The organism is Paraburkholderia phytofirmans PsJN (assembly GCF_000020125.1).
Classification (GTDB): Bacteria; Pseudomonadota; Gammaproteobacteria; order Burkholderiales; family Burkholderiaceae; genus Paraburkholderia; species Paraburkholderia phytofirmans.
The window spans coordinates 3,264,318-3,495,003 of sequence record NC_010676.1 but is presented as its reverse complement, the minus strand read 5'-3'; the positions used below and the strand labels follow the sequence as shown (position 1 = coordinate 3,495,003).

206 protein-coding genes and 4 pseudogenes (1 of these 210 running past the window's edge) are annotated in these 230,686 nt (G+C 62.3%); 111 read left to right on the top strand and 99 right to left on the bottom strand.

Annotated features, from left to right (window positions below):
* Positions 1-259: 259 nt before the first annotated feature.
* The 3 genes from BPHYT_RS35165 to BPHYT_RS35155 form a co-directional block, all read right to left on the bottom strand.
* Complete coding sequence (locus BPHYT_RS35165; RefSeq protein ID WP_012428887.1) at positions 260-982, bottom strand: PepSY-associated TM helix domain-containing protein; 723 nt, start codon at positions 980-982, stop codon at positions 260-262.
* The gene (locus BPHYT_RS35160; RefSeq protein ID WP_012428886.1) at positions 979-1,662 is read right to left on the bottom strand and encodes a Fe2+-dependent dioxygenase; all 684 of its coding nucleotides are present in this window, start codon (positions 1,660-1,662) and stop codon (positions 979-981) included. Before BPHYT_RS35160 ends, BPHYT_RS35165 begins: the two co-directional genes overlap by 4 nt.
* A gap of 69 nt (positions 1,663-1,731) precedes the next feature.
* Positions 1,732-3,930, bottom strand: coding sequence for a TonB-dependent receptor (locus BPHYT_RS35155; RefSeq protein ID WP_012428885.1), 2,199 nt, complete (start codon positions 3,928-3,930; stop codon positions 1,732-1,734).
* Positions 3,931-4,383: 453 nt separating this feature from the next.
* On the opposite strand from BPHYT_RS35155, the gene BPHYT_RS35150 reads away from it, so the two are divergent.
* Positions 4,384-5,379, top strand: a complete 996-nt coding sequence (locus BPHYT_RS35150) for an aldo/keto reductase (RefSeq protein WP_012428884.1) — start codon at positions 4,384-4,386, stop codon at positions 5,377-5,379.
* 33 nt (positions 5,380-5,412) lie between these two features.
* Here the strand turns inward: BPHYT_RS35150 and BPHYT_RS35145 are convergent, their stop codons facing one another.
* From BPHYT_RS35145 to BPHYT_RS35125, 5 genes are all read right to left on the bottom strand, one after another.
* Positions 5,413-5,982, bottom strand: a complete 570-nt coding sequence (locus BPHYT_RS35145) for a YbhB/YbcL family Raf kinase inhibitor-like protein (protein ID WP_012428883.1) — start codon at positions 5,980-5,982, stop codon at positions 5,413-5,415.
* 39 nt (positions 5,983-6,021) lie between these two features.
* Positions 6,022-6,801 carry an ROK family protein gene (locus BPHYT_RS35140; RefSeq protein ID WP_012428882.1) on the bottom strand — a complete coding sequence of 260 codons (780 nt, stop codon included), beginning with the start codon at positions 6,799-6,801 and terminating at the stop codon, positions 6,022-6,024.
* A gap of 215 nt (positions 6,802-7,016) precedes the next feature.
* On the bottom strand, positions 7,017-8,624 hold the full coding sequence (zwf, locus tag BPHYT_RS35135; protein WP_012428881.1) for a glucose-6-phosphate dehydrogenase: 1,608 nt from the start codon (positions 8,622-8,624) through the stop codon (positions 7,017-7,019).
* Positions 8,625-8,796: 172 nt separating this feature from the next.
* Positions 8,797-11,604 (bottom strand): MGH1-like glycoside hydrolase domain-containing protein, encoded by a 2,808-nt coding sequence (locus tag BPHYT_RS35130; protein WP_012428880.1) that lies wholly within the window; start codon positions 11,602-11,604, stop codon positions 8,797-8,799.
* 51 nt (positions 11,605-11,655) lie between these two features.
* On the bottom strand, positions 11,656-13,644 hold the full coding sequence (locus BPHYT_RS35125; RefSeq protein ID WP_012428879.1) for an amylo-alpha-1,6-glucosidase: 1,989 nt from the start codon (positions 13,642-13,644) through the stop codon (positions 11,656-11,658).
* A gap of 583 nt (positions 13,645-14,227) precedes the next feature.
* Between BPHYT_RS35125 and BPHYT_RS35115 the strand changes: the two genes are divergently transcribed.
* Positions 14,228-16,381: a phosphocholine-specific phospholipase C gene (locus BPHYT_RS35115; RefSeq protein ID WP_012428878.1), complete on the top strand. Its 2,154-nt coding sequence runs from the start codon at positions 14,228-14,230 to the stop codon at positions 16,379-16,381.
* Between the two features lie 146 nt (positions 16,382-16,527).
* Entirely contained in the window at positions 16,528-16,797 is a 270-nt protein-coding gene (locus BPHYT_RS35110) for a cupin domain-containing protein (protein ID WP_012428877.1), read from the top strand.
* 22 nt (positions 16,798-16,819) lie between these two features.
* Here the strand turns inward: BPHYT_RS35110 and BPHYT_RS35105 are convergent, their stop codons facing one another.
* Entirely contained in the window at positions 16,820-17,935 is a 1,116-nt protein-coding gene (locus BPHYT_RS35105) for a succinylglutamate desuccinylase/aspartoacylase family protein (protein ID WP_012428876.1), read from the bottom strand.
* Between the two features lie 31 nt (positions 17,936-17,966).
* Positions 17,967-18,758, bottom strand: coding sequence for a transporter substrate-binding domain-containing protein (locus BPHYT_RS35100; protein WP_012428875.1), 792 nt, complete (start codon positions 18,756-18,758; stop codon positions 17,967-17,969).
* Between the two features lie 122 nt (positions 18,759-18,880).
* Here BPHYT_RS35100 and BPHYT_RS35095 point away from each other — a divergent pair, with 122 nt between their 5' ends.
* Complete coding sequence (locus tag BPHYT_RS35095; RefSeq protein ID WP_012428874.1) at positions 18,881-19,801, top strand: LysR substrate-binding domain-containing protein; 921 nt, start codon at positions 18,881-18,883, stop codon at positions 19,799-19,801.
* Between the two features lie 24 nt (positions 19,802-19,825).
* On the opposite strand, the gene lysA is transcribed toward BPHYT_RS35095, so the two are convergent.
* Complete coding sequence (gene lysA / locus BPHYT_RS35090) at positions 19,826-21,067, bottom strand: diaminopimelate decarboxylase (RefSeq protein WP_012428873.1); 1,242 nt, start codon at positions 21,065-21,067, stop codon at positions 19,826-19,828.
* Between the two features lie 117 nt (positions 21,068-21,184).
* Here lysA and BPHYT_RS35085 point away from each other — a divergent pair, with 117 nt between their 5' ends.
* Entirely contained in the window at positions 21,185-22,114 is a 930-nt protein-coding gene (locus BPHYT_RS35085; protein ID WP_012428872.1) for a LysR family transcriptional regulator, read from the top strand.
* 176 nt (positions 22,115-22,290) lie between these two features.
* Positions 22,291-23,145: an oxidoreductase gene (locus BPHYT_RS35080; RefSeq protein WP_012428871.1), complete on the top strand. Its 855-nt coding sequence runs from the start codon at positions 22,291-22,293 to the stop codon at positions 23,143-23,145.
* 31 nt (positions 23,146-23,176) lie between these two features.
* Here the strand turns inward: BPHYT_RS35080 and BPHYT_RS39380 are convergent, their stop codons facing one another.
* The 7 genes from BPHYT_RS39380 to BPHYT_RS35040 all read right to left on the bottom strand — a co-directional run bounded on the left by BPHYT_RS39380 (position 23,177) and on the right by BPHYT_RS35040 (position 30,584).
* Positions 23,177-23,590 carry a rubredoxin gene (locus BPHYT_RS39380; protein WP_012428870.1) on the bottom strand — a complete coding sequence of 138 codons (414 nt, stop codon included), beginning with the start codon at positions 23,588-23,590 and terminating at the stop codon, positions 23,177-23,179.
* Between the two features lie 387 nt (positions 23,591-23,977).
* The gene (locus BPHYT_RS35065) at positions 23,978-25,198 is read right to left on the bottom strand and encodes an aromatic ring-hydroxylating oxygenase subunit alpha (protein ID WP_012428869.1); all 1,221 of its coding nucleotides are present in this window, start codon (positions 25,196-25,198) and stop codon (positions 23,978-23,980) included.
* 165 nt (positions 25,199-25,363) lie between these two features.
* The gene (locus BPHYT_RS35060; protein ID WP_012428868.1) at positions 25,364-26,815 is read right to left on the bottom strand and encodes a glycosyltransferase family 2 protein; all 1,452 of its coding nucleotides are present in this window, start codon (positions 26,813-26,815) and stop codon (positions 25,364-25,366) included.
* Positions 26,816-26,864: 49 nt separating this feature from the next.
* Positions 26,865-27,464, bottom strand: a complete 600-nt coding sequence (locus BPHYT_RS35055) for a cytochrome b (protein WP_012428867.1) — start codon at positions 27,462-27,464, stop codon at positions 26,865-26,867.
* Positions 27,465-27,955: 491 nt separating this feature from the next.
* A complete protein-coding gene (locus BPHYT_RS35050; RefSeq protein ID WP_012428866.1) occupies positions 27,956-29,056 on the bottom strand; it encodes an SAM-dependent methyltransferase in 1,101 nt (366 codons plus the stop codon).
* A gap of 63 nt (positions 29,057-29,119) precedes the next feature.
* Positions 29,120-29,896, bottom strand: coding sequence for a DUF1295 domain-containing protein (locus BPHYT_RS35045; protein WP_012428865.1), 777 nt, complete (start codon positions 29,894-29,896; stop codon positions 29,120-29,122).
* A gap of 70 nt (positions 29,897-29,966) precedes the next feature.
* The gene (locus tag BPHYT_RS35040) at positions 29,967-30,584 is read right to left on the bottom strand and encodes a lipocalin family protein (RefSeq protein ID WP_012428864.1); all 618 of its coding nucleotides are present in this window, start codon (positions 30,582-30,584) and stop codon (positions 29,967-29,969) included.
* A gap of 330 nt (positions 30,585-30,914) precedes the next feature.
* Here BPHYT_RS35040 and BPHYT_RS35035 point away from each other — a divergent pair, with 330 nt between their 5' ends.
* The 7 genes from BPHYT_RS35035 to BPHYT_RS35005 all read left to right on the top strand — a co-directional run bounded on the left by BPHYT_RS35035 (position 30,915) and on the right by BPHYT_RS35005 (position 38,329).
* The gene (locus tag BPHYT_RS35035) at positions 30,915-31,976 is read left to right on the top strand and encodes a DMT family transporter (protein WP_012428863.1); all 1,062 of its coding nucleotides are present in this window, start codon (positions 30,915-30,917) and stop codon (positions 31,974-31,976) included.
* 176 nt (positions 31,977-32,152) lie between these two features.
* Entirely contained in the window at positions 32,153-32,356 is a 204-nt protein-coding gene (locus tag BPHYT_RS35030; RefSeq protein WP_012428862.1) for a DUF3562 domain-containing protein, read from the top strand.
* A 137-nt stretch (positions 32,357-32,493) separates the two neighbouring features.
* Positions 32,494-33,597: an NAD(P)/FAD-dependent oxidoreductase gene (locus BPHYT_RS35025; protein ID WP_012428861.1), complete on the top strand. Its 1,104-nt coding sequence runs from the start codon at positions 32,494-32,496 to the stop codon at positions 33,595-33,597.
* Between the two features lie 26 nt (positions 33,598-33,623).
* On the top strand, positions 33,624-34,043 hold the full coding sequence (locus BPHYT_RS35020; RefSeq protein ID WP_012428860.1) for a nuclear transport factor 2-like protein: 420 nt from the start codon (positions 33,624-33,626) through the stop codon (positions 34,041-34,043).
* A 177-nt stretch (positions 34,044-34,220) separates the two neighbouring features.
* Positions 34,221-34,682, top strand: a complete 462-nt coding sequence (locus BPHYT_RS35015) for a GNAT family N-acetyltransferase (RefSeq protein ID WP_012428859.1) — start codon at positions 34,221-34,223, stop codon at positions 34,680-34,682.
* A gap of 221 nt (positions 34,683-34,903) precedes the next feature.
* The gene (locus BPHYT_RS35010; RefSeq protein ID WP_012428858.1) at positions 34,904-36,613 is read left to right on the top strand and encodes a molecular chaperone HscC; all 1,710 of its coding nucleotides are present in this window, start codon (positions 34,904-34,906) and stop codon (positions 36,611-36,613) included.
* A gap of 6 nt (positions 36,614-36,619) precedes the next feature.
* Positions 36,620-38,329 carry a J domain-containing protein gene (locus BPHYT_RS35005; RefSeq protein ID WP_012428857.1) on the top strand — a complete coding sequence of 570 codons (1,710 nt, stop codon included), beginning with the start codon at positions 36,620-36,622 and terminating at the stop codon, positions 38,327-38,329.
* Between the two features lie 183 nt (positions 38,330-38,512).
* Here BPHYT_RS35005 and BPHYT_RS36825 read toward each other — a convergent pair whose 3' ends face one another.
* The 16 genes from BPHYT_RS36825 to BPHYT_RS34930 form a co-directional block, all read right to left on the bottom strand.
* Positions 38,513-38,848, bottom strand: a complete 336-nt coding sequence (locus BPHYT_RS36825) for a hypothetical protein (RefSeq protein ID WP_012428856.1) — start codon at positions 38,846-38,848, stop codon at positions 38,513-38,515.
* A gap of 16 nt (positions 38,849-38,864) precedes the next feature.
* Complete coding sequence (locus BPHYT_RS35000; protein WP_012428855.1) at positions 38,865-42,347, bottom strand: RHS repeat-associated core domain-containing protein; 3,483 nt, start codon at positions 42,345-42,347, stop codon at positions 38,865-38,867.
* Positions 42,348-42,927: 580 nt separating this feature from the next.
* On the bottom strand, positions 42,928-44,331 hold the full coding sequence (locus BPHYT_RS34995) for an MFS transporter (RefSeq protein WP_012428854.1): 1,404 nt from the start codon (positions 44,329-44,331) through the stop codon (positions 42,928-42,930).
* A 25-nt stretch (positions 44,332-44,356) separates the two neighbouring features.
* A complete protein-coding gene (locus BPHYT_RS34990) occupies positions 44,357-45,622 on the bottom strand; it encodes an NAD(P)/FAD-dependent oxidoreductase (RefSeq protein ID WP_012428853.1) in 1,266 nt (421 codons plus the stop codon).
* The gene (locus BPHYT_RS34985) at positions 45,615-46,580 is read right to left on the bottom strand and encodes a VOC family protein (protein ID WP_012428852.1); all 966 of its coding nucleotides are present in this window, start codon (positions 46,578-46,580) and stop codon (positions 45,615-45,617) included. Before BPHYT_RS34985 ends, BPHYT_RS34990 begins: the two co-directional genes overlap by 8 nt.
* Before the next feature lie 26 nt (positions 46,581-46,606).
* On the bottom strand, positions 46,607-48,097 hold the full coding sequence (locus tag BPHYT_RS34980; RefSeq protein ID WP_012428851.1) for an aldehyde dehydrogenase: 1,491 nt from the start codon (positions 48,095-48,097) through the stop codon (positions 46,607-46,609).
* A gap of 40 nt (positions 48,098-48,137) precedes the next feature.
* Positions 48,138-48,968: an aspartate dehydrogenase gene (locus tag BPHYT_RS34975; RefSeq protein ID WP_012428850.1), complete on the bottom strand. Its 831-nt coding sequence runs from the start codon at positions 48,966-48,968 to the stop codon at positions 48,138-48,140.
* On the bottom strand, positions 48,961-50,619 hold the full coding sequence (locus BPHYT_RS34970) for a thiamine pyrophosphate-binding protein (RefSeq protein ID WP_012428849.1): 1,659 nt from the start codon (positions 50,617-50,619) through the stop codon (positions 48,961-48,963). The genes BPHYT_RS34975 and BPHYT_RS34970 overlap by 8 nt, the downstream gene beginning before the upstream one ends.
* Positions 50,612-51,409 carry an SDR family oxidoreductase gene (locus BPHYT_RS34965; RefSeq protein ID WP_012428848.1) on the bottom strand — a complete coding sequence of 266 codons (798 nt, stop codon included), beginning with the start codon at positions 51,407-51,409 and terminating at the stop codon, positions 50,612-50,614. The genes BPHYT_RS34970 and BPHYT_RS34965 overlap by 8 nt, the downstream gene beginning before the upstream one ends.
* Positions 51,409-52,293 carry an IclR family transcriptional regulator gene (locus BPHYT_RS34960; protein ID WP_012428847.1) on the bottom strand — a complete coding sequence of 295 codons (885 nt, stop codon included), beginning with the start codon at positions 52,291-52,293 and terminating at the stop codon, positions 51,409-51,411. Before BPHYT_RS34960 ends, BPHYT_RS34965 begins: the two co-directional genes overlap by 1 nt.
* Complete coding sequence (locus BPHYT_RS34955) at positions 52,294-53,184, bottom strand: alpha/beta fold hydrolase (protein ID WP_012428846.1); 891 nt, start codon at positions 53,182-53,184, stop codon at positions 52,294-52,296. It abuts the gene before it with no gap.
* Between the two features lie 45 nt (positions 53,185-53,229).
* Positions 53,230-53,757, bottom strand: a complete 528-nt coding sequence (locus tag BPHYT_RS34950) for a cupin domain-containing protein (protein WP_012428845.1) — start codon at positions 53,755-53,757, stop codon at positions 53,230-53,232.
* Positions 53,758-53,783: 26 nt separating this feature from the next.
* On the bottom strand, positions 53,784-54,551 hold the full coding sequence (locus BPHYT_RS34945; protein ID WP_012428844.1) for an SDR family oxidoreductase: 768 nt from the start codon (positions 54,549-54,551) through the stop codon (positions 53,784-53,786).
* Positions 54,544-55,638, bottom strand: a complete 1,095-nt coding sequence (locus tag BPHYT_RS34940; RefSeq protein WP_012428843.1) for an aromatic ring-hydroxylating dioxygenase subunit alpha — start codon at positions 55,636-55,638, stop codon at positions 54,544-54,546. Before BPHYT_RS34940 ends, BPHYT_RS34945 begins: the two co-directional genes overlap by 8 nt.
* Positions 55,639-55,686: 48 nt before the next feature.
* On the bottom strand, positions 55,687-55,998 hold the full coding sequence (locus BPHYT_RS34935; protein WP_012428842.1) for a recombinase-like helix-turn-helix domain-containing protein: 312 nt from the start codon (positions 55,996-55,998) through the stop codon (positions 55,687-55,689).
* A 1-nt stretch (position 55,999) separates the two neighbouring features.
* Positions 56,000-56,314 carry a non-heme iron oxygenase ferredoxin subunit gene (locus BPHYT_RS34930; RefSeq protein WP_012428841.1) on the bottom strand — a complete coding sequence of 105 codons (315 nt, stop codon included), beginning with the start codon at positions 56,312-56,314 and terminating at the stop codon, positions 56,000-56,002.
* Positions 56,315-56,755: 441 nt separating this feature from the next.
* Here BPHYT_RS34930 and BPHYT_RS34925 point away from each other — a divergent pair, with 441 nt between their 5' ends.
* Positions 56,756-57,829, top strand: a complete 1,074-nt coding sequence (locus BPHYT_RS34925; protein ID WP_012428840.1) for a porin — start codon at positions 56,756-56,758, stop codon at positions 57,827-57,829.
* A 90-nt stretch (positions 57,830-57,919) separates the two neighbouring features.
* Here the strand turns inward: BPHYT_RS34925 and BPHYT_RS34920 are convergent, their stop codons facing one another.
* Positions 57,920-58,894 (bottom strand): IclR family transcriptional regulator, encoded by a 975-nt coding sequence (locus BPHYT_RS34920; protein WP_012428839.1) that lies wholly within the window; start codon positions 58,892-58,894, stop codon positions 57,920-57,922.
* Between the two features lie 278 nt (positions 58,895-59,172).
* Between BPHYT_RS34920 and BPHYT_RS34915 the strand changes: the two genes are divergently transcribed.
* Positions 59,173-59,460 carry a hypothetical protein gene (locus tag BPHYT_RS34915; RefSeq protein ID WP_012428838.1) on the top strand — a complete coding sequence of 96 codons (288 nt, stop codon included), beginning with the start codon at positions 59,173-59,175 and terminating at the stop codon, positions 59,458-59,460.
* A 98-nt stretch (positions 59,461-59,558) separates the two neighbouring features.
* A complete protein-coding gene (locus BPHYT_RS34910) occupies positions 59,559-61,262 on the top strand; it encodes an acid phosphatase (RefSeq protein WP_012428837.1) in 1,704 nt (567 codons plus the stop codon).
* A 72-nt stretch (positions 61,263-61,334) separates the two neighbouring features.
* On the opposite strand, the gene BPHYT_RS34905 is transcribed toward BPHYT_RS34910, so the two are convergent.
* Positions 61,335-62,021, bottom strand: a complete 687-nt coding sequence (locus BPHYT_RS34905) for a DUF4410 domain-containing protein (protein WP_012428836.1) — start codon at positions 62,019-62,021, stop codon at positions 61,335-61,337.
* Between the two features lie 160 nt (positions 62,022-62,181).
* Here BPHYT_RS34905 and BPHYT_RS34900 point away from each other — a divergent pair, with 160 nt between their 5' ends.
* From BPHYT_RS34900 to BPHYT_RS34890, 3 genes are all read left to right on the top strand, one after another.
* Positions 62,182-62,541, top strand: coding sequence for a DUF3564 domain-containing protein (locus BPHYT_RS34900; RefSeq protein ID WP_012428835.1), 360 nt, complete (start codon positions 62,182-62,184; stop codon positions 62,539-62,541).
* Positions 62,542-62,935: 394 nt separating this feature from the next.
* Entirely contained in the window at positions 62,936-63,685 is a 750-nt protein-coding gene (locus BPHYT_RS34895; protein ID WP_041759408.1) for a DNA/RNA non-specific endonuclease, read from the top strand.
* Positions 63,678-63,938 (top strand): hypothetical protein, encoded by a 261-nt coding sequence (locus tag BPHYT_RS34890; protein ID WP_012428833.1) that lies wholly within the window; start codon positions 63,678-63,680, stop codon positions 63,936-63,938. The genes BPHYT_RS34895 and BPHYT_RS34890 overlap by 8 nt, the downstream gene beginning before the upstream one ends.
* 56 nt (positions 63,939-63,994) lie before the next feature.
* On the opposite strand, the gene BPHYT_RS34885 is transcribed toward BPHYT_RS34890, so the two are convergent.
* Positions 63,995-65,173, bottom strand: coding sequence for a methyltransferase type 11 (locus BPHYT_RS34885; protein ID WP_238535720.1), 1,179 nt, complete (start codon positions 65,171-65,173; stop codon positions 63,995-63,997).
* 189 nt (positions 65,174-65,362) lie between these two features.
* On the opposite strand from BPHYT_RS34885, the gene BPHYT_RS39375 reads away from it, so the two are divergent.
* The 3 genes from BPHYT_RS39375 to BPHYT_RS34875 all read left to right on the top strand — a co-directional run bounded on the left by BPHYT_RS39375 (position 65,363) and on the right by BPHYT_RS34875 (position 67,026).
* Positions 65,363-65,725 carry a hypothetical protein gene (locus BPHYT_RS39375; protein WP_238535719.1) on the top strand — a complete coding sequence of 121 codons (363 nt, stop codon included), beginning with the start codon at positions 65,363-65,365 and terminating at the stop codon, positions 65,723-65,725.
* 342 nt (positions 65,726-66,067) lie between these two features.
* Entirely contained in the window at positions 66,068-66,439 is a 372-nt protein-coding gene (locus tag BPHYT_RS34880; protein ID WP_012428831.1) for a hypothetical protein, read from the top strand.
* Positions 66,440-66,690: 251 nt separating this feature from the next.
* The gene (locus tag BPHYT_RS34875) at positions 66,691-67,026 is read left to right on the top strand and encodes a hypothetical protein (protein ID WP_012428830.1); all 336 of its coding nucleotides are present in this window, start codon (positions 66,691-66,693) and stop codon (positions 67,024-67,026) included.
* A 69-nt stretch (positions 67,027-67,095) separates the two neighbouring features.
* On the opposite strand, the gene BPHYT_RS34870 is transcribed toward BPHYT_RS34875, so the two are convergent.
* On the bottom strand, positions 67,096-67,809 hold the full coding sequence (locus BPHYT_RS34870) for a Crp/Fnr family transcriptional regulator (protein WP_012428829.1): 714 nt from the start codon (positions 67,807-67,809) through the stop codon (positions 67,096-67,098).
* Between the two features lie 91 nt (positions 67,810-67,900).
* On the opposite strand from BPHYT_RS34870, the gene BPHYT_RS34865 reads away from it, so the two are divergent.
* A complete protein-coding gene (locus BPHYT_RS34865; RefSeq protein WP_012428828.1) occupies positions 67,901-68,440 on the top strand; it encodes an Mpo1 family 2-hydroxy fatty acid dioxygenase in 540 nt (179 codons plus the stop codon).
* 39 nt (positions 68,441-68,479) lie between these two features.
* Here BPHYT_RS34865 and rarD read toward each other — a convergent pair whose 3' ends face one another.
* On the bottom strand, positions 68,480-69,376 hold the full coding sequence (gene rarD / locus BPHYT_RS34860) for an EamA family transporter RarD (protein WP_012428827.1): 897 nt from the start codon (positions 69,374-69,376) through the stop codon (positions 68,480-68,482).
* A 562-nt stretch (positions 69,377-69,938) separates the two neighbouring features.
* Here rarD and egtD point away from each other — a divergent pair.
* Positions 69,939-70,919 carry an L-histidine N(alpha)-methyltransferase gene (egtD, locus tag BPHYT_RS34855; protein WP_012428826.1) on the top strand — a complete coding sequence of 327 codons (981 nt, stop codon included), beginning with the start codon at positions 69,939-69,941 and terminating at the stop codon, positions 70,917-70,919.
* 118 nt (positions 70,920-71,037) lie between these two features.
* On the opposite strand, the gene BPHYT_RS34850 is transcribed toward egtD, so the two are convergent.
* Positions 71,038-71,331, bottom strand: a complete 294-nt coding sequence (locus BPHYT_RS34850; RefSeq protein WP_012428825.1) for an acylphosphatase — start codon at positions 71,329-71,331, stop codon at positions 71,038-71,040.
* Between the two features lie 214 nt (positions 71,332-71,545).
* Between BPHYT_RS34850 and hpnA the strand changes: the two genes are divergently transcribed.
* Both hpnA and BPHYT_RS34840 read left to right on the top strand, forming a co-directional pair.
* Entirely contained in the window at positions 71,546-72,556 is a 1,011-nt protein-coding gene (gene hpnA / locus BPHYT_RS34845) for a hopanoid-associated sugar epimerase (RefSeq protein ID WP_012428824.1), read from the top strand.
* 137 nt (positions 72,557-72,693) lie between these two features.
* A complete protein-coding gene (locus tag BPHYT_RS34840) occupies positions 72,694-73,257 on the top strand; it encodes a hypothetical protein (RefSeq protein WP_012428823.1) in 564 nt (187 codons plus the stop codon).
* A 59-nt stretch (positions 73,258-73,316) separates the two neighbouring features.
* On the opposite strand, the gene BPHYT_RS34835 is transcribed toward BPHYT_RS34840, so the two are convergent.
* Together BPHYT_RS34835 and hpnC are read right to left on the bottom strand one after the other, a co-directional pair.
* Positions 73,317-74,489 carry a glycosyltransferase gene (locus BPHYT_RS34835; RefSeq protein WP_012428822.1) on the bottom strand — a complete coding sequence of 391 codons (1,173 nt, stop codon included), beginning with the start codon at positions 74,487-74,489 and terminating at the stop codon, positions 73,317-73,319.
* Positions 74,489-75,355 carry a squalene synthase HpnC gene (gene hpnC / locus BPHYT_RS34830; protein ID WP_012428821.1) on the bottom strand — a complete coding sequence of 289 codons (867 nt, stop codon included), beginning with the start codon at positions 75,353-75,355 and terminating at the stop codon, positions 74,489-74,491. The genes BPHYT_RS34835 and hpnC overlap by 1 nt, the downstream gene beginning before the upstream one ends.
* 343 nt (positions 75,356-75,698) lie before the next feature.
* On the opposite strand from hpnC, the gene ispH reads away from it, so the two are divergent.
* Both ispH and hpnH read left to right on the top strand, forming a co-directional pair.
* Complete coding sequence (ispH, locus tag BPHYT_RS34825) at positions 75,699-76,643, top strand: 4-hydroxy-3-methylbut-2-enyl diphosphate reductase (protein WP_012428820.1); 945 nt, start codon at positions 75,699-75,701, stop codon at positions 76,641-76,643.
* Between the two features lie 10 nt (positions 76,644-76,653).
* Positions 76,654-77,808, top strand: coding sequence for an adenosyl-hopene transferase HpnH (hpnH, locus tag BPHYT_RS34820; RefSeq protein WP_012428819.1), 1,155 nt, complete (start codon positions 76,654-76,656; stop codon positions 77,806-77,808).
* A gap of 124 nt (positions 77,809-77,932) precedes the next feature.
* Here the strand turns inward: hpnH and BPHYT_RS34815 are convergent, their stop codons facing one another.
* Positions 77,933-78,538 (bottom strand): MlaC/ttg2D family ABC transporter substrate-binding protein, encoded by a 606-nt coding sequence (locus BPHYT_RS34815; RefSeq protein ID WP_012428818.1) that lies wholly within the window; start codon positions 78,536-78,538, stop codon positions 77,933-77,935.
* 213 nt (positions 78,539-78,751) lie between these two features.
* On the opposite strand from BPHYT_RS34815, the gene hpnN reads away from it, so the two are divergent.
* Positions 78,752-81,367, top strand: a complete 2,616-nt coding sequence (gene hpnN / locus BPHYT_RS34810; protein ID WP_012428817.1) for a hopanoid transporter HpnN — start codon at positions 78,752-78,754, stop codon at positions 81,365-81,367.
* Positions 81,368-81,369: 2 nt separating this feature from the next.
* The gene (locus tag BPHYT_RS34805; protein WP_012428816.1) at positions 81,370-82,392 is read left to right on the top strand and encodes an MlaA family lipoprotein; all 1,023 of its coding nucleotides are present in this window, start codon (positions 81,370-81,372) and stop codon (positions 82,390-82,392) included.
* A gap of 138 nt (positions 82,393-82,530) precedes the next feature.
* On the opposite strand, the gene BPHYT_RS34800 is transcribed toward BPHYT_RS34805, so the two are convergent.
* From BPHYT_RS34800 to BPHYT_RS34765, 8 genes are all read right to left on the bottom strand, one after another.
* Positions 82,531-83,010, bottom strand: a complete 480-nt coding sequence (locus BPHYT_RS34800; RefSeq protein WP_012428815.1) for an acyl-CoA thioesterase — start codon at positions 83,008-83,010, stop codon at positions 82,531-82,533.
* Between the two features lie 145 nt (positions 83,011-83,155).
* On the bottom strand, positions 83,156-83,887 hold the full coding sequence (locus tag BPHYT_RS34795; protein ID WP_012428814.1) for a phosphorylase: 732 nt from the start codon (positions 83,885-83,887) through the stop codon (positions 83,156-83,158).
* A gap of 3 nt (positions 83,888-83,890) precedes the next feature.
* Positions 83,891-85,921, bottom strand: a complete 2,031-nt coding sequence (shc, locus tag BPHYT_RS34790; protein WP_012428813.1) for a squalene--hopene cyclase — start codon at positions 85,919-85,921, stop codon at positions 83,891-83,893.
* The gene (hpnE, locus tag BPHYT_RS34785) at positions 85,918-87,186 is read right to left on the bottom strand and encodes a hydroxysqualene dehydroxylase HpnE (protein WP_012428812.1); all 1,269 of its coding nucleotides are present in this window, start codon (positions 87,184-87,186) and stop codon (positions 85,918-85,920) included. The genes shc and hpnE overlap by 4 nt, the downstream gene beginning before the upstream one ends.
* Positions 87,187-87,190: 4 nt before the next feature.
* Positions 87,191-88,039 carry a presqualene diphosphate synthase HpnD gene (hpnD, locus tag BPHYT_RS34780; protein ID WP_012428811.1) on the bottom strand — a complete coding sequence of 283 codons (849 nt, stop codon included), beginning with the start codon at positions 88,037-88,039 and terminating at the stop codon, positions 87,191-87,193.
* Positions 88,040-88,316: 277 nt separating this feature from the next.
* Positions 88,317-89,255, bottom strand: a complete 939-nt coding sequence (locus tag BPHYT_RS34775; RefSeq protein WP_012428810.1) for a sensor domain-containing diguanylate cyclase — start codon at positions 89,253-89,255, stop codon at positions 88,317-88,319.
* The gene (locus BPHYT_RS34770; protein WP_012428809.1) at positions 89,252-89,875 is read right to left on the bottom strand and encodes a chemotaxis protein CheC; all 624 of its coding nucleotides are present in this window, start codon (positions 89,873-89,875) and stop codon (positions 89,252-89,254) included. Before BPHYT_RS34770 ends, BPHYT_RS34775 begins: the two co-directional genes overlap by 4 nt.
* Complete coding sequence (locus BPHYT_RS34765; RefSeq protein WP_012428808.1) at positions 89,868-90,236, bottom strand: response regulator; 369 nt, start codon at positions 90,234-90,236, stop codon at positions 89,868-89,870. Before BPHYT_RS34765 ends, BPHYT_RS34770 begins: the two co-directional genes overlap by 8 nt.
* 715 nt (positions 90,237-90,951) lie before the next feature.
* Between BPHYT_RS34765 and BPHYT_RS34760 the strand changes: the two genes are divergently transcribed.
* Together BPHYT_RS34760 and BPHYT_RS34755 are read left to right on the top strand one after the other, a co-directional pair.
* A complete protein-coding gene (locus tag BPHYT_RS34760) occupies positions 90,952-93,243 on the top strand; it encodes a hybrid sensor histidine kinase/response regulator (protein ID WP_012428807.1) in 2,292 nt (763 codons plus the stop codon).
* 226 nt (positions 93,244-93,469) lie between these two features.
* Entirely contained in the window at positions 93,470-94,507 is a 1,038-nt protein-coding gene (locus BPHYT_RS34755; RefSeq protein ID WP_012428806.1) for a hypothetical protein, read from the top strand.
* 107 nt (positions 94,508-94,614) lie between these two features.
* Here BPHYT_RS34755 and BPHYT_RS34750 read toward each other — a convergent pair whose 3' ends face one another.
* Positions 94,615-95,169: an NADPH-dependent FMN reductase gene (locus BPHYT_RS34750; protein ID WP_012428805.1), complete on the bottom strand. Its 555-nt coding sequence runs from the start codon at positions 95,167-95,169 to the stop codon at positions 94,615-94,617.
* A gap of 363 nt (positions 95,170-95,532) precedes the next feature.
* Between BPHYT_RS34750 and BPHYT_RS34745 the strand changes: the two genes are divergently transcribed.
* Entirely contained in the window at positions 95,533-95,739 is a 207-nt protein-coding gene (locus BPHYT_RS34745) for a hypothetical protein (protein ID WP_012428804.1), read from the top strand.
* Positions 95,740-95,913: 174 nt separating this feature from the next.
* On the opposite strand, the gene BPHYT_RS39600 is transcribed toward BPHYT_RS34745, so the two are convergent.
* The 3 genes from BPHYT_RS39600 to BPHYT_RS39525 all read right to left on the bottom strand — a co-directional run bounded on the left by BPHYT_RS39600 (position 95,914) and on the right by BPHYT_RS39525 (position 97,180).
* Positions 95,914-96,183 (bottom strand): DUF6723 family protein, encoded by a 270-nt coding sequence (locus BPHYT_RS39600; protein WP_322786758.1) that lies wholly within the window; start codon positions 96,181-96,183, stop codon positions 95,914-95,916.
* Positions 96,184-96,194: 11 nt separating this feature from the next.
* Positions 96,195-96,479, bottom strand: a complete 285-nt coding sequence (locus tag BPHYT_RS34735) for a hypothetical protein (RefSeq protein WP_012428802.1) — start codon at positions 96,477-96,479, stop codon at positions 96,195-96,197.
* A gap of 569 nt (positions 96,480-97,048) precedes the next feature.
* A complete protein-coding gene (locus tag BPHYT_RS39525) occupies positions 97,049-97,180 on the bottom strand; it encodes a hypothetical protein (protein ID WP_013341997.1) in 132 nt (43 codons plus the stop codon).
* A 445-nt stretch (positions 97,181-97,625) separates the two neighbouring features.
* Here BPHYT_RS39525 and BPHYT_RS34725 point away from each other — a divergent pair, with 445 nt between their 5' ends.
* Entirely contained in the window at positions 97,626-98,234 is a 609-nt protein-coding gene (locus BPHYT_RS34725; RefSeq protein ID WP_012428801.1) for an RNA polymerase factor sigma-70, read from the top strand.
* Positions 98,221-98,424, top strand: a complete 204-nt coding sequence (locus tag BPHYT_RS34720; RefSeq protein WP_012428800.1) for a zf-HC2 domain-containing protein — start codon at positions 98,221-98,223, stop codon at positions 98,422-98,424. Before BPHYT_RS34725 ends, BPHYT_RS34720 begins: the two co-directional genes overlap by 14 nt.
* 73 nt (positions 98,425-98,497) lie before the next feature.
* Here BPHYT_RS34720 and BPHYT_RS34715 read toward each other — a convergent pair whose 3' ends face one another.
* Entirely contained in the window at positions 98,498-98,788 is a 291-nt protein-coding gene (locus BPHYT_RS34715; protein ID WP_012428799.1) for a DUF1272 domain-containing protein, read from the bottom strand.
* A 134-nt stretch (positions 98,789-98,922) separates the two neighbouring features.
* On the bottom strand, positions 98,923-100,299 hold the full coding sequence (locus BPHYT_RS34710; RefSeq protein ID WP_012428798.1) for a GntT/GntP/DsdX family permease: 1,377 nt from the start codon (positions 100,297-100,299) through the stop codon (positions 98,923-98,925).
* Positions 100,300-100,527: 228 nt separating this feature from the next.
* Here BPHYT_RS34710 and BPHYT_RS34705 point away from each other — a divergent pair, with 228 nt between their 5' ends.
* Positions 100,528-101,514, top strand: coding sequence for a sulfonate ABC transporter substrate-binding protein (locus BPHYT_RS34705; RefSeq protein ID WP_012428797.1), 987 nt, complete (start codon positions 100,528-100,530; stop codon positions 101,512-101,514).
* Between the two features lie 21 nt (positions 101,515-101,535).
* Here the strand turns inward: BPHYT_RS34705 and arsC are convergent, their stop codons facing one another.
* Positions 101,536-101,895 carry an arsenate reductase (glutaredoxin) gene (arsC, locus tag BPHYT_RS34700; protein WP_012428796.1) on the bottom strand — a complete coding sequence of 120 codons (360 nt, stop codon included), beginning with the start codon at positions 101,893-101,895 and terminating at the stop codon, positions 101,536-101,538.
* Positions 101,896-103,005: 1,110 nt separating this feature from the next.
* Between arsC and parA the strand changes: the two genes are divergently transcribed.
* The 3 genes and pseudogenes from parA to BPHYT_RS34690 all read left to right on the top strand — a co-directional run.
* Positions 103,006-103,668 (top strand): ParA family partition ATPase, encoded by a 663-nt coding sequence (parA, locus tag BPHYT_RS34695; RefSeq protein WP_012428795.1) that lies wholly within the window; start codon positions 103,006-103,008, stop codon positions 103,666-103,668.
* A gap of 25 nt (positions 103,669-103,693) precedes the next feature.
* Positions 103,694-103,805: pseudogene (locus tag BPHYT_RS39785) on the top strand (ParB/RepB/Spo0J family partition protein); the annotation flags it as partial.
* Between the two features lie 77 nt (positions 103,806-103,882).
* Positions 103,883-104,752, top strand: a pseudogene (locus BPHYT_RS34690) (ParB/RepB/Spo0J family partition protein); the annotation flags it as partial.
* Between the two features lie 57 nt (positions 104,753-104,809).
* Here BPHYT_RS34690 and BPHYT_RS34685 read toward each other — a convergent pair.
* The gene (locus BPHYT_RS34685; protein WP_012428793.1) at positions 104,810-106,159 is read right to left on the bottom strand and encodes a replication initiation protein; all 1,350 of its coding nucleotides are present in this window, start codon (positions 106,157-106,159) and stop codon (positions 104,810-104,812) included.
* 2,086 nt (positions 106,160-108,245) lie between these two features.
* On the opposite strand from BPHYT_RS34685, the gene BPHYT_RS34675 reads away from it, so the two are divergent.
* On the top strand, positions 108,246-109,451 hold the full coding sequence (locus tag BPHYT_RS34675) for a DNA-binding protein (protein WP_012428792.1): 1,206 nt from the start codon (positions 108,246-108,248) through the stop codon (positions 109,449-109,451).
* A gap of 71 nt (positions 109,452-109,522) precedes the next feature.
* Here the strand turns inward: BPHYT_RS34675 and BPHYT_RS34670 are convergent, their stop codons facing one another.
* The 3 genes from BPHYT_RS34670 to BPHYT_RS34660 all read right to left on the bottom strand — a co-directional run bounded on the left by BPHYT_RS34670 (position 109,523) and on the right by BPHYT_RS34660 (position 111,807).
* Complete coding sequence (locus BPHYT_RS34670) at positions 109,523-110,605, bottom strand: tyrosine-type recombinase/integrase (RefSeq protein WP_012428791.1); 1,083 nt, start codon at positions 110,603-110,605, stop codon at positions 109,523-109,525.
* 62 nt (positions 110,606-110,667) lie between these two features.
* On the bottom strand, positions 110,668-111,063 hold the full coding sequence (locus BPHYT_RS34665; protein WP_012428790.1) for a DUF2471 family protein: 396 nt from the start codon (positions 111,061-111,063) through the stop codon (positions 110,668-110,670).
* Positions 111,064-111,168: 105 nt separating this feature from the next.
* On the bottom strand, positions 111,169-111,807 hold the full coding sequence (locus tag BPHYT_RS34660; protein WP_012428789.1) for a helix-turn-helix domain-containing protein: 639 nt from the start codon (positions 111,805-111,807) through the stop codon (positions 111,169-111,171).
* Between the two features lie 149 nt (positions 111,808-111,956).
* On the opposite strand from BPHYT_RS34660, the gene BPHYT_RS34655 reads away from it, so the two are divergent.
* Entirely contained in the window at positions 111,957-113,156 is a 1,200-nt protein-coding gene (locus BPHYT_RS34655; protein WP_012428788.1) for a glycine C-acetyltransferase, read from the top strand.
* A gap of 13 nt (positions 113,157-113,169) precedes the next feature.
* Positions 113,170-114,201, top strand: a complete 1,032-nt coding sequence (tdh, locus tag BPHYT_RS34650) for an L-threonine 3-dehydrogenase (RefSeq protein ID WP_012428787.1) — start codon at positions 113,170-113,172, stop codon at positions 114,199-114,201.
* A 97-nt stretch (positions 114,202-114,298) separates the two neighbouring features.
* Here the strand turns inward: tdh and BPHYT_RS34645 are convergent, their stop codons facing one another.
* Positions 114,299-114,949, bottom strand: coding sequence for a YceI family protein (locus tag BPHYT_RS34645; RefSeq protein WP_012428786.1), 651 nt, complete (start codon positions 114,947-114,949; stop codon positions 114,299-114,301).
* Between the two features lie 108 nt (positions 114,950-115,057).
* On the opposite strand from BPHYT_RS34645, the gene BPHYT_RS34640 reads away from it, so the two are divergent.
* The 3 genes from BPHYT_RS34640 to BPHYT_RS34630 all read left to right on the top strand — a co-directional run bounded on the left by BPHYT_RS34640 (position 115,058) and on the right by BPHYT_RS34630 (position 116,947).
* The gene (locus BPHYT_RS34640; protein ID WP_012428785.1) at positions 115,058-115,723 is read left to right on the top strand and encodes a TetR/AcrR family transcriptional regulator; all 666 of its coding nucleotides are present in this window, start codon (positions 115,058-115,060) and stop codon (positions 115,721-115,723) included.
* A 13-nt stretch (positions 115,724-115,736) separates the two neighbouring features.
* The gene (locus BPHYT_RS34635) at positions 115,737-116,216 is read left to right on the top strand and encodes a nuclear transport factor 2 family protein (protein ID WP_012428784.1); all 480 of its coding nucleotides are present in this window, start codon (positions 115,737-115,739) and stop codon (positions 116,214-116,216) included.
* 212 nt (positions 116,217-116,428) lie between these two features.
* Positions 116,429-116,947 carry a hypothetical protein gene (locus tag BPHYT_RS34630; RefSeq protein WP_012428783.1) on the top strand — a complete coding sequence of 173 codons (519 nt, stop codon included), beginning with the start codon at positions 116,429-116,431 and terminating at the stop codon, positions 116,945-116,947.
* 63 nt (positions 116,948-117,010) lie between these two features.
* Here BPHYT_RS34630 and BPHYT_RS34625 read toward each other — a convergent pair whose 3' ends face one another.
* Together BPHYT_RS34625 and BPHYT_RS34620 are read right to left on the bottom strand one after the other, a co-directional pair.
* Positions 117,011-117,367 (bottom strand): superinfection immunity protein, encoded by a 357-nt coding sequence (locus BPHYT_RS34625; protein ID WP_012428782.1) that lies wholly within the window; start codon positions 117,365-117,367, stop codon positions 117,011-117,013.
* A gap of 43 nt (positions 117,368-117,410) precedes the next feature.
* Entirely contained in the window at positions 117,411-117,686 is a 276-nt protein-coding gene (locus BPHYT_RS34620; RefSeq protein ID WP_012428781.1) for a hypothetical protein, read from the bottom strand.
* A gap of 342 nt (positions 117,687-118,028) precedes the next feature.
* Between BPHYT_RS34620 and BPHYT_RS34615 the strand changes: the two genes are divergently transcribed.
* Together BPHYT_RS34615 and BPHYT_RS37745 are read left to right on the top strand one after the other, a co-directional pair.
* A complete protein-coding gene (locus BPHYT_RS34615) occupies positions 118,029-118,280 on the top strand; it encodes a hypothetical protein (protein ID WP_012428780.1) in 252 nt (83 codons plus the stop codon).
* A gap of 685 nt (positions 118,281-118,965) precedes the next feature.
* The gene (locus BPHYT_RS37745) at positions 118,966-119,151 is read left to right on the top strand and encodes a hypothetical protein (protein WP_012428779.1); all 186 of its coding nucleotides are present in this window, start codon (positions 118,966-118,968) and stop codon (positions 119,149-119,151) included.
* A 73-nt stretch (positions 119,152-119,224) separates the two neighbouring features.
* Here BPHYT_RS37745 and BPHYT_RS34610 read toward each other — a convergent pair whose 3' ends face one another.
* Together BPHYT_RS34610 and BPHYT_RS34605 are read right to left on the bottom strand one after the other, a co-directional pair.
* Positions 119,225-120,472: an ATP-binding protein gene (locus BPHYT_RS34610; RefSeq protein ID WP_012428778.1), complete on the bottom strand. Its 1,248-nt coding sequence runs from the start codon at positions 120,470-120,472 to the stop codon at positions 119,225-119,227.
* Positions 120,456-121,196 (bottom strand): response regulator, encoded by a 741-nt coding sequence (locus tag BPHYT_RS34605; RefSeq protein WP_012428777.1) that lies wholly within the window; start codon positions 121,194-121,196, stop codon positions 120,456-120,458. Before BPHYT_RS34605 ends, BPHYT_RS34610 begins: the two co-directional genes overlap by 17 nt.
* 360 nt (positions 121,197-121,556) lie before the next feature.
* On the opposite strand from BPHYT_RS34605, the gene BPHYT_RS34600 reads away from it, so the two are divergent.
* From BPHYT_RS34600 to BPHYT_RS34580, 5 genes are all read left to right on the top strand, one after another.
* The gene (locus BPHYT_RS34600) at positions 121,557-122,804 is read left to right on the top strand and encodes an efflux RND transporter periplasmic adaptor subunit (protein ID WP_012428776.1); all 1,248 of its coding nucleotides are present in this window, start codon (positions 121,557-121,559) and stop codon (positions 122,802-122,804) included.
* Positions 122,805-122,816: 12 nt separating this feature from the next.
* The gene (locus BPHYT_RS34595; protein ID WP_012428775.1) at positions 122,817-126,011 is read left to right on the top strand and encodes an efflux RND transporter permease subunit; all 3,195 of its coding nucleotides are present in this window, start codon (positions 122,817-122,819) and stop codon (positions 126,009-126,011) included.
* Entirely contained in the window at positions 126,008-127,447 is a 1,440-nt protein-coding gene (locus tag BPHYT_RS34590; RefSeq protein ID WP_012428774.1) for an efflux transporter outer membrane subunit, read from the top strand. Before BPHYT_RS34595 ends, BPHYT_RS34590 begins: the two co-directional genes overlap by 4 nt.
* A 224-nt stretch (positions 127,448-127,671) precedes the next feature.
* A complete protein-coding gene (locus BPHYT_RS34585; protein ID WP_012428773.1) occupies positions 127,672-128,079 on the top strand; it encodes a DUF1398 domain-containing protein in 408 nt (135 codons plus the stop codon).
* The gene (locus BPHYT_RS34580) at positions 128,076-128,777 is read left to right on the top strand and encodes a DNA alkylation repair protein (RefSeq protein ID WP_012428772.1); all 702 of its coding nucleotides are present in this window, start codon (positions 128,076-128,078) and stop codon (positions 128,775-128,777) included. Before BPHYT_RS34585 ends, BPHYT_RS34580 begins: the two co-directional genes overlap by 4 nt.
* A 38-nt stretch (positions 128,778-128,815) precedes the next feature.
* Here BPHYT_RS34580 and BPHYT_RS34575 read toward each other — a convergent pair whose 3' ends face one another.
* The gene (locus tag BPHYT_RS34575; protein WP_012428771.1) at positions 128,816-130,588 is read right to left on the bottom strand and encodes a phospholipase D-like domain-containing protein; all 1,773 of its coding nucleotides are present in this window, start codon (positions 130,586-130,588) and stop codon (positions 128,816-128,818) included.
* Between the two features lie 279 nt (positions 130,589-130,867).
* Here BPHYT_RS34575 and BPHYT_RS34570 point away from each other — a divergent pair, with 279 nt between their 5' ends.
* From BPHYT_RS34570 to BPHYT_RS34545, 6 genes are all read left to right on the top strand, one after another.
* Positions 130,868-133,258: a HAMP domain-containing protein gene (locus BPHYT_RS34570; RefSeq protein WP_012428770.1), complete on the top strand. Its 2,391-nt coding sequence runs from the start codon at positions 130,868-130,870 to the stop codon at positions 133,256-133,258.
* 45 nt (positions 133,259-133,303) lie between these two features.
* A complete protein-coding gene (locus tag BPHYT_RS34565; RefSeq protein ID WP_012428769.1) occupies positions 133,304-134,038 on the top strand; it encodes a methyl-accepting chemotaxis protein in 735 nt (244 codons plus the stop codon).
* Positions 134,035-134,577, top strand: coding sequence for a hypothetical protein (locus BPHYT_RS34560; RefSeq protein ID WP_012428768.1), 543 nt, complete (start codon positions 134,035-134,037; stop codon positions 134,575-134,577). Before BPHYT_RS34565 ends, BPHYT_RS34560 begins: the two co-directional genes overlap by 4 nt.
* Before the next feature lie 37 nt (positions 134,578-134,614).
* Complete coding sequence (locus BPHYT_RS34555) at positions 134,615-135,586, top strand: chemotaxis protein CheX (protein WP_012428767.1); 972 nt, start codon at positions 134,615-134,617, stop codon at positions 135,584-135,586.
* Between the two features lie 20 nt (positions 135,587-135,606).
* Positions 135,607-135,972, top strand: a complete 366-nt coding sequence (locus tag BPHYT_RS34550) for a response regulator (protein WP_007178665.1) — start codon at positions 135,607-135,609, stop codon at positions 135,970-135,972.
* Positions 135,973-136,707: 735 nt separating this feature from the next.
* On the top strand, positions 136,708-137,454 hold the full coding sequence (locus BPHYT_RS34545; protein ID WP_012428766.1) for a response regulator: 747 nt from the start codon (positions 136,708-136,710) through the stop codon (positions 137,452-137,454).
* A 78-nt stretch (positions 137,455-137,532) separates the two neighbouring features.
* Here the strand turns inward: BPHYT_RS34545 and BPHYT_RS34540 are convergent, their stop codons facing one another.
* Positions 137,533-138,291, bottom strand: a complete 759-nt coding sequence (locus BPHYT_RS34540) for an SDR family oxidoreductase (RefSeq protein WP_012428765.1) — start codon at positions 138,289-138,291, stop codon at positions 137,533-137,535.
* A 98-nt stretch (positions 138,292-138,389) separates the two neighbouring features.
* Complete coding sequence (locus tag BPHYT_RS34535) at positions 138,390-139,349, bottom strand: GlxA family transcriptional regulator (RefSeq protein WP_012428764.1); 960 nt, start codon at positions 139,347-139,349, stop codon at positions 138,390-138,392.
* A gap of 105 nt (positions 139,350-139,454) precedes the next feature.
* Between BPHYT_RS34535 and BPHYT_RS34530 the strand changes: the two genes are divergently transcribed.
* The 4 genes from BPHYT_RS34530 to BPHYT_RS34515 all read left to right on the top strand — a co-directional run bounded on the left by BPHYT_RS34530 (position 139,455) and on the right by BPHYT_RS34515 (position 144,036).
* Positions 139,455-140,390: a LysR family transcriptional regulator gene (locus BPHYT_RS34530; RefSeq protein ID WP_012428763.1), complete on the top strand. Its 936-nt coding sequence runs from the start codon at positions 139,455-139,457 to the stop codon at positions 140,388-140,390.
* Between the two features lie 111 nt (positions 140,391-140,501).
* Positions 140,502-141,695, top strand: a complete 1,194-nt coding sequence (locus BPHYT_RS34525) for a CaiB/BaiF CoA transferase family protein (RefSeq protein WP_012428762.1) — start codon at positions 140,502-140,504, stop codon at positions 141,693-141,695.
* Positions 141,692-142,648, top strand: a complete 957-nt coding sequence (locus tag BPHYT_RS34520; RefSeq protein ID WP_012428761.1) for a hydroxymethylglutaryl-CoA lyase — start codon at positions 141,692-141,694, stop codon at positions 142,646-142,648. The genes BPHYT_RS34525 and BPHYT_RS34520 overlap by 4 nt, the downstream gene beginning before the upstream one ends.
* A gap of 56 nt (positions 142,649-142,704) precedes the next feature.
* Positions 142,705-144,036, top strand: coding sequence for an MFS transporter (locus BPHYT_RS34515; protein ID WP_012428760.1), 1,332 nt, complete (start codon positions 142,705-142,707; stop codon positions 144,034-144,036).
* A gap of 12 nt (positions 144,037-144,048) precedes the next feature.
* Here the strand turns inward: BPHYT_RS34515 and BPHYT_RS34510 are convergent, their stop codons facing one another.
* Positions 144,049-145,635, bottom strand: coding sequence for a Na+/H+ antiporter (locus BPHYT_RS34510; protein ID WP_012428759.1), 1,587 nt, complete (start codon positions 145,633-145,635; stop codon positions 144,049-144,051).
* A gap of 86 nt (positions 145,636-145,721) precedes the next feature.
* Between BPHYT_RS34510 and BPHYT_RS37740 the strand changes: the two genes are divergently transcribed.
* The gene (locus BPHYT_RS37740) at positions 145,722-145,949 is read left to right on the top strand and encodes an MFS transporter (RefSeq protein WP_148225182.1); all 228 of its coding nucleotides are present in this window, start codon (positions 145,722-145,724) and stop codon (positions 145,947-145,949) included.
* Here BPHYT_RS37740 and BPHYT_RS34505 read toward each other — a convergent pair.
* The 6 genes from BPHYT_RS34505 to BPHYT_RS34480 form a co-directional block, all read right to left on the bottom strand.
* Positions 145,943-146,545: a hypothetical protein gene (locus BPHYT_RS34505; RefSeq protein ID WP_012428758.1), complete on the bottom strand. Its 603-nt coding sequence runs from the start codon at positions 146,543-146,545 to the stop codon at positions 145,943-145,945. The two genes, BPHYT_RS37740 and BPHYT_RS34505, sit on opposite strands and share 7 nt — an antisense overlap.
* 42 nt (positions 146,546-146,587) lie before the next feature.
* Positions 146,588-147,046 carry a hypothetical protein gene (locus BPHYT_RS34500; RefSeq protein ID WP_012428757.1) on the bottom strand — a complete coding sequence of 153 codons (459 nt, stop codon included), beginning with the start codon at positions 147,044-147,046 and terminating at the stop codon, positions 146,588-146,590.
* Between the two features lie 156 nt (positions 147,047-147,202).
* The gene (locus tag BPHYT_RS34495) at positions 147,203-148,138 is read right to left on the bottom strand and encodes a SphA family protein (RefSeq protein WP_041759399.1); all 936 of its coding nucleotides are present in this window, start codon (positions 148,136-148,138) and stop codon (positions 147,203-147,205) included.
* A 222-nt stretch (positions 148,139-148,360) separates the two neighbouring features.
* Complete coding sequence (locus BPHYT_RS34490; RefSeq protein WP_012428755.1) at positions 148,361-148,633, bottom strand: hypothetical protein; 273 nt, start codon at positions 148,631-148,633, stop codon at positions 148,361-148,363.
* Positions 148,634-148,732: 99 nt separating this feature from the next.
* Positions 148,733-150,091, bottom strand: coding sequence for a putative bifunctional diguanylate cyclase/phosphodiesterase (locus BPHYT_RS34485; protein ID WP_148225216.1), 1,359 nt, complete (start codon positions 150,089-150,091; stop codon positions 148,733-148,735).
* A gap of 510 nt (positions 150,092-150,601) precedes the next feature.
* On the bottom strand, positions 150,602-151,513 hold the full coding sequence (locus BPHYT_RS34480) for a LysR substrate-binding domain-containing protein (RefSeq protein ID WP_012428753.1): 912 nt from the start codon (positions 151,511-151,513) through the stop codon (positions 150,602-150,604).
* A gap of 177 nt (positions 151,514-151,690) precedes the next feature.
* Here BPHYT_RS34480 and BPHYT_RS34475 point away from each other — a divergent pair, with 177 nt between their 5' ends.
* The 6 genes from BPHYT_RS34475 to BPHYT_RS34450 all read left to right on the top strand — a co-directional run bounded on the left by BPHYT_RS34475 (position 151,691) and on the right by BPHYT_RS34450 (position 157,293).
* Positions 151,691-152,974 (top strand): hypothetical protein, encoded by a 1,284-nt coding sequence (locus BPHYT_RS34475; protein WP_012428752.1) that lies wholly within the window; start codon positions 151,691-151,693, stop codon positions 152,972-152,974.
* A 96-nt stretch (positions 152,975-153,070) separates the two neighbouring features.
* Entirely contained in the window at positions 153,071-154,009 is a 939-nt protein-coding gene (locus BPHYT_RS34470; RefSeq protein WP_012428751.1) for a glutamate/aspartate ABC transporter substrate-binding protein, read from the top strand.
* Positions 154,010-154,060: 51 nt separating this feature from the next.
* Complete coding sequence (locus BPHYT_RS34465; protein ID WP_012428750.1) at positions 154,061-154,798, top strand: amino acid ABC transporter permease; 738 nt, start codon at positions 154,061-154,063, stop codon at positions 154,796-154,798.
* Position 154,799: 1 nt separating this feature from the next.
* Positions 154,800-155,477: an ABC transporter permease subunit gene (locus BPHYT_RS34460; protein ID WP_012428749.1), complete on the top strand. Its 678-nt coding sequence runs from the start codon at positions 154,800-154,802 to the stop codon at positions 155,475-155,477.
* Positions 155,474-156,199, top strand: a complete 726-nt coding sequence (locus BPHYT_RS34455) for an amino acid ABC transporter ATP-binding protein (protein WP_012428748.1) — start codon at positions 155,474-155,476, stop codon at positions 156,197-156,199. Before BPHYT_RS34460 ends, BPHYT_RS34455 begins: the two co-directional genes overlap by 4 nt.
* Before the next feature lie 143 nt (positions 156,200-156,342).
* Positions 156,343-157,293, top strand: a complete 951-nt coding sequence (locus BPHYT_RS34450; protein ID WP_012428747.1) for a LysR family transcriptional regulator — start codon at positions 156,343-156,345, stop codon at positions 157,291-157,293.
* Positions 157,294-157,546: 253 nt separating this feature from the next.
* On the opposite strand, the gene BPHYT_RS34445 is transcribed toward BPHYT_RS34450, so the two are convergent.
* Positions 157,547-158,272, bottom strand: a complete 726-nt coding sequence (locus BPHYT_RS34445; RefSeq protein ID WP_012428746.1) for a GntR family transcriptional regulator — start codon at positions 158,270-158,272, stop codon at positions 157,547-157,549.
* Positions 158,273-158,434: 162 nt separating this feature from the next.
* Between BPHYT_RS34445 and BPHYT_RS34440 the strand changes: the two genes are divergently transcribed.
* The 4 genes from BPHYT_RS34440 to BPHYT_RS34425 all read left to right on the top strand — a co-directional run bounded on the left by BPHYT_RS34440 (position 158,435) and on the right by BPHYT_RS34425 (position 164,967).
* Entirely contained in the window at positions 158,435-159,655 is a 1,221-nt protein-coding gene (locus BPHYT_RS34440; RefSeq protein ID WP_012428745.1) for a pyridoxal-phosphate-dependent aminotransferase family protein, read from the top strand.
* A gap of 180 nt (positions 159,656-159,835) precedes the next feature.
* Entirely contained in the window at positions 159,836-161,119 is a 1,284-nt protein-coding gene (locus BPHYT_RS34435; protein ID WP_012428744.1) for an MFS transporter, read from the top strand.
* Between the two features lie 43 nt (positions 161,120-161,162).
* Positions 161,163-161,912 carry a 2-keto-4-pentenoate hydratase gene (locus tag BPHYT_RS34430; protein ID WP_012428743.1) on the top strand — a complete coding sequence of 250 codons (750 nt, stop codon included), beginning with the start codon at positions 161,163-161,165 and terminating at the stop codon, positions 161,910-161,912.
* 31 nt (positions 161,913-161,943) lie between these two features.
* On the top strand, positions 161,944-164,967 hold the full coding sequence (locus BPHYT_RS34425; RefSeq protein WP_012428742.1) for an FAD-binding and (Fe-S)-binding domain-containing protein: 3,024 nt from the start codon (positions 161,944-161,946) through the stop codon (positions 164,965-164,967).
* A 41-nt stretch (positions 164,968-165,008) separates the two neighbouring features.
* Here the strand turns inward: BPHYT_RS34425 and BPHYT_RS34420 are convergent, their stop codons facing one another.
* Positions 165,009-165,926 carry a helix-turn-helix domain-containing protein gene (locus tag BPHYT_RS34420; protein ID WP_041759910.1) on the bottom strand — a complete coding sequence of 306 codons (918 nt, stop codon included), beginning with the start codon at positions 165,924-165,926 and terminating at the stop codon, positions 165,009-165,011.
* A 158-nt stretch (positions 165,927-166,084) separates the two neighbouring features.
* Between BPHYT_RS34420 and BPHYT_RS34415 the strand changes: the two genes are divergently transcribed.
* Entirely contained in the window at positions 166,085-166,984 is a 900-nt protein-coding gene (locus tag BPHYT_RS34415) for a DMT family transporter (RefSeq protein WP_012428740.1), read from the top strand.
* Positions 166,985-167,096: 112 nt separating this feature from the next.
* Here the strand turns inward: BPHYT_RS34415 and BPHYT_RS37735 are convergent.
* Positions 167,097-167,263: pseudogene (locus BPHYT_RS37735) on the bottom strand (LysR family transcriptional regulator); the annotation flags it as partial.
* A 382-nt stretch (positions 167,264-167,645) separates the two neighbouring features.
* Here BPHYT_RS37735 and BPHYT_RS34405 point away from each other — a divergent pair.
* The 3 genes from BPHYT_RS34405 (at position 167,646) to BPHYT_RS34395 (ending at position 170,954) form a co-directional block, all read left to right on the top strand.
* Positions 167,646-169,829, top strand: coding sequence for an NHL repeat-containing protein (locus tag BPHYT_RS34405; protein WP_012428739.1), 2,184 nt, complete (start codon positions 167,646-167,648; stop codon positions 169,827-169,829).
* A 110-nt stretch (positions 169,830-169,939) separates the two neighbouring features.
* Positions 169,940-170,197 carry a hypothetical protein gene (locus BPHYT_RS34400; RefSeq protein WP_012428738.1) on the top strand — a complete coding sequence of 86 codons (258 nt, stop codon included), beginning with the start codon at positions 169,940-169,942 and terminating at the stop codon, positions 170,195-170,197.
* 157 nt (positions 170,198-170,354) lie between these two features.
* Complete coding sequence (locus tag BPHYT_RS34395) at positions 170,355-170,954, top strand: LysE family translocator (protein WP_012428737.1); 600 nt, start codon at positions 170,355-170,357, stop codon at positions 170,952-170,954.
* Positions 170,955-170,985: 31 nt separating this feature from the next.
* Here BPHYT_RS34395 and BPHYT_RS34390 read toward each other — a convergent pair.
* The 7 genes and pseudogenes from BPHYT_RS34390 to BPHYT_RS34360 all read right to left on the bottom strand — a co-directional run bounded on the left by BPHYT_RS34390 (position 170,986) and on the right by BPHYT_RS34360 (position 179,154).
* A pseudogene (locus BPHYT_RS34390) lies at positions 170,986-172,222 on the bottom strand (winged helix-turn-helix domain-containing protein).
* Positions 172,223-172,319: 97 nt separating this feature from the next.
* Positions 172,320-172,595 carry a hypothetical protein gene (locus BPHYT_RS34385; protein WP_012428736.1) on the bottom strand — a complete coding sequence of 92 codons (276 nt, stop codon included), beginning with the start codon at positions 172,593-172,595 and terminating at the stop codon, positions 172,320-172,322.
* A gap of 138 nt (positions 172,596-172,733) precedes the next feature.
* Positions 172,734-174,479 (bottom strand): FAD-dependent oxidoreductase, encoded by a 1,746-nt coding sequence (locus BPHYT_RS34380; protein WP_012428735.1) that lies wholly within the window; start codon positions 174,477-174,479, stop codon positions 172,734-172,736.
* A 90-nt stretch (positions 174,480-174,569) separates the two neighbouring features.
* Entirely contained in the window at positions 174,570-175,562 is a 993-nt protein-coding gene (locus BPHYT_RS34375) for a DedA family protein/thiosulfate sulfurtransferase GlpE (RefSeq protein ID WP_012428734.1), read from the bottom strand.
* A gap of 338 nt (positions 175,563-175,900) precedes the next feature.
* Complete coding sequence (locus BPHYT_RS34370) at positions 175,901-176,152, bottom strand: hypothetical protein (protein ID WP_007178686.1); 252 nt, start codon at positions 176,150-176,152, stop codon at positions 175,901-175,903.
* 275 nt (positions 176,153-176,427) lie between these two features.
* Positions 176,428-177,036, bottom strand: a complete 609-nt coding sequence (locus BPHYT_RS34365) for a DinB family protein (RefSeq protein ID WP_012428733.1) — start codon at positions 177,034-177,036, stop codon at positions 176,428-176,430.
* Positions 177,037-177,453: 417 nt separating this feature from the next.
* Positions 177,454-179,154 carry a methyl-accepting chemotaxis protein gene (locus BPHYT_RS34360; protein WP_012428732.1) on the bottom strand — a complete coding sequence of 567 codons (1,701 nt, stop codon included), beginning with the start codon at positions 179,152-179,154 and terminating at the stop codon, positions 177,454-177,456.
* Between the two features lie 307 nt (positions 179,155-179,461).
* Here BPHYT_RS34360 and BPHYT_RS34355 point away from each other — a divergent pair, with 307 nt between their 5' ends.
* The gene (locus BPHYT_RS34355; RefSeq protein WP_012428731.1) at positions 179,462-182,971 is read left to right on the top strand and encodes an ATP-binding protein; all 3,510 of its coding nucleotides are present in this window, start codon (positions 179,462-179,464) and stop codon (positions 182,969-182,971) included.
* Positions 182,972-182,993: 22 nt separating this feature from the next.
* Here the strand turns inward: BPHYT_RS34355 and BPHYT_RS34350 are convergent, their stop codons facing one another.
* The gene (locus tag BPHYT_RS34350) at positions 182,994-183,395 is read right to left on the bottom strand and encodes a RidA family protein (protein ID WP_041759394.1); all 402 of its coding nucleotides are present in this window, start codon (positions 183,393-183,395) and stop codon (positions 182,994-182,996) included.
* A gap of 101 nt (positions 183,396-183,496) precedes the next feature.
* On the bottom strand, positions 183,497-184,897 hold the full coding sequence (locus tag BPHYT_RS34345; RefSeq protein ID WP_012428729.1) for a GntP family permease: 1,401 nt from the start codon (positions 184,895-184,897) through the stop codon (positions 183,497-183,499).
* Between the two features lie 312 nt (positions 184,898-185,209).
* Here BPHYT_RS34345 and BPHYT_RS34340 point away from each other — a divergent pair, with 312 nt between their 5' ends.
* The 14 genes from BPHYT_RS34340 (at position 185,210) to BPHYT_RS34275 (ending at position 202,368) form a co-directional block, all read left to right on the top strand.
* Positions 185,210-186,688, top strand: a complete 1,479-nt coding sequence (locus BPHYT_RS34340; RefSeq protein ID WP_012428728.1) for a sigma-54 interaction domain-containing protein — start codon at positions 185,210-185,212, stop codon at positions 186,686-186,688.
* An 87-nt stretch (positions 186,689-186,775) separates the two neighbouring features.
* Complete coding sequence (locus BPHYT_RS34335; protein WP_012428727.1) at positions 186,776-187,036, top strand: hypothetical protein; 261 nt, start codon at positions 186,776-186,778, stop codon at positions 187,034-187,036.
* A 520-nt stretch (positions 187,037-187,556) separates the two neighbouring features.
* Complete coding sequence (locus BPHYT_RS34330) at positions 187,557-187,760, top strand: hypothetical protein (RefSeq protein WP_012428726.1); 204 nt, start codon at positions 187,557-187,559, stop codon at positions 187,758-187,760.
* A 239-nt stretch (positions 187,761-187,999) separates the two neighbouring features.
* The gene (locus tag BPHYT_RS34325) at positions 188,000-189,199 is read left to right on the top strand and encodes a serine hydrolase domain-containing protein (RefSeq protein WP_012428725.1); all 1,200 of its coding nucleotides are present in this window, start codon (positions 188,000-188,002) and stop codon (positions 189,197-189,199) included.
* 134 nt (positions 189,200-189,333) lie between these two features.
* On the top strand, positions 189,334-189,624 hold the full coding sequence (locus BPHYT_RS34320) for an H-NS histone family protein (protein WP_012428724.1): 291 nt from the start codon (positions 189,334-189,336) through the stop codon (positions 189,622-189,624).
* Between the two features lie 614 nt (positions 189,625-190,238).
* On the top strand, positions 190,239-190,763 hold the full coding sequence (fae, locus tag BPHYT_RS34315) for a formaldehyde-activating enzyme (protein WP_041759908.1): 525 nt from the start codon (positions 190,239-190,241) through the stop codon (positions 190,761-190,763).
* 90 nt (positions 190,764-190,853) lie between these two features.
* A complete protein-coding gene (locus BPHYT_RS34310) occupies positions 190,854-191,891 on the top strand; it encodes an aldo/keto reductase (RefSeq protein WP_012428722.1) in 1,038 nt (345 codons plus the stop codon).
* A complete protein-coding gene (locus BPHYT_RS34305) occupies positions 191,888-193,327 on the top strand; it encodes an NAD-dependent succinate-semialdehyde dehydrogenase (RefSeq protein WP_012428721.1) in 1,440 nt (479 codons plus the stop codon). The genes BPHYT_RS34310 and BPHYT_RS34305 overlap by 4 nt, the downstream gene beginning before the upstream one ends.
* 121 nt (positions 193,328-193,448) lie before the next feature.
* Positions 193,449-194,831 carry an MFS transporter gene (locus BPHYT_RS34300; protein ID WP_012428720.1) on the top strand — a complete coding sequence of 461 codons (1,383 nt, stop codon included), beginning with the start codon at positions 193,449-193,451 and terminating at the stop codon, positions 194,829-194,831.
* 342 nt (positions 194,832-195,173) lie between these two features.
* Positions 195,174-195,731 carry a fimbrial protein gene (locus tag BPHYT_RS34295; RefSeq protein WP_012428719.1) on the top strand — a complete coding sequence of 186 codons (558 nt, stop codon included), beginning with the start codon at positions 195,174-195,176 and terminating at the stop codon, positions 195,729-195,731.
* Positions 195,732-195,808: 77 nt separating this feature from the next.
* A complete protein-coding gene (locus BPHYT_RS34290; RefSeq protein ID WP_041759391.1) occupies positions 195,809-196,552 on the top strand; it encodes a fimbria/pilus periplasmic chaperone in 744 nt (247 codons plus the stop codon).
* A 115-nt stretch (positions 196,553-196,667) separates the two neighbouring features.
* Complete coding sequence (locus BPHYT_RS34285) at positions 196,668-199,328, top strand: fimbria/pilus outer membrane usher protein (RefSeq protein WP_012428717.1); 2,661 nt, start codon at positions 196,668-196,670, stop codon at positions 199,326-199,328.
* Between the two features lie 38 nt (positions 199,329-199,366).
* A complete protein-coding gene (locus BPHYT_RS36820; protein ID WP_083772124.1) occupies positions 199,367-200,431 on the top strand; it encodes a fimbrial protein in 1,065 nt (354 codons plus the stop codon).
* 335 nt (positions 200,432-200,766) lie between these two features.
* On the top strand, positions 200,767-202,368 hold the full coding sequence (locus BPHYT_RS34275) for a peptide chain release factor 3 (protein ID WP_012428715.1): 1,602 nt from the start codon (positions 200,767-200,769) through the stop codon (positions 202,366-202,368).
* Between the two features lie 106 nt (positions 202,369-202,474).
* Here the strand turns inward: BPHYT_RS34275 and BPHYT_RS34270 are convergent, their stop codons facing one another.
* Entirely contained in the window at positions 202,475-203,350 is an 876-nt protein-coding gene (locus BPHYT_RS34270; RefSeq protein WP_012428714.1) for a LysR family transcriptional regulator, read from the bottom strand.
* A 391-nt stretch (positions 203,351-203,741) separates the two neighbouring features.
* Between BPHYT_RS34270 and BPHYT_RS34265 the strand changes: the two genes are divergently transcribed.
* Entirely contained in the window at positions 203,742-206,246 is a 2,505-nt protein-coding gene (locus BPHYT_RS34265; protein ID WP_012428713.1) for a bifunctional acetate--CoA ligase family protein/GNAT family N-acetyltransferase, read from the top strand.
* A 123-nt stretch (positions 206,247-206,369) separates the two neighbouring features.
* Here the strand turns inward: BPHYT_RS34265 and BPHYT_RS34260 are convergent, their stop codons facing one another.
* Both BPHYT_RS34260 and BPHYT_RS34255 read right to left on the bottom strand, forming a co-directional pair.
* Positions 206,370-206,915: a hypothetical protein gene (locus BPHYT_RS34260; protein WP_012428712.1), complete on the bottom strand. Its 546-nt coding sequence runs from the start codon at positions 206,913-206,915 to the stop codon at positions 206,370-206,372.
* A 131-nt stretch (positions 206,916-207,046) separates the two neighbouring features.
* A complete protein-coding gene (locus BPHYT_RS34255; protein WP_012428711.1) occupies positions 207,047-207,835 on the bottom strand; it encodes an IclR family transcriptional regulator in 789 nt (262 codons plus the stop codon).
* A gap of 273 nt (positions 207,836-208,108) precedes the next feature.
* On the opposite strand from BPHYT_RS34255, the gene BPHYT_RS34250 reads away from it, so the two are divergent.
* From BPHYT_RS34250 to BPHYT_RS34210, 9 genes are all read left to right on the top strand, one after another.
* On the top strand, positions 208,109-209,158 hold the full coding sequence (locus BPHYT_RS34250; protein WP_012428710.1) for a sugar ABC transporter substrate-binding protein: 1,050 nt from the start codon (positions 208,109-208,111) through the stop codon (positions 209,156-209,158).
* An 8-nt stretch (positions 209,159-209,166) separates the two neighbouring features.
* On the top strand, positions 209,167-210,687 hold the full coding sequence (locus BPHYT_RS34245) for a sugar ABC transporter ATP-binding protein (protein WP_085966767.1): 1,521 nt from the start codon (positions 209,167-209,169) through the stop codon (positions 210,685-210,687).
* Positions 210,677-211,732: an ABC transporter permease gene (locus tag BPHYT_RS34240; protein WP_012428708.1), complete on the top strand. Its 1,056-nt coding sequence runs from the start codon at positions 210,677-210,679 to the stop codon at positions 211,730-211,732. The genes BPHYT_RS34245 and BPHYT_RS34240 overlap by 11 nt, the downstream gene beginning before the upstream one ends.
* A 25-nt stretch (positions 211,733-211,757) precedes the next feature.
* Positions 211,758-212,090, top strand: coding sequence for a UxaA family hydrolase (locus BPHYT_RS34235; RefSeq protein WP_012428707.1), 333 nt, complete (start codon positions 211,758-211,760; stop codon positions 212,088-212,090).
* A 42-nt stretch (positions 212,091-212,132) separates the two neighbouring features.
* Positions 212,133-213,452 (top strand): UxaA family hydrolase, encoded by a 1,320-nt coding sequence (locus BPHYT_RS34230; protein ID WP_012428706.1) that lies wholly within the window; start codon positions 212,133-212,135, stop codon positions 213,450-213,452.
* Between the two features lie 105 nt (positions 213,453-213,557).
* The gene (locus tag BPHYT_RS34225) at positions 213,558-214,598 is read left to right on the top strand and encodes an aldo/keto reductase (RefSeq protein ID WP_012428705.1); all 1,041 of its coding nucleotides are present in this window, start codon (positions 213,558-213,560) and stop codon (positions 214,596-214,598) included.
* Between the two features lie 7 nt (positions 214,599-214,605).
* On the top strand, positions 214,606-215,436 hold the full coding sequence (locus BPHYT_RS34220) for an amidohydrolase family protein (protein ID WP_012428704.1): 831 nt from the start codon (positions 214,606-214,608) through the stop codon (positions 215,434-215,436).
* A 44-nt stretch (positions 215,437-215,480) separates the two neighbouring features.
* Positions 215,481-216,224, top strand: coding sequence for an SDR family oxidoreductase (locus BPHYT_RS34215; RefSeq protein ID WP_012428703.1), 744 nt, complete (start codon positions 215,481-215,483; stop codon positions 216,222-216,224).
* 66 nt (positions 216,225-216,290) lie between these two features.
* Positions 216,291-217,139: an ureidoglycolate lyase gene (locus BPHYT_RS34210; RefSeq protein WP_012428702.1), complete on the top strand. Its 849-nt coding sequence runs from the start codon at positions 216,291-216,293 to the stop codon at positions 217,137-217,139.
* Positions 217,140-217,244: 105 nt separating this feature from the next.
* On the opposite strand, the gene BPHYT_RS34205 is transcribed toward BPHYT_RS34210, so the two are convergent.
* The 3 genes from BPHYT_RS34205 to BPHYT_RS34195 form a co-directional block, all read right to left on the bottom strand.
* Positions 217,245-218,600, bottom strand: coding sequence for a pyridoxal phosphate-dependent decarboxylase family protein (locus BPHYT_RS34205; RefSeq protein ID WP_012428701.1), 1,356 nt, complete (start codon positions 218,598-218,600; stop codon positions 217,245-217,247).
* Between the two features lie 58 nt (positions 218,601-218,658).
* Positions 218,659-218,961: an ArsR/SmtB family transcription factor gene (locus BPHYT_RS34200; RefSeq protein ID WP_012428700.1), complete on the bottom strand. Its 303-nt coding sequence runs from the start codon at positions 218,959-218,961 to the stop codon at positions 218,659-218,661.
* A 120-nt stretch (positions 218,962-219,081) separates the two neighbouring features.
* Positions 219,082-219,516, bottom strand: coding sequence for a PaaI family thioesterase (locus tag BPHYT_RS34195; RefSeq protein WP_012428699.1), 435 nt, complete (start codon positions 219,514-219,516; stop codon positions 219,082-219,084).
* A 269-nt stretch (positions 219,517-219,785) separates the two neighbouring features.
* Between BPHYT_RS34195 and BPHYT_RS34190 the strand changes: the two genes are divergently transcribed.
* Positions 219,786-221,408 carry a methyl-accepting chemotaxis protein gene (locus tag BPHYT_RS34190; protein WP_012428698.1) on the top strand — a complete coding sequence of 541 codons (1,623 nt, stop codon included), beginning with the start codon at positions 219,786-219,788 and terminating at the stop codon, positions 221,406-221,408.
* A gap of 112 nt (positions 221,409-221,520) precedes the next feature.
* Here BPHYT_RS34190 and BPHYT_RS34185 read toward each other — a convergent pair whose 3' ends face one another.
* Complete coding sequence (locus BPHYT_RS34185; protein ID WP_007178724.1) at positions 221,521-221,724, bottom strand: cold-shock protein; 204 nt, start codon at positions 221,722-221,724, stop codon at positions 221,521-221,523.
* Positions 221,725-221,942: 218 nt separating this feature from the next.
* Between BPHYT_RS34185 and BPHYT_RS37730 the strand changes: the two genes are divergently transcribed.
* The gene (locus tag BPHYT_RS37730) at positions 221,943-222,218 is read left to right on the top strand and encodes a hypothetical protein (protein ID WP_012428697.1); all 276 of its coding nucleotides are present in this window, start codon (positions 221,943-221,945) and stop codon (positions 222,216-222,218) included.
* 102 nt (positions 222,219-222,320) lie between these two features.
* Here the strand turns inward: BPHYT_RS37730 and BPHYT_RS34180 are convergent, their stop codons facing one another.
* Positions 222,321-222,644: an HNH endonuclease gene (locus BPHYT_RS34180; RefSeq protein ID WP_012428696.1), complete on the bottom strand. Its 324-nt coding sequence runs from the start codon at positions 222,642-222,644 to the stop codon at positions 222,321-222,323.
* Between the two features lie 63 nt (positions 222,645-222,707).
* Complete coding sequence (locus tag BPHYT_RS34175) at positions 222,708-223,817, bottom strand: AGE family epimerase/isomerase (protein ID WP_012428695.1); 1,110 nt, start codon at positions 223,815-223,817, stop codon at positions 222,708-222,710.
* Between the two features lie 281 nt (positions 223,818-224,098).
* On the opposite strand from BPHYT_RS34175, the gene BPHYT_RS34170 reads away from it, so the two are divergent.
* The 7 genes from BPHYT_RS34170 to BPHYT_RS34145 all read left to right on the top strand — a co-directional run bounded on the left by BPHYT_RS34170 (position 224,099) and on the right by BPHYT_RS34145 (position 230,067).
* Positions 224,099-224,785 (top strand): MgtC/SapB family protein, encoded by a 687-nt coding sequence (locus BPHYT_RS34170; RefSeq protein ID WP_012428694.1) that lies wholly within the window; start codon positions 224,099-224,101, stop codon positions 224,783-224,785.
* Between the two features lie 131 nt (positions 224,786-224,916).
* Entirely contained in the window at positions 224,917-226,320 is a 1,404-nt protein-coding gene (locus BPHYT_RS34165; protein ID WP_012428693.1) for a hypothetical protein, read from the top strand.
* A gap of 423 nt (positions 226,321-226,743) precedes the next feature.
* Positions 226,744-226,902, top strand: a complete 159-nt coding sequence (locus tag BPHYT_RS38880) for a hypothetical protein (RefSeq protein WP_012428692.1) — start codon at positions 226,744-226,746, stop codon at positions 226,900-226,902.
* A gap of 444 nt (positions 226,903-227,346) precedes the next feature.
* The gene (locus BPHYT_RS34160; protein WP_012428691.1) at positions 227,347-227,646 is read left to right on the top strand and encodes a hypothetical protein; all 300 of its coding nucleotides are present in this window, start codon (positions 227,347-227,349) and stop codon (positions 227,644-227,646) included.
* A gap of 115 nt (positions 227,647-227,761) precedes the next feature.
* Entirely contained in the window at positions 227,762-228,715 is a 954-nt protein-coding gene (locus BPHYT_RS34155; protein ID WP_193372828.1) for a 3-hydroxyacyl-CoA dehydrogenase family protein, read from the top strand.
* A 130-nt stretch (positions 228,716-228,845) separates the two neighbouring features.
* On the top strand, positions 228,846-229,457 hold the full coding sequence (locus BPHYT_RS34150) for a flavin reductase family protein (protein ID WP_012428689.1): 612 nt from the start codon (positions 228,846-228,848) through the stop codon (positions 229,455-229,457).
* A gap of 175 nt (positions 229,458-229,632) precedes the next feature.
* Positions 229,633-230,067, top strand: a complete 435-nt coding sequence (locus tag BPHYT_RS34145) for a cupin domain-containing protein (protein ID WP_012428688.1) — start codon at positions 229,633-229,635, stop codon at positions 230,065-230,067.
* 91 nt (positions 230,068-230,158) lie between these two features.
* Here BPHYT_RS34145 and BPHYT_RS34140 read toward each other — a convergent pair whose 3' ends face one another.
* Positions 230,159-230,686, bottom strand: partial view of a polyhydroxyalkanoate depolymerase gene (locus tag BPHYT_RS34140; protein ID WP_041759389.1) — the end only. It continues 936 nt past the right edge of the window; the window shows 528 of its 1,464 coding nt (coding positions 937-1,464); its start codon lies off the right edge, out of view; it ends in the stop codon at positions 230,159-230,161.

Here is a 230,686-nt window from a genome sequence, read left to right as displayed (position 1 = left end):
TGTAGCGCGATTCTCGCACGTAGCGGTGTGCCGGAGGAAGTTGAGACGACGCGCCGAAACCCCAAGCAGCGGGCTTTTCGCGGCATGGGAGTGAGCGTTATGCGGAGGATTGTGCGGAGTGGATGAAACGCCGCGAAATGAAACCGACCTGCAGGTAAAACGTACCTCGACGCAATGCGTGCGCAGAGGCAATTTTCCCGATCGCCACGCCTTCGGCGCGCGACCGGGTTTCTTCGATCATTGCGGGCTTGCAATGTCTTTACAGCAGGCCCACACACACCGCAGCGACGATCGAGCCCAGCACCAACACCGCGCCGATGGTCTTGCGCTTGTTCAACTCCGTCCAGAGCAGAACGCCGGTGAGCGACAGCAAGATGATGCTGCCCGCGAGCGTATCGATCAGCAGCACCCAGCCGACGCTCAGGCCCACGCCCTTGTGCAGGTTAGTCAGCATCGCGAGAAACGTGTTCTCGCTGCGCTTGACCGTCACATAGCCGTTGCCCACCCAGTACTCGGCGGACGTGTTCTCATGCGGCGACGCGAAATTGAGCTGCCAGTGCTCCGGCTGGACGACGCTGCGCTCGCCCCATGCCACCGGATGAGCCGGCTCTTTCTGCACGCGCCCGGGCGTGCCCGCCAGTTTCAGTTCGTGCTTGAGCCATTTGCCCAACTCACGCGGCGTTTCCGGCGCGGGTTGCGGCAACGGCACCTGCAGCATTGCCACTTGCGGCTCGCCGGTCGACACTTTGAGCGGTCCGCCGCGATGGTTCAGCAGGAACCCCGTGGTGCCGAACAGCAAACCCAGCGCCGCGCCCCACAAGCCGACCCAGCCATGCACCTTGCGCAGCCATTTGACGAAAGTGGCGCGGCGCGAACGCTGCTGCCGCGCTTTCAATTCGTCGTTGTCGAGCCGCTGCGGCTCGCGCGTCGTTCGGTCGATGCCCGCGGGCGCTTGAACATCGATAGCCTCGGGTACGCTCACGTTTCACTCCAGGTTCGCAACAGATTGTGATAGATGCCGACGAGGCTGCGGCGCGCAGTATCGTCGGCGTGACTGGCATTCAGCCGTTGAATCGCGGTGTCCATGTCGAACAGCATCGCGCGCTGTGTGTCGCTGCGCACGAGGCTTTGCACCCAGAAGAAACTCGCGATCCGCGCGCCGCGCGTGACCGGCGTGACCTGATGCAAACTCGTCGCCGGATAGACGATCATGTCGCCGGCCGGCAATTTGACCTGCTGCACGCCGTACGTGTCTTCGATCACGAGTTCGCCGCCGTCGTAGTCGGCGGGATCGGAAATGAACAGCGTCACCGAGACGTCGGTGCGCAGCTTCACGCCATTGGGCAGCACGCGCACGGCTCCGTCGACGTGACTGCCGAACTGCATGCCGCCTTCGTACCGGTTGAACAGCGGCGGATACACCTGGTTCGGCAACACCGCGCTGATGAACAGCGGGTTGCGTTCGATCGAGGCGAGAATCACATCGCCCAGTTCACGCGCAACCGGCGTGTGCTCGGCGATCTGCTGATTGCGTTTGACGGGCGCGCCCTGATAGCCGGCGGTCGCGCGGCCGTCGACCCAGGCGTCGCCGGCCTGGTCGAGCCGCTCGCGCACGAGCCGCAACTGCTCGGCGTTCAGTACGTTCGGTATGTGCAACAACATGGTGTTTCCTCTTTGCGTCGGCTTGCCGTTCTTGGAAACGGCAAGCCTAACGCATCCCTTCAACGCGTATCAGAAGCGGTAGTCGAACGTCGCCAGCAAAGTGCGGCCGATACCCGGCACGGACCGGCCGCCGTCGGACGGGATCAGCGCGTCGTAGTAATACTTGTTGGTCATGTTCAACAGGTTCAGGCGCACGTCGTATTTCTTCGCGTGATAGGCAGCGGTCGCATCCCAGCGCGTGTAGCCCGGCACCTGCACGTAGTTCGTATTCGATGCATAGCGCGGCGACATATACGTCGGACCGCCGCCGATTTCCCAGTGCGGCGTGATCGCGTAAGTGGTCCAGAACGTCAGCGTATTGCGCGGCGTGTTGGCCGGCACGTGCCCTTGCGTACCGTCGCGCGCCTTCAGGATGATGGCGTCCATGTACGTGTAGCCGCCGAACACTTGCCACTTGTCGGTAATGTGGCCCGTCACGCCGGCCTGGAATCCGTCGACGCGAACGTCGCCGTCGAGTTCGTATTCGGTCGGCGAAACTTGCGTGCGCGCGTTGGTCTTTTCTTCGCGGAAGAACGACGACGTCACCGAGAGATTGCCGCCGAGCAGATCCCATTTGCCGCCGACTTCGTACGACTTGGTCGACTCAGGTGCGAGGTTCTGCGTAAGGTTGGTCACCGTCAGCGCTTCGAGCGACGGGTTGAACGACGTGCCGTATGACACGTAGTACGACTGCCAGTCGGTCGGCTGATAAATCACGCCGGCGCGCACGCTGGTGAAGAAGTTGGTTTGCGTCGCGTAGCTCGGCGCGCTGATCGTGTTGTGAATCTGTGCCTGGAAGCGATCCCAACGCAATCCGCCAATCACCTTCCACTGCTGGCCGATCGACACGGTGTCGTTCACGTACGCGCCGATTTCGTTCGAGCCGGAATCGGCGTAGTTGCCGACCGTGGTGGTCACACCGGCAGGGTTGGACAGATACGCCGGGTTCACCATCGACACGACCGGCAAGTTACCGCGGGTTTGCGCCTGGTTCGAATAGCTGTCGTGGCCGAGGTCGACGCCGGCGATCAAATCGTGCTTGATCGGGCCAGTGACGAACTTGTATTGCAGCATCGTGTCGTTGTAGAGCGAGTGGTTCTCGATCACACGGTCGTGGCTTTGCAACTTGATGAACAGTTGCGACGGCGACAGCTTCGTAAAATTGCCGTTGCTCAACGCGGGGCTGGTGGCGAGCGGTCCCGTCAGCACCGCTTGCGGCGCGGTTTCGCGCGCGTCGGTCATCGAGTGCGAGAACTGCGTCTGGTTCGTCAGGATCAGGTTGTCCGAGAACTTGTGCTTGATCCCAGCCGTGACGGTCTGGATGTCCTGGATCGTGCGGTCGGTGGTCAAGCCGTAGAACGTGTTCTTCGGCACCGGCGACGGGCGGCCGTTCAACGCCTGCACGCCGTAGTCCGGCATGTCGTAGTTGTGCTGGATCAGCGCGGAGATCGTCACTTCGGTCGGCGTGCCGATGCCGAAGCGCACTTCCGGCGCGATGCCGTAGTCCTTGTTCTTCATCTCGTCGCGCGTCGAACCGAGACTTTGGCCGAACGCGTTCAGGCGAATCGCCGAGGTATCCGTCAGCTTGTGGTTCACGTCGACCGTGCTGCGATATTTGGCGTCCGTGCCGATCATGCCCGTGACTTCCGCCGAATCGTGCAGGTTCGCTTTCTTGCTGACCTGGTTGATCACGCCGCCCGTCGAGCCGCGGCCGAACAGCATCGACGACGGGCCGTACAGCACTTCGAGTTCTTCGAGGTCGAAGGTGTCGCGATAGTACTGGTTGCGATCGCGGAAGCCGTCCAGGTAGATGTCGTTCTGTGCGGTGAAGCCGCGCAGGTTGATGTTGTTGCCGATCTGGCCGCCTTCGGCCGCGCCGATCGTCACGCCCGGCGCATTGCGCAACGCGTCCTGGAACGAAGTGGCGCCTTGCGATTGCAGCACGGCCTTATTGATGACGGTGACGGTCTGCGGAATGTCGCGCAGCGCCGTGGGCGTCTTTGCACCGACCGTCGCACGCTCTGCCTGGAAGTCCTGTTGTTCTGCTTGCGCCGCCACGCCGATGGTGGGCAAGCTGCCGGCGTCGGCTGCGGTGGTTATCGTCGCATTTGCATTCGCGGCCGGCGGCTGCGAAGTGGTTTGCGGAGCAGTCTGCGCGACCGCCGGAGTCGCAAAGGGAACGGCAAAAGCTAACGCTAACGCAGTCGCAAGCGGCGTGTGGTTGAACATGGGAATTCCCGTCGGAGATGCGTTTGCCGGATTCGCATGTCTGAGATCGAACGACGGCAAAGTCGCAATTGGCTGGCTGCCGGTCTCGTGCGCAAAGGCACCGACGACGGGATGGCTGGCTGGTGGTTAAATGAGAATCGCTATCATTCCACACGCATAAAACCGCATCAATCGCGATATTGCTTACCCCTAGTAACAGAATTGTTTTTGTTTCTTACGTATGTAGGCACTTTGTAATTTTCAAGGGCGCTCTGACGACACTTTCTTACGCATTTGTAATATTAAGGGCGTTGAAAGGAAAGGCTTTCAACACCGAAAGTCAAAAAGACGCCGCCAGAAAGCTTTCAATTAAATAACAATTGGCCGCATCTGCGGCCAGCACTCAATCCCGACTCGGTTTATCCTTTTTGCAACACTGCTTATCGAACTGTTCCGTTCATCCCCGGAGTTGACATGCAATACCGCAAATTCGGCCGTACCGGCCTGACCGTGTCGCGCCTATGTCTCGGCACGATGACTTTCGGCCTGCAGACCGAAGAAGATGCCTCGCATCGCATTCTCGACACGGCGGCAGATGCCGGCGTGAACTTCATCGACACGGCCAACGTGTATCCGCTCGGCGGCACGGAAAACCTCGCCGGCCGCACGGAAGAGATCGTCGGGCAATGGCTGAAGGGCAAACGCGAGCGCTTCATTCTGGCGACCAAAGCGGTGGGCAAGATGGGGCCGTCCGCGTGGGATCAAGGCGCGTCGCGCAAACATCTGCTGGATGCGATCGACGCCTCGCTGCAACGCCTCGGCACGGATTACGTGGATCTCTACCAGCTCCACTCCGACGACGCGAATACGCCGCTAGACGAAACGCTCGAGGCGCTCGACGTGATCGTCCGCTCAGGCAAGGCGCGCTATATCGGCGTGTCGAACTTTCTCGCGTATCGGCTGGCGCGCGCGTTGGGCCGTGCCGATGTGCTGCGCGTGGCGCGCTTCGTCTCCGTGCAGCCTCGCTATAACTTGCTGTTCCGCCAGATCGAGCGTGAATTGTTGCCGCTCGCCGCCGAAGAGCAATTGGCCGTGATGCCGTACAACCCGCTCGCGGGCGGCCTGCTCACGGGCAAGCATCAACTAGACTCGGCGCCCACGTCCGGCCGGTTCACCGAAACCGTCGGCAAGGCCGGCGCGATGTATCAGCAACGGTACTGGCACAAACGCGAGTTCGAGACCATCGAGCAATTGAAAACGATCGTTGCGCCGACCGGCGAATCGTTGACGCGGGTTTCGCTCGCCTGGGTGCTGGCCAATCCGCTCGTCACGTCTGCGATTATCGGCGCGAGCCGCGTCGAGCAATTGAGCGACACGCTCGCGGCGTCCGAACTCGTGCTCGACGAACAAATCAAGACGCAGCTCGACGAAGCGAGTGTGGAATATCGCTGGGGCGACGCGGCGCGATGAGCTTGTTCAACCGGGCGGTGAAGGCCGCAGCGTTCATCGCCCGTAACGCAGCACCGTGCTCGTTGCCGCAATCACGTGATCCTTGATTGCGGCGAACAACGCGTCCCGCGTCAAACCTGGCGGCAATGCATCCGGCGGCAGATCGAGCGCATAGACTTGCGCAACGTAGTGATGCGGATTGTCGCCCACCGGCGGGCAGGGTCCGTAATAGCCCGTGCCGCCCGTCCGATTTGTGCCGGCGACGCTGCCGGGCGGCTGGCTGGCGCCGGCGTCGAGCGACGTCGTCGATGGCGCGACGCCATATAGCACCCAGTGCACGATTCCCAGACCCTTCGCGCCGTCGGGGTCGAAAAGGGTCACCGCATAACTCTTCGTGCCGGCGGGCGCGTTGCGCCATTGCAGGGCCGGCGATACATTGCCGCCGCCGCAATTGTTCGCGCTCGCCGCGTGGCTCGAATCCAGCGTGCCGCCGTCGGCCAGTCCCGGCGACGACACCACGAAAACTTCTGCCGCCACGACATGCACCGCGGCAAGCGCCAGCGCGGCGGACACACCGACCGGTAACAGGCGTCGTGCGACGCCGAAGCGATAGCTGCCAATCATCGTTTCTGACTCCGGCCAGGGTTCAGCGGTAGTCCAACATCACTTGAAGCGGCCCGTCCGCTCATTCGCTTCCGGCAGTTGCCGCGTTTCGCGCACGGATCTCGGATGCCATAGGCGCGCGCCGCCTTCGATGCCTGCATCGTTCGAAACGGTGGCGACGTTCGCCGGCAGATCGAACTTGAGGCGCGCCGCGTTGCCGCCGCCGATCCACAGCTTGTCGTAGTTCACGAGCGTACTCAGAATCCCGATCACCTTCTCAACGCGCCGATTCCAGCGTTTATTCCCGGCTTTTTCACGCGCCGCGTCGCCGATGTATTCGTCGTACGCCACGCCTTTCTTGCTGACGGGGTGATGCGCCAGTTCCAGATGAGGCATCAACTCGCCGTCGCGGAACATCGCCGTGCCCGCGCCCGTGCCGAGCGTCAGCACGAATTCAAGGCCTTGTCCTTCGATCGCGGCGAAGCCCTGCATCTCGGCGTCGTTGATCATGCGCACCGGCAGGCCGCCCAAGCGCTGCGCCAGCGAATCGGCGAGCGGAATGTCATGCCAGCCTTCCACGCCGAAATGCGGCGCGGTCAGAATGCGGTTGTTGCGCACCACGCCCGGAAAGCCGATCGACATCAGCGTAGGCGGGTCCTGTTCGACAAGCGGTGCAACCAGCTTCGCCAGCGCGTCCACGAGTTGATCCGGCGTGCACGGATGCGGCGTCGCCACCCGCAAACGCTCGGTTTTCATGTTGCCGTCCGCGTCGATGATCGCGGCTTTCAAACCCGTGCCGCCGACGTCGATCGCCAGAATCCGCTCGGTGCTGCTTGTCACTCTCGGCGTAGTTGACGGCTCAGTTGACGGCTCAGTTGACGGCTCAGTTGACGGCTCAGTTGACAGCTTAGTTGACGGCTTATTTGACCGTTTAAGCGCCGCATTCGCTGGCGCTTTGCTTGCCGTCTTACCCGGCGTCTTCGTCGCCGCCTTACGTGTCGTCTTGCGTGTCACCACGGTGTCCCCCGATTGTGTTGGTGCGACTCGTCGTTGAATTACTTCTTCTGCACAGCATCCCGTTTCAATGGCCGCCATGCGTGACCGTCGCGCGCCAATAGCGCGTCGGCTTCCGCGGGGCCTTCGCTGCCGGCCGCATAGCCATGCACCGGCACCGCGCCGCCGGTTTTCGGATGCAGCACGTCATCCACCGCACACCAGCTCGTTTCAATGCTGTCGGCGCGCTGAAACAGCGTCTCGTCGCCGAGCATGCAATCGTAGAGCAAGGTTTCATAACCGACGTTGGCGCGTTCCGCGAAGAAGTCGCCATAGTCGAACGACGACTGCACCGCGCCGATCTGCATGACCGGCCCCGGCGTTTTCACATTGAAGTCGAAGCTCGTACCGTGCGCCGGATCGATACGCAAGGTCAGCACGTTCGGCGTGAGCGCGTCGACGGGTGTGTCGCGGAACAGGCGGAACGGCACCGGCTTCAGTTGCACCGAGATTTCCGTGCGACGCGCGGCCAGGCGTTTGCCGGTGCGCAGATAGAACGGCACGCCGGCCCAGCGCCAGTTCTCGACGAACACGCGCGCCGCGGCGTAGGTTTCCGTCGTGCTGTTCGGTGCGACGTCCGGCTCTTCGAGGTAGCCGATGCCGGCCGGCCCCTTTTGGTATTGACCGAACACGACGTCGTCCGGCGTCAACGGCTTGATCGCGTCAAAGATTTCGGCCTTCTTGTCGCGCACGGCTTCGGCGTCGAACGAATTGGGCGGTTCCATGGCGACCATGCCGAGCAACTGGAACAGGTGGTTCGGGACCATGTCGCGGAACGCGCCGGTCTGTTCGTAGAACTTGCCGCGCCCTTCCACGCCGATGGTTTCCGCCGCCGTGATCTGCACGCAGTCGATATATTCGCGCCGCCACACGGGTTCGAACAGCGCGTTGGCGAAGCGCACCGCGAGAATGCTCTGTACGGTGTCCTTGCCGAGAAAGTGATCGATGCGATACACCTGCTCTTCTTTTGCATACGACAGGATGTGCGCGTTCAGGTCTTTGGCCGAAGCGAGATCGGTGCCGAACGGTTTCTCGATCACGATCCGGCGGAAGCCGCCGCCGTCGCCCTCTTTCAGCAGACCCGCCTTGCCGAGATGCTCGACGATCGGTTTGAAGAAGCGCGAACTGACCGCGAGATAGAAGATCACGTTGCCGCCCGGCGTCTGTTCGAGCTTTTGCTTGAGCTTCGTGAAAGTATCGTCGGTTTCGAATTCACCGGCCATGTATTCGAGGCGTTGCGCGACCCAGTCCCACGCCTTGTCGTCGAGCTTGCCGGCGTGAAAGGTGCTGGCCTTGTCGGCAGCGAACTGTTCGAGCGACTTGTGCAGATCTTCGCGCCACGCGCTCGTCTCGCGTTCGCCATGATTCACGCCGATGATTTTCATTCCATCGTCGAGCAGGCCATCCACCGCGAGGTTGTACAGCGCCGGCATCAGCAACCGCTTGGTCAGGTCTCCGCCGGCGCCGAAGATCACCAGCGTGCACGGCGGCGCGGGCCGCTTGCCGGGCGGCGAGGCCGGCGCTTCCTGCGGGCTCGCGCTGACTTTGCAGCTCGGCGGTTGACTGGCGGCGGGACGATCGGCTGCTGGGGTATTCGGTGTAGTCGACATGGGATTCACTTTTGGAAACCAATGGAACGGACGTGGTGATACATGAAAGACCACGCTTGAACCCACACAGTTCAAAAACGGCCACGCAACCTGCTCACCTTGCGACGTTGTATGGCTTGTGTAACCTCACCTAAGCTCGCCGCACCTCACTCGCACGTGCCGCCGCCGCGCGCTACTTCGCCGACGCATGCGCCGGTTCGGCAGCCGGCGCCGCCTCGACCGGGCATGCGGGCGCCGCGGCTTGCGCCGAAGGCGACGTCGGAATCGGCGCCTGATCCGTTTCGCCCGCCAGCGGCACGTTGCCCGACGCGCTCATCGCGCGCGGCTGCAACAGCAACGCAACCAGCCCGGTCCAGCCGGTCTGATGCGAAGCGCCCACGCCGCGCCCGTTATCGCCGTGGAAATACTCGTGGAACAGGATCAGGTCGCGTGAACGCGGATCGGCCTGCAATTGCGGGTAAGCGCCCATTACCGGACGCTCGCCGTCCTTGTTCTTCAGAAACAGCGTGGTGCAGCGGCGCGCCAGTTCGTCTGCAATCTGGCTCAGAGAGAACTTCTCGCCCGAACCAGTCGGATACTCGACTTTGAAATCGTCGCCGTAATAGCGGTGAAATTCGTATAGCGATTCGATCAGCAGATAGTTCACCGGCATCCATATCGGACCGCGCCAGTTCGAATTGCCGCCGAACACACGCGTATCGGATTCGGCCGGCAAGTATTTGACGGTAAAACTGTCGCCGTTGTGGTTGAACACGAACGGATGATCGCGATGGTATTGCGACAGCGCCCGCACGCCATGATCGGACAGGAATTCACTTTCGTCGAGCGCGCGGCGCAACAACGCTTTCATGCGATGCCCGCGCAATAGCGAGAGCAGTAGCGCATTGCCTTTGCCCGGCTCGTTCCAGCGCGAGACCAGCTTCGCCAGATCGGGGCGATGCTCGAGGAACCAGACCAGCCGTTCGCGCAGACCCGGCAAGCCGCCGTGCAGACGCTCTTCGAGCACGTGCACCGCGAATAGGGGAATCAGCCCCACGATCGAACGCAGCCGCATAGGAATGCTGCTCCCGTCCGGCAGATGCAGCTTGTCGTAGAAGAACTCGTCCTCGTTGTCCCAGAGACCGGTTTCGCAGCCGTCGTCGCAACTCACCGCCTCGGCGATATACAGAAAGTGCTCGAAGAACTTAACGCCAATGTCGACGAACACATGATTGGCGTACGCGAGTTCGAGCGCGATACGCATCAGGTCGAGCGCGTACGCGGCCATCCAGGCCGTGCCGTCGGACTGATCGATGTGCCCGCCGGTAGGCAACGGCGATGAGCGGTCGAAAATCCCGACGTTATCCAGCCCGAGAAAGCCGCCCTGAAAAATATTGTGGCCGTCGGCGTCCTTGCGATTCACCCACCACGAGAAATTCAGCAGTAGCTTATGGAAGACAAGTTCCAGAAAATCGCGATCCGCCTTGCCGGTGAGCGCGCGGTCAATTTCATACACGCGCCACGCGGCCCACGCATGCACAGGCGGATTGGCGTCGCCAAGCGCCCATTCATAGGCGGGAATCTGACCGTTCGGATGCTGATAGCGGTCTTTCACCAGCAACAGCAGTTGCCGCTTCGCGAAGGCCGGGTCGATCAACGCGAACGCGGCCGCATGAAACGCCAGGTCCCATGATGCATACCACGGGTATTCCCACTTGTCGGGCATCGACACGATGTCCGCGTTGCACAGATGCCGCCAGTCCCGATTGCGGCCTTGTTTGCGACTGGCGGGCGGCGTCGGCTGAAGCGGATCGCCTTCGAGCCAGCGCTGCACGTCGTACTGGTAGTACTGCTTCGACCACAGCATGCCGGCGAGCGCCTGACGCTGCACGAGCCGCGCGTCGGGGTCGGCGATCTCGTGTTGCAGCGCGCCATAGAATTCGTCGGCCTCGGCGATGCGGCGCGCGAAGATCGCATCGGCATCGAGTTGCACGTCGTCAGGACTCGACTGCGGACGCCAGCGCATGTACACCACGGCGCGTCCATACGCTTCGAGCTCGATCGCGGCATGCGCGCCGGCCTTAGTGCCGGTGTCGCGGCGGATCGCCTGTTCATCGCCATGCACCAGATAGTCGTTGAAGCCGTCTTTGAACGGCCCAGCACCGTCCATGTTGAAGAGGCGCTTGACGTTGGTGTCGTTCTCGCAGAAGAGCCACGTCACCTGCGGCACGTCTTTCGACCAGGCCGTCACGACAATCGGCTCATGCCCATGCTGGTGCCCGACCACCTGCGCCCCGCCGTTATGGTCCGTGCCGGCGACGAGCGAGGGCTTGTCGTTGCTCTCCTTCCAAGACCACGAATTGCGCGCCCAGATTTGGGGCAGCACATCGAGCGAGGCCGCCTGATCCGCGCGATTCTCGATGGTCACGCGCATGAGGATGTCGTCCGGCGCGTGTTTGGCGTACTCCACCTGCACATCGAAGTAGCGCGAATCGTCGAACACGCCCGTGTCGAGAATTTCGTACTCCGGCATGTCGCCGCCACGGCGCGCGTTTTCCTGAACGAGGTCGTCGTACGGATAGGCGGCGTGCGGATACTTGTAGAGCATGCGCATATACGAATGCGTCGGCGTGCCGTCGACGTAGAAGTACAGCTCCTTCACGTCCTCGCCATGATTGCCCTGCGCATTCGTGACACCGAACAGGCGCTCTTTCAGGATCGCGTCTTTCCGATTCCACAGCGCGAGCGAGACGCACCAGCTGAGTTTGTCGTCGCCAAAACCGGCAATGCCGTCCTCGCCCCAGCGATACGCACGGCTGCGCGCATGGTCGTGCGGAAAATAGTCCCAGGCAGTGCCGTCCGGACTGTAATCCTCGCGCACCGTGCCCCATTGCCGCTCGCTGAGATACGGCCCCCAGCGCTGCCAATGCGCGCAGTCGGCCGAATGCAGCCGTGAACCTTCAATGGTGGCGAGCAGATTGGCAGCGCGCAGCGGTGGCATGACTACATCCTTGCATCGGGCTTGGCGGTGGGACACACATCGTAGCGCGGTTTAGGCGCCGGCGGTCGCCAACCCGGCAAGCAGGTGTTCAATGCGCAGCAACTCTCCGAGCGACCACGCCTGAAACGGGGTGCCGGCGGGCGCGTGCGGCGCATCGCCGTCGGCGATTTCGGAGAGATGGTCGAGACCGGCGTGGTCGAGATGCGCGTAGAGCGGATCGAGAAAGCGCGTTTTCGCCTGCATGCGGGCATCCGCCGCGCCGCCGTTGACTCGCAGCCACGCTTCGACGAACGGACCGAGCAGCCACGGCCACACGGTTCCTTGATGATAGGCGCCATCGCGCTCTAGTGGAGACCCGCCGTAATGTCCACGATAGGCAGGATCGGACGGAGCGAGCGTCCTCAGTCCTAGCGGCGTAAGCAATTGCGCTTCGACCTGATCGAGCACCGCGCGCGCCACCGCGCCGTCGAGCAAGGGAAACGGCAGGCCGCCCAGAGCAAAGATCTGATTGGGCCGGATCGCCCGATCTATCGCGCCTTTTACGTGGTCGACGTCCACGTTGTCGAACAGCGCTTGCGTGGACGGATCGACAAAGCGTTCATGAAACGCTTGCAACGCCCGCTCGGCGACCGGCTGCCATTGCGGATTCCAGGTTGCTGCAATGCGCAACGCGTTGATCCAAAGTGCTTGCACCTCGACCGGTTTGCCGATGCGCGGCGTGACCACCCAGTCGCCGACTTTCGCATCCATCCACGTGAGTTGCACGCCGCGTGTGCCGGCGCTCAGCAGGCCATCGTCGGCCGACGCCTGGATGTTGAAGCGCGTGCCCTTCGTATAACCCGTGAGGATGGCTTCGCATGCCTGTTGCAGGCGCTGCTGCGTTGCAGCGCTCGCGTGACGCGTGGCCAGATAATCGTGCACGGCGACGATGAACCACAACGATGCGTCGACGGAGTTGTATTCCGGTGTATCGCCATAGTCGGGAAAGCGATTCGGCAACATGCCTTCCGACAACGTGCCCGACCATTCGAGCAGGATCGCTTCGGCGTCGTCGAGGCGGCCCGAGGCGATCAGCAAGCCGCGCATCGCGATGAAGGTGTCGCGGCCCCAGTCGGTGAACCACGGAAAGCCCGCGAGGATCGTGCGGCCTTCGTTGCGCGACACGACATATGCGTCGGCGGAGCGCTGCAACCGCGAGCCGAGCGCGTCGCGGCGCTGTTGTTCGATGCGTGCGAGTTCTGTTGCGCGGATGGCCGCCGCTTTTGCGGTTGCCGGTTGCGTCACGCTAGTAGCGCCTGATGCGCTGAGAATCATCACCGCTTCACCATCGGCGAGATTTAAGCTGAACACGCCGGGCGTCGCGAGATCCTCGCTGAAGTCGAGGCCGCGCTCCCGCTCGCGGAGGTAGCAGAAGTTGCGATACCAGTCGGGCGCATGCGTGTAGACGCCGTTGGTCGCGGCATGGATCACCGGCAAGTCGCCGTATGGTTGCCAATCTACGCTGGCCTGGTCGCTGCTTGTCTGCGCGTTGAAGTTGAACGCGGCGTTCTCATGGTGCAGCGCGTGGTAGTCGCGGCCCGACAGCAGCGGCCTGACTTTCAACGTGAGCGCGTTCGTTTCGGAATCGACTCCCGCACCCTCCTCCAGCCGCCAACGCAAAACCGTTTCGCGAGTCGCTTTGCTGACGAACACCTCAGCAGTCAATACAGCACTCGCACCGATCTGAACGCGCCATGTTGGCCACGGCTTCGTATCGAACGAGACAAGACTCGTGGTCAGGTCCGGATAGACAACGTCCGGCACGTATCGCTGCATGCTCAACGGATAACGCGCGCCGTTGTTCGCTTCGAGCCACGCCTCCACACCGTTCACGAGCACCACGCGACCGCCTGGCGCGCGTGTCGCGGTAAGCAGCAGCGCGTGATAGCGGCGCGTGCGCAGCGTGCCCACGGTTCCTGACGCGAATCCGCCGAAGCCGTCCGCTTCCAGCCATTCGTCTTCGAGACGCGTCATGTCGAAAGGTCGTTCGATGTGTGTCATGAACTCACCGGTTAGGCAAAGCCATTCATCTTTAGTGCGCCTGAATGTCAGCCATGAGGCGCCGCGGTGACCATTCTCCTACTTATCACTTTCCACTTCCTTTCGAAAAACCGACTTATCGACGCAACTTTTACCACTCGCAAACGTTTCACAATTATTTCTTGAAAGGGTTGGAGACTGCACCCGCTTTCACGAAACGGGATGCAGACATGAGAAGAAACCAACGCCTCGCGTGTGCCGCTTTGGTTGCACTTACAACTTTAGCGTTGAGCGGTTGTGGTGCGGATGATTCCGCACCGTCGGCAGCCTCTTCAACGCCGGCCGTTGCGAACAACGACGCCGCGCCGAATGCGGCTGCCTCTCTCGCGACGCCAACGCTCAACGCATCTTCGCCGCTCGCAGCCGACCCCGCAGCGGCCTCCGATCCAATCACGCAGAACATGCAAGCCAGTCTCGCCGCGGACAACCAGCAAGTCGCGCCTGTCATGCATTACGCACCCGGCGACAGCGCCAACAGCAACTAACCCGATTCCACCGGCGCGCGTGGCGCGCTATTCTTCCTCCCCGCAGAAGGTGATATTCGATGACATCAAATAGCCGTCGCCGTTTCCTGCAGACCGTGGCTTCATCCGCCGGCGCTGCTGCCGCGCTGACCGCGCTGCCCGAGTCGATTCGCAATGCGCTCGCCGTTCCCGCGTTTTCGCGCACCGGCACGATTCGCGATGTCGAGCACATCGTCGTGTTCATGCAGGAGAACCGCTCGTTCGACCACTACTTCGGCCACATGCGCGGCGTGCGTGGCTACAACGACCGCTTCCCGATTCCGCTGCCGAACGGCAAGCCGGTGTGGTACCAACCGTCGAAGGAAGATCCGACCCAGCCGGTCCTGCCGTTCCATCTGAACACGGCGACCACCAGTGCGCAATGCGTCGGCGATCTGGATCACTCCTGGTACAAGACCCACGCCGCAATCGACGGCGGCCGCTACGACCAGTGGCCCGCCAACAAGACCGACATGACGATGGGCTATCACCTGCGCAGCGACATTCCGTTCCACTACGCGCTGGCCGATGCATTCACCGTCTGCGACGCCTACTTCTGCTCGCTGCCGGGACCGACGCACCCGAACCGCTCGTATCTGATGACCGGCATGGTCGATCCGAGCGGCACGCTGGGCGGACCGCTCCTCGACAACAACGATTTCGTCGACGGCGACGGTCCGCCGAATTATCAGTTGCTCTCGTGGACCACGTACCCGGAGCGTCTGCAAAACGCGGGCATTTCGTGGCAGGTGTACCAGCAGGGCCTGACCGGCGCCGATCCGTTGAACGGCAACTACGGCACCAACATCCTGCAGAACTTCACGAACTTCATCAACGCGCAGCCGGGTTCGCCGTTGTACGAGCGTGCGCAAACCGTGCGCACCATCGACGACCTGAAGGCCGATGTGCTCGCCAACAAGCTGCCGCAAGTGTCGTGGCTGTGTCCGCCGGCCGCGTACTCGGAACACCCGAGCTATACGCCCGCATACGGCGCGGAGTACACCTCACAGATTCTGGATGCGTTGACGTCGAATCCCGAAGTGTGGAGCAAGACCGTGCTGTTCATCATGTACGACGAGAACGACGGCTTCTTCGATCACCTCGTGCCGCCGCAACCGGCGACGACCGGCGCGCAAGGCAAGTCGACGGTCAGCACCGAAGGCGAAATTCACAACGTGGTGAATCCGGCGCGCGGCGGCAGCTACACCGCCGACGGCCTGCCGTATGGCCTCGGCCCGCGCGTGCCGATGACGATCGTGTCGCCGTGGAGCAAGGGCGGCTTTGTCTGCTCGCAGGTGTTCGATCACACGTCGGTGATTCGCTTCATTGAAGCACGCTTTGGCGTGTACGAGCCGAACATCACGGCATGGCGCCGCGCGGTGTGCGGCGACCTGACCACGGCTTTCGACTTCCGCACGCCGGATTCGAAAGTGCCGCCGCTGCCGGACACGAGCAACTACAAGAGCATCGCCGATAACCAATGCGCCACGCAGCCAAAGCCGACTGTTCCCGCGACGCCGGGCGCCATCGATCCGCAGGAAAGCGGCATTCGTTTCGCGCGCGCGCTGCCGTATGAGTTGCATGTGAACGGCCAGGCCAACGAGAAGAAAAATACGTTCGAGATCGCGATCGGCAACACCGGCGACCAGGGCGCACATTTCTACATGTACGCGACGAATCGCACGGATGGTCCGTGGCGTTACACCGTTGAAGCCGGCAAGTCGATCAACGAGACTTTCGATCTCACGATGACCAACGGCGTGTACAGCTTCGAAGTGTTCGGGCCGAACGGTTTCGTGCGCAAGTTCGCCGGCAACACGCAGCAGGCGACAGCGCAGAACGCGCAGATCGCAGCAGGCCACGGCAAGAACAAAGCGTCCGAGCCGGAAGTGAAGGTGCAATACGACGCCGCGAACGGCAACGTGTTCCTGAAGTTCAGCAACAAGGGCAGCGGCATTGCGCGCTTGACCGTGACGGACAACGCGTACGGTGCGCGTCCGCGTCCGGTGCTGGTGCCGGCGGGCGCGCATATCGAAGAAGCGTGGGTGCTGGCGTCGAGCCATCACTGGTACGACTTGACGGTGACGAGTAATGACGACGCAAGCTTCTCGCGCCGTGTTGCGGGTCACGTCGAGAACGGGCGGCCGAGCATTAGCGATCCAGCGGCGGTGGCGCCGGTGTTGGTGGTGAATTAAGGGCGCCTCGAGGTGAATGGGCTTCGGTCAACGCAGGCATGCTTGATCGAAGCCCAGCGCCGCTGTGTGGTCATGCGTGACGTCCTGCACGAAAGGGCGGATAGCGTTACAGTCAGTGCTCCCCACTTCCTGCCGATCGGCACATCATGGACCGTAACGCATTCACCGAAAGCCTGACGAAAGAAGGCTTCCCCGACGCCGTGGTTGTCACGCGCGAGGCGAACGTCGAGATGGACGTTCATGAGCATCCATTCGAAGCCCGCGCCCTGATCCTGGAAGGCGAACTGAGCATCCGCGTGGACGACGAAGAGCGGGCGTATCGCGTCGGCGACGTCTTCCATTTGCCGGCGAACAAACCGCACTCGGAGCGCTATGGTCCGAACGGCGTAACGTATCTGGTGGGAAGAAAGCAGTAAGGCGCGGCCTTCATAAGAAACGTCAAGCCCCCAGCAAAACCCCGGTTCTGAAAGGCCGCGTGCCCGTCACACGACCGAGCGGCGCGCCAGCCGTTACGAAACGAATCGCGCGTCGCATGTAAAACACGCCTTCGGTTTTGCTGGCGATCGTGGTCGTCTCGTCGGTGAGCGGATCGACGATATCGAACAGCGCTTGTCCGGCGCGAATCGTGTCGCCGATCTTCGCGCGGTGAATCAGAATCCCGCTGACAGGTGCGTAAAACTGCTCACTGCCGGCGAGCGGCGTCGCTGGCGATAGTAGCTCCGGCAGCGGCTTGGCATCGAGCTTGATCGCCTTGCGCCACACAAGATAATCGACGAGCGCGTCCGCATCTTCCTGCGCGACTTCATAGGATACGTCGCGCTGTCCGCGGCATTCCACGGTCACGGCAATCGCACCGTTCGGCACCGGCTTGTCGGCCGGCAACTCCTGCTGCAATGTCCACCACAACAGGCTGTGCGTTTCATCGAACGATTCGCCACCTGAATTGGTGGCCAGCAACGACGCCTGCGCGCCGAGATAGCGCGACAACGGTTCGAACTCCGGCCACGCGGCCTCGCTGGTGTAGAGATGCATGGCCGCTTCGAGCGAACAATGCAGATCGATAATCACGTCCGCATCGAACGAGAGCTTCAGCAACGCCAGTTGCAGCGATTCGAACTCGGTCAACGGTTTCTGATCGGCCAATTCTTCGGCAATCAATTGCCGCACCAGTCGCACGTTTTCGGTTGCATCCGAGCCCAGCGTTTCTTTCGCACGCGCGACCAGCTTCGAGAACTGCAGAAAGTGACGATTGAAATTCTTCCCACTACCCAGATCGAAACGGCCGAGAAACTGGCCGAGCACGTATTGCCCGAGCCCGACCGGATTCGCCACCGGCACCAGCACGATTTGCGCGTTCAGCGCGCCCTGCTTTTCCAGTTCGAGCAATCGACGTTTGAGCAGAACGGTCGTCAACATCGCAGGGGTTTCATCGGCATGCAGCGACGACTGGATATAAATCTTCTGCCCACTATTCACCGGGCCGAAATGAAACGACACCAGTTCGCGGTGCGTGCCGATAGCCGGCGAGAGAAGCGGAATCGATTGCCTGTTCATGAGCGGGAGTCTGTAAAGAGAAGTCGGAAAATCAATTGCCGTACGGATCGAAGTCGAAGTACTTCTTCGCGATCTGAGCGTACGTGCCGTCCTTGAGCATTGAGGCGATTGCCGCGTTGATGGAGGCCTGCACCGCCGTTTCATCCTTGCGCAAGCCGATGCCCACGCCGCGATCGCCCATTGAAAGCGGTTCGCCGACAAACGCAAAACCCTTCCCCGCCGGCGTGCGCAGGAAACCGATGTCCGCTTCCACGGAGCCGAGCAATGCGCCGTCCAGGCGCCCGTTCTGCAAGTCGGCGAACACTTCGTCCTGACTCTTGTACGCCACCACATGCGCGCCGAGCGGCGCCCAGTTCTTCAGCGCATAGCCCTCGAACTGCGTGCCCGACTGCACACCGATCTGCTTGCCGGCCAGTGCGTTCGTGCCGCCCGCGAGCGCCGAACCTTGCCGCGCGATCAGCCGCGATTTGAACTGGAAGAGCTTCGACGAAAACAGAATCTGCTGCTCGCGCTTCTCCGTGATCGCCATCGACGAAAGGATCGCGTCGATCTTGCGCGCCTGCAGCGCCGGAATCATCCCGGAGAATTCGAGTTCAACCCACTGGCAGCGCGCGTGGATGCGCTTGCAGATTTCGTTGCCGAGATCGACGTCGAAACCTTTGAAACTGCCGTCGGGCGCCTTGGCGTCCATCGGTGGATAGCTCGGGTCGATACCGAGGCGCAGCGTGGTGGGCTCGACGGCGAACGCGCTGGTGCTGAACGCCAGCGCGGCGCTCAACGCGGTGCTCAATGCAGCACCCAGGATTGTCAGCGGAATTTTCATGGGAGACGGAGTGTGGGTGGGCGAATGACGACGGAGCTATCCTAAGCCGCGTCCGCGCCTCAAAGAAGTCCCGTTCGGACTATCATGATCACTTTTACCGATCACTGCACTGGCGATCCCTCATGGCATTGACGATTTCCCAGCTTCGCGCGTTCACGGCCGTGGCCGAGCATGGCAGCATCCGCGCGGCTTCGCGGGCGCTCGGCATCGCGCAGAGCGGCATCACGCAGCAGTTGCAGAATCTCGAATCGATGCTCGGCGCGACCCTGTTCATTCGCACGAACCGCGGCATTGCGCTGACGGCCCTTGGCCAGCGGTTGTTGCAGCGCGCGGGCGCGATCATCGGCGAATGCGAACGCGCGGAGCAGGAAGTGCAGCAACTGCGCGGCGACTACGTCGGCGAGGTGACGTTCGGCATGACGACCGAACCGTTGATCGATGCCTTTGCACCGGTGCTGATGGAATTTCGCACGCGCTTCGAGCGGGTCGCGGTGCATCTGCGCACCGGCACGTCGCGCATGATGATTTCGTGGATTCGCGAAGGCACGTTGGATTTCGCGGTGGCGCTGGTGTCGAAGCACACGGACACTGCCGATCTCTCGGTCACGCCGCTGTATCCGTCCGATCCGGTGATCGTCTGCCGTCAGGGGCATCCGAAGGCCGGTGCGACCTCACTGGCCGAACTCGTCGATTGCACGTGGGTCGCCACACGCTCGCCGAATCTTACGGACGATCCGCAAATCAGCCGCCTGAACCATCTGTTCGAAAGCCATGGCTTGCCGTCGCCGAAAATCGTCGCGACGGTTGAAGGCCTGTACGAAACGCTGCATCTGGTGAGCGCGACGGATTGCCTGTCGCTCGAAGCGTCGATCGTGGTGAAGCGCGGACCGTTTGCGAGCACGCTCACCGCTATTCCGGTGCGCGAGCGCGCGGTCGAACAGAACGTTTGCCTGCTGCAGCGCGCGGCCATTCCGCTTACGCCCGCCGCGCAGGAACTCGCGACCATGATCGCTTCGTACACGCGCACGGTGCGGGCGCGTTGAAGCGGTGTTGCCGCGGCGCTGAAATCAGGCCGCCGTTTCTTCGAGCGCGAGCAACTCGTCGATAGTCTGGCGCCGGCGGATCAACCGCGGCTTGCCATGATCGAGCAACACCTCGGGCGCAAGCGGGCGGCTGTTGTAGTTCGAGGACATCGACGCGCCATACGCGCCTGCATCGTGAAACACGATGAAGTCGCCCACTTCAGGCGTGTGTATTGAGCGGTTCGTGATGACGCCGCTTTCGGCTTGCGTGAAGACATCGCCGGCTTCGCAGAGCGGCCCGGCCACCGCGAATGAATCGATTGGCGCTTCGCTTAACGCGCCGTCGCGCCTCAACACCGTCATCTCATGATGACTGCCGTAAAAAGACGGCCGCACGAGGTCGTTGAATCCGGCATCGAGCAAAGCAAACTGCTGCGCGGGACGTCGATTCAACGCGTGAACTTCGGCGACGAGCACGCCTGATTGCGCGACCAGAAAGCGCCCCGGCTCGATTTCCAGCCTCACGCGATGCCCGACATGCGTTTCGATCTGCCGGCGCGCCGCATCCCAGAGGCGGAAGTAATGCGCGACATCGATATCGGGCTCGCCTTCGCGATACGGCACCGACAAGCCACCGCCGGCGGAAATCGCTTCGATATCGTGGCCCAGGCCCTTCACGGCTTCGACCATCGCCTCGCAGACACGCGACAGATGTCCATAGTCGACGCCCGAACCGATATGCATGTGCAACCCGACCAGCTTGAGGCGATAACGCCGGACCAGCTCGACCGCTCGCGGCACATCGTCGAGCCAGATGCCGTGCTTGCTATGCTCGCCGCCCGTGTTGGTCTTGTTGCTATGCCCATGCCCGAAGCCCGGATTGATCCGCAGCCACACGCGATGACCTTCGGGCGCATGCCGTCCTATCTGTTCGAGCATATCGAGCGATCCGGCATTGACCGTGATGCGATGCTCGATCACGGTGGCGAGCGTCGCGTGATCGATCAGATCGGCGGTGAACACGACGCCTTCTGGATCGCCGTCCGGCTTGAAGCCCGCCGCTAGACTGCGTTTGATTTCGCCCAGAGAGACCGCGTCGACCATCGCCCCTTCGTCGCGCATCAGTTTGAGGATATGCAGATTCGAACAGGCCTTCTGCGCATAGCGAATCACGTCGAAGCTGCGCAATTCGGCAATGCGCCGGCGGATTGTGTCTGCGTCGTAGACCCACAGCGGCGTGCCGTGCTCGTGAGCGAGTTCGACGAGTTGTTGCGGATTGAATGGCATCACGGTCCCGTCTCTTTTCATGTCGAAGCATTGGTATGAGCGACATGATGCTGAAAACGCGTCATTCAGTAAAATACCAATTCTTGGCACGTCCATTCATTCCTGATATACGCAATCATGGCGCTCACGCATCGGCATATCGAAGTCTTCCGCGCATTGATGACCGCGGGCAGCGTCACCAAAGCGGCCGAACTGCTGTTCACCTCGCAGCCCACGGTCAGCCGCGAACTGGCGCGCATGGAGCAGAGCATCGGCTTTGCCCTGTTCGAACGCACGAATGGCCGGCTGCGTCCCACGCTGTCCGCGCTCATCTTGTTCGACGAGATCAAGCGCGCGTATGTCGGGCTCGAACGCGTGGCGTCTACCGCCGCGAGTCTGCGCGAATTCCAGGGCGGCCAGCTTTCCGTCATCGCGTTACCCGCGTTTTCACATTCGATCTTGCCGGGCGCGGCGAAGCGCTTTCACGACTCGCAACCGGGCGCGAGTCTGTCGATCGCGACGCAGGAGTCGCCGTTTCTGGAGGAATGGCTGACCGCCCAGCGCTACGACCTCGGCCTCGCCGAACACGGCGCACCGCCGGCGGGTACGCGTCTGACGCCGTTGCTCGAAGTGGATGAAGTGTGCGTGCTGCCCGACGGCCATCCATTGCTCGGCAAGCGTGTGATCGCACTGAAGGATTTCGCCAATCAACCGTTCATCAGCCTGTCGTCGAACGATCCATACCGCATTCAGATCGACGAGACCTTCGCGCAAGCGGGAATCGCGCGCCGCCAGATCGTCGAAACGCCTACCGCGGTGTCCGTGTGCAGCTTCGTACGGCAAGGGCTTGGCCTCGCGATCGTCAATCCGCTGACAGCGCTCGATTTCGTGGGACGCCATCTGCATATCCGGCCGCTCGCCGTATCGCTGCCGTTTCGCGTGAGTGTGATTCAACCGGAGCATCGTCCGGGGCACCCGCTGGCTGGCGAGTTCGTTGGAGCGCTGCAAAGCGAAGCCGCCGCGCTGCGGCTACAATTGAAATCCCACACCGGACGCAAGCAGCAGTGACGGCTTTTGTTCGCGAATCAACGCGCGCCAGCCATTGCCGGCATCCACCACCGAAAAGTCCGGGCACGCTTCAAGCTAAGCACAGCAGCACACCGATTGCGGACGCGAACCGCGCACAGCGCCTTCGCGCCGCATGAGTTTTCACATGTCGTAGACCATCAACAGGAGTTTCCCAAATGATGAATCGAGACAATCCCGTCTGGCTGATCACAGGATGTTCCACCGGCTTTGGCCGCGAATTGGCAAAGCTGGTGCTCGAGCGCGGCTGGCGCGCGGTGGTCACCGCACGCGATCCATCGAAAGTGAAAGATATCGCCGAAGCGCACGGCGATCGCGCACTGGTTCTGCCACTCGACGTGACGAACCCCAAGCAGATCAACGACGTGGTGACGCAAGCAAAGCAGCGTTTCGGCCGCATCGACGCGCTCGTCAACAATGCGGGTTATGGCTATCTTGCGGCGATCGAGGAAGGCGAGGACGAAGAAGTCCGCGCCATGTTCGAAACCAATGTGTTCGGCCTGATCGATATCACGAAGGCGGTCTTGCCGATCATGCGCGAGCAGCATAGCGGTTTGATCGTCAACGTTTCGTCGATCGGCGGCATTGCGAGTTTCGCGGCGACCGGCTATTACCACGCCACCAAATACGCGGTGGAAGGTCTATCCGAATCGCTGGCAGCTGAGGTGAAACCGCTCGGCATCGACGTGCTGATCGTCGAACCAGGGCCGTTCCGCACGAACTGGGCGGGTCCGTCGATCAAACAATCGGCCACGGTAATCGACGACTACGCGGCCACGGCCGGTGAGCGCCGCAAGCAGACCGAGGCGCGCAGCGGCAAGCAGGCGGGCGACCCGGTACGAGCCGCGCAGGCCATTATCGACGCCGCGCTGTCGGACACGCCGCCGCTGCGCCTGCTGCTCGGCAAGATGGCGCTTGAACTGGCGCGTAAGAAGCTGGACTTCATGCGCGGCGATTTCGACGCGTGGGAAGCCACCACCGTGGGCGCGGATTTTCCGGAAGGCGCGGGTTGATGTTTAAGCGTACGTCGTGCGTTGGCCGGGCTTAGAACTCGACCAGCGCGAAATCTTCCTTACCCACGTCGCAAAGCGGACACCGCCAGTCGGCCGGCACGTCCGCCCAGCGCGTGCCTGGTGCGATGCCCTCTTCCGGCAATCCTGCGGCTTCGTCGTAGACCCAGCCGCAGATCACGCAGACCCACTGCTTGAAATCGTCCGCCGAAGCCGCGGACTCAGCCGCCTGCGGCGCATCGGCCGCGTACGACGCAGGCGTTTCATCGAGGCTCACCACCAAGGGCGCGGCGGTGCCCACGCCGGTCTCTGCGAGACGCGCCTGCAGGCTCTCCAGCAGTCGCTGCGCTTCGGCCTGCGTCAGATCGATCCAGTAGGGATCGCCCGCGCCGTCGTTGAGCCGCTCGGAGGAAAACTGGATTTCTACGGCTACGCCCTTCTTGTACATGGCAAATCGGAATTTCGATGAAGCCGGCAACGCGCCCCGCAAGGCGCCTGCCTTGAGGCGTGCCGGCATGGGACGGAAACGTCGCGCAGAGGCTTCTGCGTGGGGATCAGACGAACTGGTTCAGCACGATCGCGGCGATCAGGCCGGCGGCACCGATGAGGCCCAGCAATTGCAGCAGCGTGAGGGATTTACGGGAAGCGGTAGGGATTTGTTGCGTAGTCACGGGCTATTCTTGAAGATCGGAAAAAGCGAAATGGTACACGGGTCCGCGGCCGACGCATGTCGAATAGCGCAAACCGCCGTGCATTAGCTGCCATTATCGCTGCTCGATCCCCCCAGGATTCCCTACCGTCCGGAGATGGATTAATTCCCCTCGAAGGGGAAAGATCAGCTCTTCGCCAACGGGCTGCCGTGGCGCGAGTCCCAGAAGCGGATCACGGCCGTGTCGCCCGTGCCGGCGCCCACTACCTGATCCGGCGCGCCGTTTTCGCGCAGCAACGCGCGCAGATCGTTGATGACCGGGAACACCTCGTGATTCCAGTCCGCGCCTTGCGAATCGTGCGCGCGCTGTTCGGCTTCGACGATCTCGCGGTCTTCCTTGAAAATGCGCTCGGTGAACCACACCAGCAGCGGCCAGGCGAGATTCAACACGCCGGGAATGCCCGGTTTGCGAATCGACAGCAGCCCGAATGTGCGGTTGGTGCGCTGCTCGCGATCGAGCGGCACGTAGATGATCCACAGATTCATCACCAGCGTCTGCTCGGACGTGCGGATCTGCAGCGTCTGATACGGATACTCGGTGCGGATCGTCATCACGTCTTTATCGTTGTCGCCGCCGGTTTTACGGCTCTGGCCGAACACGATCGCTTCGCCGATCGGCTGCTGGCCGGCCATGCGCGCGAACGTGTAATCGACTTCGACCCAGCCCTCGCCGCGCCGCCGGCCGAGCGAACGCGCCCGCATCTGCCCCATCTGCTTGCGATGCAGAAACTGATGGTTCATGTCCATCAGGTTCTCGTGCATGAACGAGTAATGGCAATTCACCGCGCGGCCGAAGCGGCGCGTCTTGTATTTCGGATCCGAGACCGACGCGAGGTCGGGCAGCGGCCGTTGTTCGGCCAGCGCGGCGTCGCCGGGGAAAACGAAAATCAGGCCTTCGATCTCGCGGCACGGATAGGAGCGCACGCCGTTCGGCAGACGCTCGCGGCCCAGGTACGGCACGTCGATGCACTTGCCCGAGCAGTCGTAAGTCCAGCCATGATAGCCGCAGCGGATCGATTCCCCATCCACCACGCCCTGATGCAACGGCACCTGCCGATGCGCGCAGCGGTCCTCCAGCGCGAACACCTTGCCGGACTCCGTGCGCGCCAGCACGATCGGATCGCCCGCGAACGTCACACCGTGCGTCTTGCCCCGCTTCACCTCGTGCGACCACGCGAGCGGATACCAGTAATCAGGGTGAATGCCGACGCGGCGCAGATCGCGCACTGGTGCGTCGTTGGCGGCCTGGCCCGGCGCGTGAGCCGGTTTCTGCGATGCGGCCTGGGCAGGCGACGCATCGACGGTTATATCGACGGTGTCTTGTTCTAGCGGGGGCACAGCATGCATAGGTGGGTCTCCGTGCACGGGCGGATAGAAGGTTGCGCCCTGCAAATTGCGGGCGGCATCGTCGCCAGTCTACTAGAACCCAACGCTGTATGGGTTTGGGGACCGTGCAACCACCCACTGCGGCGCCTGCCCGGCCCACGCCCGCTGGAGGCGATGCGGTGCGCGTCAGCTCTCGTCGTGCGCCACCAGTCCCGAGCGGCGCTGCACGCCCCACGACCGGCCGCCGCGCAGGAAATGCAGCCAGCCGAGCGCGGCGCCCACATGCCGCACCAGCTGAAACGTGAACGGCTCGGCGACCGCCGCGAGCATCGCCATCCACAAACCGGAGCCCGTGCGCTCGCCGGTCCAGCGCCGGTACAGATGGATGCTCCACAAATAGAACGCGAGGTCGATCGCCGTTTTGATCCCGATCACACTGAAGATCGACACGACGATCGCGCCATGTCCGCCGAACACAAAGGCGAGCAGCAGCGCGAACGCGGTGAGGCCGTAGATCGGCTGCATGGTGTCGATTGCCTTGACCGGCAGCATCAGCATGCCGAGCATGCCGTAGCGCGGATTGCCGGTCATGTCGCGGTTCCAGTACTGCGTCTGCAGAAAGCCCGCGAACCAGCGGCGGCGTTGACGCAGAAAGCTGGCGAGATTGTCCGGAGCATCGGTGCGGGCATGCGCCTCACCGACCACGCGCACGTCCCAGCCGAGGTCGTGGTCGACCGAATAGCGGCGCAGCCGGTGAATCAGCTCGTAGTCTTCGACCAGACACTGCGGATCGAAGCCGCCCACGTCGACCAGCGCGTCGCGCTTGAACGAAGCGAAGGCGCCGGAAATCAGCAGCAGACTGTCCGCACGCATCCACGCGAAACGGGCGATAAAGTTGCGCATGTACTCGTAAGTCTGGAACCACTGGAACACGCGCCCCGACAACGACTTGCCGCACACCGGCACCAGAATGCCCGCCGCGGCGACCAGCTTCGGCTCGCTTGCGAAAGCGGCGCGCATGGCGTAGGTGGCGTCGTCGTCGAGCAGGGTGTCGGCGTCGACCGTCATGACGGTTTCCGTGGTTATCACGGTGATTGCCGCATTCAGCGCGCGGGCCTTGCCGCCGTGCGGCACACGCAGCCAGAACAGATTGGGATACAGCGCGCTCGGCGCGCTCAGCACGCCGTCGGCGGCTGCGGTGAGGCCGAAGCGTTCGGTGAGCAGCTCGTGTGTCGCGTCGGTGGAACCATCGTCGGCAATCACGATTTGTGCCGGCCCATGCGTTTGCCGCAGCAGCGCGGCGATCGTTACCGGCAGCACCGTCGCTTCGTTATGCGACGCGACGATCACGCCCATGCTCGGCAAGCTGCGCCGCTCGAAGTCCGGCTCGAGCGGCGGCGCACGCCGCATCAACGGCAAGGTTTTCCACGTGACGAACGCCAGCAGCAACGTGTCGTACACCACGTACGCGATACCCGTCGACCATGCCAGCGCGCCCTGCAGAAAGAAAGCGCGCGCGAACAGCAGCAGCCACAGCACGACCACACTCAGATGAATCAGCGTGCTCAACGGCGTCGTGCGACGCGGCACGACGCGCGGCGAAGCGAGAGCGAGAGCCTGTTCCAGGGTTTTCTTCAAAATGACTGCCGGGTTTGTCGATGTTGCGGTTGATAGGTGAAAGCGGCGCTCACGGCACCATGCGCTTCAGTACCGACTTGCGATCGATCCACTGATGCTTCAACGCGCCGCCTATATGCATTGCCAGCAACGCATAGAGCGCGTAGCCGAGCCAGGTATGCAAGGCGCCGAAGCGATCGTGCAAGGTCTCCTTGAGCGCCGGATCGAGGTTCATCACGTAGCTGATACGCGGCCACGGAAACAGATTGAACAGGTGCATGGGATGCGTGGCCGCGTCTTTCCAGGCGGAATCGTGCAGCCAGCCGGACAGCGGCAGCGCAATCATCAGCAGATAGAGCAGAAAATGCGCGACGTGCGCGGCAATCTTTTCCCACGACGGAAACTCGCGCGGCAACGGCGGCGGCTTGTGCGACACGCGCCACAAGATGCGCATGAGCGCGAGACCGAGCACCGTGATGCCGATCGACTTGTGGGTGTCGACCACCGGGCGCACCCAGTCGTCCGGCAACGAATCCGCGCTCAGGCCGAGCACGACGTTGCCGATCATCAGCAGCGCGATGAGCCAGTGCAGCACCATGGCTGTGCGGGTGTAGCGCGACGGCACGGGCGTGCCGGTCGAATCGGTCAAAGAGTCGGCGTGCGTGTTCATGTTTATTCCGTCCGCAGCGGCATGGCTGCGAAAGATGTTTGAAAATCCGGCGAGGCAGTAGCACATCCCGATGCGCCGCAGTATAGGCAAACGCCCCAGTGTGACGCTTTATTCCGCTGGGCGCTTAAAACTGTGTTTCAGATTATTTCGTGCACGTGGGTTGAGCGACGCCGTTGCACCTTGGATGTGCGCCGACTCATGAGCTACGGCCGTTGGTTGCATGCGCATCATGTCAGTGGCGATGCCAGGCGGGGCGGTTGCGGCAACGAGCGAACGACGAGCGGAATGCCATTGTCGTTGCCGCGGCATACCTCGGGATGCGTCCAAGGTTTGATGCGGGGATCACTGCGCAGTTTCCTGCCGACGCGATAAATCGTCGCGCGGCAGCCGGGAGACGCCCGCGCAATAGCTAGACAAGCGTAAAAACACCGTGAAAGGCAGCCGACGCATCGCGTCACCGCTCGCGCATCAGGGAACCAGCGGACAGCCGTCTAGCGCTTGACGAACCGGTAATGCCCGACGCCCCATTCGTTCCCATGCGCGTAGCCGAACAGCTCGGCTACGGCCATATAGAACATGCGCCATCGTTGTAGCCATACTGCCGCATCGCGCGCGCCGTAGGTGTCGGTGAGCATCGGCATTACCCGGTCACGCGCCGCGTCGAGCGCGGCGAGCCAATGATTCGCCGTGCGCTCGTAATGCGTGCCGCTCACCCACCACTGCCGCTCCATGCGCAGATCGTCCTGGAAATTGAGCAGCAGCGCCTCGGACGGCATCGTACCGCCCGTGAAGAAGTATTTCGACATCCAGTCGCTGCCGTCCTGCACCTGGAAGTGGTATGCCAGCGTGCGATGCACGAAGATATGCACGAACAGCTTCGCGTCGTCGTGCATCCAGCGCGCGATTTTCGCGAGCAGCAGGCCGTAGTTTTTCATATGCTCGAACATCTCGATCGAGACTACGCGGTCGAAGCCGCGGCCAAGCTGCGCATTGTCGAATTCGAAATCGACGATGTTGCCCGTCACCACCGAGAGGTTGTGCAGACCCGCCTGCGCCGCGCGCGCTTCGATAAACGCGCGCTGCCCATGCGAGTTCGATAGCGCGACGATCCGCGCATTCGGATAACGCGCCGCCAGCCACAACGACAGCGAACCCCAGCCGCAACCGAGGTCGAGAATCCGCTGACCGTCGGCGAGTTCCGCGCGCTCGGCATAGCGTTCGAGCATGGCCGCTTCGGCTTGCGCGAGCGTCTCCCCGCCGGTCGGATACAGGCAGCACGAGTACTTCAGATGCGGCCCGAGATGCGCGTGGAAGAACGACGCCGGCACCTCGTAATGCTGCGTGTTGGCGGCTTGCGTTTCAATGGCGATGGGACTCGCACGCAGATCGTCGAGCAGACGGTTGAGCCGTTGCGCACGCAACTCGCCGTTATTGGCCGCTTCGTCGCGCAGACGCTGACGCATCAATTGACGCATGCCGAAGCGGATCACGCTGTCCGGCAGCCAGCCGCGCTCGCAGCCTTGAATGAGCCAGCCATCACTGGGTTCGGCAGGCGACGGCGGTAAGCTGTGGTCGGTAGTGGATACGCTCATGAGGGTGACTCCCTGTCGTTATTCTGGACTTTTCGAATGCGCGCGTGCGCCGTGGTCGCGTGTTCAACGCCGCGGCGGCCACGGAATCAGCGTGCTGGTGGTGCGCATGTAATCGGCGTAACCCGGGCGCCGCTTTGCCATGCTTTCTTCGAGCAACGGAATGCCGGAGAGCTTCAGCAACAGAAACGCCATCAGCACCGGCGGCAGCAGCGTGAACCAGGCCCAAGGCGTGCCGACCGACAACGCGATATAAGCGACCCAATGCACGCATTCGAAGAAGTAATTCGGATGCCGCGAGTAACGCCACAAGCCGACGCGGCACACCGCGTCGCGATTGGCCGGATCGGCCTTGAAGCTTTGCAACTGGCGGTCGGCCATGGCTTCACCAGCCACGGAAACGATCCACACCACGACGGCCAGCACGACCCACCCAATAGCCGGCGCCGTGCCGCGGTACGACGGCACCAGAAACGCGATCGAGAGCAGCATCGAAATCACGACTTGCAACTGGAAAAACCAGAACATCCTGCTCGCCGCCTTATCGCCCCATTCTTCGCGGAAGCGGTGATAGCGCGCGTCTTCGGGCTTTCCGGCATTGCGTTTCCACAAATGCGTGCCGAGCCGCACGCCCCAGATCAAACCGCCGAGCGCGGTCAACGCGCGCGTGCCGGCGTCGCCGGTGCCGAGCACCGCGTAGAGCACCGCGACGAGGCCAAGCGAATACGCCCAGACGGGATCGACCATGCCGGCGTTTTCGCTCTTCAACTGCCATGCCCAGACCGCGCTGAAAATCGCGACGAGTCCGATCAGGGCAATTACGGCGGCGGCAAGTGGCGGCATGGTTTCCTCGTTCGATGGCGATGCGGGTTATACGCTGCGGCGGTGGTATCGGATGCGCGCGGCGCGCCCGCTAGTCCTCGTCGCCCGGCGAAGCGAAGCCCGGCTTGCCCAACTGATCCGGCCGCTGCGGCACGCGCCTGAAACGCGATGTGTCGTAGCCCATCGCATCGAGCCGCCCAAGCAAGGCCCGATACGTGTCGTCGCTCATGTCCGGCTCACGCGAAAAAATCCAGCCAAGGTTTTTGCCCGGATAACCGAGAATCGTGTAACGATAGTCAGGGTCGACGTAAAGCGTCAGTTGCGTCACGTGAATGGGCCAGAACAACTGCACGCGCCACTCGCCGCCATCTTTGCCGGGCACGGGCGTGTCGAGAAACTGGTAGTGCTTTTCCTCGGCGTCGAAGCTCTTCTTGCGGCCGTAGTACGAATCGTCGATCTTGCCGTCCTGGCGCAGTGTCCATTCGGCGCGGCTCGCCACCATGTCGCGCTCGGCGAAGTACGGAATGTTCGCGATGATGTACCAGCGGCCCATATAGCGCGGCAAGTCGACGGGCACGGTGGAGAGCGGCTCGCTCGCACGCGGATTGGGATTGGGCGGATCGTTGGAGCAACCCGCGAGCGATAACAGCAGCACCGACGCAACGGCAGTTGCGGCAGCGGTGACAATGGCATAGACAACTCGGCGCATGGCGGCGGCCTCGAACGTGTGGCGGCAATAAACGTATTACGTTCGACAGGGCTTTCTGGATGCGCCCCGGCGCCTATGAATCGATACAGCTGATTCGCGTCGGAACACGCAGCCGCCCCGCAAAGCGTGCTCGACCACCACTTCGCGCACGCTCGACCGGTGCGCTGCTCGGGCCGTGCAGTTCAGGCGCCCGTATTCGCCTAAACTGGACGCTTTCTTCGCTCCACTGGCCGACCTGCTGCCCAGCAACGCCTTACGCCCGACTTACAAACGGTGCGATCCGGTTAGCGCTATCGTGTCTGCAGCGCCTCCTCCCATACGAATTCCCTCATGTCGATCCGCTTAAACGCCCCATTCACCGCCTTGCTTGCCGCCGCCCTGTTCGGCGCGACGACACCGCTCGCCAAAGCGCTGCTCGGCTCGCTCTCGCCGTTCCTGCTTGCCGGACTGTTCTACCTCGGCAGCGGCTGCGGCCTCGCCGCGGTGATACTGGCGCGCCGGCTAAAAGGCGGCGGCGGGCAGCCGGCCGGCCACAGCCGTTTCCCGTCACGCGAAATCCCCTGGCTGGCCGGCGCGATTGCGGCCGGCGGCGTCGCAGGGCCCGCCTTGTTGATGCTGGGTCTGCAAACGACGCCGGCCGCCACCGGTTCGCTGCTGCTGAATCTGGAAGGCGTATTCACCGCATTGATCGCGTGGATCGTGTTTCGCGAGAACGTCGACGTGCAGGTGTTCCTCGGCATGGCCGCGATAGTCGCGGGCGGCGTGGCGCTGGCCTGGCAACCGGGCGCGGCGGGACTGCCGCCGGGCACGCTGCTGCTGGCCGGCGCCTGCGCGTGCTGGGCCGTGGACAACAATCTCACGCGCAAGGTGTCGGCGCACGACGCGATGTTCATCGCCTGCGTAAAAGGACTCGTGGCCGGTTCGGTCAACGTGGCGCTCGCGCTCACCCTCGGCGCCGCCTGGCCGAAGCTCTCGACCGCCGCCCTCGCCATGCTCACCGGCTTTGCCGGCTACGGCGTGAGTCTGGTGCTGTTCGTGGTCGCGCTGCGCAATCTCGGCACCGCGCGTACCGGCGCCTATTTCTCGGTTGCGCCGCTATTCGGCGTGACCCTGTCATGGCTGCTGTGGCCGCAACTGCCGCCGCCGCTCTTCTGGGTTGCCGCCGCGCTGATGACGCTGGGCGTGTGGCTGCACATTCGCGAACGTCATGAACATCCGCACACGCACGATCCGCTCGAGCACTCGCATCGTCACCGGCACGACGCGCATCACCAGCACGAGCATGACTTCGCGTGGGACGGCGACGAGCCGCACACCCATCCGCACCGCCATGCACCCATGACGCACGCGCATGCGCATTTCCCGGACATCCACCACCGGCACACGCATTGATTTTTCGCCCGGCCGCACCGTGCGGGCACTTGCCGCATCGCAAGACAAAAATCTCTGTGAAAAAAAATCAGGCGATAGGCCGATTCAATTGGCATCGGCACGCATCGCATCCTGTAATGAAACTCCTGCTGTCCGTGTACCACCTGTCCATCCTGCCTGCATCTTTGGAGAGATCTATGTCGCAACCCGAGCCTAACGTAGACGAATTAGTGAAAAGCATCGCCGAGGAAACCGACACGCCCGCGGAAACGGTCTCGAAGATGTACGCCGACACCTTGGCCAGCTATCGGCACGATGCGCGTGTATTCGACTACGTGCCGCTCTTTGCCGCGAAAAAAGTACGCAACCAGCTTCGCGACAATTCGAATCGCAAACACTGACACGGCGGCGCGCGGAGACCACCGCCTGTTGAATCGCCTGTTCGCCTCGACCGACTCGCGCGAAATTAACGTACCGCGCACCGATTTTTTTCCCGCTGATAGACTCTCGCCCAGAACATCGACTCGGGGGAGTTGGCATGCGGGTAACAATCGTGGGCGCGGGCATCGCCGGTTTGAGCACGGCGTGGTCGCTCTCGAAACAGGGACATGACATCACGCTGATCGAGCAGGGCTCGATTCCAAATCCACTCGCCGCATCGGGCGACCGGCATCGCATGATTCGTCGCGCATACGGCGATGCAGATGGTTATGCGCGGAACATCGAAGAGGCGTTCGATAGCTGGGACCTGCTGTGGAACGATCTCGGCGTGTCCCATTATGCGAATTGCGGCGTGCTCGGTATTTCGCAATTCGCAGGCGATGGCGCCGAACAGTTCCGCACCGGCCTTGACCGCATGGGATTCGAGTACGAACGGCTCGAGCCGCTCGACGCAGCGGCGCGCTACCCGTTTCTCGATCCAGCCACGTTTCGTTACGCTTACCTTGATCACGACGGCGGTGCGCTTTTCAGCGAACGCATTGCACGCGATATGAAGGCGTGGCTCAAGATGCGCGGCGCCGACATTCGCATGCACACCAAGGTGCACGCGGTCGATCCGAACGCCGCTTCCGTGCAACTCGAAAACGACGAGATCGTGCGCGCCGACCGGCTCGTGGTCACCGCGGGCGCATGGACTGCGCAAATGTTTCCCGCGCTTGCCGAGAACCTGATGACATATCGCAACATCGTCGCGTATCTGGAGCCGCCTGCGGATCTGGAAGACGCGTGGGCGACGGCGCCCGCGATCGTCGATATCGGCGGCGCGAGCGATGGCTATGTGCTGCCGCCGCTCGACGGCATCGGTCTGAAGTTTGGCGCGGGCGTCAACAAGGCGCGCACGCCGGACCCCGAGGCGAATCGTGCTGCGGCGCCCGGTGAAGGCGACCGTTTGCGGCGGCTGTTTTCACCGCCGTTCAGCCGGATCGACGAATATACGGTATCCGAAGTAAAAACCTGCGCGTACACGTTCACAGCGGATAACCGCTTCTTTTCGAAGCGCATCGGCAACACGCTGGTGGTATCGGCGTGCTCCGGACACGGCTACAAATTCGGTGCGGCGGTGGGACGTCGAATCGCGGAGGCGCTGGAGACAAACGACGACGCCACCCTCGCGCGCTGGCTCAGAGCCGAGACGGTCTGAATGGTCGCTTTTTCCCATACGTAACGATGGCTGACGCCAACGCATTGTTCATCCCGCAGCAGGACGGCATCGACGAAACCGCGATGACGCTTGCCGCGCTCGCCTGCATCGACGGCTTTACCGCCTGCTTCAACGCGCGCGATCTCGACGGTATGGACGCGCATTTGCACTTTCCGCACGTCATTCTCTCGGGCGAACAACTGGTGATCTGGGAACGGCCGGGGCAATTGGCCGCCGGTTTCTTCGACGATCTGACGCGCGCTACCAGGTGGCATCACACTGCGTATCAGGAACAGCACGTGGTGCTCGTGAGCCCGCGCAAAGTGCACCTGCGTGTGGTGTATTCGCGCAATCGCGCGGACGGTTCGATCATTACCCAGCATCGCAATGTCTGGATCGTGACGTGGCAGGACGGGCGCTGGGGTATCAAGCAGCGTTCGTACTGAGCGCGGTTTGCTATCCGTTCGCATAGCGGCTGCCGCGGCACCGCACTCCACATTCGACATCGACGGTCCTTCGTCCAATCGTGGCTCCAAATTTCGGCCGTGTCGTGGAGCTAACAATGGTGCGTCGAATTTCTTATGCTGACGGATTGGCAGTCTTCACTCACTAAGGAACCGCACATGTCCGATTCGATTCAGATCCGTCCCGTCGTCCCCGGCGACTTCGACGCATGGCTGCCGCTCTGGGACGCCTACAACGCGTTCTACGGCCGCTCGGGCGAAACCGCGTTGCCGCGCGAGATCACGCAAATCACGTGGGAACGTTTCTTCGACGGCTACGAGCCGATGCATGCGATGGTCGCCGAACGCAACGGCCAGTTGCTCGGCCTCGTGCATTTCCTGTATCACCGCCACACGACCATGAAAGGACCGATCTGCTACCTGCAAGACCTGTACACGCTCGACAGCGAGCGTGGCAAAGGCGTCGGCCGCGCATTGATCGAAGGGGTATATGAGCGCGCCAAAGCCGATGGTTCGCAGCGCGTTTACTGGCAGACGCACGAAACGAATCAGACGGCGATGAAACTCTACGACAAGGTCGCGGACCGCTCAGGCTTCGTGGTGTATCGCAAAGCGTTGTGATGGCGCGCGTCGCCTATTGATGTTCGACCGATCGCGCGGCCACCACGCGTCGCGCATCGTCCAGCCCGATTCTCGCCACCTTCCAGACCCGCGCCGCTCAAGTTTGCGGGCGGTCTGCCGTTATCGCCATTGGACGGAGCTACACGCGGCTCCAAGCGGGTCACTAGCGAAACCTTGGGCGATCTCCTCATGGGGGGGCGCAAACGAATCGGAAACTGTACATGCCTTCGATCATCGGCATCGATCTTGGAACCACGCATAGTCTCGCAGCAATCTGGCGCGACGACCGCGCCGTGCTCATCCCGAACGCGTTAGGCGAAACGCTTACGCCCTCGTGCGTTTCCATCGACGGCGATGGCTCGATTCTTGTCGGCCGTCCTGCTCATGACCGCTTGCATACGCATCCCGAGCGCACCGCCGCCAACTTCAAACGCTACATGGGCACCAGCCGCGCCGTGTCGCTCGGCACGCAAACGCTGCGTCCCGAAGAATTGTCCTCGCTGGTGCTCAAGTCGTTGAAGGCCGATGCCGAAGCGTTTCTCGGCGCAACCGTCAGCGACGCCGTGATCGCCGTACCCGCCTATTTTAGCGACGCGCAACGCAAAGCCACGCGCATCGCCGGTGAACTCGCCGGCCTCAATGTGCTGCGCCTCGTCAATGAACCGACCGCGGCCTCGCTTGCGTATGGCGTGCATCAACGCGACAGCGAGCGCAAGTTTCTGATCTTCGATCTCGGCGGTGGCACTTTCGACGTCTCCGTGCTCGACTTCTTCGAAGGCGTGATGGAAGTGCGCGCCAGCACTGGCGACAATTTTCTGGGCGGTGAAGACTTCACCGACGCATTGGTCGAATTGTTCTGTCAACGCAACGGTCTCAAGCTCCAATCGCTTACGCCGGTTGCCGCGCAACGGCTGCATCAGCAAGCTGAACGCGCGAAACGTCAACTCACGCAGAACGGCATCGACAGCGTCACGCTCGAACTCACGATCGACGACAACCAGCACGTGCTCGAACTCGATGCAGCCGCCGCGGAGCGCACCTGCGAGCATTTGCTGCAACGTCTGCGCAAACCGGTCGAACGCGCATTGCGCGATTCGAAGATCGCCGTCGCCGCGCTCGACGAGATCATCCTGGTGGGCGGTGCGTCACGCATGCCGATGGTCCGCAAGCTGGTCTCGAAGATGTTCGGCCGCCTGCCCGCCGGACATCTGAATCCGGACGAAGTGGTCGCACTCGGCGCGGCGGTGCAGGCCGGCCTCGTCGGGCGCGATGCCGGACTCGATGAAATGGTGCTGACCGATGTCGCGCCCTATAGCCTCGGCATCGACACGGCCATGCAGGTCGGGCCGGCGCAGTTCGTGCCAGGCCACTTCTTGCCGATCATCGAGCGCAATACGATCGTTCCGGTGAGCCGCATGCAGCGCATTTTCACGGTGCGCGACCGTCAGCAGATGTTGAGCATCAAGGTGTTTCAGGGCGAAGCGCGTTTGACCACGGATAACGTCGCGCTCGGAGAATTCACGCTGGAAGTGCCGCTCAAGGCAGCGGGCGATGCGGGCGCGGATGTGCGCTTCACTTACGACATCAACGGCGTGCTGGAAGTGGAAGCGACGGCGTTTCCGGGCGGCGTCAAGCGCGCGATGGTGATCGAAGAAAACCCCGGCGTGATGACGGCCGAAGAAATCCGCCAGCGTCTCGCGGCGTTGAGCGCGTTGAAGATTCACCCACGCGATCAACTCGAGAACCGAACGTTGATGACACGCGCCGACCGAGTCTATGAAGAAACGCTCGGTGACCATCGGCAATATCTGGCGGCGCATATCGCTCGCTTCCAGGCACTGATTGAGCGCCAGGACGCCGACGAAATCGCGCGAGCGCGCGGCGAACTGAGCGCACTGCTGGACCGTTTCGACGTGCATGTGTCTTACTGAGCGGCCATGAATACGATCTCCAACAATCATTGGCCATGGGATGTGCTCGGCATCGAGTCGGATGCTGACGAGCGCGCGGTACGTCGCGCTTACGCGCGGCTGTTGAAACAACGGCGTCCTGATGAAGATGCCGAGGCGTTTCAACGTCTGCGCTATGCGTATGAGTCGGCGTTGCAGATGGCGAGCGGCGCGGTCGCGAAGGACATGGACGCTGCGTCGGCCGCGAACGTGTCTGACGCTGAACCCGCGGTGTTAGTCGAAACCGCGCAGGAGAGTGACATCGCGCCCGCGACGTCCCGTGCCACGCTCGACACGGCGCAAAGCCAGGCCGCCACTCGCGAAGCCGACCCCTTCGAAACCGCCGTCCAACTCTGGCACGACTTCATCGCGCAAGCGGACGACCTCGAGTCGCGCCGCTCGCTGCAAGACCTATTCGCCGCCGTCGTCAACCTTGCGACGCGCGACGAACTCGAATGGCAGGCACTGTGTCATTGTCTGAACGAAGACACGCCCGCTACGCTGCGCATGAACCTGAGCGCGGTCCTCGGCTGGCGGGACAACTCCACGCATCTGCGGCGTCGCAACGCGGCCATCGCCACGCTCGCCTTGAACCGCGTGTTCGCCGATGAAGACTACGACGCGCTGCGTCTGCGCTTCACTAATGCTATGGCATTGCTCGAAGGTCCGCTGCCGCAAATGACGGCCGGCGCGCGTGCATTGCTTCGTGCCGGCGTGCGCGCCGAGATGGAACAGCTATTGACCGCTCTCGGTCGCTACCATCCGAATGTGGTACGGCTGCGGCTCGATGCCGAGAAGGTCGATTTCTGGGGACGTTGCCTCAAATTCCGCGTCGGCGCGGGCCGTCTGTTTGGTCCGGCGCTCGCCTTGAACGCGTGGTGCGGTTTGCTGTTCGCCGACGCTTCGCTGAACCCCAACAGCAACAGGTGGTTCGATCAGTGGTCGCCCGCTCAGTTGGGCATTTTTCTGTCGACGCTGATGCTCGCCTTGACGACGGTCGCCGCGACGACCGTGCTGTTGTCCGAGCTGCAGCAACAGCGGCTGCGGGCGTTGCGCTCGATCGGCTGGCTGCGTTATGGCTGGATTACGGTGTGGCTTGGCGCGACCGCCTTTGCACTGTGCGATGACAGCAGCGGCCGTTCGACATCGATCGCGATGGCTACACTGGGCGTCTGTACGATCTGGGCCGCGTTGATTCACGGCTGGCCGCCCGTCAAGGAGCTCGCGATACTGGCCGCATTCAGCGCGACGGCGTTGGGTTTCGCGGGCCACTGGATCGCCACGGATTCGCATGCGTGGCTGATGCCTTATGCGCACGGTGTGCTGTTCGCATTCTTCTTTTCGTTTTCGCAGGCGGAATGGCGCGGATGGATCGCGCGTCGGCCGCGGTTGTTTTGGGCTTGCGTGCCTTTGTGGTGGGCCGGGTTCGTAGCGTTGATCGTGTTGCTGTTGCAACAGGAAGTGCGTACGACGCAGTTCGCGTGGGCGTTGTTTGCGGTGATGTCGGCCGCGGGCGGCGTGCTGGCGACGACGCGTTGGAATGATCTGCGTAACGCGATACCGGCGTTTTTCCGCGGGTATGCGAACCTTGTGTGGATGGCGCTGGCGATTTATAAACCGGACATCATCGCTTGTGTAAGCGCGGGCTTGATGAGTATCTGGGTTATTGAGGGGATCAAGCAACGGCCGGCGACTTAGGCCGCAATCGATGTTCAGGGGCGCATTATCGCTCCAATCCCCGGCGCGAACCTGGACAGCGCGTGCGTATCACCATCCAGCACCAGAAACTCATCAGTTGTACAGATCCCGCCCGCTCAAACCTGAACGCAAACTGTCCAACTTTGCGGGGTCAGTTCACAACGTGGCCCTTCTGCTTCAACGCTATCCCAGCACTGACACTGTCGAGAACTCAATCGTTATATCAGCGCCAACGGAAGGTCGCATCTCCGCGATCTTTTTCACCCCTTCGGGGGGCCATGGATAGGACTCGTTCAGCCGCGCAATTGCCTCTTCATAGCGCGACGGATCATCCTCGGACGAGAAGATGTTGATGTCATAGATAACGTTCTGGATGAGGAAATCGTTCACGATGCAACGCGAAGCCCCAGCAAATACGAGCACCCTTTTTTCAGCTTCGAGGTGGATTTTAATACGCAAATCGCTTCCATCCACCTCGATTCCGTCTATATACCAATCATGCAGATGGTCTAGCAGCATAGCTATCACCCAGAGTTCATAGCGGACAGAACGGGGCAACGGCCCAATCCCGGTTGTTACCATCCCAATTGTGCGCGTGTGGCCTCATTCCACCATGAGAATGATCGAAATCGAGATCAACAGCGGGACGGCCATTGGGATCATAAAGTCGTGTCTGCCCGCTGCCCGAAGGGTTCAATACCCATGTATTGGCCGGTCCATTCATTGGCAGGCCAACTTCGCCGGCAGGATCCGTGAACTGCACCGGATTCCCGCCCACATAAGCATACCCATTCGTCTGCCCACTCGCGTAGCCGATTGGGTCTTCACTAATGAACCGCCCTATCGCCGGACTGTAATACCGGCTCCGATAGTAATACAACCCCGTCCCATCATTCTCGCGCCCGGTGTACTGTTGCAGGTTCGGGTCGACCGCACCCGTCTGCGTGGTTGTCCCATACGGTTGGTAGGTGTACTGCGTCTGGCTCTGCTGGTTCGCATCGGTCAGCGCAATGACGTTGTTGTTCGCATCGCGCAGGATGTAGCTGTCCTGGCCCGCATCGTCGCCAATGCGCCGATACGTCAGTTCATCCAGCCGGCTTTCCGGGTATGCCGAGAACATCCGGTTTCGATGCGCATAGTCGCCATCGACGATCGTGAATCTCAGCTCATCACCATTCCAGAACGACTGCTGACTGTGGCCGTTGACCGTCTGGTCCCGGCGACGCCCCCAGATGTCGTAGCTGAAGCTCGCGCTAACCGAACCACTGATCTGGCCCAGCAGGTTCTGCTCGTTCCACATGTACCGGTTTGAACCGTCGCTCGCCAGGTTACCGTTCAGGTCATACGCCAGCGTGTTGCCCGACCAGTGCGTGAGTTGGTTCGCCGCGTTGTACTGCGCATCGCTTACAGCCGCCGGCAGGTCTGCCTTCGCGAAACTGCCGCCCGCACTCGTGCGACGTCCTGCGAGGTCGTAGCCGTACGTCAGGTCACCGAGCACGCTGCCGTCAGCGCGTTTGTACGTGATGCCGGTCAGTTGGCTCGCCGCATCCCATGTGTAGGTTGCCGTGATGCCGTTGGCCAGCGTCGCCTGACTGCCCCGGCCCAGCGCGTCGTATTTGTAGCCGAACACGCGCAACGGCTCACCGTCCACCGCGTACTGGACCTGCGTGACGCGGTGTTCGGCGTCATGGCTGTAGCTGATTGTTCCGTCTTTCGCCCCGATGAACGATAGATCCCGGCTGTCCGGGTCGTAACCGTAGGTGATGAATCCCTGCTGCGTACCAGGCGTTTCGACCCACTGGCTTACCTTGCCCGTGACGCTGTCGAAATAGTAACGCGAGCCGACCGGTGTACGGCCCACGCCGCCGTCCGATGTCCCCTGCAGCCTTCCGTACTCGTCCCATCCATAGCCGAGAGAGCGTACGGGTGCGCCCAGCGGGTTGCCGTCGGGGTTGAAATAGACCGACTGCAGCTCACCGGCCACGTCATACCAATACGTTGTCAGTTGCCCCTTTCGATCGGTCACCGACGCCAGTTGCCCCGCGTTATTCCACGTGTACGTCTCAGCGTGCCCCAGCGGATCGGACTTACTCACCGCACGGCCAATCGCGTTGTACGTATAAGCCGTGGTCACACCCTTCGGATCGGCCTGGCCCAGCAGATGGCCGTTGTGGTCCCACGTGAAGCGCGTCACACCGCCCAGCGCATCGATCACGGTGGTCGTGCGATCCAGCGCGTCGAGCGTGCGCGTCGTTTTATTGCCCAGCGGGTCCTGCACCGCAGTCACCCGGCCCGCCGCGTCCGCGGTGAACTGTGTGGTGCGGCTCAGGGCATCGGTGATTGCCGTGAGGTCCGCACCGCTCCAGGTGTACTTCGTCACCCCCTTTAGCGCGTCGGTTACCGTGAGCGGGCGGCCCTGGCTGTCGTTCGTCTGCGTGGTGCGGTTGCCCAGCCGGTCGGTCAGCGTTAGCCGATTGCCCTTGGCGTCATAAGTGTAGACAGTGCTGACGCCGCGCTGAGGGTCGCCGGCCTGCGCTTCCGTCAGCACTTGGCTATAGCTATCGAAAGTACGGGTCGCCAACACACCGTATTGATCCGCCTCGCTGATACGGTTGCCGTTCGCGTCGTAAGTGTATGTGTACCGGCGATCGGCCGCAGTGAGGTTCGTCACGCGCCCCGTTGGATCGCGCGTGAAGGTCTGTACCTGCGCGATCGATTGACCTGCCGGGTATGTGTTACTCACCACCCGCCCGTTTGCGTCGAACACCACCCGCCGAATGCTGCCGCGCCTGTCCGTCACGTCGGTCTGCGTGATCTTGCTGCCCGTCACCGTGTAGGCGAAACCAAACGTGCTGCCGTCAGCGAGCTTCTGGGCGGTCACGCGGTCACTGTCGTCGTAGGTGTTGACGACCTGTTGGTTGCCTTCCGGATCGGTCACGCTAACCAGACGGCTCTTCGTGTCCCAGCCGTACTTCCATACACCGCCGCCCGCGTCCGTCACCTGCGTGAGGCGGTCCTGACCGTCGTACTGGTAGTTCACCTGGCGGTTCAACGGGTCGGAGATGCGCGAGACGAGTGGCGTACCGCGCGCACCGACAATCGACGCAAATGTTAGCGCACGTCCATTAGGACAGTTGATGCCCGTGATCGCGCCGGTGCTGCTGTTTCGGTTGATGGCGACCGTGTTGCCGTTGCGGTCCTGCACACGGGTCAGGCGATAAAGGCCGGCGAACATCGTGAACTGCATCGTGTGGCCGTCGCGCAGGGTCAGCAACTTGGTCGTGCCGTTGCCGGTAATGCTGCCACGGTAGAACTCGCCTGCGCTTGTCAGGTCGTCCCAAGTTGCGCTGGTGCCGGCACGAAGAGTGAACGGAACATGGATTCCACTGGGCAGATAAAGTTGAATAAGCTGCCGCAGATTATTGCTGTCTGCTGCGCTCACCGTCAGATAGCTATCGTAATTGAACGTCGCGCCAATGCCGAATGCGCCGGCCATCGGCCTGCCAGATGTGTCGTAAGCGCTGCTACGATAAACGCGGGCGAGGTCCAGCGCGATCGTGTCGGCAACATGCAAATCATGGGCAACCAGGTGGAACTGACCCGTGTACAACCTGACTGGATCGCCGCCGGACGTGCTACTTCCGCAACCCGCCGTCGCATCACCGCCGCTGCAGCCTCCCGAACCGTCCGAGCCTCCCGGCTGACCGCCGGTGCCATCGCCGTCGAGGGTGACGGTGTCATCAGGAGAGATCGGTTCAACCGTCGTACCGCCGGATGCTCCGCCACAATAGGATGCAATCGTAAAGGGCTCGCCACAAGCAAAGCCCGACTTGAAATTAGCGCTGGCCGCAAGGAAGCCACAGTTTGGATCTGTCGGGTAGGCGCCATTCGACACGTAATCGTCAAAGCACTCTGCATGCGCATGCGGCACCACAAACCACGAGAGCAGCATAAAGAAAGACAGGATGAACGGGCGCAGCAGCGCGCGACGCGCCGCAATGCCATCGGTGACTTGCATGGAGTTCCCAGATGAAAGAAGGGGACGGGATCGACTATCGCGAGCTGGTTGGCGCTGATGCGAGCGCGGACACAGATGCTTGAGCGTTGAACGGAAGCGAAGGAGCCTGATCGCGAACCGAAGGCTCGGAAGAAACGCTTAGCGGCCTTCGAATCGCGGTGATATTGCCGGCTGCGTCGTAGTCGTAATACGCAGTCGCGCCTCCAACCGAAACAGACGTGAGTCTGCCCAATGCGTCGTATCCGTAAGTAATCTCGTCAGCGTGAGCCGATATGGCGACAGCCAATAGACAGGCCACCGCTCCACCGCTGGCGACGCGCCATACGCTTAGTAAGCCGCGTTGGCTTCGAAATAAACTGACCATCGATATCCCCAATTCCAACTGCCTGTATTTTTGCTAACTACCTAGACGATATCGAAAGCCAAACCCGATTTATAGAAGACCGATCTTCATTTGAAGTAGGAACGTCCCTACACCCCCAAAAACAAAGGGGCACACCACCCAGTGCGCCCCTCGTCTCCCAGCTAATTGCGGCACTACAACATCAACCGCCCACCAAACTCGAACCGCACGAAATTCTCAAGCCTCAAGCTGTTCCAGCACCTTCCCCTTGGTCTCAATCCCAAGAAAGTGCACCGCCACCGCCGCAAGAAACGGGACAGCCGCGAGAATATAAAAGGCAACCTGCAAATTTCCGCCGATCATCGTCTTCGACACGATAGCCGGTGCGAAGATCGCCGCCACCTTCAGCCACGCGCCGCCTACGCCGCAGCCCATCGCGCGGATACTCGTCGGATACAGTTCCGGCGTGTACACATAAGCCGTGATGAACCCGCACGCCAGGAAGCCCAACGAGAACGCGCAGAACGTCGCCACCACATACACCGACGAATCGTGGAACACGCCCGCCAGCAGCAGCGAAATCGCACACGCCACGAACGACAGATTGATAATCGGCTTACGCCCCACCTTATCCACCAGCAACGCGCAGGTCAGGGAACCCACTACGCCGAGCACCGAAGCGGCCACCGCCAGATTCAACGCGAGTTGCAGCGGCGCGTGATAAATCGTGCGATAGATCGTCGGCAGCCACGTCGAAAGACCGTATTGAATGAAGCCGCACGTGATCCACAACATCGCCACGGCCAGCGTGCGCTTCAGATACGCGGGGCCAAACAGGTCACCCATGCGGCGCTTCGGATGACGATTGGCCATCGCTTCGAATTCAGCCGAGTGCGTGACCGGCGGAAGCGGACCTTTGACCGCACGCTCGAACACATGCACCGCCGCATCCGCGTCAGCCATCTGTTCACGTTCAGCAAGCCAGCGCGGCGATTCCGGCACGAGTTTGCGCAGCACGAAGAACAGAATCAACGGCATACCGCCGATAAAGTACATGGCTTGCCAGCCGAAACGCGGCACGATCCACGCGCCCAACGCATTCGACGCAAGCAGGCCGACCGGGAAAACGATTTCATACAACAGCACGAAACGGCCACGGCCATGCGCACGGCTGATCTCGTTGATGTAAGTCGCGGCCACCGGCAATTCGCCACCGAGCCCAAGCCCTTGAATCACACGCAACACGACGAACGCCGCGAACGTAGGCGCAAAACCGCACGCAATGCTGGTGATGCCGATGATCCCCGAACTCAGCGCAATCGCCTTCACGCGGCCCTTGCGTTCCGCGTACCACGGGAAAACAAACGCGCCGATCAACTGGCCGACCGAACCGGAGCCGATCAGGAAGCCGATTTCCCACGGCGTCAAATGCCACTTCGCGATCAGGATCGGCAACGTGGCCGCGATCGCGATCACGTCGAAGCCGTCGAAGAACGTCGCGAGACCGATCAGGATACGCGCGCGCACCTGCATCGCGTTCTTGGGCAAGCGCTCCAGACGCGCGATGATCGAGCCCCGCGTTACAGGGCCTGAGACACCGGCGCTGCTGCGGTCCCCCATGGTGTTGTCGATGGTTCTCATGCCGTTGTGCCGTCCGTATATGTGGTTAGGCAAGTGCCGTTGAGGCGTCGGTCAGGGTGGCAAGGTCGATGGTCCGGCCTTGGTTCATCCATTTGCGCGACAGTTTCAGTTCGCGCGGCGTATTGATGGCGATCACGCCGCGAATCGCGCTGTCTTCCAGATGGAACAACGTGGCGCGTTTGCCCGGCAAATCGCCGCGCACGGCCAGTTGTGCGTCGCCTGGAATGTCGCCGAGAATCTGCAGATTCACGTCGTACTGATCGGACCAGAACCACGGAATGTCCGCATACGGTTCGAAGGTGCCGAGCAATGCTTTCGCGGCGGCAATCGCCTGATTCTGCGCATTGGCCCACGACTCGAGCCGCACGCGGCGCTTGAGCCACGCGCTCGGATGATTGGCGACGTCGCCGCACGCGAAAATGCGCGGGTCGTCGGTGGCGCCGAAATGATCGACCACGATGCCGTCGTCCACCTTCACGCCCGCAGCTTGCGCCAACGCCGTGTGCGGCGTGAGGCCGATACCGGCCACCGCGAAATCGGCGTCGAGCGTCGAGCCGTCCGCGAAGGTTGCGCGAATGCGCTTAGCGTCGTTCGGATGATCCGCGAGCGATACGAGCGAGGCGTTCAAGCGCACGTCCACGCCATTCGCGCGATGCAGGTCGAGCAGGAAGCCGGACACCATCGGCGGCAGCGAACGCGCGCACAAACGCGGGGCGCCTTCCACTACTGTTGCATCCACGCCGAGCTTGCGCGCGGTCGCCGCGACTTCGAGACCGATCCAGCCGCCGCCCACCACCAGCACGCGTTTGCTGGCGCGCAGCCGTTCACCCAAAGCGACGGCTTCGTCGAGCGTACGCAGGTAAGCAATGTGCGAGGTCTTCACGAGCGACTCCGGCAGCTTGCGCGCCGCGCCGCCGGTGGCGATCACCAGCCGGTCGTACTGCACTTCGCGGCCCGACTGCGTGCGCACGATGCGCTGCTCGCGATCGATCGAAGTCGCGCAATCCGGCTGCCATGCTTCGACGTTCAGCGCTTCGAAGTCGTCGGGCTTCACAAGCCGCACGGTGTCGATATCCGCTTCGCCCGCTAGCACTGCTTTCGAAAGCGGCGGGCGTTCGTAGGGCAGATGCACTTCGTCGGCGATCATCACGAGGCGGCCGTCGAAGCCTTCCTTGCGCAAGGTTTTCACGACCCACCCGGCCGCCTGGCCGCCGCCGATCACGACGATCGTGCGCGGTGCTTCGAGTCCGGCATGGGCGGTTTGCGCCTTTGCCGCAGCAGCGTCAGTCATTTTTCCGCTCCGTCATGAACTTGCCTTCCGGCGCCTTCGCGTTTTTCTGGCGCCGCGTATTGCCGTCGATGCCGCCGTCGATCGCCCATTCGGCGAACACGGTCGGACCCGGCTCGAAATCGCGCGGCTGCCAATCGGGCGTGAGTTGGTCTTCGTCGGCGTAATACTCGATCAGGCCGCCCGCCGGGTTCTGGAAGTACCAGAAGTAAGCCGACGACACCGGATGACGCCCCGGCCCGAGTTGCGTATCCCAACCACAGCGGCTGATATGCATGCCGCCGCCGAACACTTCGTGGATGTCGCGCACGGTGAACGCGACGTGATTCAGGCCGCGCTTACCGTTGGGCAAGGCCAGCAGGAAAATGTCGTGATGGCCGCCATGCGGTGCGCAGCGCATGAACGCGCCACGGCCTGGATAACGGTCCGACATTTCGAAGCCGAGCAGTTCCTGATAGAACTTTTCCTGCTCGGCGAGTTTGTTCGTGAAGAACACCACATGCCCCACTTCGACCGGTTCCGCACGCTCGTAAATCGGCGAAGGTTGATCGACGCGCAGCGTTTGGCCCCACACGTTCGACGGCGAACCGTGAATGTCGAGCGCGCGCTTGCGGGTGACTTCCACGCGAATCGCCATGCCGTTCGGGTCGATGCAGCCGACGGCGTCGTCGGTTTCGAAATGGCCCGGCTGACCGGCGAAGCGGCCGCGCAGTTCGTCGAGTTCGGCTTTCGTGGCCACGCCCCACGTCACTTCGCGCAGCGTCGGGCCTTCTTCGAAAGCGGGCGGCAGCGAGGGATCATTCGCATTCACAGCGAGAATCGTGCAACCGTTCAGCGTTTCGAAACGCGCCTGGGTTTCGTCGTGCGCGACTTCCTTCAAGCCCCAGTCCGCGAAAAAGCGGCGACAGGTGGCCAGATCCGTCACGCCGTAAATAATCTGTTCAATGCCGAGAATCGTCATAACGTGCCTCTTGCGTATCGTGCGTATTAGTTCGCCCACGCCAGCGGCGCGTCGTTCAAGCCCCAGTAGAGGCTCTTTTGTTGCATGTATTCGCGGATGCCGAGCCGGCCTTTCTCGCGCCCCATGCCACTCTCTTTCCAGCCGCTGAACGGCGTCGAGATGGAGAACAGCTTGTAGGTGTTGATCCAGATGGTGCCGGCTTCGAGTGCACGGGCAATCCGGTACGCGCGCTTGTAGTCGCGCGTCCAGATGCCGGCGGCGAGGCCGAACACGCTGTCGTTCGCTTCTTTCAGCAGCGAGGCTTCGTCGTCGAACGGCATGGCTACCAGCACCGGGCCGAAGATTTCTTCCTGGCAGATGCGGGCGTTGTTCGTGAGGCCTTCGAGAATCGTAGGCTGGAAGTAGGTGCCGGCTTCGCGGCCATCGCCGACCGGACGCTCGCCGCCGCATAGCAGGCGGCCGCCTTCTTCGAGACCGAGCGCGACATAACGCTCGACGGTTTCGCGATGCGCCGCCGTAATCAGCGGACCCATTTGCGTTTCAGCACGCGTCGGATCGCCCACGCGCAACTCGCGCGCGCCTTCCGCGAGACGCTTCATGAACGCGTCGTAAATCGAGCGCTGTACGAACAGGCGCGAACCCGCAATGCAAGCTTCGCCCGACGAACTGAAGATGCCGTACAGCACGCCGTTGACCGCGTGATCGATGTCGGCGTCGTCGAAGACAATGGTCGGGGATTTGCCGCCCAGTTCGAGTGAGACCGGCATCAGCTTGTCCGCCGCGATGCGCGCGATACCGCGGCCCACTTCGGTGCCGCCCGTGAACGACACCTTCTTCACCAGCGGATGACGCACCAGCACGTCGCCAATCACCGAGCCTTTGCCTGGCACGACGCTGACTACGCCCTTCGGCACACCAGCCTCTTCGCAGATGCGCGCCAACGCCAGCGAGATCAAAGGCGTCACTTCAGCCGGCTTCAACACGACCGCGTTGCCGCCCGCGAGTGCCGGAGCAAGCTTTTGCGCGTCGGATGCAATCGGCGAATTCCACGGCGTAATTGCGGCGATCACGCCGATCGGCTCGTAGATGCTCATCGTCAGATAATCGCCGCGCGAAGGCGTGACTTCTTCGTCGAGCGTTTCGAGGCACGCTGCGAAATAACGGAACGTGTTCGCGGCGCTCGCCACCAGTACGCGCGTTTCGCCGATCGGCTTGCCGTTGTCGCGGCGCTGCAATTGCGCGAGCGCTTCGTGACGCGCCATGATCAGATCGGCGATGCGGTACAGAATCAGCGCCCGTTGATGCGGCTTCAAACCCGACCAGTCCGCGCGGCGCCATGCGAGATCCGCGGCTTCCACGGCGTCGCGGGCGTCGTCGGCATTGGCCGTCGAGATTTGCATGTTGACCGACTGATCCGCCGGATACAGGCTTGTGTACGGGTTGCCACGCCCTTGCCGCCATTCGCCGCCGATGAAAATATCGCCGGTGGGCACGAGGCTGGTATCGAAGTGAGTCATGTCGGTCATTCCAGTTTGCTTCAGCTATTCAACTGATGGCTTAAATCACGCAGCGCGCCGCGCGATTGCGTAGCGCACGCATCGCGCTATACGCGGTCAGCGCGGACGTCTTGGGGTTATCCGGCAACGGCTTGCCGCACATTTCGAGCGACATCTCGCCGAAAGCGCCACGCGCCACGATGCGGTGCACGTTGCGCGTCACGTTCGGATCGGCGATCAGCCGAACCGTGGTGTGGTCCAGACCGAGGCCGGCCAGCGCGATCGTCGCGGCCACGTTGGCGTTCTTCGGATACAGGCGCGCCGCTTCGCGCGCGCTGCCTTCGAAAATCACCTTCTCGTCCTTCAGCGTGTGCAGATCGCAGAGCTGTTCCGCCGGCGTGCCGAGCCAACCGGTGGGCGGCTTGCGGCCGGTGTACAGCACTTCGTCCAGACCGCCGAGCTTGGCCGCGGCCAGCGCATCCACGCCGCCAATCGCGCCGGAGAGCAGCGTCAAGGTGGCGTCGCCTTCATCGGCGGCGGCGGACAATGCGTCCAGCAGCAACATGTCGGACAGCGCGCCGATCGACGCGACCGCGCAGTCCGTGCCGGCTTTCAACAACGGCACCACGTGATCGACCAGCGCGCTATGTCCCGCGCATTCCAGCGCGAAATGCGGCTGGCTGCTCAAGGCGGACACGGAGGCCACGACATCCACCGAGTCGCCCACTACTTCACGCACTGAAGCCATGTGACGCTCCGGCACGATCACGTGCGACACGCGCACGGTCGGATCGGCGGCGACCGAGCGATACACTGCCTGGCCGATCGCGCCGAAGCCGATCATCGCGACGTCGACGGGTGCGTGATGCCCCGCGTAGCCCGCATCACGCATGTTCCGGCTCCTGTTCCTTGACCGGCGGGCCGGCAAACGCGGTAGCGAACGAGCCGACCGACAGCATGTCCACTTCGACCAGCACCGGGCCGGTCTTCGCCATGCCTTCGCGAATGATCGCGTCGGCCTGATCGAGCGACTTGATGCGGTAGTGCGTGAGTTTCAGGCTCTCGCAAAACTGCGCGAAATCCGGCTGATGCAGATCGACGTAGCAGCGGCGGCCGCCGTATTGCGCGTCCTGAATGTTGCGAATCACGCCGTAGCACTGGTCGTTCATCAGCACGATCATCACATTGGCGTTTTCCTGCACGGCCGTTGCCAGTTCGCCGACGTTGACCATCAAGCCGCCGTCGCCGACTAGGCAAACGGTCTTCGCCGCGCTGCCCGCAAGCGCCGCGCCGATACCCATCTGCATGCCCTGGCCGATGCCGCCGCCGAGCGCATGAACGCCCGCACGCGGCGAGAAAATCTTCAGCATGCGGTTGCCCCACGTGCTGTTCGAAATCGTGACGTCGCGCACCCAGTTGTAGTCGCGGCCCACTGCGGCTTGCAGGGCATCGACGAGACGTTTGTACGGGCCGAGGCCCTTGCCCACATCGGCGACGGCGCTTTCGCGCGCGGCGGCCAGATCCTGTGCGAACGTCGGATCGACTTTGATGCGGCCCTCAAGCAGCGTCGCCAGTTCGTCGAGTACGGAAGATGCATCGCCGTGAATGAACATCTCGTTGCGATAGCCGCGGTTATCGGCGAGCGCGTCGGCGTCGATGCGATACAGCGGTTGCGGCAACGCGAGCTTGTACTTCAGCGTTTCATTTCCACGCAGACGCGAACCGACCACCACCAGCGCGTCGCACGTCTTGTAGAAGCTCTCGACCGCCGTGTGCACGTTGAATGCGCCGAGCGTCGCCGGATGATCTTCCGGCAGCACGCCGCGGCCTTGCACACTGGTCACAACGCCGAAACCCAGCGCGACCAGACGCTCAACCGCCTTCGTCGCGTGACGCGTGCCGCCGCCCAGCCACAACAGCGGGCGCTTGGCCGTTGCCAGCGAATCGGCGAGTTGCGCGACACGCTGCTTGCAATGCGTGAGCGTCGTGATATGCGGCGCGGCGAGATCGGCGGGCCATTCCACTTCGGCGGCCTGAATGTCGATCGGAATCTCCACGCTCACCGGGCCGCTCGGCGCGGTCTGCGCGACGCGTACGGCTTCGCGGATAGTTGGCAGCGCGGTTTCGACCGAACGCACGCGGAACGCGGCTTTCGAAATCGACGACAGCATCGACAGTTGATCCGGTGCTTCGTGGATATACGCGAGGTCCTGGTCCAGATATTCGGTTTCGATCTGACCGGTGACGTGCAGCAGAGCGGTGCCGGCGGTCAAAGCTTCGACCATCGCGCCCGCTGCGTTGCCCGCCGCGGTGCCCGTGCTGGTGAACGCAACGCCGAGGCCGCCGGACACACGCGCGAGGCCGTCGGCCATGTTCACCGCGCCGGCTTCGCCGCGCGCGCCGACGTAGCGGATCTTGCCGCGATTGTGGATCGCGTCGAGGATCGGCATGTTGTGGATCGAGATCACGCCGAATGCGGTTTGAACGCCGCATTGCTCGAGAAAGGCGGCGATCAGTTCGCCAACGGTGGTTTTGTTAGACATGTCGTGCAACGCCTCCAGAAACATCGATATGACTGCCCGTCGTATAGGACGACAGCGTCGTAGCCAGATAAAAGAGTGCTTGAGCGGCTTCTTCGGGGCGACCGAAGCGGCCTAGCGGAATGTTTTTCTTGCGCGCCAGTTCCGCCGTCCAGTCTTCCCAGCTCTGGCCCGGCCGTGCTTCTTTCGCATAACGGCGGCGCCATTGACCCGATTCGACGATGCCGATCAGAATCGAATTGACGCGGATGCGCTGCGGCGCGAGTTCCACCGCGAGCGACTTGAGCAGGTTCTGCACGCCGGCGCGCGCCGCTGAAGTCGCGACCATGTGCGGCTCGGGTTGCAGGGCCAGCAGCGAGTTGACGCAAACCACAGCGGGGTTCGCGGCGTCTCGAAGCATCGGCAGAAACGCGCGGGTCGGGCGAATCACGCTGAAGTACTTCAGATCGAGTTCTTCGCGCCAGGCTTCGTCGGTGGTGTCGGCGAAGGTCGACACGCGGCCTTGGCCTGCGTTATTCACCAGCATGTCGGTGCGGCCGAAACGCGTCTGCACCGCTTCCGCAAACGCTTTCACTTCGTCGGCGTCGAGCACGTTGCAGCGATGCGCGAGCAGTTGCGCTTGCGGGAACTGCCCTTTCAGCGTGGTTTCCGCTTGCGCGAGACGTTCGGTGTCGCGGCCGCAGATCGCGACCGAGGCGCCCGCCCGCAGAAACAGTTCGGCAGTCGCGAGGCCGATACCGGACGAACCGCCCGTCACCACCGCTACCTGTCCGGTCAAGTCGATTTGGATCATCAGAGCCCCAATGCCTTCATGTAATTGCTGCCCGACTTCGCGCCACCCTTGGGCCGATAGTTGAGCCGCTGCGAAAGTTCGTCGGCCGCGCGGCGGACCTTGTCGATCAGGCCGCTGTCGAGCAGCGACGCGTCGATCTCGTGGCGCGGAATCGTGGTCGTGATCACGGCGACGATGCGGCCTGTGTCGTTGCGCACCGGCGCGCTCACCACCGAAATACCGCGCTCGAACGACGACTCGCTGATCGCGAAACCACGCTGCGCGTCGTCGCGAATCCGTTCGTACAGGTCGTCGATAGTGACCGGCGTCTGCTTCGTGAAACGTTCGAGTTCGGGCTCGGGATAGAGCTTCTTCAGTTCGTCAAGCGTCAGGTCGCCCATTAGCACCTGACCGTGCGTCGTGGCGTAAGCCGGCAGACGCGTGCCCACGTTCACCTTCACCGAACTGAAAATCGGCGTGTGGCTTTGCGCTTTGGCGACGAACACGACATCGCGTCCATCGCGAATCACGATGTGGCTGGTCAGCCCGGTTTCGTTACGCAACGCCTCGATGATCGGCAAACCGAGGTCGGTTAATTCGAGCGAACTCAGATATTCAAAACCGAGCCGCAGCACCGCGACGCCGAGGCGATAGTTGCGGTCCTTGTCGGCACGCTCCAGAAAGCCGAGCGATTCGAGCGTTTGCAACAGACGGAACACCGTCGTGCGAGGAATCTTCAGGCGCCTGGATAATTCCGGTGCACCGAGAACCGGCTCGCGTGGCGAGAACTCCGTGAGAATCTTCAGACCGCGTTCGAGACCGGGCACGCGATAGGCGGTGTCGCCAGTGGTGTCGTTGCGGTCTTCGTCCGCTTCGCGCTCGGCGTGAGCAGTGTCGGGCGTCATTCATTGGCTCCGTTGTCCGTCGCTTGTACGACAGAACGTGTCGATGATCGCGGTGTACGCGGCGGGTGCTTCGATATAGCCGGCGTGACCCGCGCGAGGCACGACTTGCAGTTTGGTGCCCGCGGCCAGTGCGAGTCGCTCGCAGGCTTCGGGCGTCGTAATGGTGTCGTCGGCGCCGACGGCCACGTTGATGCGGCCTTTAAAGCGCGCGAGGTCGCCGGCGAGATCGGCGTTGGCGAGCAGATGCGTGGCCTGCGCGTAGCCGTGCGGGATCACGCGCGACATGTTCCAGCGCACCCATGCGCGCGCTTCGTCGCTCGCGTGAGCGGACAGCATGTTGGCGCTGCGTTTTTCCGCAAGGCCTTGCGGGCCCAGTTCGTTCAGCATGGCAAGGCGCTGATCGCGCTTCGCATTACGCAGTTCCGCCGAGGCCGCGCCGTATCCACCAGCCGGCGACAACAGCAGCAAACCGGCCACACGCTGCGGGTGCGCCACCGCAAACGCGCCGGCGATGATCGCGCCGAGCGAATGGCCGAGCAGCACGCAGCGTTCGATGCCGAGCGCGTCCAGCCACTCCTTCAACAAACTCGCGTAATCGGCTGCGGCGGGAGATCCGGCCACGACCGGCGTAGATGCGCCATAACCCGGCGCATCCCATGCCAGCACGCGGCGCGTCGCGCCGAGTCCCTCGAACTGCTGCACCCACGACGCCGCGCCCGACCCGATACCGTGCAGCAGCACGAGCGGCAACGCGCTGCTGCCGGCGCTATCCACTTCGCGATAGCTCACCGCGCGTTGCGTGGCCAGCCGGACCTGCTGCGCCGGAAAGCGCGCAAGGCGGGCTTCGAGCGTAGCGTGTTGATCGGCTGTAACGGACGGGACTGCGGACATGATTTCCTTCGCGGGTGTTTTAAAACTGCGATAGCGTTTGAGGGCCTAGCGCTTGAGCTTCGCCAGTGGCGAATCCGGCGGATACGTCGGCGTAATAGGCTTCGGCGAACCGAGCATCACGCACATCAACGCGTCTTCTTCACCGACGTTGATTTCCGTGCGATACACGCCCGGCGGCACCGAGATCAGATCGCGTTCGCCGAGCACCGCTTCCCAAGTTTCGCCGTCTTTCTCGCAGACCACTTTCATCTTGCCGCGCAGCACGAAGAAAATTTCTTCGACATCCATATGAATATGGCTCGGGCCGATGTTGCCCGCCGGAATCACCATCGTCGAAAACGTGAAGCCGCCCGCGGGCACCGTGTTCATGTCTTTCGCGACGCCCGTGCCGCCCGTGCCGACATAGCGCATTTGCGCGCGGCGATACTTCGGGTCGTAGTCGGCCTGAAACTTCAGCGCGTCCCAGTCGTAGCGCCGCGTTTCCAGGCGTGCGACACGAGTGTCCAGCCATTGGGCAAAGCTTACGTCCGCGGGTTGGTCCCACGATTTGCGTTCGATATCGGCGTCCGCCATCTCTTTCTCCTTTCGATTCGACAAGATCAATTCATCACGAAGCCGCCGTTGACCGGCAGCAGTTGGCCGGTCACGAAGCGAGCGGCATCGGATAACAGGAACAGTACGGGCCCGGTGACGTCGTCGGGCACTTGTGCGCGCGTGAGCGCGCGGCCTTGCAGGTAATACTCGTGGCGCTCGGCGGGCACATAGGCGGTCGCCTCGACTTCGGTCAGCCCCGGCGCGATCGCGTTCACCGTCACCTGATGCGCGCCGAATTCGCGCGCCAGCGACCGGGTCATCGAAATCACGGCGCCTTTGCTAGCGACATAAGCCAGCAGCTTCGGCGCGCCCCACATCGCCGTGTCCGAGGCAATGTTGACGATGCTGCCGCGGCCCGAGTCGCGCAGATACGGCAGCGCGGCGGTGCTCATTAACCAGGTGCCGCGCACGTTGACGTTCATCACGGCGTCCCACGTGTCGACAGACAACTCGTCGGCGAACTTGCCGCCGGAGTTGGTGATGGCCGCGTTGTTGATCAATGCGTCGAGACCGCCGAGTTGCGCCGCGCCTTGCTCCGCGAATTGCTTGATGCTGGTGGGGTCGGCGAGATCGAGCGGCACGTAGGTGACTGCGTGTCCTTGCTCGACGAGCGATGCCGCGAGCGCGCGGCCTTCTTCGTGCAGCACGTCGCCGAACACGACTTGCGCACCGGCTTGCACCAGCGAGCGGACGAATGCCGCGCCGAGACCGCGCGCGCCGCCCGTCACGAGGACGCGCCGGCCGTTGAGCGCTGCGGACGCGTCGTTATGCATGGCTGTGGCCTGCTTCCGCCGATTGCGCGGTGCCTGCCTTCGCAGCTTCAGCGCGATGCGCTTCCAGTGCGGCAAAGTCCTGCTGCGCGCGCTGACGCAACATGCGGCGCACACGCGTCATGCCGACGTCGTGCTGATACAGGAATTCATGAGCGCGTGCGTTCGGCGCCATGCTTTCCAGCACATAGCGGTCTTGCTCCAGCACGGCCCAATGCAGACCTTCCAGACGATTGCGATACAGGAAGCGCCATGCGTCGCGTTGCCAGCCCGACACTTTGCGAGTGCGCCAGAAGTACACCTGGCAGTTGTCGCCGTCGACCGGCGTTGCAAAACCGATGATCCCGAAGTTGCCGCCCGGGCCGAACTTCTTCCTGTACGGAATCGCAAGACGCATCCACAGCGCGCCGGTTTCGCCGAGTTCCACCCAGTCGAAATTCACGTCGCGCTGGCCGACCTTTTCGAACATCAGTCCGGTTTCGGTCTTGCGCACGCGCATGTCGGCCTGCTTGTCGCCTTCGGCCATCGAATGCGACGTCGCATGCAGATAGGCGCCGTGCATCGGGTCCATCACGTTGTCGATCGCGTACTGGTAATTGCACTTCCAGTGCGACATGCACAGGAAGCTCGCGTATTCCTCGCCAACCAGTTCTTCCGGCAGCACGAGCGGCGTGGGTTCTTTATGCGCTTCGTCACCGAACCACAGGAAGATCGCGCCGGCATGCTCTTCGACCGGATACGACTTCACGCACTTCTGGCCTTCCAGCGGACAGTTCGACACGGCGGGCACTTTGGTGACTTCACCGCTGCCGTCGATTTCAATGCCGTGATACCAGCACGCGACGCTGCCGCCAAGATTCCAGCCGAGCGACAGACGCGCGCCGCGGTGCGGGCAGCGGTCTTCGAGCGCGCGCACCTGGCCTTCCTTGTCGCGCCACAGCACGATCTGATCGCCGAGACGCGTGATGCCGACCGGCGCGTCGCCGACTTGCCAGCTCGGCGCGACGGGATACCAGTAGTTACGCAGGCCCTTGTCCAGATAGGACTGGATCGGATCGGCCGCGTCTTGATTTGTATTGGGGGACGTCATGAAGAGACTCCAGATACGAATGCGATAAACGTGTTCGGGAAAGCGCGCCTATTCGGCGAGCAGGCGGAATTCGGCGGCGAGGCGGTCGGCATTCCACGTGCTGCCTTCCGGGGTGCGGAAGCCGACGCGGTTCAGACCGTCGACCACTTCCTGCAACTCCATCGCACCCGCTTCGAAGACCTTTTCGAGCGCGTCGCCGAAGTCGTTTTCGTATTGCGTCGGCTCGGCCTTGCGCGTTTGCCAGATGAAGTTCTCGGTCTCGCCCGGCTTTTCGATCACGCCCTTGCCCGCGACGTTGTTCGGCTGCGGCGCGAGCCACGGCTTCAGGAAAGGATTGAAGTTCACGATTTGCTCTCGCATGTCATTCCACCTTGATCTGGATTTCTTCACCGGCGAGGCGCACCGAGTACACCTTCAGGTCGCGGCCACCGGGCTCTTTCAAGCATTTGCCGGTCGGGATATGGAACACGGCTTCGTGCAACGGGCACTCGACGGTGTCGCCGTCGACAAAGCCCTGCGTCAGCAACGCGTACGCATGGGGGCAGACGTTTTCCAGCGCATACAGCGCATCGCCCACCTTGTAGATGCCGATCTCGGTGCCGTCGAGCTTGAACTCGAGCGGCGCGTCATCGGACAGGTCGCCGGCATGGCCGGCGCAGCGCCATTGTTCAGTCATTTCTCGCCTTCTCCTGAAGCCTTATGTTCCATACAAGGAACATCAGTTCGTGTATGGATAATTATAGGAGCGGCTTTGGCCAGAGAAAATAAAAATCTCGACTGGTAGGGGAAAACACCGAGTGTGGCGCTTGCAAGACAACGTCTTGCGAACGCGCGCAAGTAGTCTTTATCCCCGCAAAGCCTTTTCAGGCAAGGTTTTCAGCCAAATTTCCAGACAAATCCGACAGCTCTCATGCGGGTTTGTACGGGGTCCAAAATTTTATTTTGACCGCTTCCAGACTCACTATACTTTTCCATAGGCGATACAAACGCCCATAGGTGGAACATAAAGCGTAGCAGTTTTGGCGCATAAACCCCAGAGCTGCATTCAACCCAAAGCAAGGATCAGGGTCGACGAATCTGGCGAGAGCTACCCGTCGCGTGATCAGGAGAACCAACGGTGAAGCACATCATTGCGGCCGGCTTGACGGCAATCTGCGCAACGACAGGCGCATGGGCGCAGAGCAGTGTGACGCTATACGGCAGCCTGGATGCCGGTGTCGCGTATATCAGCAATGTCGGCGGCCATTCGAAGTGGATGGAAGAACAGGGCAACATGCAGCCTGACCGCTGGGGCCTGAAGGGCGTGGAAGATTTGGGCGGCGGCCTGAAGACGATTTTCCAGTTGGAAAACGGCTTTTATACCAACACAGGCGCATTCGCTAAAGCCGGTGTGCTGTTCAATCGCCAGGCGTTTGTCGGTCTGAGTTCAGACTCGATAGGAACGGTGACCCTCGGTCATCAGACTCCGTTCAGCTTCGACGTGTTGGGTCCGCTGAGCACGGCTTATCTGGCGGCGAGCTGGTATGCGTTCCACCCGGGCAATATCGACGAACTCGCCGATACGGGCGTGGTGCCGTTCGACAATTCGGTGAAATTCCGCTCGGCGAGTTTCAGCGGCTTTCAGGTCGGCGCGATGATGGGTCTCGGCAACACGACCAACTTCTCGACCGGCAAGACACTGAGCTTTGCGCTTAGCTATGCGAACGGTCCGTTCAAGGCCGGTGCGACGTACGCGAACGAGCACGACCGCACGCCGTCGATCGTCACGACGGGCATCACCAACTTCCAGGGCGTGGCCGCTGCCACCTATACCGCGGACAAGGTCGAGAACATGGGCGCGGGCGCCTCGTATCAGTTCGGCAAGCTGCTGGTGCACGGTTTGTACACGCGCGTGAAGCTCGAGTCGGGTTCTCACTCGAACACCTATCAGAGCTACGACGTCGGCGCGAATTACCAGTTCACGCCGTTTAACACCGTGGCCGGTGGCGCCGCGACGACGACGCTGGCGGGGCATCGCTGGACGCAGTTCGAAATCGGCGATATCTACGCGCTGTCGAAGTCGACGCAGTTGTATGTGAACGCGCTGTATGAACGCGCCGGTTCGAACACGGATGCGGCGTTCTTCACAGCAGGTGTGTCGAGTGGACGGAACCAGACGATCATTCTGACTGGCATCCATCACTCGTTCTGATGCGCTGATGAGACTGTGATCCGAAGCGGCTAGTCTGGCGGCGAACGCAGCCGGACTAGCGCTGAAGCGAATGCTGAAACAGAAGCGGAGTCAGCCTGCCGCCACCGACTTGCGGCGCGCCTGGACCGCAGTCGGATCGTCCGGACGCGGCCGGTAGCTGAGTCGTTCGGACAGTTCGAGCGCCGCCTGGCAAACCGCGATGATGAGCGGCTCGCGCTCTTCGGCTTCGCCGATATCCGAACGCGGAATCGTCACGGTCAACGCCGCCGCGATCTTGCCGCTCTGGTCGCGCACCGGCGCGCTGACCACCGAAATGCCGCGCTCGAACGACGCCTCGCTCAACGCGTAACCGAGCGCCGCGCTTTCGCGCACTCTTTCGTACAGTTCTTCGACGGTGGCCGGCGTGCGTTCGGTGAAACGTTCGAGTTGCGGCTCGGGATACAGCTGCCGCAATTCCTCGAAAGTCAGATCGCCCATCAACACCTGGCCGTGCACCGTCGCATGCGCCGGCAAACGCGTACCGACATGCACCTTCACCGAGCTGAACATCGGCGCATGGGTCTGCGCCTTGGCGACGAACACCACGTCGCGCTGATCGCGGATCAACAGATGCGTGCTCAGGCCCGTGGCATCACGCAGGCGTTCGAGTATCGGCGTACCGACATCGGTCAATTCGAGCGAACTCAGATATTCGAAGCCGAGCCGCAACACCGCGACGCTCAAGCGGAAATAGCGGTCGCCATTGACGCGCTCAAGAAAGCCGAGCGCTTCGAGCGTCTGCAATAAACGGAACGTAGTGGTGCGCGGAATGCCGATGCGCTTCGACAATTCGGGCGCGCCGAGCACCGGCTCACGCGCGCTGAATTCCGCCAGAATGCGTAGGCCCCGCTCAAGACCCGGCACGAGATAAGTCGATCCGCCGGCGCTCTCTTCGTCGGTGGAATCCTGGGACTCGGCGTCATTTGCCTGGGCCGGCCGCAACGCGTCTTCCTGCGAAATCGACGCTGCCGCGCCGCGTGGCTTCGTATGCTTGCGTCCCGCTCCTGTCTGCTCTTCTTTTGCCATCTTGGCTGCCGTTTCTGCTGTTCATCAAGGTCAGATCAGCATGATAGCGCGTGGCGCGCCGCCCTCACCGCCTTCGCCATTTCTTGCGCATGACGCAGTGGCCACGAGCCCCGCGATCGTCGACCGTCACTAGGCGCGCGCCGAATGCCGCGTCGTGGTTAACCATGTCAATTGCTGCACCGCCACCATTTCACGCGGTGCTATGCTTTGAAGCGGTCCATTGCGCGATGCCTCGCTGCCGCGCTTTCGCTCCGCTCAAGCGTCCGGAGGCCACGCTCATGTCCAATTCCATTCAGATTCAGGTTGCCGACTCGCACCTTTATCCGGGCTGCGCGGTGCGCATCGCGCACTTGCCCGAGCCGGCCCGAGGGGCAGCGGCCGTCGTCGAGTTCGCGGATGGTTCCGGCGCCAACGCGACCTGCCATCGCCGGGCGCTCGACGAACTCGAATTGATGGTCGACCGCTATGCCACGCAAAAGCGTCACCCAGTCGACACACGGCATTGGCTTCTGCTTGCCGTCGACGCCACGCATCACAGTTGGCGCGTGAAGCGCCGGCTTCCTTAATCTGCATCTCCAGCTGCTTCGAATCCGCCACCGGTGCCGCGCGCACGCCGCTCCGAGCGGCGCTCCAGTGCCCGTCACAGCCACTTCGGAACCCACTGATGACCGATCACGAATCCACCCTGCCGCCGAACGCCGACAACGCCGATAACGTGAACAACGCCCCCGACGACCCCGAACGCCGCCGAGTCCTTACCGGCCTGGCAGCAGTCGGTATCGGACTGGCGCTGACGGGCTGCAAAACCGACCCAAGCGTGTCGAGTACCGGCGCGCCACGCAGCGCCGCCGACCTGCGTCTCGACGCCGCGCTTCACGATCAGGTGAAGCACATCGTCGTGATCTACGCGGAGAATCGCAGCTTCGCGAACCTGTACGGCAATTTCCCCGGCGTCCAGCATCCGCTCGATGCCGTGAGCGCAGAGCGTTATCTGCAACTCGACCGCGACGGCAAAACGCCGCTGCCGCGCTTGCCGGCCATCTGGGGCGGCCTCGTGCCGCAAGCGCAGGAAGTCGACGGCAAGCGCTACATGATCGGGCAGAAGGATATCGTCAACCTGCACAACCGCCCGTTCCATATCGCCGACGCGCAAGGCGCGCCGCTGCCCACCGGTGTGATCACGCGCGACCTCGTGCATCGCTTCTATCAGAACCAGATGCAGATCAACGCCGGCCGCAACAATCAGTTCGCCGCATGGGGCGATTCCGGCGGGCTGGTGATGGGCCATTACCGTAATTCCGCCGACACGTTGCGTCTGTGGAATCTCGCGCAGCAGTACACCCTGTGCGACAACTTCTTCATGGCGGCTTTCGGCGGCTCGTGGCTGAACCACATCTTTCTGATCTCGGCGCAGGCGCCGTTTTATCCCAACATTCAGAACAGTCCGGCGAAGAAGATGGTGTCCGTAGTGGACGGCGACGATCCGACCGGCGCGCGGCTGAAGCAATCGGCAGAGTCGCCCGCCTCCGCGCTCGACGGTCCGCCGAAATTCGTCAACGACGGCGCGTTCACCGCCGACGGCTACGCCGTCAACACCATGGCGCCGCCGTATCAGCCGAGCAACGTGCGACCCGCTGAAGGCGGCAATCCGGCCTTCGCGGACCTGTCGAATCCGCGCGTGCTGCCGCCGCAGAATTACGCGACGATCGGCGACCGGCTGACCGATAAGGGGGTGGACTGGGCGTGGTACAGCGGCGCGTGGCAGTACGCGTTGGAGCATCAGGACACGGGCGCGGTGCCTGACTTCCAGTATCACCATCAGCCGTTCAACTACTTCACGAATTACGCGCCGGGCACTTCGGCGCGGCGCAGGTATCTACGCGACGGCGGTCTCGGCAACGACGCGTCGACCAACCATCTGATCGCGGATATCGATGCAGGACGCCTACCGACGGTCACGTTCTACAAGCCGCAAGGCGATCTGAACATGCACGCGGGTTACGCGGATGTCGCATCGGGCGACCGCCACATCGCGACGGTGATCGAGCATATTCAACGCGGGCCGCAGTGGGCGAACACGGTCGTGGTCGTCACCGTCGACGAGAACGGCGGCTGGTGGGACCACGTGTCGCCGCCGAAGGGCGATCGCTGGGGTCCGGGTTCGCGGATTCCCGCGCTGGTGATTTCGCCGCTGGCGAAGAAGGGTTACGTCGATCACACGGTGTACGACACCAATTCGATTCTGCGGCTGATCAGCCGCGTGCATGGCCTCGCGCCGCTCGACGGTGTGGTGGCGCGCGATCGGGCATTCGCGAGCAACGGACTCGCGCCGTTGGGGGATTTGACAGGTACGTTGGATCTGGCTTGAGCGCTTGAACGCATGAGCGTTCGAAAGTTGAAATGCCTGCGGCGCGCGTGGCCCCAGGCATTTCAACTCGAACTACTGCGGTTTCGCCTGCGCAGCGCCGTGCAGTTTTGCAACCACCGCATCGGCAATCTGCTGAGCCGTCTTTTTGATCGTCTTCTTCTCGTCGCCGCTCGCCATCACGAACTTGGCGGCGATCACATACGGATTCAGTTTGATGGCCGCGCCCGGCATGCCCTTGCTGTCGGCTTCGTCGACGGCCTGATATAGCGGCTGCAAATCAGGCGCGCCGAGGCTGTCGCAGGACACCGCCACCTGGATGTCGTTCTGGCCCGCGCCGAAACCGACCATCGCGCGCCTGAGGCGATTGCCGTCGTCGACCCTCAAAAACACACCGCGCACTTGCCAACCGACGGTCGGCAGCGGTTGACCCGGCGCACTGCGGCGCGCATCGACACCAGCCTTTTTCAGATCGTCCGTCAGCGCGTCCGCCATTTCGTCCACGATATGTTTGGCATGCTCTTGCGGATTTTTGTCCTGGCCCATCGGTCCCGGTCCGCTCGGCAGCAAGCCGCGCAGGCGGCGCACCCGTTGGCCCGGTCCGCTGTCCGGCGTTACGTTCGCGACGTCCAGATCGAAGTCGGCGACGTAGACGACTGGCGCAGGCGCCGCGAACGGCGCACTGTCCGCCGCGGCGTTGACGGCGGCCGCCGCGCTCAGGCATCCCGCCATCACCGTGCATTGCAAAAATCGATGCAGCATGGCGTGCCTCCGCGACCGTAACAGGACGCGCCTATCGTACAACCGTGCGCAGCGTGCGTCCGTTTTTTTCGTGCCTGATCGTCATACGGTTTGCCTTGCATAACGCCCGTTGCAGCATAGACTGTTAAAGCACAACTTCGCAATTTGTACGGAACCCGCCATGCGACTGACCATCCTGATCAACGGTTCCGATCCCACCGTCAGCCACGACTACGCTGTGTTATGGCTCGACACCGACGAGCACCGGTGGTCGAGAGAAGCACATCAAGGGATCGATTTGCCCCCGTGGGGCGAACTACGCGACGACAACGGCGTGACAACTCTCTGCGCGCCCAGCACGGATGCGCCGCTGTGCACGCTGCGCGGTTTGCACGTGGACCGTAAGCAGCGCGTGAGCGCCGCGCAAGGCGCCGCGGCGTGGACCGCCCTGCCGACGCGCGCGCAGACCAGCGGTTTCTGGCGTCTGCAAGCAGTGGACCGCCAACAGGTCCGCGCCGAGCACAGCGTGTTCGGCAATTAGTTTCTGCACTTATTTTTTATCGGTCGAAATGACGCATTTAAGAGCGGGCGTTTCCGCTCGCGCATGCGTCATTTTGTACGTGCGTTCGCACGCCATCTGTTTGATTTTTTGACTGCCATTGGGTCTGCCAATTCGTCGCACGCGCATTTAAGGTCGCCTTAAGTTTGCGTGAGTAGAGTTGGAAATCCACGCATTAGGGTCGCTGCAAGGCGGCCCGTTTTTTTTGTGCGACGAGATGTGGACGTCTCCGTGCGCGCCATGCGGCGGCATCGTTTCCATGACAACGCTCAGCGCGTGAATCCGTTTTCTCCTCCGGTGTTTCCCTGCATTTCACGTCGCGCGAGATGGGCTCGCAACGCTATACTTGCGCCCCCATCCCTCGACTGACTGACACATGAAGAAGTGGTTTGCCTGTCTGTTGTTCGCCGTTGCCGCTCACGCCAGCGCAGCGCCTTCCTGCACTCAATTCACACCGAATTCGCAATGGCCGGTTCTGAGCAATCAGAAGATGGCGCCGAAAACGCGCATGCTTTGTTATAGCGATTTCGCGGTTTTGCATTCGGGCATCACGCACGGTCCGCTGTGGTCCGCCGAACATCTGACGCGCGATCACATCGAGGCCGCCAAAGACATGGTGCGCACCAACAAGTTCTTTGAAGACGCGCGCCTGCCGGACGGCGAAGGCGCCACGCTCGCGGACTACAAGCGCAGCGGATTCGACCGCGGCCACATGAGCCCGGCGGGCAATCGCTGGAATCAGGAGGCGATGGCACAATCGTTCTCGCTCGCCAACGTCGTGCCGCAAAACCGCGAGAACAACCAGCGTTTGTGGGCGCGCATCGAGACCTCCGTGCGCAAGATCGCGGTGTCGTACGACGATACCTATGTGGTCACCGGCCCGATCTTTAACGGCCAGCAGCTGCAGACTATCGGACCGACGCGCGTGTTCGTGCCAACGCAATTGTTCAAGGTGGTCTACGTGCCGTCGCGGAAGATAGCGTTCGCCGTGGTGGTGGACAATGTGTCGACGAACCGTTACGACATCAAGACGATTCACGAACTCGAAGCAACATCGGGCATCCGTTTTCCGGGTATTCCGGAGGACCTCAAAGACCAGCGACCGGGAGGACTGAAAGGTGTTTAAACCCTATTCGAACGACGACGACGTGCTCAACATTCAGGGCGATGCCTTGACGGTGAGTAACGGCACGACGCGCATCGTGCTGAACGGCACGCTGGAACTGACGCAGGATCAGCGTGGATTGAAGGCGGCGTTGGCACTGAAAGAAGCGGTGGATGCGATCGTGGCAAGCTTGCAGGCGCAGAGCAATTTGCCCGCGAAGGTCAAGGACGAACCGGACGCGAAGCCCGGTGTCGTGCAGAACCCGTTCAATTAGTCACGCAAAGCGCCGGCAGCTGGCGTGATGCATTTTTTCGTGCGAGCGGCCGGCCCTCATCTTGCGTTGCGCAGGTCGATCAACGCCAAACGAATCCGCTCCACGACCTCGGACCACCCTCTGCCTTTTTCCCGAAACAGGCGGGCAGAGGGAAACCACGGACTGTCTTCCCGTTCGAGGTGCCATCTCCAGTCGCCCAGCATGGGCAACATCAGCCACAACGGCCTACCCATCGCGCCCGCCAGATTGGCCGCCGACGTGTCCACGCTAATGATCAGGTCCAGCGCGTTCATCACTTTTGCCGTATCGCCAAATGAACGAAGACGAGGTCCGAGGTCATGCACGTTGCGCGAGCGCACGGCGTAGTCGGCGGCTTCCTCTTCGCCTTGTCCCTTCTGCATGATGTAAAACTCCACGTCGTCGAGCGCGAAGAGTGGATCGAGACAACTGAGCGACGGCAGCGATCTGGCGGCATCGTTCTCGTGCGTCGGCGCACCCTTGAAAATCACGCCGACTTTCAGTGCCTGCGCGTTGCCAGGCAAAACCATCGGTGTGTGCTCGACGTCCGCGCGCAGATACGGCACCACCTGCGGCAAATGATCGATGTCGAGAGACGCCCACACCGGGATCGCATGCGGATAGACCCAATAGTCATGACACGGCAGTTGCGGCGCATCTTCGACCGGGCAGATCGCGGTGGCCTCGCCTGAGGCCCTGAACAATTCGACGAGCGGCGCCTGACACACCACCGTCACCCGCGCCGCCCCGTGGCGTTCACGATAAATTCGCGCAAACCGAAAAAAGAAAATCTCGTCGCCCAGACCGAATTCGCTCCAGATAACGATCGATTTACCTTTAAGCGACTCGCCGCACCACTTTGCATAGGCCGGCGGCGCCACGGTGGTCCGGCCTCGCCAGTCCGCGCCGTCGAATAGCGCCTCACGTCGACGAAAACCCTCGGTGAGTTTGCCGAGAGCAATCACCATCAGCGCATTGAAGAGTCGAGGCAAGCGCTCGTTCGGGAGTCGCCGGACGCTTTCGTCCCACAGGTCCTCTAATCGATCGTGAAGGCCCCGACGCACCAGTTCAAGGTTGATGTGGAAGTAGGTCTGGAGCCGATACGGATACAGTCTTAGCGTTTCATGGCAAAGGTCCAGCATTTCCGAATCGGTTTCCGCGCCCGGCATGGCAGTGGCCAGCTCGAAGAGTGGAGGCACATCGCGCTTGCGCAGCACGATTTCTATCGCGTAAGCGGCCGCCTGATGCTGTCTGTCCGCCGAACCCTCTTGCCGATTCTCGCCGAACTCGCGCAGCACGCAAATGCGTTCGCATGACGAAACAAGCGAGGCATCATTCACCAGGTCGAGCACATTCACGGAACCCGCGCTCGGCACGTCGGGCCGTTGCAGAGTGAAGGTGCGTTCATGATCGACATCCGCGAGGGTCGGCGATATTCCTTCCTCGCCGCGAGGATCGACCGGCAACGTCAAAATCAGATAACCGCCGGGCTTGATGAGTTCGAGCCACCTGGCGAGCACCTGCCGGGCGTTGTCGAAGCGCCCAAGACAATCCGAATGAACGAAATCAAGTACATCGGCCGGCGCTTCGTCCATATAGATAACGTCACGCTCATTCACGTTCCAGGCGAACAGTTGCTCGATGCCAGGAAAAAGACCTGCGTAGTCGGAAACAGGATCGCTCCCGGCGCCGATATCCAAGCCGACGCCGGAGAAGTAGCCATGCAGAAATGCCGGATCCTGCGCGCGCCGCGACGCGAGTTTGAGTGACTGGTTCATCTGGTGTTTCGCACAAGTTAGATGACACGTCAGGCCAGTTTAACAATAGCCGTCCCGCCCGATTGACGTGGAGCGCAGATGATATTCCGCTGGCGGAAACTCCTATATCACAATACAAATAGCACTCTTTGTGCGAACAAGCCAGTTTCCAACTTGCCGTCGCAACGTAGACCAAACCACCGAAACTGCTTCGGGATCCCCAATATGTTTCAGCGGTTACGTTTTGTCACCAGAGCGACGTCAACTCCTGTCTTCCCGTCAACGTTAAACCGGCAGCGCTGAAAAATTTCAGCCGCGACACAAGAATCAACCGGTTAAACCAGGAGTTAAACCATGAAGACGCTTTTCGCCGCACTCGCTTCCGCTCTGCTCGTGTCGACCGCTTTCGCTCAAACGGCCGCACCGTCCGCCGCGCAGCCCGCGCAAACGCAACCCGCCGGCCAGGCGAACCTGAAGGCGAGCACCGCCGTACAAACGGGCGCCACGGATGACGGCGCCGCAGCAACGAAGGCGCCGGCCAAAGCCGCGACCAAAGCGCACGTGAAGAAGACTTCCGCCCATCACACGGCGAAAGCGCACAAGACCACCAAGAAGGCCGCGGCTGAAACGAGCGCCGCCACGACTAAAACGGAGAGCGCGAAAGAGGCCAGCAATGCCCCGGTAAAAGCCGACGGCGCAAAGACCGACACGACAAAAACGCAATAACACGTGATCGGTTTCGGCACGCACCGGCCAGGCATGTGTAGGTAATCGAAGCCGAACTGTGCCGTTCAGGGAGGGCGAGTCATATGACTCGCCTTTTTTTATGCGCAGTTCGTATCGATTGAGCGTGTCCGCTTCAGGCAACCCTGTATGATTTTTTCAACGCACACCCCAATTTTTGCACCGCGTTTACCCGCTGACGTCTAATCTCGAACTGTCTTGATCAACCATGGCGTCGACGAACGCCGCATCACATGGCTCTCACACAATCCATCGACAGTTTCGCCACCCAGCCGGTCAACGAGCCGCGCGTTCTACGCAGCAACGTCATTCCGTTCCCCGCTGCACGCGTGCGCTTGCAGATAACGCTGCCGCATCGGCAGTATGAACTGCCCGGCACCCAGCTTCGCGCTCTGCTTCATTCTCCTCTCGGTGTTTATGTCGTCGCCACGCAGGCGGTGCGCCAGGAAATCCGCGTGCAACTCGACATCGCTCCTGGCGACCTCGACTTCACCCTGCACACGCTGATTTCGACACTTCCCGCCGCGATGATCGGACCGTTGAAGCGGCGCAACGTGGCCGCGGTCTAGCTCGCCGCCACGCTGCCGTTCGCATTCTTCTTGTGAGCAGGCGAGAGGTAAAAAGCAAAAGCACTGCAATCAATCCGCAACGGGATTTAACTCAGCCAATGCGGCCAGCTTCTGCATGTCGGCAATTTCGATTTCGGCGTATCCGAGCTTCAGCGCGCCTTGCGTTTCAAACTGCTTCAGCACCTGGTTGATGGTTTGCCGGGACAGCGCCAGCATCATCGCGAGATCTTCTTGCGGGACTTTGAGCACGCGGCGGAATGCACCGGGCTCGCCGTAGCCACCTGCCATCAGTAACAGGCGACGCGCCACGCGCTGCGCGGCGGGCAGCAAAGCGGCTTCTTCGATCGCGTCGAAAGCAAGACGCAGCTTTTGCGTCAACAGCAAACCGAACAGATGCCAATAAGCGGGCGTACGTTCGAGTAGCGCGGCGAGTGCGGCGCGCGGAACATGAAACAGCTCGGAATCGCGTTCGGCATACGCGTCGTGAGTTCGCGGCCGGTTGTCGAACAGCGCGATCTCGCCAAACCAGTTCACCGGTTCGATGACGGCAAGCAAAGCCTCCTTGCCCGCCGAACTGGCCGCGCCGATTCTCACCAGTCCATCGAGCAGGCAATAGAGGCCGTCGTCGGAATCGCCGCGCGTGAAGAGCCGCTGACCGGCAGCAAGCCGTTCGACACGCCCCGCTTCGATCAACTGCGCCTGCATGGCGGCGGGCGTCGAGCGAAACCACGCGCTGCGTCCGAGCAGCGCGGCAAGCACATTCGATGGAAAACTCGCAGTCATAGAACGGCACTCGTGCCCGATTGTCGGCTACCCGATGGTTTCAAATTGCGCTGCCCGCGATTATGCTGACTTTGAAAGAGGAGCGGCATCCATGAGAACGCTGACGCAACAGCTTACGCAATACGCGGCCTACCATCGTGACCGGCGCAATATCGCCACGCATTTCATCGGCATTCCGATGATCGTGCTGGCGCTGGCGGTGTTGTTGAGCCGGCCTGCTTTCGCTGTCGGCGCCTGGCCGCTGACGCTGTCGCCGGCGTGGGCGTTGTTCGTCGCGGCCACGCTGTATTACCTCGTGCTCGACGTGCCGCTCGGCGTGATGATGACCTTCGTGTCCGCGCTCTGCGTCGCGTTCGGCCAGTGGACGGCCACACAGTCGACGTTCGCGTGGCTCGCGATCGGTGTAGGGCTCTTTCTGGTGGGCTGGGTGTTTCAGTTCGTTGGACACGTGGCCTACGAACATCGCAAGCCTGCCTTTGTGGATGATGTGATCGGCCTGCTGATCGGACCGCTGTTCGTGCTGGCCGAAGCGTTGTTCGGCTTCGGCTGGCGGCCCGCGCTGCGCGCAGCGATCGAGGCGCAGGTCGGTCCGACGCGTATTAATGCGGCCCATACGGCGGCGCATCGCTGAAGCGCGCCGCCGCTTCAGCGAGTGCCTGTTCGATGCGACTCAGCTCGGTGCGAGTCGAACGAGGCGCACGCTATGCAATGCCGTCAGCGCGACCGCGATCCAGATGGGAACGTAGGTCGCCAGCTGTGAGACGCTCAGCGTTTCGCCGAGCACAGTGATCGAGATCAGTACCAGCAACACCGGCTCGACGTAGCCGAGAATGCCGAACAACGCGACCGGCAACAACCGGCTCGCCTTGAGATACGACGCGAGCGCGATGGTGCTCAGCGCACCGAGACCCGGCAACAGTAGCCACCAGCGGCCGGGATGGCCGGCGATCATCGCCAGCGAGCCGCCGTTGAAAACCAGCGCAATGGCCGGCGGCAACAGCAACGCCATTTCCACAGTGAACATCGCGAGCGAGTCGTGATTGATCTTGCGACGCAAAACGAAATACGGCGGATAGCCGAGCGAGACCAGCAAAGTCGGCCACGAAAATGCGCCCGTCACCCACAATTCATGGCCGACGCCCGTCGCCGCGCACGCAACAGCCAGCCACTGCAAACCGTCCAGACGCTCGTGATAATAAAAGCGCCCGACTAATACCATCGTCAGCGGCATCAGGAAATAGCCGAGCGAGACTTCGAGCATCCGGCCATGTAGCGGCGCCCACAGAAACACCCACAGTTGCACGCCAAGCAACGCCGCGCTCACGATCATCGCCATGCCGAGTTTCGGCTCGGTCACCATGCGGTAAAGAAGCCGCCGCAGAATGGGCAGGCGCTTTCTCAACGCCACCAGCAACAATGCTCCCGGCACAGTCCAGATAACGCGCCACGCGAAAATGTCGAGGCCGCTTAGCGGCGCGAGCAGGGTTGCGTAAGCGGACAGTAATGCAAACGTCGTGGTCGCGCACACCGACAGCGCGATCCCGCGCCTTAGGTCATACTGGTTCATCGAGCGACCGGTTGGGTAGGTGCTTCGAGAAACAATACCGGCGCGTGCGCGGGTAGTGTTGTTTGCAGCGCAGCATTCAGGCGCTCGGTATTTGTTGTTGTCATTGGAAGTGAAGTCTCACAAGCGGGCAGTACGTATCCAGCCCTGCGTTTTTTGCTTCGATAAAAGGATACGAAGGCGGCATTCTAGACGGCTTATCCGCTCGCGGCTCCCGCGTGGGTCCGCGCGCTGTCATCAATCGGCTGGAATTATTCCGTGCGCATCGCACGTCGATGGACTAGAACATAACTTCATGTGCGGCCAACGCCACATATGATCCCGCGCCAAGCGGCTCAAGCGCGAATCTTGCTATCTAGTTCTGCGACGCTGCTTGCATCACCGTTCGCGACACCCAAGCAAGTCCCCTTGGGGACTGCATGTGCAGCATCCATGAGCCGGGCCGGCGATGACAGTCCAACGGACCGAGCCCGCCTTCTTCTCCACGGCACGCTAACTGAGTTTCATCGCGCGTGCCGCCGCCCGGCAGCAATCCCGCTCATCGAATGTGACTACTGGAGCCAGCATGACCCAGCCAGCCCTATCGCACGACGCATCGCCCGACCTACGTTCCGCCTTTGCCGCCGACGTTCGCGCCGGCCTCACTCATACGCCGCAGAAAGAACTGCCGTCGAAGTATCTGTATGACGAAGTGGGCTCCGCGCTGTTCGAAGTGATCACCGTGTTGCCGGAATACGGCGTGACGCGCGCCGAAGAACGTCTGCTGACCAAACATGCAGCGGACATCGTCGCGCACTTGCCACACGACGTGACGGTCGCCGAACTCGGCAGCGGCAGCGGCCGTAAAACGCGGCGCATTCTGGAAGCGCTGTGTAAAAAGCGCCCCACTTCTTACTGCCCGATTGAAATTTCGCGCAGCGCTCTGCAGTTGTGCAGGCGCGAACTCGGCGATATCGAGCGCATTTCGATTGTCGGCTATGAACGCGATTACCTGGCCGGCCTTGCTGAAGTGAGCAAGCAACGCGCGGCGGACGAGCGGTTACTCGTACTGTTTCTTGGCAGTACGATCGGTAACTTCGGCAGACTCGCGGCAACGCGTTTCTTGCGCGACATCCGCAACATGCTCGCTCCCGGCGACGCGTTGTTGCTCGGCACAGACCTGATCAAGCCGACGCCTGTACTGGTGGCCGCCTACGACGACTCGATCGGCGTCACTGCGTCGTTCAATCTGAACCTGCTGGCGCGCATCAATCGCGAGCTCGACGGCGACTTTCCGCTCGATGCGTTCGAGCACGTCGCGCGCTTCAACCCGGACGCGCGCAGTATCGAAATGCATCTGCGAGCAAAGCGCGACATCACCGCGCGCGTGGGCGCGGCGCAATTGACGGTGTCGCTCAAGGCGGGCGAGACGATCTGGACGGAGAGCAGCCACAAATATCGCGCGGAAGAGATGCCCGCGATTGCCGACGATGCCGGCTTCGTGTGCAGCCATCAATGGATCGAAGACGAATGGGGCTTTGCGGAGAGTCTGCTCGTGGCGCGATGAGTGCGTCGGGCCGCTGACTGAAGCACGGCCACGCAAACACGGCAAGACGGCGCGTTATCGCCCATGATGGCGCGCCGCCTTCTGTTTTTTGCGTAATTGGCGTTCTAAGTGCAGCCGCTTAGTGCTGCTCGAAACGTTCGTAGCGCTTTTCCGTGGCGCGCTCTTCGCCGGCCACCTCGGTCACGCGCGCCGCCGGCGGCCCGTGACGCAGCCACGACAGCATGCGGTCGACCTGGTTCGCCGAGCCTTGCAACATCGCTTCGACGGAGCCGTCGTCGAGATTCGCCACCCATCCTTTGATACCGAGCGCGTGAGCCTGCCGCACGGTTGCGTGGCGAAAGCCGACGCCCTGCACCGTGCCGCGCACGCGCACGTAGTACGTTTCGATCCGCTGATCCAGATCCGGAGCCATGCCGTCCTCTCTATTCTGTCGACCGGAGTTGGCGCTTTAGCGCTTACTCCTGTGCCGTGCAACGCACAATCTTTCAAGCCGGCATTCTAGTCGCGTCGCGGCGAGCTTGCTCGGCAAAGCGTGCATCTGACTGTTCGCGTGGGACCGCCGGCGCGACACACGGCGCGCGCGCCACGTACAATCCGTCGACTGTCATGCGGGGAATGGAAACAGAATGACCGAACAAAATCGCGATCTCGTACTCGTGACCGGCGCCTCCGGCTTTGTCGGCTCGTCGGTGGCGCGCATCGCGCAACAGAAGGGTTTCAGGGTGCGCGTGCTGGTGCGCGCCACGAGCCCGCGTCAGAACGTCGAGTCGCTGGACGCGGAAATCGTGGTCGGCGATATGCGCGACGAAGCGTCGATGCGCAACGCACTGCGCGGCGTGCGCTATCTGCTGCACGTGGCCGCCGACTATCGGCTGTGGGCGCCTGACCCGAGCGAGATCGAGCGCTCGAACCTCGAAGGCACCGAGGCGACCATGCGCGCGGCGCTGAAGGAAGGCGTCGAGCGCATGGTCTACACGAGCAGTGTCGCCACGTTGAAAGTGACCAGTTCCGGCCAGTCCGCCGACGAAACCTCGCCGCTCAAAGCCGATCAGGCGATCGGCGTGTACAAGCGCAGCAAGGTGCTGGCCGAGCGCGCGGTGGAGCGGATGATCGCCGAAGACGGCCTGCCGGCGGTGATCGTCAATCCGTCCACGCCAATCGGACCGCGCGATGTCAAGCCGACGCCGACGGGACGCATTATCGTGGAAGCGGCGCTCGGCAAGATTCCGGCGTTCGTCGACACGGGCCTGAATCTCGTGCACGTGGATGACGTCGCGACCGGCCATTTCCTCGCGCTCGAACGCGGCAAGATCGGCGAGCGTTATATTCTCGGCGGCGAAAATCTGCCGCTTCAACAGATGCTCGCCGATATCGCGGCGCTGACCGGCCGCAAGGCGCCGACGCTGAGCCTGCCGCGCTGGCCGCTGTATCCGCTGGCCATGGGCGCCGAAGCCGTCGCCAAGATCACGAAACGCGAACCGTTCGTCACCGTCGACGGCTTGAAAATGTCGAAGAACAAGATGTATTTCTCTTCGGCAAAAGCGGAACGCGAGCTCGGTTATCGCTCGCGGCCCTATCGCGAGGGCTTGAGCGACGCACTCGACTGGTTCAGACAAGCTGGCTATCTGAAGCCGTGAGCTTTGCGCGAATAAGCGGCCGGCGCCCGGCGTTCCGGCTCGGCTGCAAGCATTTTGTTACAACGTCACTGTGTTAGCGACAGGTAAAAGCCTACGCGCAGCAGTTAAAATCGTGGGTCTTACCAGAGAAACCTCGCATGAATCTTCACGAACAGCTCGGCGCACTGGAACTGGGCGTCGATCAGCTCATTCAGGCTGTCGTGGCCCCGCAGGCCGAAAACATCCCCGAGTCACCCGCAGAGAACGTTGCGCCGCAAGCGTCGGCGTCGGCGGATCAGGTCGCGTCCGATTCCCACGCACAACCGGCTGCGACCCCGGCTGAGACCGAGGCGGCCGTTGTCGAAGGCGAGGCTCCGGCTCCGGCTCCGGCTCCGCAGCGTCAGCCCACGCTCGAAATCAATCGCCCCGCGCAGAACGAAATCACCATGACGATCGGCGGGCAGACGGTCGCGCTGCGCGCGGAGCAGATCGGCCAATTGATCGAAGAACTGTCGAATGCGCGCGCGTCGATGACGCCGGAACCGCCGCCGGGCATTCCGCCGGGCTGGCGCTTCGTGTCCACTAAAAATCCGGTCATGGCGGTGCAGAAACAGTCGAATGGCGACCGTTTGCTGGTCATGCGCCACACCGGCCACGGCTGGGTGCCGTTCACGTTCTCGCCAGACATGGTGATCCAGCTTTACATGATGCTCACCAAGTAAAAAAGCGGCGCCCGAGCGCCGCTTTTGCATTCCACCGCGATTTCTGACTACCGCTTGCTTCAGCGTTCCTGCACCGGCGCCTGAACCCGCGCCTTCCATTGTCCGCCTTTGCCGCGCCAGTAACGAACCGCCGACGCGAACGTCGCGCCGACATAGAACAACGCGATCAGCGGCAGAAACGGCGCCCACAACGGCGAGCGACGGTAATAGCTGAGCATCGGCGCATAAGCGCAGCACATGGCCGCCCACGCGAGCCACGCCGGCCAGCCCGTCGGACCGAGCACCAGCGCGGCGACCGGCGGCATCAGGTAAATGATCGTCATGCCGGCCAGCGTGCCCGCCAGCAGCAGCGGTGAGTAGCGCAATTGCGTGAAGGCCGTGCGCGCGATCATGTTCCAGATCTCACGCCAGCTGTCGTACGGACGCAGCGACACACTGCGCGCCGCCACATCCAGCCGGATCGGATGACGCCCCGTGCCGCGATGCTTGATGCGCGCGGCGAGGCTGCAGTCGTCGATCAACTCGGCGCGGATCGACTCGATGCCGCCCGCTTCTTCGAGCGCGCTACGGCGCACCAGCATGCAGCCGCCCGCGGCCGCCGCCGTGCGATTGCGCGGGTTGTTGACCCACGAGAACGGGTACAGCTTGGCGAAGAAGAACACGAAAGCGGGAATCAGCGCTTTTTCCCAGAACGAATCGCAGCGCAAACGCACCATCAGCGAGACGAGATCGCGCTGCTCTGCGTCCGCGCGCGCGACGAGTTGCGCGACTGCGTCGGCGGGATGGCCGATGTCGGCGTCGGTCAGCAGAAGGAAATCCGCGGGCAAGCCGAGCGTGCGCACGGCCTCGATACCTTGCGACTGTGCCCACACCTTGCCGGACCAGCCCGGCGGCAGCGGCTTCGCGCTCAACACGGTCAGACGGTCCGGGCATTGCAACTGCAGGGCGGCCGCGCGAGCGGCGTCGGCGGTGCCGTCGGTGCTGTGGTCGTCGACGACGATCACGTGGAATTCGCCTGCATAGTCCTGCTGAAGCAGCGTGGTGACCGCCTCGGCGATTACATCGACTTCATTGCGGGCCGGCACCACGGCCGCCACGGCGGGCCACGTTGCGCGCGGCGCGATGGTCAGGGGCGCGGCGGGACGCGCGCGCCAGAAACCGCCGCGCGCGAACAGCAGCACACACCAGATCAGCAAGGAGAGACAAGACAGAAGAAACAGAACCACCGCCATTAAGCATTACCCTCGATTGAGCGCGCTTCTACGCCGACACGACGCGACAGCCACATCACCACCGTGCGGGCCGCGACCACGCACCAGTCAAACGTATTGAGCACCGGCCGCTCGTGAAACACGTCGTAGCCCACTTTCTCGATGCGTTCGAGAAACCGCAGGCCGCCGTGAATGGCGCCGCATAACTCGATGCCCAGCCGCCCCGGAATTCGCAGCGCGAGCGGCGCGCCGCGCACCAGCATCTCACGCACGAACGACACTTCGTGCGCCATGAGCGCCCGCCAGTCGTCATCGGCGACGCCGTTGGCGATGTGCGCCTCGGTCACGTTGAAGCGCCGCATATCGGTCAGCGGCAAATACACGCGGTCCTTTTTCCAGTCGGCGGAGACGTCGAGCCAGAAGCTGATCAACTGCGACGCCGTGCAGATCGCGTCGGCGTCGGCAAGATTATCCGGCGTGGCCGCGCCGATCAGGTGCAGCATCAGATGCCCAAGCGGATTGGCCGAGTGGCGGCAATAGTCGAGCAGCGCGGCGCGGTCGGCATAGCGATTGGTGTCGATGTCCTGGCCGCACGCGTGAAGCAGATCGTAGAACGGCGCGAGCGGCAGTTTATACTGGGCAACCACACCGGCAAGCTTGCCGAACAGAAGCGGATGCACTGGCGCCGCGCGCCGCTCCGCCACTGCGTCGAGCCCGGCGCGGAAGTCGGCTAGACGGGCGTGCCGCTCGGTTGCGCTCCAGTCGCCTTCGTCGGCAATGTCACCCGCGGTGCGGACAACCTGATAGATAATGCCGATGGGCGCGCGCAGCGCCTTGGGCAGCAACACGCTCGCGACCGGAAAGTTTTCGTATTGATCGACGTCCATCCAGCGAGCCTCGAAACCCTTTTGTAATGCGGGCGCCAAGCGCCGCGGGACTACGTAGTTTAAGGGTTCCGTCAAACCGCTGCAGCGTGCAATCATTACCGCATTCGCATTGCCCCACCGGTTGCCTGCCGCGCCGGGCATCGTTCCGTTGCTGCGGCGCGTCACCAACACCCGCCGGGCGCCGCCAGAGCAAAGCCCGGCCGATAGCGTTAGAATGCGCGTTTGGTTTTGCTGTACCGGCACGTCGCCGGGGCTCAAGACGTCAACTAATTAGATGATCGCGGCGATAAAGTCAGATTTACCGACTTCTTCGAAACCCGCGTCAGTCGGAGTTCGCCAACTTATGCGAGTCATCCTTGCTCAACCCCGCGGCTTTTGTGCGGGTGTTGTTCGCGCAATCGAGATCGTCGATCGCGCGTTACAGCAACACGGCGCACCTGTGTATGTCCGCCACGAGATTGTTCACAATCGGCACGTGGTCGACAATCTGCGCCAGAAAGGCGCGCGCTTCGTCGAGGAACTCGATGAAGTGCCGCAAGGCGCCGTGGCGATTTTCAGCGCGCACGGTGTCGCTCAGACAGTCGAGCGCGACGCCGAAGCACGAGGTCTCGACGTGCTCGACGCGACCTGCCCGCTGGTCACCAAAGTGCATGTGCAGGGCCGCCAGTACGTCGGCGCCGGCCGCACGCTGATTCTGATCGGCCACGCCGGGCACCCGGAAGTGGAAGGCACGATCGGCCAGATTCCAGGCAAAGTGCTGCTGGTGCAGAGCGAGGCCGAGGTCGCGCACCTCGATCTGCCGGTCGACACGCCGCTTGCCTATGTCACGCAGACCACGCTGTCGGTGGACGACACGCGCGGCATTATCGACGCGCTGCTGCGCCGCTTCACCGACATCGTCGGTCCGGATACGCGCGACATCTGCTATGCCACGCAAAACCGCCAGGCGGCGGTCCGCGAGTTGAGCAAGCAGGTCGACGTGCTGCTGGTGGTGGGCGCAACCAATAGTTCGAACTCGAACCGGCTGCGCGAGATCGGCAGCGAAAGCGGCGTGGCGAGCTATCTCGTCGCCGACGGTTCGGAAGTGAAGCCGGAATGGTTTGCGAACGTGCAGACCGTCGGCATCACGGCTGGCGCTTCGGCGCCGGAAGAGATGGTCAAGAACGTAATTGATGCGCTGAGCGCATTGGGGCCCGTCGATGTCACGACGATGGCGGGCCGTGAAGAAAAGGTCGAATTCAAGTTGCCATCGAAGCTGATGCAACCACTCGCTGCACGCGAAGTTTAAGGAGGACGTCTTGTCTATTCCGCTGCTACAGAAAGTCCGGGTCGGCGCATACATCATGCGTCAGCATCTGTCCGGTAACAAACGCTACCCGCTCGCCCTGATGCTGGAGCCGCTGTTCCGCTGCAACCTCGCCTGCAATGGCTGCGGCAAGATCGATTATCCGGATCCCATCTTGAATCAGCGCCTGTCGCTGCAAGAATGCCTTGAAGCCGTCGACGAGTGCAATGCGCCGGTGGTCTCGATCGCAGGCGGCGAACCGCTGCTGCACAAGGAAATGCCGCAGATCGTGAAGGGCATCATGGCGCGCAAGAAGTTCGTGTACCTGTGCACGAACGCGCTGCTGATGGAAAAGAAGATGGACGACTACGAGCCGAATCCGTACTTCGTCTGGTCGGTTCACCTGGACGGCGATCAGCAGGCGCACGATCACTCGGTGTCGCAGGAAGGCGTGTACGACAAGGCGGTCGCCGCCATCAAGGAAGCGAAGCGCCGCGGTTTCCGCGTGAACATCAACTGCACGTTGTTCAACGACGCCGTGCCGGAACGCGTCGCTGCGTTCTTCGACACGCTGGGCCCGATGGGCGTGGACGGCATCACCGTGTCGCCGGGTTACGCGTACGAACGCGCGCCGGATCAGCAGCACTTCCTGAACCGCGACAAGACCAAGCACCTGTTCCGCGAAATTTTCAAGCGCGGCAACAACGGCAAGAACTGGTCGTTCAGCCAGTCGAGCATGTTCCTCGACTTCCTGGCCGGCAATCAGACGTACGAATGCACGCCGTGGGGCAACCCCGCGCGTACCGTATTCGGCTGGCAAAAGCCGTGCTATCTGGTCGGCGAAGGTTACGTGAAGACCTTCAAGGAACTGATGGAAACCACGCAGTGGGAAAAATACGGCACGGGTAACTACGAAAAGTGCGCGGACTGCATGGTGCACTGCGGCTTCGAAGCGACCGCCGTGATGGATACGGTCACGCATCCGCTGAAGGCGCTGAAGGTCAGCCTGCGCGGTCCGAAGACGTCGGGCGCTTTCACGAAGGACATTCCGTTGGATAAGCAACGTCCCGCCGAGTATGTCTTCTCGCGTCACGTCGAGATCAAGCTGGAAGAGATCAAGGTGTCGGGCAAGGGCAAGAAAGTGCAGACGGCGACGGCCGCAACCTGAGCGGTCGAACGGGCGGCCTCGCGTCGCCCACTGTCCTGTATGCAAAAAAGCGCGATGGCCATTCAGCCACCGCGCTTTTTTTATGCCTCATGCCTCACTCGTTGCGACGTGAGGGAATCAACCGTTACCCAGCGCTACGCGCATTGTGAGCGGTCAAAAACTTGATCAGCCCGTCGATACCGCCTTTGGAAATCTGATCGGCGAATTGTGTCTGATACACCTGGATCAGCCACGCGCCCATCATGTTGATGTCGTAGACCTTCCAGCCGGCGGCATCCTTGGTCATGCGATAGTCGATCGCGTCGTCGCCGCCATTGCTCAGCACGTGCGATTGCACGACCACGTCTTTGGCGCCAGCCGGCACGTTGACCGGCGCGAACTTGAACTTTACGTCCTGGTCACGCAGTTGCGACAGCGAGGCCGCATAAGTGCGCGTGAGCAGCAGCGTAAACTGCTCGTACAGTTGCTTTTGCTGATCGGGCGTCGCGGTGGACCATGCCTTGCCGACCGCGATGCGCGTGGTGCGCTGAAAGTCCGTGGCCGGCAGGAAGCGTGTCTGGACCAGCTGGGTGATCTTGGCCATGTCGCCGCCGCGCGCCTGCGGGTCAGCCTTCATCGCGGCCACCGTGCCCTCGACAGCACTTTTTACCACCGCGTCGGGCGCGCTTTGCGCATATGCCGCGGTGGACACCAAGGCCGCAGCCAGAAAAGCAGACAGATAACGTTTCATACGCTCGACAGAACCTGAAAGAAGTAAGCACCGCCGGGCTTGCAAGCACGCGGCGTGAGCAGGATAGACCAGTATACCGAGATTGCGTTCCCACCCCGCAGAGCGTGTGCGGGAGCCGCACTTGCTACCGAACCGGAGACTGATCCCTCCGGCTCTGTATACTTGTGCACTTTCGTAAAAAACAACAACCGTGATAAGGCCACGTTCGCCTACATGCTGAAGTCATCTATTGTCCGTCTCGTCGCGTATTCAGTGCGTCATCCGTTAAAGGTCGTCGCGCTGTCGCTCGTGCTCGCCGTTCTGAGCGGTTTCTACGTTGCCTATAACTTCAAGATCAACACGGACATCAGCCGTCTCATCGAGAACGACAAGCAATGGTCGGCGCTCGAACACGCTGTGGACGAGGCCTTCCCGGATCGCGGCCAAACCGTGCTGGTGGTCGTCGAAGCGCGCGCGCCGGAATTCGCCGATGCCGCCGCGCAAGCCCTGACCACGGCTCTCAAAGCCGATCCCAAGGAGTTCGTGGCGGTTTCGCAGCCGGCCGGCGGCCCGTTCTTCGAACACAATGGCCTGCTGTTCCCGTCCCTCGACGAGGTCATGTCGACCACCTCGCAGCTCGTCCAGTCGCGCCCGCTCGTCAACGCCCTCGCCCACGATCCGAGCCTGACCGGCCTTGCCGGCACGCTGACCACGAGTCTGTTGCTGCCGCTTCAGCTCGGTCAGGTGAAGCTCGGCGACATGAGCCATCTGCTGTCGCAAAGCGCGAGCACGCTCGACCGCGTGCTGGCCGGCCAGCCGGCCGCCTTCTCGTGGCGCGCGCTGGTCGACAAGAGCGCGGCTGCCGAGCCCGCGCGCGCCTTCGTCATCGTGCAGCCGGTCGTGAACTACGACGCGCTGGAGCCGGGCGCGTCGGCGTCGAAGTCGATCCGCGACACCGCCGCCGCGCTGCACCTCGAATCGCGCTACGGCGCTATCGTCCGTCTGACCGGCGAACAGCCGCTCGCCGACGAAGAGTTCGCTTCGGTCAAGGACGGCGCGGCGCTCAACGGTATCGGCACCTTCATCGTCGTGCTGATCATTTTGTGGCTGGCGCTGCGCTCGGGCCGCATGATCGCAGCCGTGTTCATCACGCTGTTCGTCGGACTCGCGATCACGGCGGCGCTCGGCTTGATGCTGGTGGGCGCGCTCAACATGATTTCGGTCGCCTTCATGGTGCTGTTCGTCGGGCTCGGGGTCGATTTCGGCGTGCAGTTCGGCGTCAAGTATCGTGAGGAGCGCAATCGCGATAACCGGCTTTCCGCTGCGCTGATGCACACGTCGCACAGTATCGGCGTGCCGCTCACGCTCGCCGCGATCGCGGTCGCATTGAGCTTCTTCTCGTTCCTGCCGACGGCTTACCGCGGCGTGTCCGAGTTGGGCGAGATCGCGGGCGTCGGCATGTTCGTCGCGTACTTCACCAATATGACTTTGCTGCCGGCCCTGCTGAAGATTTTCAGGCCGCCAGGCGAAGCCGGTTCGCCCGGCTTCAAGCAACTCGCGCCCGTCGACGATTTTCTCGATCATCATCGCAAGCCGGTGCTGATCGGCACGCTGATCGTCGTGATCGGCGCCTCGCCGTTGCTCACGCATTTGCGCTTCGACTTCAACCCGCTGCATCTGAAGGACCCGCATACGGAGTCGATGGAGACGCTGTTGTCGCTGAAGGACTCGCCGGAGGCCGCGGTCAACAACGTGCATGTGCTCGCGCCCTCGCTCGCCGACGCCGACCGCATGGCCGCCCATCTGCGCACATTGCCGGAAGTGGGCCGCGTCAACACGCTCGACACCTTCGTTCCCGCCGACCAGCAGCAGAAGCTGATGCTGATCGCGAGCGCCGCGCAGCAGCTATTGCCCGCGCTGCAGCAGCAGCCCGCGCAGCAGGCAACGGACGCTATCCGCGTCGCCGCGCTCAAGCGCGCGTCGAACCAGCTCTCGCTCGCCGCCGACGATCACCCGGGCCCCGGCGCCGCCGAAGCCAAGCATCTGTCCGCCACATTGCAGAAGTTAGCCGCCACCGACGCCGCCACGCGCGATCGCGCCGAAACCGCGATGTCCGAGACGCTGCGCATTGCGTTGAAGCAGTTGGCCAACCTGCTGCAACCCACCGAGATCACCTACGAGAATCTGCCCAAGGAAATCTCCAAGGCCTGGGTCTCGAAGGACGGCCGCGCGCTCGTCGACATCTCGCCGAAAGTGAAGCCCGGCACCGATCCGAACGACGACGTCATGCTCGCCCACTTCGCCCACGCGGTGAAGAAGGCGGAGCCGGGCGCGATCGGCGGGCCGATCTCGATCCTGCATTCCGCCGATACCATCATCAAGGCGTTCCTGCAGGCCGCCGGCTACGCGCTCGTCTCGATTGCAATCCTGCTGTGGATCGCCCTGCGGCGCGTCGGCGACATGCTGCGCACGCTGGTTCCGCTGCTGGTATCGGCGCTCGTGACGCTCGAGTTGTGCGTGGTATTCGGCATGCCACTGAACTTTGCGAATATCATCGCTTTGCCGCTGATGCTCGGCGTCGGCGTAGCGTTCAAGATCTACTTCGTGATGGCGTGGCGCCACGGTCAGACTGGTCTACTGCAGTCGAGCCTGACCCACGCTGTGCTGTTCAGCGCGGCGACCACGGCGACGGCGTTCGGCAGCCTCTGGCTGTCGCACCATCCGGGGACGTCGAGCATGGGGCGCTTGCTGGCGCTCTCGCTGTTCTGCACACTGATCGGCGCAGTGGTGTTTCAACCCGTGTTGATGGGCAAGCCGCGCTCACGTCGCGCGAAGCAAAAAGGAATATAAGCATGAAGCTGCGTAACGCCGCGCTGGCGCTCGTCGCCACCGGTTTGATCTCTGGCTGCGCCACCGGCCCCGACCGCAAACCCGGCGACCCGTTCGAACCAATGAACCGGGTCGTGTTCAATTTCAACGACGGCCTGGACCGCTACGTCGCCGTTCCGGTGGCGAAGGGTTACCAGAAGGTAACGCCGCAACCGTTGCGCACCGCCGTGAGCAACTTCTTTTCGAATCTCGGCGATCTGTCCAACGCCGCGAACGCGCTGCTGCAATTGAAGATCACCGACGCGACCGAAGACATCGTCCGTTTCGCGTTCAATTCGACCTTCGGCCTGGGCGGCCTGCTCGATTGGGCGACGCCGGCTGGCTTGCCCAAACATCATCAGGATTTTGGTCTGACGCTGGGGCACTGGGGCATTCCGTCCGGCCCTTACCTCGTGCTGCCGCTGTTCGGGCCGAGCACAGTGCGTGACAGCATGGGGCTGATCGTCGACGTGAAATTCAACCCGCTGAACTACATGGAGCCGGCGGTGCGCAATCCGCTGTACTTGCTGCAGTTCGTGAGCGTGCGTTCAGACCTGCTGGGTGCATCGGACCTGCTGCAGCAGGCAGCGCTCGACAAGTACTCGTTCGTGCGCGATGCCTATACGCAGCAGCGCCGTGCGCGTCTGCGCGGCACCGGCGACAACGCAGCGCCGCTGCCGAACTATGACGATCAGGGCGATCAGGGCGATTCCGGCGCCTCGGCGGCACCCGCGGCAGGCGCGCCGGCGGCTGGCGCGCTGCCGAACTACGCGGATCCGGGCGACGCCGCGGAGGCCCCGAATGCCGCCTCTGGCGCTGCCACGGGCGCGCCGGCCGGCGTGCCCAACTACAGCGATCCAGGCGAAACGCCGGCGAGCGGCGCGGCAGGGTCGACGCCGGCAGCGCCGGCTGCCGCGCCCAACGGCGCTTCAGGCACGGCCGCACCGACACCGCCCGCCGCGCCGGCAAACAGCGCACAACCGGCTTCAGCGCCGGTGACGCAATAAGTATTGGGATTTAGTCGGGGCGCCCAGAACGGGCGCCCCGTAAAGCCGGACTCGACGCCGGCACAGAACCGGACGAGCTACCGTTTACCGCTTCGGCGCGCAACGCGCCGCAACCTGCGTTAGAACAAGGCAGCCGGTTCAATGCAGGCTATCTACCTCGGCACGCGACGCAACCCGCTCTTCTTCAACGGCAACCGCGCCTTGCGGCACCGGCCGCGAATTTTCGCGATAGCGGGCAAACGCTTCATCCGCATAACGGATCTGCGTGCGCCCGTGAGGCGCCGGCTCGCCGTTCTCGTCGAGATTGACGAACACCATCTTCTCGACGGTCAGGATGCTCTTGCGCGTGATCTTGTTGCGCACTTCGCAGCGCAGCGTGATCGACGTGCGGCCGAAATGCGTGGCCGTCATCCCGAGTTCGATGATGTCGCCCTGCCGCGCCGAACTGACGAAATTGATCTCGGACATGAACTTGGTCACGACGCGCTGATTGTCCAACTGGCAGATGGCGTAGATCGCGGCTTCTTCGTCGATCCAGCGCAGGAGGCTGCCGCCGAACAACGTGCCGTTCGGGTTCAGGTCTTCGGGCTTGACCCACTTTCTGGTGTGAAAATTCATTTGGTACTCCGTGTTCAAGGCGCCTAGGCCTGCGAGTTCGCCTCACGACCTAGGGTTAACACTGACATTGTACCAAATATAAGGGTTTTCCCTAATATTTCAATACCTGCTGAATAAGAAGGAAAGTCCCGCAGCTATGTGCGTTTCAGGCGACGGCCATTCGAAAAGCACCCGCCTCGCCGATCGCGCGCCGTGCCTGGACCAGCGAGAGGCGCGCCGCCCGGGCGTCGACGGCTACCTGGATCAGTGCGCCGAGTTGCGACGGCTGTCGCACCAATTCCCGCAAAATCGGTCCCAGCGTCGTGCTGCCGTCGTCGCGCAGACCGGCGGTCGCCGCCGAAGGCAGCGTGCGCCACGCCGGATCGATAATCGCGCGGCACACGGCAAACGGCACTCCATGCGCGGCGGCCTTCGCCCCGGCGATGTGCGATTCCATATCCACCGCCAAAGCGCCGTTCGAGCGATGCAGCACGTCCTTGTCGCCAGCGCTCACTAAAGGCGCGGTGACCGCCGCCACGAGACCGCGCCGCAAACGCGTTGAGAGCGGCCCGGCGGCCAGCGCGGCCGCAAGCCTGTCCGACCATGGCCGATCGGTCTGGAGGCGCCCAAACGGCCCCTCGACGGCATCCGCGACGATCAGCGAGCCCGGCTCCAGATCCGGCGCCAAACCGCCCGCCGTGCCGAAACTGACGATGCCCGAACAGCCGCGTTCGACCGCCGCGCTCAACGCGCGCTCCAGCAGATCGGCGCGCGCCGCGTAGACGACCTCGACGCCTTCGCCGCGGGCGATGCGCGCTTCGAACGCCATGCCCGTCACCACGATCACCGGCAAGGGACTGCGGCCGTCATCGGCTGACAGGCTTGTGGAAAACGGCATCCGTTACATCCCGACCGCGACGCGCGTGAGGCCGTTGCGCTTCAGATGACGGAAGCGCGCCAGCGCCCACAGCGGGAAGAACTTGCGATAGCCGTGATAACGCAGATAGAACACACGCGGGAAACCGGTCGCGGTGAAACGTGTTTCGTCCCAGAGACCGTGCTCACGCTGTTCACGCTCCAGGTACGCGACGCCGCGCGCCACCGCTTCGTGATTGACCTCACCGGCCGCCATCAGGCCCATGAGAGCCCACGCGGTTTGCGAAGCCGTGCTCGGCGCACGCTCGTAGCCGTGGTAGTCGAGCTTGTAGCTCTCGCCGCCCTCGCCCCAGCCGCCGTCTTCGTTCTGGATCGACAGGAGCCACTGCGCTGCGCGCTTCATGCGCGGGTCGTCGTGTGGCAGGCCGGCAGCGTTCAGCGAACACAGCGCGGTCCACGTGCCATAGATGTAGTTCAAGCCCCAGCGGCCGTACCAGCTGCCATCCGATTCCTGCTCCTTCAGCATGTAGTCGAACGCACGTTGCGCCGGCTCGCTGTTCTGCGGCAGTTCGCCGAGTTGCGCGAGCATCGACAGGCAGCGGCCCGAGACGTCCGCGGTCGGCGGATCGAGCAGGGCGCCGTGATCGGAGAACGGAATGTTGTTCAGGTAGTACTGCGTGTTTTCCGGCTCGAACGCGCCCCAGCCGCCGTCGCTGCTCTGCATGCCGACCACCCATTCACGCGCACGCGCAATGGCGTCGCGATCTACATCGGATTGCGTCACCGTTGCCGAGCGCTGCATCGCCATGGCGACCACCGCCGTATCGTCGACGTCCGGATAATGCGCGTTGTTGTACTGGAACGCCCAGCCGCCCGGCCGCACATTCGGACGGCGCGAAATCCAGTCGCCGCGCACGTCGAGAATCTGCAGCGGACGCAGCCACGCGAGCCCGCGTTCGGCGGCCTGTTCGGCATGCGCCTCGCCGGTTTCGAGCAACGCATGAGCCGCGAGCGACGTATCCCACACCGGCGACAGACACGGCTGGCAATATGCTTCGTCATCCTTGATGACGAGGAGCTTGTCGATCGACTGGCGAGCAATCGCGCGATTCGGATGATCGGCCGGATAACCGAGCACGTCGTACATCATCACCGAGTTCGCCATCGCGGGGAAAATCGCGCCCAGGCCGTCTTCGCCATTCAGCCGTTCATCGACGAAAGCCACCGCCTGCCGCACCGCGCGCTCGCGCGTGGACTTCGGGAACAGACCATCCACGGCGCGCAGCAACACGTCCACGCCGCTGAAAAACCGGAACCAGCCGGCGTGCTGATGCGGCGCCCGGTCGCGCGGGCCGGTGTTGACCGGCGCGCCGCGGAACAGTTCGTCGATGCGCACGCGGCGCGGGTTGCGCGCCACCGGCCGCTTTGCATTGAGCACGAGCAGCGGCACGATCACGGTACGCGCCCAGTACGACACCTTCGACAGATGAAACGGAAACCACATGGGCAACAGCATGATCTCGACGGGCATCATCGGCACCGCGCGCCACGACACCACGCCGAACAGCGCGAGCAGAATCCGCGTGAAGACGTTCACGGTTTCGGCGCCGCCGTGGGCGAGAATCGCCTCGCGCGCGCGAACCATGTGCTCGGCGTCGGCCGGGTCGCCGATCATCTTCAGCGCGAAATACGCTTTCACGCTGGCGCTGATGTCGAGCGCGCCGTCGGTGAACAGCGGCCAGCCGCCGTCGGGCAACTGAATGCGCCGCAGATAGCGCGCGATCTTCTGTTCCAGTTCGAGGTTCGGCGTTTCGCCGAGATAGTGAACCAGCAGCACGTATTCGGCGGGAATCGTCGCGTCGGCTTCGAGTTCGTAGACCCAGTGGCCGTCGGGCTTCTGCGCGGCGAGAATCGCCTCGGTCGCGCGCGTGATCGCGGCGTCGAGCGATGCCGTGGGCGCCTCGCCCGTAACGGCCGGCGCGGGCGCGCTCGGCGCTGCGTCGGCGAAATCGGGCAGGATGGCGTCCAGTGGCTGGGCTTGAGATAAATCGTTCATCGGCGTTCCATCGGTTCATTCAGCAACGTATCCGCGGCCTTCTGGCCGGAGCGGATCGCGCCTTCTATCGTCGCGGGCAGGCCGGTAGCCGTCCAGTCGCCCGCGAGCATGAGGTTATTCCAGCGAGTGCGCGTACCGGGCCGCCGCGTTTCCTGATCCGGCAGCGCGGCAAAGGTCGCACGCTTTTCCACGACGACTTGCCAGGCCGGCATCGGCGCGGCCGGCAAGCTGGCCGCCTGCGCCACTTCGGCCCAGACGGAGGCCGCGAGGGCTTCGTGCGGCGTGTCGAGCAAGCGCTCAGCGCCGTTGACGGTCACCGACAAGCGGCCCTCAAAGGCGAACAGCCACTCGGCCGTGCCGTTGAGCAGCCCGGTGACCTGCGGCAAGCCAAACGGCGGCTCGACCGCGAAATGCACGTTGACGGTGGCCGCGAAGCGCGTCGGCGCGCGCAAACCTTGCACGAGCGTCTGCGCGATGTCCGGCGGCACCGCGAGAATCACGGCATGGTTCGCGTCGAGCGTGACGCTCTCGCCGGCGAAATGCAGCGCTTGCACACGGCGGTTGTCGGCGGCAAAAACGATTCCGTCCAGGCGCGAACCCAGCCTGATCGCCGCGCCGCCATGTTGCAGCAGGCGCAAGGCCGGATCGACAAACGCGCTGCCAAGGCCGTTACGCGCGACCAGCGGCCGGCACGCGAGGCCGCCGGCAAGCAGCGCTTCGCGCACCATGGCGCCCGTCAGTTCTGCCGACGCATCGCGCGGCTCGACGTTCAGCATCGCGTGAAACAGCGGCCGCAGCAGACGGTCCCACAACGGACCGTTGCAACGCATGGTCTGCGCGACGCTGCGTCCCGGTCGGGCGAGCAGAAGCGGCGCGAGCGCCAGATAATCGGCCGGGCCGGTATTCGGCACGCGCGCGTTCGGATCGAAGACCCACCACGGCAAATGTCCCGGCGACATACGCACGGTCCAGCGAGCCCGCGTCGCCAGATCCACGAACGGATATTCCGGCTGCGCCGGGCCGACCAGTTCGTCGGCGGCGCCGATCGCCCGCACGTAGTTGAGCGTCGCAGTATTGCCCGACACCAACATGTGATTGCCGGTGTCGAGCGTCGCGCCCAGCTTGGGATCGTAGTACGAGCGGCAACGGCCGCCCGCCTGGGCCGCCGCTTCATGCAGCACGACGTGCGCGCCGCGCCGCTGCAGTTGCACTGCGGCGGCCAGGCCGGCAAGGCCTGCGCCGACCACATGTACGAGCTTTTGCATCAGCTCAGAAGAGCGCGTAACGCGCCACGATCCACAGCATGCGGAGCTTCGGCTTGCTGACCTTCGTGCGCGGAATGTCGAAGCCGCGCTCCAGCGTCCGTTCGAGCAGCAAGCGATACACGCCCGACATGATGCGCGGCGCACGCACATGGTTGCGCGGCTCGCGGTCCATGATCGCGTCGGAGGCGGCGAAGTGCTCCTTCGCCCGCTCGGCGAGCGTGGCGCACACGCGCGGCAGCGACGGGTCGTCGGCGATCTGCGTGGGATTCCTCACCGCGATGCCTTCGCGCGCCAGCAATTCGTGCGGCAGATAACAGCGGTTGATGCCGGCGTCTTCGTCGATATCGCGCAGGATGTTGGTGAGCTGCAGCGCGCGGCCCAGATGATGCGCGAGCAAACGGCCAGGCTCTTCCTGCATCCCGAATATCCTCACCGAAAGACGGCCCGCCGCGCTGGCGACGCGATCGCAATAGAGGTCGAGCGTGGCTTCGTCGGGTGCGCAGATGTCTTCGGCGGCGTCCATCGCCATGCCGTCGATCATCGCGTGAAAATCTTCGCGTTGCAGGTGAAAGGTGTGAATGTGCCGCGTCAGCGCACGCAGCGAAGCGCGCGGCGCGCCGGCGTAGCACGCGTCGATATCGGCACGCCAGCGCTCGAGCGCGGCGGCGCGTTCGGCGCGCGGCAGGTCGCTGTCGGCGATGTCGTCGACGGCGCGGCAGAAGGCGTAGACCTGATACATCGCATCGCGCTGCGCGGCCGGCAGGATGCGCATGGCGAGATAGAACGAGCTGCCGGACGTGGCGGCAGCGGCGTCGATTTCTGTATCGTCCACGACAAGATTGGAAACAGCCAAGACGATCTCCGCTGGAGGCGCCCGCTGAAAGGCGTTCAAGAAGTTTGATGCCCACCCGCAGGGCTGGCGGCACGCGCGCGCGGACACGCGCGAAACACCCGGCTGGGAGGCCGGAAACGGCGAAAAGTATATCAACGTTTGTGAGATGCCGCAGTTTCGTCGGCGGATTTAGGGCCGGAAAGAAGTCTGGTGGCGGTGGAGCGGCGTGTCACGCGGCTTGCCGCAGGGCTTGAAACGCGCCTCGTGTGAGTGGCGACGCCGCTGCTCTGTGACGTCCTCAGACGAACGCGACCGAGCGGTTGCGTCCTTGCCGCTTCGCGCTATAGAGCGCCGCGTCGGCCTCGTTGATGAGCACGTCGTACGAAGGCACGCCGACCCGCGCCGACGCGCCGCCGACGCTCGCCGTCACCGGCACGCAAGTGCCCTGCACTTCGACCGGCGTGTCGGCAATCGTGCAGCGGATTTTTTCCGCGACGCGCATCGCGTCCTCGAGCGGCGTGCACGGCAGCAGCAACGCGAACTCCTCGCCGCCGAAGCGCCCGAAGGTGTCCTGCGCCCGTACCACCTCGGCGACGCGCTGCGCCATCACGCGCAACACCGTGTCGCCGACACCGTGGCCGAACTGGTCGTTGATTTTCTTGAAGTGATCGAGATCGAACAGCAGCACCGACATATCGCCGCCGTAGCGCTGCCAGCGCGTGTATTCGTCGCGCAGGCGCGCTTCGAAGAAACGGCGGTTGGCGATGCCCGTCAGGCCGTCGCGATCGGCATATTCCTGCAGCTTCGCAACCGCTTCCTCGCGTTCGCGCTGCACGATGCTCACGTGCGTGACGTCGGAAATGGTGACGCACACGGCCACCACTTCGCGCTCGCGCATGAGCGGCATGAAGGTGCAATCCTGCTGCATGAAGTCGACGCCGCCGGTAATCGGCCGGTCGTGATCGAACTTGAAGAGATACGGGCGCTGTTCCCACGAACTGAACGCAAAGCTGCCGAGCTGAAACACGCTTTCGATCTTGCGCGACAGCCACACGCGCGGCAATTCCGGAAAATGCGTGTACAGCGACCTGCCGACCACCTGGTCCGGTGTCAATCCGCTGTGATCCTGCATGAAGCGATTCCACATGAGCACGTTCATGTCGCGGTCCAGCACGAAGATGCCGAAACCGACACGTTCGACCACCAGATCGCTCAACGAGTCCACGGGCACATTCATAGGCTCGACAGCAGCGCGTCGAGCGCCCCGTTCATATGGCGAATCGATTCCTCGGCCATCAGCATGACGAGGTGCGCACGGAAACTCTGGTCTTCGAGCGCGAAATTCACTTCTACCAGCAAGGCCACTTCCCATTGCAGCACGCCGGGCTGGAAGACTTCGTCGAGCGTCATGGCTTCGCCGAGCAAGCCCGGCGCGGAGAAGACCGGCGTGCGGCCGAGTTGGTCCAGGATGCACGACACGCAGGCGCCGGTCAGCACGTTGGCCACGTCGAACACCAGCTCTGTCTGGCTCACCGCCTCGTAAGCGGAGCGCGAGTACGGATCGCTGACGAGCGCACACAGTTGCTCGATGCTGTCGCTGCGGCAGATCACCAGCGCCTCGCCCTTGATATCGGAGCGGAAGCCCTGGCGCACCGCGCTCACCGTGTCCTCGATCCCGGTCATCTCCCGCAGCGCCTGCGCCGCCTCGCTGACCTCCACCACCTTCACGCGCGGCACCGACAATTCGATGAACGCATCGAGCAGCCGCGCAAGACGCGTCGCGGCTTGGCCCATCGCCAGATTGGCGACCTCCTGCAGCGCGTCGCGCTGATCTTCGTTGAGGACTGGCTCAGACATACAACCCGTACTCCTTGAGGATGGGTAGTACCGCCTCGGGCGTCACGGGCTTCGCGATGAACGCCACGGCGCCGAGCGCGCGCACGCGCGACTGGGCCATCGGCTGAACATCGGCGGAGACGACGATGACGAAGGTGTTCAGATCCTCGTGCTGCAGCGCTTCCAGCACCTGATAGCCGGTCATGTCCGGCATGGTCAGGTCGAGGAACATTACCGACGCTTTGCCTTCACGATACAAAGCAAGCGCTTCGCGCCCGTTCGATGCGTAAGACACGTCGACCTCCCAGTCCGGCGGCAGTGCCTTGGTGAGCACTTTGCGGGCAAGCAACGAATCATCGGCGATCACAATAGGCAAAGACATGGGCGGGTCGGAAAGCGGAATTAGCTCATTCGCGTTAACGGCGGATCGAGGGGGATTCTTTAGCGCGAAGTCTGTCGACCGGCGGCAAAGCGCGCTGAAAGTTGCTGAAATCGGGATTGCAGGCGAGCGGGGAGCGCACGCGGCGAAGCGCGATGGACGGAACCAGTGGGCACGTCTGAAAGCGTACGCGCACGATGGACGACGGCGATGACCGGCATGTTCGAAGCCTACCCCGTAGATGAATCGGCGCGGCTTCGTGGATCGGGCTGGTCCCTTGCCGCGCGCGTGATTCCGCGAGCGCCTTCCGCCACGCGTTGTACGCGTGGTTTGGCTGGTTGCCCTCGCGGCAGATGCGTCCGAACATGGCGGACGCATTTTTATCATGGCGCTGATTTTCGAAGCAAAACGGCGGAAAGGCAACTCGCCAATTTCGCTTTCATTAAAGAGATTTTCTCATTAGGTCCTATTTATGAAAATATTTTGGTAGATTCAGAAGGAATTTCCTGCTTCCATGCTTTTGTGTACGTTTGCGCTTCTCGATTCGTCGCTGTTTTAAAAAGCAGACAAATGAGTCGCCGGTCGCGGCGGCGCCGCGAGCGGTCTTGCGGCAGGCCAGTTTGCCGCGGGTAACTTCTACCGCCGCTCCGCGTCTATGCTTCTCGTATGATGCTGACTCCCGGCCTCTTCGTTCCGAACGACCTTTGCTTTATCGACAATGACACCAGACCGGTTCGAACCGCCGCCCGCGAGCCGCCTTGCCGCTAGCCGGCAGGATGAGGCGTTGTTCCCCGCCGTGCCGGAACAGAACTTCCATGTGCGGCGCATCACGCTGATCGCGCTGCTGATCGCGGCGATCGTGCTGCCGTGCGTGTATGTCGCGGCCATGGCCATCAGCGATTTGCGCGCGCGCGATGCCGACGCCACCGACATGACGCTGCGCACCGTGCGGGTCGCCGAAGAGCACGCGCTTAAAGTGTTCGACATGAACGAGACGCTCGACGCGCGCATCGTCGATCTGACCCAAGGATTGGACGACGACGGCATTCGCGCCCGCGAAGCCGCTATTCACGAGAAGCTGCGCGTGATGGGCGGCGGCTATCCCCAAGTGGCCGCGGTGTCGATCTTCGGGCGCGACGGCGCCTTGCTCGCCAGCAGCCGCTATCTGCCGGCGCCGGCCATCTCGGTCGGCGAGCGTGAAGATTTCATCGGCATTCGCGACGGCAAGGATCTCGAGCATGTGTCGAAGGTCATGACGGGGCATGTCGCCGGCGAACAGGTGTTCAACATGGGCGTCGAACGGCTTGGTGCCGACGGCTCGTTCGCCGGCGTGGTCTCTGTCGCGCTGCGGCCGAGCTATTTCGACGCGTTCTACCGCGAACTGCTCGGCGGCAGCGGCAGCAGCAACGGCACGCCGATGACCATGAGCCTCGTGCGCGCAGACGGCTCGATCCTCGCGCATTATCCGCGCGCGCCGCGCGAGCCCAATGCCATGGCCCCGCGAACTCCGTTCGCCGAAGCCCTCGCGCAAGGACGGCGGGCCGGCGTGGTGCGCATGCATTCGAACGTCGACGGCGAAGATCTGATCCTCGCGTTCCGCCACGTCGGTTCGTATCCTGTGTACGTGGTGTGCGGTTACCGTGCCTCGGCGATCTGGGCCGCGTGGTACCGGCACCTCGGCGTGCTGATCCTGTCGATGTTCACGCCGTCCATCGCCTTGTGGTGTGTGATCTGGTTGTCGCTGCGCCGCCTCGGCGCCGAACAGGAGGCGTGGGAGCGCTGGCAGGCCGAGGCGTCCATGCGCCGTTCGATCGAATCGGCGTATCGCCAGTCGCGCAAGATGGAAGCGCTGGGCACGCTGGTCGGCAGCGTCGCGCACGACTTCAACAATCTGCTGATGATCCTCTCGGCCAACGTGCAGATCGCGCGGCGGCGCGGCGTAACGGGTCTGGACCGCGAATTGTCGGCGATGGAGCGGGCGCTCAAGAGCGGCCAGTCGCTTACGCGGCAATTGCTCGGCGTGGCGCGCAAGCAGCCGCTGCGCAACGAGACGCTGTCGCTCGAACGCTGGCTGCCGGCGTGCCGCGAGTTGCTGCGCGCCTCGCTCGGCGCGAAGGTGTCGCTGGTGATCGATATCGGCGTCGAGATATGGCCGATGCGCGTCGACGTCGCCGAGCTGGAGCTGGCGCTCATCAACGTTGCGGTAAACGCGCGCGATGCCATGCCCAACGGCGGCCGCTTCACGGTGCGCGCCACCAACATCCATTTCCGGCACGAAGAAGGCTTCCCGCTGACGGGCGACTTCGTGCAACTCTCGCTCGAAGATACCGGCGCGGGCATGGCGCCCGAGGTGCTCGCGCGAGCCTTCGAACCGCTGTTCACGACCAAGCCGAAGGGTATGGGCACGGGCCTCGGCTTGCCGCAGGTTTTCGCGTTCTGCGAGCGCTCCGGCGGTCTCGCCGCGATCGACAGCGCAGTCGGTGCGGGCACCTCCGTGCGTCTCTATTTGCCGCGCGCCACGGCTGAGCCTGAAGTCGACGGGCCGCCGGACTCCGGCTCTGAGGAGAGCGGCGCGCCGTCAGGCTTGCGCATTCTGCTAGTCGAAGACAACGAGGAAGTGGCCGCCGGCACCGAAGCCCTGCTGCAGATGATGGGCCATCAGGTCACGTGCGTCTTCAACGCCGACACGGCGCTGCGCCTGTTCGACGACGCCCACGCGCGGCGAGCGCGCACCGGCGAACCGCTGCCGTTCGATCTGGTGCTGTCCGACATCCACATGCCCGGCACCCTGAACGGCATCGATCTGGCCGAAGCGGTGCTTGCATTCGACACCAAACTGCCGGTCATTCTGGTCACCGGCTACGCCGAGGAACTTGACCGGGCGCGCCATGTCGACGTGCGCGTGCTGTCCAAGCCTTTCGATATCGGTTTGTTGGAAGAACTTCTGCAAACGATCCAGCGCGATCTGACGCAGACGGGCGCCGACCCGGCGGCGCATACGGCGGAGTAAGGCGGACATTGGCGGGCGTTGGTTTGGGTCTGGCATTTACCGATGGTTGTAAAAAGCGCGGCTGCGTCACGCCGCGCTTTTTTGTGGATGCCGCGCCTGTGTCCGCGCCAGCGGGCGCGCAAGTCCGCCACACAGGGGCCCGGCATGATCGTTGCGGCGAATACGGCAGGAGGGGCGACGCGTTGGCGCATCGTCCGTTGTGCCTAAATTACGTCGGGAGACAGCCATGCGACACACCGTGATTGGTTTATTCGACACCTATGCTCAAGCGGAAGCCGCGCGCGACTCGCTCGTCCAGGCCGGTTTTGGCCGCGACATGATCGAATTGCAGGCGAATCCGGAACCGTCGGTCGGCTCGGCAACCGACGAAGTTGCCAGTTCAGGCGTGCTGGCGAATATCGAACGTTTTCTGTCGAGCCTGTTTGCTAGCGGTCCACGTGCCGCGGAAACGGCGCGCTACACCGAGGCTGTACGCCGCGGCGCGGTGCTGGTGTGCGTCAACGCGGCGAGTGAAGCGCATGCGGACCTCGCTCGCAATACCTTGGTCAGACTGGGCGCCACCGATATCGGCGAACGCGCGCCCGATTGGGACACACCAATCGATGAAACAGGCCGCGAGCACTCCGTTCTCGATGAACTTGGCATCGGCGGCGCCGCGACGCCGGGTACGCCGCGTACATCGAGCGTGTCGAAGCAGGCTGCAACCGCCGCCGCCGCGGATGCGGCGACCTATGAACGGCCTGCCACGATGGCTGAGCCTCGGTACGCGGTGCCGCCGGGCAGCACCGACGCCGAGCCGTTCGTGCCGCCGCCGCTCAGCGAGCGGCCCGCGATGGATCCGATCAACGAACCGGTGACAGATCCACTGGTCGGCGACGTGGGCCGTAGCGCGATCGCCGCAGGGTCGATGCCGGGCTCGGGCGCGGTCATGCAGCCGTCCGAAGTCGTATCGGACGCAGGTCAGCCGACCGCCGGTCTAGGCGCGCAGATGCCGAACGAATATCTCGAGTACGAGGAAGATTTCCGCGCGCACTACGACGAGCAGTACGCCGCCGAAAATGCACGTTACGAAGACTACGTTCCGGCGTACCGCTATGGCGCTGAGATCGGCAAGGACATGCGCTATCGCGACCAGCCGTGGGACGACGTCGAACCGGAAGCACGACGCCATTGGGAAAGCACCTCGCCGGACAGCACATGGGAGCGTTTCAAGCTAGCCGTGCGTCACGGCTGGGAACGGGTGACCGGGCACCATCACGTCTGAACGTGAGAGCGTTTGCGGCGGCAGGCCGTGCGGTTACGGCATGCCGCCGCCCACTCCGTCTCGTAATCGGCTTGCTCCTGTCTCGCGCTGTTATCGCGTCGGCCGCGTTAAGCAGCGCCCCGATGTTTGACCCACGCAACGTAGCGATCGACGAAAGTTTGTAGGAACTTGCGCGTACCGTCGTTGAGGATCTCGCCTTTTTCGTTGATGACCGTCGCATCGTGCTTGATGAACACCTCCGGTTGCCCGAGCACCGCGACATCGAGATACGCCAGCACGTTGCGCAGATGCTGCTGCGCCAGCGCCGTGCCGGTCGCGCCCAGCGATGTGCCGATCACGGCACCGGGTTTGCCGCCCCAAGAATTGGTGCCCCACGGGCGCGAACCCCAATCGAGCGCATTTTTCAGCACGCCGGGTATGGAGCGGTTGTATTCGGGGGTGACGAACAGCAGGCCGTCGGCCGCTTCAATGCGCTGCTTCAAGTGCTTGCCGGCTTCCGGGTAGTCGGCGTCGTAGTCCTGGCTGTAGAGCGGTAATGAGCCTATATCGATGAACTCGAAGGTGAAGTCCGACGGCGCCGGTGAAATGACCGCTTGGGCCAACTGCCGATTGAACGACTCTCGACGCAAGCTGCCAACGACGACTGCAATGTGATAGGCCATGATTCGCTTCCTTATGTGAGGCGCTCGAGGCGCGAAAGGGTACGAACTGTCCATCATAGGCAAAAACCAAGGCAGCGGCGATGGCGGGCGCGGAAATACCAGCGCCACGACTACTGGGCCATGTACGACGGAAAAAGGCGCTGTGGATAAGTTTGCATCGCACAAAGTTATCCACAGATTCGCTGAATAACCTTGTGGATAACTGGTACTTTTGCCTTGTCAATCAAGCATGCTTTCGGGATAGGCCGTTTTGAGGCAAACGGGTGTTCGCTACCGTCCCGTTCGGGCCGAAACTGACGCGCCCAGCATAAATGACCGGAAACGTGCGCCGCATAAGTACGTCTCTTGATGGAGGAACAAGCCATGAGTTCGAATCACGCAGGTAAATCCCACGACGAAGCAGTCGCCGCTCGCAAGAAGGAAAAGCAGCGAGCACAGGAACAGGCTGGGGGCGAGATGGCGGTCGACGGTACGGAGGCGAACGCCACGAGTAGCAGCGGCGAGTTGTCCGAAAGCGGCAAGGAAGTGTGGCGCCGCGGTAGCGGCATGGATGGTGGCGGGAAGATTTAGTCGGCCGTCGCGCTTCGGGCCTGTTGTCTTGCGCCGCGAGGCTACGCTGCCGTTGGCGTTGGGTGATTTGCAAGTCGTGAGGCGGCGGCTTGCTAAGTCACTGAGGCGTGGCGCTGTGTCTTGCCGCTACGCTGCCGTTGCATCACGAGATTGCCTGGCTCTGCATTCGGCGCGTCATTCCGGCACTGCGATGTCGCCATCCACTAATTGCCAGCCATAGGCTTCGGCAAACAACTGCGCCGCCTCGGCGCGTTCGAAAAAGGGCATGTCGGCGTGGCCCTGGAACGGGTAGATCACCCGTTCGTCGCTCAAGCGGATCACTTTCAGCGTCGGCACGGTCCCGCTCGACGTACGGCGCGAGGACGCCATCACCTGATAATTCTCGCGGCCAGTAAGAGCCGGCAGATTCGCGCTCTGCGAGCGCCTGGTAGCTTGACTTGCCATTGGCGCGCGCATCAGAGTCCAGCGATCGACTGGCCTGCAACCATGCCGTCGATGACCTGCTCTGCATAACTGGTTGAAGCAATGCGCGCGTCGCCTGCCGCGCCAAACGGCGAACGACTCGGCACGCGAAACACGCGGCTGGTGGTCATGGTGTCGTCGGTGCCGCGCCGGCAGATTCGCACGGCGGCATCGAAGCCCGAATCGTAGTGGCGGATACCATTGAGACCGCTCGGCTGGTGCGGATACACCAACGGATAGATCTCAAGACCTCGATAGCTTCTGATCGTATTGCCCATGATGCTCGTCTCCAGTGATGGCTTTCGTGGAACGTGGCTTGGTCGTCGGGCGCAATGCCTGGCAGATCGCGGCGTACCAGCGAAACGTGATGTTGATCGACGATGTGCGCAAAGAACGGCCGATGCAATCAGGCCATGTTGACGACACCGAGGAGCTGCTTAGAGGAAGGGACCCTGTTCGGTTCAGGGCGCTGCGATGCGAGGCGTTTGCGTCTGGGACTGCGCGCGGTGCGCAGGACAACTGCAAGCTGTTGACCCACTGTAACACGTTAGTAGGGTGAGCGTTGACCGCATTTGTGTGCCGGGCGCGACTGTTGCTTCGGAGTGCCGGGTATTGTTTTCCGCTCGTCTAACGTGTTGCTTCCCGTGGACCATGTGTTTTCCGGATTTTCATTGGCCCACGACGCTTGCCGCGTTGATCCAAGCGTTCGCCGCGCTACGCGGAAGACCTCGCGCCAGCATCACGCTGTTACGTCTGATTTTCTCGCCCAAAAAGAAGGGCGCCAAAATTGGCGCCCTTCTTTTTGACTTCGAAAGCTTCCTCGTTGACGGGCCCAGCCCGTCAGCGATCAGTTGCCGAAGAACACGTTGCAGTATGATGCCGGACCGTTGCATTGCGACGGGGCGGCGGCATGAGCGGCGCCGGAAGCGGCTGCAAACAAGGCGACGGAAGCGATCAGGGCGGAAAGAATGCGTTTCATGGTGCTGCTCCTCAGCGTTTGGTTCGCGATCTGGTGCGATCGATGGACTGAAGAATATCGACTGTGCGTCCGCCGAAAAACAACGAAGACAAGAAGACTTTATTTCAAATTCTGAAAGAAACCGGTCGAATGTCTGGTGCAAATTCGACCCCGATTGGCCGTGCATATACCTTGCACAGCAATACACTGCACGCATCGCTCGTCTGTGATTTCAATTTCCGCAATAATCTATTGTCGTTGTCATAACCGCCTGCGCGCTGCGACTAAGTTCATCTAGTCACCGCTTATGGTCGAGCCTATGTTCAATACCGATTCGATTGCACGGCCGCTCGCGGGAGAATGGCGCACAAGCTCAGCCACAGTGCGAGGAAAACCACCGGCTTATGAATCGCCACGATCCAACAAGAAACATGCGCCAGACAGCGTTGCGCCAACGGGGCCGTCCATGGCGCAAGTAGGCGGGCCGGCGCTCGACGATCCCGTTTATCTGACGCAACTGCGGCGCGACCTGGTGCGCTTCGCCCGTTTGCAACTGCGCGATGCCGCCGCCGCGGAAGACGCCGTCCAGGAAGCGCTCGCCGCGGCATGGACGCAAGCCGATCGCTTCGCCGCGCAGTCGGAACACAAGACCTGGGTGTTCGGCATCCTGCGGCACAAACTCGTCGACACCCTGCGCGCCCGGCGACGCACGATCAACCTGTCGGCGCTCGAGTCCGAGCTCGACGGTGAAGGCCTGCTCGATCGCGAGCTGTTCAAGGACAACGGCCATTGGTCGCGCGAAAGCAAGCCGCGCCCGTGGCCGACACCTGAAACCGTGCTGCGTCAGCAACAGTTCTGGACCTTGTTCGAGATGTGCCTGGAACGCTTGCCCGAGCACATCGGACGCGTGTTCATGATGCGCGAATTCCTCGATCTCGAGACCGAGGCGATTTGCGCAGAATTGCAGATGACCGCGAATCATTGCAGCGTGCTGATCTACCGCGCGCGGCTGCGCTTGCGCACTTGCCTGAGCGAAAAGGGCCTATCCAGCGAGGACGCAAATGGGGAAATGTAAGCACATCACGCGCTTGTTGTCCGACGCGCTCGACCGATCCTTGACGACCGGCGAGTGGGTCGCGATCCGTTTGCATCTGCCGACCTGCAGTGGCTGCCGCAACTATCGAAAGCAGATCCGTCTGCTGCGCGTGGCGGCGCATTCCGTCAGCGGCATCGCCGCGCCGGGCACGGTGAATAGCGACGATTGAAGCGCGCGGCGAGCACCGGGCGCGCGGTGCATCGTGGCTTGGTGTCACGACGCGTGTGAGCGCGCCATCTTTTCTAGCGCTCGCCTGGCGGCGTGTCCCGATAGCGCTCGAAGAAATGCGCGTGCGACGCTTCGTCGATCGAGACGGGATGCGGCGTGGTGCCGGCCGGATGTTTCTCAAGCTGCGCGCGCGTGCGAACCGGCCGGTGCTGGAAATTGCCGCCGCAATTCGGACACACGTTGCGTAGCGAAGTGAGCGCGCACACTTCGCAGAAGGTGCACTCGTATGTGCAGATCATGGCGTCGGACGCGTTCGGCGGCAGTGACTTGCCGCATCCTTCACAAGACGGTCTCAGTTCCAGCATGGTGGCTCCGCGTTTTCAGGGAAGCGCGCTACGGGACCGCAGCTCGCCTGTCGGGAAGTGTAAGCGGCGCCAGCCGCCCGGAATGGACAGCCGCGTATCAATTCCTGCCAACGCCGCGAGCGCCAGGTGCGGCGTCAAGTCAGCAAGGTCCACAACACCAGCGTGAGCGCGAGGCCGACGACGGACACGATCGTCTGCAACACCGACCAGACCAGCACGGTCTGTTTCAATTGCAGGCCGAAATACTCGCGGACCATCCAGAAGCCCGCGTCGTTCACGTGGCAGAAGAACACCGAACCCGCGCCGATGGCAAGCGCCATCAGTGAATTGTGCGTGGCGCTCAGACCGGCGACGACCGGCGCGACGATGCCTGCCGTCGTCGTCGTGGCAACCGTTGCCGAGCCCGTTGCCTGACGCAGCGCGACGGCGATCAGCCAGGCGAGCAGAATCAGCGGCATGTGCGCGCCGACCGCGATCTTGCCGATGGTTGAGCTGATGCCCGCCACCACGAGGGCCTGCTTAAGACCACCGCCAGCGCCGATGGTCAGCAACAGCGCGGCGATTGGCGGCAAGCTCTTGCGCAGGATCCCGCCGACGCGCTCGCGCGCCATGCCCCGCGACCATCCCAGCGCCACGACGGCGAACAGCACGGTGAGGCCGAGCGCGACCAGCGGCTCACCCAGAAAATTCAGCGTATTGAACAGGAACGATTCGGGCTGGAGCAGCAACTTGGCGACCGTGCGCCCCAGCATCAACACGACGGGCAACAGGATCGTGATGAGCGAGATCGCGAAACCCGGCGGTTCGCCGGTGTCTTGTTTGGCGCTGAAGAGCTTGCCCATTTCCTCCGGTTCGACCACGTGCATCCGCTTGGACAACCAGATGCCATACAGCGGACCCGCGAGGATCACGGCGGGAATCGCGACGATCAGACCAAGCCCGAGCGTCAGGCCGAGATCGGCATGCAGCGCGCTCACCGCGATCAGCGGACCCGGATGCGGCGGCAGGAGTGCGTGCAGCGTGGTCATGCCGGCCAGCGCCGGAATCGCGATGCGCAGGATGGGTTGCTGCGAACGGCGCGCCATCACGAAGATGATCGGCACCATCATCACAAGGCCAACTTCGAAGAAAAGCGGCAAGCCGATGATCAGCGCGACGACCGCCATCATCCACGGCAGCGTGCGAGGCGTGGAGTGTTTGAGAATCGTCGAGACGAGCCGGTCGGCGGCGCCGGATTCGGCCATGAGCGCGCCGAGCATGGCGCCGAGCGCGATGATGATGCCGACGTCGCCAAGCAGGGCGCCGGCGCCTTTAGTAAATGCGCTGGCGACGGCCTCGAGCGGCAGCCCGGCTGCAAAACCCGCGGCGAACGTGCCGACCAGGATCGACAGGAACGGCGCGAGTTTCAGCACACTGATGAAAACGATGATCAGTGCGAGCCCGAGCACGCACGACAAAATGAGTTGGGTGTCGTGGGATGACCACGGCGCGAGTGTTGTCGTCAGATGCACGGTGTTCCCTTTTTGTCGAATGACGCAGCCGCAGCCGGGCGCAGATGACGGATTGTAGCGGCCGCTTCAGATTCGACGCAGTCAGGGAGGCAAGACGCAGGCAGTCCTGCTTCGTTTTATCCGCGTGATTTGCTTATGCGAATTTATCGGTTCGTCCAGGCTTGCAGACGAATTATCGTCGGAGCCAATCGGTCCGTTTTGCGTCCGTCTTTTTCTACGAGCTCTCTCATGTCACGTCATCCGCTGCTCGCGCGCCGCGCATTCATTGCCGGCGTGGGCGCAACGCTCGCCGCCGCCACGCTGCCTGTCATTTCCACGTCCGCTTTTGCCGCCGAGGCGCACGCCAAGGAATTCCGCATCGGTTATCAGAAAGCCGCCAATACGCTCGTGTTGCTCAAGGCGCACGGTACGCTCGAAAAACGGCTCGCGCCGCTCGGCGTCACCGTCAAATGGACTGAGTTTGCTGCCGGACCGCAGTTGCTGGAAGGACTGAATGTCGGCGCCATCGACTTCGGCTATGTCGGCGAGGCGCCGCCCGTGTTCGCGCAGGCCGCCGGCGCAAACTTCGTCTACGTCGCCTATGAGGTCCCGACGCCGCATGCCGAAGGCATCCTCGTGCATCGGGATGCGCCGATCAAAACGCTGGCCGATCTGAAGGGCAAGAAAATCGCCTTGAACAAAGGTTCGGATGTTCACTGGTTTCTGGTCGCCGCGCTACAGAAAGCCGGCGTGAAGTACAGCGAGATTCAGCCGGTTTATCTGGCGCCAGCGGATGCGCGCGCGGCTTTCGAACGCGGTGCGATCGACGCATGGGCGATCTGGGATCCGTTCCTCGAAGCGGCAAAGCGGCAGTCGAACGCGCGCTTGCTCACGGACGCCGACGGCATTGTGAGCCATCACCAGTTCTTCCTGAGCGCGCGGTCGTTCGCGGAACAGAACGCCAATGTGCTCGACATCACGATGGACGAAGTGGGCAAAGAGGGCGCATGGGTTCGCGGACATTACAGCGAGGCCGCCGCGCAACTCGCACCGATTCAGGGGCTCGACGCGGGCGTGATCGAAGCGGGGTTGCGGCACTACGCGCACGTGTACAAACCCGTCGATGCGAATGTGCTTGCGGAACAGCAGCGTATCGCCGATGCCTTCAGCGAATTGCGCATCATTCCGACGAAGATCGTCACCAAAGATGCGGCGTTGCCGGGTAGAAAAGTTTAGTTTGCTGCCTCGCTACGCCATTCAGGCAAATAACGCGGCGGCGTTTTCCGGCGGGCGGCCGATGACGGCTCGCCCGTTTCGCACGACGATCGGCCGTTGCAGAAGGATCGGATGTTTTGCCAATGCTTCGTATAACTGAGTGTCAGTCAGTGCGAGGTCGGAAAGCTGGAGGTCCCTGTATTCGGCTTCGGTGTCGCGAATCATTTCGCGGACGGTGCAACCTAGCTGCGCGTTGAGTTGCTTGAGTTGTTCGACCGTAAGCGGATGCTTCAGATATTCGACGATTTCTGTGGCTTCGTTTGTGTTGTTGTAGGTGGTGGTGATGAGCTCGCATGCGGCGCGCGATTTTGAGCAACGGGGGTTGTGGTAGATCGTGATCATGGGTTTTGGGAGGGTGGGTATGGTTTGGGGATGAGTGTGCGCGGTGGGAGTTTAGCGGGTGCGGAGCCGGCTGGTTGATCCGGTTGCTGTAGAGCTTTATGTGGTCGACAGGTTGATCAGTACACCACGGATTTGGGTACGTTCCGAGAGGGGAGACGCTTGTGTAATCGCGCGGCGCATGTAGTATCCGCGCCCGGCTGGCTTCCGCAGCGATGAGGCTTTTTTGCTCGCTTCATTCGCGGGAGCTATTGCTCGTCTGCGGAATGGTAATGGGCTCGGTAGGTCACGCTGGGTCTCGGTCGATCACGTGCCCTGCGTGACCTGGACTTGGCGAGCGTCCGAAGAAGATGGGTCGCCAAGACGCGGATCCATGAACTGCCGGCGAGTGCGACCGTGGACAAATGGGTTGAGTACGCGGCTGAGTGCTGAGCAGCACCACTCTCCCAGGCGGTTCGATCCGCGGTTTATGCGCATAAACCGTGCGACGGCATTTAGCGACAGCCTGCTCCTTAAGCGCCGCGCCCTCCAATCAGTTCACGCCGTAGGCGAGGGGTCGTCCGCGCTCGTGGGTGTGTCTGATGCCCGGGCTATTGGCTCTCTCGGCTTCGGCCTCCGGCTCGAAGCTTGCTCACCGCTTTTATGCCTTAAGCGACCAGGCGGCTCGCTCGGCAGCGCCGTCCTAACCGGCCCTGTTGCAACGACTTTATGCGCATAAATCTCGCGGCCTGTTCCATTGACCTATCGCGTGTCCAACGCCAGTACACGTCGCGTAGCCAACGACATCTACGCTGGTAGATGCCGCGATCCGGACACGGCAAATCCCACTCGAATTGATGCCGCACTGACTCCAACCTCCCGACGCCTCTGCGCGCCGAAGTAGTTTCAATTCGCTAAGACTTTGAGCCAACGGACCACACACGCCGCCGCCCAAACCGGTCATCGCCCTCCGTGCCTTTTCTTAATCCTGGCATCACCCCGAGGCCGCGTCCGCATCCTTTATGCGCATAAACCTATCCGAACGGCTAATCCATCTTTTGTTTACACAAAAACGATTGAAATACAAATTCATCCAGGTAAAATCCACTTGCGTCTAAAAAGAGGAGGTGAAGATTGGCAGCAGAAATCATCGCGGTAACTCAGCAAAAGGGCGGGGTCGGGAAGAGCACAATCGCGATGCACCTCGGCGCTGCGTTTCATGAGAAAGGCAAACGCGTCCTCGTCGTGGACGCAGACGGTCAAAACACGCTGATCCATTGGGCCAGCGCATCATCAGACGGCGACACGGGTATCCCTTTTCCCGTCGTCAACCTCTCCGAAGCAGGCAGCCAGATCCATCGCGAGATCAAGAAGTTCGTGTCCGACTACGACATCATCGTCGTCGACTGCCCGCCTTCTATCACCGAGAAAGTCTCCGGCGTCGTCCTTCTCGCCGCGAGCGTCGCGGTGATCCCCACATCGTCATCGCCCGCCGACTATTGGTCGAGCATCGGATTGGTGAAGCTCGTCCAGCAGGCTCAAGTGATGAACGAAGATCTGCGCGCGGTCTTCCTGCTCAATAAGACCGAAGAAAAACGGATGCTGACGCGCGAACTGAAGCGCGCGTTGGAAGAGCTCGGATTCCCGCTGCTCAAGACACAAATCCCGACACGCGAGGCCTACAAGCAGGCCATGGCGTTAGGACAAACAGTGCTTCAGATGAACGATCGCGGCGCCAAACTGGCCGCCATCGAAGTACGGGCGTGCGCGAATGAGATCGCCGCCTTGCTCCCGTGAAATTTATGCGCATAAAGGACCCTGAATGAAACCCTCCCAATTCGCCAAAGGCTTTCAAGCACGTCCTGACTCAACCAGCAGCGAAAAGCGAACCGCGCTCGATCGATTGAACGCTATCGACGGCCTGGTCAAGAATGATCCGAAGAGTAGCGAGACGGCGAGACGCACTATCGCGCCGGTCATGCCATCGCAGAACGTTGCCGAAGTCGACGCCGCTGACGTAGCCAATGAATCGGCGGCCTATCGCACGTGGCGGAACGAGCACGGCTATCGGCCAGGCCAGGTCATCGAGCTGGCGCTCAAGACGATCAAGCCAAGCCCGTTCAATCCGCGACATTTCTATCTGAAGTCGTCGATTGCCGAGCTCGCTGTCAATCTGGCCAAGCAGGGGCAGCAGCAAGCGATTCACGTTATCCCGGATTACGACAATCCCGGCACCTACTACGTCAGCGATGGCGGGCGGCGGGTGCGGGCGCTGAAAGAGGCAAACAGGGAAACGGTGAAGGCGATCGTCATTGATCTGCCGATCGGTATCCAGAGCTACAAGCTCGGCTACGACCTCAACGTCCAGCGCGATTCGCAGACGGTGTTCGACAACGCGGTCGTATGGAAACGCTTTCTCGACGACCGGCATTTCCAGAGTCAGAAGGAACTTGCCGAACACCTCGGGCTAGACGAGTCGACCGTTGCGGTCGCCTTGTCGATCGCCAAATTGCCTGAGGTCGTTATGCACGAGATGGTCGCGCGACCGGACCGCTTCGGCTCGAACATGGCGTATCAGGTGGGTCGTTATCACACTGCCCGCGGCGCCGACGCAACGCTACGCCTGATCAACAAGATCCTCTCGGACGATCTGAGTACGCGGCAAGTCGCGGACATCGTCAAAGGAAGAGCGTCCGCCCAGGAAAGCACTAAACCCGCGGGCCGGCAACGCTACGCTCAGCGTCTGGAAATCAAACTCGACGGCGTGTCAGTCGGCGATCTCAAATCGTATGGGGATGATCGAATTGAACTGCGCTTGAAGGGGCTCACGCGTGAAAAGCGCGACGATATCCTTCGCCAGATTGAAAAGATGTTGAAGTAGGACCGACTGTAGAGCGATGGGGCGGCGCGGCAGCGAATAGCCGCACCCCATCAGTAATTACGCCGCGCGCGATTGGCTCAGCGTAAAGGCAAGCAGGTCACCGTCGGTAGGCTCACCCCAAGTCTTGCGAGCCAGCCAATCAAAGAATGCCGTTTCGACGATCTTCGAATCCAGCCCACGACGACGCCAGTCGTCGCGCATATGGGTGCCGAGTCCCGGCAATTCATCTTCCTCAAACGACCGCCGCGCGATGTCCCGCTCGGACTCACCTTGTTCGTCGTACAACTCACGCGCTTCCTTGCGGCGAAACGCCGAGTACTCGCCAAGCAGGCGCGCCTTGAGGTCGTCGGCCGGCGCGGCAACGGCAGCCTTGCCGCCACTACCCGACGGCAGCGCTTCGACCGGCGGCGCGTAACCTTTCTTCAACGCGTCCTTGAACAGCGCCGGCGCGCTGCGCACCGGCGGCAACGACGTGCTGCGCATACGTTGCTCGGTCATCTGGAGTGCAGCGCGAATGCGATTTTCTTCGCTATCGGCATATAGCGTTTGCGCTTCTTTCAGCGGGATGCCGATCTTCACCATCCGGTCGACCAGCGTGCTGTCGAACACGTTCGGATGTTCGTCGAGCGCGAGCATCGGCTGCTTGCGTTCGGTCACGCGGAACTGGATCTCGGCGACCCGTCGCCCCTCGCGGTGTTCGATCAGTTCGACAAAGATGTTGGTGACGGCGTTGACCTCGGCGATGGCCGGGCGCAAGTAATCACGCTTAAAGTATTTATATTCGCGCTTCGCCTCGTCGCCCGCCTCCGTGTCCGGCGTGCCGGAGAGGATAGGGCGCCACCATTCCCACGTCTCGCGCATCGTCAGATGGCTCGGGTTGGTCAGATAGCGCACACAAATCTCGTACAGCGCGAGGCCAGCGCTACTGCGCAACTGGCTCTGGAACTGGAGACTCAGGCGGGCGTACTGGACCGGATCGAGCAGCTTTTTCTTGATCTTCGGCGCAAATGAGAATTCCACCCAGACACGGCGAGTGGTCGGGTCTTCGAGAATTTCCGCGTCGGCAATCAGCGTGGAAATACCCCATTTCCGGCCCGGCTTCTGGCTGGACGTGCCGGTGCTCCATTCAACCTGCACCGACACCATGCGCCGCAAGTGCTCCTTGACGAGCGCGGTGTCGTTGGAATCAAACGCGGAGTTCGCGACAATGTCGGACAGCAAGGCCCGATACGTGTCGCCAGATTCATCCGCTTGCTGAGCGACGGCCAGGAGCACGTTGAACAGCTTACGGGTAAGGAGCGTGATTTTGCCGCTTTTGGGCTGAATCGCGATCGCCTCGACGGCTTTGCGCAATTCGGCCGAGCTGGGGCTGACTACGTCGGTCTTCTTCGCGCGCTTCGTGGCCATGCGTCTGGTCGAGGAGGGATTTGGCGAGAGCATACCGGCTGCGGTGATACGCGTCTATAGCGTGGATCTCACCGTTGCGGGTGAAGCGAGTTTACGAGGCGCAACTCACCTCGAACAACTCCCGAAAACCCTCACCTCAGCCGTTTCGCCCCAGGTTCGGGCCGTCCTTGCAGGTCGCGGGCTTGGCAAATTCGGAGCATTTTTGCTGCGAGCGCGAAGGCCGGTCATCCAATCCCGAATCTTCTCACCTCAAAAAAACTGGTGAATTTTGACCGGTGCGCGGCTGCGGACCGGGCGCTCACATGGCCGATCAAATCGAAGAACAAGTTTTGAGCATTATTTGGCAGGAGGACGGCTGCTCGTGAATGCAATCGCGAGACGCGGATACGCGAACCATCGAATCGATGCCGCCTCAATGAGCAACGCCCGGTACACGTGCGACGCCACGCGAAGAGCCCGCTGAGCACTGCTACAAGCGCCGGCCTGCGTTCATGGGCACGGCCCCATGCAAGGCCCCCGCGAAATCGCCATGCAGCCCCAAGTGCGTTCTCCATGCAGACGTCGAAAGCTTTCCAACCGCGTATCCGGCCCAGGCCGACAACGCCCGAGCTCACGCATCGATGCAACTACCACTTGTGCTACGGCGACGGATGGTGCCGACCAAGACATCTTGAGCCGACGGACTCCGCTGTCCTATCTCACGCCCCCCGAAAAACCTCACCTTTACGCTAGCCGAGCGCTCGAAACGACGCGGCCTTCAGCCGTGTTGTGCTCCAAAAGCACCAAAAATCAGTCCCGAAAAACCTCACCATGAGGCATCTGAGCGTATCCAATCAGTTCAATTATCAGCCCCCGAAAAACCTCACCTTTACAAGAGCGCAACAAAATATCTAATGATTTCAATGCTTTACATTTTCAATAATGCGACTCAAACTGCGAGATCTCCCGAAAACCCTCACCTCAACGCCCATTTCAATGAAATCGGAGCATTTCTGATCGCAGCCGCCGCGGTCCTGAAAAATCTCACCGTTTAACTTTTGCCCCGCTGAAGCGCGAACGGACTTGGCAACGTCAGCAGGGCTTTTCCGGCCGGTGGCAGCGACTTTCGTCCTGTATTTCCTCACCTTAATGATCGTTAAGCTCCCAAACGTCTCCCGAAAAACCTCACCTTTGACCCACAGCAGGCGCATTTTAAGGACGGCCGACGGCACGCAACACGACCTCCCGAATTTCCTCACCTTTGACGACCGGCGATCGACCAGATCATCTGCGTCGGGTACGGCTTTTCCGGCTGAAACCCACAGCCGCTCCCGCAAACCCTCACCTTAGGCATCGAAATGCACAGAAATAAGGCAAAAACGCCACCTCGGTCCCGTAAAGCCTCACCTTCGGTTCGCGTTTTCTCCTGACTTGGCTCACCAAAGGGGTTAACGAGCCCAAAATAAAGCCGAAAATGGGCGGACAAACGCGTCCCGAATGCGCTCACCTTCGCTCTGATCCGGCCTTGAGCTGACTTTCGAGCGCTGCCGGGCGATCCACGGCGTTCAGGTCCTGCAAAATCTCACCTTTGGCCAAGCCGCACTTTTGGGGTGGTTCCTGAACCCGCTCACGTTCTGTCCCGGACCCGCTCACCAAGGCCCCCGAACCTCATCACTCGACAATCCCGCAAGATCTCACCACCTCTCCCGCAAAGCTTCACCTCACCAAGCTGAAACCCTTGCCAGATAAGGCTTTGCCGTGGCGTTAACGTTTTTAACATGGGTTCAAAGGTGTTTACTTTTATTACTCTCTAGAATTTCCTCCCGCGCGTCCTTCGGACAAAGCTTGCAACCCAAACTGGCAACATGACGCGTTCGTGAAACAGTGCGCGATCGTTGAAAGGGCTCCAAAAACTCTTTCTTTACAAGACCTTATTGGCTATTCTTCGTTTTGTTTCACGGAAAAAACCAGCTAGGACAAATCCGCCGCCTCACGTTCGGCAGCAACACAGCGCGTTTCTACATTCCGTACCCTAGACCAACAAATACGTAGCAAACAGTACGTAAATTGTTATGATTCATCCAATTCGAGCGACATCGAGGTATACATGAATCTGGATCAGGAACGGCAAGCCATTCGAGACGAGCTCGAAGCGCTGCGAGCAAGGGGGGCACGGCGACAAGAGCTTTCGCTGCACGCATGCAAACGGCTGTTTTTTGATCTGGGAATTCGCCCGTCCATGGCTGCGGTTCGCGATCTAACCCAGACCGGCAGCGCGAGCGACATTCCAAAGGACATCGACCACTTTTGGGAACGCATCCGGAATGTCTCGCGTGTGAAAGTTGGCGCGGGCGCTATCCCGAAAGCACTTGAAGACCGAGCCGGCGAATTGCTGGGCGCCCTTTTTGAAGAAGCCGTTTCACATGCGCGCACCACGCTCGACGACGAGCGCCAGGAAATTCGTGCGCAAATCACCGCCGCTGACCAGCGCGCTCGAGAAGCGGAAATTCGCCAACAGGCGTCGGAAGACGCGATCAAGCGCAGCGAGTTGCGAGCAGAGACGGCTTGGGAACGCGTTCGCGCACTGGAAAGCGAGTTGTCGAGCGCGGCCACACACGGAAATGCTCACCAGGAAGGTTTACAGGCAACGGTACGCCGGCTCGAGCGCGAAAACGAAGCGCTTCGTCAACGGCTCGACAACGAATTCGCGAACAACGCAACGCTGCGGGACCGGATCGATGCACTGCACGTCGAATTGCGCCAAAGCACCGAACACTATGCGCAGCAGATCAAGGACGCCGTCGCCGAAGCCGAGCGGCGCGTCAAGCCGATGCTGGTCGAACTCGATTCCTTGCGTAGCATGGCGGCCACTTATCAGTCCGGGGTGCGCGACGCGAGCCGCAAGGAATTTGAGTTTATTCAGCAAATCGCCGCGGCCAAGGCGCGCGGCGACCGGCTCGACGCTCAACTGCGCGAGCAATCGGATGAAGTAGACAAGCTCACGAAAGAAGTCGCCGTTCTGCGTGCTCAGCAAGGGATCGATCCGGCGATTGCGAATCTTCTGTGCTCGCTAGTCGAAGCCGGCCGCTTGACGGGCGACGAATTAAAAGCGATTGGCACGGTGGCGGATGGTCACGTCGCCCTTCCTCTACGGTGCCCAAAATGTGAGGAAGGTGAGCCTGAACTGTCGCAAATGGATCACCGCTTCGAACTGCAATGTCCGGAGTGCGATCACTCGTCGGGCCTCGGCGAATCAAGGCTGGAGGCGGTTAGCCGGTTTCTGTCGAGCGACTCGATTGCCGCGTCGGCGTGAGGTTCGACGCGGTGCAATAGCAGATAAATTGCCAAAGGTGAGGAAATTCGGGACCCGAGAGGTGAGGAATTTCAGGAGTCGACGGCTCCCCTTTTCCTCGTCAAACGCCCGTCGCGTCTAGGTGTGGCTAAGGGCGGAACCGCCGGATCCGGAACGTCGGTGGCGGGAGAATCCTGATGATCCATCCAGTTTTGCCACGCTCGATACAGACGGTTCGCCGACACGGCCTGCACAAATCCCAGCCATTGCCCGACCAGTTCCGCCTCGACTCCACTTTCGAACAGATCCGCCGCGAACGTATTCCGCAATGTTTGCGGACTGGCACGCGATGCCCGCGATTCTGCGATTCCGGCTCCATCGATCAAGGCGTCGACCGCGCGCAGCATGGTCGCTTTATGCATGGGCCTTCCGGAAGGCGATGCGGGAAATACCAGGTTGCCCGCCAGTTCCGACAACCGCCGTTCCGCAAGCCACGCGTCGAGAATGGCTGCGGCGAAGGGCGCGAGCCGGGTGCGCCGTGTGAGCATCGGGTTAGCTGACTCGATCGTCACCCACGGCATTCCGGCATGCACGCAACTAACCGTAAGCGCTGCAGCTTCGCCCGTCTTCAATCCGCCACCTAGAAACACAGCGATCAAAGCGCGGTCGCGCCGCTCCCGCCAACGTTGCGCCGCGGACAAATCCGGCAGCGGCGAAAACAGATGCGCGATCAGCGCCGTTCGTTCAGCGTGGTTGAGAAAGCCGGTCGGCTCGTTATCGCGTGCGTTCCGCCACGCTGCTTCGCCATCCTGAGCAATGAAGCGCGCCGGATTGGTCGAAGCGGATTCGATTTCGCGCACATGATCGAGCACCCGTTCGATTAGCCTTAAATACCGCACCCTTTGGGTCTTTTTCACGTCGAGACCAGCGACGAACTCGGCAATCGCGTGAGCATCGACCGTGGCGAGACTTTTCTGGCGCACGCTCAGCCATTCGAGAAAAAGCCCCCATTGCGCCTGGTAGACTTCGGCGGAGGAACGGCGGAAATTCTGTTTGGCAAGCCAGGCGTCGAAAGCAATTTGCGGGTCGCGACGCCAGTCTTCACGTTGCTGATCGAAGAGATCCGTGGACGGCGCAGGACGAGGGACCGGGTCGGTCAGATGGGGAGGCGACATAAGCTATCTTTCTGTTAGTTGCACACATTGTAGGTGGCAACCGGTGGAAATGCAGCCCTCAGTCAGTCGCCCCAAGCGCGTGCGCGTTTGAGCGGCGCGGTCTCCGGCGGCTGCGCAGCGCGACGTGCGGCCTCTTCATAGGCGCTGACTGCGAACGCGAACACCGCCGGCAGTGCCGTGGACGTGCCGAAGTCCACAGCCTCGTCCGTTTCCGGATACGGCAGGTCGGACGGCCGTTGGAAAAGGCCCAGCATCACCGCGTCGTGCCGGCTGGCAAAGCCGAGATCGGCCAGCGCTTCGGCTTCGATGGCATGCAGTAAACGCCAGGTAAGCGGCACCTGCTGAACGATGTAGCGCGCAGCAATATTGCGCACGATGCGTTCGAGATCGCGCGCCGCGGTTTGATATCGCAGCGCGGCCAGAGCATGGTCGGTCGAGTCGGTTGTCAGGTTGTTCATGATCGGCTCCAGTCGATACCCTGTACTGTACAAATATACAGTGTTGGATGCAACCTCGGCCGAAGTGTCGATTCCGCCAACTGCTAGCCACGGTGCGCCGAAAAATCAGCCGTGAATCACCACTAGCAGCGCCTTCGCCTCGCCCTTTCCGGCGTTGCGGACCGCGTGCGGTTCGTCGGCGACGTAGCGCGCGGTGTCCGCGGCCTTCAGCCGTTTCGTCGTGCCGGCCGCCTCGATTTCGATCGACCCTTGCAGCACGGTCAGATGCTCGCGCGTGCCGGGTTCATGCGCGTTAGATACCAGCGCCCCGCCCGGTTGCAGCGTCAATTCGTACCATTCAAACTTGCCGGCCAACTCGATCGGTCCCCACACGCGCAACTGATACTTGGCGTCGTGTCCACTCAACGTGGGAATTTCATGCGGACCGGAGACGGCGATCGCTTCCGGCGTCTTCTGCGGCGCGAACAGCGAATCCAGGCTGACGCCGAGCGCGTTGGTCAGACGCCAGGCGACCGCGATGGTCGGATTGGCCTTGTCGCGCTCGATCTCCGAGAGCATCGATTTCGACACGCCGGCCGCGCGTGACAGATCGTCGAGCGTCATGCGCCGTTCGGCGCGCAAACGCTGAATCTGTTCGCCGACGCGCGGCGGCGCCGCGACCGCCGGTGCCGACGTTGCGCCTGAAGTGGGCGCCGCGTTGGCTGCGGCGCGGCGAATACCCGAACTTGCCATTTCCTGACCCATCGTTTAGAGTTTTTCGACATACCGGATTTTAGTTCGGAAAAACGAAAATATCCGATAAAACTGACAGCCGACTATAACAGGCCGCCTCGTGGTCGCACATGCCGAACACGCTGACACAGGCGCCATCACCCATCTCAGGAGTCTGGTTCATGCGTGACCTTTATCTCGCCCATCTGCGCGGCACACTCGAGCAGATTCGCGCTGACGGCTTTTACAAGAGCGAGCGCGTGATCGCCAGCCCGCAATCGGCCGACATTCGTCTGGCTAACGGCACGGACGTGCTGAATTTCTGCGCGAACAATTACCTCGGCCTCGCCGACGACGCGCGGCTGATCGACGCCGCCAAGCAAGGGCTCGACAACGACGGCTTCGGCATGGCGTCCGTGCGTTTCATCTGCGGCACGCAAACCGTGCATAAAGATCTCGAGCGCGCGCTCGCCGCGTTTTTGCAAACCGACGATTGCATCCTCTACTCGAGCTGCTTCGACGCAAACGGCGGCTTGTTCGAAACTTTGCTCGACGAAAACGACGCAATCATCAGTGACGAACTGAACCACGCGAGCATCATCGACGGCGTGCGGCTTTCCAAGGCGAAGCGCTTTCGCTACAAGAACAACGACCTCGCCGACCTCGAAGCCAAACTGATCGAAGCGAAGGCCGCCGGCGCGCGCTTCACACTGATCGCGACAGACGGCGTGTTCTCCATGGACGGCATCATCGCCAATCTCGCCGGCATCTGCGATCTGGCCGACCGTTACGGCGCGCTCGTGATGGTCGACGATTCGCACGCAGTGGGTTTTGTCGGCGAACATGGGCGCGGCACGCCGGAACATTGTGGCGTGCTGTCGCGTGTCGACATCATTACGGGCACGCTGGGTAAAGCATTGGGCGGCGCATCGGGCGGCTATGTGGCCGCGCGCAAGGAAATCGTTGAGTTGCTGCGTCAACGCTCGCGTCCCTATCTGTTCTCGAACACGCTGACGCCGAGCATTGCCGCCGCTTCGCTGAAAGTACTTGAACTGCTGGCAAGCGATGAAGGCGCGCAACTGCGCGCACGTGTGCGCGAAAACGGCGCGCACTTCCGCAGCAAGATGAGCGCGCTCGGCTTCACGCTCGTGCCCGGCGAACATCCGATCATTCCGGTCATGCTCGGCGACGCGCAACTCGCCTCGAAAATGGCAGACGCCCTGTTGAAAGAAGGCGTGTACGTGATCGGCTTCTCGTTCCCGGTGGTGCCAAAAGGCCGCGCGCGCATTCGCACGCAGATGAGCGCCGCCCATACGCCCGAGCAGATCGACCGCGCGGTGGATGCATTCGCGCGCGTCGGCCGCGAACTCGGCGTTATTTAATACGGAGGCGCACATGAAAGCATTGGCAAAACTCGAACGCGCTCCCGGGCTCACGCTTACGGACGTCAAGAAACCTGAAGTCGGCCACAACGACGTGATGATCCGCATCACGCGCACCGCGATTTGCGGCACCGATATTCACATCTGGAAGTGGGACGACTGGGCGCAAAAAACGATTCCTGTGCCGATGCACGTCGGTCACGAATACGTGGGCGAAATCGTCGAAATGGGCCAGGAAGTGCGCGGCTTTGCGATCGGCGATCGCGTGTCGGGCGAAGGACACATCACCTGCGGTTTCTGCCGCAATTGCCGCGCGGGCCGCCGGCATTTGTGCCGCAATACGGTGGGCGTCGGCGTGAATCGCGAAGGCGCGTTTGCCGAGTATCTGGTGATTCCGGCCTTCAACGCCTTCAAGATTCCTCCCGAGATTTCCGACGATCTCGCTGCAATTTTCGATCCGTTCGGCAACGCCACGCACACTGCGCTGTCGTTCAATCTGGTCGGCGAGGACGTGCTGATTACCGGCGCCGGACCCATCGGCATCATGGCGGTGGCGATCGCGAAACACGTCGGCGCGCGCAATGTCGTGATTACCGACGTCAACGACTATCGCCTCGAACTCGCGCGCAAAATGGGCGCGACGCGCGCGGTCAATGTCTCGCGCGAATCGTTGCGCGACGTGATGGCGGACCTGCACATGACCGAAGGTTTCGACGTTGGGCTGGAAATGTCAGGCGTGCCGAGCGCCTTTACTAGCATGCTCGAAGCGATGAACCACGGCGGCAAGATTGCGCTGCTCGGCATTCCGCCCGCGCAGACGGCGATCGACTGGACCCAGGTGATCTTTAAAGGCCTCGAAATCAAGGGCATTTATGGGCGCGAGATGTTCGAGACCTGGTACAAGATGGTTGCGATGCTGCAAAGCGGTCTGGATCTCTCACCGATCCTCACGCACCATTTCAAGGTCGACGATTATCAGGAAGCGTTCGCCACAATGCTCTCCGGCGAGAGCGGCAAGGTCATTCTCGACTGGACAGCCGCGTGAGTTAGCACGTACCGAACGTGCTGAACGTGCCTGAAGCGCGCAATCGTAGCAACGCGCGCACAGCGCAAACGCCTGGTTCCAAACGCCCGCACCGCGCTCACCCGCCTGCGGGCGTTTTAACGAACTCGGCCTGAATGCGCACATGAATATCATCACCAACGGCCGGATACCACGTCGCCAAACCAAACTTCGCGCGACTGAAATGGCCCTCGGCGGAAAAGCCGAGCGTGTCTTTTTTCGTGAGCGGATCGGGGGCAAAACCGTTGAAAGTGACGTCGAGCATGACCGGCTGCGTGACGCCGCGAATGGTCAGATCGCCAGTCAACGTGCCGCGCGATTCACCGGTGCGTTCAAAACGCGTGCTGACGAAGCGAATCTCCGGATAGCGCTCCACGTCGAGCATGTTGCCGCTCTTCACCATCTTGTCCAGCAACGGCACATTCGTATCGATGCTCGCGGCGTCGATCGTCACCGACGTCGTGCTCTTGTCCAGGCCGCCTTCGTTCCAGTCGAGTTCCCCCTTCTTGCGATCGAAGCGCGCCGTGAAGCGTGAATACTTGAAGTGATCGATGTCGAAGGTAATGCTGCAGTGATCCGGATCGATTTCGTAGCGGCCAGGCGGCACGCGCGTCTCGTTCTGGCTGACCGTATGCGTAAGCACCTGCACAGGCGTGCAGGCCATCGCCGTCAGTAGCGTTGCGCTGAGCATGGCGCGCGCGATCGTGGCGCGAAGAGTCAGTGTGCTCATGAAGTTCGTTCCCGTTGACCGATCGTGCACAAGATAGCAGGTCGCACCTTCCCGCTGCAAAAACGCAAAAGACTTGACGAGGGAGAATGATCGTTCTACTCTTCGTACATGGCTATCGAAACTCAAACTCAATCGGTCACACCCGGCAGCGCGCGCGAGCGGCTGCTGGACGCGGCTGAGGCGCTGATCTACGCCGGCGGCATTCACGCAACGGGCGTGGACGCGATCGTCAAGCAGTCCGGCACGGCGCGCAAAAGCTTTTACACGCATTTCGAATCGAAAGATGCGCTCGTTGCGGCCGCGCTCGACCGGCGCGATGAGCGCTGGATGAACTGGTTCATCGCCGGCACGCAACGGCATGGCAAGACGGCGCGAAAACGCCTGCTCGGCATGTTCGAAGTGCTGCGCGAATGGTTTGCATCGGAGGATTTTCACGGTTGCGCGTTTCTGAATGCATCCGGTGAGATTGCCTCCGCGGACGACCCGATCCGGATCGTCGCGCGCCATCACAAGGAACGCCTGCTGGCGTTCGTGCGAACCGAATGCGATGCATTCGCGGCGGAGTCGGAACTCGACACCCGCCGCGCGGCGCGCCTATCGCGTCAATGGCTGATCCTGCTCGATGGCGCCATTGCCGTGGCGCTGGTGAGCGGCGAGCCCGACGCCGCACTAGACGCGCAAGCTGCAGCCCAAGTCCTGCTCGACGCGCAGTGTGCGTGCGAGCCAGGCATACCGCCAAGCAAACGACCGCCATCCCGGCGAACCGCAACCTGACTGAGGAATTATCATGGCCGACACAATTGAAACCCGCCCGCCGCTGCCGCCCTTCACACGCGAAACCGCGATCCAGAAAGTGCGTGCCGCCGAAGACGGCTGGAATACCCGCGACCCCGAGCGCGTGTCGCTCGCCTACACCGTCGATAGCGTCTGGCGCAATCGCGCCGAATTCACGAAGGGTCGCGCGGAGATTGTCGGCTTGTTGCGCCGTAAATGGGCGAGAGAACTCGATTACCGTTTGATCAAGGAACTGTGGGCGTTCACCGATAACCGCATCGCCGTGCGTTTTGCCTATGAATGGCACGACGATTCGAACAACTGGTTCCGCTCGTACGGCAACGAGAACTGGGAATTCGACGAGCACGGGCTGATGGCGCACCGTCACGCAAGCATCAACGATATGCCGATCCGCGAAGCCGACCGTCTCTATCACTGGCCGCTCGGCCGCCGCCCCGACGACCATCCGAGCCTGTCCGATCTCGGTCTTTGACCCTCAGCGGACGAACGCGTGATGCGCGTTCACCGCTCTGCCATCGGTTCTCCGTTACTGTTGTGTCTGCGCTGCCGGCACGTCTTGTGCCCGCGCGTCCGAGCGTGTCCTCAACACCGCCTGTGCGGCTTGAGGTACAGTGCGCGACGGACGGCAAGTAAGCATACCCAGAACATAGATGACGCCGGCGCTCGACCGGTGGCGGAGAGGACATGCATTTTCGGCAGATCAACAAGAATATCCGGCGGACCGCAGCGGCGCTCGTTGCCAGCTTCGCCGCTGCATCCGCCGCGCATGCCGGCAACTGGTGTGAGGGCGGCGTATGGGTCGACGCCATGCTGGGTTCGTATCACATCAACCCCGACCCGAACACGCATTTCGAGCAGTTCAACCCGGGCCTCGGCGTCGAATGCTGGCTCAATAACCAATGGGCATTGACTGCCGGCGGCTTTCGCAACTCGTTGCGCCGGCCTTCCTACTACGGTGGCGGGGTATGGGCGCCGGAATTCGCGCACTGGGGCATTGTGCGGATCGCGGCCATCGGCGGGATTATCTCGGGCTATAACTACGGCAACTGGGGCTTGGGCCGCGACCACACGATCGGCCCGGTGGTCGCGCCGATCGTGATGGTCGAGTACAAGCGCGTCGGCGCGAACTTCATCGTGATTCCGCCAATTCCATCGGATGACCTTCCGTTCACCATTGGCTTTCAGTTGAAGGTGAAGTTCTAAACGAACTGTCGATACCCCGATAGCTTGCGGTCATCCGAAAACGCCAAGCAATCAGCAGCCGAGCTAAATTTTCCGCCGACTACTGCTCGCAGCAATGCGTGCAACGATCGGCACCACACGCGGATTTAACGCCGGGATCGAACTACCACGACACTCGGCCCGCGTAACGATTGAATCAATAGTGACTCGCGCCACCGCGCGCTGCGCCCGCTTGGCGAAATGCTTCAGACGACGATCGGTCACAGGATGCCGCGCCCAGATCAGCGCAGCGAACCAACCGATCACCGTCCATCCGAGCAGGATGTTCACCATGGTCACCGCAAAGGCGTCTTTCCGTTCTCTGGCGTCCGCAATCATTGCGGGCGCCAGATACAGCATCAGCGCACTCAGAACCGCTGCACCTTCGATAATCTTCAACATTTCGACACCTCGCTACCGCCTTGCTACGCACACGACCTTCAGATTAGTGACCTGCGTACACGCGGCCAAAAGACTGGTCCGGTTGACGGCTGCCGGATTCCGAAGACGACGTCACGACGCCACCGTACGAGCTATTGACTGAACCGACTGCGTCGTTGCGTTCTGCTGCGACGGTTTGCGCGCTTTGGCCGCGCTGCGAAGCCGGAGCGCCAACCGACGGACGATACGAAGGCGCCGGGCCGTAGCCGCTGGCATATGCCGGAGCAGCGAAAGCAGTGGTAGCTGCGACGAGCAAGGCTGCAAGAAGTTTGCTTTTCATGATGAACCTCCAATGCGATTTTTTTAGGAGCACCGCGAATCGGGTGAGACGCGCGCTGCTGACAAGATGCAGTTTAGATGGCGCCTATCTTTTTTCTATGCCGATAGGGTGAAATCACAGTTGCTACAAACCGAACAATGGGACGAAGCGTGGCCCATGGCCGGTCTCCTGTCATACCGGCACCAAGAAAGGCCGATTACGAATGGTCGACGGGTGGCCAAAAACCGCGCGTGCAACTCCAGCTAGACGGTGAAAACAGCGGATCGCCTGCGGTGATAGCATCCTGATGGGTAAGTCCGATAACGACGAAACGTGGACCCGGTCTACGCGTGGAGATTCGAAATGTCATCACGTATCGATAAGTCTTCGCTGGTGTTCGACAGCATCGAAAACGATGAGCACGACCGGTGCGTGGATCTGTTCCTGCGTTCGGACAGCACCTACGGATTTGAAGAGTTTCGCCGCGATGTTGAAGACGGCGGAGCCTGGACGCCAGTCCAATACTATTCGGGTGCTGTGTTTGCTTCGAAGAAAGAAGCACTGGACGCCGCGGTCAAAGCAGTCGTTTGGCTTGCCGATAGGGTCGCTCGTTGAGGTGAGCCGTTCCAGGATGGTGAGGAATTCCAGGAGATAGCGCCGCACGGTGAATGGTGAGGAATTCCAGGAGACGGCACCACTACGATCAAAGGTGAGGAATTCCAGGAGATCACTTCATGACGTTCAACGGTGAAGCTTTCCAGGAGGCGAACAGCTCAAACTCGCACAGAGGTGAGCAGTCCCAGGAGCGTGAGCCGCACCCTTAATCATAAACAAAAGACGTCAAGGTGAGCCGTTCCAGGAGATAACGCGGCAAAAGGTGAGCGATTCCAGGAGGTGAGTCATCGTCGCGCTGAGTTCGCACCGAAGATAAGGTGAGGATTTCCAGGGAGTTCTATTCATAGCGCCAACGGTGATGCATCAAACGCCGAGGCGCCTCACCTCGAAGCGCATCGACGCTGCGTCGATACCGCCCATCTGCTTACATCGTCTTCCATATACAAACAAAGCGTGAACGTATCAGCTCGCCCGCGCGACGCTGCAAAAAGCCGCGTCGTCCGCGCCATCGGGCGACACGCCCGCTCACGCGTTTCGCGGCAAGCGCCATTTACCGCCGAGCTTGTAACGGCTTCGTAAAACAAGATCTTTCGCGGCTTGATAAGTTGCGCATGACACGCAACGTCGTCACTCCAGGCACGGACCACGACGTGACGTGACCATAGACTCATCGAAGGGAGAAAGCATGAAGAAGTTATTGGCAATCGCGACGCTGGCCGCTTTGAGCGCAACCTTGAGCGGATGCTGGTGGGGACCGCCGCCGGGTTGGGGCGGCGGCGGTCCAGGTCACGGTGGTCCCGGCGGCGGCCCCGGTGGGGGAGATGGGCCTCATGGCGCGATCGTCGTTCCCGGCAACGCCGCTCGAGCCTGACCGTTGCACGCCGCGCGTTGAATTCACGCACGGCAATCGTGCGAACAACTCGTCTACGCAACTACGCGAGCAACTATGCCGGAAACGTCATCGACACCACGAACCCGCCGTCGGCCGCATTATCCGCATGAAAAGCGCCGCTGTTATAGCGCACCAGACGACGAACGATCGCAAGGCCCAAGCCACAATGCGCATCGCCGCTGCGTGCTTCGTCGAGCCGCACAAAGGGCTGCAGCGCGCGGTCGAGCTGACCGCCGGGAATGCCGCCGCCGTGATCGCGCACCTCGAGCGTAAAGCGGCCGTTATGCCGCGACGTCGAGATTTCCACCGCCGGTTCGCCATACGTGAGCGCGTTCTCGATCAGGTTCGTCAGAATCCGGTCGAGGTCGACGAGCGGCAACTCGAACCCGTCGCCGGCATGCAGATTCAGACGCACGAGTGCATCGTCGGCGAGACTGTCGCCGTAATGACGGCGGCAATGCGCGTCGACATTGGTACGCGGCGAGGAGTCCGCGGTCTCGCGCGCAAAATCCAGAAACTGCGTGACGATGCGCGACAACGACTCCGCATCGCGCAAAAAGCCGCGACGGTTCGCTTCGTCGGGCAGCAGATCGGCGCGCACCTGCATGCGCGTAATCGGCGCGCGCAAATCGTGCGCCACGCCAGCGAGCATCACCGCGCGTTCCTGGCCGGCCTGCGCGAGCTCATGCACCATCTGGTTGAAGTCGCCGATCAATTCCTTCAACTCGCGCGGACCGCTCGCCTCGACGACCGGCGCGCGATGGTCGATGCGGAATTCGCGTGCCGCAAGCGCGAGCCGATGTAAGGGCCGCTGCAAATGCCAAGCGCCAACCAACGCGATGATCACGGCGAGCACTAGCATCGTTGCCGATGCGCCGAGAAAGCGCCGTGCGGGCAGCATCGAATTCCGCAGTTTGAGCCAGTCCGGGTAGCCCGCGTAATGCACCCACACCGTGCCGTCATCGGCGTCGGCCACCACCTGGCTGCCGGTCGGCAACTTCGCGCGCAGGTCGCGTTCGAATGGACCCGACGTGTTCTCACATGGCGCGGGACAGCCCGCCGCGATCACATCGCCCGCCTTGACATACGACACGCCGAGTATCGCCGAAACGTGCGACGCGGCCAGTGCGCCGTCGTGTTCGGCCTGCACCGCCAGAAGCAGCGCCTGCCGCGCGTGCCCCGTATCGATCTGCCCGCGCTCACGGTCCACGAGCAGCAGGGCGGTGATGTGCACCAGCACGATCAGGCTCACCGTCATCAACGAGAGCCGGCCAAACAGTGTGTTAAAGGGATTGGTCATCGTCACTGCCGCCTGGCACGAACATGTAGCCGGTGCCGCGTAGGGTCTGAATCAGGCGCGGATTGGCCGGATCCTCTTCGAGCAGACGGCGCAGGCGCCACACCGGCACGTCGATACCGCGTTCGGTCACTTCCGAATACGGGCCGTGCAGCAGATCGACGAGCTTCGAGCGCGACAGTGTTTCCATTGGATGCAGGGCGAGCACTTCAAGCAACGCGTATTCACTACCGGTCAGCTTGAGCGGCTCGTCGTCGCGAAACAGCGTACGGCTCGCGAAATCGAGCCGGAAGCGGCCGAAGCGCAACGGCTCGCGCTTCTCGACCGGCGCTGCCGCGGCAGGCGCCGGTTGCGCATGCCGGCGCAGCACGGCATGAATGCGTGCGAGCAATTCCTGCGGCATGAACGGCTTGCCGAGATAGTCGTCGGCGCCGAGTTCGAGACCGACCACGCGATCCACGCCGTCGGCGCGCGCGGTCAGCATGATCACGGGAATCGTGTCGCCGTTGGCGCGCAATTGCTTGAGCGCGCTGAGTCCGTCGATGCCCGGCATCATCAGATCGAGCACGATGATGGACGGGCGCTCGCGTTCGAGCCGGCGAGCCAGGTGATTGGCGTCGTGCAGTACCGACATCTCGATGCCGCGCTGCTGGAAGAAAGTTCGGAGCAGGTCGCGAAGGTCGGCGTCGTCGTCGACCAGTAAAACCTGGATGGGCGTGTCTGACATGGCTGGGCCCTGATCGATGAGGACATTTGACTGACGGCGTTTGCGCGCGCCTGTCACTCGTCGAAATATATCGAATCGCGCCGCGCCGACGGTTTCAGGTTCTTAACCGTGCTTACAGTTTATTACGGCAGCGGCGCCAGTTCGAGTGGCCGGCGCGAATTGGCGCGTCCCTTCACGCCCTTTCACGCGACTACTCCTCACTGCGTTACACGCCGTAATGCCTGTCTAAGCCACCGTAAGACGCTGCTCTCTATGCTGAGCCTCATCTTGCCGCCGGCGCGGCGCTGCGTGGGCTCTTCGCGAGCGAACGGCGCATGTCCGACGGCCCTTGGTCGAATCCAGTCGAAGGATGCTCACAGCATGCCCACTCTCTCCATCGCGGTCGAACGGTCGCGGCGTGCGCCCGCGTTCACGCTTCTTGCCGCAGCCGTCGCCGCTGCCGCGTTCATGTTATCGGGTTGCGGCGAACAGGCGTCTCACGGGCCGATGCAATCGGTTCCCGAAGTCGGCGTAGAAACGATCACGCCGCATACCGTCGTGTCGAGCACTGAATTGTCCGGGCGGCTCTCGGCGATCCGCGTCGCGGAAGTCAGGCCGCAGGTTGAAGGCATCGTCAGAAAGCGCCTCTTCACCGAAGGCTCGCAAGTCGCGGCCGGCGCCGTGCTGTATCAGATCGACGCGTCCAGTTATCAAGCCGCCTACGACCAGGCGGTCGGCACGCTGGCCAAAGCCGTGGCGACGGCCAGCGCCGCGCAGACCAAGGCCGCGCGCTACGCCGAGCTCTCGAAGATCCAGGGCGTCAGCCGCCAGGACTACGACGACGCCGTCGCCGCATGGGACGAAGCAAAAGCCGACGTGGTCGCCGATCGCGCCGCATTGAAGACCGCGGCGATCAACCTCGGTTACACGAAGGTGGTGGCGCCGATCGCGGGCCGCATCGGCAAATCGAGCGTGACCGAAGGCGCGCTCGTGACCGCCGAACAGACCACCGCGCTCGCAACCGTGCAAGCAACCACGGAAATGTATCTCGACGTCACGCGCTCTTCGGCGGATTGGCTGCGCTTGCAGAAGGAATTCGCGAGCGGGCAATTGCAGCAGTCTGGCACCGACGGCGCCGTCGTTCATCTGGTGATGGAAGACGGCAGCACGTATGCGCAACCCGGCAAGCTGCTGTTCTCCGATATCACCGTCGATGCCACCACCGGTTCGGTGACCTTGCGCTGCGTGTTTCCCAATCCGGACGGCGTGTTGTTGCCCGGCATGTTCGTGCGCGCGCGACTCGAAGAAGGCGTGAACCAGCAAGCGATCACGGTGCCGCAACTCGCGGTCTCGCGGGCGTCGGACGGCTCGGCCAGCGTGCTCACTGTCGGCGCCGACAACAAGGTCGCGAAAACCGCCGTGACCGCCGACACCGCATCAGGCAGCGACTGGCTCGTCACGAGCGGCCTCAAGGCGGGCGATCGCGTGATCGTCGCGGGCTCGCAGAATGCGCGCGCCGGTGCGGTCGTCAAGCCGGTCGAAAGTCCCGCTGCGGCGGACGCATCGGGTGCATCGAGCGCATCGGGCACGCCCGCCACCGCGGACAACACGTCGGCAGCACATAGTTAAAGCGAGATTCTCATGGCAGGATTTTTTATCAACCGACCGATTCTCGCGTGGGTCATCGCCATCGTCATCATGATGATTGGCGGCGCTTCCATCGAGACGCTTCCGGTCGAACAGTATCCGAGCGTGGCGCCGGTCTCCGTGCAGATCACCGCGACATATCCCGGCGCGTCGGCGGAAACGATCGCGACTACCGTCACGCAGGTGATCGAGCAGAAACTGAGCGGCATCGACCACCTGCTCTACATGTCGTCCACCAGCAGCTCGTCCGGGCAAGCGCGTATCACGCTGACATTTCAGCAGGGCACCAACGCGGACATCGCTCAGGTGCAGGTGCAGAACAAGGTCGAGCAGGCCAGTTCGTCGCTGCCGGAGACGGTTCAGGAGCAAGGCGTGCAGGTCGCGAAAGCGGCCAACGCGTTCCTGATGATCGTGTCGTTGTCGTCGACGGACGGCAGCATGAATTCCATCGATCTCGGCAATATCATCGCGACGCAAATCGAGGACCCGCTCACGCAGATCGACGGCGTGGGCGACGTTACGCTGTTCGGCGCACAACACGCCATGCGCATCTGGCTCGATCCGGTGAAGTTGCAGGCAGTTGGATTGACCACCGCCGACGTGACCAGCGCGATCACGAATCAGAACGTGCAACTCTCAGTGGGCCAGATTGGCGGCTCGCCGTCCACGAAAACGCAAGCCATCAACGCGACGATTTCCGCATCGAGCCTGCTCACCACGCCCGCGCAGTTCGGCGCGATTCTGTTGCGTGTGAATAGCGACGGCTCGAAGGTCATGCTCAAGGACGTCGCGCGCGTCGAGGTGGGCGGCGACGACTACAGCACGGACTCGCGCCTGAACGGCAAGCCGGCCGCATCGCTCGCGGTCAAGCTCGCGAGCGGTGCGAATGCCATGAGCGTGGCGAAGGCCGTGCGCGCGAAGCTCGACGAAATGAGCGGGCAGTTGCCGCGCACCGTGGTGGTCGATTATCCGTACGACACCACGCCCTTCGTGAAGATCTCGATCGAAGAAGTGGTGAAGACACTGGTCGAAGCGGTAATGCTGGTGTTCGTCGTGATGTACGTGTTCTTGCAAAACCTGCGCGCGACGCTGATTCCGACCATTGTCGTGCCGGTCGCGTTGCTCGGCACGTTCGCGGTAATGTCCGCGGTCGGCTTTTCGATCAACGTGCTGTCGATGTTCGGGCTCGTGCTGGCGATCGGCCTCCTGGTGGACGACGCCATCGTGGTCGTCGAAAACGTCGAGCGGTTGATCGCCGAAGAAGGACTGTCGCCCGTCGAAGCCACGCGCAAGGCGATGAAGCAGATCACCGGCGCGCTGGTCGGCATCACGACGGTGCTGATCGCCGTGTTCATTCCGATGGCGTTCTTCTCAGGCTCGACCGGCGCGATCTACCGGCAGTTCTCGGTGACGATCGTCGCGGCGATGCTTCTCTCCGTGTTCCTCGCGCTGACACTCACGCCAGCGCTGTGCGCGACCTTGCTGCGACGCGCGGACGTCGAGCATCAAGCGAAGCGTGGCGTGCTCGGCTGGTTCAACCGCGTGCTTGCGCGCGGCACTGATCGCTACGACTCGGCGGTCTCGCGTGTGATCGGCAAGCCGATGCGCTACATGGTGATTTACGTGTTGATCGCGGGCGTGGTGGCGTTGCTCTTCGTGAAGCTGCCGTCGTCGTACCTGCCGGACGAGGATCAGGGGATCATCATCACGTCGATTTCCACGCCCGTCGGCACGCCGGCCGCGCAGACGCTGGAGACCGTGAAAAAAGTCGAAGCTTATTATCTCGGGCTTCCGCAGGTCGACAAGATCATCGCGCTGACGGGTTTCAGTTTCAACGGCTCCGGACAGAACAACGCGTTGACCTTCGTCAAGCTCAAGGACTGGAGCACCCGGCGCGGCAAAGACGGCTCGGCGGCGGCGCTGATCCAGCACGCCAACATGCACTTCGCGGCCACGCGCGACGCACAGATTTTCGCGCTGAATCCGCCGGCCATTCAGGAACTCGGCACACAAAGCGGCCTCGATTTCGAACTGGAGGATCGCGCGGGCCAAGGCCACGACAAGCTGATGGCCGCGCGTCAGCAACTGCTCGCGCTCGCAGCCAAAGACAGCGCGCTGTCCGGCATGCGCCCCGGCGGTCTCGACGACACGCCGCAGTTCCATGTCGACATCGACCGTGAGAAGGCCAGCGCGCTCGGGCTTTCCATTGCCGATGTGAACGACACGTTGCAAACCGCGTTCGGTTCGTCGTATGTGAACAATTATGTCGATACGGGGCGGATTCAAAAGGTCTATGTGCAAGCCGACGCGCCGTACCGGATGATGCCGTCCGACATCGGCCGATGGTATGTGCGGTCGAGCACCACTTTGACGAGCACTAGTACGGCTAGTACAACAAGCAGCACGAGCAGCAGCACGACCACCAGCGGATACGACGGCGAGATGGTGCCCTTCTCCGCCTTCGCCACCGGCAAATGGACTTTTGGGCCGCCGCAGATCGAGCGCTTCAACCGCACGCTGGCGATGGAGATCACCGCGCAAACCGGTGCGAATACCAGCACGGGCCAGGCAATGGACGCCGTCGACGCGCTCGTCAAGAAACTGCCCGCGGGCTACGGCATCGACTGGACTGGGCAATCGTACCAGGAGCGCATCGCCGGCTCTCAGGCGATCTATCTGTACGCGATCTCGTTGATCGTCGTGTTCCTCTGTCTCGCCGGACTGTACGAGAGCTGGTCCATTCCGATCGCGGTGATTCTGGTAGTGCCGCTCGGCGTGCTCGGCGCGGTGCTGGGCGCGCATATCCGCGGGCTCTCCGACGACATCTACTTCAAGGTCGGCCTGCTCGCGACCATTGGTCTGTCTACCAAGAACGCGATCCTGATTGTCGAATTCGCCAAGGATCTGCAAGCGCAGGGCCGTGGACTGATCGAGGCCACCGTCGAAGCCGCCAGGCTGAGGCTGCGGCCGATTCTGATGACTTCGCTCGCGTTCATATTCGGCGTCTTGCCGCTCGTGATCAGCAGCGGCGCCGGTTCGGCAAGCCGTCATGCGATCGGCACCGGTGTGATGGGCGGCATGATCGCCGCCACGTTGCTCGCGATTTTCTTCGTGCCGGTGTTCTTCGTCGTCGTGCGACGCCTGTTCGGCGAACACGGCGACCCCAAGCAACAGGAAGGTGTTGAATGATGAGACTCAAACTCGGTGCCGGTGCAGTGGCGTTTGCGCTCGCCGTGCTCGCGGGCTGCACGCTCGATCCGCACTATGAACGGCCGGCGGCGCCTGTGGCGGTGGCGTATCCGCAAGGCGATGCGTACGAAAGCACGAGCACGGCTGCGGCCACGGTCGCAAAGAGCGCGAGCGCTACCGTCGTGGTACCGCCGCTTGCCGTCGATACCGCATGGCGCAGTTTCTTTCGCGACGAACGTTTGCAACGATTGATCGAAATCGCGCTGGCGAACAACCGCGACTTGCGCGTGGCGGCGTTGAATGTTGCCGAATATGAAGCGCAATACCGCATCACACGCGCCGCGCTCGCGCCGTCGATTAGCGCGAGCGGCAGCCTGACTCGTGAGCGGACTCAAGGCGTGACGAGTAGTGTCAGCGACCTCAACGTCGGCACGACGTCGTGGGAAATCGATTTCTTTGGACGCCTGCGGAGCCTGAAGCGTCAGGCGCTGGAAAACTATCTTGCAACAGATGCGTCGCGGCAAAGCACGCAGATCAGCCTGATCGCGACGGTGGCGACCGACTATCTGACCTTGCTGTCCGATGAACGCCTGTTGCAGTTGACCGAAGATACGGTCAAGGCGGATCAGTCGACTTACGACGTGACGAAGCGCGTCCAGGAGTTGGGCAATTCTTCTCTGCTCGACGTGCAACAGGCCGAGAACTCGTTGGCCAGTGCGAAGGCGAGTCTCGCGTCTTACCGTCGTGCTGTCGCGCAGGATCGCAACAACCTGATCGCTATACTCGGCGCGCCGATTCCCGATGACCTCCCGCCTGCCCGCTCATTCGACGACGAGTCGATGTTCGCCGACATCGGTGCGGGCGTGCCGTCGCTGCTGCTCACCCGTCGTCCGGACATCGTGCAGGCGGAGCACGCGTTGAAAGCGGCGAATGCAAACATCGGCGCCGCGCGCGCCGCGTTTTTTCCGAAGATCGAACTGACCGCGACGGCCGGCACGTCGAGTTCGACGCTCTCGAGTCTGTTCAAGGCGGGCACGGGAGCGTGGGCATTTGCGCCGAGCGTATCGGTGCCGATCTTCGATTACGGCAGCAACAAGGCGTCGCTCGATGTCGCGAAGATCGAGAAGCAGATCGAGGTCGCCGACTATGAAAGCACGATCCAGACGGCGTTCAAGGAAGTTTCGAATGCGCTGACGGCGCGCGCCACCTATGTCGATCAGGTGCTGGCGGATCGCGAATACGTGGCGTCCTCGCAGCGGTACTACACGTTGGCCGAAGCGCGTTACAAGGCGGGCACCGATAGCTTTCTCACGTTCCTCGATGCGCAGCGCACGCTCTACACCGCGCAGCAGCAGCTTGCGACCGATACGCTGTCGCGGCAGGCGAATCTCGTGACTTTGTACAAGGTGTTGAGCGGCGGTTGGGAGCAGGGCTGAAAGTGTACAGGTGAGAAGATTCGGGAGCCGGCGAGGTGAGAATACCGCTACCTGTGCGCGCACTTTATGTACAAAGGTGAGGGAATTCGGGAGCGGAAGGCGAGGTCCTCATAGCGCTTGGTTTTACGGGGCAACTTGACAGTGATTTCCTAGGAAACTAGTATTCGGCTAACGGTTCATCTCTGTTTCCATCGCTCAAATGCCCAACTCTGCTGGAGATCACCATGCCCGCCAAGCTCGATGAAGCAAGCCGTCGCGTTGCCGAAGACTGCGCGCAACGCTCGCACAACGGCACGATCGACTTCGGCTCCGTGGTGCGCGCGCTCGGTGAGGCCGGCATCGAATCGTATTTCACCGATTACCGTCGCGGCGAGCATACGTACTACGCGTCCGGCGGCGAGACGCATGTGATCGCGTTGCCGCTGCCGGACGTCGCCGTCGCGAATACGTTCGATGCCGACGCCGTCAACCAGGCCGTGCGCGGCGCGCAAAGCGGCGCGGTCAAATACGCCGAGTTCGTGCGTCGAACGCTGGCCGCGGGATGTGTCGGCTACTTCGTCTGGATCGCGGGACGTCAGGTGCAGTATTTCGGCCGACGTGGCGAAGTTCACGTCGAGCGCTTTCCTCAATGACGCCGCACGCCTTCGCCAGGGAAATCAAGGCGGCGCTCGCCCCGCATGCCGATGCGGAACGCGCGCTGGCCATGCGCGCCTATATGCGTCATCAGTTCGATTTTATCGGTGTGCCGACGCCGTTGCGGCGGCAAGCCGTCACGCCGGTTTTCAAGCAGCTGCCGGTGCAGAACGCCGAACACTTGCTGGCATGCGCCAATCGCTTATGGACGATGCCGGCGCGCGAATACCAGTACGTCGCGACTGATCTGCTGGCGCGCAACTGGAAGACGCTTGCCGTCACCGATCTCGCGCATTTGCAGACAATCGCTCAGCACGCTTCGTGGTGGGATACGATCGACCCGCTCGCGGCCGTGGTCGGCGACGTGCTGAAAGCGGCGCGAGTCCAGACGCCGCAAGCGCACGCCCAGGCCGCAATGGACTCGGCGCTTCTGCACGAATCCATGTGGGTGCGGCGCATCGCGATGATTCATCAACTCGGCTGGCGCGCGCATACGGACGAAGATCGCCTGTTCGGCTACGCGCGTTCGCTGGCCGCGGAAAGCGACTTCTTTATCCGCAAGGCGATCGGCTGGGCACTGCGAGACTACGCGCGACACGCGCCAGAGGCGGTGAGCGATTTTCTATCGGCTTCCCGAGATATCATCTCGCCGCTCACCTTGCGCGAGGCGTCGAAGCATCTTCCGCCGATTCGCTGACGCGTGCTTCGACCGCCTGACGTTCGCCCGAACGCGGTTCAATCGCCGCCGTGCGCGAGCGCAACCCGCGCTTTGTCTTCCGGACTGTCCGCAACGAAATACTTCTTTGCCCACGATCCATCCGGCGCCAGCATCAAACGCTGATGCGTGCCGTCGTTCTTCTGCCGTATCGCCAACGCGCGTGCCCGGTAGTGCTCATAGAGCCGCAAAAATTCCGCGAGATACGTGCCGGCGATGCGGCGATCGCGGATCTCCAGCAAGTTCTCATCGTTGAAATGTTCCGAGTTGTTGCTCATGTTCGCTGAGCCTGTGTAGACGATCGGATTCGGACCTTCCGCATCGATGACGAGAAACTTGTGGTGAATGATGACCGGCGCATAGCTCGGCGCATGTTCGCCCGGAAAAAGCCGCAACTCAGGTTCGAAACCTGCCGGCACTGTGGCCGGTGAAAAATACTCTGCGTCGATCACGTCGCGCTTATCGCGGCCGCGGTGATACAACTCCATATTGGCGAGCGCGGTGGTCGAAACGATTTGCCCGTTTTTCTCCGCCTCTTCCGCTGCTTCCGCCGACTTCGGGCTGATGTGATTGACCAGGCCGAACATCATCCGGCCTTTGTCGCCGGCCGCGAAACAGGCATCGCGCAGCGGCGCGTCGGTCGGCATGAAGAGGCAGAAGACTACGGAGTGTTCTGCGTTTTCGATGGCGTCGACGATGGTGTCTATTTGCAAACGCGAGTCCTGCGCTTCCGGCGAAAAGCAGACCCGCACTTTCGCGCTACCGATCTGAATCGGCTCGGACCAGCCCGGCGTGAGCTTCGCTGTGGCGGCAATCGTCGGGTTGCCGGCGAGCGCCTTGGCGCGTTCGCTGTAGAGCGAGGCCAATTCCGGCGAATCGAACAGATGAAGCACGTTGGCCTGCTCCGTAATGCCTTCGGTGGTGAAGTTGGCCGAACCCGTCAGTACCCGCGCTGGCGACGCCTCGCCGTTGCCGTTGTCCACCACGATGAACTTGTCGTGCATGATGTGCGTCTTGTCGCGCGGCGCGAACGTGGCGACGTCGGCGAGCTGATCGACGGCGGTTTGATTCGGCGAGGGTGCCGGCGGCTTGCCCTTCTGCGAGACTTCGTGCGAGTCATAAACAATGGCGAGCGACGCTTTGCCCTGCTTCTTGCCGAACGCCTCGAAGGCGGGAATCGCCCACAGCGGATCGGTCAAGTGATAAACCGCCGACGCCGCGCGATGCGCATGATCGAGCGTCAGCGCGAAGACTTCCTGCAAGTCGTTCGCAAGCCATGTGCGCAGGCGCAATGCCTGCTCCGGCGGCGGCGCCGCGTTCGGCGCCAGATGCAGCGCCGCGACTTTACGCGCGAACGCCTGCGAGCTGACCACGGCGCGGTTGAACCACGTGCCGATGTTCGCTTCCCTATGCGCCGGCAAAGTCAGCTTGCATTCGCCTTTTTGCGCGTCGAGCAATTGCAGCGCCTCCGGCGTGCCGACCACGGGATAGACGAGATAAGTGAACGACTTCTCCCGATCCGCTTCGTCGATCCGCGCATCCCACCACATGAATTTTTGAATGGGCGCTTCGTTCGTCGGCGCGTCTTTCTGCGTGTCCGGCACCGCGCCTTTGAAGGTCAGCCGGTTCGGCAGCCAACTGCTGGCTTCACGTTCTTTTCCATCGACGGAAAGAAAACCCGGCGTCCGTTTGATGGCGAAACCGAGAAAGTCTTCGCGCGTGCCGCCTTCGGGCCAATCGAAAGCAAGCAGAACGAGCGTCGGGGACAAATAGCTGCGCACGCTGACATTCATCATTGGGCTCCACGATGTCGATGGAGCTTCAGTCTGTTCGCGCAGTTTGTTGAAATGGTGACAAGACGAAAAAACAAAAGAGCATTAAATAACGGCGTGTTCTTCGAAAACTTTAGCGATTAATTTAGAGCGTTGAATGTGCTTCGAAAAAGTCTTCAGTCATCGCTTAGTAACATGCCTGCGCAATACTCCGCAGCGCTGCAAGTCAGACCAAATTTCGCATAAAACGCGCTGCTCCCAACGAGGGCTGACGCGAAGGCCAGACCCCGGGGGGTTCACATGACTATTCGTCATCGCATCACGCTATTGGTTGTTTTGATGTTCGTCGCCTTATCGGCGATCGGGGGCTACGCCGTCTACCAGACACGCGGCAGCGCCGCCGAGGTGCGCAAGGTAACGGAAGGCGTCGTGCCCAGCGCGCTCGCTTCCGCCGACCTCGTTTCGCAAGTCAAGGACGTGCAACTCGCCACGATGACGCTGGTCTACGCGCCCGACGCCAACATGGTCGCCCAGGCCCAGGACGAACTGAAGAAGAAGCGCGCCTCGCTTCAACAGGCGCTCGCCTTGCAAGCGAAAGATGCCGCGAGCCACGCCCAGAAGGGTCTTGTCGCGCAGGCCAACGACAGCCTCGAGAACTATTTCTCCGCGATTGCCGAGACGGCCAAAATGAAGGCCGACGGCAAGAACGAACTGGCGCAGGCTTATTTGTTCGCCAACGTCGCGCAGTATCGCGACGAACTCGAAGGGATCGTCGAGACTTTGCGCGTCGAGAAGAATCGCGAGAAAGACGAGGCGATCAGCGCGCTGAACACCACGCTCTCGACTACGACCACGGCCATCGCCGCCGTCACGGGCATCGCGATCATTCTGCTGACATCCATCGGCTCGCTGCTGTATCGTCAGATCACGCGCCCGCTCAGCCGCATGCAAGCCATGATGAGCGAGATCGCTTCGAGTCAGGACTTCACGCGGCGCGTGCCGGTGGGGCGGCTCGACGAGATTGGCCATTCAATCGTCGCCTTCAACGGCATGATCGAGAAGATTCAGGAAAGCTCGGCGCAACTCAAGCAGAAAACCGCCGACATTCAGGCGATGTTGCAGAACATGCAGCAAGGCATTCTGACGGTGATCGACGGCGCCGTGATCCACGCGGAGTACTCGGCGTATCTGGAAGACATCTTCGAAACGAAGGATATCGCCGGGCGCGGTTTGATGGATCTGGTGTTCGCGGATACCGATCTCGGTTCGGACGCGCTCTCACAAGTCGATGCCGCCACGCATGCGTGTCTGGGTGAAGACTGCATCAACTTCGCGTTCAATCAGCATCTGCTGGTCGGCGAAATTTCCAAACGCATGCCCGACGGCCGCGTGAAGATTCTCGACTTGAGCTGGTCGGCGATTACCGACGAAAACGACGTGATCCAACGCCTGATGCTGTGCGTGCGCGACGTCACCGAATTGCGCAAGCTCGCCGCGGAAGCCAGCGAACAGCGCCGCCGCCTCGACATGATCGGCGAGATTCTCGCGGTCAGCGAGGAGAAGTTTCACCACTTCATCGAAAGCTCGGCGGGTTTTATCAGTGAGAACGAGCGGATCATCCGCAAGCATTCGGAGGCCGATCACGCGGCGATTGCCGAGCTGTTTCGCAACATGCACACCATCAAGGGCAATGCGCGGACCTACAACCTTCAGCATTTGACCAACGTCGTGCACGAAACCGAGCAGAGCTATCACGAGTTGCGCCAACCGGACGCGGATCGTTCGTGGGATCAGGAGCATCTGATGAGCGAACTGACGCGCGTGCGCGAAGCTATCGAGAGCTACGCGAAGATCAACGAACAGAGCCTTGGCCGCAAGAACAAGAATCAGACGAACACCGCCGCCAACTCCGCTCACTACGTGATGGTCGCTAATGAACACATCCAGCACACCCTGAGCATGCTGGAGCAAACCAACGCCGGCGAATTGCACGAACTTCAGTCGATGCGCGATGCGCTGCGCCGCACGCTGCGCGCACTGGGCAGCGAAAGCGTGCGCGACGCACTTTCCGGTGTGCTGGACTCGCTGCCGTCGCTCGCGAGCGAGTTGGGCAAGCCCGCGCCCAACGTGCGTATCGACGACAACGGTTACCGTCTGCGTGGTCAGGCGGGCGGCACGCTGAACAACGTGTTCATGCATTTGCTGCGCAATTCGATGGATCACGGGATTGAAACCGCCGAGGCGCGCAGCGCCCTCGGCAAGGTGCCGGCCGGCACGATCGATATCGAAGTCGGCGTGGACAACGGCGCATTGCAGATCACGCTGAGCGACGACGGGCGCGGTCTCGCACTGGAACGCATTCGCGGCATCGCCATGGAGCGCGGCTGGATCGGCCACGACGACACGCTGAGCGACGAAGCCATCGCCGATTTCATTTTCCGGCCGGGCTTTTCGACCGCGGAAACGGTCACGGAGTTGTCGGGCCGTGGAGTCGGCATGGACGCCGTGCGCGATTTCCTCAAGCGCGCGAACGGCAGCATAGAACTGCGCTTCACCGACGACCGCAAAGGCGCGGCGTTCCGTCAGTTCCAGACGATTGTCTGCCTGCCGGACAACGTTGCCGTCGATACGCTCGGCGTGGAAGCGCGACGCGAAGCCGGCACACTGCAACTCGACGCGATGGCGGACTGAGCGCCGCACCGGCGTACGTCGCGACGGAATTCGAAGGGAACGCTTGTGATTCAACAGTATGTATTGGCGGTGGCAGCAGGCAGCGCGGTGACCGCGCTGCTTGCATTTGCCGCGCACAGGCTGCACAGCGCGAAGCTGACGGCACGGCTGCGTGCCGAAGCGCGAGCCAGCATCTCCAGGTTCGAAGCTGAGCGGGCCGATCACAGCGCAGCCATCCGCGAGCGAGAGCAGGCAGAGCAGGAACTGCACGCTTTGACCACGCAGTTGCGCGAGGAACTCGCACAGCAGCAGAGCAACGCCGATGAACTGCGCGCCGCACTTAAAGCGGCGAGCGAAGACAAAGACCAATTGGCGCATCACGCCCGGCAGATCGCCGGCGAAGCCGAGCGTCTGAAGAGCCTCGGCGCGACGTTCGAGCGCTGGCACGAACAGATGATTTCGCTGATGACGCAAAACCACGACATGCACGCGAAGAATCAGGAGCTGTCGTCGATCGTGCGGCACGTGGTGATCGTGTCGCTGAACGCGTCGATCGAAGCCGCGCGTGCGGGACCGGCCGGTCGCGGCTTCGCGGTGGTGGCCAGCGAAGTGCGCGCCCTCGCCGCGCGTTCCGAAGAGTTATCGAAGAGCTATCGCGACAGCCTGCATCGCAACGACCTGACCACGACGTCCACGTTTCAGGACATTCAGGCGGGCGGCAAGATGATCGCGGCATCGCTCGCCAGCGTCGAATCGCTGGCCCACCAGTTTCATTCGAAGCTGCACGAGGTGGCGGTGTGATCTCGGCCCACGCGAAAGACAGCTTCGAGCGCATTTTTCGCAAGGCGGTGCAGGCGCGCTTGCCGCTGGATTCGGGCGATCTGTGCGAGATCGCGCCGATAGCCGACGCGAGCGTCGGCGTATCCAAAGACACGCAAGTGGTCGTACTGACCATCTCGTCGATCGTGTTCAGACTGCTGCTGATCCTTCATTTCGACGAAGACGACAGCACGCGCAACTACTACCTGAAAAACGCCACCGAAGAACGCAATTTCCAGGAAGCCTTTCTGGAAATCTGCAATCTGTGTTGTGGAGCGATGAATCAGGAGTTGCTGCGCTATTTCCCCGACCTCGGCATGTCGACGCCTTATGTGTTGAACGCGCGTTGCCTGCCGCATCTGCATGAACTGAAGCCGGCTTTGCTGTCGTCGTATTCGATCACGCTCGACGGCAGCGTGCGGCTGGCCGCGACGGTGTGCGTGTGCGCAGATGCGCCGCTCGACTTCCTTGCCGATACCAGTGCTGTGGAAGAAACCAGCGGCGAGCTGGAGTTGTTCTGACCGTGAAATGATTAGCCGTTGTGAGCAGGAACGCGACATGAACATGAACAAGCCGGTCAGCAAGGTGCTGGTGCTGGACGACTGCCCGTCGCACAAAGAAGCGCTCAAGCGCTTTTGCGACGAGAACAATCTGGTCGGCGTGAAAGTCGGTAAGAACCGTCTGCAATCGGTGCTGCGCTCGAACATCGATCTCGGCGCGGTGCTGTTTGCCGAAAGTTATGCAGGCTCGCCGGAAGCGAGCGCCGAGATCGCGATCAGGATCAACGCGGTGCGCCCCGAGCTGCCGATCATCATGCGCCGGGATAACGATCCCGGCATGGACGGTTTGCCGGAGAGTTTGCGGCGCGTGGTCTGCGCCGCGTACGTCGCGCACGATATGGCGCCGCTGCGCCAGGTGATCGACGACTACATCTTCAGCCTGGACTATCCGAACGCGCTGGTGCGCGGCATCGCCGACATGACACAGGCGATTCTCGGCGATGTGTTCAAGGACCTGACCATCACGTGCGACACGCCGTATATCGTGCGCGACCGCATCATCTTCGGCGAGGTGTTCAGCCTGATTCCGCTGGAAAGCGCATGGTGCCGCGGCTACATGATGATGCAGGCCGAAGAGACGCCGATCCTCGAACTGCTCGATCGCTATCAGATGATCGGCAGCGAGCGGCACGGCGAAGCGGATTTTCGCGACCTGAACAGCGTACTCGGCGAAGTGACGAATCTGATCTGGGGTTCCTTCAAGAACCGCTATGTCGGCGACGCGGACGCCTGGACGCGCAGCCAGGTGCAGGTGCCGCTGCTGGTAAATCACAAGCACAAGTACATCTCGTTCGGCAGCGGCAATCCGCAACTGTGCTTCACGTACTGGTTAAAGGATCCGCAGACGAACCGCGCGATCAAGTTGCATCAACGTTTTGTGTTCAGCCTGAGCTGGTCGCCGGAGGACTTCAAGGAAGTCACGGACGACGTCGGCGCAATGGTAGAGGCAGGCGAACTGGATCTGTTCTGAGTGTTGTCATAGGAAAAAACATGTCGAAAATTCTGGTGGTGGATGATTCGAGCACGGTGCGCGACGAAGTAGCCGGCTTTCTGAAGAAGAACGGTCTGGACGTCGACACGGCCGTGGACGGCAAGGACGGCCTCGCCAAGCTGAAGGCCAGCCCGGGCATCAAGCTGGTGATCAGCGACGTCAACATGCCGAACATGGACGGTCTGACGATGGTCGAGAAGATTCGCGGCGAGCTCGCGAACAAGACCGTCAACGTCATCATGCTGACGACCGAGAGCAGCCCGGCGATGAAGGAGCGCGGCAAAGCGGCCGGCGTGAAAGGCTGGATCGTCAAGCCGTTCAAGGGCGACGCGGTGCTGGAAACATTCCGCAAACTGGCAAGCTGAGCGCCTCTTTCGCTTCAAGCGAACGCAAAGGTGAGAGTTTTCGGGAGCGTCGCGTCGAGATGATGTTTATGGCTGGTTCACTGCCACCGTGGCGGTCGAAACACGTGAAAAACGCCAATTAACCAGCCGGCGCAGCGATCGAGGCGATGCTTCCGGATGCCTTTGCTTGCTCAAAGGTGAGGATATTCGGGACCTTCCGCGTATTCATGCGATGCTCGCCGCAATCGTCGGCATTGATCGATCACGCCGCGCATCTCTTGCATCAATCTCGCGTTCCCATTAAGCGCAAACGCCCGCACGCGCACCGCAGCTTACCTGGGTATGCAAATTACTCCACCGGTTCTAAAGGTGAGGGTTTGCGGGAGTGGCCCGTTTTGGAGTAGTCGAACCATGCCCAGCATGCCTTTGCGGCCTGCCCCCAAGCTCGAAAGGTGAGGGTTTTCGGGAGCAATCCGACGCGCACCTCGCCTCGAACCCCACGCGCTCCGTCTCAAAGGTGAGGTTTTTCAGGAGCCGATCCAAAAAAATCATATGGTGCGGCACACGCGCCGGCTCATATCACGTTTCGCATTGAAAGAGTTGGGAAGAAATTGGCAACCTTGGGGGCTGTTCCGCGTTTTGAGAACACCCGCATGCAGGGAAGATGGCGACGCGGACGACAGGGTGCGCGGATCGGCTATATCCGCCTGCCAGATGCCTGTCTCTGAAAAACGATCGTCTCCTGGAATCAGTTGGATGAGTCAGCATATTCTTTTCGTGGGTGCCGACGCCGGCTTGACTGCCGTGGTGGGCGAATCATTGCGCGGGCAAGGCTGCGGCGTGTCGGCACGTCCGCCTGCCGCCGCGCTCAAGCACGTGATCGAGAGGGAGCGGCCTTCGTTGCTGGTGCTCGACATCTCGGCGCCGCACGGCGACGGCCTCGCTGTCCTGCGCGACTTGCGCATGAGCGGCAACGACGTGCCCGTGATTCTGCTATCGGCAAGCAGCAAAGCGATTGACCGCGTGATCGGTCTCGAACTCGGCGCCGACGACTTCATGAGCAAGCCCGCCGACCCGGCCGAACTGCTCGCGCGCATTCGCGTCCTGCTGCGACGGCGCGGCACGCTCGCGCCGGGTGCGCCCGAGACGCGGCCGCCTTATCGCTTCGGACGCTGCGAACTGAACTTCTCCGCGCGCGAATTGCGCCGCGACAACGAGCACTTCGTGCTGCGCAGTTCCGAGTTCGCGTTGCTGAAGATCTTCGTCAATCACGCGATGACCGTGCTCACGCGCGTGCAGCTCAACGAGAAACTGCGCGGCAATAGCGTGATGCATCAAGGGCGCAGTCTGGACGTGTCGATCTGGCGGTTGCGTCGGTTGATCGAGATCGACCCTTCCGAGCCGCGCTATGTGCAAACGGTGTGGGGACGCGGCTATGTGTTCGTGCCGCACGGCGAGCTCGGGGCGGCCGAGCGCGGTGTGATGGTCGCGCCCGGCGTGTAGATTCGCGGAGAATCAGACGAAAGGTGAGAGTTTTCGGGAGCGCTCGATGCGCCCCGTTGCTGCTTCGCTATCGGCGCATTACGCCGGCTTTGCGATCTCGCGAATGTCCGCGACCGGCGTTTGGCCGAATGCATCGCTCAAGGCGTAATCGAGCAACTTGGTCGCACATTGTTCAGGCGTCGACAGCTGGCCGTTGCGCTTGAGTTCTTCGAATCGCTCGCGCATGGGGAATTGTTCGACACCGCTGCCGCGAATCTCCGCCTGCATATTCGTATCGATCACACCCGGCGCCAGACTGCAGATGCGCAATGCACGATTCGCATCGAGCGCGACGGCGCGCGCGTGATGGTCGAGCGCAGCCTTTGTCGCGCAATAGATGCTCCAGCCGGGGTACGCGTTGCGCGCCGCGCCGCTGGAAATGTGCACGATGCGGCGGTCGGTTGCGTCGACGGCGGCTGCGGCCAGCGCGCTGGCCAGCATCAAGGGTGTGGCGACATTGAGGCTCACGGCGGTCGCGATAGATGCCGCGTCTTGTCCTTCAATCGGTCCGATGGGCTGCACCATGCCCGCGTTGTTGATCAGCAGAACCGTTTGCGCGCCGCTGACGAATTCACGCAGCGCATCGCTTGCGATCCATTGTGCGACGCGTGTGGTGTCGGCCAGTTCCAGTTCGATTTCTTCGAGCAGCGCCGGGAAGCGCGCTTTGAGCGTGGCATGACGCGAGCGGGACAATCCGAGCACGGCGATATCGCGAGCCAGAAGTTGTTCGGCGAGCGCCGCGCCCAGACCGCGTGTGTGGCCAGTGACGATCGCACAGATAGGGGAAGAGGTGGTCATGTCGGTCCTTGGGATTGTTAGCTTGGAAAGGCGGCTATTTTCTCACGCGACATTTTTCCGCGTGCGGCGGCTCTCACCGCCAGTGCGTGCGCTTTACGTCAGGCCGAGCGAAAGCGCTCGCGATACTGCATCGGCGTCGCGCCGATTCGTTTGGTGAAGACAATGCGCATGCGGTCCGCCGTGCCGAAGCCGCAGTCGTACGCAATCGCCTTGAGCGCCGCACCGCTGCTTTCGAGCAGCTTGCGCGCCGCATCCACGCGGGCGCGTTCGACGAATTCATGCGGCGTCACGCCGGTCTCCTGCACGAACACGCGCGCGAAGTTGCGGGCGCTCATGCCCGCGACCTCCGCGAGTTGCTTCACCGAAAAGCTCTCGCGAATCCGTTCCATGACGTGCGCCTGGACTTTGGCGACCGGCGAGGTGTCGTCGGCGGGCGCGGTCAGGTAGGGGCTGAATTGCGACTGGCCGCCTTGCCGCTGTGCGAACACCACCAGCCGTTTGGCGACGGCGAGCGCCGTGTGCGGGCCATGATCCTCGGCGACTAACGCGAGCGACAGATCGATGCCCGCGGTCACGCCGGCCGATGTGACGAGTTGCCCATCGCGCAGATAGATGCGGTCGAAGTCGACGCGCGCCTTTGGAAATTGCGCCGCCAGCTGCGCGGCGTGCTGCCAATGCGTCGTCACGTTGCGGTCGTCGAGCAGGCCCGCGTGACCGAGCGCGAATGCGCCGGTGCAGATCGAACCGTAGCGGCCGCATTGTGTGGCGACGTTCGCCAGCCACTCCAATAGTGGCGCCTCAGGTGCGGTGTCCGGCAGCGCCGGGCCGCCCGCGACCAGCGCAAGATCGAACGGACCGCGTGCCTGGCCGAAGGTCGCGTCGGCGATCAGCATCATGCCGTTGGACGCGCGCAGCGGTGCGGCTTCGGCGCTGATCAACTTCACTTCGTAGGCATCCGCGGGCGCGATGAAGCGGTTGGCTTCGGAAAACACGTCGACGGGACCGGCGACGTCGAGCGCCTGCACGCCGGAAAAGATCGCGATCGCGACGGTGGGCATTGGAAGACTTCCTTTGACGAGGGACGGAATCCGCGAGGGCTCGGCGCCTATTTTTTGCATCTGGCGTCAGAATAGGCAGATCGCACAACAACGCGGCGCCCCGCCATGGTAATCAAAAACCTTCTCCGAAGGCTCGACCTCACCACGCTGCAACTCTTTCTCGCGGTCTACGAGGAAGGCACGCTCACGCGTGCCGCCGAGCGCGAGGCGATCGCCGTTTCCGCCGCGAGCAAGCGTCTGCTCGAACTCGAACAGGCGGTCGGCGCCACGCTGTTCCAGCGCAACGCGCGCGGCATGACGCTCACGCCGGCGGGCGAAACGCTGTTGCACCACGCGCGCCGCGTGATGCGCGACATCGAGAACATCGGCATTGAACTGGCCGGTCATGCGAGCGGCGTGCGCGGCTACGTGCGCATGATGGCCAACCTCTCGGCGATCGTCGAATTCCTGCCGGAGGATTTGCGCGCGTTCCAGTTGCAGCATGAGCGCGTCAAGCTCGATCTGGAGGAGCGGCCGAGCGGCGGCGTGGTCGAAGCGGTCGACGACAGCCTCGTCGACGTCGGCATCTGTTCCGGCGATGCCGACACGCGCGATCTGCACGTTGAACACTACCGGCACGATTCGCTGGTGCTCGTGATGCGCGACGATCATCCGCTGGCGGCGCGCGAAAGCGTTGCCTTTGTCGAAACGCTGGATGGCGATCACGTCGGTCTGCACGCCGCGAGTTCGATCAATGCTCGCACGCATCTCGCCGCGCGTCAGGCGGGCAAGCCGCTGCGGCTGCGCATTCACGTGCCCGGCTTCGATGCGGTCTGCCGGATGGTGCAGGCCGGCATGGGCGTCGGCGTATTGCCGCTGAAGGTGTATCAACTCATGGGCCGGCCGCTGGGTCTCGTCGGTGCACCGCTCGAAGACGACTGGTCGGCGCGCAGCCTCGTGCTGGTGGTGCGCGACGTCGATGCATTGTCGCCAGTGAGCCGCCTGTTGTTCGACCATCTGCGCTCCATCGAAGACTCGGAAGCCCCGCCTACCATCGCTTGACGGAGAGCGTTCGCCGTTCGCGAACGGTCGTTGGCGAATTGCGGTTGGACGCTGCCGCCGTGCCGCTCATAAGCTGTCTCTCAACACGAAACCCGCTTTGGAGACAGCACAATGGGTGGACCGCTTCAGGGTATCCGCGTCATCGAGATCGGAACCCTTATCGCCGCGCCGTTTGCCGCGCGCCTCATGGCCGAGTTCGGCGCCGACGTCATCAAGATCGAAGCGCCCGAGACCGGCGATCCCCTTCGCAAATGGCGCAAGCTGCATGAAGGCACTTCGCTCTGGTGGTATCTGCAGTCGCGCAACAAGAAGTCCATCTGCGTGAATCTGAAGTCGGCGGACGGTGTCGAGATCGTCAAACGGCTCGCGGCCGATGCCGATGTCGTGATCGAAAACCTGCGCCCGGGCGCGCTCGAAAAGCTCGGCCTCGGCTGGGACGTGCTGCACGCCATCAATCCGAAACTGACGATGGTCCGCATTTCCGGCTACGGCCAGAGCGGTCCCTATCGCGATCGTCCTGGCTTCGGCGCGATCGGCGAAGCGATGGGCGGCATCCGCTACACGACCGGCGACCTGGACGGCGCGCCGGCGCGCGTCGGCGTGAGTCTCGGCGATTCGCTCGCCTCGCTGCATGGCGTGATCGGCGCGCTGATGTCGCTGCTGCGCGTGAAGACGGGGCAGGGCGAAGGCCAGGTGGTCGATGTCTCGCTGGTCGAGAGCGTGTTCAATCTGATGGAAAGCTTGGTGCCGGAATACGATCTGCTCGGCCATGTGCGCGAGAGGAGCGGCGGCGCGTTGCCGGGCATCGCGCCATCGAATACGTATCGCACGGAAGACGAAGGCTTCGTCGTGATCGCCGGCAACAGCGATCCGATTTTCAAACGCCTGATGCAGGTGATCGGCCGTCCCGATCTCGCCGACGATCCCGCATTGGCGCGAAATGACGGCCGCGTTCAGCACTGCGCGATGCTCGATCAGGCGATCACCGAATGGACCTCGCATCACTCCACCGACGACGTGCTGGCGGCGCTCGAACGCGCCGAAGTGCCCTCGGGACGCATCTATTCGGTGGCCGATATCGTCGCCGATCCGCACTACCGGGCACGCAACATGTTGTTGGACGCGCAACTGCCGGGCGGCGCGTCGGTGAAGATGCCGGGGATCGTACCGAAGCTCTCGGACACACCGGGCGAAGTGCGCTGGCAAGGACCGACGCTCGGCGAGCATACCGGCAGCGTGCTCAGCGACCTCGGATTCGCCAACGACGATATCGAGCGGCTGCGCCGCGAAGGAGCCGTGCAATGAATCGTGTTTTGAACACCTCGCAATTCGACAAACTGATCGTGCAGGAAGTGGCGCCGCGCGATGGCTTGCAGATCGAACCCACCTGGGTCGAAACCGCGGACAAGATCGCGCTGATCAACGCGCTATCTACCGCGGGCTTCACTCGTATCGAGGGCGGCTCGTTCGTTTCGCCGAAAGCGATTCCTGCGTTGCGTGACGGCGAGGCCGTGTTCCAGCAGATTGAGCGGCAACCGGGCGTGATCTACGTCGCGTTGATCCCGAATCTGAAGGGCGCCGAACGCGCGCTGGCTTCGCGTGCCGACGAACTGAACCTCGTGATGTCCGCGAGTCAGACCCACAATCGCGCCAACATGAGGATGAGCTGTGAGTCGTCGCTGGTCGCGTTCGGCGATATCGTGCGGCATGTGAAGGGCTCGGGCGTGCTGTTGAACGGATCTATTGCGACTGCATTCGGCTGTCCGTTTGAAGGCAAGATCGATGAAGACCGCGTGATCGGCATTGTCGATACGTATCGCGAGATGGGGATCGAGGGCATCACGCTCGCCGACACGACCGGCATGGCGAACCCACGCCAGGTGACGCGTCTCGTCACGCGCGTGCTCGAACGGCTGCCGGCCGCCGCGCTCACGCTGCACTTTCACAACACGCGCGGGCTGGGTCTTGCGAACGTGCTGGCGGCATACGAAGCCGGCGCGCGCCGCTTCGACGCCGCGTTGGGTGGTCTTGGCGGATGTCCGTTCGCGCCGGGCGCGTCCGGCAACATCTGCACGGAAGACCTTGTGAACATGTGCGACGAAATGGGCATTCCCACCGGAATCGATCTGGAAAAACTGATCGCGTTGTCGCGCGGCTTGCCCGCGCTGCTCGGCCACGACGTGCCCGGACAACTGGCAAAGGCGGGCCGTAACTGCGACCTGCATCCCGTACCTGAATACGTTCTACAAATCCGATAACCCTTAATTCATTAGACGACCGGACGGCTTCGCCGAATCCGGCATTGGAGACGAACATGAGTGACCTGGGCGCAGTCGCAACCGGCAACCGCGAGCACAGCGCGAACAACGCCGCGGCTATCATCCGCAAAGTAGCGTGGCGGTTGATGCCGTTGATCATGATCTGCTATCTGTTTGCATTCTTCGACCGCATCAACATCAGCTTCGCGAAGTTTCAGTTGCAGAGCGACCTCGGCTTGTCCGACACCGCTTATGGTCTCGGTGCGAGCCTGTTCGTGATCGGCTACGTGCTGTTCGAGGTCCCGAGCAATCTGTTTCTGTACAAGGTCGGCGCGCGGCGCTGGATTGCGCGGATCATGATCTCGTGGGGACTGGCGACGGCCGCGATGGTGTTCGTCAGCAACGAATGGCAGTTCTATGGGTTGCGTTTCGTGATCGGCGCGATGGAAGCGGGCTTCGCGCCGGGCGTGCTGTACTACCTGACGCTGTGGTTTCCGCCGAGCTATCGCGGACGTATCACGTCGATGCTGTTTCTGGCGTCCGCGTTTTCCGGCCTGATCGGGGCGCCGCTTGCGGGACTCGTGATTGGACACATGAACGGCGTGCTTGGCATGCCGGGTTGGCACTGGCTGTTTCTGCTCGGTGGGTTGCCGTGCATCGTGCTCGGCTATCTGGTGCTGAAAGTGCTGAAGGATCGTATTGAGGACGCAGGTTGGCTGTCGCCCGCGGAAAAGTCCTTTCTTTCGGGGCAGATCGCGCAGCAAAGCCGTCATCCGGATACCGGGCATTCGTTGATGGGCGCCATCAGGACGCCGGGCTTTCTCACGCTGGGGTTGGTGTATTTCCTGATTCAGGTGGCGTCGTACGGTTTGAACTTCTGGGCGCCGCATCTGATTCACGTGGCGGGGACGAACAATCCGACGGTGATCGGCTTGCTGACGGCGGTGCCTTATATTGCCGGCGCAATCTGCATGGTAGTGGTCGGGCGCTTGTCCGATGCGAGCGGCGAACGGCGCAAGTTCGTGTTCGGCTTGCTGGTGATGTCGGCGATCGGATTCTTTGCCGCGGGTTTCTTCGACAAGCAGACGGCGTTGCTGGTCGTCGCGCTGGCTGTGATGGGCGCGGGCGTGGTTGCTTCGATTCCGGCGTTCTGGGCGCTGCCGCCTAAGCTCGTCACGGGCGCCGGCGCAGCGGGCGGGATCGCGTTGATCAACACGCTCGGGCAACTCGGCGGGATTGTCAGCCCGATCATGGTGGGACGCGTGAGAGACCTGACCGGCAGTACGACGCCAGCCTTGTATGTGATCGGTACGATGAGCCTGGTGTGCGCGCTGATCGTGCTGTACGGCTTGCCTGATTCGTTGCGACGCAGGGAAGCCGCGCGGTAGAGATCGTTCGGTTCAGCCTCGGCCATGCATCGCTGCGATTTCCTGCAGATCGAGATCGTGTTCGAGCACGGTCAGCAGTTTATCGTGAAGCAAGCCCGTTCGATGCAGATGCAATAGCTCGGCGCGTGCCGCCGAAACGGCGGCCAGCACCACGTCGTAGTGTGCGGCGCGTTCCTTCGCGGGAAACGCGGCTTCGTCCTGATGAGCCTCGGTCATGCGCGCACGATAGCTGTACTGTTCCAGCAAGCGCGGATGAATCACGCTGCCATCCGGTCCGTGCACGAGCGGCTGAATCGCGGCGAGCTGCGCGGCTTCGAGCCGCGCCCACGCCTGCGGCTCAGTCAGATGCTGTTGGTTTCGTTCGGATGCGTGGTCCGGATTGATCCATCGAATCAGCGGTCCTATTGTCGTGCCTTGACCGAGCACCGTGACCAGAATCACGGCGAATGAAGCGACCAGGATCAGATCGCGGCCCGGCATCGTCTCCGGCAAGGAGAGCGCGATGGCCAGCGTAACCACGCCACGCATGCCGGCCCAACTCGTGACAGTCGCGGAGCGCCAGTCGGGCGTACCGCCCGCGCGGCCTGTCATTTTACATACCAGCGCTTTCAACCATTCCACCGCGAAGACCCACACAAAGCGCGACAGCACGACTACCGCGAGTACCGCGCCGACGGCCGGGCCGAATGCGGTCAACGCGTCGCCGAAGCCGCCTAGTCGCACCATGACACCGCGCAGCGACAGTCCGATCAAAATGAACACGAGCGCTTCCATCAGGAAGATCACGACCTGCCAGAAGGCCGTGCCGCGCATGCGTACTGCCGCCGAAAAGACTTCATGCTGATGCCAGCCGAGCACCATCCCGCAGCTCACGGTCGCGATCACGCCCGACACGTCCAGTGTGTCGCCGGCGATGTAGCTGATCCACGCGGACAGGGTCGCCGCGGTGATGATGAGATACCCGTCGTGGAGATAACGCAGCAGCTTGACGACCACGAAGCCGATCGTCACGCCCACTGCCACGCCACCCAACGCGAGCACGGCGAAGCGTCCGGCCGCATGCTGCGCGCTGAAGGTGCCGGTCAGTGCGGCCGCGACTGCAAAGCGGAACAGCACGAGTCCGGCTGCGTCGTTGAGGAGACTCTCGCCTTCGAGCAGCACCATCAGGCGGCGCGGCAGCGCGACACGTTCGAGCACCGCCTTCGCGGCGACGGCGTCGGGCGGCGAGACGATCGCACCCAACGCGAAGCACGCGCCCCATGGCAGGGCGGGCACGACCCAATGCACGACCAGCCCGACCGTGAGCGTGGTGAACGCGACGGCGCCGATCGCAAGCAGCAGGATGCCGCCCAGGTTGTTCTTGAACTCGTCCCACACGGAGAAGTACGCGCCGTCCATGAGGAGCGGCGGCAGGAACACGATCAGGACCAGTTCGGGATCGAGATTGAAACGTGGCAGACCGGGCACGAAAGCCATCGCGGCACCGCCGACCAGGAGCGCGGCCGCGGGCGGCAGACGCAGCCGCTTGGCGAGCAGTTCGAGACCGATGATCGCGACGAGCGATAGCAGGACGACTTTGAAGCCCATGACGGACGACATGTTCGGCCTCGGTAAGTAGCGGGGGAACTACTTTTTATCACACCGCGGCGAAGGTGCCCGCGGTTGCGTCGGGACGGAATAGGACTGTGAGATCAAACACTTGGCCAGGCTATGCGCAGGTTGTCCACAGGCTTGCGAACAATTTGTGGGGACAACTGCAGTTCGGGATACCGTGCATCATCCCGCTCGGCGGCATGGTGAGCCCGATGATGGTCGGGCGTGTGGGAGACCTGACCGGCAGTACTACACCGGCCTTGTATGTGATCGGTACGATGAGCCTGGTGTGCGCGTTGCACTGGACTCACGGCTATTGAATGGCCTGACCGTTTCGCGTGATCTGCACGGCCTTCGCGGATGCATAGTCGGCACGGATGCTGTCGCCCACTTTGAATTTTTCCAATTGCACGTCTGGCGACGCCTGTAACGTCACCGTGCGGGAAGGTCCACGAAGCGTCACCTGCCGCTTTTTTCGATCGATATTCTGGACCGTGGCGATGATTTCGACGCGTCGCAACTGCACCGATACACCGCCCGACGCAGGGCTCGTCGCCCGATCTTCGACGCGCGCACGAATGCCCTTGGTATCCACCTTGTCCGCCGACAACAGCAACTCGCCTTCATAGGCGATGTGAACCTCATCGCCAATTTTGAGTTTGCTCACGTCGCCGATCGCCGGGTCGACTTTGACAACGTTGGTATTTCCTCGCGGCCCCCGAAGCGTGACAGCATGGTTTTGCGTATCGATATGAACGACGCGCGCGGTCGCTTCAACGAGCGCGGCAGCGCCGACCGCTTGTGGCTCGCTTGCCGACAAGCTGTCTTGCGCCTGAGCGCACATGGGACTAGCGAAGGCTGAAGCCAGAAGGACCGAGCGGAGCATGTGCGAACGAGGATGTTGACGGTTCTTCATAGATGATCCTGCGTCAGGTTGGAGAAATGACTGCTTGGCGGATTAGGATTTATGACGCGATTCAGGCTGCGCTCTTGTTGCCTGCTGGTGCAACGCCGTGGTGGGTCGTCGTGACGCCCCCCTCTCTATGGAACCTTGCCGCTGCTTGGCATCGTCGAAAACGCGGGCGCGTTCTGCTTCAACGAGACACCTCTTTTTCTTTAGCGAATGTTCATGCATCTGACTGCCCATGACAGCCAGATAGTCGTCGAATCTGTTGCGCCTGAAGCGCAAATAAAATTCCTTCCCCGCAAGTCCGTTAGCCAAGCTGAGTAGCGCGCCGTAATCGACGCCGCTCTTCCCAGCCAGCAGAGCAACAGCTTTTTCGAGCGCGGCGTACCGGCTGGACAGCGGATCCATCGGATCGAACAGCGCGTGAAACTGCTGGTAGGGAACCAGCCGTCTGTGTTCGGCCGCGCGTCGCAGAGTCGATGCAACCTGCTCGACGATATTGAGTTCCATGAATTTGTTCCTGTTCGTGCGTCGTTGGCGCCAGGCGCCGTCAACCTGAGCCTAAAAGGCGTTCTGTCGGAGTCCATACGTCACGTCGATTTCTATCGACATGCGAGGTTTGCGCGCACTTGGGTAGTTCCTTGCCGATTTCCACCTGGCGTCGCATCAGAACGCGAGCATCGCTGTCGCCATGACGCTCGCCGTGCTCCTGATGCGGTTGGTACTGGTCACTGTCGGAACCCAACGCAGGCTAGCCGACACTGGATGTTTGCCGTTGATCTTCGTGTCGTAGGTGATGACGGGCCCCAATGCGAAGTCGTGTCCGCGAAAACCGTGCAGACGCTCGGCGGCGGGGCCTGAGTCGTTGCCGAGCTGTTGCACGGTTCCGGCCACGATGCCTACACCGAGACCGTTCACAAATTTTTTCAACGCCATGATATCGAGCGTGAAAAGAGGTGCATTGTGGTAATCGGTCGCAGTATTGGTCGTGTAGAACTGCAGGCCTGCGACAACGTTGAACTCAAGGCCGTATTTGGGTACGAGTTGCGTGTAAGCGATCTGCGGCACGAACGTCCAGTTGTTCAGACTCGGGCTTGCCAATGCATTCGCGTCGTAGTGACCGGTAGGCGCCCAGAAGTTGAAGCTGGCGGCAATATGCGAGGTGTTTGAAAAGTGATAGCCGGCGATGATTGGCGTGAAATAGAGGTCGAATAGATTCGACGCGCGGTCGCTCGTCGAAGCGCCGGCGCCACCAACCGCGAGCGACGCGGTCACTTCGGTCCAGACATAGGGCACGGTGATGCCGGATGCGAAATCCCAGCCACCGGCACCACCCCATACACGCAGCAGTGACGCCAGCGTGAAGGCGACGGGGGCGTCGATACCCAACGATGTCTTTCCGGCGATCGGTACCTCACGGCTGCCGCCAATCGAGCCGTTGATATAGATCTGTTCGATGCTCACCGCAGTGATGGGCTCAGGTGCGACGACGCCGGCTCCGGAAAAGACACTCATACCGGCAACCGGGCGGCCCAGGCCACCTTCGGTCGCGAAGGCATCGCCAATCGTCCACGATGCCATGATGAATAGGCTCGTGACCATCGCGACGCGACGTGTTGCGGCGGCTGAAAATTTCCCCGGCGGGCATCGGGTGCCCGTCCAGTTGAGTGCACGCGCGTCAGCTCTCATTGTGTTGGTCCTTTTATTCATGCACTGTTGTCCATTACGTCGGAAGACCGCCTATCTGACGTCGGTTCGTGGTTAGTAATCGGCTGCAGTGGAGGCTTGGTCGCAACAGGGCCGCCATCGCTTCTGCGGCTCGCGTCATTGAAGCGGTTGCAGCGCGGCCCAGCGGGTCCAACCTGTTTCGCTGTCCGGCGCGCCAACTCGCAGCGCCCGCGAACCGTCGCCGAAAAAAAGCGATTCCGTACAGCACACGCCCGTGTCGCGGATGCCGTGTTTACCCATGCAGCCGACTTTGCGAGTGAAGCGCAAGTTGCCTTCGCGCAGTAAGCCCAGGTACGCGTGGCATTCTTCCTTAGGCGCCTGACTTGCCCAGCGGTTTAGCAGCGCAGCGGCGATTTCCGCATCGAACATGGTCTCTCTCCTGATTCACATCATGTGGGCGGCGCAAAGACGTTCCCAAAGACGTCGCGACGCGCCGACAATTTCAATTGTTGTGTTGCCGAATGCTTTTTACGGCGTAGCGCGCTGTGTATTCGCGCGACTGGCGCCCCGCAGCGAGGCGGAAAATTTATCCGCGCTCGCCGGGCAGCCAATCAGATAGCCCTGCAACATGTCGCATCCCATCTCACGCAGAACCGTTGCCTGTTCATGGGTTTCCACGCCTTCGGCCGTGACTGTCATGCCGCACGCGTGTGCCATCGCCACGAGCGCACGCGTGATCGCGATCGAATCGTTATCGCGTGGCAAACCCGCGACGAACGAGCGATCGATCTTCAGGTTGTGCAAAGCAAAGCGCTTGAGGTACGACAGCGACGCGTAGCCCGTGCCAAAGTCGTCGAGAGCGAGCGTGACGCCGAGACTCGCCAATGCTGCCGTCGTCGCCGCAACCGTCGGGTCATCCGGCATCAATACGCGCTCCGTAATCTCCAGTTGCAGCGCCGATGCGTCGAGGCCATTGCGTTCGAGGCACGCGGCAACGTGCCGCACGAGGCCCTCGTTGAACTGGAGCGGCGAAATGTTGACTGAGACAGGCAGACGCGGCGCAATGCTTCTGCGCCATTGAGCAGCTTGGGCGCAGGCCTGTTCCAGCACCCAGTCGCCGATGCTCGCCATCAGACCGGCCTCTTCCGCAACCGGTATGAACTCGGCTGGCGCGACTTCGCCCAGCTCGCTGCTGGTCCAGCGCAGTAGCGCTTCGGCGCCTACCGTCCGGTGCGAGGCGCTGTTGATGATGGGCTGATAAGCCAGCCTCAGTTCACCGGCGGCGAGCGCGTGGCGCAACAATTCCTCCAGCCTGAAGCGACGTTGCGACTCGTCTTGCAAGCACTCCGTGAAAAATTGCACCCGGCCGCGACCGCTCTCCTTCGCGCGACGCATCGCCGAGCCGGCGTTGCGTATCAGCGTGTCCGCACCGCGAGCGTCGCCGGAGGAGCAGGCAATGCCGATCGATGCGCCCAGGTGATACTCACGGCCCGCGATTTCCAGCGGCGTGCTGAACAGGTGGAGGATTTGCAGCGCGAACTCGCCGATTGCCGACGCGTCGCCGCGCTTATCGACAACGACAACAAACTCGTCGCCACAGATCCGCCCGAGTAGGTCATCATGATTCATCAGTCCGGCAAGCCGGCGTGCGATGCCGCGCAAAACGCGATCACCAAGCTCGTAACCGGCGACATCGTTGATTTTGCCGAAGCAATCGAGATTGATGAAAAGCACGGCGACGCGCGCCGCAGGGTTCAATTTCAGCAAATGCTGAAGGCGTTCGGCAACATATGTGCGGTTATACAAACCGGTGAGCGGATCGAGAAACGACGTATAACCGAAGTTTCGAATGGGACTCGACTGTTCACTGCTCAATCCGCAGCGCATATTAAAAGCCGTGTCACCGATTGGAATGCTAGCGGCCAGTTCGGGCAGACTTGCCTTGACACGCGCAATGGTCTCTCGACGAGTCATCTTTGCACTCCTTCCTGAATTTCGTCCAACGCAAGACAACTTGTCATGCAGGTCAGAATCATGCGCACGGGCATGCGCAGCGGGCAGTCATGAATGTGCTGTCACGATATCCGAGAATTGATGGTGAGAAAACGGGTCGTTTGGGTGAACGCGTAAAGTAAAGGTGAACGGATTGCCGCATGAGGCAATCGATTCATAGAAAATATAGGGTGTCTATTTAGCGCGAATAGCCGCACGCTGCGGATAATAGTAGTTATCCTTATTTGATAATTTTGTCTACTGGGGTAACGATTGTCTAAATGCGCCATCTGTCGGTGCGGTGATATGCCGCGCTCAGGTGGGCCATGTTTTGACGAGGTGTGCGTTGGCCTCGCGGTTCTCGCTATATTCCCGACCTATGTCTAATTCAGCAGAACCTTACTTTCAGCACCCGGGGTCCGCGCGCATCCCATTGACGTGCGCCAGCAGGACGTCAACGAAATGACGCGTCAATAGCGACGGCGCCGTGTGTCTCGGCATAGCCATCTGAACGGCGACGTCGATAGTGGGAACAAGCGGTTTGATCAGCAACTGCCCTGCAAACGTACCGGCCACGTAGGGATTGACGATTCCAATACCGTTGCCGGCTGCAACGAGCGCGCAGATCGCGATTGATGACGTGGTTTCGATCAGAAAATTGTCGGACAAGCCGTGAGCTTGCAGCAGCTTCTTGATTTCGATCGTGAGGTCGTCGGCTTCGCCCAGCGACAGCATCGTTTCGTCGAGCAGCATGGACACATGAATCTCCGGCTCGACATGCAGCCGGTGACCAGGCGGCAACACGCAAACCGCCGGCACGGTCTTGATGATCACCGGCTCGAAGTCTCGCGGATCGAGCTTACCTGTGGTCAGCACGACGTCGAACAGATCTTGCCGCAGCAGATCAGCCAGCTGTGGCGTGTTCATGGTCTGCATGTTGAGATAGGTGCCCGGAAATTCCGATAGAAACGCGCGCACCACCTGCGGCAGCAGCCCGGCTCCGAGCGTTGGCGTGCAGCCTATGCGAAGCGCGCCCGTGCCCGACTTGCGCATGATCGCGACCACGGATTCGATCTTTTCCAGCCCGTCGAAGTGCTTCTGGACGGTTTTGTAGAGCAGCTTGCCCTCGCTGGTCGGCCGAAGACGCCCTTGGTGCATCTCGAAGAGTTCGAGCCCGGTGGAACTCTGCAGCTCGGCAAGGCGCCGGCTGATTGACGGCTGCGTCGTGTTTAGCATCGAGGCGGCGCCGGTCGTGGTGCCCATCTGCATCACGGCGCGAAAGGCCTGGATCTGCTGGAAATTCAAAGGCCTAGCCATAGTTTCACCGAAGAGGATGGATGACGGCGTGAGGCGCCGACTATACCAAAAGTGAATAGCCTATCGAAAAAAAAAGAATTACTTCGCATAGGTGGCCCAAATATATGATCCAGCTATCTCATTTCCGGCCGCAATGCTTGGTATCGCGGTCTCACCGATTTTTGAACGCACCAGCTCATGACTTCGTCTCGCGTCATCAAACATCCATGCCCCGTACATCGCCTGGAGCCGGGGGGTAAGCATCACTTCTTCGGTTACTACAATAAATCTGTCTGGGACAAGACGGGCAGCTATCTGCTGGCCAATCAGGTGCCGATGATGGATGCGCGGCTGACACCGGAGCTGGAGGCCGAAGTGGGCTATTTCACTCTGGGCGAGCGCGAGGCGTTTCGCGCGGTCGGCACCACGCGCGCATGGAACTGGCAAATGGGCTGCCAGTTGCAATGGCTCGATGGCGAACCCGGACGCAAAATCGTTTACAACGTCCGCACCGGTGACATGACCGCGCGCTATCCAGGTTTTGGCGCGGCGATCCATGATATCGACAGCAATGCCTCCACGTCGCTGCCGCTGCCTGTCTATGTGGTCGCACCCAACAGCCGCTACGCGCTGTGCGTCGATTACCGTCGCCTGTATGTCACGCACGAGACGATTGGATATGGCGAGCACGGCGGCCCCTTCGAACTGCCGCTGGCGCCATCGGACGACGGTATCTATCGGATGGACCTTGCTACTGGCGCCGCACAGTTGCTGGTGAGTTACGCCGATTTGCGCGGTTTTCACCCTAAGGCGTCGATGGAGAAGGCAATCCACTGGGTGAGCCATATCGAAATCGATCCGGCGTCGTCGCGGATGCTATTCCTGCATCGCTGGACCGAACGGGTAGCCGACGAGACCTGTTTCCTGCATCGGCTGATCACGATGAATCCGGACGGAACGGCCATGCGCTTGCTCGAATGTTCCGACCATCCATTGCCGCAGCTCGCGGAAGATTTCGATCCCGCCGCGGTCGGTACCTTCGACTACGAGAAGTCCGAGTACCAGATTTCTCACCCGCTGTGGCGGGACGAGCGGCACATCATCGTCTGGGGACCGCATGCGGGCAGCATTCACTACCATCTTTACGAGGACAGTGATTCAGGTCGGGTCGATGTCATCGGCGAGGGTGTGCTGACAGAGAACGGTCATATGACGTATTCGCCGGTCGATCCGCGCTGGCTGTTGTCCGACACGTATCCGGATACGCAGACCAACGAGCGGGTGTTGTTCCTGTTCGACACCAAAGAAGGTTTGCGCTACGACATCGGCTCTTTCTACACGCCACCCGATCTGAAGAAGGAGAACCGCTGCGATCTGCATCCGCGTTGGCGCCGAGACGGCCGCGCGGTCTGCATCGACTCTGTACATGAAGGCGAGCGCCAGATGTATGTAATCGATGTATCGGCCATCACTGGCGCATAAAGCGCGGGCCACGCCGATTTCCACTTCGCTTTCCTGGCGCCGGACAGCCCGCGCCGACTGCCCAAATCGAAATCAACCTCACATAGGGGAGACACCATGCAACAAACCCGTTTCAGATTGAGTCCGCGCCACGCATTCGGCGCATGCCTTTCAGCGCTTGCAGCCGCGCTTGCCGTCGTGTCGCTGCCCGTAATAGCGGCCGATGCGGCGCCGACCGGTACGCTCAAGAAGATCCAGGACCAGCACGTTGTCACCATCGGCTATCGCGACGCGTCGATTCCGTTCTCTTACTATGACGCACAACAAAAGCCGATTGGCTATTCAATCGACATCGCGAATCTGATTATCGACCGCATCAAGGCACAGCTCAAGCAAGGCGACCTGCAAGTGCGCCTGATTCCGATTACGTCGCAGAACCGAATTTCACTGCTGCAGAACGGCACGATCGACTTCGAGTGCACGAGCACGACAAACAACGCTGCGCGAGCGCAGCAAGTCGATTTTTCCAACAGCTTCTTCGATATCGGCACGCGCCTGCTCGTCAGGCAGAATTCCGGTATCCATGATTTCGCCGACCTCAAGGGCAAGACGGTTGTGGTTGGTGCGGGCACCACTTCGGAGAAGTCCATTCGCAACATGAACGTCGAGAAATCGATGGGCATGAACATTATCAGCGCAAAGGATCACAGCGAATCGTTCCTGATGCTCTCCACCGGCCGCGCCAAGGCGATGATGATGGATGACGCGCTGCTGGCGGGTGAGCGTGCCAAAACCAGCCGTCCGGAAGATTACGCAATCGTCGGCACGCCGCAATCATTTGAAGCCTACGGCTGCATGCTGCGCAAGAACGATGCGCAGTTGAAAGCGCTGATGGACGCAGCGATTGCGGATGCCGAACGCTCCGGCGTGGCCACGGCAATTTACAAGAAGTGGTTCATGGCGCCGATTCCACCGAAGGGCATCAATCTCAACTTCCCGATGTCCACTCGCATGCAGACGCTGTTCGCGCATCCGAACGATAAACCGGCGTCCTGACGGGCGGTTGTCATTAGCGGCGGGCCACGGTCCGCCGGCCTGGAGAGGGTTATGGATTACTCGTGGGATTGGGGTGTGTTGCTGCAGGTCGTGTCTACCGGCGAGCACACGACGTACCTCGGATGGCTGTTTTCCGGCCTGCTAAACACCGTGCTGCTCACCGTGTCGGCCTACGCGCTGGCGCTCGTGGTCGGTACCGGATTTGGAATTCTTCGCACGCTGCCGAGCCGGCCTGCGTCGATGCTCGGCACCGCGTACGTGTCGGTGTTCCGCGGCGTGCCGCTGATCGTGCAGTTCTTTATCTGGTTCTTTGTCGTGCCGGAGCTGGTGCCGACGGAGTTGGGCGACTGGTTCAAAAACCTGCCGCCGTACACGCAGTTTTTGTCGGTATCGATCTTCTCGCTCGGCATCTATACAGGATCACGTATCTGCGAACAGGTGCGCGCCGGCATTCAGGCGCTGCCGCGCGGCCAGTTCGACGCGGGGTTCGCACTCGGTCTGACGCGTGCGCAGACTTACCGTTACGTGTTGCTGCCGGTAACGTTTCGCACCATTCTCGGTCCGCTCACCTCCGAGTTTCTGATCATTTCAAAAAATTCCGCTGTCGCTTCGACCATCGGCCTATTGGAATTGTCGGGGCAGGCGCGTCAGCTGGTCGATTACACGGCACAGCCCTATGAATCGTTTATCTGCGTGACGCTGGCCTATATGGCGCTCAACTTTGCGATTCTGCACGGCATGAACTGGATTCGTCGCCAAACCCGTCTGCCGGGCTTGCTGGGAGATTGAGATGTTCAACATAGATTGGCAAGCGCTCGCGGATTCAAAAGGTATCGTGCTCGCGGGCATGGGCGTCACATTGCAGATTACGTTCGTGGCGATCTTGTGCGGGCTGCTATGGGGCACCGTGCTAGCGGTATTGCACCGGTCGCCGCAGCGCGCGGTACGCGTTTTCGCCCAAGGCTACGTTGCCTTGTTCCGATCGATTCCGCTGGTGATGCTGTTGTTGTGGTTCTTCCTGATCGTCCCGCAGTTTCTGAAGGCGCTGTTCAACTTGCCCGCCGGTGTCGACGTGCGGCTCATCTCCGCGATGGTGGCCTACTCGCTGCTGGAAGCCGCATTCTTTTGCGAAATCATCCGGGCCGGGATCGAAAGCCTGCCGCGCGGCCAGGCGCAGGCGGCGCTTGCGCTAGGCATGACAGCCGGACAGACAATGCGTTATGTGATTCTGCCGCAGGCGTTTCGCGCGATGGTACCGGTGGCGCTGACACAGTGCATCGTGATTTTCCAGGACACGTCGTTGGTCTACGTGATCGCGCTGGGCGATTTTTTCCGCCGGGTATCGGCAATCGGCGAGCGCGACGGTACGGTCGTGCCAATGCTGCTGTTCGCCGGCGTCGCTTACTGGTCGATTACTACAGGGTTGACGGTAACCGTTAAAGTGGTCCGAACGAGGTTGGCAAAATGATCGAGTTGAATGGCGTTTCTAAATATTATGGGCAGTTCCAGGTGCTGTCGAATTGCACGACCAAAATCCAGAAAGGCGAAGTGGTCGTGGTGTGTGGTCCGTCTGGTTCGGGGAAATCCACGCTCATCAAAACCGTCAACGGCCTCGAGCCATTTCAGAAAGGCGAGATCGTCATCAACGGTCAATCGCTGACCGACAGGAAGGTCAATCTGTCGAAGTTGCGCGCGAAAGTTGGCATGGTGTTCCAGCACTTCGAACTGTTTCCCCATCTGTCGATTGTGCAGAATCTGATGCTCGCGCAGGTCAAGGTGCTGGGCCGTTCGAAAGACGAAGCGGCGGCGAAGGGGCTGAGGTTGCTGGATCGCGTCGGTCTGCGCGCGCAGGCGGACAAGTTTCCGGCGCAACTGTCGGGTGGTCAGCAGCAGCGGGTGGCGATCGCGCGCGCGCTTTCTATGGATCCGATTGCAATGCTGTTCGACGAACCCACCTCCGCGCTCGATCCGGAAATGATCAACGAAGTACTCGACGTGATGGTAGAGCTTGCTCAGGAGGGTATGACGATGATGTGCGTCACGCACGAAATGGGCTTTGCAAGGAAGGTCGCCCATCGCGTGATCTTCATGGATCGCGGCCTGATCGTGGAAGACGACCGCAAGGAAGATTTCTTTGCGAATCCGAAGTCGGATCGCGCGAAAGATTTTCTCGCGAAGATTCTGCACTGAAGGCTTGCTGTCGCGTTGTCGAACGTGGTGTCGCGGTCGCCCGCGATTTGCCATGACCAAGCCGTCGCCCGCGTTGCCCGCGTCGCCGCGGCCACCGTCGTTTTCAACGCGTTCGCCGGTGGCGTCGTTAATCTCTAAGTGCAATGAAATTTCATCAGTTACGTGCGCTTGTCGCCATTGCCGACGCGGGCAGCGTCCGCGGCGCGGCGCGTCTGCTCAATTCCTCGCCCGCGGCGGTCACTCAAAACCTTAAGTATCTGGAGGAGACCGTACAAATGCAGCTCGTGGCGCGCACTTCGTCAGGCGTGACATTCACGGAATGCGGGCAAACGCTGCTGGTCCATGCGCGCCTCGTCGTCGCGCAAATCACCCATGCGCATCAGGCCGTTAATGCGATGCGCGGCGCTCCGCACGGGCGCCTTTCGGTGGCCGTGTCGGCGTGGGTCACCAAGACGTTTCTTCCGGAGGCGGTTACGCGCTTTCGTGCGAGGATGCCGGACATCCAGCTGGAGATCTTCGAAGGTCTGCCTGCGATTGCCAATCCGCGTTTGCGCGACGGCAGCCTGGACATCTACGTGGGCAGGCAAACGCCGGGCGAGACAGGCTCCGAGTTCGCTTACCGGCCGCTGTTTTCTTCGGGCCGGGCGATTGTCGCGCGGCAAGGTCATCCGCGTGCGGACAGCCGCTCGCTGGTCGATCTGCTCGATCTCGACTGGCTCGTCGCGCTGGATCCTGAAACGGAAGGGCGGACGCCGTACACGATGTTCGCGCAGTACGGGTTGACCGTGCCGCGCAGCATTCACTTTCTCCACTCATTGACCGTTGCCGTTTCGCTGCTCAAGCGCACGGATATGGTCAGCATTTTTCCATGGCCGCTCGTCGAGCTATGCGCGGCGCACGAAGGGCTCTGCGCGATCCCCGTACGAGAACAACTGGAAGAGTCGACCGTCGGCATCATCACGCGTGCCGGGCAGCCGCCCGATGCCGTGTCGAGTTGTTTTATGGACTGCCTGATCGATACGATCCGCGACGAATCCTGGGTGCGACCGCCGGAAATTCTCCGAGCGTTGCACTCCGTGGAGATACTTGTTTAAGCTTGGGCATCGTGCCCGTACCGGCCTGTGCGGCACCGGGGCGACAGACCCCGCCGGCCGTGGCGCGGCTCATGCTCATGCATGCCCCACCAGCCGATACACCCTTTGCATCAAGCACTTGCGCAAGATGTAAGAACGTTGTCCACATGCTTGCCAACATTTTAGGTGGACAAGTTTTGCGATCGGCGCGGATGTGCAAACTCACACCAACGCCAGACGCAGCCGGCGTCCAGATGCATTGACTCGACTCACCTCAAGTCTTCAACGGCGACGCAGCCACCTCTTCCCGCGATTGCACCTGCAAAACCGCATCGCGCTTATCAAGCAGATGCTGCCTGAGAATCGCACTCAGCTTCTTGCCGTCTCGCGCCTCGAGCGCCTTCAGCATTTCATCGTGATCATGAATCGCGCTATCCCACTTGGGGATCTGAAAGTTCGACCGAAACCTGAGCGCTTGCAAGCGGCGGTTCACCGCGACATAGGTCTGCCGCAGTGCTGAATTCCTGGCCGCCTCGTTGATCTTGTCGTGAATCGCCTGATTGCGGCTGTAGTACCCAGCCAGATCGTTCTGCGTGCGGCACGCGAGCATGGCGTAGTGCAGCGCCTTGATCTCGGCGAGTTCAGCCGCCGTCATCCGCTCAGCCGCCAGTTCGCCGGAGAAGGCTTCAAGGCCGCTCATCAATTCGAAGGTCTCGCGCAGCTCAGCCTCCGACATCTTCGACACCGACGCGCCACGATTCGGCGAAATCTCGATCAGCCCTTCAGCGGCCAGCACCTTCAGCGCCTCGCGCAGCGGCGTGCGCGAAATGCCGAGCGTTTCGCACAGCTCGCGCTCGTTCAGTTTCTTGCCCGGCTCGAGCACGCCTTCAACGATAAAGCGCCGAATGTGCTCCACCACCGTGTCGTGCAAGCGCTGCCGCTCGACTTTCGGCATGAGCGGGGAAGCGGTGATGCTCGCCTCAAAATCCGAATTTTGCATACAAAAACCCTCAACATCCCATTAGCCCGGATTTTATAGGAAGCTCAAAGATTAGTTAACAGCGCGGGTAAACACCGGTGCGCACACGCAATTTTCGCCTTGGGATCGTCACAGTTCGTCTGATATAGTTTTTTGAATGCAAAATTCAATCGGAGGAGCCCAATGCTCAAGCTAGACTTTCACCCCGCCGGCCGTCACTTTTTGCAGATCCCGGGTCCGAGCCCGGTGCCCGACCGTATCCTCCGGGCGATGAGCTACCCCACCATCGACCACCGCGGTCCGGAGTTCGGCGAACTTGGCCTGAAGGTGCTCGACGGCATCAAGAAAATCTTCAAGACGCAGCAGCCCGTGGTGATTTACCCGGCCTCGGGCACGGGCGCCTGGGAAGCGGCGCTGTCGAACACGCTGAGCCCTGGCGACCACGTGCTGATGTTCGAGACCGGCCACTTCGCCACGCTGTGGCAAAAAATGGCGGAAAGCCTCGGGTTGAAGCCGGAGTTCCTCGGCCTGCCGGGCATTGAGGGCTGGCGTCGCGGCGTGCAGCCGCAAATGATCGAGGAGCGTCTGCGTGCCGACACGCAACACGCGATCAAGGCGGTGTGCGTCGTGCACAACGAAACCTCTACCGGGGTGACGTCTGACATCGCCGCCGTGCGCCGCGCAATCGACGCGGCGGGTCATCCGGCTTTGCTGCTCGTCGACACGATCTCAGGCCTCGCGTGTGCGGACTACCGTCACGACGAATGGGGCGTCGACGTCACCGTCTCGGGTTCGCAAAAAGGTTTGATGCTGCCGCCGGGCATCAGCTTCAATGCGATCTCGCCGAAAGCCGTGGCCGCCAGCAAGCAGGCCAGACTGCCGCGCAGTTTCTGGGACTGGACTGACATCGTCGAGATGAACAAGACGGGGTACTGGCCGTACACGCCGAACACGAACCTGCTCTACGGCCTGAACGAAGCGCTCGAAATGATTCTCGGCGAAGGGCTCGACAACGTGTTCGCCCGTCACGAACGTCTCGCCGAAGCGACCCGTCGCGCCGTGCGTGCGTGGGGCCTGGAAATACAGTGTGCGGATCCGTCGGTGTACAGCCCGGTGCTCACGGGCGTGATGATGCCCGACGGCATCGACGCCGATGCGGTGCGCAAGCTCATCTATGAACGCTTCGACATGTCGCTCGGCACGGGGCTCGGCAAGATGAAAGGGCGCATGTTCCGCATCGGCCATCTCGGCGACTGCAACGACCTGATGCTGCTAGCCACGCTGGCCGGCTGCGAAATGGGTCTGCGGCTCGCGGGCGTGCCGCTCAAGGAAAGTGGCTTGCCTGCCGCTATGGAGTGGTTGAGCCAGCCGACGAAGGCATCCGGCCTGAAAGCCGCAGCCTGAGAGCGGAGCGCAATCGGCGACTCGCTAAAAAAGGGAAGGCGTGGAGCACTTCCCTCACGAAGCCGCGCACAGAACGCGGCCTGAACGAATGCGATGGTCCCGCGGCGCAAGCCGCCGCCGGGGTAACGACGCAGCGCGCCATCTCGGGCCCGCCGTCGACACATGCAATGGAGAGAGACGATGAAGCGGTTTCGTGTGACCAGTGCGACCAGTATCGTTCTAGTGATGCTCTGCATCATGTACTTCATCACCTACCTCGACCGCGTCAACGTCAGCACCGCGGCCGCGGGTTTCGGCAAGGAATTCCATCTCTCGCATACGGAAGTCGGCCTTGTGTTCTCGGCCTTCGCGTATCCGTATCTGATCTTTCAGATCATCGGCGGATGGGTTAGTGATCGCTTCGGCGCGAAACGCACGCTGATTTTTTGCGGCGCGATCTGGGGCGTTGCGACTTTGCTCACGGGCTTTGCCGGCGGCCTGATTTCGCTGCTGGCCGCCCGCGTGCTGCTCGGCTTCGGCGAAGGCGCGACGTTTCCCGCCGCCACCTCGGCGATGGCGCGTTGGGTCGCCAAGGAAAAGCGCGGCTTCGCGCAGGGCATCACACATGCGGCGTCGCGGATCGGCAATGCGGTGGCGCCCGGTCTGATCGTTCTCGTGATGGCAACGTGGGGCTGGCGCGAATCGTTCTATATCTGCGGCGTGTTCAGCTTGTTGTGGGTCGGCGTGTGGGCCATTACATTTACCGAGCATCCGAAAGACCACCCGCGTATCACGAACGACGAACTGTCCGTGCTGCCCGCACCGAAGCCGAAAGCCGCCGGTGTGCCGTGGAGCAAACTGTTTCGCCGCATGTGGCCGGTCACGATCGTGTACTTCTGCTACGGCTGGACGTTGTGGCTGTTCCTGAGCTGGATTCCGCAATACTTTCTGCACAGCTATCACCTGCAATTGCAGAAGTCGGCGATCTTCGCCTCGGTGGTGTTCTTCGCCGGCGTGATCGGCGATACGCTCGGCGGCATTGTGACCGACTGGATCTTCACCCGCACCGGCAGTCTGAAGCGCGCACGCAGCTGGATGGTGTCGGTCTGCATGTTCTTTTGCCTGCTTTCGCTGATTCCGCTGATGTTCACGCACAGCCTGTATCTGTCGATGGCATGTCTCGCGTCCGGCTTCTTCTTTGCTGAAATGACGATCGGTCCGATGTGGGCGATTCCGATGGATATCGCGCCGGAATACTCGGGCACGGCGAGCGGCATGATGAACACCGGCTCGGCTTTGGCCGCGATCATCTCGCCGGTGGTCGGCGGTTTTCTGATCGACTACTTCGGGAGCTGGGAATTGCCATTCGTCGGCAGCATGCTGTTGATGGCGATCGGCGTGGTGCTCGCGTTCCGCATGCAGCCGGAAAGCAAATTCGCGCTCAATGCCGACAAGGCGCACGTTCCCACCGGCATGGGCGTTTGAGCGCACTGCACGGCTCCATCTCTGCGCCTCACGACACGACACTATGACGACAGCACTCAGCCGGCGTCTCGCCGACGCACGCCGCAATCACGTCACGCTCGACACGTTGCCACCGGAGCAAACCCCTGCCGACGCCGCCGCGGCCTACGCGATCCAGCACGAGATCCTGGACGCATGCGGCGCGCGGATCGCCGGTTGGAAAATCGGCGCGAAGTCCGAAAGCGGTCCGATCCAGGGCGCGCCGTTGCCCGACCTCGACCTGCATGCCGACGGCGCGCGTTTGCCGCGCGAAGAGTTCGCGCCCTTGGGACTCGAACTCGAAATCGCGTTTCGCTTCGGGCGGCGGTTCGATGTTTCCACCACGGCGTATAGCGAGGCCGAAGTGCTGGCGAGTATCGGCTCGATCGGCGCGACCATCGAGATCGTGGCGAGCCGCTACGCCGAATGGCCCGCCATCGACAAGCTCGCTCAACTCGCGGACTTGCAGAATCACGGCGCGTTGATCGTCGGCGAATTCATGCCATATCGCGAGGACTTTCCTTTCGTCGCGCTGTCGCTGCAATTCAGTTTCGACGGACAGGATGTGGTTAAAGCCACGCCCGCCAATCCGGCCGGCGATCCGCGGCGCCTGCTGACGTGGCTCGTCAATCACGCCACGTCGCGCGGCATTGCCGTGACGCCGGAGATGGTCATCACGGCTGGTTCATACACCGGCATGTTCTTTCCGAAGACGGCGGGCACGGCGAGCGGGCGCATTGAAGGACTCGCGCCGGTCAGCCTCACGCTGTACTAGCCGCTTCCTGTCTCTGCCATAGGCCGACGAAATGACGAATCCCACTTCCGCTTTACTCGTCAAGCCGATCCACCTGGTTCCGTCCGCCGCGCGTCTGACGAGTCCGCTCGCGCAACATCTGCGCAAATCATTGCGCGGCGACGTGTTGTTCGATGCGGCGAGCCGTGGCCGTTACGCGACCGATGCATCGATCTATCAGATCACGCCGATCGGTGTCGTGGTTCCGCGCGACCAGGACGATCTGCGCATTGCACTGGAAATCGCGCGCAGCGAAAAAGTGCCGCTGCTCGCGCGCGGCGCGGGCACGAGCCAATGCGGCCAGACGGTTGGCGAAGCGCTGGTGATCGACACGAGCAAATGGTTGAACAACATCGTCGCCTTCGATGCCGAAGCGCGCACGGTGACGGTCGAACCAGGCGTCGTGCTGGATCATCTGAACGCGTGGCTCAAGCCACACGGTCTGTGGTTTCCGGTGGATGTTTCGACGGCCGCGCAATGCACGATCGGCGGCATGGCCGGCAACAATTCGTGCGGCTCGCGCTCGATCGAATACGGCAACATGGTGCACAACGTCGACGCAATCGACGCGATTCTCGCCGACGGCAGCGAAGCGCATTTCGCCTCATTGCGCGAGGCGCCGCAAGGCGCGCGCTTGCAGCAGATACTCGCTGGCGTGAAGCAAATCGCCGAACGCGAGCGCGATGAAATCGTGGCGCGTGTGCCGAAAGTCTTGCGCCGCGTGGCGGGCTACAACATCGACGTGTTCGATTGCCAGAATCCGCGCGCCTATACCGACGACGGCGTCGCGAATCTCGCGCATCTGCTGGTCGGCTCGGAAGGCACGCTCGCGTTCAGCCGGCAATTGACGCTCAGGCTTGCGCCGCTGCCCGTGCATAAAACGCTCGGCGTGGTCAACTTTCCGACCTTCTGGCAGTCGATGAACCTCACGCAGCACATCGTCAAGCTGAAACCGGTGGCGGTGGAGTTGGTCGATCGCACGATGATCGATCTCGCGATGAGCAATCCGGCGTTTCGTCCGGTGATCGGCAAGGCGCTGGTCGGCGAACCGCAAGCCATTCTGCTGGTGGAGTTCGCAGGCGAGGACCGCGACGCGCAACTCGCGTCGCTCAAGCAACTCACGGAACTGATGGCCGATCTCGGCTTGCCCGATTCGGTCGTCGAGATGCCCGACGCGAACGAACAGAAAGCGTTGTGGGAAGTCCGCAAGGCCGGGCTCAATATCATGATGAGCATGAAGGGCGATGGCAAGCCGGTGTCCTTCATCGAAGATTGCGCCGTGCCGCTCGAACATCTTGCTGAGTACACGAGCCGCCTGACCGAGGTGTTCCATCGACATGGCACGGAAGGCACGTGGTATGCGCATGCGAGCGTCGGCACGCTGCACGTGCGGCCGATTCTCGACATGCGCCGCGACGGTGCGCAGAAGATGCGCGCGATCGCCGACGAAGCCGCGGCCCTCGTACGCGAGTACAAGGGCGCCTATTCGGGCGAGCACGGCGACGGACTGTGCCGCGGCGAATGGGTCGCGTGGCAGTACGGGCCGCGCCTGAATCAGGCGTTCAGCGAGATCAAGGCGCTGTTCGATCCGGACAACCGCTTCAATCCCGACAAGATCGTGCGTCCGCCGAAAATGGACGACGCGCGCAATTTCCGCTTCGCACCGGGCTATAAGGAACATCGCATAGATACGGCGCTCGACTGGTCGGCATGGAATGTCGAACGCGATCCGCTGACCGGACAGGAGAGCTTGCCGGGCAGCGGTAACGATCTGGCCGGCGGTCTCGCGAAAGCCGTCGAGATGTGCAACAACAACGGCCATTGCCGCAAGTTCGACGCGGGCACCATGTGCCCCAGCTATCGCGTGACGAAGGACGAACAGCACGTCACGCGCGGACGCGCGAACACGTTGCGCCTCGCCATTTCCGGGCAACTCGGAGAAGCGGGTCTCGCGAGCGACGAGGTCAAGGAAACGCTCGATCTGTGCGTGTCGTGCAAAGGCTGCAAACGCGATTGCCCAACCGGCGTCGATATGGCGAAGTTCAAGATCGAGGCACGGGCGGCGCGCGTCAAGCGTCACGGGCTGCGTCTGCGTGACAAGCTGGTGGCTTTCATGCCGCGGTACGCGTCGACGGCGAGCCGCATGCCGGGCTTGATGGCGCTCGCCGATAACGTGCCGGTGCTGTCGGCGTGGCTCAAGCGGTCCGTGGGTTTCGCGCCCGAGCGCAGCTTGCCGCGCTTCAAGAAGTCTTTTTTGGCCGATGCGGTGTCGTCGCGCAACGCAGCCCAAGGTGCCGAACTCAAAGAAGTCGTGCTATTCGTCGACACGTTCAACAACAACATGGAGCCGGAGAACGCGCGCGCCGCGCAGCAAGTGTTGGAGGCTGCGGGTTATACGGTGCACTTCAACACGCGCCAGGGCGAGCGGCCCGTGTGTTGCGGCCGCACGTTCCTCGCGGCGGGTCTTGTGGATGAAGCGAAGCAGGAAGCACGGCGCATGCTCGATCTGTTCAAGCCGTTCGTGGAGCGCGGTGTGCCGGTCGTCGGGTTGGAGCCGTCGTGCTTGCTGTCGTTACGCGACGAATTCCTGCACTACGGTTTCGGCGACGAAGCGCAGCGGTTGTCGAAACAGGCATTTCTATTCGAAGAGTTTCTGGTGCGGGAGGAAAAGGCCGGGCGTCTGGAGCTTGCGTTGAAGCCTTTGGCGAAGCAGCAGGCGCTGGTGCATGGCCATTGCCATCAGAAAGCCTTCGACGCCTTCACGCCCGTGCAAACCGTGTTGAAGTGGATTCCTGAGTTGAAGGTATCGACGGTTGAATCGTCGTGCTGCGGAATGGCGGGCAGTTTCGGCTACGAGGCCGAGCATTACGCGACGTCACAAGCGATGGCGGAGCTTTCTCTGCTGCCGGCGGTGCGCAAGATGGACGGCGACACGCTCATGGTCGCGGACGGCACGAGTTGCCGGCATCAGATCCACGACGGCGCGGGAGTCGACGCGATCCACGTGGCGCGCGTGCTGGCGATGGCGTTGCGGTAAGTGCGGCAACCACGGCAACGCGTGAAGCGCGGCGGCCGCGCTCAGGCGGCGACAGCCTGCCGATACGCGGTCGGCGCCACGCCGACGCTCTCGCGGAAACGATGGCTGAAATGGCTGGCGTTTGCGTATCCGCATTGCTCGGCGACCTGCGCGAGCGGCAGCGCCGTGGTGCGCAACAACGTGCGAGCGCGTTCGAGCCGCTGCTGCGCGATCCACGCGGCGGGTGGCAGTCCGAACGAGGTGCGGAACATGCGCGCAAGATGAAATTCCGACAGCGCCGCTACGCCGGCCAGCTCGCCGAGCGTGAGCGCCTGCGAGAGATGGCTTTCGATGTAGTCATGCAGGCGCCGGCGAGTCGCGACCGACAAGCCGCCTTTGAGCGATGCATCCGTGCGGCGCACACCTTGCGCGCGCAACAGCAGACTCAGCACCTGATGCGCGGTCTCGTTGGTGCGCAGCAAGCCGTCCGGATCCTGCCAGTCTTCGTTCGCCAGCGACTGACATAACGTGGCGATGCGGGCGTCTTCGAAATACGTGCGATCGGCGAGCGTCAGTTCGCGCGGTTCGAGGTCGAGTTCCTGAACCGCGCGCTGCGTGAAGTGCTCCGGCAGGAAGTACAGGTGCATGAAATGCATGTGCCCGCGCACCCACCAGCGTGATTCGTGCTCGCCGGGCAGCGCGCAGAGCCGCGACGGCGCGCCGTAATGCCCTGGCATTTTCTGGCGTTCGGTGCGATAGCCGCCGTCCAGATAGCACGACAGCGTGTGATGGCCGGGACGCTCGTAGACGGTCTCGGCTTCTTCCGTGTCGCGTGTCCAGAGGGCGATGGCCAGCCGGTCGCCGAGCCACGCGAAACGGTCCAGATTCGCGTTCGCGCTGCTCAGCGTGTGACACACCGACTGAAGGCCGAACGGCGTTTCAGAGGAGTGGCTCACGGGCACGGGCGGTCTGGTGTTCACGAAGCGGGCGAAATACTTGTCGTGACTGAATGAGCGCCAGTATACGGCTGCCCGCGTGCGACGGCTTGCCACTCCGAAAAAGTGCGCAATCCTGGACAAGCGCGGCCAGCCGGGCTGCGGCATAGTGAAATCCCGTATTTGCTGCTGCAGGCTCGACCATGAATTTGTTCCTCTATGCCGTCACCGTTCTGATTTGGGGCACCACGTGGATCGCGATCAAATGGCAACTGGGAGCGGTGCCGCCGCCGGTATCCATTGCCTGGCGTTTCTGGATCGCGGCGCTGGTGCTGTTCGCGCTGCTGCGCATCATGCGCCGGCCGATCTGGCCGCCGCGTGCAGCATGGCGTTTCCTGATCGCACAAGGATTGGCGCTCTTCTGTCTAAACTTTTTGTGCTTCTACTACGCTGAACAGGTGGTGCCGAGCGGCCTGGTGGCGGTAGTGTTTTCTACCGCGCCGCTGCTGAATTCGATCAACGGTCGCCTGTTCATGGGCCGGCCGTTGCAACCTACGGCGATTGCGGGGGCCGCGTTGGGACTCGTCGGCATCGTATGTCTGTTCGTTCAGCAGATGACGGGGCATCTCGGCGATCACGCCGCGTGGTTCGGTCTCGGCATCGCGTTCCTCGGAACCTTGTGCTTCTCGGCCGGCAACCTGTTGTCGAGCCGCATGCAGGCGATGGGCTTGCACCCGTTCGCCACGAATAGCTGGGCGATGCTGATCGGCGCCAGCGTCCTGACTATGGGCAGCGTATTGGCCGGCTTTTCGTTTGCCGTCGAGCCGTCCGCGCGCTATCTCGGCGCGCTCGCCTATCTCGCGATATTCGGCTCGGTGGTTGGCTTCACGGCGTACCTGATGCTGGTCGGGCGCATCGGACCGGAACGCGCCGCTTACAGCACGGTCTTGTTTCCGATCGTGGCGCTCGCGGTGTCGACGGTATTCGAAGGCTATCGGTGGTCCGCGCTGGCCGTCGTCGGTCTGTTGCTGGTGGTGGCCGGCAATCTGGTGGCGTTCGATCTCACGCGACGTATTTTTGTGCGTCGGGTGCGGACTTCGTGAAGGACCGTGCAGGCTTTTGAGGTGAGCGTTTTCGGGAGCTGAAAAGCTGTGCAAAAAATCCGCCGGTGAGCTTTTGCGGGAGAGCGAATATCGAGAAAAAACCAAAGGCAGCCGCGAGAATCTGTGCGCAGCGTTCGTAATAGGCGGCGCCTTCGGCGGTCAGCGTGACCTTGCGGGTCGTGCGCACCAGCAGTTGCACGCCGAGCAGCGACTCGAGCGCCTGCACAGTCGTGGCGCGCGTAAAACTGCTCGTATCGACGAGCGTACGAATATCCGCATGGCCTGCACGCGATTTGTGCGGCGGCGTGGACCTGCCAGGGATTTTGCCGCACGGAGTTGCAACTCTTTGCGGCGATCGTGGGCGAGGACGGTTCAATCGAGCGCGAGGAACATGTGCTGGTCGGCGCGCGCCGGTGCGCTTATCGCATCCGCGTGAGAGGCAAATAGCACCGTATTCGTGCGTGAGATTATGCGCTTGGAATGGTTTGGGTAATTCAACATTTAAAGCGATATTTTTTTATCAATATATTTCCGATTTTTCTATGCGAGGATAAAGCGCCAAACTTTACGCATGCGCGATTGCTTATCGATCGGCATGTGCGCGAAAACGCGCCGGACATGCCAACTGGACGCGCTTCGTACCTCGCAAGGAAATACCGTCGTGACATTGTTCTCTCGCCTGGGTGTGGCCGTTTTTGTTTTTAACAGTCTTATTCCACTGAATGCGACAGCGCAATCGCAACTCAATTACACCACTTCATGGATCGGCAATAGCTTTGGTTTCGGCGACGGCAAATGGATGCAGCAGGATATTCAGGCCATCAGCGTCGGCGCCGATGGCACCGTGTACACCAACGCGCCCTGGGACGAAAGCGGCAGTGAAATCGCCGCTTATCGCGCGGGCGACAAGATCGCCGTAGCCGGCTCGACACATGGCTGGGGCGCGGCCGGCGGCGACGCGGTCGCGGTCAATCACACGTATCTTTATGCGGCGATGTCGATCGGTAACGAAAGCAACGCCCTGGTCGGCGCGGACTATCCCGCGGCCAACTTGACCTGGTACGGCATCACGCGCCGCACGCTCGCCAATCTGGCGACCGGTGCGCCGTTTAGCGGCGGCATCGGCAATAGCGCCAATGCGACGAAGAACAGCTTTCTGCCGCTGGAGACGGTAACGACCGGCAACGACGCGAGCATTCGCGGCATGGCCGCCACCGACAGCGAACTCTACGTGGCCGATCCCTACGCGAACCGGATCGTCGTGTTCGACGCGAATTCGATGCAGCGTTTGCGCTCGTGGAACGTGACGTCGCCGGGACGCATTGCGGTAGACACCGATTCGACGCTGTGGGTGATCAGCGGTATCTCGTCGGGAACCCTAACTATTCAGCACTACGCCGCGAATGGCACCGCGCTCGCCAGCACATTGACGCTGCCGGTGGGCGCCGTGCCGGCCGACATCGCGGTCACGCCGGCGGGGCAAATTCTCGTTGCGGACAATGGGCCGTCGCAGCAGATTCTCGTCTTTAACAAAGACGCCAACGGTCAGCCGCAAGCGGCCGCGCCGATCGGCACGCGCAACGGCATCTTTCACGCGGTCAAAGGCGTGCCGGGCAATTGGCGCTTCAACGGCATGACGGGCATCGGTGTCGATCCCGCGGGCAATCTGTACGTCGCGCAGAACGGAGAAGGGCCGCGGCCTGTCGGATCGGTGTCGGTCGGACAAGGCGCGGTGCTCGAAAGCTACGTGTACAGGTCGCATGCGTTCAATTGGCGCCTGTACGGTCTGACGTTCGTCGATAGCGCCGCGTTCGATCCCGCCGCGCCCAATTCCGTCTACTCCGGCTCAAAGCGCTTCACGCTCGACTACAGCCAACCCGTCGGTCGCGAATGGTCGTATGCGGGTTTCACGCTCGACCGGTTCGACTATCCTGACGACCCCGCGTTTCATCAGCCGCGCGGCGTGCGCGGCGAGCCGATGGTGCGTCGAATCAACGGCCGGCGATTTCTCTATACGCTGGATCCGGGCGCGCATTATCTGAACGTCTATCGCTTCGACGCCGCCCACGGTGAAATGGCGATTCCATCCGGCCTGCTCGCGCAGAATCCGCTACCGGGCACATGGCCCGCCGCGCAGCCCGCGTATGGCGAATGGATGTGGCGCGACAACAATGGCAACGGCAGCGTCGACGCCAGCGAGATCAGCAGCAATCCGTCGACAGGCAGCACGGTCGGAAACGGCTTCTGGTGGGTCGACCCGCCGGGCAACGTCTGGCTCGCCACGCCGTTGAGCGGCATACGAGAAATGCCGCTACAGGGTCTCGACTCCGCCGGCAACCCGATCTACACGTACGCCAGTTCGACGATGTTCGCGATGCCGCAACCGTTCACGCGGATTGCGCGGATCGTCTACATCGCGGCGACCGACACGATGTATATCTCCGGCTTCACGAGCGCGATTCCATGGGATGCGACGCATTGGAAAGAGGCGGGCCCGGTGCTCGCGCGTTATGACAACTGGAGCTCCGGCACGCCGACGCAGCAGTACACGATCTCACTGCCCTGGAACACGCAAAGCAATCCGCAAACGACGACCGTGGGCGTCGCGGTCACCGGCAATTACATCTTCGTAGCTGAGCTGTACACGCAGAGGGTGGATGTCTACGACGCGCGCACCGGCCAGGTGGTGGGCTATATGACGCCGGGCGCGAGCGTCGGCAATACGAGCGGCTGGGTGGACGTGTATCTCGGCATCAGCGCGGTGCAACGCGACAACGGCGAGTACGTCGTGCTACTCGAGGACGACGCCCGCGCAAAAATTCTGATGTATCGATGGACGCCTTGACGCCGGTCGCATGCGCGCAGATCACGAATAGACGGCAACGCACGATCGGTATATAACAACGTGAAAGGATGGCTTGTTCACCGCTGCATCAACCGGAGCGAAGTTTCATCATGACGCAAGACGTAACGCCTAAGCCACCCACGGGCGACCGGCCCGATCTGGAAAACCTCGATGCAGCGCTCAGTCACGTGGATCAGCAGGTTTCGTCGGGCAGCATTGCATCCGGCGCCGCGAAGGGCATTTTGTATAGCCTGATCGAAACGCTCGGCACGTTCGTCGGCGATCCCGATTTGCCGGAGCATGCACGTTCCGGTTACGAAGGGCTGCTGGAAGCCGCTCGCGAGCTGCGCGCGAAGCTGGATCACTAAAGGCGACAGCGCGTTGCCGATGTGGACTGGCCGTTGCTCCGGTTTGGTGACGGCATCACGCGGTTGCGATTCTTCATTGTAATTAGCCGCTGCATTTCGGCGCCGCCGCTGTCTATGATAAAAAGGTGCACTGTCTCTCGAACACTGCGTCTTTTTTATGCTCTCTGCGTCTGCCATCGCGCTGCTGGCCGTCGGCATTATCGTCGTGCTGATTACGCCCGGCCCTACCAATACGCTGCTTGCGGCGGCCGGCTTGCGTCAGGGCGTGCGGCGTTCGCTGCCGTTGATCGCCGCCGAACTGGGCGGCTATCTGGTCTCGATCTCGGTGTGGGGGCATTTTCTCGTCCAGGCGGCGCATGCGCTGCCGTGGTTGCCCTCGCTGTTACGCGTGGCGGCCGGCCTGTACATCGCCTATCTCGCTGTCGATATGTGGCGCGCGGCAGTCGCCTTGCCCGACTCGGCGCAGCGGGCGAGCGGCATGCGCACGTTGTTCGTGGCGACGCTGCTCAATCCGAAGGGCTTGCTGTTCGCCGGCACGATCTTTCCGGCTATCGCTTTTGCGCACCTGCCGGCCTATGTCTTTTCGATGCTGATATTCGCGTGCCTGCTGGTGCCGATCGCGCTCGCGTGGATCGCGTTCGGCGCGGCGCTCGGCAGCGGCAAGCTCGGCTGGCTCAATCCGGTGAAGATGCAGCGCGGCGCTTCGATCGTGCTCGGTGTGTTTTCCTTGTCGCTCGCGTGGGCGGCGCTGCATTGAGTGCGACGTTGATGCAGCGCTCAGGCAGCATTCAGGCAGCCACGCTGTCGCCCAACGTGTCACCGACGGTTAACGCGTCGAGCCATTCCGGCGGCGCGGATGTGATTTCCAGTTGCGGCGTGCCATGCCAATCCGCGCAGCGCTGCAGCGCGCGTCGCAGATCGCCGGCAAGACGCGCGCTCAGCCGCACGCCCGCTTCGATATGCAGTGACTTCAGCTCGAACACGCCTTGAGTCCGGTGCGCTTTCGCATCCACGCGGCCGACCAGACGGCCGCGACTCAGCAGCGGCAAGACGAAGTAACCATATTTGCGCTTGGGCGCGGGCGTGTAGCATTCGATCGCGTAGTCGAAGTCGAACAGCGCCGCCGCGCGCTTGCGGTCCCACACCACCGGATCGAACGGCGACAACACCGTCGTGACCGTCGAGGTGAGTTTGCCGCTCGCGGCATCGTCGAGTAGCGCGGCGAAGTCTCGATGCACGTAGGTGTCCTGCTTCCACCCTTCCACGCTTACCGGAATCAGCTCGCCCTGGTCGGCGAGCGCGTGCAGTTCGTCACGATACGGGCGACGCGGCATCCGGTAGTAATCGGCGACCCAATCGGCCCGCGCGACGCCGAGTGCACGGCAGGTGCGGCGTAACACGGCGTCGGTCACGGTGTGGGCGGGCGGCAGATCGCGCGCGTCGTCCCAGGCCGGGAGCACGCGTTCGGTCAGATCGTAGACGCGATGAAAATTGCGCCGCTCGGCCACCATCAATTGCCCGATCGCGAACAGCACTTCCAGATGGCGTTTCTCCGGCTTCCAGTCCCACCAGCCGTTGCCCTTTGCCCGCCTCACGGGCAAAATCCGCGGAGCGCACCGGACCCGTCGCGCGGATGTGCGCGAGCAGCTTGTCAATGTCCTTGCGATGTTTCTTGTGCCACTCGGCCGCGTATTTCCAGCCCATGCCGCTGGGATCGAGCATGCGATGGCGCAGCAGGCCGTAGTCTTCGATCGGCACGAAACAGGCTTCATGCGACCAGTATTCGAATAGCTTGCCTTCGGCGAGATGTTCGTCGAGCCATTGCGGCGGATAAGCGCCAAGCCGGCTGAACAACACGAGATAGGGGCTGCGCGCGACCACATGGATCGTGTCGATCTGCAATTGCGCCATGCGGCGAATCGCGTCGAGCACGTCGGCCTTGACGGCCTTGCGACGCGGCGGCGTCAGCAAACCTTGGGCGGCCAGATGCAACGTGCGGGCGGCGGAAAGCGAAAGAGTCTTCACGCGGGCGTCGATCAGTGAGTGACTGCGATGGGGGTCGGCGCGAGGCCCGGCCTGGATCAGCAGCCGCTACTGTAGCGTGAAGCGCCCGAACCTGCCTTTACCAGCCGCGCCCGTGATGCCGATCCCAGCCGCGATGACGGCCGTGATCGTGACGCCAGTGACGGCCACCGCGATAGTAGTCGTCCCGGTAGCCGTAACCGTAGACCGGTTGGGGCGCATAGACGACCGGCGGCGGTGCATAGACAGGCGGCGCTGCGTACACCGGCCCCGGCGTATTGACGAACACGCCGACGTCCACCCGCGCCGAGGCGGCAGTCGATGCGCAGGCGGCGGCAAGGCCGAAGGCGGCGAAAACAATCGCGCGTTTAAACATGCTTGTCTCCTGTCGAATGGCTGACGCCAATATTACGAGACAGAAAGGCAAGCAGGTGCAACCAGTTGAAGGCGTGTGTAACAGCAGGTTACCCGCCGGCGGTTGCAAGGCCGGCGGGGTTTCAGACCTTCCGCAGATTCAGGCGCCCAGCGCGACCGCTTCTCCCGCCGACACGGCAAGCAATTCATGAATCTGCGCGACCACGGCGGCACCTTCGCCGACGGCCGCCGCCACGCGTTTGGTCGAGCCGGCGCGTGCGTCGCCGATCGCGTACACGCCCTCGACGGTCGTCGCGAGATCGCAGACAGAGGCGCCATCGGCATTCGCGCCGGTCAGCACGAAGCCTTTCTCGTCGAGTGCCACGCCGCAGGTGCGCAGCCAGTCGGTATTCGGATCCGCGCCGGTGAAGAGGAACAGATGGCGCGTGTCGAAATGATCGGTGCCGTCGGGTAAAGGCTTCTTCAAGGCGACCGACGACAAGCCGCTGTCGTCCGAATCCAGCCGGCCGATCTCCGAATTCGGATGCACGAAGACATTCGGCAGCGAGCGGATCCGGTCGATCAGATAGCGCGACATGGTGGCTTCGAAGCCGCTGCGCCGGATCAGCACGTGGACCTTGGCCGCATGCGTCGCCAGATAGACAATCGCCTGGCCCGCCGAGTTGCCGCCGCCCACCAGCACGACTTCCTGACGCTTGCACAGCTTGGCTTCGACCGGCGACGCCCAGTAATACACGCCGCGCCCTTCGAAACGATCGAGCCCTTCGAGCGCCGGACGCCGATAAACTGCGCCGCTCGCGATCACAATCGCACGCGCCGTGATATGCCCGCCGCACTTCAACTCCAGCCGATGCGGCCGGTCGGCGCAATGCAGCGCCTTCACGTTGACCGGAATCGCGACGTGCGCGCCGAACTTCTGCGCCTGCACGAACGCGCGGCCCGCCAGCGCCTGGCCGGAGATGCCGGTTGGAAAGCCGAGGTAGTTTTCGATCCGCGAGCTCGCACCAGCCTGGCCGCCCGGCGCGCGGCTGTCGAGCACGATCACCGACAAACCTTCGGAGGCCGCGTACACCGCGGTGGCGAGCCCAGCCGGACCGGCGCCGACGATCGCGACGTCGTACACATGCGCATCGTCGAGATCGGGCAGCAAGCCCAGGCACGTGGCGAGTTCCGGCATGCTCGGATGACGCAGCACCGAGCCGTCCGGACAGATCACCAGCGGCATGTCTTCTTTCTGCGCGGCGAATTGCTCGATCAGACGCAACGCATCTTCATCGCGTTCGTCGATCACGGAATGCGGATGGCCGTTGCGCGACAGGAAGCCTTGCAGCATGACGAGCCGCGCGTCGTTGCTGTTGCCGATCAGAATCGGGCCGCCCGCGCCCTTTTCGATCAGCGACACGCGCCGCAAAATCAGCGCGCGCATGATGCGCTCGCCCAGTTCCGCTTCGGCGACGATCAGCGCGCGCAGCTGCTCCGGCGGAATCAGCAACGCTTCCACCGAACCGATCGCCATGCCGTTGACCAGCGCGGGCCGTCCCGACAGTTGACCGACTTCGGCAAGGAAATGCCCGGCGCCATGTTCGTTGATCAGCACTTCGCGTCCGATGCCGTCGCGCTGGTACACCTTCACGCGCCCTTCGAGCACCACGAACATGCCGGGACCGGTGAGGCCAGTTTCGAAGAGCAGTTCACCGGACTTCCAGTGGCCGATCTCGCCGAACTTGCGCAAACGGCCGATTTCGGCACACGTGAGCGCGGGGAACATCTGATGCATGCGCGTCGAGAGCGACGAAAACGGCGCGTCGGGGACGACGTCTGCTTGCGGCACGTCCGCTTGTGGCAGTTCAGGTTGCTGCACTTCAGGTTCTTGAGTCGAAAGCATTGAACCGCTCCTCCGGTGTTCATTGATGGATCGAACGAGAGGCGAAGCGGCGCGGCGCCCGAAGGCGCGAATCACGATGCGCTGCTTGCGCTATACGGCCTTCGGCGCGACGTCGTCGACCGCCACTTCGGGCGGCGGCATGTTGGGCAGCGATTCCACCGGCTTGCCCGAGTCGCGCCAGGCTTCCATGCCGCCGCGCAGCGGCAGCACGTCGGAAAAGCCGGCTTCGTTCAATTGCTTGGCCATCCATGCCGCGGAAATCTCATTTGGGCAGGAACAGTAGATCACCAACTTCTGATCGCGCGGATAGGTCGCGACGATCTCGTCGAGCTGCCGCTCGTCGGCGAATTGCGAGCCCGGAATGACAAAGGGATCGAGTTTGCGCTTCTCGTTCGAACGGATGTCGAACAGCACCGGCGTATTGCCGGCCTTCACGAGCGATGCCAGTTCGTCGACTTCGATTCGCGCGGACGCGAGATTGGCCATCGCCTGACGCCGGCGTATCCAGCGATATGCGCCGTACGCCAGCAACAGAGCCGCCGCGACGAGCGCTGCCGTACGACCGAGGCGCCCGGCGAGGGCGAACAGCATGTCGATCTGCTTGGCGAACAACGCGCCGATGATCAGACCGGTGCCGGACCACAACGCGGCGCCGATGCTGTCGTAAGTGAGGAACGTGCGGTAGCGCGTGCCCATGGCGCCCGCCATCGGGATCGAAACGATCGACAGTCCCGGCACGAACTTGGCCACGGCCAGCACGCGCACGCCCCAGCGGCCGAAAAAGCGTTCGGTCTTTTTCACGCAGGTGTCACGCGAGAGCGATAGCCGGCAAATCGTTTTCAGCGTATTGCCGCCGTACATACGGCCGGCGAAATACCAGGCGCTGTCGCCGATCAGCGTGGCGAATATCGACAGGATGAGCACTGGCGCCAACTGCGTGCCCACAGAACCGGGATGCATGGCGGCCATTGCCCCGAACAGCACGAGCGACGGCATTGCCGGAACCGGCAGCCCGATCGAGGCGGCGAGCACGTTTACGAACACGAGCGCCGGCCCATATTGCTCGACGAGATCATGTAGCATCGGCTTACATCCGCGGCCCTTTCGGGTGCGGCGCAGGTAGAAATGCGAAGAGAATGCAAGGATTATGGACGCATTTTCAAGACGTGCAAACGCCCTGAAAAGTAGCCCTCTACTTGGGTATGGAAAGCGCTATCTCAAGTGCAATGCATCACCTGAAAGACGCATTAGCACCGCGACCTGAACAAACCGAAATAGGTGCGAAAGTCGCGCGGTATGCGGGAGCGGAAATAATGCCCGATTGACGTCCGCGGACGCCGGCCCAGCAAGCAATTAGAAACCGTTGATGCTAAAGCGTCACGCGGCATTCGCACCAGAAATGCAATGCCGCGTGACGGATTTCATTGACGATGATTGTGCTGTTCGCCCGGCAATTCGGCGCCGTGTGCGCGAATGGCCGCAATCAGTTCGGCTGGCGTGATTTCGTAGCGCACTTCGCGGTGTATGCCTGGCTTGCGCTCATCGACTTCGATCAAAAGAATGCCTTTGCCGTCTTCTGTCGATTCGAGGCGCAGCGAGCGAAGTTCGCGCGCGGTTGCGTCGTCGTATTCGGTGAGCAGGGCCATTGACCCGGAAGACCCGGTAGTGCGCATCGAAGTTGTCCTCGTTCCGTTGTTGATCGAACCATTGTACGGGCAGGATCGGGCGGCGTCTGTCGCGCCGCGGTCACGTTTGCACCGTCCACCTGCCTGCGTGGCTTGCGCCGCCAAGCGCGTTGACTGGCGCGGCCCGCCGGGCAGCGCCTATCGTGACGTCCCGCCGTGACAACCAGTTTAACGCGACTCCAGGTCACCACGGATGCATTTTTCGTGCCCCGTGCCGGTGCGATCCTTCTCTATGACTGTCACGCTGTTGACGCGCGCTCCGGTTAGGGGAGTCGGGCGGGACGCAGTGTGGTCCGCTGCTCGCGCATCGCGTTCAGATCGCCGAGTTCGGAATCGCGCAGCGGTGCGTCGGCGGCGAGAAAAAACTCGTCGAGTTGCGGCGGGGCGGCGTCTGTGCCGCTCAGCATCGCGTGAACTTGCCCGCGATGATGAATCTGATGGACGAAAACATGCGGCAGTACGTTGCCGATCTGCTCGCGTTGCACCCCGACCGACGGTCCGCGGTCTATCTGGACTTCGTGTGGCAGATCGTCGTCAGCCAGCGATTCGCAGAAGGCGAGCAGTTGCTGATCGCTCCGCGCTTGTGCATCCCACAGGTCGGCTGCGCGCGGATAGGGCAGTTCGTTGTCGAAAATGGTGAGACCTGCGCCGCCGCCGATCAGCGCGTCGAAGTAATAACGGTCCACCAGCAGGATGTGATTCAACGTGAGCTGCAACGACGGGAAGAAGCTCACCCTGCGTTCGGCGAACGCTTCGTCGGTCAATGTGAGGCAGGCGCGGTAGAGGCGCAGGTTCGACCACGCGCTGTTGCGCGCCATGGCGGCGAGGTGCGAAGACAGCGGATTGACGCGTGGCTGATCGGAAGGGATCACGTCGGCCTCCGGGTGGCGGGAATCGGCATGAGAGTGCGCTTGCACGTTTTTTTCGTGGCGGCGCGTGGCGCGAGAATGGAAGCGCTGCCTGTCTAGCGTAGCATCGCTTCGCACCGCGCAAGACCATCTTCTTGTGGCGAGTTTGCGAGGGTGTCCTCCCGTATTCCCTCACCGTGCACCTGATCTGCTGCACTGGCAGTGGCGCATGTGCGAAGGCGCTGCCTCGACAATCTTCAACTGCGTCAACACCAGCACGCCAGCGCCGGCCCCAAAAAAATAGGCCCGTCCACAGAAGGGGGCGGGCCGCTAAACGCCGTTGTTACTCGGGTCAGCCTGCCCTTGCAAACAACTGGGCGCTGACGGAGCCATCGTGCTGCGTCAATAGTGGACTGTCGAGGTGGGAGTAACGCCGATCCATCAGATCAATGCAGCTTCTTCCCGCTCGGCATCATCGGCGATGACGGGCGCGCGGTGTCGTTTGATCCCGGGCGCGGGCATTCGCGCTGCATCGACGGTGAACACCTCGCGCTTCGTGCCGGCAACGCGTTGCGCCGGCGCTGCGTCGGCGACAGTGAACAGTCGCACGGCTTCGTCCAGCACGTCCGCCTGTTCCGCCAGGCGCTGCGCGGTGGCCGCCGCCTGCTCGACGAGCGCGGCGTTCTGCTGCGTGGCGCCGTCCAGATGCGAGACCGCCTGATTGACCTGGCGAATCCCTTCGGCCTGTTCGCTGCTCGCGTTCGCCACGTCGACGATGATCGACGACACGCGGCCCACCGCCTCGTCGATCACGCGCATTTGCGATGTTGTCCGCGCAACCAGTTCGGTGCCGGCCGCGACTTCGGATGCGCTTGCTTCGACCACGGACTTGATTTCCTTCGACGACGCCGCGCAGCGTTGCGCCAGCATGCGCACTTCGCCCGCGACGACGGCGAACGAACGGCCTGCCTCGCCCGCCCGCGCCGCTTCGACGGCAGCGTTCAACGCGAGGATATTGGTCTGGAACGCGATGCCGTCGATCACACCGGTGATGTCGGCAATACGCCGCGATGCCGCGGTGATGCCCGCCATGGTCTGCTCGACCTGGCCGGCAATCTTGCCGCCGACTGCGGCCGCCGCCTGGGCCTCTCTCGCCAGATCGAGCGCGCGCACGGTGGCATCGGCGTTAGCCTGGACGGTCGTGGTCAGTTCTTCCATGGTGGCCGCGGTTTCTTCGAGCGACGCCGCCTGCAATTCCGTGCGTCTCGCGAGATCCACATTGCCGCTGGATATCTCGCGCGCGTTGTCCAGCATGCCGGTGATCTGGGCGCGCACGTCGTAGACGATCGCCGCGAGATTCGCCTTCAACTGATTCAGCGCTTGCAGCACGTCGCCGAGGTCGTCGTGGCGCGCGATCTGCAGATCGGCGGTCAGATCGCCGGCGGCGAGACGCGTGGCGAATCCCGACATGTCGCGTACCGGCGCGGCAAGTTGCCGCGTCAGCATCAGACACGAGGCGATGCTGACCGCCGTGGCGACGCCGAACCCGATCCAGAACGGCGCGGGCGGCGCACCTTGCCATGCGGCGAGGCCCGTCAACAGCAGCGCCAGCGGCGTGATCGCGTAGCCGAGCGCCGCGCGCGTGGCGACCGGCAGACGCATCAGCGCCTGCAGACGCCCCAGCACGCCGGTGCGCACCACCACCCCGCGGCGCAACTGCACGCCGCGAGACTCGCCGCTGCGCATGCGTGCGTAGAGCGCTTCTGCGGCGCGCACCGCGGTGCGTTCCGGTTTCACGCGCACGCTCAAATAGCCAACGACCGCGCCTTTCTCGACCACCGGCGTGACATTGGCGTGCACCCAGTAGTGATCGCCGTTCTTGCGGCGGTTCTTCACGAGCGCGGTCCAGGGACGGCCGTCGCGGATCGTCGCCCACAGGTCGGCAAAGGCTTCGCGCGGCATGTCCGGATGACGGATCAGATTGTGCGGTTGACCGATCAGTTCGTCGCGCGTAAAGCCCGAGACCGCGATGAAGGCCGGATTGCAGTACTGGATGCGGCCGGTCAGATCGGTCGCCGAAACAAGCATGTGTGACGACGGGAATTCGTATTCGTGCCCGGTGACAGGCTGGTTGTTGCGCATGGCTTTCCTTGCTGTTCTAGCCGGCGCGTAGGCGCGGCGCTTACATGTTTGCAAGGAATAACGGCAATTGACCCCTTCGCCTTGAGGGTTTCCCAGTAAACCACTCAGGTTTAAACAGGCCGAAGCCGTTATTGCAGGGTTGTTTGACACATCGTGGATGACCGCGTGAAAGAGTGCCGGATGCGTCGCGCGATACCTTCAAAAGGACTACACTGCGCCGGTATAAGGACTGCGGACGCAGCCAGTCCCCGGTCCGCAGCGGTCTGCCTGCGCGAATTTGCCACCCACGCGCCACACTCGCGAACTGATGCAGAAAATCCTCGACCGTACTCAAGAGTCGCTAGCGCAGGCTTTCGCCACGCTCGCACAGAGCGCGAAGCGCCAACAGAGGCTCTACCTGGTGACGATCGGTTCGCTCATGCTGATCGTGCTGATCTTCGCGCTGGTGCTGATAGTGGTCGCCGGGCTCAAGCAGCTCGACTATCGCCGGGCCCTCGCGTCGCAGAACGCCACCGACATCTCTCTGCTCATCCATCAAGAGGAGTCGTTTCTGCGGCGCGCCGCGTTGACGCTCGACTATTACTACGGCCCATCCGGCGGGCGGAGCGCGCCGGATGACGTACAGCAAGCGATCCTGAAGACCGGCGTAGCGCTCGGCAAGACAGACGGTGCGGACTCGAATTTCGACATTGTGGTCGGTGAAATCACGCGCAACGCGTGGGGCTCGCAATTGGGCGAAAGACTCGGGCGCCTCTACGAAGCGGCGCAATCGACGCTCGTGACCCAGCAGGCTTTTGAAATCCAGCAACGCGCAACGCTGATCGGGCTAAACGAAGACTATGCAGCGATTCTGCCTTCGCTGACTCATCCGCTCGCGGGCCAAACCAGCGCGCTCGATCAGGCCGCAATGCCTGCGCCGCAACCGGCCATTGCGAGCTTGCTGCGCGAGACGCTCGAGCGCCGGATCGAGGCGCAAACCGGCAGGCGCGTGCCGCGAAAAGGCGAACGTATCTGGCTCGAACCGTACCGTGATCCGCTGCTGAATCGCCTGGTGATTTCCGTGGTGGGCGCCTACTATGACGGCGACACGCCGACCGTGCTGATCAGCACGAGCTTTCCGCTGGACGCGCTCGCATTGCGTCTGGCGCCGCCTGACAACGAGGGCGTGAATCTGCTGATGACGGTGGACCGCCGCATTGCCGTATCGTCGATGCCGCTCGACGCTTCGGTCACCAACCTGGTACAGCGGGCGGTAGCCGCTACCCCAAGCCAGATCTTTCACTACGGCCGCGAAGGCGTGATTTTTCACGAGCCACTGGCGTTGGGCTTCGGCCTTCTGGTCGGCTACGTACCTTGGCGCGCGCTGGCCGTCGCACTCGGCTGGCAATTGGCGGTGATAGGTTGCCTGACGGCGCTCATCCTGATGACGATTGCGCTGATGGCCCGCTATTTCGGGCTGCGCTTGCTGCGCAATTCGTTTGCGGAGACTTCACGCGCGCTGCAAAGCGAGATGCTTAACCACGTTCTGGTTAGCGCGACGCCGGTCGGTTTATGCATTGTTCGGCAAAGCGACTATTCGGTCCTGACCACCAACGCGCTGGCAATCGAGCTGCTCGGGATCGAGGCCGATAGCAACCGGCTCCCGCCGCATATCGTCGGCGAATTTCTGGCTCAGGCGCCGGTTCAGCCGTCGGCCATGTCATTTGCGCGGGTGGCTGCTTTCGTCGTGCCCGCGCGGCCGGCGCGGATGCCCGCTCAGTCTGTGCAGCAATCGCCAACGGAGCAGCGAAACGAGGCGCAACTCTCGCCGTCGCCGGATCAGGACGGCGGCGCGCCCTCACAGTTTTTGCAATTCATTTACGCGCCGGCACGTTACGCCGGCGAGAACGTGCTGTTCTGCGCGATTCTCGACGTCACCGCGCAGACCGTGCTCGAACAGCAATTGAGGCACGCACAGCAAACGTCCGAGGCGCTGATGCGCGCGCGGACGAATTTCTTCGCCGCGATGAGCCACGAAATCCGTACGCCGTTGAACGCGCTGCTCGGCAATCTCGAACTGTTCGCACGTACACCGGGGCTCGAGGCGCATTCGCAACGGCTCGCCACATTGGACCTTGCCGCCGATGCGCTCCGCCGAGTCGTCAACGACATTCTCGACTTTTCGAAGATCGACGCCGGCGAGATGTTGCTGGTGCGGGAACCGTTTCTTTTGATCGACGTTTTCGAAAACATTGCACTGTCCTACGCGCCGATGCACGGCGAGCGCTCGATCCGCTTCTACGCGCTCCTGTCTCCGACGCTCGATCAAACCTTGATCGGCGATCGTATGCGCATCTCGCAGATAGTCAACAACCTGCTAAGCAATGCATTCAAATTTACTTCGACCGGCAAGATCACACTGCGCGCCGAAGTGACAGACGATTCGCCGGACCGGGCGATGCTGACTATCCGCGTCTCGGATTCGGGCGCCGGCATGAACGAGGAAACGCTCGCGCGGCTTTTCAAACCGTTCGCGCAAGGCGAGTTGGGTGCTTCGCACGGTGCCGGCGGCACGGGGCTCGGCCTGGCGATCTGCGCGCGCCTGTGCGAACTGATGGGCGGCCACATCGTCGCGGAAAGTGTCCCGAGCGTGGGCAGCGCGTTCCGCATATCGATCCCTCTCGCGAAGCCGCCCGTTGATTCGCGCGCACCGGCCAAGGCCCGCAAGCAACGCGGGATAGTGCTCGTCCTGTCCATGGAGCGGGAAGCTGGCGAGATCATGGAGCATTGGCTTCACCATGCCGGCTGGGCGGGGCACCTGGTGACATTGCCGGACGCCGCGCAGGCCTGGTTACGTTTGAATCGCGCAGACGCGGTGGTCGTCTCGGGCGAATACGGTCTCGACGTGATTGCCGCGCTACGCGCTTTGCAGCCGGTCGGCGTTGTCTGGATCACCCGTGCGGGCCCGCTTCACCCCGAGGCGCGCGGCGAAGGCGTGCTCGAAGTGACTGAGTTCAGCCGGACTGCGGTTCAATCGGCGATCGAACTGGCGCACGAAACCAAGTCGACGACCGCGGTGCCGACCGCCGCGCGGTCAGAGTCCGGTCCAGCGGGAATCCATCCGACGCTGCGGGGGCTGCCAGTCCTCGTCGCGGAAGACAATCCCTTGATCCAGAATCTGATTGCCGAACAGCTGGTCGAATTGGGATGCGTGCCGACCATCGCGCATGACGGCGAACACGCACTGAAGTTATTCGAGGAAACACCTTTCGAGTTGGTGTTGACGGATATCCACATGCCAGAGATGGACGGTTACCAACTGCTGGCCGCGCTGCGCAAGTTGCAAGCGACTGTGCGGGTGCTCGCCTTCAGCGCCGTCGCCGAACATGAGGAGGCGCACAATTGGCGCGAGCGCGGTTTTAGCGGATATGTGGCCAAGCCGGCGTCGTTGCGCGAGTTGCAAGCGGCCTTGCTGGAGGCGGCGCCGCAGAGCGTAGCGACTGCCGAGCCGATGTCATCCGCCGCCGCAGGAAGCGCGCTCAGCACGGACGACAAGGCGCGCTACACGGCGATGCTTAAACAGCACTTGCAAAAAGATCTGCCGAGACTGCTTGCGATCGTCGAAGAGGAAGACGTGCAGGCGTTGGCCGGCTGGGCGCACAGCGCGAGCGGCGCGTTCGTCGTCGTGCAGGAGCCGCGCTTCGTCGAACAATGCCGGCGCTTGCAGCGGCTATGCAACGACGAGGGGCGCTGGACCACCGAGATGGACGAAATCTCGATCTCCCTGCACGAAGCCTTATCCGATCACTACGGACTCGACGAGCAGTCGGCGCATTGATACGCCATTTTGCTTTGCGCGCTCAACCCGGCCGTTTGGCGATGAAATCGATCTCGACCAGCGCTTCGCGCGCCAGTGCGGTGACGCCGATGCAGGTTCGTGCGGGCAGCGCGTCGGCGGGGAAGTAGGCGCGGTAGATCTCGTTCATCGGCGTGTAATCGCGCTTGAACTCGGTGAGGAAGATGCGTGTCGCCACCACGTTTTGCAGGCCGAGACCGAGCCCCTGGAGTACCAGCACGAGATTGTCCATCACGCGCTTGGTCTGGGCGACCACGCCTTCGGGAAGCGGCGCGGTGTCGTCGGTGGGGGAGGTCGGCATCTGGCCGGTCAGGAAGACCCAGCCGTCGGCCTCGGCAGCGTGCGAGAACGGGCCGACCGGCGTGGGTGCCGTGGGAATCATCCAGAAAGAAGGCGCTGAGCTCATGGCGGGTGTGCGGGGCATGGTCGGTTGTCGGGATGACAAGGTAACCGATCAAAACTCAGGATGCCGGCGCGTTGCCGGCATCCTGCCCAACACCCGCTTACTCAGACCAGACCCGTCGCGTAATAAACCGCGATCACAAAGAACACTGCCATCGTCTTGATGACCGTGACCGCGAAGATGTCGCGATACGACTGCCGATGCGTCAAGCCCGTGACGGCCAGCAGCGTGATCACCGCGCCGTTGTGCGGCAGCGTGTCCATGCCGCCGCTCGCCATGGCGACGACCCGGTGTAGCACTTCCATCGGAATATGCGCCGCTTCCGCGCCCTTGATGAACGTGTCCGACATGGCCGCGAGCGCGATGCTCATGCCGCCCGACGCCGAACCGGTGATGCCCGCCAGCGAGCTCACCGAAACAGCTGCATTGACGAGCGGATTGGGAATGCTCTTCAACGCGTTGCTGACCACCAGAAAGCCCGGCAACGCGGCAATCACGCCACCAAAACCGTATTCCGACGCCGTGTTCAACGAGGCCAGCAGCGCGCCCGCCACCGCAGCCTTGGTGCCGATCGCGAAGCGCTCGCGCACGCGGTTGAACGCCGTCACGACAACCATGATGATGCCGAGGAGCAGTGCGCCTTCCACCGCCCAGATGGCGACCACGGCCTTGATCGTCGTCGTGACCGGTGCGTGAACGCCCGGCAGAATGTCCGGCGCAACCGTGTACGACGCGCCGTACCAGTTCGGAATCCAGCGGGTCAGCAGAAAGTTCGCGACGCCCACCAGAACCAGCGGCGCAACCGCCAGCAACGGATGCGGCAGTTGCTTCGATTCCACACGATCCGGCTCGTTGACGAGCTCTGTGCCGTAACCTTCGCCGGTCGCCATCGCCGAACGGCGGCGCCATTCCAGATAGGTCAGGCCGACCACGATGATGAACAGCGAGCCGATCACGCCGAGTGCGGGCGCAGCCCACGACGTCGTCTTGAAGAACGTGGTCGGGATGATGTTCTGGATCTGCGGCGTACCCGGCAGTGAATCCATCGTGAACGAGAACGCGCCGAGTGCGATCGCGCCGGGCATCAGGCGCTTCGGAATATTGCTCTGGCGGTACAGCTCGGCGGCAAACGGATAGACCGCGAATACCACCACGAACAGCGAGACGCCGCCGTAGGTGAGCAGCGCGCACACGGCAACGATCACCGCATTGGCGCGCGAGCGGCCGATATAGCGAATCGCGGCGGCCACGATCGATTCCGAGAAGCCCGACAGTTCGATGACCTTACCGAACACGGCGCCCAGCAGGAACACCGGGAAGTAGAGCTTAACGAAGCCGACCATCTTCTCCATGAAGATGCCGGTGAAAACCGGCGCGACGGCCGCCGGATCGGTGAGCAGAACAGCGCCGAGCGCGGCGATCGGCGCAAATAGAATGACGCTGTAGCCGCGATAAGCGGCAAACATCAAAAACGCCAGCGCGGCGAGGACGATGACAAAGGACATTGAGTCTCCAAAGCTTGGTTGTTCTACATGGTCGCCGTCTCGAAGGTGCGGCGGCACGGCGCCCGCAAACGCAGGTTCCGTGCCACATACGCGGCAACGGCCTGCAGCCTGATGTCGCAGACCGAAGTTCAAAACGGGATCGGGCCGATTGTACCCAAACGTCTCTAAAACGGGACGCAAATTGGCTCAAGTTAGGCCAAACCAAGGTTAAACCCTTATACAGCAGGCTTGCTGGCAATCTCCTCAATGAGATAAGCTTGTCTACGAAACGAGACAAAGCGTAATAAAACGTTAGCCGGAGACAGCGACAGCATGATGAACGACTGGGCAGGCCTTCCTGCCACTTACGGCGACGTACTGCGCCGGGCGATGGACTCGCTTTTCCGCACGTTCGAAAACTTCAGCGAAGGCACCTTTATCGTCGATGCCGACGCGCGCGTGGTCTGGATCAACAAGCGCTATGCGGCGCGCTTCGGTTTTGCGGACCCCGAGCAGGCCATTGGCCGCGATTGCGAAGCGGTGATTCCGAACAGCCTGATGCGCGAGGTCGTGAACACCGGCAAACCGATTCTGCTCGATATTCTCGAAACGGATCGCGAACCGCTCGTCGTCACGCGTTTGCCGCTGAAAGACGATGCGGGCGCCACGGTCGGCGCAGTTGGTTTCGCGCTGTTCGACGAACTGAAGGCGCTGACGCCGCTCTTTTCCCACTACTCGCGCGTGCAGGAAGAGTTGATCGCCACGCGCCGGTCGCTCGCCCAGGCGCGGCGCGCCAAATATACGTTCGGCAGTTTCGTCGGCACGAGCGCGGCCAGCCTCGAAGTAAAGCGTCAGGCGCGCCGCGCCGCGCAGCTCGAATCGCCGGTGCTGCTGCTCGGCGAAACCGGCACCGGCAAGGAACTGCTCGCGCATGCCATTCACGGCGGCTCGGCGCGCGCGAATCAGCCGCTCGTGACGGTCAACGTCGCGGCGATTCCCGACACCCTGCTCGAAGTCGAATTCTTCGGCGCCGCGCCCGGCGCCTATACCGGCGCGGACCGCAAAGGGCGCGTCGGCAAGTTCGAACTGGCGAACGGCGGCACGCTGTTTCTCGACGAAATCGGCGACATGCCGCTGCCCTTGCAGGGCAAGCTGCTGCGCGTGTTGCAGGACAAGGAGTTCGAACCGCTCGGCTCGAACCGGATCGTGCGCGCCGACGCCCGGATCATCGCGGCGACGTCGGCCGATTTGCCCGCGCTGGTCGCGGCCGGGCGCTTTCGCGCGGACCTGTTCTATCGGCTGAACGTGCTGACGATCCATGCGCCGCCATTGCGCGAGCGCACCTCCGATATCGAGGCGCTCGCTTACGCCATGCTCGAGGATCTGTCGACGCAAGCGCGCGGCGCCAGTCATTTCGAATTGCAGGACGACGCGCTGCGGCTGCTGTGTTCATACGGCTGGCCGGGCAATGTGCGCGAATTGCGCAACACGCTGGAGCGTGCCGTGATGCTGTCCGACAGCGAGCGGATCGATGCGCGGGCGCTGGCGCCGTTTGTCGGCTCGGCGCCCGGCGGCGCGCATCGTCCGAATGCGCCGTTACCTGAGGCGCTTTCGACGACGCAACCGGCAAACGCCCAGCCTACTCCGCCTGAATCGGCCACGTGGAGTGAGGCGATGGCGGCCTTCGAAAAGCGATTCCTGAGCGATGCTTTGCGCGCCAATGGCGGTCGGGTGATCGATACGGCAAACCAGATCGGAATGGGCCGCGCGACGCTCTATAAGAAGATCGCGGCACACGGCATCGACGTGTGACAACGCTCCACGACGGCGATTGACTCAGCGTAATTGACGCGTGGCACAATCGCGTGATCGAAAAACAAGACGTGATCGGGGTTTTAAATGAAACGCAGTTTCTCCTTCTACGCGCGCCGGGCCTGCGCCACGCTGGCGGCCGGCGCAATGGTCGCGCTGAGCGGTTGCAGCAGCAGCGCGCCGCTGTTTCTGCCGGACGGCCGCGCGACGACGCTGGTGCAATGCCCCGCGGGTTCCGACTCCTGTTCGCAGCAGGCCAGCGCAAGTTGCGGCGGCGCGTTCGACGTCGTGCGTCAGTCCACTGAAAACAGCACGCTCAACCTGATTTACGCCTGCCGGGCTAAATAATAATGGCGCGCCGGTGCAAGGCCGGCGCGACCAACGTCCTAAACAATGTGCTTCGAACCCGCGTCTCGACGACGAGCGCGGGCGTTTCGATCGTCCCACCGATTTTATTCGTGCCCGCCAACCGGGGTGTCGCAACGCTTCAAAGTGGTCGCGCTAAGCATATGGCCGTCATAAAGACTTGCGTCTAATGCGGGTTCTCTCCGTCGCTTTGATGCCTAATGGGTATTAATACCGCGCTTCATATTATTTCTCTTGTCACTGGGCGCAATTAAAAACGCCCGCAATTCGTGTCGTTTAGCCAAGTCGGTGCGGCACCTAACGGAACGCGAGTTTGAGCCGCAGTATTCTTTTGTCAGTGGCTCAGGATTCAAGCAGCAGGCAGGTTTTGCCGGTTTCGTCGCTAATGCGGAAGGTGCCAGGAAGGATTTTCCGTTTTAGGCAAAAACCGGAGTTATTGCGGCACGCTTTATGCTTCGATTTACGCATTGAAAATAGTTCAACGAGTAATCCGGGGAAAGCAATGAATCATCATCAACTCGAAAAAGATATTGAACATCTTGAACACGTAATCTCGCATATCTCCGCGGAAGACCGCATCCCACTGTCCTATTGGCGAAACCGCATTGACTCCGTTTCCGGCGCGGCACTGGTGCCGGCGCAGGCGAACCGCGTCAAACGGCTCAACGCCGCGCTCTCGGCTCTGGAACAACGCCAGAAAGCCTGAGCGTCCAGCGTAGTGGATGGCTGCAACGTACCCTTCGATCGGGTAACGTTTTCTGCAAAAATAAGGGAACGTAACGGCCACGCAGGCGGCCCAGCGCAGCACGATGTCTCGACAGGATGGCAAGCTTCGTCATTCGTCGCGCACCCGCTGGCGCCGCTGTACCCTCAGGTCGACCGCCGACCGAAGGCGCGCGTCAGAGCGCGCAGGTCGCCATCCCCCTCCACTGATGCAGGACAAACATGCAACCAGCAGGCCTTTCCGCGTCCCGGCTGTCGGCGCTGACCAACGCCATGCAAGGCTATGTGGAGCGCGGCGAAGTGGCGGGCGTGGTGTCGATGGTCTGGCGGCGCGGCGAGATCGGCTATTTCGAGCCGCTCGGCTGGCGCGACGAGGCGGCGCAGTTGCCGATGGAGCGCGACACGCTGTTCCGCATTGCCTCCATGACCAAGCCGGTGACCAGCGCCGCGGTCCTGCTGCTGATCGAAGAAGATCGGCTCGCCCTCGACACGCCGATCTCACTCTGGTTGCCGGAATTGTCCGCGCCGCGTGTGCTGCGCGACCCCGCCGGCCCGCTCGACGAAACCGACCCGGCCAGAGCGTCGCTCACCGTGCTGGATCTGCTGACGCATCGCGCCGGCTTCGCCTACCACTTCACCGCGACCGGGCCGCTTGCCGAGGCGTACGCCGCCGCTTTCAACGGATTCGAAGCGCGCATGGACGGCAACGCCTGGCTTGCCCGTATCGCCAGTCTGCCGCTCATGTTCCAGCCCGGTTCGCGCTGGCACTATGGCGTTGCGACCGATGTGCTCGGCGTGCTGATCGAGCGCGTGAGCGGCATGCCGCTCGGCGAGTTTTTCCGGACGCGGATCTTCGAGCCGCTCGGCATGCGCGATACGGCGTTCTGGGTGCCTGACGCGCAACTCGGCCGGTTGGCCACCGCTTATGCTATCGAACAGGGCTCGGGGCGGCGTATTGTCGAAGACCATCCGTCGTCGAGCCGATGGGCCGATCCGGACCGCTTCCAGAGCGGCGGCGGCGGGCTGGTTTCGACGGCGCACGACTATCTGCAATTCGCGCAACTGCTGCTCGGCCGCGGGCGGGTCGGCACGACGCGTTTGTTGTCGCATCGCTCGGTCGATCTGATGCGCTCCAATTTTCTGACGCGCGACCAACGCCGCGTGTCCGCCTTCGGTCATGCGCTGTGGGCGGGCCAAGGGTTCGGCCTCGGCTTGTCCATAGTCGACGATCCGGCGCAGCAGCTGCCGCTCGGCTATCGCTCGATGGGATCGTTCGGCTGGCCGGGTGCGTATGGCACGAGCTGGTTCGGCGATCCCGTGGAAGACCTGATCGGCCTGATGCTGATTCAAAGGCGCTCAGTCGAACCGTTTTCAATGGCAGTGGACTTCGAACGCCGCGTGTACGATGCAATTGACGATTGAGCGAATCGGCCGCGACCCGGCCGGCTTCTTTTAAGCGCGTTACCCGCTCGCGGAGTCGGGCTTCTCTATCCGGTAATTTATTCGTCTGATAGTGTCCGCACTTCAGTTCTCGTCAAATGATCGGAGCACCCGTCATGGCCTCGTACAAGCACTTGACTGCCCAACTCGAAAAACTCCATAAGGAAGTCGCGGCGGCGCGCGAGAAGGAAGTTGCGCAGGCGATCGCCGAGATCAAGCAGAAAGTCGCCGAATACGACCTGACGGCTGAAGAACTCGGATTCACGAGCAAGGGCACCGTGGCTCGCAAGACGCCTTCGGTCGCCAAGTATCGCAATCCGAAGACCGGCGAGACCTGGAGCGGGCGCGGCCGCTCGCCTGCGTGGCTCGTAGGCAAGAATCGCGAACGGTTTCTGATCGAAGGTTGAAATGCTTCAGCGCATGACGTGTCCACTTGTCGTGGGCCCGCTGTCTAAAGTGATGTCGCGTGCGGTTTTTCCCGCACCTTTCTCGCACGCTAGAGTAAGTCCCGAAAACGCTCACCTTTCGCGTCCACCTGGCTCGTGAAGCATAGGCTCGAATGTGCAACCCGCGACGGGCTGAGTTGCTTCGGTGAGCCTGGTTTTTCCGAATCGCGCACCTTGCGGCAAGCTTGCCACCGCCGCCCGCCGTGATCGCCCCATTTCCTCTAAAACCCGCGCCAACGCTTGCTGGTGGGCGTTCCCAGGCTGTGCGAAGAATCGCTGCAGCGATCGCTTGCGTGTCTTTCAATCGCGTCTAGCGCGTACGACGCTGTGCAAAGTTTCGCGGTGCAGGTGCGTGATCGTTCATCGACGCGCTCACCTTTCGCTGTGATTCCGCAGTGCTGCCGTGATAGTCCCGAAAACCCTCACCTTTGCGCGCTTCGATACGCGCGGGCCACCGTGCTCGGGGCTAACCCGGAGTTGAGTTCCTCTCATACCCCGCATCAAAACTCATCGATACATGGTCGCGGATGCCGAACCTCACAATCGGCCATCCACTCAACCTCGACGGAACGACCATGAGCGCATCGACGGACAAACAACTCTTTATCGGCGAAGGATTCGAAGGCCCCGGCGTCAATCTCGCGCACATCAACGTACTGGTCGGCCCGCGCAACGGCCCGGCAGGCCAGGCATTCGCCACCGCATTGGCGACGCCTTCGGCGGGTCACGCGCCGTTCGTCGTGATCGCGCGTCCGGGCGTGCCGACCAAACCGCTCACGCTGTATGTGAACAAGGCGCAGATCGGCAGCGACTTCCACGGCAACGCGACGTGGGGCGCCTCGCAAGCCGGTATCGCGAAGGCGGTGGCCGAGTCGCTGGAGAACGGCACGCTGCCGCCAGAAGCGGAGAACGACTGGGTGGTGGTGTCGGCGAATTGGGTCAACCCGTCGACCGACGATCTCGACGCCGTCTTCGAGAACAACTACCGCGCGTGCAAGAGCGCAATCGTCGCGGCGATGAAGGGCCTGCCGCATCGCGATGAAGTCTTCGCCGCCGCGCGCGACGTATCGAACCCGTTCTACACACCGAAACAACGTTAATGGCATGCGGCGCGGTTCGGTCGTGCGTCCTCAGCAACGCGCAACTAACCGTCCGCGCCGCTTGATGCGATCTGGAAGGAGACACGCACTATGGAATACATTCGCCTCGGCCAATCCGGTCTGAAGGTTTCGCGTCTGTGCCTCGGCACGATGAACATGGGCACGCCGCAATGGAAGCCGTGGATTTTCGACGAGGCGCAAAGCGAGCCGATCGTTCGTCATGCGCTCGAAGCGGGCGTCAACTTCATCGACCTCGCCGACTTCTATTCGACCGGTGTGGGTGAAGAAGTGGTGGGGCGCGTTCTGAAGCGTCTCACGCGTCGCGAGGAAATGGTCGTGGCCACCAAGGTCGGCTATGACATGGGCGCGTATCAGAACGCCGGCGGCCACTCGCGCAAGCACATCATGGACGGCATCGACGGCTCGCTCTCGCGCCTCGGCATGGATTACGTCGACATCTACATGCTGCATTTCTTCGACGTGAATACGCCCGTCGAAGAGACCATGGGTGCGCTCGACGATATCGTGCGCGCCGGCAAAGCGCGCTATATCGGCGTGTCGACCATGTACACGTGGCAGTTCGCCAAGATCATGCAGGTCTGCGAGCGCAACGGCTGGCACAAGCCGATCAATATGCAACTGCAGTTGAACCTGGCCTACCGCGAGGAAGAGCGCGAAATGATTCCGTATTGCCAGGATCAGGGCGTCGGCGTGTCCGTGTTCAGTCCGCTGGCGCGCGGGCTGTTGACGTGCGACCCACATTCGACGCGCAATCAGACTGACTTCTTCACCGCGCAAATGTATGGCGATGTGGCTTCGCGTGAAATTGCCGCGTCGGTGGCGCGCGTGGCCGCGCGGCGTGGCGTTTCCGCTGCGCAGATCGCGCAAGCGTGGGTGCTGAACCACGGCGGTGTGGCGAGCATGCTGGTCGGCGCGGATACGCCGGCGCAGTTCGACAGCGCGCTCGCCGCGCTCGGCACGACGCTCTCAGCCGATGAACTGTTCGAGCTCGAACGCAACTACACGCCGTGCGATCTGATCAACGACTACACCGCAGGCAAACGCATAGCGCGCGAGCCGCGCCTGGCGCAAGGCATGTTCGTCGAAACACTGGAGAAGGCCGCATGAACGAATTTCTCCGTACCGGACATTTCATTGGCGGCGAGTGGTACGAAGGCGCCGACACGTATGCCGTTTTGAACCCCGCGACCGGTGAGGTCGTCGCGCACGTGGCCAAAGGTGGCGCGGCGGAAACGGCGCAGGCTATCGCGGCGGCCGAGCGCGCGTTTCCCGCATGGCGTGCACTGACCGCGAAAGAACGCAGCGCCCGCGTCAAACGCTGGGGCGAATTGATGCTGGAGAATCGCGACGCGCTCGCCGAACTGCTGACGCTCGAGCAAGGCAAGCCGCTTGCCGAAGCGCGCGGCGAAGTGGGCTATGCGGCGAGCTTCTTCGAATGGTTCGCGGAGGAAGCGAAGCGGGCATACGGCGACGTCATCCCGAGCCCGAATCCGAACGCGAAGATTATCGTGACGCGCGAACCGGTCGGCGTGGTCGCGGCGATCACACCGTGGAATTTCCCGCTTGCCATGATCACGCGCAAGGCCGGTCCGGCGCTCGCAGCTGGTTGCACGATGGTGCTGAAGCCATCGGAAGAAACGCCGTTGTCCGCGTTTGCTTTGGCGGTGCTGGCCGCGAAAGCGGGCATCCCGCCCGGCGTGTTCAACATCGTTTCCGGCGATGCCGTGGCGATCGGCGGCGCGCTCACGGAATCCGACGTGGTGCGCAAACTGTCGTTCACTGGATCGACGCGCGTCGGCAAACTGCTGGCGAAGCAGTCGGCGGACACGCTGAAGAAGTTGTCGCTCGAACTCGGCGGCAACGCGCCTTTCATCGTCTTCGACGACGCGGACCTCGATGCCGCCGTGCAAGGCGCGATGGCTTCGAAATTCCGCAACACCGGGCAGACGTGTGTGTGCGTCAACCGCTTCTACGTGCAGGACGGCATCTACGACGCGTTCACGTCCGCACTGACGCAAGCGGTGCGTAAGATGCGCGTCGGCAATGCGTTGCAAGGCGAAGTCGAACAAGGTCCATTGATCAACCAGGCTGCGCTGAAGAAGGTCGAAACCCACGTGGCCGACGCATTGCAAAAAGGCGCGAAGATCTTGACCGGCGGCAAGCCGCACACGCTCGGCGGCACTTTCTACGAGCCGACTGTTCTGGCCGACGCCGACAACTCGATGCTGATCGCCGGGGAAGAAACCTTCGGACCAGTCGCTGCGTGCTTCCGCTTCAAGACCGAAGCGGAAGCGATCGAAGCGGCCAACGACACACCTTTCGGCTTGTCGGCGTATTTCTACACGCGCGACCTGGCGCGCGCATGGCGCGTCGGCGAAGCGCTGGAGAGCGGCATGGTCGGCATCAACGAAGGGATCGTGTCCACGGAGGTTGCGCCGTTCGGCGGCGTCAAGCAGTCGGGACTCGGCCGCGAAGGCTCGAAGTACGGGCTCGATGAATACACCGAACTGAAGTACATGATGATGGGCGGCCTCGGACGCTGATCTTCACACCGCGCGTCCGCCATACGTCATGCAGATGCGTGACGCACGGGCGGACGACGCAATCGGGCGCCCGGCGACACGCCGGCCGCGCCCGGCGATCCATACTAACGAAGGAGACAGCGTGAGCAATCAGGATATGCAGGTGGCCGCTCTCGGCCTTGCCCCCACTTTGCCGGCGGCAGCGGCATCCGCGCACGGCCCCATTCCTCTCGACGACGTTCCCCTGAACGCCTTTCACGTCAAGATCGCCGGGTTGACGTTCGGCGCGCACTTTACTGAAGGTTTCGCGCTCGGCACGATCGGCTATGCGCTCGCGTCGCTGAATCGTCAAATGCCGCTCGACGCGTTCTGGATGGGCATGATCGGCAGTTCCGCATTGATGGGCATTTTTATCGGCAGCCTGGTTTTCGGCTGGCTGTCGGATCGCATGGGACGTCAGAAGATTTTCCTGCTGAGTTTTATCATCATCACCGCGGCTGCGTTCGCGCAGTTCTACGTGCGTTCACCCCTTGAATTGTGTTTGCTGCGGGTGTTGATCGGCTTCGGCATGGGCGGCGACTTCGCGGTGGGCCATGCGATTCTCGCGGAGTTCTCGCCGCGCAAACATCGCGGCACGTTGCTCGGCTCGTTCAGCGTGGTGTGGACGATCGGCTACGTGGTGGCGAATGTGCTCGGCATGCAGTACGCCGATGCCTCGCCGGATGCTTGGCGCTGGCTGCTGGCGTCGGCGGGTGTGCCGGCGTTGATCGTTCTCGTGCTGCGCATGGGTACGCCGGAGTCGCCGCGCTGGCTGCATGGCAAAGGCCGCACAGCGGAGGCGAAATCAATCGTGCTGAAGCATTTCGGTGCGAACGTCACACTCGACGGCGGCCACGACGATCACGCGCAATCGGCGGGCGGCTTCATGCGTCTGTTCAAGGCGGACCTGATTCGCCGCACGATTTTCAATTGCGCGTTCTTCGTGTGTCTCGTCATTCCGTACTTCGCCGTTTATACGTTTCTGCCGACCATTCTGAAAGCGATCCACTTGAACAATGACTCGAGCGCGGACTTTCTGCTGAACGGATTTCTCGTGCTCGGCGCGTTGATCGGCATCTGGCTGACGATCAAACTTGCGCGGCGCACATTTCTGATCGGCTCGTTCGCGGTGACGTGCGTGTCGCTGATCGCGCTGAGTGTGCTGCCGGAATCGGCGACGCTCGGCATGATCGTCGCGTTCGGGATTTTCACGCTGACCATGTCGGCGTTCTCGAATCTCGTCGGCGTGTTTCCGCCGGAGTGTTTTCCCACCGAGGTGCGCGCGTGTGGTGTCGGACTCGCGATTGCATGCAGCCGGCTTGGATCGGCCGTCGGCACGTTTCTGCTGCCGCTCGGCATCGTGCATTTAGGCTTCCATATCACGATGATGGTGCTCGCGGCGGTGCTGCTGATCGGCATGCTGGTGTCGATCGCCTGGGCGCCGGAAACGAAGCATTTGACTTTGAACGAAGCTAGCGGCGCGTAACGCAGGATCAGTCCGACGCTGTAGAGAACCCGCCTCATCGGTGACGATGCGGCGGGTTTTTGTCGTCTGATGTGGCGGTTCGCCGCGTCTGCCAACCATTCGCAACGTCCTTCTATTGCGTGGACCAAGCTTATGCGCTTTGGGTCTAAAGGGGGCGATTTGTCCTAGGTACTTTTTTACTAGGAAACCTTACGATCCCACCATTCTGAATGTAGCAATGTGTCTAGGCGAATTTTCTTATTTGTATGGCTTGCAACATCAGAGTTTTGAGACGGTCAGCGGTCTTTAAATCAGTTCCGGCCGCTGTCGAATCACTCTTTTCGATACTGAGGAATGGCAGCAATGAAATCAAAGTTATCCGCAATCGTGATCGCCACCAGCAGTATGTTGGGCCTCGCGTCGTTCGGCACTTATGCGGCGGACGGCACGATCAGTTTCACCGGCTCCGTGACCGACAGCACCTGCTCGATCAACGGCGCGGCGAGTGGCACTCCGGCCGACCTGGCGGTCACGCTGGCGCCGGTTTCGATCACCGCGCTTTCGGCGACCGGTGAGGTGGCGGGTACGTCGAGCCCTGCCGATCTGCAACTGAAACTGACGGGCTGCGGCACCGTCAGCAAGGCAATTGCCAGCTTCGAGAACGGCCCGAATGTCGATCAGTCGAGCGGCAATCTGGTGAACGTCGGCGGTACCGCGCAGAACGTTCAGGTTCAACTCCTGAACTCGCAGATGAAGCCGATCAACATCTTGACGAGCCAGAACAACACGTTGGATACGGACGGCGCCGTCATGACCGCTGGCGCCGGTACCTTGCAGTACTACGCACAGTACTTCGCGACGAATGCGGCAGTAGCGGGGACGGTCAACGCTTCGGTTCAATACACGCTGCAATATCAGTAAACAGAAGGTTTGAGGCGCTCGCAATGCGAGCGCCTTTTTTTGTGCTCTTCATTTGCGATAGGAGCAGGCGGAAGGTGATGAAGCTGCCCAGAAAAACGGCGATGGGAATTGTCTTCGCAGGCATGCTGCTGGCCGGCAGCGCAGCCGCGAGCGTGACGATAGGCGGCACGCGTCTCGTGTATCCGCTCGATCAACGCGAGGTTACGGCGAAACTGAACAATGACAGTCATGTACCTTCGCTGGTTCAGGTCTGGATGGACGACGGCAATGCGGATGCCAAGCCCGGAGAAGTGAAAGTCCCATTCCTGATTACGCCGCCGATTTTCCGCATGAACGCAATGAAGGCGCAGACGCTGCGCGTCATGTACACCGGCGAGCCACTGCCGCAAGACCGTGAGTCGATCTATTGGCTCAATGTACTCGACATTCCGCCGAAAGCGAATCATGAGCCGCAAGCCAACACATTGAGCCTTGCCTATCGAACCCGTATCAAGGTGTTCGTGCGGCCGGCCAGTTTGCCTGGAAAACCGCAAGATGCACCCGCGCAACTGACCTGGAAACTTGCAGCGTCGCCGAACGGAGCAGGGCAGGCGGTCAGCGTATCGAACCCGACGCCTTACTACGTGTCGTTTAGCGAGGTCGACGTCGAAAGCGCCGGTCATTCCTTTACGAACAAGCGGGGCGGCATGGTCGCGCCGCGCGCTTCAGTGGTCTTGCCGATCGACGAGATGAGCGCCGTCGCAGCGGGCGCCAGGGTGCGCTACATCGCGATCAGCGACTACGGCGGTCCAATCAACGGCGACGCGCCGCTCGGCGAGTAATCGCCAAAAACCTGCCGTCCCACACCCCATTCATTTGATTTACGGCGTGCGTTGCATGGGCAACGCAGCGGGACGGCGCACGCCTGTTCATAGGACTCTGGAGTTCAGCAAGACCATGAAGGGCTCGCTTCGTTATTATCCGGCTGCTCGCACCGATGAACGCTCTGGCGCGTTCAGGCTCAGGCGTGTCGCCATCATTGCGATGTTCGCATTCGCAGTGTTGGGCGGCGTTCAGCCGACGAGCGCGCAAGCGGCAGAAGCGATGGAGGGCGACGTGCCGGTGGAATTCGACTCGATGTTTCTGCGAGTCGACTCCGGCGCAGCCGTGGACGTGACGCGTTTTGCTCGCGGCAACCCGGTCAAACCGGGCGTTTATTCGGTTGACCTGCTGGTGAATGGCATTCGCGTTGCACGTCAGGATGTCCGCTTTGTGGAGACGAGCCCGCAGGCCGGCGCACGTCCTTGCCTGACACACCGATTGCTGGAAACGCTCGGCGTGGACTTCGCTAAGCTTGCCGCGAGCAATGACGCAAAAGTGGTCGCGACCGGCACGGCCGAAGCCGACCCCGACCCCGACGAATGCATCAGTCTTGCTGCAAAGATCCCGGCGGCCACCGTGGACTTCGACTTCACGGAGCAGAAGCTTTTGCTGAGCGTGCCGCAGAAGTTCATGCGCAATACGGCGCGCGGCTATGTACCGCCCGACATGTGGCAGGACGGTGTGAACGCGGCGTTCGTGAGCTACAACGCGAACACTTATTACAGCCGTGGATCAGGCGTGCAATCGACCCAGAATTATTTGGGTTTGAATGCCGGCGTGAACCTCGGCAGTTGGCACTTCCGGCATCAGTCCTCGGTGACTCAGCAATCCGGCACTGGCACGAACTTCGACGACATCGCGACTTACCTTCAGCATGACCTCGGCGCGCTGAAGTCGCAGGTGATTGTCGGCGACGGCTTCACGACCGGCGACGTGTTCGACAGCGTTCAGTTTCGCGGCGCGCAGATCGCCACCGATGATCGCATGTTGCCGGAATCGCTGCGAGGCTACGCGCCAGTGGTGCGCGGCATAGCGGAATCGAATGCGCGTGTGACGGTGCGTCAGAATGGTCAGGTGATCTATGAGACCACCGTCTCGCCGGGCGCGTTCGAAATCAATGATCTGTATCCGACGGGTTATGGCGGCAACCTCGATGTCACCGTCACGGAAGCCGACGGCCGCAAGAAGAATTTTACCGTTGCCTATGCCTCGGTTGCCCAATCGCTGCGGCCTGGCATCACGCGCTTTTCTGTTACGGCCGGTCAACTCCGCAGTTCCACGCTTGAGACGAAGCCGAATTTCGCGCAGTTCACGTTGCAACGCGGACTGACCAATCTGGTGACGCTCTACGGCGGCGGTGTGGCTTCCACCGGCTACGTGGCCGCACAAATGGGCACGGCGCTGAATACGAAGTTCGGCGCTTTTTCGGCCGACGTAACAGGTGCCCAGACCCAGGTTCCGAATCAGGGCACCTCACGCGGCACCAGCTTGCGCGTGGGTTACAGCAAGTTCATCGATCCGACCAACACGAACATCGCGATTGCGGCGTACCGATACTCGACGGCGGGCTACATGGATTTGTCGGATGCCGCGTCCGTGCGCGACCTTGCGTTGCGCGGCGGCGATCCGGCCTCCGTCTATCGCGAGCGCAACCGCTTTCAGCTCACCCTCAATCAGAGCTTCAAAAAATATGGCACGGTCTTTCTGAACGCATCCGCCCAGCAGTACTGGAATCGCAACGGCAGCGACGTGTTCTATCAGGCGGGATACACCAAAGCGTTCAAATCTGGCACCTACAGTATCACCGCGGGTCGCACACGGTCCTCGAACGGCGTGATGTCGGACCAGATCATGCTGGGTGCGACGCTGCCGCTCGGCCGCGGCCAGCAAGCGCCGCTGATGGCGACCAATCTGTCGAGCTCCGGCGGCAACGCGAACATGCAGACGAGCGTGAGCGGCGCGCTCGGCGAGCGCAGCCAGTACTCGTACAACGCCTACGGAACCTACAGCACCGGTCATGGCAGCAGCACCGGAAACGCCGGCGTGAGCGGGGCGTACCGCGCGCCTTATGCGCAACTGACCGGCTCGGCAAGCGCGGGGACGGGCTCGAATCAGGCGTCGGCGGGTGTGAGCGGGTCGATCGTCGCGCATCCGGGCGGCGTGACCTTCTCGCAGACGGTGAGCGACACGTTCGGCGTTATCGAAGCACCGGGCGCGGCAGGGGCGAGTGTGAGCAGCGCGCCCGGCGTGAAGCTCGATCGCCGTGGCTATGCCGTTGTGCCCTATCTGACGCCGTACGGCATGAATACGGTCGATATCGATCCAAAGGGCACGTCGACCGATGTGGAGTTCGAATCGACTTCGGAACAGGCGGTGCCGCGGTTCGGATCGGTGGTGATGATCAGGTACAAAACGGTGACCGGACGCGCGGCGTTGATCCGCGCACCTCTGCTTGGCGATAAGGCGTTGCCGTTTGGCGCCGATGTAGTCGATGCAAATGGACTTGGCGTGGGCGTCGTCGCGCAGGATAGCCGGATTTTCGCACGCAGGCTCGAAGACAGCGGCGCGCTTTTCGTCAAGTGGGGTGTGAGTGACGCGGAGCGATGCAAGATCGATTATGTGTTGCCGAAGAAAGCAGCGAAGGACGCGTACTTGTCCGTGGAAGCTCATTGCGTGCCGGCAAATGAAACTGTCGATATAGATTCAGGCGCACTCGTTGGCGCAAATGAGCACTAGAACCCAATTCGTGAAAACGGCCAACAGGTAGTTCAAAAATGACTGCGTTGTTCAACTTTGTTTGCTGCGTGAGACGCTCTATGCACAACGTCTGTTTTGGCCGCCGCAATAGGATGCGGCTTGCCGTGGCAATTGCCGCAAGTTCGCTTGCTCTGGGCATTGCGTTTCCCGCCCACGCGGCATGCAGAATCGTTGACGGCTTCGCGCCTGCGCAAGGTGTTGTGAACTGGGGCATCGTGGCGGCGCCGACCAATGTGGCGATTGGATCGGTCATCGCCAAAACAGACATGAAATACGATTCGCTTTTCACACATCAATCGTGGCACTGCGACGGTAGCTCTTTTAATGAATATTTTACGATGGACCCACGGCACGTGTTGTCCGACATTTTTGAAACGAACATTCCAGGACTTGGCGTTCGCGCTTCGGTGTCGCTCGTCGGCGAGGATTTATTCTCTTCCATACCCCTAAACTTTTCTTTGGACCACTCCGGGCAGAACACCGGCAAGACTGACGACGTGTACGTTTTTATCGAACTTGTCGTAACTGGTCCAATCGACACGAGCGCTACCGACATGCTGTCCTACAACGCGGCAGGATGGCACCATGTCCGAGATTCGTTTGACGGAAATATACTGACGCTGGCGAATCTCATGATTTACGCTCAAATTAACTCGCCCACCTGCAGCGTCACGCAGTCTTCAGTTGCAGTGACCTTGCCCCCGGCCCCTGTGGCGAACCTGAGTAACCCAAACTCCACCACGGGGGCAACGCCCTTCAATCTTCAACTGAACTGCTCGTTGTCGTCTAACGTCAATGTAACGCTCACCGATGCGACGGATGTTTCCAACCGTTCAACCACGCTGAATTTGGCGCCGGGTTCGTCCGCCTCGGGCGTCGGCTTGCAGATACTTAATGGATCCACTCCCATCGCATACGGACCGGACTCGGCGGCGGCAGGGAATATGAATCAGTGGTTAGCAGGCAGATCAGCGGGCGGCCCCATGACTATTCCCCTCACCGCGCAGTACGTGCGAGCGTCTGGCGCGCTGGTTCCAGGAACGGTAAAGGCCATCGCGACGTTCACGATGTCCTATCAATAACCATGGCGGCGCTCTCTCTCCGCAGGCAACTTGACGGTCTTTGCTAAAACCAGCTGCAGCTGATTTCGTCGGCTTCAGTCGCCCCCGCCTCGTCCGTTTTCATACGGCGGCGGCCCTGGACGTGTATCATTCGTTCCCTGCGCTGTTCTGCGCCGGCGATTCCCGTATTGTCGAACGCTCGTTCGTGACCTGTTTCCGACGCGGCTGAGTTGCCACTGTGATGCGGGTCGTCGGCCCAATTCCCGCAGCTCGACGCCGCCGCGCAAGGCGTGGCATACCGGCAGCCACAAGCCGCCGGCAACCGCCCGAACCCCTATCCGTGACCGCCAGACCCGATGTCAGTCTCCGAACTAAAACGCCGCCGCACGTTCGCGGTCATTTCCCACCCGGACGCCGGTAAGACCACGCTCACGGAAAAGCTGCTGCTGTTCTCGGGCGCGATCCAGATCGCCGGCACCGTGAAGGGCCGCAAGAGCAACCGCTACGCAACGTCCGACTGGATGGAGATTGAAAAGCAGCGGGGCATTTCGGTGGCGAGCTCGGTGATGCAGTTCGAGTACGGCGACGCCGTCATCAACCTGCTCGACACGCCGGGCCACGAAGACTTCTCCGAAGATACCTACCGCGTGCTGACCGCGGTCGACGCCGCGGTCATGGTGATCGACGGCGCGAACGGCGTCGAGGCGCAAACGCTCAAGCTGCTCGAAGTCTGCCGCAGCCGCAAGACGCCGATCGTCACCTTCATCAACAAGCTCGACCGCGAAGTGCGCGAGCCGCTCGAACTGCTCGACGAAATCGAGCAGCATCTGGGCGTTGCCGCCGTGCCGTTCACGTGGCCGATCGGCATGGGTAAGGACTTCCAGGGCGTCTACGATATTCAGCGCGATCAGGTGCGCATTTTCCGCGCGGGACAGGACAAGGCCGGCGGCGAAGTGGAAACGCTGCAAGCGCCGAGCGACGAAGAAGGCGAGCGCCGCTTCGGCCACGCCTGGATCAAGGCGAAGGAAGAGATCGATCTGATCACCGGCGCGTCGCCCGATTTCGATCGCGAGCAGTTCCTCGCCGGTCAGCAATCGCCGGTGCTGTTCGGCTCGGCGATCAACAACTTCGGCGTGAAGGAAATTCTGGACGCGCTGGTCGACCTCGCGCCGCCGCCGTCGATGCGCATGACCGTGCAGCGTCCGGTCATGCCGGACGAGCCGAAGTTCACCGGCGTCGTGTTCAAGGTGCAGGCGAACATGGATCTGGCGCACCGCGACCGCGTGGCATTCATCCGCGTGTGCTCGGGGCATTTCGAACGCGGCATGGCCGTGAAGGTGACCCGCACGAACAAGACGTTCCGCGCCAATAACGTGGTGACGTTTCTGTCGCAACGTCGTGAGACGGTGAGCGAGGCGTATCCGGGCGACATCATCGGTATTCCGAATCATGGCACGCTGAGTCTCGGCGATACGTTGACCGAAGGCGAGCAGTTGCAATTCGTCGGCCTGCCGTTTTTCGCGCCGGAAATTTTCCAGACCGTCGAAGTGGTCGATCCAATGCGCGCCAAGCAGCTCGGCGAGGCGCTCAAGCAACTCGGCGAAGAAGGCGCGATTCAGGTGTTTCGTCCGGAAGTGGGCGGCCTGATGATTCTCGGCGCGGTCGGGCAACTGCAGTTCGAAGTGGTGTCGCACCGTTTGTCGACGGAATACAAGGTCGACGTGCGCATGGCGCCGGCGCGTTACCGCATGTCGCGCTGGGTGACTTGCGACGACGCAGCCGAACTGCGCCGCTTCACCGATTCGTACGCGGCGCGGATCGCGCTCGATGCCTCCGACGCACCGACGTATCTGGCCTCGCACGTGTCGGAGATCGAAGTCGCGCAGAAGGCGTGGCCGAAGATCGTGTTCAACGAGTTGCGCGAGCACTCGGGCGCGCCGTTCAAGAAGGCGATGTAAGTTCACCGCGGCGATACGCGAGTGCCGGGTGGAGTAGCGCCAATCGAAAGGCCCCGTTGAAAACGGGGCCTTTTGCGTTAACGGCACCGTGACCACCGGCGGTTCATCAGCGCGGATCCAGCTTCAACACTTCCTCTCGCATCCACCCGGCAAGGGCTTGCACGTGCTCGAGCGCCACATGCCGCTGCGGAATATCGAGCCAATACCCAAACGGCCCGCTCACCTCGACGTCGGAAAACTGCGCGAGGCTGCCGTCCGCCAGTTCCTCGACGATCATGTTCCGGTCGACGATCGCCAGCCCCGCGCCTTTACTCGCCGCACGAATCGCCTGTTCCAGCGTCGAGAACTCGATGCCGTTATCCGCGTAACGTGCGGGCATGCCCGCCTTGGCGAGCCAGTTCGGCCACAATTCGAGCCGGGCCTCGTTGTGCAGCACGTGCAGCGCCGGCATGCGTTCGAGCAGCGCATCGAGCGGTTGACCGAGCAAACGCGGCGCGCCTACGAGCACGTGGCGCTCCATCATCAGCAGTTCGGAGTGCGCGTCCGGCAGCGCCTGCCGGCCAAAGCGAATCTGACAGTGAAGGTCTCCGTGCGCTTCAGTACGAACGGACAGTTCGACGTCGGGCAATTCCACCGCGAGCGAGCCCAGCCGCGGCGAAAACCATTGCGTGGCGAACGTGGGCGGCAGAGCGAGCACGAGACGCCGTCGTCCTTTGGCCGCCGTGATCTGGCGAAAGCCTCGCTCGATCGTATCGAAGGCCTCAGACAGGCAGGGCAGCAATTGCAGGCCCGCCTGCGTCAGGCGGATGCCTTTGTGGTCGCGCTCGAACAGTTTCGCGCCGAGCGATTCCTCAAGCAGCTTGATTTGCCGGCTCACGGCGCCTTGAGTCACGCACAGCGCAATGGCTGCACGGTTGAAGCTCATGTGCCGGGCCGTCTCTTCGAAGAAGCGCAACGCGATCAGCGATGGCAAGCGCCGCATAAATCACCTTCTATTACTTTTAATCGTGCGCGATCCGGCGGCAAGACGGTCGGACCGCGAACGGTGGTTGTGCTGCATCGTTAGCCGGGCGTTGTCCACAAACGAATCGCTTTTGGCGCGTCTCCGGCGCACGCGATTCGAACCGCTATCGGCCAGCGATTTTTCAAGGCAAACCGCCATCGTGGCGGCTGGAAGATTGTCGCATTGGCGCTCGTTGTTTGCTTGATCTCGATAACAAATATCCCCGGCGCGCCCTGGACAGCCGGCCGCGATCGGGTGCCGGCCCGGCGCTGAAGGAGAAGCGCCGCGCGAGAGCTCAACTTCGCCTATGCTGACGAAGACGCGCGCCCGGCCGCCAAGCCGGCTCGCATTCCCTGACCTCGGAGCGCCTGTGACCGTTCGCAATCTCGACGCCTTGTTTCGACCCAAATCCGTCGCCGTGATCGGCGCCTCGGAGCGGCCCGGCAGCACCGGCGAGATGGTGTGGACGCGCGTGCTGGATGGAGGCTTCGACGGCCCGCTCTGGCCGGTCAATCCGAAGTACGAAACGCTCGGCGGCCACGCCGTGATCCACGACGCGGGCGATCTGCCGGAAGCGCCCACGGTCGCGCTGATCTGCACGCCACCGGCGACGTGGCCCGGCATCATCCATAAGCTCGGCGGATTGGGCACGCGCGCGGCGATTATCGTCGGCGAGGTGCGGTGCGATGAGGACCGGCTCGCGCTGCGGCACGCGCTTTCGGCGGCGCGGCCGAATCTCTTGCGGATCGTCGGGCCGGGCAGTCTCGGCGTGGTGTCGCCGGCGCTGCGCGCGCATCTGGGCGCGCCGTCGTGCACGGTGAAGGCGGGCGGCGTCGCGTGGGTGTCGCAGTCGAACGCGCTGACCAACGCCGTGCTCGGCTGGGCGCACGCGCGCGGCCTCGGCTTCTCGCACGCGGTGGCGCTCGGCGGCGAGGCGGATGTCGATGCGGGCGACGTGCTCGACTATCTGGCCAGCGACCCCGGCACGCGTGCCATCCTGCTCGAACTGGATAGCGTGCGGGCGGCGCGCAAGTTCATGTCGGCGGCCCGCGCGGCGGCGCGCAACAAGCCGGTGCTGGCGCTGCGCTCCGGCCGCGCCGATCCCGCCGACGCGCTCTACACCGCCGCCTTCCGCCGCGCCGGCATGGTGCGCGTCGATGCGCTCGACGACCTGCTCGACGAGATCGAGACGCTCGGCGTGGGCCGTGTGGCGGCGGGCGCCACGGCCACGCTGATTACGAGCGACCGTGGCCTCGCCACTTTGGCTTGCGACGCCTTCGCCGCGGCCGGCGATACGCTCGCGCCGTGGCCCGATGAAGCGTCGGATGCCTTGAAGCAAAGCTTGCCGTACGCGGTCGGCGGCAATCCGCTGGAACTGGGCGACGACGCGCGTCCGGAGCACTTCGGCACGGCGCTCAAACTGCTCGCGGAGCATCGCAGCACCGGCACGGCCTTCGTGGTCCACGCGTCGACACATGGCGCGCCGGTCGGCGAAGTGGCGCAGGCCTTGATCGCGAATCAGCGGTACGCCTACCGCGGCTTGCTCGCGTGTTTTTTCGGTGGCGTGGATGCCGCCACGCGCGACGCCCTGCACGCGCAAGGCATTCCGGTTCATACGACGCCGCAGCGCCTCGCGCGCGCCTTCGCGCGGCTGGTCGATTACCGGATGGGACGCGAACTGCTGATGCAGACGCCGGAGGGTTTGCCGGCGCAAATTCCCGAATGCATCGACGCGGCTCAGGCTCAGGCGCGCGCCGCGCTTGCAGCAGGTGAGCACCAACTAACCGGCGAAGCGGCGGCGCGGTTTTTGGGGCGGTTCGGATTGCAGGTGGAAGCGCGAGAAGGAAGTGCCAGCGAGGGTGGCGCGGGGCAAGTTGCGCAAGAAATCGCGCAAGAAATCGCGCAGGGATCGGCGCAGGTCGCAGCGGCAGTTTCGGACGCACTGCGGGCGTCGGATTGCCCGGAATCGAGTGCGGACTCGTCTACCCGACCCGTCGTCGACATCGCCGTCGAACTCCACGACGACGACAACTTCGGCCCTGTCTTCCGCTTCACGACGCCATCGGCCGACGGTGTGTCCGAGCCCTTGCGCGTCTACGGGTTGCCGCCGCTGAACCCAATGCTCGCGCGCGACATGGTCACGCGTTCGCCCTACGCGCGGCTGGTTGCGCCGGAGCCGGCGCTGGCCGCGCTGACGGCGCTCTCGCAAGCCGTGTGCGACGTCAAGGAGCTCGTCGGGCTCACATTGACGCTCAGGGTGTACCGCGATCGCGTGGTGGTCGTCGAGCCCACGCTGAAACTTGCGTCCACGCGCAGCCGCCTCGCGATCGTGCCTTACCCGCGCCGTTTCGAAGAGACGCTGGACTGGCAGGGCGTGCGGGTGACGGTGCGGCCGATCCGCCCGGAGGACGAGGCCGCGCACCACGACTTCGTCGAAGCAATGACGCCTGAAGATTTGCGTCTGCGATTTTTCGGCGCGGTGGGCAGCTTCGACCACTCGCAACTCGCGCGCATGACGCAGATCGACTACGACCGCGAAATGGCGCTGATCGCCACCGTGCAAAGCGAAGAAGGTGTCACGCGGACGCTGGGCGTGGTGCGCGCAGTGGCCGATCCCGACAACGAAACCGCCGAATTCGCGGTGGCGGTGCGCTCGGATCAGAAAGGCCGGCGCCTCGGCCAATTGCTGATGGACCGGATCATTAAATATGCGCGGGCGCGCGGCATTCATTGGCTGGTTGGCGAGGCGCTGCGTGAGAATACGCCGATGATCGGGCTCGCCAAGGCCAGCGGTTTCACGATTACGCGGACGGAGGATCCGGGCGTGGTCGGGTTCAGGATGGCGCTGGATGAAGCGACAGAGGCAAGCGCTTAGGCCGCGTGCCCAACGCGCTGAGTTGAATGGATCACCGCATTCAATGCGTTCGAGGCGGTGATCAACGCGACGAGAGGCGCTGAAGACCTCGCGCCGCGAGAAACCAGAAGGCCGTGAACGCCCTTAAGCCGCCAGCTTGGCCGCAGCCTCATCGACTTGCGACCGCGTCACCGCCAACTCCTCAAGCCACGCATCCCCGTAGACTGCTCCCGTCTCACGCTCCAACCGCGCAATCGTCGCCGCGCAACGCCCCGCATCCTTCGGCGTCGCGATGAACGACTTCACCGACTCACCCGCCTTGAACGCGTCGAACAACGGCACACGAATATCGTCCGGCAGCGGACGCGTCGTCCATTGATACGGCTTGCCGTTGAACGTGAATTGCGGCGGCAGCACGCGCTCCTTTTTCGCCGCCGGAATCAGGCCGTATGTGCGCGCAGCCTCGCCGATCTGCTCGGGCGAAAACAACTCGTCCGGGCTGATGTCGAATTGCTGAATGAACGTCTCGATGCTTTGCATCGCCGCCGCGCGATCGTCGCGGCGCTTTTGCGCGTGAGCGACGATGTCGCGCAGTTCGTCGGCTTCTTCAGGCGTGATCGTGAAGCTCGACTGCTTCTGCTGGAGTTCGGAAAAACGCTGGAATTCGGAATCGGTCAGAAGTTTCGCCATTGCTTGTCGATGAGCGCGCATGAGCGAACCCATGCGGCGTGATTTTTGAGAGGGTCGCCATTCTAAACCATGTGCGCAAGCGGCCGATTTTCGACGGACCGCCGCTCAGGTTCGACCCGCCGCATCACGCGCTAGGCGGCGTTCTCATGAAACATGGACAGTGCCTGAACCGTCTCGCGCAAGAGCGCGGTGGCGGCTTCGAGCGTCGGCGCGACGTATTCGTCGATGCGCCGTAGATACGGACACGTGAGTACCGCGATCGCCTGGCCGGACGGCCCCTGAATCGGAAACGTGAGGTCGGTCACGCCGAACGTCTGCTGACTGTCCTTCTGCGAAAAACCCGCCGCGCGAATCCGCTCGCAGGCCTGTTCGAGCGCATCACGATCGATCGTGACCTCGCCCTTCACTTTGGTGTGTTCGGCCAGCATCTGTTCACGCTGCTCGATGCTTTGAAACGCGAGCATCACGCGCCCCGAACCGGTGTCGATCAGGCCGACACGCGAACCGAGCCGCACCGACATGCCCCACGTACCCGGACCATCCACTTGTGCGATCACCAGCAGATTGCCGCGGTCGTATACCACGAGGTGACACGATTGTTCGGCAGCATCGGCAAAGCGCTGCATGAGCGGAAGCGCTTCGGAGATCAGACGGTTCATCGGCGGATGACGGTGCGCGAGCGCATACAGCTTGAGGCTGAGCGAATAGCGGTCTCCCCCCGCCGAGCGCACCACGTACTGACGCGCGACCAGCCGTTCGGGCATGCGATACATCTCGCTCGCGTTGCGTCCAAGCAGCTTGGTGATTTCGGCGCGCGTGAGTCCTTCCTTCTGCTCGGCGAGCAGTTCGAGGATGTCGAGGCCTTTGTCGAGCGCTGGGGCGCGGTAGCGGTCGGCGTCGTCTTTGTCGTCTGCGTCCATCGTGAGGGATGTTCCTTGGGCTGTTCTCATTATGTGGCGCGTGAGTGTATGTGCGGGACGAATCTCGCGGAGATGGCGCACGTCCAGGGAAAACACGGACGGTCGGTGCAGTCTGTATTCCTTGACTTCGAAAAGTCCATATATGAATAATACGTTCATTGGTAAATGAGCGCCGCCAATCCCCGACGAGACTCGAATAAGAAAAGCGCAGGACGAAGTGCCGACCTCAGAGCCGGTTCACGCAGTTCCCACAACGCATATCTGGAGACAACCATGTCGTTCGCGAAAGGGCCGCTCATGGCCCGCCGTTTGTTCCGCACTTCGCTCTCCGTCACGGCAGCCGCTGCGTGCTTCGCCGGCCTCGCCGTGTCGGGCGCCGCGCAAGCCGCCGACTCCGGCAAGATCGGCCTCGGTCTGCCGCTGCTGACGTCGCCGTTCTGGCAGTCGTACAACAACTATCTGCCCAAGTACGCGAAAGAGAGCGGCCTCGACATCCTCGCGCCAGTCAATTCGAACGGCGATCCGGTCCAGCAGATCACGGACATGAACAACCTGCTGAACCTCGGTGCGAAGGGCATCGTGGTCGGCCCGCTGGATTCGGCGGCGATCAGTCGCGCGCTCGACGCCGCCGCTGCGAAGAACGTCCCGGTGGTTGCGGTGGACGTCGCGCCGACGCAAGGCAAAGTCGCGATGGTGGTGCGCGCCGATAACCACGCGTACGGCGAGAAGGCGTGCAAATACATCGGCGAGCACGTGAAGTCGGGCAAGGTCGTGCAGATCATGGGCGACCTGGCATCGGTCAACGGGCGCGATCGCTCGGAAGCATTCCGCTCGTGCCTGAAGGGTTATCCGGGTTTGACGCTGCTGGAGATTCCGGCGAGCTGGAAGGGTGACGTCGCGGCCACCGCGCTCGACAGTCTGCTGACCGCGAATCCCGACGTGAAGGCCATTTACATGCAGGCAGGCGGCGTTTATCTGTCACCCACGCTGCAAACCTTGCGTCGCAAGCAGATGCTGTTTCCGGCCGGCGATGCGAAGCATGTCGTGATCGTCAGCAACGACGGCATTCCTCAGGAGTTCGACGCGATCCGCCGCGGCGATATCGACGCGACCGTGTCGCAGCCCGCCGATTCGTACGCGAAATACGGGCTGTTCTATATCAAGGCGGCGTTGGCTGGTCAGACCTTCAAGCCGGGCCCGACCGATCACGGCAGCAACATCATCCAGCTGGCGCCGGGCATTCTGGAAGACCAATTGCCCGCGCCGCTCGTGACGAAATCGAACGTCGACGACAAAGCCTTGTGGGGTAACACCGTTAAATGAACGGTCAAATGAGCGAACTCACGTCCTCCGTGCCCGTCGTCGAAGCGCTCGAGGTCACCAAACGCTTCGGCTCGACGGCCGCGCTGAACGACGTGAGCATTCGCGTCATGCCCGGCGAGTCGCACGCGCTCGTCGGTCGCAACGGCGCGGGTAAATCGACGCTGGTGTCGATTCTCACCGGCCTGCGCAAGCCCGACACCGGCGAGGTGCGTTTCAGCGGCGCGGCCGCGCCGTCGATCGCGGATCGCGACGCATGGCGCGAGCGAGTGGCATGCGTCTATCAACATTCGACGATCATCCGCGATCTGAGCGTGGCGGAGAATCTGTTCATCAACCGGCAGCCGTTGCGCGGCGGCGTGATCGACTGGCAAGCCATGCGGCGCGACGCGCGCGCGTTGCTCGATCACTGGAAGATCGACGTGCGCGAAGATGCCCGTGCCGGCGACCTTTCGGTGGAAGCACGGCAACTCGTTGAGATTGCGCGCGCGCTGTCGTACGGCGCGCGCTTCATCATTCTCGACGAACCGACCGCGCAGCTCGACGGCGACGAGATCAAGCGCCTGTTCCGCCGCATCAGCGAGTTGCAGCGCGAGGGCGTGACGTTCCTCTTCATCTCGCATCATCTGCAGGAAGTCTACGAAATCTGCCAGGCCGTGACGGTGTTGCGCGACGCGCGGCATATCGTCAGCGCGCCGGTGTCGGCGTTGCCGCGCGAGCAGCTGATCGAAGCGATGACCGGCGAACGCGGCGGTCTCGCCGTCGCCGATGCGGCAGCGCGTGGCGCATTGCCCGCCGATACGGCGGTCGCGCTGGAACTCAAGGAACTGACCGGCGCCGATTACGAAGGCGTGTCGTTCACCGTCAAGCGTGGCGAAGTGGTCGGCTTGACTGGCGCGACGAGCAGCGGCCGTACGAGCGTGGCCGAAGCGATTGCGGGCCTGCGCGCGGCCAAACGCGGCACGATCAGTGTGGACGGCGCAATCTTGCCGCCCGGCGATGTGCCCGCATCGCTTGCGCACGGCATCGGCTGCGTGCCGAAGGATCGGCATCACGAAGGCCTCGTGCTCACACAATCGGTCGCGGAAAACGCATCGATGACGATCGCGCGTGTGCTCGGCAAATTCGGCATCGCGGCGCCCGCGAAAAAGAACGCCTTCGGCCAGAAGATGATCGACGCGCTCGGCATCGTGGCGCAAGGTCCGGAGCATGTCGTGTCGGGTCTGTCAGGCGGCAATCAGCAGAAGGTGGTGATGGCGCGCGCGCTCGCGACCAATCCCAATGTGCTCGTGCTGATCGATCCCACCGCGGGCGTCGACGTGAAATCGAAGGAAGCGTTGCTCTCCGTCGTGGATCGCGTGCGCGAGGAGGGCAAGGCCGTGCTGGTCGTGTCCGGCGAACTCGACGATCTGCGCACCTGTGACCGCGTGCTGGTCATGTTCCGTGGCCGTGTCGCGGCCGAATTTCCCGCGGGTTGGCAGGACCACGACCTGATCGCATCCGTTGAAGGAGTCAGTCTTCATGAAGAATAGTGTGCCCAGTCCCGCTTTCGGCGCCGCGCAAGCTGGGGCTCAGTCGCAGTTGGCCTTGCCTGCCTCGCGCGGCAAACGCGCGCGCTCCGAACTTGCGCGCCTGCGCGAGCTGGCGTTGCTGCCCGCGCTCGCTTTGCTAATCGTGATCGGCGCGTTTATCAGCCCAAGCTTTCTGACCAAGGCCAATCTCATCAGCGTGCTGGGCGCGTCGGCGGCGTTGGCGCTCGTCGTCCTGGCCGAATCGCTGATCGTGCTGACCGGCAAGTTCGACCTGTCGCTCGAATCGACGGTCGGCATCGCGCCGGCTGTCGGCGCAATGCTCGTGATGCCGGCGGCGTCCGCGGGCTTCGGCATGCAATGGCCGGCGGCCGCCGGCTTGCTCGCCATCGTGGTGGTCGGCGCGGTGATCGGCTTCATCAATGGCTTTCTCGTGGTGCGCTTGCGGCTCAATGCGTTCATCGTGACGCTGGCCATGCTGATCGTGTTGCGCGGCATGCTGGTCGGCGCGACCAAGGGCGGCACGCTGTTCGACATGCCGACGTCGTTCTTCGCGCTCGCGACCACCATTGTGCTCGGCTTGCCGTTGTCCGTGTGGCTCGCGGCGGCGGCGTTCGCAATCGCGGCCTTCATGTTGCGTTATCACCGGCTGGGCCGCGCGTTGTACGCCATCGGCGGCAATCCGGAAGCGGCGCGCGCAGCGGGGATTCGCGTGGAGCGCATCACGTGGGGCGTATTCGTGCTCGGCAGCATCCTTGCCTCGGTGGGCGGATTGATCGTGACCGGCTATGTCGGCGCGATCAACGCGAACCAGGGCAACGGCATGATTTTCACGGTGTTCGCGGCGGCGGTGATTGGCGGCATTTCGCTCGACGGCGGCAAGGGCACCATGTTCGGCGCGCTCACCGGCGTGCTGCTGCTCGGCGTCGTGCAGAACCTGTTGACGCTTGCCCAGGTGCCGTCGTTCTGGATTCAGGCGATTTACGGCGCGATCATTCTGGGCTCGCTGATGGTGGCGCGCCTTGCGAGCGGCGAAGGGCAGAACTGATGCGCACGCACCTCGGAGAACTCATTTGACCAGCCGCTTATTGCCGCTACAAACGGATCCACGCCTGATTCTGCTCAGCCCCGCCGACAACTGCCTGATAGCAGCGGCGCGTCTGGACTGCGGTACGCAGGTCGAGATCGAAGGCGAGCGCGTGACGCTCACCAGAACCATCGACCTTGGTCACAAGGTGGCGCGCCATGAACTCGCGAAGGACGACAAGGTGCTGCGCTACGGCGCAGTGATCGGTCACGTGACGGAAGCGGTGGCACGCGGTGCGCATCTGCATACGCACAACCTCGAAAGCGATTACCTGCCGACCTACACGCACGACGCGGGCCACGAATTCGTCCATCACTGATGTGCGCACAACGACGCGGCCTCGCGCCGCGCTGGAACGATCATGACTGACACTTCCGTAGCATCTCTGCCTGTCGCCGCGCAGCAGCCCACGCTCGAAGGCTATCTGCGTGGCGACGGCCGCAAGGGTATCCGCAACGTGGTCGCGGTGGCGTATCTGGTCGAGTGCGCGCATCACGTCGCGCGCGAGATCGTCACGCAGTTTCGCGAACCGCTCGATGCCTTCGACGATCCTTCCGCCGAACGCGAGCCGCCCGTGCATCTGATCGGCTTTCCGGGCTGCTATCCAAACGGTTACGCGGAAAAAATGCTCGAGCGGCTCACCACGCATCCCAACGTGGGCGCGGTGCTGTTCGTGTCGCTCGGCTGCGAGAGCATGAACAAGCACTATCTGGTGGACGTGGTGCGCGCGAGCGGCCGTCCCGTCGAAGTGCTGACGATCCAGGAAAAGGGCGGCACGCGCAGCACGATTCAATATGGCGTCGACTGGATTCGCGGCGCGCGCGAGCAACTCGCCGCGCAGCAGAAAGTGCCCATGGCGCTGAGCGAACTGGTGATCGGCACGATCTGCGGCGGCTCGGACGGCACCAGCGGCATCACGGCGAATCCGGCGGTGGGCCGCGCGTTCGATCATCTGATCGACGCGGGCGCGACCTGCATCTTCGAAGAAACCGGCGAGCTGGTGGGCTGCGAATTCCACATGAAGACGCGCGCGGCGCGTCCGGCGCTCGGCGATGAAATCGTGGCTTGCGTCGCCAAGGCGGCGCGCTATTACTCGATTCTCGGCCACGGCAGTTTCGCGGTCGGCAACGCGGACGGCGGACTCACCACGCAGGAAGAGAAATCGCTGGGCGCGTATGCGAAGAGTGGGGCATCGCCGATTGTCGGCATCATCAAGCCCGGCGACATTCCGCCGACCGGCGGCCTGTATCTGCTCGACGTGGTGCCGGACGGCGAGCCGCGTTTCGGCTTTCCCAACATCAGCGACAACGCGGAGATCGGCGAGCTGATCGCCTGCGGCGCGCATGTGATTCTGTTCACGACCGGACGCGGCTCGGTGGTCGGCTCGGCGATCTCGCCGGTGATCAAGGTATGCGCGAATCCCGCGACGTATCGCAATCTCTCCGGCGACATGGATGTCGATGCGGGCCGCATTCTCGAAGGCCGCGGCACGCTGGACGAAGTGGGCCGCGAGGTGTTCGAGCAAACGGTGGCGGTATCGCGCGGTGCCGCTTCGAAGTCGGAGACGCTTGGTCATCAGGAATTCATCCTGACGTACAAGACGTTCGAACCGGTTGGACCGGCTTGCCTGCCGTCGAGCGCCGCAGCGCAGCATCGGGTGGTCGCGATCGAGCCGCACTGAGCGGCTGCGTCCTCGCCGCGCGGTTCGGGCGGCAAGCCGTCTGCACACACCGTGGGCAAAACTTGCCCATGCATGGTAAAACACGACAAATTGGAGACGCGCTCAATGACCGCAACGATCGGATCGAAGATCGGGCAACGGCGCCGCATCGGCCGCGGGCCGTTGCAGGTGACCGGTTTGGGACTCGGCACGGCGCCGCTCGGCGGCCTCTACCGCGATCTGTCCGATGAAGAAGCTCATGCCACCATCGCCGCCGCGTGGGATGCCGGCGTGCGCTACTTCGACACCGCCCCACACTACGGCAACACGAAGGCCGAGCATCGTCTGGGCGACGCCTTGCGGCGCTATCCGCGCGCCGACTATGTGTTGTCCACCAAGGTGGGCCGCCGCTTCGTGCCGCGCACCACGCCTTTCGACGACAAGGAAGGCTGGCAAAATCCGCTGCCTTTCGAAGCGATCTACGACTACACGCACGACGGCATTCTGCGGTCGTTCGAAGATAGCCAGCAGCGCCTCGGCATCGTCGATATCGACATTCTGCTGGTGCACGACATTGGCCGTGTCACGCACGGCGACAATCATCCCCATTACTGGCGGCAACTGACCGAAGGCGGCGGCTTTCGCGCGTTGGACGCGTTGCGCTCTTCTGGCGCGATCAAGGCTGTCGGACTCGGCGTCAACGAAGGCGCGGCGATACTGGATGCGATGGCCGAGTTCGATATCGATTGCGCGTTGCTCGCGGGCCGTTATACGCTCCTCGAACAGACCACGCTCGACGACCTGTTGCCGGCCTGTGAAAAACGTGGCGTCAGCATCCTGTTAGGCGGCGCGTTTAATTCGGGCATTCTGGCGCGCGGTGTCCAAGGCGATCTGAAATTCAACTACGGCGAGGCGCCGCCCGAAGTGATCGAGCGCGTCGCGCGGCTTGAAGCAGTGTGCCGTACGCACGGCGTGCCGCTCGCGGCCGCCGCCTTGCAGTTTCCATATGCGCATCCGACGGTCGCCACGGTGTTGACCGGCGCGCGCAGTGCCGATGAATTGCGCGAGAACGCCGCGTCGTTCGAGCTGCCGATCCCCGCGGCCTTGTGGTTCGCGTTGCGTGAGGAAGGTTTGCTCGACAGCCGCGCGCCCGCGCCAGAGGATTGATTCGACGATGCATATCGATGCCCACCAGCACTACTGGGATCCCGCTCGTGGCGATTACGAGTGGCTCACGCCGGAACTGAAAATCCTTTACCGGACGTTTGGCCCGGAGGATCTCAAGCCGTTGCGCGAACGCGCGGGCATCGAACGGACGGTGGTGGTGCAGGCGGCGCCGACCATCGACGAAACGCGTTATTTGCTGGACCTGGCGCGTCATGAGCCGTCGATTGCGGGCGTGGTCGGCTGGGTGCCGTTGTTGCTGCCCACCGCGCCGCAGGTGATCGAAGCGCTGGCGCACGAGCCGAAGTTCAAGGGCGTGCGGCCGATGCTGCAGGACCTGCCGGACGACACCTGGATCGCGAACCCCGACCTCACGCCGGCAATCGAAGCGCTGATCGCACATGACCTCGCCTTCGACGCGTTGATTTATGCGCGCCACGTCGAGCCGTTTGAAACTTTCGCGACGCGCTTTCCAGCGTTGCGTATCGTCGTCGATCATGGGGCGAAGCCGCCCATCCGCTATGGACGCGCGGGCTACCAAAGCTGGGCCGACGCCATCACGCGGCTCGCGCAACTGCCGCACGTGCATTGCAAACTGTCGGGCCTCGTCACCGAGGCGTCGCCGGGTTGGACCGAGGAGACGCTGCACCCGTATGTCGAGCATCTGCTGAAATCCTTCGGCCCGGCGCGTTTGATGTGGGGCAGCGACTGGCCGGTGCTCGATCTGAACGGCGACTATCTGCTCTGGCATTCGGTGGCGAACACCTTGCTCACGTCGTTGAGCGACGCCGAGCGCGATGCGGTTTTCGGCGGCAATGCCGCCGCGTTTTATCGATTGTGATTTCTGGAAGAGACAAGCAACAGCCCATTCAACTGGAGTCGTAGATGACACAAAGACTGGCCGGCAAGACGGCCCTGATCACGGCGGCAGGACAAGGCATCGGACTCGCCACCGCCGAACTCTTCGCACGCGAAGGCGCGCGCGTGATCGCCACGGATATCCGCATCGACGGACTCGCCGGCAAGCCGGTCGAGGCGCGCAAGCTCGACGTGCGCGACGACGCGGCGATCAAGGCGCTAGCGGCCGAGATCGGCGCGGTCGACGTGCTGTTCAACTGCGCGGGCTTCGTGCACGCGGGCAATATTCTCGAATGCAGCGAAGAAGATTGGGACTTCGCTTTCGACCTGAACGTGAAGGCGATGTACCGCATGATCCGCGCGTTCCTGCCCGCCATGCTGGACAAAGGCGGCGGCTCGATCATCAATATGTCGTCGGCGGCGTCGAGCGTGAAGGGCGTGCCGAACCGCTTTGCGTATAGCGCTTCCAAAGCCGCGGTGATCGGGCTGACCAAGTCCGTTGCTGCGGACTTCATCACGCGTGGTGTACGCTGTAATGCGATCTGCCCGGGCACGGTGGCTTCGCCGTCGCTCGAACAGCGGATCGTCGCGCAGGCTCAGGCGCAAGGCGCGACGCTGGACGCCGTGCAGGCCGCCTTTGTCGCGCGTCAGCCGATGGGCCGCATCGGCAAGCCGGAAGAGATCGCCGCGTTGGCGCTGTATCTCGGGTCCGACGAGTCATCGTTTACCACGGGCCATGCGCATGTGATCGACGGCGGCTGGTCGAACTGACGTACGCCGACGTATGCCGACCCAAGCTGAACCACGAACTGAACACCACTGAAAGGAAGTGCCAGGATGAAACTGCTTCGTTATGGGCCGAAGGGCCAGGAAAAGCCGGGCTTGCTCGACGCGCAAGGCAAGATTCGTGATCTGTCGAAAGTGGTCGCCGATATCGACGGCGCCGCGCTGACCGACGAAGGCCTCGCCAAACTGCGCGCGCTCGATCCGGCTTCGCTGCCGCTGGTCGAAGGCAATCCGCGCATGGGTCCGTGCGTCGGCAAGATCGGCAAGTTCATCTGCATCGGCTTGAACTACGCGGATCACGCGGCTGAATCGAATCTGCCGGTGCCCGCCGAGCCGGTCATCTTCAACAAGTGGACGAGCGCGATCAGCGGCCCGAACGACGACGTTGAAATTCCGCGCGGCTCGAAGAAAACCGATTGGGAAGTCGAGCTGGGCGTGGTGATCGGCAAGCCCGCGAAATATATCGACGAAGCCAACGCGCTCGATTACGTCGCCGGCTACTGCGTGATCAACGACGTGTCGGAACGCGAATGGCAGATCGAAAAGGGCGGCACGTGGGACAAGGGCAAGGGCTTCGACACGTTCGGCCCGATCGGCCCGTGGGTCGTCACGCGCGACGAAGTCGCCGATCCGCAGAACCTGAGCCTGTGGCTCGAAGTGGACGGTCATCGCTATCAGAATGGCAGCACGAAGACGATGGTGTTCGGCGTCGCGAAACTGGTTTCGTATGTGTCGCAGTGCATGAGCCTGCAACCGGGCGACGTGATTTCGACTGGCACGCCGCCGGGCGTCGGCATGGGCGTGAAGCCGAATCCGGTGTTCCTGAAGCCGGGTCAGACGATTCGCCTGGGTATTGAAGGGCTGGGCGAGCAAACGCAGAAGACGTACGCTGCGGAGTGATTCGCGCCTGCGGGCTTCGCGGGGTATGAAGAGCAGCGGTTCCTGCAGCAACAGGCAGGAGCCGCTTTTTTGTATGCGCGGTGGCCGATTACACGCGGCGATGCATCAGCGCTCGCCGTGTTCGGCGAGCAGTCTTGCGAGCAACGCCACTAACTGATCGACGTGAGCGTCTTCAGTGCGCCACGACGACACGCTGATGCGAAACGCCGGCCGCCCTTGCCAGACAGTCTGACCGAACCACGTTTCGCCGGACGCCTGCGCCGCTTCGCGAATCGCAACCGTCTGCGCGTCGGTCTTCGCGCGTACCAGCACCTGGTTCAGCACCACGCGGTTCACCACTTCGAAGCCCGCAGCACGCAGACCCTCGGCGATCCGCGCAGCCTGCGCGCAATGCCGGTCCACCATCTCCTGCACGCCGCTGCGTCCGAGCGAACGCAGCGCTGCCCAGATCGGAATGCCACGCGCACGGCGCGAGAACTCCAGGTTCACGTTCTTCTGCGCGTCGTGCGCGCCGGTCAGGTAGACCGCGTCGCTGTTCATCGCCGATGAAAGCGCCTGCGCGTCGCGGCAGATCGCCATGGCGCCGTCGTAGGGCGTGTTGAGCCACTTGTGGCCGTCGGTGGTCCAACTGTCGGCGCCATCGATGCCATCGGTCAGCGCCCGCTTTGACGATGCCCGCGCCCACAGGCCGAACGCGCCATCCACATGAACCCACGCGCCGGCCGCTTTGGCGCGCGGAATCAATTCCGCGAACGGATCGAACTCACCGGTGTTCACTTCGCCGGCTTGAACGCAGAAGATCGTCATGTCGTCGAGCGGCGGTAGCTGCGCGGGGTCGATGCGGCCATGCTCATCGACCGGCGCGCTAATCACGTGCTTCATGCCGAAGCCGAGCACGCGCAGCGCCTTCTTCACCGTGATGTGGGCCATCTCGGAGATCACGACGCGCACAGGCGGCGCGCCGTTCAAGCCGTCATTGTCGAAATCCCAACCCTTGCGCGCGAGCAGCGCACGCCGTGCAGCCGCGACGCAAACGAGCGTGCACGCCGTCGCGCTGGTGCCGAAGCCGATCGCGGATTCGCGCGGCAGATCCAGCGCGTCGAGCACCCAGCGCGCCGCGATTTTCTCCAGCGTGGCCGCAACCGGCGAGTTATCGAAGGTCGATGCGCATTGGTCCCACGCGCCCATCAGACGCTCGGCCGCCGCAGCCGCCGGCAGCACTGCGCCGATCACAAAGCCGTAATAGCGCGGATCGTTCGACGCGACCGTGCCGGGCGAACCATTTTCGTCGAGCAGACGCAGCACGTCAGCGGGCGCGTGGCCGTGTTGCGGGAACGCTTCGTCGAAGGCGGCGAGTTGCGCGAGCGCAGCCGCGTCCGGAAACACCCGGCGCTTGCCGATGTCGGCAAGGTAAGCGTGCGCGCGCCGGTCGGCGTCGGCAATCAGGGCAAGTTCGTTCATGTGGTTCCTTCAAGTATCGATAACGTGATGGCGTGGCAGCCCGAAGAAGGCCACGCGCCTAAAGATTGGCGAGGTCGCGGCCGAGCTTCTGCAATTCGGCGTCGATGCGCTTGTAGTAGGTGAACTTGCCGATCCGCTGCGCACGCACGAGTCCCGCATCGGCGAGGATGCGCATGTGACGCGTGGTGGTGGCGGGCGCAATGCCGAGCTTGTCGGTGATAAATGTGCAGCACACGCCGACCGTTTCGATATCGGCGTGGTCCTGATACGGGAAATGCCGCATCGGCTCTTTCAGCCAGCGCATGACCGCGAGGCGGCTTGCGTTGGCGAGCGCGTTGATGCGGGTGAGTTCGTCTGTCATGAAGCGGTACGCCGAACGGAGCCTTGTTTCGATAACATTTCGTATATTAGCTAAATGACAAAACGTGGACAAGCGAGTTCATGCCGGCGCGATGTGCTTGAGCCGACCGGCGCGATGACGTCAGCCCGCGTGTTCGTGCTCGCCGTTCTCGCTGATGCGGTTGACCGTGCCTTGTGCGACGGCAATCAGCTTTTCGCGGTTGCCTTCCATCACATACACGTTGCATTGGCAGGTCGCCTGATGCTGACCCGCGTAGACGACCTTCGCGCGAGCGATCAGCGTGCCGTTGATGGCGGGCCGCAGGTAATTGATCTTGTATTCCCCGGTCACGACCTTCGGCCCGAGCAGCAGCGCGCCCGCGAAGGTCAGCGCATTGTCGGCGAGATAGCTGATGACGCCGCCATGCACGAAGCCATGCTGCTGCCGCAACTCGTCGCGGATCGGCAGGCTCAGCGTGAGTTCGCTGGTGCTTGTCTGCATCAACTCTGCGCCTAACAGCATGCTGAACGGCTGGGCATGCAGTGCGCCGCGCGCCCGGTCGAGGAGGTCGGTCATTGTGATTCCTTCGGGCGTGGCCCGCGGTGGCAATCTGCACTGGCCTGCGTCGTGCAGTCCCTACCCACTCTAGGAAGCGCGCACGCACTGCGTCAAGGTGAATCGGCGATTCGTGCGGTGCATTGTTGCGCGGATTGATTGCAGTGGTGACGTTGACCGATGAAAAGGGGGCGTAAGGCGATCTTTGGTGGAATTGGCCTCAAGCGCGACGCGCTTATGCCGTTAACCCTGACGTAGCTCCCGTCATTCTCTGTCTTCAGGTATTCACGATGTTCAGCAAGATCAAGGTCGCATCCGGCCTGTTGTGTGTTCTAGCCGCGTTTTGCGTTTTCCAGCTTGTCACGGTGGGTTTGGGGTTCTGGTCGCTCACGCGCACGCATGACGACGTGGGCGATCTGTCGAACATCGCCCTGAAGCAGGTGGACGCGGTCAACGAAACGACCCAGCATTTGATGGACGCGCGCATCAACCTCTCGCGCGCCGGAACGCGCATGGTGCGCGGCGGCTCGGAGCCGACCGATATCGTGCAGCACGCTCGCGAACAGTTGACGGCCGCCGACCAGTCGTTCGCGGCCTTCATGAGCGCGCCGAAGACCGGCGACGATAACGGCACCCGCGCCGCCGCGCTCGCCGAGCGCTACAAGAAGCTGCACGACGCGCTCGCGGAGCTGGTGCAGTTCCTCGATTCGAACAACATCCAGGCCTTCCTGGATCAGCCAACGCAGTCGTTCCAGGACGCGTACCTCGGCGAGTCGCATAACTTCGTGCAGTTCGGCAACGCTGCGAGCCGTGCGTCGCTCGACTCGATCGATACGCGCATGGCGACTTTCCGTGCGGTCAGCATCGTGATCCTGGTGGCGCTGGTGGCCGGCACGTTCGCCGTGTACGCGGGGCTGCGCCGTGGCGTGGTGGCGCCGCTGGAAGAAGCGGGCCGTCACTTCGACCGGATCGCGCAAGGTCGTCTCGACCAACCTATCGCCGCGCGCGGCACCAATGAAATCGGCCGATTGTTCTCGGGCCTCGCGAAAATGCAGGCAAGCGTGGCGCGCACCGTGCAGACCGTGCGCGAATCCGCCGACTCGATCCACCTCGGCGCCGATGAAATCGCGACCGGCAATGCCGATCTGTCGGCGCGCACCGAAAACCAGGCGGCGTCGCTTGAAGAAACCGCGTCGAGCATGGAGGAGCTGACGGCTACCGTGCGCCAGAACGCCGAGCACGCCCGCGAAGCCAACGCGCTCGCCGAGACCGCGCTCGAGGCGACCTCGCGCGGCAGCGAAGTGGTCAACGAGGTGGTCGACAAGATGCGCGGCATTGCGCAGAGCTCGGACAAGATTGCCGAGATCATTTCGGTGATCGACGGCATTGCCTTCCAGACCAACATCCTCGCGCTGAATGCGGCCGTCGAAGCGGCGCGCGCGGGCGAGCAAGGGCGCGGCTTCGCCGTGGTGGCGGGCGAAGTGCGTGGCCTCGCGCAGCGCAGCGCGCAATCGGCGAAGGAAATCAAAACGCTGATCAGCGAATCGGTCGCTGAGATTCAGGGCGGTTCCGCACTGGTCGAGCACGCCGGCTCGGCGATGAGCAACGTGTCCGCCTCGATTTCGCGCGTCACGCAGATGATGGCGGAGATCAGCGCGTCGTCGCTCGAGCAGAGCACGGGCATCGAGCAGGTCAATCAGGCGGTGGTGCAGATGGATGAGATGACGCAGCAGAACGCGGCGCTCGTTGAAGAAGCTGCAGCGGCGGCGGCTTCGCTGCATCAGCAGACGCAGCAATTGAAGCAGGCTGTTTCTGTCTTCGAAATTTCTGAATCTGTGTTGCGGATGCAACAAATCGACGAAGCGCGAGGGCAATCGGCCGATTTTTCGTTGTCCGGTATGCGCGCAATCTAGCTCGCGAAAGCGCTCAAAAATAAAACGTCAGACAAAGAAAATGGCCCGCCGAAGCGGGCCATTTTGCATTAGACGCAAGCGCCTAAGGGTGCCTCAACGTACCTGACGGTACTTAGGCCGGCTGGATGTTCGCAGCTTGCTTGCCCTTCGGGCCTTGCTTAACTTCAAACGTCACCTTTTGGTTTTCCTGCAGGGACTTGAAGCCGCTGCCTTGAACTTCCGAAAAGTGCGCGAACAGGTCTTCGCCGCCGTCGTCCGGCGTGATGAAGCCAAAGCCCTTTGCATCGTTAAACCACTTCACAGTACCTGTTGCCATTTTTAATCCAGTAAATGTTGTGTGTTGCATTCGCGACCGCTATTTCTCAACACGAGATCGAGCGCGAAGTAGGAGTTGTATCACGTCTTAATGACGGACGCCAACCAACCAGTATTCGGGTATTCCCCCGCTCCGGTCTTTTTGAGGCCCGGAACGCAATTGGAAGGCTGTTCCCGCAGGTAGGGTAAACTGCTCGTATTACTCTTCCAGGAAAGACATTGACACATTATTTGCAAGAAGAACTTACCTCGTTCTGGAGTCGTTTGACCCCCTATCTGGCGATATTGGAGTCTAAATCACCTCAAGAAGGCGCCCCGGACCCGGTTGGCCGTATTACCGTCGATACCGAAGACCGCCAGGCTTTCGCCCTCCATGTCACCGATCAGAAGCCGCACGGCGACACATCGGACACCCCCACCGGGCACAGCGCAACTTATATGCGTTTTAAATCTGCCGACAGCGGTTGGAGCCCTTGGCAACGCGAAGAGTATTGATCGACCGGGCGGTCGGCTTTTGTGTCTGCCTCCCGTCGTGAGATCGCGGCCGGCGTTCGGCCGGCTTCGCGATCGGGTCCCGTCGCTGGCCGTTTTTCGGCCTCAGCCTTTGCGCCCACTGCGGCGTGTGCGCTCGTAAAAGTCGTTCGGCTTGGTACGAACCCACCAAACGAAAGTGCGGACCGCCTCGTCGCTGAGGAGCGCCTCCACCGTTGAATAGCGCTGCGCCAGCTCGGTTTCCGTGAACAGCGCGTGAAGCTGGCGGTGGCAAATGCGGTGCAAGGCGGCGACTTCCTTGCCGCCTTTCGTTTTCGGCACCCAATGATGCAAATCGCGTTGGCTCGCCGGGATCGGCCGGCCGCAGAGCGGGCAGATTTCGTCCGCAGGCGGAGGTCGATACCAAGGTTCGGCGAGTTTTTTGGTCATGGCCGCACGAATGGCTAGCGGAGTCTCGGGCGCCTGGCCGTTGTTTGGCGTAACCGGCGGCGTTCAGGCCGGCAACGCCTCGTAGGCGGTGGCGAGGTGATACGGCGTGGTCGACGGCATGTCGGCACGCGCCACTTCGCCCGCCGGCGTTTTGCATTCGAACCAGCCCTGCGGTCGCAGAAATCGTTGCTGGAACCGTTCGATTTGCCGGGGCAGCGTGTCCCGCGCCGACAGTTCGTCATGGCTTGCCAGCGCGCGTAGATATTCGGTTTGGGCCCAGATCCGCTGAGTCTCGTCCTTGATCCGGCCGGTTTCGTCGAGCGAGGCGTACACGCCGCCGGTTTCCCGGTCCACGCCATGTTGCTGCGCGAAGCTGAACGCACGCGGCATGGCCTCGGCGAGACCCGAGTCTTCGAACACGGCGCCCGCCTGTTTCACCAGCCAGAACCATTCGAACTGATGCCCGGGTTCCAACCGGTTGTCGTCCGCGCCAATCGGCAATTCGGCGATGCAGCCCGTGGGCGCATGCACGAAGCGCCGCGTAACCGCGCCGGCGAGACGCCGTAGCGCGGCGTCGAAAGCGTTGTCATGCGTGGCTTCGCGAGCGGCCAGCCAGGCTTCGGTCAAGTGCATCAAAGGGTTCTGGATCGGCGTGCCGGTCACGGCGGCGAAGTCCGCGGTCAGCGCGGCGTTGAACAGATCGTCCTCGGCGGCGAAGTTCGACTGGATCAGCGCGGACGTGCGATGCACGATTTCCAGCGCGTCGCGATTGCCAGAGCGCCGGGCGTACTCCGCGCACGCAAACACCACGAACGCATGCGTGTACAGGTCCTTGGTGGTGTCAAGCGGTGCGCCTTGCGCATCCACGCTGTAGAACCATCCACCGTGGCGCGTGTCCTGAAAGGTGTGCGTCAACGAATCGAACAACGCCTGCGCATGGGCTGCGTCGCCTGCTTGCGAGAACACGAACAATTGTCGCGCGCAGGCCATGGCCCGGTAACGCTCGGCGGGCAGCGGCTCGTGACCTTCTGCGCTGACCGCTTCGTAGGGCAGCTTCAGTGCGGTGTTGAAACCCGGACCGCGCCAGATCGGCAGCACCACGCCTGTGAAGTGTTCGCGCAGACGGGCAGCGAGTGCGATGGTGGAAGCAGCGGGTGGGTTCATGCTCTGCATAGTCAAATGGAACGGACAGGGTATTTCGAAGCGAAGCGACGGCGGACGTGTTTTGTTGTGTCCGTGGCCTGAGTTTCAGCGCGGCGCAGTTGTCGGCGAACGTGTCGACGAGCGTGGATGCTACCTGTTTTGCAAACCGCCAACCGCAAAATCAGGATAGCGACGAGCCGTGCGAACCGTGTCGCGATGTGCGGCCTAGCATAAAGCAAACGGGTCACACTGGCACTGCGTCACCGGTGCGGAAACCGCTTCGAATAAATTTCCGATAAGGAGGAAGAACAATGCTGGGGAATCTCGAACTCATCGCCCGTTTGATGGTGGCCGCCGCGCTCGGCAGCGTCATCGGCTTCGAGCGGGAGCGGCTTTCGTGGGCCGCGGGTCTGCGCACGCATATGCTGGTGTGCGTTGGTTCGGCGCTGATCATGATTGTCTCGGCGTATGGTTTTGCCGAAGTCCTGAAAGGCGACCACGTCGTGCTCGATCCTTCGCGGATGGCCGCGCAAGTGGTGTCGGGCATCGGCTTTCTCGGCGCGGGCTCGATCCTGCTGCGTGGCGAGATCGTGCGCGGACTGACGACGGCGGCGAGCCTCTGGTCGGTGGCCGCCATCGGTCTCGCGGTCGGCGGCGGGCTGTACACGGCGGCGATTGCGGCGACCATCATCATTCTGATCATCCTGGCCGGCATCAAGCCGCTCGAGCGCCGCTTCATCACGGTCAAACAACGGCGCCAACTGACGATGATCGTCGAGCGCGGCGCCATGACGTTCCACTCGCTGCACGACGAACTCGGCGCCGCGAGCCCGCGCGTCAAGCAGTTCGTGATGCAGCAAAGCGAAGACGCGCCCGAGTGCGACGAAGTGGTGATCACCTTGCATCGCGTGTCGAATACCGAATATGAGGCGATCTGCGGGCGCTTGCGGCAACTGCATGGCGTCAAGCAGTTCCGGCAGGACGACGCGACTTCCTGAAAACGAAAATCCTCGCCGAATGGCTTCGGCGGGCGCGGGCGGCCATGCGACAATGCGGTCTCGAAAAATTCCAACGGCATTGACGAGCGGTGCTCGGCGCCCGCTTTCCGGCGACGACCGCTCTTTTCTCTATGGCAGATTCCGTAGCATCCACGCAGTCCCGGCCTCAGCGCGCCGCTTCGAAGAAGCGCCGCCAGGCCACCGTCCCGACCGAAACCGAAAACAAGCTGGCGCGCGCCGCGCGCTCCGCACAACGCCTCGCGCAACTGAGCGACGCCTCCCGCGACGACAGCACGCTCGACCTGTTCCCCGACGATCCCACCCGCGCCACGCTGGAAGCGATGAATATCGACATCCGGCAAGGTACGCTGCATGGTTTCGAATTGCCTGATGTGGTGTTGGCCGCGGTCGGCGCGATCGACGGCGGTGATGGTTTGGCGGTGGACGCGCGGGCAACGCGCCGTGCGCCGCGCGTGGCTAAGGCCGATGACCAATCGGTGCCGGTTAATGCGTTATTGAGCGGGCTCGAAATCGAGCCGCTGGTGGTGGCTTCGCCGGCTGGCGAGCCGGCTGCGGGCGATGCGAAACCGGCAGCGGACACGGTCGCGTCTGCCGAAGAGAAATCGGCGGCACCGGCGCGCGATGCATCGGCGACGCTTACCCCGGTGCCGCTTACCCCTGCGATGGCGGCAGCGACCGTGGCGCGCAGCGTGACCGCGCTGCGCCAGGCGGCTGAGCCGGATTCGACGGGCGGTGGGGCGGCTGTGTCGAATGCCGTCGGTGGCAAGGCGCCGCAACGCTTCGCGGCGACTTTTGTTAAGGCGGCTTCGGCTTCTGCTTCGCAGGATCCGGCCGGGGTCGCGACCAACGTGACGGGCGCAACGGACGAACCGGCGGCGGCACAACCGGACGCTGCTACTGAAGGGCCGAAGCTGGGCGCGGTGCCGAACCAGCATGGGGCGCCGACGGAAGCTGCAATCGCCGCGCGGGACAGCGCGGCGTCGGAGACGTCGATGAATTCCTCGGCGTCTGCGCAAGCTAACGCCGCGTCCGCCACACCTTGGCGGGAAGCCCGGCGTGCCGAAGCGGCCGCAGCTGCGCCGGAACTCGATCGCCTGCGGGCAACCGCGTTCGCCGATACCGTCGACGCGCTGTATGGCGTGATCGCCGATCAACGCCACGCCGCGACCGATCACTCACGGCGCATGAAGTGGATGCTCTCGATCGTGGTGGGCGCGTTGCTGGTGACGGTCGCGATCGGCATCACGCAAACGTTGCTGCTGATGCGCCTCACGCGTGAGACCACCGCCCAGCAGCATCGCATCGAGCAGATGATGCAGAACCAGCAGGCAGCCATGGCCAGCTTGCTCGACACGCACATGGCGATGGCGACTGCAGCCGCCGCCAATGCCGCCTCCGACGCGGCCGCGGCAACGCCCGCCGCGCCCCAGCAAGCCGCCGCGACGGCGACGCATGCGAGGCGCGCAGCGCGAGCGCAGCATGTACATAAGCAGAAGGCGGTTGCCCCGCACTGACAGTCAGTGAGCGCCGCGCCGGCGACAAGCCGGTTGCGGTGATTCAGCTTTCTACTGCTTTCGGTGTCCGCCCCGCGCAGCCGGCAGCCCCGCCCAGCGCTCAGCTACCAGCGTCTGTCAACGCGACCCTGAACGTGCCAGACGGTGCGGCGCCATCATCCACCTGCACCAACCAGCGGCGAGAGCCAAAAGTTCGTCCGCAACAGAGATCCGGTGACGACCCCGCTCCAGAGGCACACCCCTCGTGACCCTGAAATCAAAAACAGGGACGTTGTCATGATGCAACGCAACATATGAAAAATACCCGCGACAAAGCACCACGCCGAAAAATTGCTGCATTGCACTAGCTTTTGCCTAGGGAAAACCCTATAATCCTTCTTAAGGGAAAACCCTAGCAAATGCAGTAACTAACCGGGAGTCGCCATGAGCTTCATTTTTGCATTGTTCCAAAAGGTCAGCGACCTCTTTGCGTCGCCCCATCTGCCGCTGGATTCGGACTACTCGTACGAAGCGCGTAGCCGCGAAGCAGAACGCGTGCGTAGAGCACAAGCTACGTTGTTCGGCGTCAAGCTGAGCGACTAAGAGCAAAGCCGTACCGGCCCAAGCGCGGAGCAACCGCGTACGGGCGCGCACTTTGGGTGCGCATAGCATCACCGTTGAAGCCACAGTTCGCGAAACGCGTACCGTGGCTTTTTGTTTTTCTGGCTCGTTTCCACCGCTCGGGCCTTGGCTCTGAATATTTCCCGGCCGAAATGGATGTAACCGAGGCTGAAAGATGGCCGCCGAGCCCAAGAGGTCCAATTACGGCGCATGGCTTTGCAGACAGGGCGGGACGGGCAAAATGCACTCCGACCATCCGTCCCTTTCTATGAAATGTGCGCTTACAAGTGCTCACGTCTTCATGCGGTTTGCGCCGCTAAAGTTGGTCTCAAGCGTACGGCGTCCGGTTCGAGCCTGAAGGTGCAGGTCCAGGCCGATCTCGAGCACGGACGCCGGCTTGATACAAAACTCTGATGGGAGGTCACTATGAAAACCTTGAACAAGACATCGCGTTCGATCATGGCAACCTTGCTGGCAGGCGGCGCATTGCTCGCGGCCGGCAGCGCATTCGCTCAAGAACGCGTGGTTGTCGAAAACGGCCCGGGACCGGCGGTCTACGGTCAGCCGCACATGATGCCGGTGGGCGTCTCGATCAATATCGGCTGGCACGGCGATCGTTACTATGACGGCCATCGCTATTGGGCGCACGACGAGTGGATGCGCCATCATCCGCACGACTACGATCCGCATCACCGCGACGAGCATCGCCCGCCCCCGCGCTACTAATTGGCGCGTGACGGCGCCGCACGACGCGGCGTCGGCCTGAAGTCCACAAAGCCGGTCTTTCCTCGCGAAAGACCGGCTTTGTCACGTTCGGGCTTACGAATCGGCTTGCTGCGCTATGCTTGAACGCTTTTATCGACGGCAGCAGGAGAGCGGCTTGGACAAGGCAGTGATTGGCGTGGTGGGCACGGGGTTGATGGGCGTCGGCATTGCGACGCAAAGCGCGTTGCACGGACACAGGACGATCGTTCATGACGTCGATCCGGCGCGTCTCGCGAGCGTCGCGCCGAAAGCGCAAGCGGTGCTCGACGAACTGATCGACGCCGGGCGCATCGACCCGGCGGCCAAACAGGCGGCGCTGGCGCGCATCGAAACACACGCCGAACTCGACGTGATGGCATCGGCGCAATTCGTGATCGAGGCGATTCCCGAGGTGCTCGAACTGAAGCATCGCCTGTACGCGGCGCTGACCCAGTTGCTGGCCGACGACGCGATTCTCGCGAGCAACACCAGCGGTTTTCATCCCGATCAACTCGCCGCCCCGTTGCGCGCGAAAGACCGCTTTGTGATCGCGCATTTCTGGAATCCGCCGCACATGATTCCGCTCGTCGAAGTCGTGCCGGGCACGGCGACCGCACCCGAAGTGACGCAGCAGACTGCTGCGTTGATGAGTGCGATCGGCATGGAGCCCGTTGTGCTGGCGAAAGCGATTCCGGGGTTCGTCGGCAACCGGTTGCAGTTCGCGATGCTGCGCGAGGCGTTGCATATCGTGCGCTCGGGCGCGGCAACGCCGGACGTGGTCGATCGCGTGATGAAGGCGTCGCTGGGCCGCCGCTGGGGGATCGTCGGACCGCTCGAAGGCGCGGACATGGGCGGCCTCGACACCTTCCTCGATATCGCTTCCCATCTGATGCCGGAACTGGCCAAAGACGAAGACGTGCTCGATCTATTGCGCGAGCAGGTCGAAGCAGGGCGTGTCGGCGTGCGCAGCGGCGCGGGTTTCCATGACTGGGACGACGCGCATCTGGAGCACGTAAAGCAAGGGCGCAAGCGTGTGATCAGTCGCGGTTGATTGAAGCGAAAATGGCGAGGCTTGAAAGTGCGGCGTCACAAGAAGCCTCGCAGCCAAAGCACACCCAGCAGCCCGCGCCGCTCTGCGGTATAAATGCCGTTTCGCCTCATCTGCAAGGCCCACAATCTCCATGTCCCACTACTTCTACGACCCCGCCACCGGCCATGGCCTCCCGCACGATCCGTTCAAAGCCATCGTCGCGCCGCGTCTGATCGGCTGGATTTCCTCGCGTGACACCGCGGGCACATTGAACCTCGCGCCGTACAGTTTCTTCGGCGCGTTCGCCAGCTTTCCGGCGATCATCGGTTTCTGCAGCGAAGGCCGTAAAGACAGCGTCGCCAACATCGAAGCCACCGGCGAGTTCGTCTGGAATCTGGCCACCAAACCGCTCGCCGAGCAGATGAACCGCTCGTCGGCGCCCGTTCCGCCGCACGTCGACGAATTCGAACTCGCGGGGCTCACTCCCGCGCCGGGCCGCAACGTGGCCGTGCCGCACGTCGCGGAATCGCCGGCTGCGCTCGAATGCAAGCTGCTGCAAGTGGTGCGGCTGCATGCAATCGACGGCACGCCGATGGACAACTATCTGTCGCTCGGGCAAGTGGTCGGCGTGCATATCAACGAGGCGTATCTGAAAGACGGCTTGTTCGACACGCACGCGGCGCAGCCCATCATGCGCGCCGGCTACCGCGCCGACTACGCGGAAATCGGCGACATGTTCCAGATGTTCCGCCCGACCGCATAGACGGCACAGCGCTCAAAACCACTCGCGCCATGCTAGATGGCGCGACATTCACGGCATCGCCTCCGAATCGCGCAAGAGCAAAAAGCAGCGCCCGCACACTGGCGCGCTTGATGCTTGCAACCGACGCTCCAACGCGTCGTTTTCAACTGCCGGCTCACTCGCGAGGAGCGCGATCATGTCCACCGAATTCGCCACGCAATTCAGTCATGTCCGTCCGCAAGACACGTCCTATGAGGATCAGGGCTTACGCGACTTTTTTCTCTACCGCGATTTAGGTATCGCGCAGGCGACCGGCGGCAAGGTGCTCGCGCAACTCGTCAAGGCGAATCACGCACCAGAGCAAGGCACTGGCTGGCACCGTCATGAAGCCGATTTCCACATTGTGATCATGTTGAAGGGCTGGGCGCGCTTCATGTACGGCGACAAGGAAACGCTCGTCGCCGCCGGCGACTGTGTGCACCAGGCGCCGGGTATCGTCCACTATCTGTTCGACTACTCGGAAGATATGGAGTACATCGAAATCGTCTCGCCGGCCGATTTCAAATCGATCGAAGTCGAAGGGCCGTGCGACGTGCCGACAGTGAAGCCCTGGAAGAGCGCTGCGGCTTAGCGAACGTGGAAGGCGGCTGCACGCTTGAGTAGCGGGTACTACGCAATCGAGCAAGCAAGCAGGCAGCCGCCGCGCGCTTCCGAACAACAACTCATTGCGCGGCGGGCGGCCGTCTACGCGGAGTGCGCGCCGTCTGCGGCTTGATGGCCGCAGCCGAACGCGCACTCGACGTGGTGCTGGTGCCGTTCGCAGCGTCCATGGCCGCCGCATCCACGTCCACATCGACCACCGCCGTTGCCGCCGGCGCTGCTGGAGTGACTTCCGCAGCCGTCGCGGCTGGCACCGGCTGAATCGTGCGCGCTCGTGAACTCACCAGCACCGCGCGCGGTTCGTTGTCATAAATCACGGCGCGCACGCGCGGATAAATGTGCCGCTCCCAGCGGTGTCCATTGAACACGCCGTAGTGCCCCACGCCGGTCTGCACGTGATGCGTCTTCAAATACGGCCGCAGCTTGTCGCACATGTCCTGCGCGGCGAGCGTCTGACCGACGGCGCAGATATCGTCCTTCTCGCCTTCGACAGTAAGCAACGCGGTGCGGCGAATCTTAGACGGTTCGACGAGACGCCCTTTCACTTCGAGCGCATGCAACGGCAGTGCATGACGCTGAAAAACCGTATC

Coding starts and splice junctions, on each gene's coding strand:
- BPHYT_RS34970 (WP_012428849.1), bottom strand. CDS start 50,619: ATGTCTAACAAAACCACCGTTGGCGAACTGATCGCCGCCTTTCTCGAG.
- BPHYT_RS35015 (WP_012428859.1), top strand. CDS start 34,221: ATGTCCGATTCGATTCAGATCCGTCCCGTCGTCCCCGGCGACTTCGAC.
- BPHYT_RS34415 (WP_012428740.1), top strand. CDS start 166,085: ATGAATTTGTTCCTCTATGCCGTCACCGTTCTGATTTGGGGCACCACG.
- BPHYT_RS34350 (WP_041759394.1), bottom strand. CDS start 183,395: ATGAGCTCAGCGCCTTCTTTCTGGATGATTCCCACGGCACCCACGCCG.
- tdh (WP_012428787.1), top strand. CDS start 113,170: ATGAAAGCATTGGCAAAACTCGAACGCGCTCCCGGGCTCACGCTTACG.
- BPHYT_RS34475 (WP_012428752.1), top strand. CDS start 151,691: ATGACTTCGTCTCGCGTCATCAAACATCCATGCCCCGTACATCGCCTG.
- BPHYT_RS34655 (WP_012428788.1), top strand. CDS start 111,957: ATGCGTGACCTTTATCTCGCCCATCTGCGCGGCACACTCGAGCAGATT.
- BPHYT_RS34545 (WP_012428766.1), top strand. CDS start 136,708: ATGAGTCAGCATATTCTTTTCGTGGGTGCCGACGCCGGCTTGACTGCC.
- BPHYT_RS34795 (WP_012428814.1), bottom strand. CDS start 83,887: ATGCCGTTTTCCACAAGCCTGTCAGCCGATGACGGCCGCAGTCCCTTG.
- BPHYT_RS34435 (WP_012428744.1), top strand. CDS start 159,836: ATGAAGCGGTTTCGTGTGACCAGTGCGACCAGTATCGTTCTAGTGATG.
- BPHYT_RS34960 (WP_012428847.1), bottom strand. CDS start 52,293: ATGACGCCCGACACTGCTCACGCCGAGCGCGAAGCGGACGAAGACCGC.
- BPHYT_RS34950 (WP_012428845.1), bottom strand. CDS start 53,757: ATGGCGGACGCCGATATCGAACGCAAATCGTGGGACCAACCCGCGGAC.
- BPHYT_RS34955 (WP_012428846.1), bottom strand. CDS start 53,184: ATGTCCGCAGTCCCGTCCGTTACAGCCGATCAACACGCTACGCTCGAA.
- BPHYT_RS34615 (WP_012428780.1), top strand. CDS start 118,029: ATGTCATCACGTATCGATAAGTCTTCGCTGGTGTTCGACAGCATCGAA.
- BPHYT_RS34145 (WP_012428688.1), top strand. CDS start 229,633: ATGTCCACCGAATTCGCCACGCAATTCAGTCATGTCCGTCCGCAAGAC.
- BPHYT_RS34355 (WP_012428731.1), top strand. CDS start 179,462: ATGCAGAAAATCCTCGACCGTACTCAAGAGTCGCTAGCGCAGGCTTTC.
- BPHYT_RS34570 (WP_012428770.1), top strand. CDS start 130,868: ATGACTATTCGTCATCGCATCACGCTATTGGTTGTTTTGATGTTCGTC.
- BPHYT_RS34170 (WP_012428694.1), top strand. CDS start 224,099: ATGCTGGGGAATCTCGAACTCATCGCCCGTTTGATGGTGGCCGCCGCG.
- BPHYT_RS34510 (WP_012428759.1), bottom strand. CDS start 145,635: ATGTCGTCCGTCATGGGCTTCAAAGTCGTCCTGCTATCGCTCGTCGCG.
- BPHYT_RS34805 (WP_012428816.1), top strand. CDS start 81,370: ATGAAGCTGCGTAACGCCGCGCTGGCGCTCGTCGCCACCGGTTTGATC.
- BPHYT_RS34210 (WP_012428702.1), top strand. CDS start 216,291: ATGAAACTGCTTCGTTATGGGCCGAAGGGCCAGGAAAAGCCGGGCTTG.
- BPHYT_RS34915 (WP_012428838.1), top strand. CDS start 59,173: ATGTCCAATTCCATTCAGATTCAGGTTGCCGACTCGCACCTTTATCCG.
- BPHYT_RS35040 (WP_012428864.1), bottom strand. CDS start 30,584: ATGCGCCGAGTTGTCTATGCCATTGTCACCGCTGCCGCAACTGCCGTT.
- BPHYT_RS34850 (WP_012428825.1), bottom strand. CDS start 71,331: ATGGCTCCGGATCTGGATCAGCGGATCGAAACGTACTACGTGCGCGTG.
- hpnN (WP_012428817.1), top strand. CDS start 78,752: ATGCTGAAGTCATCTATTGTCCGTCTCGTCGCGTATTCAGTGCGTCAT.
- BPHYT_RS34980 (WP_012428851.1), bottom strand. CDS start 48,097: ATGACTCACTTCGATACCAGCCTCGTGCCCACCGGCGATATTTTCATC.
- BPHYT_RS34215 (WP_012428703.1), top strand. CDS start 215,481: ATGACACAAAGACTGGCCGGCAAGACGGCCCTGATCACGGCGGCAGGA.
- BPHYT_RS35010 (WP_012428858.1), top strand. CDS start 34,904: ATGCCTTCGATCATCGGCATCGATCTTGGAACCACGCATAGTCTCGCA.
- BPHYT_RS34360 (WP_012428732.1), bottom strand. CDS start 179,154: ATGCGCAACAACCAGCCTGTCACCGGGCACGAATACGAATTCCCGTCG.
- BPHYT_RS34870 (WP_012428829.1), bottom strand. CDS start 67,809: ATGACTGCGAGTTTTCCATCGAATGTGCTTGCCGCGCTGCTCGGACGC.
- BPHYT_RS35110 (WP_012428877.1), top strand. CDS start 16,528: ATGGACCGTAACGCATTCACCGAAAGCCTGACGAAAGAAGGCTTCCCC.
- BPHYT_RS34760 (WP_012428807.1), top strand. CDS start 90,952: ATGACACCAGACCGGTTCGAACCGCCGCCCGCGAGCCGCCTTGCCGCT.
- BPHYT_RS34270 (WP_012428714.1), bottom strand. CDS start 203,350: ATGCGGCGCTTGCCATCGCTGATCGCGTTGCGCTTCTTCGAAGAGACG.
- BPHYT_RS34910 (WP_012428837.1), top strand. CDS start 59,559: ATGACCGATCACGAATCCACCCTGCCGCCGAACGCCGACAACGCCGAT.
- BPHYT_RS34520 (WP_012428761.1), top strand. CDS start 141,692: ATGAATCGTGTTTTGAACACCTCGCAATTCGACAAACTGATCGTGCAG.
- BPHYT_RS34880 (WP_012428831.1), top strand. CDS start 66,068: ATGAAGACGCTTTTCGCCGCACTCGCTTCCGCTCTGCTCGTGTCGACC.
- BPHYT_RS35050 (WP_012428866.1), bottom strand. CDS start 29,056: ATGAGCGTATCCACTACCGACCACAGCTTACCGCCGTCGCCTGCCGAA.
- BPHYT_RS34165 (WP_012428693.1), top strand. CDS start 224,917: ATGGCAGATTCCGTAGCATCCACGCAGTCCCGGCCTCAGCGCGCCGCT.
- BPHYT_RS35055 (WP_012428867.1), bottom strand. CDS start 27,464: ATGAACACGCACGCCGACTCTTTGACCGATTCGACCGGCACGCCCGTG.
- BPHYT_RS34385 (WP_012428736.1), bottom strand. CDS start 172,595: ATGTTTAAACGCGCGATTGTTTTCGCCGCCTTCGGCCTTGCCGCCGCC.
- BPHYT_RS34260 (WP_012428712.1), bottom strand. CDS start 206,915: ATGGCGAAACTTCTGACCGATTCCGAATTCCAGCGTTTTTCCGAACTC.
- BPHYT_RS34660 (WP_012428789.1), bottom strand. CDS start 111,807: ATGGGTCAGGAAATGGCAAGTTCGGGTATTCGCCGCGCCGCAGCCAAC.
- BPHYT_RS35080 (WP_012428871.1), top strand. CDS start 22,291: ATGATGAATCGAGACAATCCCGTCTGGCTGATCACAGGATGTTCCACC.
- BPHYT_RS34985 (WP_012428852.1), bottom strand. CDS start 46,580: ATGACGATTCTCGGCATTGAACAGATTATTTACGGCGTGACGGATCTG.
- BPHYT_RS34620 (WP_012428781.1), bottom strand. CDS start 117,686: ATGAAAAGCAAACTTCTTGCAGCCTTGCTCGTCGCAGCTACCACTGCT.
- BPHYT_RS34580 (WP_012428772.1), top strand. CDS start 128,076: ATGACGCCGCACGCCTTCGCCAGGGAAATCAAGGCGGCGCTCGCCCCG.
- BPHYT_RS34935 (WP_012428842.1), bottom strand. CDS start 55,998: ATGCGAGAGCAAATCGTGAACTTCAATCCTTTCCTGAAGCCGTGGCTC.
- BPHYT_RS34400 (WP_012428738.1), top strand. CDS start 169,940: ATGACGCAAGACGTAACGCCTAAGCCACCCACGGGCGACCGGCCCGAT.
- BPHYT_RS34335 (WP_012428727.1), top strand. CDS start 186,776: ATGAAACGCAGTTTCTCCTTCTACGCGCGCCGGGCCTGCGCCACGCTG.
- BPHYT_RS34450 (WP_012428747.1), top strand. CDS start 156,343: ATGAAATTTCATCAGTTACGTGCGCTTGTCGCCATTGCCGACGCGGGC.
- BPHYT_RS34600 (WP_012428776.1), top strand. CDS start 121,557: ATGCCCACTCTCTCCATCGCGGTCGAACGGTCGCGGCGTGCGCCCGCG.
- BPHYT_RS34775 (WP_012428810.1), bottom strand. CDS start 89,255: ATGAATGTGCCCGTGGACTCGTTGAGCGATCTGGTGGTCGAACGTGTC.
- BPHYT_RS38880 (WP_012428692.1), top strand. CDS start 226,744: ATGAGCTTCATTTTTGCATTGTTCCAAAAGGTCAGCGACCTCTTTGCG.
- BPHYT_RS34430 (WP_012428743.1), top strand. CDS start 161,163: ATGACGACAGCACTCAGCCGGCGTCTCGCCGACGCACGCCGCAATCAC.
- BPHYT_RS34930 (WP_012428841.1), bottom strand. CDS start 56,314: ATGACTGAACAATGGCGCTGCGCCGGCCATGCCGGCGACCTGTCCGAT.
- BPHYT_RS34180 (WP_012428696.1), bottom strand. CDS start 222,644: ATGACCAAAAAACTCGCCGAACCTTGGTATCGACCTCCGCCTGCGGAC.
- BPHYT_RS34610 (WP_012428778.1), bottom strand. CDS start 120,472: ATGACCAATCCCTTTAACACACTGTTTGGCCGGCTCTCGTTGATGACG.
- BPHYT_RS34150 (WP_012428689.1), top strand. CDS start 228,846: ATGTCCCACTACTTCTACGACCCCGCCACCGGCCATGGCCTCCCGCAC.
- BPHYT_RS34640 (WP_012428785.1), top strand. CDS start 115,058: ATGGCTATCGAAACTCAAACTCAATCGGTCACACCCGGCAGCGCGCGC.
- BPHYT_RS34285 (WP_012428717.1), top strand. CDS start 196,668: ATGAAGGGCTCGCTTCGTTATTATCCGGCTGCTCGCACCGATGAACGC.
- BPHYT_RS34575 (WP_012428771.1), bottom strand. CDS start 130,588: ATGAATGTCAGCGTGCGCAGCTATTTGTCCCCGACGCTCGTTCTGCTT.
- BPHYT_RS35125 (WP_012428879.1), bottom strand. CDS start 13,644: ATGACACACATCGAACGACCTTTCGACATGACGCGTCTCGAAGACGAA.
- BPHYT_RS34380 (WP_012428735.1), bottom strand. CDS start 174,479: ATGCTTTCGACTCAAGAACCTGAAGTGCAGCAACCTGAACTGCCACAA.
- BPHYT_RS34305 (WP_012428721.1), top strand. CDS start 191,888: ATGAACGAATTTCTCCGTACCGGACATTTCATTGGCGGCGAGTGGTAC.
- BPHYT_RS34685 (WP_012428793.1), bottom strand. CDS start 106,159: ATGGCCACGAAGCGCGCGAAGAAGACCGACGTAGTCAGCCCCAGCTCG.
- BPHYT_RS34485 (WP_148225216.1), bottom strand. CDS start 150,091: ATGCGCTGCGGATTGAGCAGTGAACAGTCGAGTCCCATTCGAAACTTC.
- BPHYT_RS34905 (WP_012428836.1), bottom strand. CDS start 62,021: ATGCTGCATCGATTTTTGCAATGCACGGTGATGGCGGGATGCCTGAGC.
- BPHYT_RS34480 (WP_012428753.1), bottom strand. CDS start 151,513: ATGGCTAGGCCTTTGAATTTCCAGCAGATCCAGGCCTTTCGCGCCGTG.
- BPHYT_RS34535 (WP_012428764.1), bottom strand. CDS start 139,349: ATGCCCACCGTCGCGATCGCGATCTTTTCCGGCGTGCAGGCGCTCGAC.
- BPHYT_RS34670 (WP_012428791.1), bottom strand. CDS start 110,605: ATGTCGCCTCCCCATCTGACCGACCCGGTCCCTCGTCCTGCGCCGTCC.
- BPHYT_RS34330 (WP_012428726.1), top strand. CDS start 187,557: ATGAATCATCATCAACTCGAAAAAGATATTGAACATCTTGAACACGTA.
- BPHYT_RS34255 (WP_012428711.1), bottom strand. CDS start 207,835: ATGGACGCAGACGACAAAGACGACGCCGACCGCTACCGCGCCCCAGCG.
- BPHYT_RS34875 (WP_012428830.1), top strand. CDS start 66,691: ATGGCTCTCACACAATCCATCGACAGTTTCGCCACCCAGCCGGTCAAC.
- BPHYT_RS34995 (WP_012428854.1), bottom strand. CDS start 44,331: ATGAGAACCATCGACAACACCATGGGGGACCGCAGCAGCGCCGGTGTC.
- BPHYT_RS34230 (WP_012428706.1), top strand. CDS start 212,133: ATGACTGACACTTCCGTAGCATCTCTGCCTGTCGCCGCGCAGCAGCCC.
- BPHYT_RS37745 (WP_012428779.1), top strand. CDS start 118,966: ATGAAGAAGTTATTGGCAATCGCGACGCTGGCCGCTTTGAGCGCAACC.
- BPHYT_RS35085 (WP_012428872.1), top strand. CDS start 21,185: ATGGCGCTCACGCATCGGCATATCGAAGTCTTCCGCGCATTGATGACC.
- BPHYT_RS35115 (WP_012428878.1), top strand. CDS start 14,228: ATGACATCAAATAGCCGTCGCCGTTTCCTGCAGACCGTGGCTTCATCC.
- BPHYT_RS34755 (WP_012428806.1), top strand. CDS start 93,470: ATGCGACACACCGTGATTGGTTTATTCGACACCTATGCTCAAGCGGAA.
- BPHYT_RS34465 (WP_012428750.1), top strand. CDS start 154,061: ATGGATTACTCGTGGGATTGGGGTGTGTTGCTGCAGGTCGTGTCTACC.
- hpnC (WP_012428821.1), bottom strand. CDS start 75,355: ATGGACGTCGATCAATACGAAAACTTTCCGGTCGCGAGCGTGTTGCTG.
- BPHYT_RS34720 (WP_012428800.1), top strand. CDS start 98,221: ATGGGGAAATGTAAGCACATCACGCGCTTGTTGTCCGACGCGCTCGAC.
- BPHYT_RS34395 (WP_012428737.1), top strand. CDS start 170,355: ATGCTCTCTGCGTCTGCCATCGCGCTGCTGGCCGTCGGCATTATCGTC.
- BPHYT_RS34160 (WP_012428691.1), top strand. CDS start 227,347: ATGAAAACCTTGAACAAGACATCGCGTTCGATCATGGCAACCTTGCTG.
- BPHYT_RS34470 (WP_012428751.1), top strand. CDS start 153,071: ATGCAACAAACCCGTTTCAGATTGAGTCCGCGCCACGCATTCGGCGCA.
- BPHYT_RS36825 (WP_012428856.1), bottom strand. CDS start 38,848: ATGCTGCTAGACCATCTGCATGATTGGTATATAGACGGAATCGAGGTG.
- BPHYT_RS34815 (WP_012428818.1), bottom strand. CDS start 78,538: ATGAAACGTTATCTGTCTGCTTTTCTGGCTGCGGCCTTGGTGTCCACC.
- hpnA (WP_012428824.1), top strand. CDS start 71,546: ATGACCGAACAAAATCGCGATCTCGTACTCGTGACCGGCGCCTCCGGC.
- BPHYT_RS34800 (WP_012428815.1), bottom strand. CDS start 83,010: ATGAATTTTCACACCAGAAAGTGGGTCAAGCCCGAAGACCTGAACCCG.
- BPHYT_RS34590 (WP_012428774.1), top strand. CDS start 126,008: ATGATGAGACTCAAACTCGGTGCCGGTGCAGTGGCGTTTGCGCTCGCC.
- BPHYT_RS34530 (WP_012428763.1), top strand. CDS start 139,455: ATGGTAATCAAAAACCTTCTCCGAAGGCTCGACCTCACCACGCTGCAA.
- BPHYT_RS36820 (WP_083772124.1), top strand. CDS start 199,367: ATGACTGCGTTGTTCAACTTTGTTTGCTGCGTGAGACGCTCTATGCAC.
- BPHYT_RS34505 (WP_012428758.1), bottom strand. CDS start 146,545: ATGAAGAACCGTCAACATCCTCGTTCGCACATGCTCCGCTCGGTCCTT.
- BPHYT_RS39600 (WP_322786758.1), bottom strand. CDS start 96,183: ATGGCAAGTCAAGCTACCAGGCGCTCGCAGAGCGCGAATCTGCCGGCT.
- BPHYT_RS35035 (WP_012428863.1), top strand. CDS start 30,915: ATGTCGATCCGCTTAAACGCCCCATTCACCGCCTTGCTTGCCGCCGCC.
- BPHYT_RS34185 (WP_007178724.1), bottom strand. CDS start 221,724: ATGGCAACAGGTACTGTGAAGTGGTTTAACGATGCAAAGGGCTTTGGC.
- BPHYT_RS35105 (WP_012428876.1), bottom strand. CDS start 17,935: ATGAACAGGCAATCGATTCCGCTTCTCTCGCCGGCTATCGGCACGCAC.
- BPHYT_RS34765 (WP_012428808.1), bottom strand. CDS start 90,236: ATGTCTTTGCCTATTGTGATCGCCGATGATTCGTTGCTTGCCCGCAAA.
- fae (WP_041759908.1), top strand. CDS start 190,239: ATGAGCGCATCGACGGACAAACAACTCTTTATCGGCGAAGGATTCGAA.
- ispH (WP_012428820.1), top strand. CDS start 75,699: ATGCGAGTCATCCTTGCTCAACCCCGCGGCTTTTGTGCGGGTGTTGTT.
- BPHYT_RS34725 (WP_012428801.1), top strand. CDS start 97,626: ATGGCGCAAGTAGGCGGGCCGGCGCTCGACGATCCCGTTTATCTGACG.
- BPHYT_RS34750 (WP_012428805.1), bottom strand. CDS start 95,169: ATGGCCTATCACATTGCAGTCGTCGTTGGCAGCTTGCGTCGAGAGTCG.
- BPHYT_RS34920 (WP_012428839.1), bottom strand. CDS start 58,894: ATGGCAAAAGAAGAGCAGACAGGAGCGGGACGCAAGCATACGAAGCCA.
- BPHYT_RS34495 (WP_041759399.1), bottom strand. CDS start 148,138: ATGGTCACGAGCCTATTCATCATGGCATCGTGGACGATTGGCGATGCC.
- BPHYT_RS34940 (WP_012428843.1), bottom strand. CDS start 55,638: ATGACGTCCCCCAATACAAATCAAGACGCGGCCGATCCGATCCAGTCC.
- BPHYT_RS34375 (WP_012428734.1), bottom strand. CDS start 175,562: ATGCTACATGATCTCGTCGAGCAATATGGGCCGGCGCTCGTGTTCGTA.
- BPHYT_RS39380 (WP_012428870.1), bottom strand. CDS start 23,590: ATGTACAAGAAGGGCGTAGCCGTAGAAATCCAGTTTTCCTCCGAGCGG.
- BPHYT_RS34895 (WP_041759408.1), top strand. CDS start 62,936: ATGAAGAAGTGGTTTGCCTGTCTGTTGTTCGCCGTTGCCGCTCACGCC.
- lysA (WP_012428873.1), bottom strand. CDS start 21,067: ATGCCATTCAATCCGCAACAACTCGTCGAACTCGCTCACGAGCACGGC.
- BPHYT_RS34275 (WP_012428715.1), top strand. CDS start 200,767: ATGTCAGTCTCCGAACTAAAACGCCGCCGCACGTTCGCGGTCATTTCC.
- rarD (WP_012428827.1), bottom strand. CDS start 69,376: ATGAACCAGTATGACCTAAGGCGCGGGATCGCGCTGTCGGTGTGCGCG.
- BPHYT_RS35000 (WP_012428855.1), bottom strand. CDS start 42,347: ATGCAAGTCACCGATGGCATTGCGGCGCGTCGCGCGCTGCTGCGCCCG.
- BPHYT_RS35100 (WP_012428875.1), bottom strand. CDS start 18,758: ATGAAAATTCCGCTGACAATCCTGGGTGCTGCATTGAGCACCGCGTTG.
- BPHYT_RS34840 (WP_012428823.1), top strand. CDS start 72,694: ATGAATCTTCACGAACAGCTCGGCGCACTGGAACTGGGCGTCGATCAG.
- BPHYT_RS34345 (WP_012428729.1), bottom strand. CDS start 184,897: ATGTCCTTTGTCATCGTCCTCGCCGCGCTGGCGTTTTTGATGTTTGCC.
- BPHYT_RS34705 (WP_012428797.1), top strand. CDS start 100,528: ATGTCACGTCATCCGCTGCTCGCGCGCCGCGCATTCATTGCCGGCGTG.
- BPHYT_RS34250 (WP_012428710.1), top strand. CDS start 208,109: ATGTCGTTCGCGAAAGGGCCGCTCATGGCCCGCCGTTTGTTCCGCACT.
- BPHYT_RS34635 (WP_012428784.1), top strand. CDS start 115,737: ATGGCCGACACAATTGAAACCCGCCCGCCGCTGCCGCCCTTCACACGC.
- BPHYT_RS35025 (WP_012428861.1), top strand. CDS start 32,494: ATGCGGGTAACAATCGTGGGCGCGGGCATCGCCGGTTTGAGCACGGCG.
- BPHYT_RS34370 (WP_007178686.1), bottom strand. CDS start 176,152: ATGCGCACTACCGGGTCTTCCGGGTCAATGGCCCTGCTCACCGAATAC.
- BPHYT_RS34340 (WP_012428728.1), top strand. CDS start 185,210: ATGATGAACGACTGGGCAGGCCTTCCTGCCACTTACGGCGACGTACTG.
- BPHYT_RS34550 (WP_007178665.1), top strand. CDS start 135,607: ATGTCGAAAATTCTGGTGGTGGATGATTCGAGCACGGTGCGCGACGAA.
- zwf (WP_012428881.1), bottom strand. CDS start 8,624: ATGTCGACTACACCGAATACCCCAGCAGCCGATCGTCCCGCCGCCAGT.
- BPHYT_RS34540 (WP_012428765.1), bottom strand. CDS start 138,291: ATGACCACCTCTTCCCCTATCTGTGCGATCGTCACTGGCCACACACGC.
- BPHYT_RS34455 (WP_012428748.1), top strand. CDS start 155,474: ATGATCGAGTTGAATGGCGTTTCTAAATATTATGGGCAGTTCCAGGTG.
- BPHYT_RS35155 (WP_012428885.1), bottom strand. CDS start 3,930: ATGTTCAACCACACGCCGCTTGCGACTGCGTTAGCGTTAGCTTTTGCC.
- BPHYT_RS34295 (WP_012428719.1), top strand. CDS start 195,174: ATGAAATCAAAGTTATCCGCAATCGTGATCGCCACCAGCAGTATGTTG.
- BPHYT_RS34175 (WP_012428695.1), bottom strand. CDS start 223,817: ATGCAGAGCATGAACCCACCCGCTGCTTCCACCATCGCACTCGCTGCC.
- BPHYT_RS34445 (WP_012428746.1), bottom strand. CDS start 158,272: ATGCAAAATTCGGATTTTGAGGCGAGCATCACCGCTTCCCCGCTCATG.
- BPHYT_RS34195 (WP_012428699.1), bottom strand. CDS start 219,516: ATGACCGACCTCCTCGACCGGGCGCGCGGCGCACTGCATGCCCAGCCG.
- BPHYT_RS35095 (WP_012428874.1), top strand. CDS start 18,881: ATGGCATTGACGATTTCCCAGCTTCGCGCGTTCACGGCCGTGGCCGAG.
- BPHYT_RS34945 (WP_012428844.1), bottom strand. CDS start 54,551: ATGCATAACGACGCGTCCGCAGCGCTCAACGGCCGGCGCGTCCTCGTG.
- BPHYT_RS34425 (WP_012428742.1), top strand. CDS start 161,944: ATGACGAATCCCACTTCCGCTTTACTCGTCAAGCCGATCCACCTGGTT.
- BPHYT_RS34515 (WP_012428760.1), top strand. CDS start 142,705: ATGAGTGACCTGGGCGCAGTCGCAACCGGCAACCGCGAGCACAGCGCG.
- BPHYT_RS34245 (WP_085966767.1), top strand. CDS start 209,167: ATGAGCGAACTCACGTCCTCCGTGCCCGTCGTCGAAGCGCTCGAGGTC.
- BPHYT_RS34490 (WP_012428755.1), bottom strand. CDS start 148,633: ATGTTCGATGCGGAAATCGCCGCTGCGCTGCTAAACCGCTGGGCAAGT.
- egtD (WP_012428826.1), top strand. CDS start 69,939: ATGACCCAGCCAGCCCTATCGCACGACGCATCGCCCGACCTACGTTCC.
- BPHYT_RS34865 (WP_012428828.1), top strand. CDS start 67,901: ATGAGAACGCTGACGCAACAGCTTACGCAATACGCGGCCTACCATCGT.
- hpnE (WP_012428812.1), bottom strand. CDS start 87,186: ATGCAAAAGCTCGTACATGTGGTCGGCGCAGGCCTTGCCGGCCTGGCC.
- BPHYT_RS39525 (WP_013341997.1), bottom strand. CDS start 97,180: ATGAAACGCATTCTTTCCGCCCTGATCGCTTCCGTCGCCTTGTTTGCA.
- BPHYT_RS34220 (WP_012428704.1), top strand. CDS start 214,606: ATGCATATCGATGCCCACCAGCACTACTGGGATCCCGCTCGTGGCGAT.
- BPHYT_RS35045 (WP_012428865.1), bottom strand. CDS start 29,896: ATGCCGCCACTTGCCGCCGCCGTAATTGCCCTGATCGGACTCGTCGCG.
- BPHYT_RS34225 (WP_012428705.1), top strand. CDS start 213,558: ATGACCGCAACGATCGGATCGAAGATCGGGCAACGGCGCCGCATCGGC.
- BPHYT_RS34990 (WP_012428853.1), bottom strand. CDS start 45,622: ATGACTGACGCTGCTGCGGCAAAGGCGCAAACCGCCCATGCCGGACTC.
- BPHYT_RS34525 (WP_012428762.1), top strand. CDS start 140,502: ATGGGTGGACCGCTTCAGGGTATCCGCGTCATCGAGATCGGAACCCTT.
- shc (WP_012428813.1), bottom strand. CDS start 85,921: ATGAACGATTTATCTCAAGCCCAGCCACTGGACGCCATCCTGCCCGAT.
- BPHYT_RS34745 (WP_012428804.1), top strand. CDS start 95,533: ATGAGTTCGAATCACGCAGGTAAATCCCACGACGAAGCAGTCGCCGCT.
- BPHYT_RS34770 (WP_012428809.1), bottom strand. CDS start 89,875: ATGTCTGAGCCAGTCCTCAACGAAGATCAGCGCGACGCGCTGCAGGAG.
- BPHYT_RS34440 (WP_012428745.1), top strand. CDS start 158,435: ATGCTCAAGCTAGACTTTCACCCCGCCGGCCGTCACTTTTTGCAGATC.
- BPHYT_RS34460 (WP_012428749.1), top strand. CDS start 154,800: ATGTTCAACATAGATTGGCAAGCGCTCGCGGATTCAAAAGGTATCGTG.
- BPHYT_RS35160 (WP_012428886.1), bottom strand. CDS start 1,662: ATGTTGTTGCACATACCGAACGTACTGAACGCCGAGCAGTTGCGGCTC.
- BPHYT_RS34155 (WP_193372828.1), top strand. CDS start 227,762: ATGCTTGAACGCTTTTATCGACGGCAGCAGGAGAGCGGCTTGGACAAG.
- BPHYT_RS35020 (WP_012428860.1), top strand. CDS start 33,624: ATGGCTGACGCCAACGCATTGTTCATCCCGCAGCAGGACGGCATCGAC.
- BPHYT_RS35145 (WP_012428883.1), bottom strand. CDS start 5,982: ATGATTGGCAGCTATCGCTTCGGCGTCGCACGACGCCTGTTACCGGTC.
- BPHYT_RS34665 (WP_012428790.1), bottom strand. CDS start 111,063: ATGAACAACCTGACAACCGACTCGACCGACCATGCTCTGGCCGCGCTG.
- BPHYT_RS34975 (WP_012428850.1), bottom strand. CDS start 48,968: ATGCGTGATGCGGGCTACGCGGGGCATCACGCACCCGTCGACGTCGCG.
- BPHYT_RS35030 (WP_012428862.1), top strand. CDS start 32,153: ATGTCGCAACCCGAGCCTAACGTAGACGAATTAGTGAAAAGCATCGCC.
- BPHYT_RS34645 (WP_012428786.1), bottom strand. CDS start 114,949: ATGAGCACACTGACTCTTCGCGCCACGATCGCGCGCGCCATGCTCAGC.
- BPHYT_RS34500 (WP_012428757.1), bottom strand. CDS start 147,046: ATGGAACTCAATATCGTCGAGCAGGTTGCATCGACTCTGCGACGCGCG.
- BPHYT_RS34555 (WP_012428767.1), top strand. CDS start 134,615: ATGAACATGAACAAGCCGGTCAGCAAGGTGCTGGTGCTGGACGACTGC.
- BPHYT_RS35005 (WP_012428857.1), top strand. CDS start 36,620: ATGAATACGATCTCCAACAATCATTGGCCATGGGATGTGCTCGGCATC.
- BPHYT_RS34835 (WP_012428822.1), bottom strand. CDS start 74,489: ATGGCGGTGGTTCTGTTTCTTCTGTCTTGTCTCTCCTTGCTGATCTGG.
- BPHYT_RS34240 (WP_012428708.1), top strand. CDS start 210,677: ATGAAGAATAGTGTGCCCAGTCCCGCTTTCGGCGCCGCGCAAGCTGGG.
- BPHYT_RS34585 (WP_012428773.1), top strand. CDS start 127,672: ATGCCCGCCAAGCTCGATGAAGCAAGCCGTCGCGTTGCCGAAGACTGC.
- BPHYT_RS34190 (WP_012428698.1), top strand. CDS start 219,786: ATGTTCAGCAAGATCAAGGTCGCATCCGGCCTGTTGTGTGTTCTAGCC.
- BPHYT_RS34320 (WP_012428724.1), top strand. CDS start 189,334: ATGGCCTCGTACAAGCACTTGACTGCCCAACTCGAAAAACTCCATAAG.
- BPHYT_RS34625 (WP_012428782.1), bottom strand. CDS start 117,367: ATGTTGAAGATTATCGAAGGTGCAGCGGTTCTGAGTGCGCTGATGCTG.
- BPHYT_RS34735 (WP_012428802.1), bottom strand. CDS start 96,479: ATGGGCAATACGATCAGAAGCTATCGAGGTCTTGAGATCTATCCGTTG.
- BPHYT_RS34630 (WP_012428783.1), top strand. CDS start 116,429: ATGCATTTTCGGCAGATCAACAAGAATATCCGGCGGACCGCAGCGGCG.
- BPHYT_RS39375 (WP_238535719.1), top strand. CDS start 65,363: ATGATCGACATCCGCGAGGGTCGGCGATATTCCTTCCTCGCCGCGAGG.
- BPHYT_RS34325 (WP_012428725.1), top strand. CDS start 188,000: ATGCAACCAGCAGGCCTTTCCGCGTCCCGGCTGTCGGCGCTGACCAAC.
- BPHYT_RS34595 (WP_012428775.1), top strand. CDS start 122,817: ATGGCAGGATTTTTTATCAACCGACCGATTCTCGCGTGGGTCATCGCC.
- BPHYT_RS35130 (WP_012428880.1), bottom strand. CDS start 11,604: ATGCCACCGCTGCGCGCTGCCAATCTGCTCGCCACCATTGAAGGTTCA.
- BPHYT_RS34200 (WP_012428700.1), bottom strand. CDS start 218,961: ATGACAGACGAACTCACCCGCATCAACGCGCTCGCCAACGCAAGCCGC.
- BPHYT_RS34675 (WP_012428792.1), top strand. CDS start 108,246: ATGAATCTGGATCAGGAACGGCAAGCCATTCGAGACGAGCTCGAAGCG.
- BPHYT_RS34900 (WP_012428835.1), top strand. CDS start 62,182: ATGCGACTGACCATCCTGATCAACGGTTCCGATCCCACCGTCAGCCAC.
- BPHYT_RS34965 (WP_012428848.1), bottom strand. CDS start 51,409: ATGATCCAAATCGACTTGACCGGACAGGTAGCGGTGGTGACGGGCGGT.
- BPHYT_RS34605 (WP_012428777.1), bottom strand. CDS start 121,196: ATGTCAGACACGCCCATCCAGGTTTTACTGGTCGACGACGACGCCGAC.
- BPHYT_RS34290 (WP_041759391.1), top strand. CDS start 195,809: ATGAAGCTGCCCAGAAAAACGGCGATGGGAATTGTCTTCGCAGGCATG.
- BPHYT_RS35150 (WP_012428884.1), top strand. CDS start 4,384: ATGCAATACCGCAAATTCGGCCGTACCGGCCTGACCGTGTCGCGCCTA.
- arsC (WP_012428796.1), bottom strand. CDS start 101,895: ATGATCACGATCTACCACAACCCCCGTTGCTCAAAATCGCGCGCCGCA.
- BPHYT_RS34205 (WP_012428701.1), bottom strand. CDS start 218,600: ATGAACGAACTTGCCCTGATTGCCGACGCCGACCGGCGCGCGCACGCT.
- BPHYT_RS34715 (WP_012428799.1), bottom strand. CDS start 98,788: ATGCTGGAACTGAGACCGTCTTGTGAAGGATGCGGCAAGTCACTGCCG.
- BPHYT_RS34310 (WP_012428722.1), top strand. CDS start 190,854: ATGGAATACATTCGCCTCGGCCAATCCGGTCTGAAGGTTTCGCGTCTG.
- BPHYT_RS35065 (WP_012428869.1), bottom strand. CDS start 25,198: ATGCATGCTGTGCCCCCGCTAGAACAAGACACCGTCGATATAACCGTC.